Origin of the sequence: Pseudomonas nitroreducens (genome assembly GCF_024170165.1) — a bacterium.
Lineage (GTDB): Bacteria > Pseudomonadota > Gammaproteobacteria > Pseudomonadales > Pseudomonadaceae > Pseudomonas > Pseudomonas nitroreducens_C.
Genome location: NZ_JALJXP010000008.1, coordinates 112,615 through 313,898, shown reverse-complemented (window position 1 = coordinate 313,898; position 201,284 = coordinate 112,615). Strand labels below are relative to the sequence as shown.

Below are 201,284 nucleotides of genomic sequence, written 5' to 3'. Positions count from 1 at the left end.
GTGAGGTGACCCCTGCAGGTTAGAAACTGTTACCCATGTGCCTGAACAAAACTGTCACCTATGTGGGTGAGTCGTACCGGGGCGAGACCTTTGCCTACTTTGGGTCGTTTGCCAAAGTAGGTCGCCCGAGGGGGCGAAACACAGAGTCCGCGCGCACGCCGAAGCGGCGCAAAAGCCCCAACCCAATGCAGCACGTAGGGCGTGGCGTGATCCTGTAGGAGCGGACCTTGTACGCGAACGATTCGCCTCGCGCCGTAGACCATCGCGGACAGAGTCCGCTCCTACGAAAGCGTTCCTGGCCTTACGGGTAACTGAACCGCTTCACCAGCGTCAGCTCCCCCGGCTGCCGCATCGGGATCAGGAACGACTCCTGCTTCTCGTTCACCGTCCCCTCTTCCGTGACGATGGTCACCTGCGCCGTGGTCAGCGGCTTGGCCGCATTCACATCGCCCGAGCTCTCATCCGAACTCCAGCCACCGCCGTAGTAGTTCACGTAGACCAGGTACTGGCCCTTGAGCGGGGTCGGGCTGGCGATGATTTCCGGGCCGTAGCCGGTGGTCACGTCAACGTCCTGGGCCGCGCCGTTGGGCAGCGAGCGGTTGCCGTACCAGACGTGCCCGCCATCGGGCGTCACCAGGTGCAGGTCGAGGTCGGTGTTGTCCGAGTCCCACGACAGCAATACCCGCAACTTGGCCGCTACTTCACCGCCGCCGCCACCATGGTAGAACTGCACGCGCTTGTGCTGCTGGCCATCCGGGCTGATCACTTCGACGCTGTTGGAGCCCGCCGGGAAGGCGAAGGGACGGTCGAACCTGCCGTCGCCTTCGACCCGCATCGGCATGGCCACACCGTTGACCACCAGGCGCGCCGGCTCCTTGCTGTCCTTGGGCAAGCCGCGAATCTCGCCACGGATGCGCGCCGTATCGGACTGGTCCTCCCGCGAGTTCACCGATGACGCCGGGTAGTTCACCGTCTGCCGGAAGTCGGCCTTGTCGCCGTCGCCCGAGCGCCAGCCGCCCAGCGGGGTATCCAGGCTGATCGGCGATTCGGCGGCCTGTGCGCCCAGCGGGATCAGGCTGGCGAGCAGGGACAGGCGGAGCACGTGGGCGAGTTTCATGCTGATCATTCCAGTATCAGGCGACGGGCCAGGCTTTCCACATAGCCCTCGTCTTGTCCATTGGGGTGCGCCTGGAAGGCCAGGTGCAGGTATTCATGAGCCAGGTCGAGGCGGTCCTGCTGGGAGTACAGGCCACGCACGTAGATGCGCTGGCGTTCGCGGTCGACGTAGGGCCGGCCACTGCTCAGGCGGCACACGGCGAACGACTGCAGCTCCTCATAGCCCGCCTCGGTTTCCAGGCGCGGGCGCCAGTCGCGGCGCTGCGCCTTCAGCCAGCGCTCGGCCTCGGGCAGCGGCTGGCAGGCAGCAATCGGGTTGCTCCAGCGGCTGAGGCTGGTACGCGGGAAGGCGCGCGCAAGGATTGCGTCATAGCGCAGGCCCTTGGCGGCCTGCTCCCGGGCATCGCGCCAGGAAAGTTTCGACTGCCCCGCTTCGTCCGAGTGGTAGGTGATGGTACCGCCCGCCAGCACCAGATCGGCGGTCCAGGCGGCGATACCACGCGCCGCCTCGCTCGCCGGGCGCGGCGCCACGCGCTGGCGCTGGCTGCTGTCGTCGATGCTCAGGCAGTCGCCGCGCGGGGCGCCGTTCTGCAACAGATAAGTGCGGATGGTCACCGCCAGCGCCTTGGCCGCTTCCGGCGGCGTGGCGGAAGCCTCGCGATCGAGCACGCGGGCGACATATTCCTCGCGGGACAGACGCGCGGTGAGACGCGGCCCCTGCGCACCGCGCTCGAGGAAGAGGTCGCCGCTGCTGTTCACGTCCAGTCGAACGCCGTTGACGAACATCACGCTCTGTCGGCCTTGCAGCAGGCCTTCGGCAGCCGGTTGGTTACGTTCGTCATAGACCTCTTTCAGCGGATAGCGGCTGAACAGTCCGACCTCGACGCAACGCCCAGGATCGCTCGGCCACGGTGCCGGCAGCGCCGCGCCGATGGCATTACCGTACTTGGCCAGCAGCGTCTTGCTGGTGCCCGGTCCGCGCGCCCAGAGCGGCGTGCCGTCGACCAGCCAACCAGCGAAGCCTCCCTCGCGCTGACCGCCCTTCTCCCAGCTCCAGGTCTTCACCCGCAGGCGCCCACCCAGCGCAGCGGGTGCACGACCTTCGTCGGCAGCAAGGCTGACATCCAGCAGCACCTTGCGCGCCTGCTCCTGCGCCGGCAGGTGCTGCAGTTGATCGAGCAGTTCGGCGACCGGCACTTCGGTCTGCGGCGCCAGCTTGTCCAATTGGGCAATCCACGCCGGCGCATGGCGCGCCTGCCAGTATTGCTGCCAGACAGAACCTTCGATGCCCAGTCTCTGCGGCTGGAAGTACAGGCCACAGGACTTCACCAGCGCGGCGTCGCGCTCGATGCTCTGCCCGGCCAAACAGCAATAGACCTCTTCCCTGCTCTCGCCACGGCACTGATAGGCCGGCTCCTGCTGGCCGGTATCGTTGAGCCAGGCGTAGACGAACAGTTTCCACAGGCTGCCCAGCGGTGCGCGCAGGTCAGCCGGCAGCGGCTGGCGACCGAGCACCTGCTGCGACCCGAGCCGTAGCAGTTCGTCGCCCTGCGCCGTGCGCCAGGCCAGCTGCGCCTGCTCCTGCGCGCCGGGCGCCGCGAGGGCGCTCAGCGGCAACAGCAGGATCAGCCCGGCCAGACGCGCACGCATCGGTTACTGAACCTTGATCTTCGCCAGGGCCGGCTTCTGCTCCAGCGCCTGCTCCTGCGGCGCATAGAGGCGCTGGTAGCGCGCCGGCGGCAGGACGAACTCGCCCTTCTGCGAGAAGCGCACCAGGTGGCGGAAGCGCAGTTCTCCGCCCAGGGTGTCCACCGGCACGCCGTAGAACAGGTCGCCCGGCTCGTTGCGTGCCCGCTCCAGGCTGGTCGCTTCGACACCGCCCAGGCCGCTGATCTGCAGGCCCCAGGTGGTGCGCTCGACGTCCGCGCCCGGCGGCAGCGGCACCTCCAGCATGCCGTAGCGCAGGGCTTGGGCCTGCTCGGTGGTCAGGGTCACTTCGTCCAGGTACAGCTCGTCGCTGGACAGCGGCTTGCTGCCCAGTTCCTCGGCCTTGAAGGCGAAGGCTTCGTCGCCCGGTACCAGGCGCAGCAGACGCCGCTTGATGGTCACCGGCAGCTGGCTGGCCGGAGCCTGCGCGCTGCGGAAGGAGATCGAGGCGTTGAGCATGCGCGACGGCGCGGCGCTGAGGTCAAGCTGGGCCGGAGCCTCCTTGCCCTGCCACTTCCAGAACGCGTCGCCAGTGGTGCTGCGGCTTTCCTTCCAGTCGGCCACCGGCTGCGGCAGTTCGGCTGCAGGAGTGGCGGCCACGGCACGCTGCATCCAGGCCAGGGCCAGGGCGCGCTCGATGGTGGATTGCTGCGGTGCGAGGCTCTGCAGCAACGAGCGGGCGCGGCTGGCGTCCGCCGGGCCGCTGTACAGCTGAACCGCGCGGGCGAACGGCTGCTCGCTGGTGTTCAGTTTCAGGCGTGCGCCATCCAGTTGCTTGGCGAAGCCGGCCGGCAGCGCGACCTTGTTCTGCTCGGCCAGGCTGGCCGCCAGCACACGGGCAGCGGCCAGGCCCAGCTCGGAGTCCGGGTCGCCCATGACCAGGCTGTCCTCGCTGTCGAGGTCGTTGATCGACTTCGCCGCCTCGCCGTTGCCGGCATTCTCCAGGTCGGTGAGCAGGCCGCTGACCAGGGTCTGCACCGGCAGCTGCATGTCGCGGGCGAAGGCCAGGATCAGCGCACGCTGCAGCAGCGGCGTGGCACTGGCGCGCGCGGAGTACAGCTCCAGTACGCGCTGCCAGTGGTCCGGCGGCAGCTGGATTTCCAGCGCGCGGCTGGCGTACCAGTCGGCGTAATAGGCGTACGCGGTGAGGAAGGCATCGTTGTCTTCGCCGCCCCACCAGGTGAAGTAGGCGTCCGGGCCGGCCATCTGCACCAGGCGCAGGCGGCTGGTCTGCATGATCAGGCGCAGACGATCACGCACACGCGGCTCGCTGTTGGCCAGGGTCGGGTAGGCGATGCTCAGCGGCAGCAGCTGGCTGGCAGTCTGCTCGACGCCACCCCAGGGGTAATCCAGCAGCGAGTCGAGGTTGCCACGCAGCAGGGCCTGGGCGCTGTCATCCAGCCGTAGGGTGACGTCGCGGGCATCCGCCGGCAGCTCCAGCGGGGTGTTCTGCGCGTTGACCCGCAGCGGCTTGGACTGCAGCACCTGCCAGCTGTCGGCTGCCAGGCTGAAGTGCACGCCGAGACTGTCGCGCACCTGGCCGTCCTGGCGCAGTTCGACGCTCCAGTCGCCATCGCTGAGCGGCTGTTGCGGCAGGGCGATGTAGTTGACGCCGCGCTTGAGCTCCAGCGCCTGGGTCTTCTCTGCGCCGTTGGCGCGGATCAGCAACTCGGCCTTGGTGTCCTGCTCGCCCTGGTTGAAGACGAACAGGCCGAGGTCCGGCGCATCACCTGTGCGGAAGCGTTTCGGGCCACTCCACTTCAGGTACAGCGGCTTTTCGGAACGGATGAACTGCTTCTTCTGGCCGACCTGGCCCTGGTCATCCATGGCGCGGGCGGTAATACGCCAGCGGGTCAGGGAGTCGGGCATGCGGAACTTGAACTGGGCCTTGCCGTTGGCATCGGTGACCAGCTCCGGTTCCCAGGCAGCGGTGTCGACTTCCTCGCGGCGCGGGCGCTCCAGCACCTTCACGCCACGCTCGCTGCGGTTGGCGCGGCCGGGCGCACTCGGCGTACCGGGCAGCGCGACGTCGTAGCTGATGAACGCGAGGCTGGCGCTGGTGCGCACATTGTTGCGCCGCGGGTGATAGAAGAACTGGTCGATGCCCGGGGCGATCTCCGGCTGCAGCGCGTAGATCATCTCGTCCACCACGCTGACGGTGAGGTGGCTGGAGACCGGCTTGCCGGCGTAGGCGGTATCGAGATTGACGGTGACCGTCTCGCCCGGCTCGTAGCGTTCCTTGTCGGTGCTGACGGCGATTTCCACCTGCGGCACCGCAACCTTGATGCCGGCGTTCTGGAAGCTGTAGTCGCCGCTGCGGGTGTAGAGCACGGAGAAGGTCAGGTTCGGCGAGAACTCCGGCTTCACCGGGATACGCGCGCGGTACTGGGTCGGGTTGAGCTTCTCCAGCTTCAGCCAGTCGCCGCCCCTGGACAGCAGCGCGGTGGCCTCGACCTTGTCGCGCTCCAGGGACAGCAGCGCATCGTCCACCGGTTCGGGGAAGGTGATCAGTGCCAGCGCTTCTTCACCGGCCTGGTACTCGGCCTTGTCGAGGACGATTTCCACGGTGCCGGGCACGGCCTTCACGCCGTCGCCGCTGACCGAGTGGCCGGTGCCGCCGAGCAGCTGGCCGGCCTTGTCGCGCAGTTCGACGCTGTAGGTGCCGGGCTTGTCGAAGGTGATGGCGAACTTGCCGCCCTCCACCGCACCATCGCCGCTGCTGCGGTCTTCCAGGCGCAACCAGCGGTAGGCGGTCGGCTGGATCTGCGTCTGCTGTTCGGCGGCATAGCTGAACTCGACCTTGTCACCGGCAGCGCTGAAGCGCTGCGGCGCGCTCACGCGATAACGCGCGGCGCCACGCTCGATGAGGATTTCCTTGCTGGTCTTCACCCGGTACGCGGCGCCATCGCTGGCGAACACAGTGAGCAGGTAGCGGCTGGGTTTCTCCGCCGCCGGCAGGTCCAGCGCCGCGCGGCCCTGGTCGTCGGTGGTGATCTGCGCGCTGGTCAGCTCCACGGGGAACTGGCCGAGGTACTGCAGTTCGTTGTCCACCATGGACAGTTGCTGGGCGCGCAGGCTCAGCTCCAGGCGCGCGTTGGCCACCGGCTTGCCGTCCGGGTAGAGCAGGATCAGGTTGCCCTTCACCGGTTCGCCGGTCTTGAAGTCCGGCTTGGCCAGGTCGAGGGAAATCTCGAAGTGCGGCTTGATGTATTCGGCAACGCGGAAGGCGCTGCTGTAGGTCTGGTCGCGGTAGTCGAAGCGCAGCTCGTAGCCGCCGGCAACGGCGTTGGCCGGCAGCTGGAAGCGGCCGTTGGTGCCGCTCTTGGCGTCGTACTTGAGGTCGAGGGTCTGCAGCGTGGTGCCGGCCGCGTCGATCACCGACAGGCGCAGCGGCGCGCTTTGCGGCGACTGCGATTCGCGGGAGTTCTTGAACTCGCGGCCGACGATCTTCAGCGACACCCAGTCGCCCGGACGGTACAGCGGGCGGTCGGTGAAGGCGTAAAGCTTGGTGTCGTAGATTTCGCTGTCGTAATAGAAGTTCTCGGAGACGAAGACGCCGCCCTCCTCGTCCTCGCCGATCACGAAGGAGCGCTCGGGGCTGACGTGCTGCAGGCGCAGCAGGCCGTCGGCATCGCTGCTACCACTGCTCATCACGCCCAGGCCGTCGGTCCACAGCACCTTGGCGCCGCTGACCGGCGTGCCTTCATGCTTGCGCGCAGTCCACACCAGCAGTTCACTGCCGGCGATCTTGCTCACCGCGACGCTGTTGGAGACGAACACCACGGTGGTCGCGCGGTATTTGCCGACCAGCGCTTCGACCAGGTACAGGCCCGGCTTCAGCTTGCCCAGCGGTACGTAGACGTTGCCCGGGGCGACGTTGATGAACTCGCTGGAGGAGCCGGCCAGGGTGACTTCCTTAGGCGGCTGGATGGGCTTGGCATCCCACAGCGGGTAGCGGAACTGGCTGACCATCGGCAGGCCGGGAATCGGCGCGTACTGAGTCTGCGCGTCATAGGGTGTCGGCGCGCGCATGGCATTGCCCATTTTCAGCTCGGGCACCACTTCGGTGACCTGCTGGCGCGACTCGTAGGAGAAGGTCCGCTGCATCACCCGACGCGACTTGCGGTACCAGTTGTCCCACAGGTAGGCCAGGGTGTTGGACAGGCCCTCGCCCTTGAACTGCCCCTCGGACAGCACGCGGTGCAGGTTCTTCTGGCGCTTGAGGAAGTCCAGCGGCTGGTCGATGCGGTAGACGCGGATGTCCGCGCCGCCGTAGGGCTCCATGCGGTAGCGACGGTAGTCGCGGCCCGGCGCTTCCAGGCGCACCTTGGCCACCTCGTCGGACGCGAAGCTTGAGTCGGCGAGCAGGAAGAACGACTCGCCAGCCATGGGCGTGTAGTTGCTCGCCGGGACGTCGTCGTCCGCCTGCACGAGCGCGGGCGCGGCGGCGAACAGACCGGCGCAGGCCAGGGCGGCGGCCATGCCGCGCAGCGCGTTCATCGGGTCAGGAAGGACAAGCGATAGACGCCGATAAAGTTGGGATTGGATTCGTCGGGTATCCATCGGGTGTCCTTCCATGTCATGAGTTGTTGCAGGCTGACCGAGCGCATGCCGTTGTCGGTCGCCGTACGAGTGCCGGTGTGATAAGCGATGTCGCGGCCCATCCAGATCATCAGATGCTGGTCATCGCCCTGGTCGAAGAACATCAGGTCGCCGGGGCGCGCCTGGTTGAGGTCGCGGCCGACGAGCTGGCTGTTGTATTGAATGAGTTTGATCGCGTTGACGTAGGGGCCGGTCTTGCCGCCGCCCTGCTGCCAGGTCTGCGCGAGATTGCGCTGCGCATCGGACAGTTCCAGCTCCGGCGGCAGGTAGCGGTTGGACATGCCGTTGGCACGCAGCCACTTGGCGTCGTGCACCTTCAGCGCCTCGTTGGCGGCGAAGCGCACGAGGCCCGCGCAGTCCTGCTGGTACCAGCGCGGGTTCGGCCCACGGCGCAGCTGCTCCTCGGCGATACGCACGAACCAGGCGCGGAACACCTGGGTCTGTTGCGCATCCAGCGCCGGCTCCGCCGCGTGCGCCAGGGTGGCGACGAGCAGGCCTGCCAGCAGCGTTAAAGACTTTCGGATCACAGCGCCTTCCAGTCCAGCGGCAGCCACTTCCATTCACCGCTGGGCTCGCTGCCGGCCGGCAGGGTCAGGGCGTAGGAACCGTTGCCGGCGAGGGTCTTCAGGCGTGGCAGGAGCAGCGTGTCGGCAGCGTTGCGGAACACCGGTTCGACGTCCTGCGGCAGGCTGTCGAGGGTCTCGCGCTGGAGCAGTGCGGACAGCGTCTTGGGCGCGAGGTACGCGGGCACCAGGGCGTCCTTGGGCAGCACGTCGGCCAGCGGCGGGTAACGCTTGGCCAGGGTACTGCGGGCCTTGTCGAGCAGCTTGTCGTCGATGGAGAACAGCAGGGTGTTGCCATCACGCAGCAGGCTGACACGGAAGAAGCCGTTGCCGCTGACCTGGTCGGGATTCTCCGCCTCGCTGGCCGGGTACTGGCCGAAGCGCGAGCTGACCTGACGCTGCCACAGGCGACCTTCGCCCTCGGCACGGCTTTCAACCTCGAAGGCGCCAGCCTCCACATTGGCCTCGTAGGCGCCGATCATGCTGCCAAAGAGCTTGCCCAGCTGCTCATCCAGCTCCGGGCTGGCGGGGGCGTCCAGCTTTACCGCGAGCAGCGGCGAGTGCAGGCGCGAGTCCGGGTACCAGCACAGGCCGGCGGCACCGGAGAGGTGCTCGGAGAAGGCCACCGCCATCTTCTGCTCGGCGCCCAGCTTCACCAGCATGTTGTCGTACAGGCCCGGCGTGACGGGCAGCGCGACGCAGGCGCTGGCCCCCATGGGCATGGCCTGCCAGACGGGGGTGAAGTCCAGGTCTGGCTGGCGGGCGACTTCGTTGAGCGCCAGGTAGCTGTGCCAGCCGTCCTGGCCCTGCTCGAAGCGCACGCCGGCGAAGGTCGGGATGAAGCGCTGGTAGCCCATGGCGAGAACGCCGGCGCCCAGGGTGATGCGCTGCTTCAGCTCGCCGCGTGGCTCCAGGGCGAAGTCCTTGGCAAACAGCGGCTCGCCTTCCAGCGCGGTGCCCAGGTCCTTGCCGACAGCGGCATCGGGCTCACCCAGGTTGTCGTAATCCGGGTTGGGGAAGAGCATCTTCGGGTTCGACAGGATCAGCATCTGGTCGCCACGGGAGACGAACAGCAGGGTCTTCTCGGCCCCGTAGCGCAGGCTGTAGACCGGCGTGGCGCTGCCCTTCACCTGGATTTCCGCGACCTGCTTGAGCTGCGCGTCATCGGCGGCGACCTTGGCCAGCGGCTCCAGCACCTTGGCCAGGCCGCCGCGCTTGAGCACCACCATGAAGTCGCGCAGGCGGCCGTCAGCGCCACGCCACAGGGCAACCTGGGCCGGCTGGTCGAGCAGTTCCTCGATCACACTGTCCTTCAGGGTCAGGTCGTGCTCGTAGACGATGCGCCGCAGGGTGCCGGTCAGGCCCAGGCGGTCAGCGTTGTTCTCGTAATAGAAGACGAAGTCCTCGGTGAGCACGTCGCGCAGCAGCGGCACTTCCAGCACGGCCTTGGGCAGCTGGCTCAGGGAGGCGCTCTCGATCAGCGCGTCGGGGCGCTTGAGGTCGCGGACCACATCCGGGCTTTCCGGCGCCTCCAGGGTGCCCACCGGCGCCGAGTGGAAGGCGGGAATCAGGCCGAAGGCCAGCGCCAGGCCGCCGGCGACCAGCGCGGCGGCAAGCGCGCCGATGGCGATCAGCGGACCACGGCGCGGGGCCTGTTCCGGCGTCGGCGTGGGGGTGCTGTCTTGGCTGCTGGAGGGCGTATTGTCGCTCATGGATCGCTTGTCCCGTGTCATCCCTGCGAGGGGCGAATTCAGTAATTGAAGGTCTTCACCAGCACCAGATCACCGATGGTGCGCATGGGCACCACGAAGGTCTCGCGCTTCTCGTTGACGGTATTTTCGTTGAACACCAGGTTGATCTCGGCGGTGATCACGTCCTGCTCGTGATTGCCTTCCTGGAAGTTGTAACCCTGGCTGGCGTTGTAGTTGCCCCAATAGTTCACGTAGACCAGGTAAGTGCCATGCAGCGGCGCAGCCATGGTGAACATCTCCGGACCGGGGCCGTCGACGCCATCCGGGTCGAGGCCGCCGCCGTTGCTGAGCCGCGGATTGGCCCAGAACGCATGCTGACCGTCGGGCGTGACGATATGCAGGTCGAGTTCGGCCTTGGGGTCGTTCCAGCCCAGCACCAGGCGAATGCGCGGAGGAATGCGGCCGGCGTTGGCTTCGTAGAACTGGACGCGCTTGAGGGACTTTCCCTCGGCGCTGGCCACCTCGACGCTGTTGCTGCCGGCGCCGAAGTTGTAGGGACGGACGAACTTGCCTTCACCGTCGGTATAGAGAGGGAGGGGGCTGCCGTTGACCACCAGCCGCTGGGCCCGGTCAACGCCGGCCACTTCGCGCAGATGGCCTTCGATCAGGCTGCGACCCCGGACGCCACCACGATCGATGGGCGGCGTGGGATAGGCCACGCGGGGCACGCTGGGGTCATCGTTCAGGCCAGAATAGCGCCAGCCGCCAGTGGGGCTGGAAAGGTCCGCGCTCGGCTCGGCAGCGACCGTCGCAGCCAGGAGACTGGCTGACAGAAAACAGACGGCACGGACCATCCGACGCGTGGGCTGCATGAACATTCCTTGATCGTGCATAGCGGGGGGAGCCAAATGTAACTGGTCTTGTCGACGCGCGGAACGACGTTCGCGCGGCGTTGCGACATTGGGCGATCTTTCAGAAATTTCCTACAAACTGAATAGCTATTTTCGCAACACCAATTGGAAGGTTCTCGGCTTCCATCGAGTCACATCCAGCCGCCCCACTGCAGGACGAAGATGCCGACGTTAGTGGTCAGCGCCGCCACCAGGGTGGTGATGACGATGATCGACGCCGCCAGCTCATGGTTGCCATTGGCGGCGCGGGCCATGACGTAGCTGGCCGCCGCAGTCGGGCTGGCGAAATAGAGGAACAGCACGCCCAGCTCGGCACCACGGAAGCCCAGCGACCAGGCGGTAAAGGTGCAGACCAGCGGCAGCCAGACCATCTTCATCAGGCTCGCGCTGATCGCCAGCCCGCCGCTTTCGCGCAGCGAAGCCAGCGACAGGGTGCCGCCGATGCACACCAGCGCCAGCGGCAGGGTCATCTGGGCAAAATAGTCGGCGGAGGTCAGCAGCCACTTCGGCAGGCCGATGCCGAACCAGGAGAACGGCAGAGCCGCCAGCACGCTGATGATCAGCGGATTGCAGATGACGTTGCGGGCGATGCTCAGCGGGTCGGACTTCATGCTCGGGCTGTAGATCGCCAGCACCACCGAGGACAGCGTGTTGTAGCAGAGGATCACCAGGGCGGCGAGGACCGAGCCCAGCGCCAGGCCATGGTCACCATAGAGGCTGGTGGCCAGCGCCAGACCGATGATGCCGTTGTTGCCGCGGAACGAACCCTGCACGTAGACGCCGCGCTCCTCGCGCGGCACCCGCCAGGCCGCCCAGCCCCAGGCCAGCAGGAAGCCCACCAGGGTCGCTGCACAGAAATACAGCAGCACTTCCGGACGCGCCGCGCTATGCAGGTCGGAGTGGTAGATACCGAGGAACAGCATCGCCGGCATGGTGGCGTTGAACACCAGCGCCGACGCCGTCTGGATGAATTCCGGATTGATCGCCCCTACGCGGCGCAGCAACACTCCGAGGAACAGCATGGCGAAGACGGGGGCGGTGATGCTGAAGGTCTGGAGCAGAAGGGCAAGCATGGGACGGGAGGGTCTGGGCGGTGGGGGGTGACAATCATAGCAAGCTAAGTACCCACCGCGCCGGAGCAAATCAGACTTCGGCTGCCTCTTCGCGCACCGGCGCCGGCAGCTCGAGCGGCCGGGGCGCCTCGCCGTCAGCCAGGCGGGTCAGCTTGCCGTCCACCGTGGCACCGTTTTCCATGCTCAGTTGGCGGTACTGGATGTTGCCGACCACCCGCGCGTTGGAGTGCAGCTCCAGCAGGTGCTCGACATAGAGATCGCCAATGATGGTGCCGTCGATCAGCGCATCGTAGCTGCTGACGTTACCCTCGATCCGCCCTTCCGCGCTGAGCGCCAGCAGGCTGGCCGCGCCGGGCTTGTGGCTGACGTTGCCCTTCACCGTGCCGAGGATCTTCAGGCCGTCCTGGAACTGCATGTCGCCGACCAGATCGACGTTGCCCGAGAGCAGGCTGGAGAACTTGTCCACCGAGACCTGCGGGCCCTTTTTCTTGCTGTTGCTGAACATCGCAATTCCTCGCGCGTACTACTTGCCAGGTTTCTGCTGGCGGAAGAAGGCCAGCTCGGTCTTGAGTTTCTTGATTTCGGCGGACATCGCGTCGATCCGCAGCATCAGCTGCTCGCGGTTGGCACGCTCCTCCTCGGCTTGCAGGCGCTTTTCCTCCAGCTCCTGCGTCAACTCGGCATTCTGTGCCTCGAGCGCACCGATGCGCTCGTGCACCTGCCCATCCTCGCGAGCGCGCAGTTGCCAGCCCCCCAACGCGAGAACTGCCAGCAGGAGGAGCGCCAGCGCCGCCCAGCCCAGCCAGGCAAAGCCGCGGGGAACGTGGGGGCGGTGCTCGGCGCGCAGCAGCTGGCGGGTAGAGGGCCGTTTAGTCCGTGGCCAGGCCATCGCTGTCGATCTCCATGCCGCCCAGGGAAAGGAAGTTCTGCGGGTCGACGAATTCGCCGTGGTAGAGCACTTCGAAGTGCAGGTGCGGGCCGGTGGAGCGTCCGGTGGAACCGACCTTGGCGATCTCCTGCCCCGGCAGTACGACGTCGCCGACCTTCACCAGCAGCTTGGAGGCATGCGCGTAGCGGGTCACCAGACCATTGCCGTGGTCGATCTCCACGCGATTGCCGTAGGAGGCGTGCCGACCGGAAACGATCACCCGGCCGCCAGCAGCGGCGTGGATCGGGCTACCGATGGGTGCCGAGAAATCCTGGCCGGAATGGAAGGCCAGGTGGCGGTTGAAGGGGTCGACGCGGTTGCCGAACGGCGAACCCAGACGCGCCTGCTCCATCGGACGGCGTGCAGGGATTGCCATGAAGTCAGCGTTGCGGCGGGCCACCTGATCCATCAGCAGGTCGAAGACCCGGCGCAGGCACCTGGCCGATTGTTCGTTGCGCTCGAGGTCGGCGGCCGACGCAGGCAGCGGGTCGACGCAGGCCCGGGGCGGCAGCAGGATGCCACCTTCGTTGCGGGTGGAACCTGGCTTGCTCTTCGGAGCGGGCACCAGCTCGGGGTCGACCCTGGACAGCTTGCGGGCGATTTCCTCATGGCTGTCGACCGCCTTGAGCAGGTAGTCGGCGTCCTTTTCCAGCACCTGCAGGCGCCCGGTCAGCTCGCCGATGCGCTCGGCGGCAAAACGCTCACCTGACTCGTCCGGCGCTTCGCCGGCCTGCGCCACCGGGACCATCACCGGTTCGGCATGCCCCCGCCCGATCCACAGCCCGCCGGCGAAGGCGGCCGCAGCAAAGGCCAGCGACACACAGGCAGCACCCAGCAGGTACCGGCGCGTGTCGACCAGGCGCAGGTCCGAGCGGGTCAGGGCCTGGCGTGAGGGGGAAAGGGATTTCATGGCGGTACCGTTGGAATGCATTCGGCCCGGCGGATGGCCGCCGGGGGTGCACAGGGTACCTGTTCTTGAAAACTTCGCAGCGGCTAAACACTGAAAAATGTAAATAAATAAGAAGAAATCATCCCGTCTGAGAAGACTTTCAGATGTTTCCCACTAACACGATCACATTATCCCAGTGAATCAAACTGCCACTACGCCGGCAAAACGGACTCGATCTCCTGCAAACGATGCTCTTCCAGGCGCAGTTGGCGCGGGTGGAAGCGCTTCAGGCTGACCCGGTGACCGATGCTGACCAGGGTCACCTCCGGCAACTGGTCGAGCAGCACCTGATAGAGCGCGGCCTCGTCGGTTTCATCCAGCGCGGAGGTGGCTTCGTCAAGGAACAACCACTGCGGCGCGTAGAGCAGCGCGCGAGCGATGGCCAGGCGCTGCTGCTCGCCGGGGGAGAGCACGCGCTGCCAGTGATCGGCCTCATCCAGACGCGGCACCAGCGAATCCAGGCGGCACAGATGCAGCACCTGCTTCAGTTGCTCGGGGGTATGACGGTCGCCAGACTCCGGGTAGCAGAGCGCCTCGGCCAGGGTGCCGATGGGCAGATAGGGCTTCTGCGGGACGAACAGGCTGCGTGTATCGGGCATCTGTACCACACCGCTGCCGTAGCGCCACAGGCCGCTCATGGCGCGCAGCAGGGTGCTCTTGCCGCTACCGGAGGGACCGCCGATCAGCACGTGCTCGCCGGGGTTCAGCTCCAGGCTGGTGGGCTGCAGCAGTTCGCGGCCGTTGCCCAGGTTCAGGCTGAGGTTGTGCAGTTGCAGGTTGTCGCCGGTCTTGCGCACGTCGATGTTGGCCGACTCATGGGCCGTCTCGTCCATGGTCTCGCGGAAACTCAGCAGACGGTCGCAGGTGGCGCGCCAGCTGGCGAGACTGGCGTAGGCGTCGATGAACCAGCTCAGGCCGTCCTGCACATTGCCGAAGGCGGAGTTGATCTGCATGAGTTCGCCCAGCTGGATCTGCCCGGAAAAGTAGCGTGGCGCGGCGACGATGAAGGGGAACACGGTGGCAATCTGGGCGTAGCCGGAGCTGAAGAAGGTCAGGCGTTTCTGCACCTTCATCAGCTCCCAGAAGTTGCCCCAGACGTTGCGGAAACGCCCCATCAGCCGGTTGCTCTCGTTGGCCTCACCGTTGTACAGGGCGATGCTTTCGGCGTTCTCGCGGACCCGCACCAGGCCGAATCGCAGATCTGCCTCGTAGCGTTGCTGGCGGTTGTTCAGGCCGATCAGGCGGCGTGCGATCAGGTGGGTCAGCCAGCTGCCGATCGCGGCATAGAGCAGCGCCGCCCAGAACATGTAGCCGGGAATGCTGATGCCGAAGAGCTCGATGCTGCCGGACACACCCCAGAGAATGACCGAGAAGGACACCAGGCTGACGATGTTGCGGATCAGCCCCAGGCCGAGGGTCAGGGTGGTATCGGTGAAGCTGTTGAGGTCTTCGGAAAGGCGCTGGTCGGGGTTGTCGGTGTGCCCGCGCTGCTCCAGGCGGTAGTAGTTCTTGTCGCCCAGCCAGGCAGCGAAGTGCTTCTCCGTGAGCCAGCGGCGCCAGCGGATGGTGAGCATCTGCGTCAGGTACAGGCGGTACACCGCCGTGAGGATGAACACCGCGGCGATGCCGCAGAACATCAGCATCAGGTGGATGAAGCTGTTCAGGTCCTTGTTCTGCAGGGCGTTGTAGAAGTCGCGGTACCAGCTGTTGAGCCAGACGCTGAGGGCCACGCCCACCAGTGACAGGGCGATCACCACGATCAGCAGCAGCCAGGCCATGCCCTTCTCTTCGCTGCGCCAGTAAGGCGCGGTGAGTTGCCAGACTCGGTGGAAGAAGCGGCTGCGAACGGCGTCGTTCGCGGCCCGGTATTCGGCGCTGTCGGTCATGGGGTCGGCTCGCACGGCTGGAAATAAAAAGGAGCGCTCATTGGCGCTCCTTAGTCTTATCGATCGCTTAACGCCTCACCGGGCGTTTCTGCAGCTTACGTTGCAATGTGCGCCGGTGCATACCCAGCGCTCGGGCGGTCGCGGAGATGTTGCCGTCATGTTCGGCAAGCACGCGCTGGATATGTTCCCACTGCAGGCGGTCGACCGACATGGGGTTTTCCGGCACCAGGGACTCCAGGTCGGCATGTTGCGACAGCAGTGCGGTGAGCACGTCGTCGGCATCGGCCGGCTTGCACAGGTAGTTGGTGGCGCCGCGCTTGATGGCCTCCACCGCGGTGGCGATGCTGGAATAGCCGGTGAGGATCACCACGCGCATCTCGGCGTCGAGCTCGAGCAGCTTGGGCAGCAGCACCAGGCCGGAGTCGCCGTCCATCTTCAGGTCCAGCACGGCGTAGTCGGGCAGATCTTCCTTGGCCATGGCCAGGCCTTCCTCGGCGGAGCCGGCGACCGACACCCGCAACCCGCGGCGGGTCATGGCGCGGGCCATGACGCGGGTAAAGGTGGCATCGTCGTCCACCAGCAGCAGGTGGGGCTGCTCTTCGCCTTCGAACAGGATCTCTTCGCTCATGGTACTTCCTCGCGGGCGCGGCGATCAGGCCACGCCATAGCTTCTGGGCAGACGCAACTCGGTCAGAGTGCCGCCATCTTCATGGTTATACAACTTCACCGTTCCACCCGCGCGGGTCACGCTGGCCTGACTGAGGAACAACCCCAGACCGAACCCTTTGCCCTTGGTGGTGAAGAACGGTTTGCCGAGCTGTTCGGCAATCGCCAGCGGCACGCCCGGGCCCTGGTCGCGGATGCTCAGGCAGATTTCACCGGCATCCCAGTCCAGGCGGATGTCCAGATCGTCCGGACAGGCGTCCGTCGCGTTATTCAGAAGGTTGAGCAGCGCCTGGCTCAGGTCGGTCGGCGGAGTCATCCGCGGCGCCTTGCCCTTGCCCAGCGTCTGGTAGCGGTAGCTCGCCTCGGGGCGCATCAGGTGCCAGCGACGCAGCACCGCCTCGACCCATTCGTTGGCGCCCTGCTCTTCCACCGCCTGGCGACGATCCGCCTCGGCAGCGCGCACCAGGTGCTGCAGGGTGGTCTTGCAGAGCTTGACCTGCTCCTGCAGCAGGGCGAGATCTTCCTGCAGCATCGGCTGGTCCGCATTGGTCTGGCGCAATTCCTTGAGCAGTACGCTCATGGTCGCAAGCGGCGTGCCCAGCTCATGGGCGGCACCGGCGGCCTGGGTGGCGACGGCCAGCAGTTGCTGGTCGCGCATGCCTTCCTCGCGACGTTGCGCCTGCAGTTGTTCCTGGCGGCGCAGGGACTCGGACATGCGCGCGACGAAGAAGGTGATCAGCGCCGCGGCCAGCGCGAAGCTCAGCCACATGCCGTAGATCAGCAGGTTGTCCCGCTGCCCGGCGGCCATCTCCAGCGGGTGGAACCACACCAGCAGTACCGTGTAGCTGGCCAGCGCAAGGCCTGCCAGGGCGATGGTGTAGAGCCACGGCAGGGTCGCCGCGGCGATGGTCAGCGGCACCAGGTAATAGGAGACGAAGGGGTTGCTCGAGCCACCCGAGTAATAGAGCAGCACGCTGTGGATGACCAGGTCGCAGGCGAGCTGGACGGCGTACTCCAGTTCGGTCACTGGCCACGGGCCGCGCAGGCGCAGCGCAGTCCCCAGGCACAGGACGAGGGAGACACCGATGGTCACGCCGAGCGCCAGCCAGGGCAGCTGGATCAGTTGGGCCTTGTAGGCGAGACCGACGGAGCCTGCCTGGGCGGCAAGCACGAGAATACGGATAAGCGTCAGATGCAGCAGGTTCTGACGACTGGCGGACAGCTGGAAAACCGGTGGGCGCATGGTGAATTCCGGAATTTGCGCGAGTATAGCCAAGAGCCCCCTCCCCTTAATGCGGCATAGCGCCACAGCATACTCCACAGCACCCCGTGACGGCCGTCTCGCTCCGAAACAATTGGTGACATCCGCCGCTAACCCGCTTGCGAACAAATGGCCGTCAAAGGGTCTGACAGTCCTCGCCACCGCCTCTACTAAGCTGTGGCCCGGACATTTTCTGGAGCAAGGAGTCATCCATGTCTGTACTGAAGAAACCCTTCACCGCCATCGCCGCCGCCATCGCCCTGTGCGCCACCAGCCTGGGAGCCCTGGCAGACGAACCCCGCTACAACCAGGTTTCGCTGCGCGCCGAGGTCAGCCAGGAAGTCGCCCACGACCTGATGCACGTGACCCTGTTCAGCGAGGGCCAGGGCACCGACCCGGCCAAACTCGCGGCGGAAACCACCACCACGCTGAACGCGGCGGTACAACAGGCGCGCAAGGTGAAAGGCGTGACCGTCAGCCTGGGCAGCCGCAACAGCTACCCGGTGTATGACGACAAGGGGCAGAAGATCACCGCCTGGCGCGAGCGCGCGGAAATCCGCCTGGAAAGCACCGACTTCGCCGCCCTTTCCCAGCTCAGCGCCGACCTGCTGGGCAAGCTGAAGATGGGCAGCATGAACTTCAGCATCGCCGACGCCACCCGCGCGAAGAACGAGGACGCAATGCTGAAAGGCGCCGTGGATGCCTTCAAGGCGCGCGCCCAGGTGCTCACCGACGCCCTCGGCGGCAAGGGCTACAAGCTGGTCAACCTGAACCTCAATACCTCCGGCGCGCCGCGGCCGATGCCGGTGATGCGCATGGCAGCGATGAAGGCCGACAGCTACGGCGGCGCCCCGGCGCAGGAAATCGAAGCCGGCACCAGCCAGGTCACCGTCAGCGCCGACGGCACGATCGAGGTGCAGATGCCGTAACCGCTCGCCCCTCGCCAGCGCGGCGCTTCAGGGAACCGGAGCGCCGCCACTCGACCGCAGGGTTCCCATTGTCGAAATTGCGACATTCCCTTGCACTCGCGTCACAACTTCTACACTCACCCCGGTCGACCGCTTGCGCCCGGCATGTGCCGTGCATAGCTTCACGCAACGCAGCTCACGAGGCTGCCCCTCGATGACAACCAGAATAAACAGAGGTCCGTATGCGTAAGAACGCCGTCATCCGCTCCATGATTGCCGCTGGGTTGATCGCCAGCGCCCCGCTCGCCCACGCCGCCAACAACCTGGTCTACTGCTCCGAAGGCAGCCCCGCAGGCTTCGACCCCGGCCAGTACACCACCGGCACCGACTTCGACGCCTCGGCCGAGACGGTCTTCAACCGCCTCACCCAGTTCGAGCGCGGCGGCACCCAGGTCATTCCGGGCCTGGCGGAAAAGTGGGAAGTATCCGATGACGGCAAGACCTACACCTTCCACCTGCGCTCCGGCGTGAAGTTCCACACCACCGACTACTTCAAGCCGACCCGCGAGTTCAACGCCGACGACGTGCTGTTCACCTTCAACCGCATGCTCGACAAGAACCATCCGTTCCGTAAGGCGTACCAGACCGAATTCCCCTACTTCACCGACATGGGCATGGACGCGAACATCGCCAAGGTGGAGAAGGTCGACGACCACACCGTCAAATTCGACCTCAACGAGGTCGACGCCGCGTTCATCCAGAACCTGGCCATGAGCTTCGCCTCGATCCAGTCCGCCGAGTATGCCGACCAGTTGCTCAAGCAGGGCAAGGCCGCCGACATCAACCAGAAGCCCGTGGGTACCGGCCCGTTCGTGTTCAGTCGCTACCAGAAGGACGCGATGATCCGCTTCAAGGCCAACCCGGACTACTGGAACAAGGGTGAGGTGAAGATCGACAACCTGATCTTCGCCATCAACACCGACGCCTCGGTGCGCATGCAGAAGCTCAAGGCCAACGAGTGCCAGATCACCCTCTTCCCGCGCCCGGCCGACCTGGACGCGCTGAAGAAGGATGCGAACCTGAACATGCCGTCGCAGCCGGGCTTCAACCTCGGCTACATCGCCTACAACGTCCTGCACAAGCCGTTCGACAAGCTCGAAGTGCGCGAGGCGCTGGACATGGCGGTGAACAAGAAGGCGATCATCGACGCCGTCTACCAGGGCGCCGGCCAACTGGCCGTGAACGGCATGCCGCCAACCCAGTGGTCCTACGACGACACCATCAAGGACGCCGGCTACAACCCGGAGAAAGCCAAGGAGCTGCTGAAGAAAGCCGGAGTCGCCGAAGGCACCGAGATCACCCTGTGGGCCATGCCGGTGCAGCGTCCGTACAACCCCAACGCCAAGCTGATGGCCGAGATGCTGCAGTCCGACTGGGCCAAGGTCGGCATCAAGGCGAAGATCGTCACCTACGAGTGGGGCGAGTACATCAAGCGCGCCAAGGGCGGCGAACACGACGCCATGCTGATCGGCTGGAGCGGCGACAACGGTGACCCGGACAACTGGCTGGGTACTCTCTACGGCTGCGACGCGGTAGACGGCAACAACTTCTCCAAATGGTGCGACCCGGCCTACGACAAGCTGATCAAGGATGCCAAACGCACCCCGGACCAGGCCAAGCGTACCGAGCTGTACAAGCAGGCCCAGCACATCCTCAAGGAGCAGGTGCCGATCACCCCGATCGCCCACTCCACCGTGTACCAGCCGATGCGCAAGACGGTGCAGGACTTCAAGATCAGCCCGTTCGCGCTGAACTCGTTCTACGGCGTCAGCGTCGGCAAGTAAGGCCAGCGGCCGCCGGGTTTCCCGGCGGCCCTTTCCTACGGCAACTGCCGTGCGCAAAGCGCTCATCCGCCTGACCCTCGCCAGCCTGCTCGGCTGCGCGCCGGCATTCGGTCAATCCCTGGTGGTCTGCACCGAGGCCAGCCCGGAAGGGTTCGACATCACCCAGTACACCGCCGCCACCACTGCCGATGCTTCGGCGGAGACCGTCTTCGAGCGCCTGGTGCAGTTCGCCCCCGGCAGCACCCGCGTGGTGCCCGCGCTGGCCCAGAGCTGGGAGATCAGCGACGACGGTCTGCAATACACCTTCACCCTGCGCCAGGGCGTGAAATTCCACAGCACCGACTACTTCACCCCGACCCGCGAATTCGACGCCGACGACGTGCTCTGGAGCTTTCAGCGCCAGCTCGCCCCGAAGCATCCGTGGAACAAGCTGGCCCCGCGTGGCTTCCCCTACGCCGAGGCGATGGGCCTGCCCGGCCTGATCAGCGCGGTGGAAAAGCTCGACGAGCACCACGTGCGCTTCACCCTGAATCATCCCGAAGCCCCCTTCCTCGCCGACCTCGCCATGGGCTTCGCCTCCATCTATTCCGCCGAGTACGGCGACCTGTTGCTGGCCGCCGAGAAAGCCGACCAGCTGAACAACCTGCCCATCGGCACCGGCCCGTTCATCTTCCAGCGCTACCAGAAGGACGCCCAGGTGCGCTTCAACGCCAACCCCGACTACTGGGGTGGCAAACCGAAGATCGACCGCCTGCTGCTGGCGATCACTCCCGATCCGAACGTGCGCATCCAGAAGGTCAAGGCCGGCGATTGCCAGATCGCCGTCTACCCCAAGCCCACCGACGTGCCCGCGCTGCGCCAGGATCCGAAGCTGAAGGTCGAGGAACTGGACTCGCTGCTGGTCGCCTATGTCGGCATCAATACCCGGCACAAGCCGCTGGACGACGTGCGCGTGCGCCAGGCGATCAACCTCGCCTTCGATCGCGACGCCTACCTGCGTGCGCAGTTCGGTGAGGGTGCCGCGACGCTGGCCGTGGCGCCTTACCCGCCGACGCTGTGGGGCTCCGATCCGCAGCTCAAGGTCTGGCCGCACGACCCGGCGCGGGCAAGACAGTTGCTGGAGGAAGCGGGCATCAAGCCGGGTCTGAAACTGTCCATCTGGACCCGCCCCGGCGGCGGGCCGACCAACCCCAACCCCGGCATCGGCGCGCAGATGCTGCAGAACGACCTCACGCAGATCGGCATCCAGGCGGATATCCGCGTGTTCGAATGGGGCGAGCTGATCAAGCGCGCCAAGCAGGGCGAGCACGACCTGATCTTCATGGGCTGGGCCGGCGACAACGGCGATCCGGACAACTTCCTGACGCCGAATCTTTCCTGCGCCGCCGCAAAGAGTGGCGAGAACCAGGCCGGGTGGTGCAACGCGGAGTTCGACGAACTGCTGCGCCAGGCCCGCGCCATCACCGATCAGGACGCCCGCGCCGCGCTCTATCGCCAGGCGCTGGCGATCTACCAGCGCGAAGCGCCGTGGATCGCCCTGGCCTACCCGAAGCAGTTCGCCGTGGTGCGGCCGGGCGTCAACGGCTTCACTCTGAGCCCGCTGGGATCGAACAACTTCTCGCGGGTTGAACTCGCTCCCTGAGGACTTTTCGCAGGACCGAGGGGGACGCCCAGTTCTTGCTCGCGAACAGGCTCGCTGCCGGATCATTCGCGAGCAAGCTCGCTCCTACAGAGGCTCAGGCCTCCAGGCCGAAGGGATCGTCCACCGAGTGACTCGGCCGGGTGAACCAGCGCGGGCCTTCCGCCGTCATGTAGAAGTGGTCCTCCAGACGGATACCGAACTCGCCGGGCACGCAGATCATCGGCTCGTTGCTGAAGCACATGCCGACGTCCAGCGGCGTGCTGTCGCCGCGTACCAGGTACGGCCCCTCGTGGATATCCAGACCGATACCGTGGCCGGTGCGGTGCGGCAATCCGGGCAGCGCGTAATCCGGCCCTAAGCCGCCGGCCTCCAGGCAACGGCGGGCCGCGGCATCCACCTGCTCGCAGGGTGAGCCGAGCACGGCGGCATCGAACGCCGCCTGCTGCGCGGCCTTCTCCAGGTTCCACAGCTCGCGCTGACGCGCGCTGGGCGAGCCGAACACGTAGCTGCGGGTGATATCCGAGTTGTAGCCGAACAGCTGGCAACCGGTGTCGATCAGCACCATGTCACCTTCCCGCAACGGCCGCGGCTGGCGCACGCCGTGGGGGAAGGCACTGTCTTCGCCGAACAGCACGATGCAGAAAGTCGAACCCGGTGCGCCGACCTGCCGGTGCGCCGACTCGATGAAGCGCGCCACCTCGGTGGTGGTGATGCCCTCGCGCAGGATGCTCGCGGCGGCCTTGTGCACTTCCAGGGTCATGTCCTTCGCCCGCTGCATCAGCGCCAGTTCCGCCGGAGACTTGCAGCGGCGGCACTGTTCGATCAGCGCACCGGCATCCACCAGTTGCAGCGCGCCCGTCGCCTGACGCAGGCGCTCGAACATGCCGAACGGCAGACTGTGGGAAAGGCCAACCCGCGCACCGTCGCGTACTTCAATCTCCGCCAGCATGCCGGCCAGCAGGGTGAACGGGCTTTCGTGCTCGGCCCACACGCAAATGCTGCCGGGCAGCACCTGCAGATCGCGCACCGTGCCCTCTTCGAAGGCCGGAGCGATGTAGCGCACTTCGCCCCGCGCTGGCACCAGCGCGCCTACCAGCCGCTCGCTGGGGCTCCACTTCAGGCCGGTGAAATAAACCAGCGAACTGCCGGCGTCGACGAACACCGCCGAGATCTCCTGCGCCTGCATCAGGTGCTGCAATTGCCCGATGCGCAGCTGGTACTCCTCGGGCGCAATGGGGCGAGCGCCAGCCGTCATGACCTGCAACTTCGCCAGCGCCTGCTCGGGGCTCACGCCCCCAACTCCCAATGTCATGCGACTCTCCCGAGGAATGGAATGAAACGACCTGAAATTTAAGCAGCACTGAAATTTCCGGTCAAAGGCTTTTCGGTGTCCTGCCTGCTTGCGGCCGATTTTCCGCCCGCTGATGGCTCGATGCTTTCACCGGCCGACGACACTGGTATGCTGCCGGCGTCCCACAAGAGCCTTGCCAATGTCCGCAGATCGTATCGGAGAACGCCTGCGCCGTTATCGGCGCGCAGCGAAGAAGACCCTGAACCAGGTGGCCGCCGAATCCGGCCTGACCGCCAGTTTCCTGTCCCAGGCCGAGCGCAATCTCACCGGCGTTTCGTTGTCCTCCCTGGCCAGCATCGCCAAGGCGCTGGACGTGCCGCTCAATGCCCTCTTCGACTCTCCGCAGCAGATCCCGCCGGACTCGCACGAGGGCCAGCGCGTGCGCTATACCATCGAAGGCCAGCCGCTGAGCTACGAACGCCTGTCCAGCAGCTTCCCCGGCAACCAGCTGAACGCCGTGAAGGTGACGGTCCCGGTGGGTTACGAATCCGAGCTGATCACCCACGACGGCTCGGAATTCGCCTACGTCCTCACCGGGCGCATCGCCTACGACATCGACGGCCACACCTATCCGCTGGGCCCCGGCGACTCCGTGCACTTCGACTCCGGCAAGCATCACTGCCTGCGCAATGTCGGCGACAGCGTGGCGGAAATGCTCACCGTCACGACCCTTCCGCTGTTCGGCGAACATCTCGCTACCTGATTCACAGGCCGGCAAAAATTTCAGTACCACTGAATTTTAAGTTGAACTTAATTTCAGCCTGACTTAACTTCGGCGCGGCGTGGCCGGGCACAGCCCGACCGTGAATGGATAGGCCTTATCCGGACCAGTCCGACCAGGCCGGCTGCAAACCCCATCGGTTCGCCGGCCCCCTCAGAAAAACAAGAATGAGGTCAGGCAATGCGCAAGATGCGACGTAATCCCCTGCACGCACTCGCCTTCGGCGGGCTGCTGCTCGCCGGCTCCGCGGCCCAGGCCGCCTCCAGCCTGGTGTACTGCTCCGAAGGCAGCCCGGCAGGTTTCGACCCCGGCCAATACACCACCGGCACCGATTACGACGCCACCTCGGAAACCCTGTTCAACCGCCTCGTGCAGTTCCAGCGCGGCAGCACCGAAGCCCAGCCGGCCCTGGCGCAAAGCTGGGAGACTTCCGCCGACGGCAGGACCTGGACCTTCCACCTGCGCCCGGGGGTGAAGTTCCACACCACCGAGTACTTCAAGCCGACCCGCGAATTCAACGCCGACGACGTGCTGTTCACCTTCAACCGCATGCTCGACAAGGAGCAGCCGTTCCGCAAGGCGTACCCCACCGAGTTCCCCTACTTCACCGACATGGGCCTGGACCGCAACATCGCCAGGGTCGGCAAGCTCGACGAGCACACGGTGACCTTCACCCTGAACGAGGTCGACGCGGCCTTCCTGCAGAACCTGGCGATGAATTTCGCGGTGATCCAGTCCGCCGAGTACGCCGACCAGTTGCTCAAACAGGGCAAGCCCGGCGAGATCAACCAGAAGCCCATCGGCACCGGCCCCTTCGTGTTCAGCCGCTACCAGAAGGACGCGATGATCCGCTTCAAGGGCAACAAGGATTACTGGAAGCCCGAGGACGTGAAGGTCGACAACCTGGTCTTCGCCATCAACACCGACGCCTCGGTGCGCCTGCAGAAGCTCAGGGCCGGCGAATGCCAGATCACCCTGAACCCGCGCCCGGCGGACCTCGAGGCGCTGAAGCAGGACCCGAACCTGAACATGCCGTCGCAACCGGGCTTCAATCTCGGCTACCTGGCCTACAACGTCACCCACGCGCCGCTGGACAAGACCGTTGTACGCCGCGCGCTGGACATGGCGCTGAACAAGCAGGCGATCATCGACGCGATCTACCAGGGCGCCGGGCAGTTGGCGGTGAATGCCATGCCGCCGACCCAGTGGTCCTATGACGCATCGATCAAGGGGCAGGCCTACGATCCGGAGCAGGCCAGGACGCTGCTGAAGCAAGCCGGCGTCGCCGAAGGCACTGAGATCACCCTCTGGGCGATGCCCGTGCAACGCCCGTACAACCCCAACGCCAAGCTGATGGCCGAGATGATCCAGGCCGACTGGGCCAAGGTCGGCATCAAGGCGAAGATCGTCACCTACGAGTGGGGCGAGTACATCAAGCGCGCCCATGCCGGCGAACACGACGCCATGCTGTTTGGCTGGACCGGCGACAACGGTGATCCGGACAACTGGCTGGGCACCCTCTACGGCTGCGATTCGGTGAGCGGCAACAACGTCTCCAAATGGTGCGACGCCACCTACGACAAGCTGGTGCGCCAGGCCAAGGCCACCACCGACCACGACCAGCGCGTGGCCCTCTACCAGCAGGCCCAGCAGCTCCTCGCGCAGCAGTTGCCCATCAGCCCCATCGCCCACTCCACCGTCTACCAGCCCATGCACAAATCGGTGCAGGGCTTCCTGATCAGCCCCTTCGGGCGCAATTCCTTCTACGGCGTGGCCAACCAGCCCTGATCGCCGACAGTGCAGCGGCGGCCACGGCCGCCTGAACGCCAGCCCGGCACAGACCGGGCGGCACACCCCGCCTTCCCCTCCGCCTGCCGGCTCCCCCATCTCTCCGATGGGCGGAGGGGATGCATTCGTTGCTAGGAAAACTGACAACAACAAGGAGCAACTCATGCAGCATCACGTACTCACCCGTACTCTGCTGGCACTCGCCGTCGGTAGCGCCCCGCTGGGCCAGGCATTCGCCGACGAGGACGACCTGCCGCCGAACGAGGCCCACCGTGACGCCGAAGTCGTGGTCAAAGGCCAGGCCGGCGCGAAAGGCTTCGTCCAAGGCCAGAGCCTGACCTTCAGCACCCGCAACTTCGCCGCCCGCGAGCAGATGAAGGACAGCTTCCACTTCAACATCAAGAAGGACGGCTATACCGAGCCGACCCACAGCCGCTACACCTGGACCCAGGGCAGCCAACTCCGGTACAGCTCCGGCTACACCCAGGGCAGTGTGGGTGTCGGCCTGGACGTCTCCGCGTTCAACGAGGTCGCCCTGGAGCGCGGCCACGGCCGCATCGCTGGCGGCGGTACGCGCACCCTGACCGACAGCGACGGGGATGCCGTGCCGCAATGGTCGAAGATGGGCGTGGCCAACCTGAAGCTGCGCGCCTCCAGCACCGAACTGCGCGCGGGTCGTCAGCAGACCGAGACCCCGGTCTTCAACATCAACGACAACCGCGCCCTGCCCTCGTCTTTCGATGGCGTCAGCCTGCTCAGCGAAGAGTTGGAAGGCCTGCAGGTCCAGGCCGGCAGCTTCACCCGCGCCAGCCCGCGCACCGGCGCAGGCTCCGAAGGCCTGACGAGCGAATACGGTTCCATGGACTTCACCGGCAGCCACTTCAGCTACCTGGGCGGCAGTTACCAGCCGATGCAGGAGTTGAAGCTCAGCGCTTACGGCGCGCACTTCGAAGACATCTGGAACCAGTATTACTTCGGCGCCTCCCACGACCTGGGCGACCCATCCAGCCTGGCGCTGAATACCAGCCTGAACTACTACCACACCGGCGATACCGGCGCGCGCAAGGCCGGCTACATCGACAACGATGCCTACAGCCTGGCCTTCACCCTCACCCACGGCGCCCATGCCGTGCTGCTGGGCTGGCAGCAGATCCGTGGCGACGAGTACTTCGACTACGTGCACGAGACTGCGGCCATCTACCTGGCCAACTCGTTGCTCTCCGACTACAACGGCCCCAACGAAAAGTCCCTGCAGCTGCGCTACAGCACCGACTGGGCGGCCTTCGGCGTGCCCGGCCTGACCACCATGGCGTGGTACGCCAAGGGCTGGGGCATCGACGGCACCCACTACGACGGCGACCGCAACGGTGTGAGCGGCTATAACGTGCGCGCCATGGACGACGAGAAGCACCACGAGCTCGGCCTCTCGGCCGGCTACACGATGCAGGACGGGCCGCTCAAGAGCAGCAACTTCCGCCTGACCTACATGAAGCACCTGGCCAGCCAGAACCAGGCCGACGGCAGCGTCAACGAAGTCCGTCTGGTCAGCAACTTCCCGTTCAACCTGCTGTAAGGAGAACCGACATGCCCCTCCCGCGTCTGATCCCCCTTCTGCTCGCGCTCGGCAGCGGCACCGCCCTGGCGCAGAACCTGGTGGTCTGCACCGAAGCGAGCCCGGAAGGGTTCGACATCGTCCAGTACACCGGCGCGGTCACCGCCGATGCCAGCGGCCAGACCGTCTTCAATCGCCTGGCCGACTTCCGCCCCGGCACCACCGAAGTGGTGCCTTCGCTGGCGCAAAGCTGGGAGGTCAGTCCCGACGGGCTGACCTACACCTTCCACCTGCGCCCGGACGTGAAGTTCCATACCACCGACTACTTCAAGCCCACACGGCCCCTCAACGCCGACGACGTGCTCTGGACCTTCCAGCGCCCGCTGGACCCGAAGCACCCCTGGCACGAGTCGTCTGCGCGCGGCTATGCCTACTTCGACGCCATGGGCATGCGTGACCTGATCAAGTCGGTGGAGAAGCTCGACGACCTCACGGTGCGCTTCACCCTGAACCACCCGGAATCGCCATTCCTGGCCGACATGGCGATGGATTTCGCCTCCATCTACTCGGCCGAATACGGCGACCAGTTGCTGGCCGCCGGCAAGCAGGGGCAGCTCAACAACCTGCCCATCGGCACCGGGCCCTTCGTCTTCAACCGCTACGCCAAGGACGCCCAGGTGCGCTTCCGCGCCAACCCGGACTACTTCGGCGGCAAGCCGAAGATCGACAACCTGATCTTCGCCATCACGCCGGACTCCAACGTCCGGTTGCAGAAGATCCGTCGCAACGAATGCCAGATCGCGCTCTACCCCAAGCCCTCGGACGTCCCGGGCCTCACGCAGGACAAAAACCTCGCCGTGGACAGCATCGACGCGCTGCTCACCACCTATGTCGCCCTGAATACCCGGCACAAGCCGCTGGACGATGTGCGAGTCCGCCAGGCGATCAACCTGGCGTTCGACAAGAAAGCCATGCTGGATGCCGTCTACGGCCCCGGCGCTGCCACGCCGGCCATCAACCCGTACCCTGCCACCCTGCTGGGTTACAACAACGACATCCAGGACTGGCCCCACGATCCTGAGCGCGCCAGGGCGCTGCTCAAGGATGCGGGTGTGGGGAATCTCAAGCTGACCCTGTTCACCCGCAACGGCAGCTCCTCGACCATTCCCAATGCAGCGCAGATGGCACAGATGCTGCAGTCCGATCTGGCCAAGGTCGGCATCACCCTGGAGATCCGCACCCTGGAATTCGGCGAGCTGATCAAACGCATCAAGGCCGGCGAACACGACCTCTCGCTGTACGGCGGCTGGGCTGGCGACAACGGCGACCCGGACAATTTCCTTTCGCCCAACCTGAGCTGCGCGGCGGCGAAATCGGGCGAAAACCACGCGTTCTGGTGCGATCAGGGCTTCGAGGCGCTGATCCAGGAAGCCCGCCAGACCAGCGATAGCGCAAAACGGGCGGAACTTTACAGAAAGGCGACATCCCTATTCCACGAACAGGTCCCGTGGATTCCCCTGGCACATCCTAAGCTGTTCAATGTGCGCCGCAGCAATATCGAGGGCTACACCATCAGCCCTCTGACAAAAAACAACTTCGCCGACGTTCAGATCCAGTAACCGGCAAAGTCATAAGAAACCGGCGCCCGTCGCGATCCGACGGGTAGCCGCTCGGTGAGGAGCCCCAACCACCATGCTCAGTTTCATCGCACGCCGATTCGGTCTGCTGATCCCGACCTTCTTCGGCGTCACCCTGCTCACCTTCGCGCTGATCCGCCTGATTCCGGGCGATCCCGTGGAGGTGATGATGGGTGAACGCCGCGTCGATCCGCAGATGCATGCCGAGGCCATGCACCGCCTGGGGCTCGACAAGCCCCTCTACCAGCAGTACCTCGACTACATCGGCAACCTCGCCCAGGGCAACCTCGGCGAATCGCTGACCACCCGCGACAGCGTCTGGCATGAGTTCCTCACCCTGTTCCCCGCGACCCTCGAACTGTCCCTGGCCGCGCTGCTGTTCGCCGGCGTCTTCGGCCTGCTCGCCGGGGTGATCGCCGCCCTGAAACGAGGCTCGCTGTTCGACCACGGGGTGATGACCATCTCCCTGGCCGGCTACTCGATGCCGATCTTCTGGTGGGGCCTGATCCTCATCATGCTGTTCTCCGTTTCTCTTGGCTGGACGCCGGTTTCCGGGCGCCTGGACCTGCTCTACGACATCGAGCCGAAGACCGGCTTCATGCTCATCGACACGCTGCTCTCGGATGAGGAAGGCGCCTTCATGGACGCCGTGCGCCACCTGATCCTGCCGGCCATCGTGCTGGGCACCATCCCGCTGGCGGTGATCGCCCGGATGACCCGCTCCTCGATGCTCGAAGTACTGCGCGAGGACTACGTGCGCACCGCCCGCGCCAAGGGCCTGTCGCCGGCCCGCGTGGTGTTCGTGCACGCCCTGCGCAACGCCATGATCCCGGTGCTCACCGTGTTCGGCCTGCAGGTCGGCACGCTGCTGGCCGGTGCGGTACTGACCGAGACCATCTTCTCCTGGCCCGGCATCGGCAAATGGCTGATCGACGCCATCGGCCGCCGCGACTACCCGGTGGTGCAGAACGGCATCCTGCTGGTGGCGACCCTGGTGATCCTGGTGAACTTCATCGTGGATATCCTCTACGGCCTCGCCAACCCACGCATCCGTCATCAACGCTAACCGGAGCCGACGCCATGAATGCCAACGCCAAAGCTCCCGCCAGCGACCCGAGCCTGGTCTACCCGTCCCCGCTGAAAGAATTCTGGCAAGCCTTCTCGCGCAACAAGGGCGCGGTCGGCGGCCTGCTGTTCATGCTGGTCATTGTGTTCTGCGCGCTGTTCGCGCCCTGGGTCGCGCCCCATGACCCGAGCGAGCAGTTCCGCGACTTCCTGCTCACCCCGCCGCTGTGGCTCGAAGGCGGCAACTCGCAGTTCCTGCTGGGCACCGACGAACTGGGCCGCGACCTGCTCTCGCGCCTGATGCACGGCGCACGGCTGTCACTGATGATCGGCCTGACCTCGGTGCTGATCTCGATGATCCCCGGCATCTTCCTCGGCCTGCTCGCCGGCTTCTCGCCGACCCGCCTGGGCCCGGTGATCATGCGCCTGATGGACATCATGCTGGCCCTGCCCTCGCTGCTGCTGGCGGTGGCCATCGTCGCCATCCTCGGCCCGGGCCTGATCAACACCGTGATCGCCATCGCCATCGTCTCCCTGCCGGCCTACGTGCGCCTGACGCGCGCTGCCGTGATGGGCGAGCTGAACCGCGACTACGTCACCGCTTCGCGCCTGGCCGGCGCCGGCACCCTGCGCCTGATGTTCGTCACCGTGCTGCCCAACTGCATGGCGCCGCTGATCGTGCAGGCCACGCTGAGCTTCTCCTCGGCGATCCTCGACGCTGCCGCCCTGGGCTTCCTCGGTCTGGGCGTGCAACCGCCGACGCCCGAATGGGGCACCATGCTGGCCTCCGCGCGCGACTATATCGAGCGCGCCTGGTGGGTTGTCTCGCTACCCGGCCTGACCATCCTGCTCAGCGTGCTGGCAATCAACCTGATGGGCGACGGCCTGCGCGATGCGCTGGATCCGAAGCTGAAGAACGCGGCGTGAGGACAGTGACCATGCACAGCCTCAAGATCGCCAATCACAACAAGAAGAGCCTGATGGAGACCGCCGTATGAGCCTCCTCGACCTGCGCAATCTTTCCGTGCGCTTCGGCGACCGCAACGCCGTCCCGGTGGTGGACGGCCTCGACCTCTCGGTGGACAAGGGCGAAGTCCTGGCCATCGTCGGCGAATCCGGCTCCGGCAAGTCGGTGACCATGATGGCCCTGATGGGTCTGATCGACGCCCCCGGCATCATCACCGCCGACACCATGCAGTTCGACGGCACCGACATGCTGCGCCTGAAGGGCCGCGAGCGGCGGCGCATCGTCGGCAAGGACATCGCCATGGTCTTCCAGGACCCGATGACCGCCCTCAATCCCAGCTTCACTGTCGGCTACCAGATCGAGGAAGTGCTCAGGCTGCACCGCGGCCTGCGCGGCAAGGCCCTGCGCCAGCGCGCCCTGGAACTGCTCGAACGGGTGGAAATCCCCGGTGCCGCGCAGCGCCTGGACGCCTACCCGCACCAGCTGTCCGGCGGCATGAGCCAGCGCGTCGCCATCGCCATGGCGATTGCCGGCGAGCCCAAGCTGCTGATCGCCGACGAGCCCACCACCGCACTCGACGTGACCATCCAGGCGCAGATCATGGAGCTGCTGCTCAACCTGCAGCGCGACCAGGGCATGGCGCTGATCCTGATCACCCACGACCTCGCCGTGGTCGCCGAGACCGCCCAGCGCGTCTGCGTGATGTACGCGGGGCAAGCCGTGGAGATCGGCGAGGTGCCGGCGCTGTTCGACGTGCCGACCCACCCGTACACCGAGGCGCTGCTCAAGGCGATCCCCGAGCACAACGCTGGCGAGGAACGCCTGGCGACCCTGCCCGGCATCGTCCCCGGCAAGTACGACCGCCCGCAGGGCTGCCTGCTGTCGCCGCGCTGCCCCTACGTGCAGGACAACTGCCGCAGCGTGCGCCCGGCCCTGGAGGCCCATGAGCGCGGCGCCGTGCGCTGCTTCTATCCGCTCAACCTGAACACCGAGGTGGCCCGATGAGCGCCGTCCTGACCGCCCGCGACCTGACCCGTCACTACGAAATCTCCCAGGGCCTGTTCAAGCCGCACGCCCTGGTCCGCGCGCTGAACGGAGTGTCCTTCGACCTGCAGGCCGGCAAGACCCTCGCCGTGGTTGGCGAATCCGGCTGCGGCAAGTCCACCCTCGCCCGCGCACTGACCCTGATCGAGGAGCCCACTTCCGGCTCCCTGCAGATCGCCGGCCACGAAGTGAAAGGCGCCGACCACGACACCCGCAAGCAGCTGCGCCGCGACGTGCAGATGGTGTTCCAGAACCCCTATGCCTCGCTCAACCCGCGGCAGAAGATCGGCGACCAGCTGGCCGAGCCGCTGGTCATCAATACCAGCCTGTCCCGGGTCGAACGCCGCGAGCGCGTGCAGGCGATGATGAAGCAGGTCGGCCTGCGCCCCGAGCACTACCAGCGCTACCCGCACATGTTCTCCGGCGGCCAGCGCCAGCGCATCGCCCTGGCCCGCGCCATGATGCTGCGGCCCAAGGTGCTGGTGGCGGACGAACCGACCTCGGCGCTGGACGTGTCGATCCAGGCCCAGGTGCTCAACCTGTTCATGGACCTTCAGCAGGAATTCGGCACGGCCTACGTGTTCATTTCCCACAACCTCGCCGTGGTCCGCCACGTGGCCGACGACGTGCTGGTGATGTACCTCGGCCGCCCGGCGGAAATGGGCCCGGCGGACAAGCTCTACGAACGGCCGCTGCACCCGTACACCCAGGCGCTGCTGTCGGCGACCCCGGCCATCCACCCCGATCCGGACAAGCCCAAGATCAAGATCCAGGGTGAGCTGCCCAACCCCCTCAACCCGCCCAGCGGCTGCGCCTTCCACAAGCGCTGCCCGTACGCGACCGAGCGCTGCAAGGCCGAGGTCCCGGAGCTGCGCCTGCTCGATGAGCGCCAGGTGGCTTGTCACCATGCGGAGCAGTTCCTGAACTGATGCGAAACGGGCCGGTCATAGGCCGGCCCCTCTTTCGGAAACAGCTGCGTCCTACAACGCAGCCGGACCAGGCCTATCGCCTGATCCAGACAATCCCGCCAGGGTGGCACCCCGCCACTGCCTGCATGCCGTGGCCGTTATCCACAGGGCCACGATCTTCCATGCTGCTGTTCTACCTCCTGCTCATCCTCGTCACTGCGGTCATCGCCAACGTCCAGTTGCACAAGTGGAAGCGTCAGCGGCGCATGGACGTGCGCGCGGCCGTGAAATCGCGGAAAAAGCCGGCGCCGAAGAAGAGAGCACCAGCGGAGGACGTCGATCTCGACGAAATCGACTGGGACGGGCTCGACCAGGAGGAGCTGGATTTCAGCGTGCCGCCCCCGCCAGCCCCAAAGCCGCCGCCTGCGCCGGCTCGTGCCAGGACGACCACCCAACCGGCGGCCGAAGCCAAACCGAAAGCCGAGCCCAGGGACGAATTCTTCGCCCTCGAACGGGCACTGCCACCGGGGCAACTGACGGCCACCCAGCGTGACGAGGCCATGGCGCAACTGCTCAAGACCAGCCTGCACATTCCCACTCCGGAACCTGGCGAAAAGCATGTGGTGCTGGACATGGACGACGGCAGCTATGTGCCGGTCGCCACGCACCCGGCAGCAGCGACCATCGCCCTCGGGCATCTCGCCGAGAGCCTGCAACAACGCAAGGGCGCACAACTGCTGCGTGAGTTGCGCGGCAAGGACCTGGGCCTGCTGGTGGTCGCGCGCAACCCGCAGAAACCCTCGGTGGCGCGGCTGTGGAAAATCCAGCCGGAAGACCTCTGATCCGCGCCTCTACAAATCGCGGATCAGCGCCAGACGCACACCGAAGCCCAGCAGGATGCCGCCGAAACCCCACTGCTGAACGCGCTGCATCGTCCGGTGCCGCGCCAGCCAGCGGCCCATGCGCTCGCCGCTGGCCGCGTAGAAACTGTCGAAGCCCAGCCCGACCACCACCAGCACGCCACCCAGCAGCGCGAATTGCAGCACCAGCGGGCCGTTCTGCGGATGGATGAACTGCGGCAACAGCACCGAACAGAACAGCAGCGCCTTGGGATTGAGCAGATTGGTCAGCAGGCCCCGGCGAAATGCGCGCCGGTAGCTGATTGTGGATAACTCTGCCGCACCGGTCGCCACCGGCAACCCCACTGGCGCGCGCAGCAGTTGCAGGCCAATCCACGCCAGGTAGAGGCCGCCGCCGATGCGCACGACATCGAAGGTCCAGGGCGCGGTACGGAACAGCAGCGCCAGCCCGGTCGCCGCCAGCGCGACGTGACAGCCACGCGCTACGCCCAATCCAAGAGCGGTTGCCAGGGCCACGCGGCACCCGTCGCGGGCACCGGTGTGCAGCAGGAGAATCATGTCCGGCCCCGGCAGCAGGTAGACCATCGCCAGGGCCAGCAGGAAGACGCCGATATCCACAGGAAACACTCCGAAGAAGTCATTGCGGATAGGGATTCTATGCCCGAAGGCCGAGGCAGGTGCTTGCGTATTCAGCCAAGCTGGCGATAACAATTGGCATATCCTGCCAATCGAAAGCTCTTCTGGTAGCCACTCATGCCAAAAATCACACTGGACGCTTACGACCACCGCATCCTCGCCGCCCTGCAGCGCGATGGCCGGCTGAGCAACGTGCAGCTCGCCGAGGAGATCGGCCTGTCGCCCTCCCCCTGCCTGCGCCGGGTGCGCCTGCTGGAAGAGGCCGGGATGATCCGTGGCTACCACGCCGAACTGGGCCGCGACGAAGTCGGCCTGGGGCTGACCGTGTTCGTCGGCGTGAAGGTCGAACGCCACAGCGACACCAGCGCCGCCGCGTTTCGCCAGGCCGTGATCGATCTGCCGCAAGTCATCTCGGTGCACCTGGTCAGCGGCGAGTCGGACTTCCTCCTGCAAGTGGTGCTGCCGGACCTGCGCGCCTACGAGCAGTTCCTCACCGGCACCCTGCTCAAGCTCCCGGGCGTCAGCGACATCCGCAGCAACTTCGCCATCCAGACGGTGAAGGAGTCGGCGCCCCTGCCGCTGCGCCACCTGCCGAAATAGCGGGATTGCGCGCGGGCGGCTGCGCGCCTATCATTCGCAGCCTTCCCATCCACCGACAGCAAAGGAGAGACATCATGCAAGCACTGATCACCCTTTGCAGGTCGCGTCTGGCGTAATCGCTTCCCCGCCGCCCCTCTGGCGGCATCGCATTGCCCGGCTCCGGCCTGCCCCCATCCTCTTTTTTCGTTTCATTCCTCATGGGATTGGACAATGGGCAATTGCATCCAAAATCTGTCCGACGGCATCACCCTGATCGCCGCGGACGACACCTGGATCGAAGGTAAAGCGATCCAGCAACTTGAAACCACCGCCCGCCTGCCGGGCATGCAGCGTGTCGCCGGCATGCCGGACCTGCACCCCGGCCGGGGCTACCCGATCGGCGCGGCGTTCTTCTCCACCGGCCGCCTGTACCCGGCGCTGGTGGGCAACGACATCGGCTGCGGCATGGCGTTGTGGCGCACCGATATCGCCACCGCCAAGCTGAACCTGGACAAGCTGGAGAAGCGTCTGGGCAACCTCGACGGCCCGCTGGACGACGACTGGAGCGAGCGCATCGCCAGATTCGGCCTGCCGCCCTGCGGCCACGAGCATTCGCTGGGCACCATCGGCGGCGGCAACCACTTCGCCGAGCTGCAGCAACTCGACCAGCTCTACGACGAAGCGGCCGTGGCAGCCCTCGGTCTCGATCGTCGGCACCTGCTCCTGCTGGTGCACAGCGGCTCGCGCGGCCTGGGCGAAGCCATCCTGCGCGAGCAGGTGGACCGCTTCAGCCACCAGGGCCTGGAACAAGGCACCGACGACTGCACGCACTACCTGGCCCGCCACGACGGCGCGCTGCGTTTCGCCGAAGCCAACCGCCAGCTGATCGCCCTGCGCATGCTCGACCGCCTGCGGGCGGACGGTGCGCAGGTGCTGGACGTGAACCACAACCTCGTCAGCCGGGCGCAGGTCGAGGGCGTCGACGGCTGGCTGCACCGCAAGGGCGCGACGCCAGCGGATCGCGGGGTGATGGTCGTCCCCGGCTCGCGCGGCGACTACAGCTACCTGGTGGAGCCGGTCGCCGATCCGCGTAGCCTCTTCTCCCTCGCCCATGGCGCGGGGCGTAAGTGGATGCGCAGCGAGTGCAAGGACCGTCTCTCGGCGCGCTACCGCGTCGAACAACTGGCCCGTACGGCACTGGGCAGCCGGGTGATCTGTGGTGATCGCGGGTTGATCTACGAGGAGGCGCCGGAAGCCTACAAGGCCATCGACTCGGTGGTCGGCGCGCTGCGTGAAGCGGGGTTGCTGCGGGTACTGGCACGGCTGAAACCGGTGCTGACCTACAAGACCCGCGGGGAGTGCTGCTGATGATCCTGCTGCAACTTTCCGCGGCCCAGGGGCCGGACGAGTGTGCACTGGCCGTGGCCAAGGCCCTGCAGCGTCTGCTGCGCGAGGCCGAGGCCCACGGCACCGAGGTGCGCGTGATCGAAGAAGAAGCCGGGCCGCGCCGGGGCACCCTGCTCTCGGTGCTGCTGGCGCTGGACGGCGGCTCAGCGACAACGCTGGCCGAGGACTGGAGCGGCACCCTGCAATGGGTCTGCGCCAGCCCTTACCGGCCCAACCACAGGCGCAAGAACTGGTACTTCGGCGGCGCACGCTTCAGTGCGCCACCGGCCAGCCTCGAAGGTGAAGTGCACTTCGAAACCCTGCGCTCCTCCGGTCCCGGCGGGCAGCACGTCAACACCACCGACTCGGCGGTGCGCGCGACCCACGTCGCCAGCGGCCTGAGCGTGAAGGTGCAGAGCGAACGCAGCCAGCACGCCAACAAGCGCCTGGCGCTGCTGCTGATCGCCCGCAAGCTGGAGGAGCGCGCGGAGCAGGCGAGCAGCGAACTGCGCGCCGAACGCCGGCTGGTGCACCACCATCTGGAACGCGGCAATCCGCACCGGGTGTTTCGCGGCGAAGGCTTCGAAGGCTGATTTCAGCCGGAGAAGAAACGCAGGAACGCGCGCAGGTCCGCCTGCGCCTGTTCCACGCTGGTCGGGGCGAAGCGCACTGCGCTGTGCGCCGGGCATTGCGCCAGGCGGCCGATGTCCAGCGGGTGCAGCACGCCCAGCAACGGATAGCCGCCCATGCTCTGGCGGTCCGCCAGCAGGACGATCGGCTGGCCGTCCGGCGGCACCTGGATGGCCCCTTCCACTACCCCCAACGACCATTGCCGGCGAGGCGCGCTCAGCGCTTCGCCGCGCAGCCGCACGCCCATGCGGTCGGATTGCGGGCTGACCTGCCAGGCTTGCTCGAAGAAGACCTGGCGCTGTTCCGCGCTGAAGGCATCCGGGCCGGGCAGTACGCGCAGGGTCGGGGTCTCACGGTAATCCGGTCGATAGGGCCAGGGCACGCTGGCGCCGTGCATGAAACGCTCTCCCAGTGCAGCACAAGTGAGCAAATCGCCCACCACCAGCGACTCGCCATTGCCGGCAAGACCGCCGAGTCTTTCCCGCCTCTGGGTCGCCACACTGCCCAGTATCGGCTGCGCCACGAAACCTCCGGCAGCGGCGAGATACGCCCGTTGTCCGGCACGGGCGAAGCCCAGTTTCAGGCGCTGCCCTGCCCGTACGCGAAAGCGCGACCAGCCCGGCAGCGGCTCGCCTTCGAGGGTCGCCGACGGCTCGGCGCCCGTCAGCGCCAGCCAAGTGTCCGCCTGCGCTTCCAGCTCCGCACCGCCCAGCGCGATCTCCAGCAACGGCAGGCCCGGCGTGTTGCCCAGCAGGCGATTGGCCCAGGCCGCCGCGCGTATATCCACAGGGCCGCCGGGGGACACGCCCAGGTGCTGCCAGCCTTGCCGGCCACCGTCCTGCAACAGGAACTGCGGACCGCAGGCGATGACTTTCAGGCTCATGGCTTGCCTCCGGCCGCCCGATAAGCCGACTCATCGACGGGCACGAAGCGCACGCGGTCGCCCACGGCCAACGGGCAAGGCGGCTGCTGGCGTGGATCGAACAGGCGTTGCGCAGTGCGCCCGAGCAGGTGCCAACCACCGGGCGAGGCCTGTGGATAAACCGCTGTCTGCCGCTCGGCAATCGCCAGGCTGCCGGCCGGCACCTGCGTGCGCGGCGTGGCCCGGCGCGGCAGAGCGAGGCGTTGGTCCAGCTCGCCGAGGTAGGCAAAGCCGGGGGAGAAGCCGATGGCACCGACGCGATAATCGCGGCCGGCGTGCAGGTCGATCACCTGGGCAGGAGTGAGCTGGCAAAGACGGGCGACTTCCGCCAAGTCCTCGCCGGCGTACCACACGGCGATTTCATGCAGGCGCCCGGCGCTGCGATCGAGGGCTGCGCCAGGCCAATCCGCCAGCGCGGCCTGCACGCGCAGCTGCAGTTGCGGCAGGTCGATACGCAGCAGGTCGTAGTGCAGCAGCAGCGTGGTCCAGCCGGGCACGCAATCCGTCAGCGCCGGGCCCAGCTCGGTACGCAGGCGCTCGGCCAGGCGGGCGATGCGCAGGGGCAACGCATCGTCTGGCTGCTCGGCGAGGGTGATCAGCAGCGCCGTGGCGCCGAAGGCTTCGACGCGGATCATGCCTGGTCCAGCAGGCCACGCAGGCGCCGCAGCACCGCCAGGGATTCGGGGTTATCACCATGCACGCAGAGGCTGTCGGCGCGCAGGCGCAGCGGGTTGCCGTCGATATCCGGGAAGGCTTCGCCACGGGCGATGGCCAGGGCCTGGTCGAGGATGCGCTGCGGCTCGTGGTGCACGGCGCTGGGCAGCCGGCGCGGGGCAAGCTGACCATCGGGCAGGTAGGCGCGATCGGCGAAGGCTTCGAACATCAGCGGCACGTCTGCGGCGTCAGCCAGTTGCAGCTCGCGGTTGTTGTCGGCCAGGGCCAGCACCATCAGCGGCAGGCGCTTGCGGTAGGCGGCGCATGCGTCGAGCACCGCGGCGAGCAATGCGTCGTCGCGCACCAGGTCGTTGTACAGCGCCCCGTGGGGCTTCACGTAGGCCACCTGGGTGCCGGCGGCGCGGCAGAACGCATCCAGCGCGCCGATCTGGTAGAGCACCAGGGCGTGGACTTCCTCGGGCGAACAGCTCATGTGCCGGCGGCCGAAGCCGGCCAGGTCCGGGTAGGCCGGGTGCGCGCCGATGCTGACACCCTGCTCCACCGCCAGGCGCACGGTGCGCTGCATGGTCAGCGGGTCGCCCGCGTGGTAGCCACAGGCGAGGTTGGCCTGGTCGATCAACGGCATGGCGTGGACGTCGTCGCCCATGCGCCAGGCGCCGAAGCTTTCGCCCATGTCACAGTTGAGCAGGATTGGCGTGGTGCGCTGGTTCATCGGTAGGCCCCGGGATCAATCTGGTACACAGGTTACTGTACGAATCCACCTTTGGCCTTTGGAGAATATTCAGTCACGTTCAGGAGGAGTACCATTCCGCCTCTAGACCCGTGGAACCGTCCCCCGAATGATCAAAGCCGCCATTCTGGCCGCCTTCGGCCTGAGCATCGTTTATGTCCACCTGCGTGGGCGGGTGCGCCACAAGTTCACGCGCCAGCTGAGTGACCACTCCAGCTTCCTGGCGCCGATCAACTGCCTGATGTACCTGTTCTCCAGGGTACCGAGCCGCCCGTACCTGGCGACCGACGAATTCCCCGAGATGCGCCTGCTCGCCGACCACTGGGAAGCCATCCGCAGCGAGGCCCTGCACCTGCGCGACGCCGGCAGCATCAAGCGTTCCGACCAGCTCAACGACGTGGGTTTCAACTCCTTCTTCAAGACCGGCTGGAAGCGCTTCTACCTGAAGTGGTACGACGACAGCCACCCGTCCGCCGACGCCCTGTGCCCGAAGACCACCGAGCTGCTGCGGCAGATTCCGTCGGTGAAGGCGGCGATGTTCGCCGAACTGCCGCCGGGTTCGCGCCTGGTGCGCCACCGCGACCCCTACGCCGGTTCGCTGCGCTACCACCTGGGCCTGCTGACGCCCAACGACCCCGGCTGCTTCATCGAGGTGGATGGCGAGCGCTACCACTGGCGTGACGGCGAGGCGGTGGTGTTCGACGAGACCTATATCCACTACGCCGAGAACACCACGGACCACGACCGGGTGATCCTCTTCTGTGACATCGAGCGACCACTGAAGTACGGCTGGGTGACGGCGTTCAACCGCTGGTTCAGCCGCAATGTGATGGCCGCCGCGGCCTCGCCCAACGACGCGGGCGACAAGACCGGCGGCATCAACCGCGCCTTCGCTTCGCTGTACAAGATCCGCCTGCAGGGCAAGGCGCTGAAGAAGCGCAACCGCAAGCTGTACTACCTGCAGAAGTGGGGCTTCTTTGCGGCGGTGCTGGCCGTCTTTCTGTGGATATGAGCCGCCCCTGAAACAACAAAGGCCTCCGCAAACGCGGGGGCCTTTTGGTTTTGGCTCAGTGGAAGCGTTGCCGGCGATGTGGGAGCAACTGTCTTTTCCCTGGATCACTTCGTGTTAGCGCTTTCCCCCTCACCCCAGCCCTCTCCCTCAGGGAGAGGGGGCAGATTGTGCCGGCTGACGCTACAGCTTCATCCTGCACCGCGCGGTCCCCTCTCCCCTGGGAGAGGGTTAGGGTGAGGGCTGATCCGGGCGCAGGACTATCGGGTAGGAGCGAGCTTGCTCGCGAACCCGCCCCACACCGGAGCCGCCGGGGAATCCGTTCGCGAGCAAGCTCGCTCCTACAAAACCCACTCAAACCAGGCGTAGGAGCGGACTCCGTTCGCGATTGGCTAGGCCCAACTGCGGATCAATACACGTCGCGGCGATAGCGTCCGCTCTCCAGCAGCGCATCGACCTCGGCGTCGCCCAGCATTTCGCGCAGGGCGCGGTCGACGCCTTCGGCCATGCCCTGCAGGCTGCCGCAGACGTAGATCGCCGCGCCGTCGTCGAGCCACTGGGCGAGCACTTCGCCGCTGGCGCGCAGGCGGTCCTGCACGTAGACCTTCTCGGCCTGGTCGCGGGAGAAGGCGACGTCCAGGCGCTGCAGTTCACCGCGCGCCAGCAGGCCTTCCAGTTCCTCGCGGCAATAGAAGTCATGGGCGATATTGCGCTCGCCGAACAGCAGCCAGTTGCGCGAGCGGCCCTCGGCCACGCTCGCCTGCAGCAGTGCGCGCAAGCCGGCGATACCGGTGCCGTTGCCGATCAGGATCAGCGGGCGATCCTCCTCGGTCAGGTGGAAGCTGCGGTTGCGCCGCAGGCGCAGCAGCAGGCTGCCGCCCTCGGGCAGGTACTCGGTGAGCCAGCCGGAGCAGATACCCAGCGAGCCGTCAGCATGTTGTTCCTGGCGGACGATCAGCTCCAGGGTGCCTGCGCTGCGCAGCGAGGCGATGGAGTACTGGCGCACCGAGAGCTTGATCAGCGCGTCATACACCGCCTGGCCATGCTGGCCGACCAGGTGTTCGAGGTTGCCCGGTAGCAGGCAGCCGGCCAGGGCGTCCTGCAGCGGCATGGCCAGGCCATCCACCTGCACCTTGGCGGTGCCATCGAGGCCGAGGCGTTCGAGCCAGCGGGCAACGAGGAAGTCAGGCTGGCGCGGGACGATTTCCACCAGGTCGCCGGCAGCCCAGTCGATCTGCGAATCGTTCGGCGCGGTGAGGCGCAGCAGCCAGGTGGATTCGCCCTGGCTGCCGGGGTTGAGGTGTTCGCGACCGCTCAGCGTCCAGACCTCGAAAGCTGGTGCAGTGAACGCCACTTGCGGCGCGGCGCCGGAGAGTTCGGCCAGACGGACCTGCCAGTCGTGCAGCGCGGCGGCATCGCCGTTGTCGACTTCCACGCCATCGAACAGCGGGCGCGCGCCCTGCCCTTGCAGCCAGCCCTGCATGCGCCGGGCGAAGCCGCAGAAGTGTTCGTACTGGCGGTCGCCCAGGGCGAGAACGGCGAAACGCAGGTCATTGAGGCCGAGGGTCTGGCCAAGCACCTGGCGCTCGAAGCCACGGGCGCTGTCCGGCGCTTCACCTTCGCCGAAGGTGCTGACCACGAACAGCGCGTTGCGGGTCTGCTCCAGCTGCGCGCGATCCAGTTTGCCCAGCGGTTCGACGCGCACCGGCAGCCCGGCAGCCTGCAGCTGGCCGGCGCTCTGCCACGCCAGTTGTTCGGCGAAGCCGCTCTGGCTGGCGTAGCCCACCAGCCAGGAGTCGGCGCCACCGGCGTTGTTGTCCAGTTCGCCTCGGGCGGCCTGCGCGGCGCGCTTCTTGCGGCGGCGGTCGAGGTAGAGCAGCCAGCCGGTGATGAAGAACAACGGCATGCTCAGGCTGGCGAGCATCATCAGGATGCGCCCGGTGAGGCCGAAGTAGCTGCCCACGTGCAGGGCGTAGACGCTGGTCAGCAGTTGCTTGCCGGCGCTGCTGTCGTTGTAGCGGCGGTGCTTGAGCAGCTTGCCGCTGGCCGGGTCGATGGTCATCTCGTTGAAGGCGCGCTCATGGGCTGCGTCATCGAGGAGGTAGAACACGGTGGCCGGCTGGCCCTTTACCGGCGGCAGGCGCAGGTTGTAGGCGGTCATGTTGGGGCCGCCGGTCTGCGCGACGGTGTTCCAGATGGCAGTGGCATCCACCACTGGCGGCGGGCCCTCGGGCGCCGGACCGCGTTTACCACCGCCACGCTGGCCGCCCTTGGCCTGGCCGGCAGGGGCGTCGTCGAGCAGCTTGAACAGGCCGTTGCGGTACCACTCGTAGGACCAGTACAGGCCGGTCAGCGCGGCCAGCAGGTAGAACACCAGGCACCAGGTGCCGACCACGGCATGCAGGTCCCAGTTGAAGGCGCGGCCCTTCTTGCGCCAGTCGAAGGTCAGCCAGGTGCGCCAGTTCAATGCCTTGCGCGGCCAGCGCAGGTACAGGCCGGAAAGGCAGAAGAAGATCAGGATCAGGGTGCAGGCCGCGGTGATGCGCTGGCCGACTTCGCCGGCAGCGAGGAAGCGGTGCAGCTGCATGATGAACATGAAGGCGCCCTCGCCCACTGGTGCGGGCAGGGCTTCAGCGGTGTAAGGGTCGACATAGCGCGATTCGCCGCGACGCTGGCCCGGCGGCGGGCTGAAGAAGAGGCGTGCGGACTCTACACCCTCGGTCTTCAGCCAGAGGAAGGAAACCTTCTTGCCCGGCTCGGCGCTCTCCACCCGGCGGATCAGTTCGTCCATCGGCAGCACGGCTTCGGCGCGCTTTTCCACCACCAGGCTCTCGGGGTTGATGGCGCGCAGGATTTCATCCTGGAACGACAGCATCGCCCCGGTGATGCCCATCAGCGCCAGCACCAGACCTGCGCTGATACCGAACAGCCAATGCAACTGGAACAGGACTTTCTTCAACACCGCGGCTTCACCTTCGCAGACCCTTCACGCAGGGCGGGCATTTTAATGAGAATGGCTCGCAAGCGCAGCCGATTTAACAATCTTTACCCTGGCCTTACCTTCGCCGAACGGGCGCCAGCCCCGGACAAAGAAAAGCCCCGGCCGAGGAGCATCGGCCGGGGCAGGTCGCCAGAGACGCGCGGCCTTAGAAGTGGAAGTTGGTGGACAGCAGCACGGTGCGGCCGGCCGCCTGCGACGCATAGTGCGAGGCGTAGGCCTTGTCGAAGTACTGCTTGTCGAAGACGTTCTGCACGTTGAGCTGGAAGTCGACGTTCTTGCTCAGCTTGTAGGCGGCCATCGCGTCGTAGCGCCAGTAGTCCGGGACGTACATGGTGTTGGCCACGTCGCCGTAGACCTTGTCGACGTAGAAGGTGCCGCCGCCGATGGTGGCGTTGGGCAGGACGTCGTAGGTGGTCCACAGGCTGAAGCTGTTTTCCGGGGTGTTGGGCATCTGGTTGCCGTCGTTGGAGGCGGCGGTGGCGTTCACCGTGCCGCTACGACCGGACTTGCCCGCCTTGACCAGTTCGCTGTCGAGGTAGCTGTAGCCGGCGAAGACTTTCCACTTGTCGGTGAGCTTGCCGCTGGCGGACAGCTCGATGCCGTCGACGCGGGACTGACCGGCGTTGTCGTAGGTCTGGTTGGCGACCAGTACGCGGGTGTTGTCCTTGTCGGTGCGGAAGATCGCCGCAGTCAGTTCCAGGCGCTCGTCGAGGAAGTTCCACTTGGTGCCGATTTCATAGTTGGTGGTTTCTTCGGGCTCCAGGTTGTTCTTCACCGCGAAGGTATCCACGGCGTTGCCGGTGTCACCGTTGTCCAGCATCGAGCCGGGCGGCGTCGCCGAAGTCGCGTAGGAAGCGTAGATGCTGCCGTTGGGCGCCGGTTTGAAGACCACGCCGGCCTGCCAGTTCCAGAAGCTCGAGCTGTCCTCGAACTTGGTGGTCGGGGTAACGCCGTGGTTCTTCGCGGTGGTCTCGAAGCTGTCGAAACGCGCGCCGACGTTGACCTGCCATTGCTCGTTCAGGTCGATGGTGTCGAAGCCGTAGATCGCCTTGGTGGTGCCGACGGTGTTCAGCGGCTTGTAGTTGCGGGTGATGCTGCCGTTCCACGGGTCGTGCGGATTGGGGTTTTCCAGGCTGGTGCAGTTGTAGCCGCTGGGCGCGCCGACGATGGCCGGGCGGCACTTGTTGGCGCCAGCGCTGGAGCCGGTGTTGGTGTTCACCGTGTAGCCGTCGCGCTTGCTGTCTTCGCGGGTGAACTCCAGGCCGGTGGTGAAGCTGTTCTTGAAGCCGGCAACGTAGAACTCGCCGAACAGGTCGGTCTGGTTGGTCGCGGTGGTGGTGGTACTGATGCGGTTGTTGTTGCGGCGCCAGACGGTGCCGTTGTTGATGTTGCCCTGGCTGTCGTCAGGCTGGGTCCAGATGTAGTCCTGGTGCGCGGTGCCGTAGCGCAGGGTGTTGCGCAGGCTCAGGGCATCGTTGAAATCGTGCTCGAAGGTGATGGTGCTGGTATCGATGCGGCTCTTCTGGAAGTCGCGATCCTCGAGGCCGTAGTAGTTGTCGCGGTCGACGTTCACCGGCTTGTCGGGGTTGTGCTTGCTGCGGTCGGCGCTCTTGGCGTACGGGATGCCCGAGTCCGGGGTGTCGTCGCTTTCCAGGTGGTAGTGGCTGACGGTGACGCGGGTCGGGCCGTTGAGGCCGAAGGTCACGGACGGCGCGATGCCCCAGCGGCTGGCGTCCACGGCCTGGCGACCGGCGACGTTCTGGTCGTGGGTCATCAGGTTCAGGCGGAAGGCGGCGTTGCCGTCGAGGAACTCCTGGTTGGTGTCCAGGGTGTAGCGACGGGTCTGGTCGGAACCGTAGGTGAAGCTACCGTCGGTGAAGTTGCCGGCCTTGGCCTGCTTGCTGATCAGGTTCAGGCTGCCACCGGCCGAGCCGCGGCCGCCGAAGGCCGAGTTCGGGCCCTTGCTGACTTCGATCTGCTCGAGGTTGAACACTTCACGCGATTGCGCGCCGGTGTCGCGCACGCCGTCGACGTAGGTGTCGCTCTGCGCGTCGAAGCCACGGATGAACGGACGGTCGCCCGTCGGGTTGCCACCCTCGCCGGCGCCGAAGGTGATGCCCGGTACGGTGCGCAGGGCATCCTGCAGGGTCAGCGCGCCGGTGTCCTTGATCACCTGCTGCGGTACCACAGTGACCGAGCGCGGCGTATCCAGCAGCGGCGCGGTGTACTTCTTCGACGCGGACTTCTCCACGTTGTAGGTGGTCGGGTCCTGCTGCTGCGCACCGACGACAGTGTCGGCGTCCAGGGACAGCACGTCCTCGCCGGACTGCTTCGGCGCCGCCTCGGCAGCGTGGACCAGGTGGGTGCCGGACATGGCGGTGATCGCCACGCCGACAGCGCTGACTAGAAGGCGCGGCTTGCTGCCGGCGAACTCGGTGGATTGACGCGACATCGAAACTCCCTCCCCAGGGGCTCATGAAGGCCGCGCAATTTATTGCAACTGAGAATTTGTATCAATTCACATTCATTACCATACGCATATGATTTACAACTTTTACACTTTCTCCCTGTCGGAAGTAGGGGTATGGCGGTTGTACCTATCTGTTGCAAATCATTATCATTGGCAAATTATCGAATCTGATGGAACCGGCCCATGCTGCTGCACATTCCCGGCGTGTTCACCCGCGATGAGGTGACGCGCATCCGCGCCGCCCTGGAACAGGCCGAATGGGCCGACGGCAAGGTCACCGCCGGCTACCAGTCGTCCCGCGCCAAGCACAACCTGCAACTGCCGCAGGACCACCCGCTGGCCCGCGAGATCGGCGAAGCCATGCTGCAGCGCCTGTGGAGCAACCCGCTGTTCCAGTCCGCCGCGCTGCCGAGCAAGGTGTTCCCGCCGCTGTTCAACTGCTACACCGGCGGTGGCTCGTTCGACTTCCACATCGACAACGCCGTGCGCGACACCCAGGGCGGCCGCGAGCGGGTGCGCACCGACGTCTCCTCGACGCTGTTCTTCAGCGATCCGGAGGACTACGACGGCGGCGAACTGGTGATCCAGGACACCTACGGCACCCAGCAGGTCAAGCTGCCGGCTGGCGACCTGGTGCTCTACCCCGCCACCAGCCTGCACAAGGTCAACCCGGTGACCCGCGGTGCACGCATCGCCTCGTTCTTCTGGACCCAGAGCCTGGTGCGCGAAGACAGCCAGCGCGCCCTGCTGTTCCAGATGGACCAGTCGATCCAGGCGCTGACCCGCGACGTGCCGGACCACCCGGCGCTGATCGAGCTGACCGGTACCTACCACAACCTGCTGCGCCGCTGGGTGGACGTCTGATCTGCCATGAGTTTCGTCCTGCGTCGCACTGAAGAAATCAACGTCGAAGACCTCACCGGCCAGCTCGCCGATGATCCTCGGCAGACCGCCCGCCTCATCGTCACCGGTGCCCGCGAAGGTGACCTGGAGGCCCAGGCCCTGCTCGGACAGATCCTCCTCGACGGCCATGGCATCGAGCAGGACATCGGCCTTGCCCTGACCTGGTTCGGCATCGCCGCCGAGCGCGGCCACGCCATGGCGCGCAACATGCTCGGACGTTGCCTGGAGCACGGCTGGGGCTGCGCGAAGGACGAAGCCGGCGCCGCCCGTCATTACACGATGGCCGCGCAGCAGAAGCTCGACTGGGCGATGTACAACCTCGCCAACCTGCTTTCCACCGGCCGCGGCGTGGCACGCGACGACGCCCGCGCGCTGGCGCTGTACCAGAGCGCCGCGGCCCTGGGCCACGCCAAGTCGATGAACCTGGTCGGGCGCTTCCACGAGGAAGGCCTGGTGGTGCCGCGCGATCTGGACGCGGCGCACCAGTGGTACCGCCGCTCCGCCGAAGCCGGCGACTTCCGCGGCCAGTTCAGCCATGCCTCGGTACTCGCCGAACGCGGTGACCTGCCAGCGGCGCGCATCTGGCTGGAGCGCGCGCTGGAAGGTGGCAATCTCAACTTCCTGCGCGTGGCCCGTGAGCAGCTCGCCGCATCGATGCCGCCAAGCCTGCGCGAGCTGACCCTGGCGTACTACCAGCGCGCCGCCGAACTGGGCGACGAGTCGGATCTGCGCGCCCTTGCCCAGCAAATGGGCGTTCTCTGACGTCCCTTGACGTAATTTTCACGCCCGCCTTGCTAGCATCGCCGGCTACCCTGGCTGCCGGAGCACTCGGCAGCCGCCTGGCAACAACGAGGCGCAAGTGTCGAACACCACATCCCCCGCAGCGCGCAAACGCGTGGACTGGGCCGCCCTGGGCTGGCTCCTGCTGTTCTTCTGGTATTTCTCCGGCGTCACCCAGGCGCTGATCCTGTTCAGCGGCACCACCGGTTTTGCCGGGTTCCGTGATGCCTTCTTCCTCAGCAGCCTGTGGCTGGCGCCGCCACTGCTGTTGCCGCGCTTCACCAAGGGCATCGCCGCCGTCATCGGCCTGGTGCTCTGGGGCGCCTCGCTGGTGGGCCTGAGCTACTTCGGCATCTACAAGCAGGAGTTCTCGCAGAGCGTCATCTTCGTGATGTTCGAGTCGAACACCGCCGAGGCCGGCGAGTACTTCAGCCAGTACTTCAGCCTCTGGCTGTGCCTGGCATTGCTGGCCTACAGCGTGGTCGCCGTGCTGCTGTGGAAGCGCATCCGCCCGATCCGCATGCCGGCCTATGCCCGCGTGCCGCTGGCCGTGCTGCTGGTGGTACTGAACCTGTTCTACCCCTTCTACAAGCAGATGGTCACCCAGGAGCGCACCTTCGCCCAGGCCGTGGAAAAGGTGCAGTCGCGCATGGAGCCGGCAGTACCGTGGCAGTTGGTGGTCGGCTACGTCCAGTACCGCCAGCAGCTGGACAACATGCAGAAGCTGCTGCAGCAGAACGCCTCCCTGCCGCCCCTGCAGAACCTCAAGGACAGCAGCGGCAACGACCCGCGCACCCTGGTCCTGGTGCTGGGCGAATCCACCACCCGCCAGCACATGCACCTGTACGGCTACGGCCGCGAAACCACGCCGAACCTCGACGCCCTCGCCGCCAGCGGCCTTGGCCTCACCGTGTTCCAGAACGTAGTCGCGCCGCGCCCCTACACCATCGAGGTGATGCAGCAGATCCTCACCTTCGGCGATGAGCAGAACCCGGACAGGTTCCTCACCGATCCGTCGCTGATCAACCTGATGAAACAGGCGGGCTACAAGACCTTCTGGATCACCAACCAGCAGACGATGACCAAGCGCAACACCATGCTCACCACCTTCTCCCAGCAGACGGATGAGCAGGCGTACCTGAACAACCAGCGCAACCAGAACGCCAGCCAGTACGACGGCGTGGTCCTGGCGCCGTTCGAGAAGGCACTGCGCGACCCGGCGCAGAAGAAGTTCATCGTGATCCACCTGCTTGGCACGCACATGGACTACCGCTACCGCTACCCCGAGGAGTTCGCCTACTTCAAGGACCGTCAGGGCGTGCCGTCGGCGCTGTCGGATGACCAGGTGGAGACCTACAACTTCTACGACAACGCGGTGCGCTACAACGACTTCGTGGTGTCGAGCCTGATGAAGCGCTACAACGAGTCCAACGCCAACGGCTTCATGCTCTACCTCTCCGACCATGGCGAGGATGTCTACAGCTCGGGCAACCATGACCGCCTGGGCCGCAACGAGATGGACCCGACCCGGCCGATGTACACCATCCCGTTCATGATCTGGACCTCGCCGAGCTGGCAGACCAACCACCCGCGCGACCTGCAGGCGGTGGCCAACCGTCCGTACAGCAGCTCGCACCTGATCCACACCCTGTCGGACCTCGCCGGCCTCAGCTACGACCGCTACGAGCCGGCCAAGAGCCTGGTGAGCGGCCAGTTCGTCGCCACGCCGCGCTGGATCGGCGACCCGTACCGCAAGGACGGCCTGCACGACTTCGACAAACTGCCGCAGGACCAGGCCACGCCGCCGCAGGAAATCGCCAAGGACGCCAAAACGCCGGCCACGGCCCTGACCCCGTCGGAGACGCAGCCCAAGGAGGGTTGAGTCGGACCCGGTGCCCTGAAGAACGCCCCGCCTTTGCGGGGCGTTTTTCATTGCGCGCCAGTAAAGAATTCCGCCTGTAGGAGCGGGCCATGCCCGCGAACGCATCCCTGGAACGCCTCTGCAGATTGACGCCGCTTGCCTGAAACGCCGGCTTTGCCGGCGAATCGCGGGCATGGCCCGCTCCTACAGGGGAAGGCTGGCGTTGGGTTTCCGCTGCTGCGATGAGCCCAGAAAGAAAAAGCCCCGCTGATGCGGGGCTTTTTCATTGGAGCCGAGCCTTACAGGTAGAACGCCTTCAGCGGCGGGAAGCCGTTGAACTCCACCGCACTGTAGCTGGTGGTATAGGCGCCGGTGGACAGCCAGTACAGGCGGTCGCCAGCGGCCAGGTTCAGCGGCAGGCCGTACTTGTAGTGCTCGTACATGATGTCCGCGCTGTCGCAGGTCGGCCCGGCGATCACTACTTCTTCCAGCTCGCCCGCCTTCTCCACGTGGATCGGGAACTTGATGGACTCGTCCATGGTTTCGATCAGCCCGGAGAACTTGCCCACGTCGGTGAACACCCAGCGCTCGACCGCGGTGCGCGACTTGCGCGCTACCAGCACGACTTCGCTGACCAGGATACCGGCGTTGGCGATCAGCGAGCGGCCCGGCTCGAGGATGATTTCCGGCAGTTCGTCGCCGAAGTCTTCCTTGAGGAAGCGAATGATCTCTTCCGCGTAGGTTTCCAGGCTGTTGGTCTTGGCGATGTAGTTGGCCGGGAAGCCGCCGCCCATGTTGATCAGCTTCAGCTCGATGCCGTCTTCTTCCTTCAGGCGCTCGAAGATGACCTTCACCTTGGCGATGGCCGCGTCCCACACGCCGATGTCGCGCTGCTGCGAACCCACGTGGAAGGACACGCCGTAGGGCACCAGGCCCAGGTCGCGGGCCAGCACCAGCAGGTCCATGGCCATGTCCGACTGGCAGCCGAACTTGCGCGACAGCGGCCAGTCGGCCGAGGTGGAGCCTTCGGTGAGGATGCGCACGTAGACCTTGGAGCCCGGCGCGGCCTTGGCGATGTTGCGCAGGTCGGCTTCGGAGTCGGTGGCGAACAGGCGCACGCCCTTTTCAAAGAAGTAGCGAATGTCGCGGGCTTTCTTGATGGTGTTGCCGTAGCTGATCTGCTCGGCGCGCACGCCGGTCTTCATCACCTTGTCCAGCTCGTAGATGGAGGCGATGTCGAAGTTCGAACCCTTGTCGCGCAGCAGCTCGGTGATCTCGGTGGCCGGGTTGGCCTTCACTGCGTAGTAGATCTTGGCGAACGGGAAGCAGCCGGTCAGCTGGTCGTAAGCATCGGCGATGGTCTGCTTGTCGATGACGACGAAGGGGGTTTCCTGCTTGTCGGCAAACGCCTTCATGCGCTGGAAGGTTTCGGGGGCGAAGTAATCCTCGACCTTGATGGACATGGTTGGGACTCCAAATGGCAGAACAGGTTATTCGTAGGGGTGAAGCTGAACGTCGAATCCGTTTCCCCACTTTGGTTCGCCTACTTCCCAAGGCATGTCGCCGAGTATCACCGGTACCGGTCAGTGGCGCCGGTGCCTCTCGTCGTCAGTACTTGAGCCGGATGGATCGTTTCCAGCATGGACGTTCGGGCGCGAACTTTAGGACCTGAAGTCCCTGAGTTCAACCCTGATTTGCCGCTTTTTCGCATCCCTTTGTCGCACTGCCGGTTGACTGTTTCAGATACTCAACAAAATGCACGGAATACCGCACAGAACGGGGCTTTCGACGGGTTTCTGCATCATCGTCCTACTGAGTTAACGACCGGTGACAGAGGGGGGAGTTCAGCGTTTCGGGATGGGTGGTGCGGGGGGAAGTTTTCTTGAGAGGTGCAGTGGAGAAAATCGGAGCTGGGCGGCCCTCTCCCCCGCCCTCTCCCTGAAGGGAGAGGGAGCGTTCCGAGCTCACTGATAGCGCTGCGTCAGCCGGATAGCACGAACACCGCAGCCGGCACGGATATCCCCTCTCCCTTCAGGGAGAGGGTTAGGGAGAGGGCAGCCGTCCGCTGCGAAGTCAGCATTCGCACGGAAGAGTCAGGCGCCCCAACCTTCACATATAAAGTCAGGAAGCCTGCGCCACCTCCGCCGGCGACACGATGTTGGTCTTGCGCCCACGCGAGCGCCCCGAGCTCAGGTAATCGGCGATCGACTCCTGCGTCACCTCGCCAAGGAACTGCCCCTCGGCATCCAGCACCGGCAACCACGAGCTGTTGAACTCGTACATGCGCGACAACAGGATGCGCAGGTGCTCGTCGTGGCTGGCGGTCACGCGGAACTCGTTGAGGAAGTCGCTGCACACGCCGTCCTTGCGGCGCATGTCCTTGCGGCGCACGTAGCCCAGCCCCTTGCCGTTGGCGTCCACCACCACCAGGTAGCGGCGGTCGTCTTCTTCCATCTTCTCCACGGCTTCGGCGACGGTGGTGCCCGGGCTGGCGGTGACGATGCTGCTGTCGGCCGCATCTTCGGCGCGTACCAGCAGCAGGCGCTTGAGGGTGCTGTCCTGGCCGGTGAAGGCGCTGACGAACTCGTCCGCCGGGTGTGCCAGCAGGGTGTCCGGGTGGTCGTACTGGAGCAGGCGGCCGCTCTTGAACACCGCCACCTTGTCGCCCAGTTTGATCGCCTCGTCGATGTCGTGGCTGACCATGATCACGGTCATGCCCAGCTTGCGCTGCAGCTCGAAGAACTCGTTCTGGATCGACTCGCGGTTGATCGGGTCCACCGCGCCGAACGGCTCGTCCATCAATAGCAGCGGGGCGTCGGCTGCCAGCGCGCGGATCACGCCGATACGCTGTTGCTGCCCGCCGGACAATTCACGCGGGTAGCGCGACAGATACTGCTTGGGCTCGAGCTTGACCATGGCCATCAGCTCGCGCGCCTTGTCCTTGCACTTCTGCTTGTCCCAGCCGAGCAGGCGCGGCACGACCATGATGTTTTCCTCGATGGTCATGTTGGGGAACAGGCCGATCTGCTGGATCACGTAGCCGATCTGCCGGCGCAGGGTCACCTCGTCCAGTTCGGCGGTGTCCTGGCCGTCGATCAGCACGCGCCCAGAGGTGGGCTGGATGATGCGGTTGATCATCTTCAGCGTGGTGGTCTTGCCGCAACCAGAGGGGCCGAGGAACACGCAGATCTCGCCCTTCTCCACGGTCAGGCTGACCTTGTCCACGGCGCGGAATTCCTTGCCGTCCTTGAGGGTGAAGGTCTTGGTCAGCTGGTCGAGTTCGATCATGTTCAGTCTCCTGTCTGCGGGCGCAGGCCCTTCGGGGTGAGCGCACGCTGCAACCACTGCAGCAGCAGGTCGGCGGCGATGGCCAAGAGGCTCACCAGCACGGCGCCGACCACCAGCATGGGCATGTTGGATTGGCTGATGGAATTGAGGATGAGGACGCCCAGGCCACCGGCGCCGATCACCGCGGCGATGGTCATCACGCCGATGTTCATCACCACGGCGGTGCGCACGCCGGCGAGGATCACCGGGACGGCGATGGGGATGTCGACCATCCGCAGGCGCTGCCAGAACGTCATGCCGATGCCCTTGCCGGCTTCGCGGATGCCGGGTTCGACATTGGTCAGCGCGAGGTAAGTGTTGCGCAGGATCGGCAGCAGCGAATAGAGGAACACTGCGGTGATCGCCGGCAGTGGGCCGAGGCCCTGGCCGATCTTCGAGTAGAGCGGCAGCATCAGGCCGAACAGCGCGATGGAAGGGATGGTCAGCACCACGGTGGCGGCGCCCTGCAGCGGCCCGGCGAGCCAGCGGAAGCGCGTCATCAGCACGCCCAGCGGCACGCCGACGATGATCGCCAGGCCTACCGCAATGGACACCAGCATCAGGTGCTGCAACGTCAGTTGCCCGACCTGGGCCCAGTCCAGGCGGGAAATCACGGTCATGAAGTCCATATCAGTTGTCCTCCCCGGCGGGCTGGTCATTGGTGGACTGGCCCTTGTCGCCCAGCAGCTTGTGCTCGCGCAGGAACTTCTGCGCCACACGCTGCGGCGGCTCCTGGTCGATGTCGACCTGGGCGTTGAGCGCCTGCATGGTCTTGTCGTCGAGCAGGTCGGAGATGGGCTCGAACAGGGTCTTCAGCTCCGGGTGCTTCTGCAGCGCATCGGCGCGCAGCACCGGGGCGGCGTTGTAGAAGGGGAAGAAGTGCTTGTCGTCTTCCAGCACGCGCAGCTTGAAGTCCTGCAGGCGGCCGTCGGTGGTGTAGACGAGGCCGACGAACACCTGGCGATTCTTCAGCGCGGTGTACACCAGCCCGGCATCCATCTGCCGCACGTCGTCACGGGTGAAGTGGAAGCCGTACAGCTCGCTCATCGGCCCGAGGCCGTCGGGGCGCCCGGCAAACTCCGGGTCCATGGCGAACAGGTGGCTCGGCTTCGCACCCTGCTCCTTCATCACCCGGGCCAGGTCGCTGAGGGTCCGCACGCCGAGTTTCTCGGCCTGTTCCTCGGGCATCGCCAGGGCGTAGGTATTGTTGAACGGCGCCGGCTTGGGCCAGACCAGCCCCTTCTTGCCGTCCAGTTCGCGGACCCTGGCCAGTGACTGCTGGGCGTCCAGCTTGTCCTTGACCTTGTTGTAGACGATCAGCGATGAGCCGGTGTACTCCCAGACCAGATCGAGTTGGCCGCTCTGCTGCGCGCTGCGCGCCAGGGTGCTGCCCAGGCCGTTGGTGACCTTCACCTCATAGCCCTTGCTCTGCAGGTACTGCGCGGTGATGGCGGTGAGAATGCGCTGTTCGGTGAACGGCTTGCCGCCGATGCGGATCACATCGGCCGCGTGCGCAGCTCCCGTGGCGGCGGCAAGCAGCAGCCCCAGCGCGCCAAGCAGACGTTTCATGCCGGCTCCTTTGAAATCGAGTCCCTTCATTGCGTCAGCCCCCGCTCCAGCACGGTGCGGCTGAACAGCACCACCAGGCCATCGAGCACCAGCGCCAGCAGCGCGGTGCACACGGCGCCGAGCAGCAGCTTGGACTGGTCGTCCAGGGCGATGCCGGGGAAGATCAGGCTGCCCAGGCTGTTGGCGCCGATCAGGAAGGCCAGCGGCGCGGAGCCCACGTTCAGTGCCAGTGCAATGCGCACGCCGCCCATGATCAGCGGCACCGCGTTGGGCAACTCGACCCGCAGCAATACCTGGCGCGGTGTCATGCCGATACCGGTGGCCGCTTCCTTGAGCGAAGCCGGCACGGCGCGCAGGCCTTCGTAGGTATTGCGCACGATGGGCAGCAGCGAGGCGAGGAACAGGGCGAGGATCGCCGGACCGTTGCCGATCCCGACTATCGCCAGGGCGATGGCCAGCACGGCCAGCGGCGGGATGGTGTTGCCGACGTTGAACACCTGCATCAGGCGTTCGGCCTGCCCCTGCAGGGCGGGCCGGCTGAGCAGGATGCCGGCGGGGATACCGACCGCGACGGCGGCCAGCATGGACGCGAACACCAGGACCAGGTGCGCCTGCAGGTAGAACAGCAGGTCTTCGCGGTACTGCCACAAGGTGGCAGGGGTGATCCAGTGGATCAGCAAAGCCAGAACAACGACTGCAAAGCAGACGCCGAACAGGGCCTTGCCCGTGGTGGTTTTCACCATGGTTGGGGGACTCCCTTCGGGTGCGCGGCGACTGGCATCGCCCCGCTCACTTGACGCTCGATCCCGTCCAGAAACCCATCTGGGACCGCGATTAAACGCGACGGGAATCAAGCACTTGCGAATGCGTTTGCGGATTACCGTCGCGAAGGGGTGGACCCCCGTCCGTGTCCATCCGTTCAATAAAATTGCCATCCTTCTGCCATCGCGCGCAGGCGAAATCGGCGTCAGCCCCCATGGTCCGGGGGCTGTGGGCGACAAAACTTTTTTCAAAAAAATCCTCGACTCGGCTGAACCATCGCCCAAGTACGCTTGCCCAACGCCGGATGCGCCCGGCGAAGACGCACGCGGTTTCGCTCAGCGGTTATCATCGGGTTCCTTTCGCGTGCCCCCGACCCATGGATAGGTCACTCGGGGCCGGCGTCTTGCCTACCACGGAGACCCATCACCATGCTTGACCTGGCTGCGGCGTTCATCGCGCTGACCACCCTGCTCACCTACGTCAACTACCGCTTCATCCGCCTGCCGCCGACCATCGGCGTGATGGCCACCGCCCTGGTGTTCTCCTTCATCGCCCAGGGCATGTCGCTGCTGGGCTACCCGGTCCTGGAAGTCGAGATGCAGCAGATCATCAGCCGCATCGACTTCTCCGACGTGCTGATGACCTGGTTCCTGCCCGCCCTGCTGTTCGCCGGCGCACTGCACGTGAACCTGGCGGACCTGCGCAACTACAAGTGGCCCATCGGCCTGCTGGCCACCTTCGGTGTGCTGATCGCCACTACCGTGATCGGCTACCTGGCCTACTACACCTTCGCCCTCTTCGGCTGGCACGTGGACTTCATCTACTGCCTGCTGTTCGGCGCACTGATTTCGCCCACCGACCCCATCGCGGTGCTGGGCATCCTCAGGTCCGCCGGCGCACCCAAGCCGCTGGCCACCACCATAGTCGGCGAATCGCTGTTCAACGACGGCACCGCCGTGGTGGTCTTCACCATCCTGCTGGGCATCCTGCTGGCCGGCGAAACGCCCACCGCGTCGACCATCGCCTGGCTGTTCGTGCAGGAGGCCATCGGCGGCATCCTGTTCGGCGCGGCGCTGGGCTACGGGGTGTTCCTGATGATGCGCGGCATCGACCAGTACCAGGTGGAAGTCATGCTCACCCTGGCCCTGGTGATCGGCGGCGCGGCGCTGGCGGCGCGGCTGCACGTGTCGGCGCCGATCGCCATGGTGGTGGCCGGCCTGATCATCGGCAACCAGGCGCGGCAGTACGCCATGTCCGACGAGACGCGGCGCTACATCGACAAGTTCTGGGAGCTGATCGACGAGATCCTCAACGCCCTGCTGTTCGCCCTGATCGGCCTGGAGCTGCTCCTGCTGCCGTTCAACTGGCTGCACGTGGTGGCCGCCTTCGCCCTCGGCGGCGCGGTGCTGATCTCGCGCCTGCTCACCGTGGCCCCGGCCATCCTGGTGCTGCGCCAGCGGGAGAACGGCCGCCGCCAGGTGCCCGCCGGGACCATCCGCATCCTCGTCTGGGGCGGCCTGCGCGGCGGCGTCTCGGTAGCCCTGGCGCTGTCCCTGCCGCTGGGCGAGCAGCGCGACCTGATCCTCAGCCTGACCTACGTGGTGGTGCTGGTGTCGATCCTGCTCCAGGGCCTGTCCATCGGCCCGCTGGTGCGGCGCATCTACCACGGCGCCGGCCCCGTCGCCGACAGCCACCACTGAAGGCCCCCACCGGGGACTTGAGCCTTGCGTCGCCGGGTCTGCCGGCGACGCACCGGTTTACGCTATAATCCCGCGCTTTTCGGGCCGCTTGCCGCCCGTCTTCACCGAATCGACCAGGCACCCATCCATGAGCATCCAAGCCGCCGAAGTCGCGAAGCGCCGTACGTTCGCGATCATTTCCCACCCCGACGCCGGTAAGACCACCATTACCGAGAAGCTCCTGCTGATGGGCAAGGCGATTGCCGTCGCCGGTACCGTGAAGTCGCGCAAGTCCGACCGTCACGCCACCTCCGACTGGATGGAGATGGAGAAGCAGCGCGGCATCTCCATCACCACCTCGGTGATGCAGTTCCCCTACCGCGAGCACATGATCAACCTGCTCGACACCCCCGGCCACGAAGACTTCTCCGAAGACACCTACCGCACCCTGACCGCGGTGGACTCGGCGCTGATGGTCCTCGACGGCGGCAAGGGTGTAGAGCCGCGCACCATCGCCCTGATGGAAGTCTGCCGCCTGCGCGACACGCCCATCGTCAGCTTCATCAACAAACTCGACCGCGACATCCGCGACCCCATCGAGCTGCTCGACGAGATCGAAGCGGTCCTGAAGATCAAGGCCGCGCCGATCACCTGGCCGATCGGTTGCTACCGCGACTTCAAGGGCGTGTACCACCTCGCCCAGGACAAGATCATCGTCTACGTGCCGGGCCACGGCCACGAGCGCATCGAGACCAAGGTCATCGACAAGCTCGACTCGGACGAAGCGCGCGCGCACCTGGGCGACCTCTACGACAATTTCCTCGAAGAGCTGGAACTGGTGCAGGGCGCCTGCCATGAGTTCGACAAGGACGCCTTCCTCAAGGGCGAGATGACCCCGGTGTTCTTCGGTACCGCACTGGGCAACTTCGGTGTCGACCAGGTCCTCGACTGCATCGTCGACTGGGCTCCGCAACCGTTGGAGCGTGGTGCCCACGAGCGCACCGTGGCGCCGACCGAGGAGAAATTCTCCGGCTTCGTGTTCAAGATTCAGGCGAACATGGACCCCAAGCACCGCGACCGCATCGCCTTCATGCGCATCTGCTCGGGCAAGTACGAGAAGGGCATGAAGATGCGCCACGTGCGCCTGGGCAAGGACGTGAAGATCGCCGACGCGCTGACCTTCTTCTCCAGCGAGCGTGAGCAGCTGGAAGAGGCCTTCGCCGGCGACATCATCGGCCTGCACAACCACGGCACCATCCAGATCGGCGACACCTTCACCGAAGGCGAGGCGCTGGGCTTCACCGGCATCCCGCACTTCGCCCCAGAACTGTTCCGCCGCGTGCGCCTGAAGGACCCGCTGAAGTCCAAGCAGCTGCGCCAGGGCCTGCAGGAGCTGGCCGAGGAAGGCGCCACCCAGGTGTTCTTCCCCGAGCGCAACAACGACATCATCCTCGGCGCCGTCGGCGTGCTGCAGTTCGACGTCGTCGCCAGCCGCCTGAAGGAGGAATACAAGGTCGAGTGCGCCTACGAGCAGATCAACGTCTGGTCCGCGCGCTGGATCGAGTGCAAGGACGAGAAGAAGCTCAAGGAGTTCAAGGACAAGGCCTTCGAGAACCTCTCCGTGGACGGCGGCGGCCACCTCACCTACCTGGCCCCGACCCGCGTCAACCTGAGCCTGATGGAAGAGCGCTGGCCGGACGTGACCTTCCGCGCCACCCGCGAACACCACTGAGTTCGCCGCTCAAAAAAACGCCCGCCTTGTGCGGGCGTTTTTGTGGGTGCCAATCCACTCCTGCGTGATTTCGCTTTCGTCTGGCTCGATGCACCACCTCGCTCCGAACAGTCCCCTCCCCCTTCAGGGGGAGGGTTAGGGAGGGGGAACGGAGCCAAGCTCGACTTCACGGCCAGCCTGTCTGCCCTCTCCCCAGCCCTCTCCCTGAAGGGAGAGGGAGCCGATTGTGCGCGCGAAAAGTTCCGAGCACGCCGGCAATCTCATCAATCCTCAAGGATCGAGCGCGCCGGAGCTCCAGGTGCTGGACGTCGCGTTCCCCGTCAGTTTGGCGGCGATGGCTCCCTGCGGAATGAGCCGGTCCCGATAGCGCGTGGCGAGCAGCCCGCCCTGCGGTGCGCGCAGGATGTGCTCGCTGCTGGCATCGCCGGGACGGGCGATGATGCGCGCGAAGCGTTCGCCCGCCTCGATCCAGTCGCCCAGCTCGCGCTCGAAGACCAGCACGCCGGCCGCCGGAGCGAATACGGTTTCCATGAAGCCCATGGGCGTGGCAACGCCCTTCCACTCCGGCAACGGCGCGGCGTCGCTCACCACGCCACGGGCGCCGAGGAAGCGGTAGAGCCCCTCGGCATCCTGCTGCGCCAGTGCGTCGCTCACATCGCCCTGGCCGCGCAGCTCGACCGTCGCCACCAACCGCCCGGCGAAGCGCTGCTCAGCCAGCCACGGCGCGATCACCACCTCTTCGAACGCGCCGTCGCCGTCGCCTTCCCAGATGATCGCCAGCTCCGCTTGCAGCGCGGCGGCGAGGTCCTGCGCGGCAGGCCAGAAGCCTTCGTGGATGTAGACGTATTGCAGGGCCTCGTCGTCGGTGTGCAGGTCGAGCACGATGTCCGCCGGCGCGGCCAGTTCGGCCAGGCGCTTCTGCCACAGCGTGAGGTTGTCCAGCGTGCCGCTGGCGGCCGCCGAGGCGATGAAGCCACGGTTGAAATTGCGCGAGGTCGAGTCGTGGTTGCGCCCGAGAATCCGCCCCTGGCGGAACTGCCCGATGCCGATGGGATTGGCCTGCGGCACGACTGTCACGCTGCCATTGAGCGCACCGCGTTCGGCGGCATCGCGCAGGCGCGGCAGCAGCTCGTGAAGCACCAGCATCCCGGCGATTTCGTCAGCGTGTACACCCGCTTGCAGGTGCACCTTCGGCCCCGGCCTGCCGCTGTCGATACGCCAGGCGCACACACGCAGCTCAGTGCCGGAATCACCGGGTACGGCAAAGGAAACGTCCTCGATCATCTGTCCTCCCTCCTCTGTCTGGTCTGTGTCTGCTCTCTATCCAAAACGCCCGTGGAAATCTTCCGCGACGCCTCCTAGTATCGAAACCGTTCGCCACGTACGGCACCCCGCAACACAGGACGCCACCCTTGGATATCCCCCGCCAGAAAGCTCAGCGCAGCACACCCGAGGAACGCCGCGACCACCTCGTGCGCGCCTGCCTCAAGTGCCTGGTCGCCGATGGCCACGCGGGCATTTCGGTGCGCCGCATCGCCAAGGAAGCCGGCGTCGCCGTGGGCCTGGTCAACCACCACTTCGGCAGCATCGACGCCCTGGTCGCGCAGGCCTACGAAACCCTTGCCAGCGAGGTCACACAGGCGCTCTACCGGCAGGTCGACGCGGTCGGCAACGACCCGGCCGTGCGCATGGAAGCCTTCCTCACCGGGTCCTTCTCGCCCCAGGTACTGGACCCCGACCTGCTCAGCCCCTGGGTAGTGTTCTGGAGCCTGATCCGCCACTCGCCGCCAGTGAACGAGGCGCACGAACGCGGCTACCACAGCTACCTCGCCATCCTGGAAAAACTCATCAGCGAACTCGCCAGCGCCGAAGGCTTCAGCGTGGCGCGCCCGCGCCTGGCCGCCATCGGCCTCTCCGCCATGCTCGACGGACTGTGGCTGGAGTGGTGTCTGAACCCGACCACCTTCAGCGCCGCCGACGGCCTCGAACTCAGCCGCTGCTGGGTGGAGGGACTCCGCCGCGGCGCTTACGCCTGAAGTACGGCAACGATCTGCTGCGCGTCGGCTGGATGTCGTTGGGCGCCGCCCGCCTAATCCAGCTCTAGCTCGCAAGATCGTCATGCGAGCCACGAAATCTCAAACTGCCGTCCTTGCCCGACGCTTGCCCAGCCAAGAGCGCTGCGTCGGCTTCGGCGTCTCGCGGCGAACCGGCGTAGTGCGTTCCAGCACCGCGAACAACGCCTCGATGATGAAGGTCAGGCAGATGTAGATCGCCGCTACCAGCAGCAGCGGCTGGTAGACCTGGAAGGTCTGCGCGCGCACCACGTTGGCGGCGCCGAGCAAGTCGACCACGGCAATGGTGGAAGCCAGTGCGGTGGACTTGAGCAGCATCACGCTCTCCCCCGCCAGGGTCGGCAGCAGCAGGCGGATCGCCCGCGGCAGCCACACGCGGTAGAGCACCAGCGTGCGGTTCATGCCGAACGCCGAGGCGGCTTCCAGCTCGCCGCGCGGCACCGCTTTCAGACCACCGCGAACCACCTCGCCGACATAGGCGCCGACCGAGAGGATCAGCGCGATGACGATGTACCAGAAGCCATCGCGCAGGTACGGCCAGAGGAAGCTGCCGCGAATCAGCGGGAACTGCGCGAACAGGCTGCCCAGGCCGTAGTAGAAGATGTAGATCTGCACCAGCAGCGGCGTGCCGCGAATCACGCTGGTGTACGCCAGCGCCAGGCGCGAGACCAGGAAGTTGCGCGACATCCGCGCCAGCGCCACACCCAGCGCCAGCACGAAGCCCAGCGTGGCGGATATCAGCAGGATCACCAGGGTGGTGCCCAGGCCCTTGAGCAGCAGGGCTCCGTAGACGAATAACCAGTGTTCGTTCATCGCCGCGCCTCGTTCAGACCGCCGGAATCCAGCGGCGGAAGCGCCGCTCCAGGTAGCCCGCGAACAGGTTGGAAAGCACGGTGAGCACGTAATACAGCGCCGCCGCGGTGAGGTAGAAGGTCAGGTAGTGACGGGTCGATCCGGCGGCCTGCTTGGCGGTGTAGAGCAGCTCGTTGGTGCCCACCACGCTGATCAGCGCGCTGTCCTTGATCAGGTTGACCCACAGGTTGGCCATGCCGGCCAGCGCGTTGGGCGCCATCATCGGCAGGGTCACCCGACGGAACAGGCCGAAGCCGTGCATGCCGTAGGCGCGCGCCGCTTCGATCTGCCCATAGGGAATCGACTGGATGGCGCCACGGAAGATTTCCGAGGCGTAGGCGCCCTGCACCAGGCCGAGCACAACGATGGCCACCATCATGCCGTTGAGCTTCACCTGGCCGTAGCCGAGCCATTCGAAGAACTGGTTCAGGCCCATGGAGCCGACGTAGAACAGCAGCAGGATCAGCAGCAGTTCCGGCACCGCCCGGCACAACGTGGTGTAGCCGCGCGCGAGCATCGCCAGCGGGCGCGGGCCGTTGATCTTGGCGCTGGCCGCGGCCAGGCCGATGAGCAGGCCGACGAGGAAGGCGCCGACGGAAATCTGCAGGGTGACCAGCAGCCCCTTGAGCAGGGCCGGGCCCCAGCCGGTGGGACCGAAGCCGATCAGGTCGAAGATGCTTTGCATGGCCGTCTCCAGGATGGGAGGCTCAGGGTCATCCCGTGCCCTTGGCGGGCACGGGTCCGGCTCACGCCGGGATCACTGCTTGGGCGCGACGCTCATGCCGAAGTACTTGTCCGACAGCGCCTTGTAGTCATCGCTGGCGAGCAACTTGCCGATGGCCTCGTCCATCTTCGCCTTCAGCTCGGTATCGCCCTTGCGCAGGCCGGCACCGACGCCACGGCCGAACACCGGGTCGTACTTCACCTCGCCCTTGTTGACGATGCCGGCGGCCTGGGCGTCCGGCGACTTGACGAAGGACGCCACGGCGATGCCGTCTGCCATCATCAGGTCGATGCGCCCGGCCACCAGGTCGGCGTTCACCGAGTCCTGGGTGTCGTAGTAGCGCACGTCGGCGATCTTCTCGTAGTACTTCTTCAGGTAGTTGGAGCTGACGGTGGAGATCTGTACGCCGATGGTCTTGCCCTTCAGGCCCTCGGGACTGATCTGCACGTCCACGGCCTGAGGCGCGGCGACAGCCACCGGGGTGTCGTAGTAGGGGCGGCTGAAGGCGATCTGCTTCTCGCGCTCATCGGTGATCGACAGCGAGTTGAAGATCACGTCGATCTTCTTCGCCAGCAGCGCGGGGATGATGCCGTCCCAGGCCACCTCGTCGATTTCGCAAGTGGCTTTCATCTCGGCGCAGACCTTGTGGATCAGATCCGGCTCGAAGCCGACCCAACTGCCATCGGGCTGCTTCTGCGAGAACGGTGGATAGGGTTCGGCGGCCAGGGCGAAGCGGATCGTCTCGGCGTGGGCACTCGCCACGCCAGCCATCAGCATCGCCGCACCCACCATCAGATTGCACAGACCTTTCTTGTTCATCGTGATCCCCTGCATTGTTTTATTTAGTGTTGGGTCACGCTCATCGATGCGCCGACAGCGCGGCATCGGTCAGCGATTCTGGTGCGCGTTGACGAACTGCCGGCAGCGCTCGCTGCGCGGCCGCGAGAAGACTTCCTCGGCGGTGCCCTCTTCCTCGATCAGGCCCTTGTGGAGAAACGCCACGTGACTGGAAACGTCGCGGGCGAAGGCCATCTCGTGGGTGACCAGGATCATGGTCCGCCCTTCCTCCGCCAGCGAGCGGATCACCTTCAGCACTTCGCCCACCAGCTCCGGGTCGAGCGCCGAGGTCGGCTCGTCGAACAGCATCACTTTCGGTCGCACGGCCAGCGCACGGGCAATGGCCACGCGCTGCTGCTGGCCGCCGGAAAGGAAGGCCGGGTATTCATGGCGCTTCTCGGCCAGGCCGACACGTTCCAGCAGCGCCTCGGCGCGCTCGCGGGCCTCGGCCTTGCTCTCGTGAAGGACGAAGGTCGGCGCCTCGATCAGGTTCTCCAGCACCGTGCGGTGCGGCCACAGGTTGAAGCTCTGGAACACCATGCCCAGCTGCGAGCGGATGCGCGTGAGCTGCTTCTGGTCGGCCACCATCGGCTCGCCGTGGCGGTTCTGCGCCAGCGCTATGGTTTCGCCATTGACGGTGACCGAGCCCTGGTTGGGAATCTCCAGCATGTTGATGCAGCGCAGCAGGGTGCTCTTGCCCGAGCCGCTGGCGCCGATCAGCGAGATCACCTCGCCCTCGCGGGCCGACAGCGACACCCCCTTGAGCACTTCGAAGTCGCCGAAACGCTTGTGGATATCGCGCACTTCGATGACGGGCTTCGTCGCGGGCTGCGCCGGCTCTTGCAGGAGCGGACTACGCCCGCGATCAGCTTCGGCACGCGGGATATCGCGGACGGAGTCCGCTCCTACGGAGCGATTGGCACTCGCCGGCAGCGATTCGACGAAGCGGATGATCCGCGCACAGGCCTCCGCCATGCTCTCGTCGCTCAACCCGAACGACAGCCGCACGAAGCCATCCGCCTGCGGGCCAAAGGCCGCCGCGTCGAGCACGGAGACGCCGGTGGCATGGAACAGCTGCCAGGAGAAGTCCAGCGAACTGAGGCCGGTATCGCGCACGTCGACCAGGACGAACATGCCGGCTTCGGGCGACAGCACCTTCACCCGTGGACAATCGCTCAGCGCGGCGACCACCAGGTCACGGCGCCGGCGGTAGATCTCGCGCATCGCCGAGACCACCTCTTCGTGACGCCGCACGGCCACCAGCGCGGCCTCCTGCACGAAGCCGGGCAAGCCGTAGAACATGTTCAGCGCGAGGTTTTCCAGGTGCGCGACCAGGGTCGGGTTGGCCACGATCCAGCCCGCGCGCCAGCCAGTCATGGCATGGGATTTCGACAGGCTGCCCAGGCTCAGAGTGCGCCCGGCCATGCCCGGCAGCGCGGCGAAGCTCTGGTGCTCCCGCTCGAAGGTCAGCCCCTCGTAGACCTCGTCCACCACGACCCAGAGGTCGTGGGCCGCGGCCAGCTCGGCGATGGCCAGCAGCTCATCACGGGTCAGCACCACACCGGTGGGATTGCTCGGGTTGGCCAGGAAGATCGCCTGGGTGCGCGGAGTGATCGCTGCGGCAATGTCGGCGGCCAGGGGGCGGAAACCGTTTTCCGGGCGGGTAGGCACCCCGACCAGGACCGCTCCGGTGGCCTTCAGCGTGGCTTCGTAGGTGACGTAGACCGGGTCGAAGGTGATGACCTCGTCGCCCTTCTCCAGCAGGCACATCGCCGCGGCAAACAGGCCGTTCTGAGCGCCAGCGACGACGATGACGTTTTCGGCACCGGTCTTCTGGCCGAAACGCCCTTCATGCAAGGCGGCAATCGCCTGGCGCAGTGCCGGTTTGCCAGCTACATCACTGTAGTGGGTGTCGCCGTCGCGCAACGCGGAAACGGCAGCCTCGGTGATGAAGTCCGGAGTAGCGAAATCGGGGTCGCCGACGCTGAGCACTATCACGTCGCGGCCGGCTCGCTGGGCGGCGATGGCGGCGTAGTGAATGTCCCAGGCAGCGACGCCGGGTCCGACCATCCTGTCCACAAGCGACGAATAACGCATGCAAGGGCCTCATCCGAATGACGGAATGTCCTGCAGAGGGGTCCGCAGGAGCGTTGGGCCACCATAGCCAAGGATGAACGAGTGTTCAACAGCGTTTTCCGACATCGGACAGGTCGTTTTCAGACCGTTCACTCACCTCCCATCACTCCTTCGGGCGTCGCGTGTCGCAAGTTCGACCGACGAACGGAATCACGACATCCACTTAACGCCTTCTTAACGATCTTCCCCGTAGCGTTCTCTCACCCCCTGACAGAGCCGTGACGGCCTTTGGAACACCACATGGAAATGCCCTTCCTCCCCTTCTCCCGCCCCAGCATCGGCGAGGAGGAGATCCAGGCAGTCAATGAAGTCCTGCGCTCGGGCTGGATCACCACCGGGCCGAAGAACGCGGAACTGGAGCAGAAGTTCGCCGAGTCGATCGGCTGCCGCCACGCCGTGGCGCTGTCCTCTGCCACCGGCGGCATGCACCTGGCGCTGCTGGCCCTGGGCATCGGCCCGGGCGACGAGGTGATCACCCCGTCGCAGACCTGGGTCTCCACCGTCAACATGATCAGCCTGCTGGGCGCCACGCCGGTGTTCGTCGATGTCGACCGCGACACCCTGATGACCGACGCCGCGCGCATCGAGGCTGCAATCACGCCGCGCACCCGCGCCATCATTCCGGTGCACTATGCCGGCGCTGCCTGCGACATGGACCCGATCAACGAACTGGCGCTGCGTCACGCGATCCCGGTGATCGAGGACGCCGCCCACGCGGCCGGCACCGCCTATCGCGGCCGCCCCGTCGGTCAGACCGGCACCGCGATCTTCTCCTTCCACGCGATCAAGAACCTCACCTGCGCCGAGGGCGCCATGTTCGTCACCGACGACGAAGCCCTGGCCAACCGCGTGCGCACCCTGAAGTTCCACGGCCTGGGCGTCGACGCCTACGACCGCCTGACCCACGGCCGCAAACCTCAGGCGCAGGTGGTGGAGCCGGGCTTCAAGTACAACCTCACCGACATCAACGCCGCCATCGCCCTGGTTCAGTTGCCCAAGCTGGAAGCGATCAACGCCCGCCGCGCCGAACTGGCCGCCGGCTATGCCGAGCGCCTGGCGCACCTGCCCGTGCAACCGCTGGTGGTGCCGGACTACCCGCAGCATCACGCCTGGCACCTGTACGTCCTGCGCATCGACCAGGAGCGCTGCGGCATCGACCGCGACGCCTTCATGCAGGGCCTGCAGCAGCGCGGCATCGGCAGCGGCATCCACTTCATCGGCAGCCACCTGCACAGCTACTACCGCCAGCGCTACCCGCGCGTGCAACTGCCCAACACCGAGTGGAACTCCTCGCGGATCGTCTCCATCCCGCTGTTCCCTGACATGACCCAGGCCGACCAGGACCGTGTGGTCGACGCCATCGAAACCCTGCTTCGGTAACGCCACCGTGAAACCCTATCCGATCAACCTCGTGTCCATCGTCATCCCGGTGTACAACGAAGAGGCCAGCCTGCCCGAGTTGTTGCGCCGTACCACGGCCGCCTGCGAGCAGCTCAATCGTCCGTACGAGATCGTCCTGATCGACGACGGCAGCCGCGACAGTTCCGCCGACCTGCTGCAGGAAGCCGCCGAGGCGCCGGGCAGCCATGTGGTGGCGATCATCCTCAACCGCAACTATGGCCAGCACGCGGCGATCATGGCCGGCTTCGAGCAGTGCCAGGGCGACCTGGTGATCACCCTCGACGCCGACCTGCAGAACCCGCCGGAGGAAATCCCCCGCCTGGTGGCCGAAGCCGCCAAGGGCTACGACGTGGTCGGCAGCGTGCGCCAGCAACGCCAGGACTCCGCCCTGCGCCGCTGGCCGTCGAAGCTGATCAACCTCGCCGTGCAGCGCTCCACCGGCGTGGCGATGAACGACTACGGCTGCATGCTGCGCGCCTATCGCTCCAGCATCGTCAAGGCGATGCTCGCCTGTCGCGAGCGCAGCACCTTCATCCCGATCCTGGCCAACAGCTTCGCCCGCCACACCAGCGAGATCCTCGTCGCCCACGCCGAGCGCGAGCACGGCGAGTCGAAATACGACTTCCTGCGCCTGATCAACCTGATGTTCGACCTGGTCACCTGCATGACCACCTCGCCGCTGCGCCTGCTGTCCTTCGTCGGCGGTGGCATGGCAGTGGCCGGCTTCGCCTTCGCCCTGCTGCTGGTGGTGTTGCGCCTGTTGTTCGGCGCCGCCTGGGCCGGCCACGGCGTGTTCGTGCTGTTCGCCGTGCTGTTCATGTTCACCGGCGTGCAGCTGGTCGGCATGGGCCTGCTCGGCGAGTACCTGGGGCGCATGTACAACGACGTGCGCGCCCGCCCCCGCTTCTTCATCGAGCGCATCGTCCGCACCGAGACACCGCGCGCCCAGATCACCACTTCTTCCCCTTCTTTCGAGTCCATCCAGCCATGACCCAGCAGACCATCGTCTTCGCCTACCACGACTTCGGCTGCGCCGGCATCGAGGCCCTGCTCGCCGCCGGTTACCAGATCGACGCCGTCTTCACCCACGCCGACGATCCGAAGGAAAACCGCTTCTATGGCTCCGTCGCGCAGCTCTGCGCGCGCCTGGGCATCCCGGTGCACGCCCCGGAAGACGTCAACCACCCGCTGTGGGTCGCACGCATCCGCGAGCTGCAACCGCAGTACATCTTCTCTTTCTACTACCGCCACCTGCTCAGCGAAGAACTGCTGGCCTGCGCTGCCAAGGGCGCCTACAACCTGCATGGCTCGCTGCTGCCGCGCTACCGTGGCCGCGCCCCGGCCAACTGGGTGCTGGTCAACGGCGAGACCGAGACCGGCGTGACCCTGCACCGCATGGTCAAGCGCGCCGATGCCGGCGGCATCCTCGCCCAGCAGAGCGTCACCATCGGTGCCGACGACACCGCCCTGGTGCTGCACGGCAAGCTGCGCGAGGCCACCCGCGAGCTGCTGGCCACCGCCCTGCCGCGCCTGGCCCGTGGTGAACTGCAGGAAGTCGCCCAGGACGAATCCCGCGCCAGCTACTTCGGTCGCCGCACCCCGGCCGACGGCCAGCTCGACTGGAAACGCCCGGCCCGCGAACTGCACAACCTGGTGCGCGCAGTCACCCAGCCTTACCCTGGCGCCTTCGCCCCGGTGGGCGATCGCAAACTGATCGTCTGGAGCTCCCGCGTGGCCACCGGCAACAATGGCATGGCACCCGGTTCGGTCCTGTCGGTCGATCCCCTGCGTATCGCCTGTGGTGAAGACTCGCTGGAAATCCTCTCCGGCCAGCAGAACGACAGCGGCCTGTTCCTTGCCGGCCCGCAACTGGCCCGCGAGATGGGCCTGGTGGACGGCTCGCGCCTGCACGGCGCAGTCGGCAAGCCCAAGCGCAAGACCCGCGTACTGATCCTCGGCGTCAACGGTTTCATCGGCAACCACCTCTCCGAACGCCTGCTGCGTGACGGCAACTACGAGGTGTATGGCCTGGACATCGGCTCCGACGCCATCGAACGCCTGAAGGGCAACCCGGACTTCCACTTCGTCGAAGGCGACATCAGCATCCACACCGAGTGGATCGAGTACCACATCAAGAAGTGCGACGTGGTCCTGCCCCTGGTGGCCATCGCCACGCCGATCGAATACACCCGCAACCCGCTGCGCGTGTTCGAGCTGGACTTCGAGGAAAACCTCAAGCTGGTCCGCTACTGCGTGAAGTACAACAAGCGCGTGATCTTCCCGTCCACCTCCGAGGTGTACGGCATGTGCACCGACGCCAACTTCGACGAGGACAGCTCCAACCTCATCGTCGGCCCGATCAACAAGCAGCGCTGGATCTACTCGGTCTCCAAGCAACTGCTCGACCGCGTCATCTGGGCCTATGGCCAGAAGGGCCTGAAGTTCAGCCTGTTCCGTCCGTTCAACTGGATGGGCCCGCGCCTGGACCGCCTGGACTCCGCGCGCATCGGCAGCTCCCGCGCCATTACCCAGCTGATCCTGCACCTCGTGGAAGGCACCCCGATCCGCCTGGTGGACGGCGGCGAGCAGAAGCGCTGCTTCACCGACGTGGATGATGGCATCGAAGCGCTGGCGCGCATCATCGACAACGAAGGCGGCCGCTGCGACGGGCAGATCGTCAACATTGGCAACCCGGACAACGAAGCCAGTATCCGCCAGCTGGGCGAAGAGCTGCTGCGCCAGTTCGAGGCCCACCCGCTGCGCAACCAGTTCCCGCCCTTCGCCGGCTTCCGCGAAGTGGAAAGCCGCAGCTTCTATGGCGACGGCTACCAGGACGTGTCGCACCGCAAGCCGAGCATCGAGAACGCCCGTCGCCTGCTGGACTGGCAGCCGAACGTGGAGCTGGCCGAGACCATCGGCAAGACCCTGGACTTCTTCCTCCGCGAAGCCCTGGCCGAACGCGCCGGCGGTGCTCCCCACGCCTTTCCGCTGAAAAGCATTGCCTGATGCGGGCAGGACTGCGCATCGACGTCGACACCTACCGTGGTACCCGTGATGGCGTGCCACGGTTGCTGGACATGCTCGAGGAGGCCGGCGTCAAGGCGACCTTCTTCTTCAGCGTCGGCCCCGACAACATGGGCCGGCACCTGTGGCGCCTGATCCGTCCGCAGTTCCTGTGGAAGATGCTGCGCTCCAATGCCGCCGGGCTCTACGGCTGGGATATTCTCCTGGCCGGCACCGCCTGGCCGGGCAAGCCGATCGGCCGCGACCTGGGCCACCTGATGCGGCGCGCTCAGGACGCCGGCCACGAAGTCGGCCTGCACGCCTGGGACCACCATGGCTGGCAGGCCAACGCCGGTCGCTGGAGCGCGCAGCAACTGGAGCAGCAGATCCGCCGTGGCGTCGACACCCTTGCCGAGATCCTCGGCAACCCGGTGGAGTGTTCGGCGGTGGCCGGCTGGCGCGCCGACGAGCGCACCGTGGAAGCCAAGGAACGTTTCGGTTTCCGCTACAACAGCGACTGCCGCGGCAGCTCGCTGTTCCGCCCGCGCCTGGCCGACGGCCGCGCCGGCATCCCGCAAATCCCGGTAGACATGCCGACCTTCGACGAAGTCGTCGGCCCGCAGGTGGCGCCGTCCGCCTTCAATGACTACATCCTTTCCCGTTTCGACATGGACGCCCTGAACGTGTACACCATTCATGCCGAGGTCGAGGGCATTCTCATGGCCCACGACTTCCGCCGCTTGCTGGCCCAGGCACGGGCCACCGGCATCCGCTTCGTTCCGCTGGGCCGGCTGCTGCCGGACGACCCGACCACCCTGCCCGTCGCCAGCCTGGTGCGCGGCGAACTGGCCGGCCGCGAGGGCTGGCTGGGGGTGCAGCACCCATGAAGCGCCTGGCCTACCCGACCCTGCTGGCCGCCTTCGTGCTGTGCATCCTGCTACCGATGGCCTTCCACGGCCTGTGGATTCCCGACGAATCGCGCAATGCGCAGATCAGCCAGGCCATGCTGCAGAGCGGCGACTGGGTTTCCCCGCACCTGCTCGGCCTGCGCTACTTCGAGAAGCCCACCGGCGGCTACTGGCTGACCGCGGCCAGCCAGGCGGTGTTCGGCCAGAACCTGTTCGGCGTGCGCTTCGGTTCGGCGCTGGTCACGGCACTCAGCACCCTGCTGGTGATCCTGGTCGCCCGCCGACTGTGGAACGACCCGCGCCGCACCTGGGTCGCGGGCCTGCTGTACATGAGCTTCGGGCTGATCGCCGGGCAGGCTGGCTACGCCAACCTCGATCCGCAGTTCACCCTGTGCGTGAACCTCAGCCTCGGCGCCCTGTGGTTCGCCTTCGACGCCGCCACCCCCCGGGGACGCCTGCTCGCCTGGAGTGCACTGGGCGCGGCCTGTGCCTTCGGCTTCATGACCAAGGGCTTTCTCGCCTTCCTGCTGCCGGTGATCGTCGGCCTGCCCTACGCCCTGCTGCAGAAGCGCTTCGGCGAGCTGCTGCGCTTCGGGCCGCTGGCGGTGCTGGTCGCCGTCCTGGTCGCCGCGCCCTGGGTGCTGCTGATCCACGCCCGCGAACAGGACTTCTGGGACTTCTTCTTCTGGCACGAGCACATCCGCCGCTTCGCCGGTGAAGACGCCCAGCACGGCCGGCCGTTCTGGTTCTTCGTCCCGCTGCTGTTCGCCAGCGCACTGCCCTGGGCGGTGCTGATCTTCCCGGCGCTGCGCAACGGGCTGGCAGGCTGGCGCGAATCCCGGCTGCTGTTCCTGCTGCTGTGGTTCGTCATGCCCTTCCTGTTCTTCAGTCTGGCCAAGGGCAAGCTGCCGACCTACATCATGCCCTGCTTTGCCCCGCTGGCCCTGCTGATGGCCGACGCCATCGGCCGTGCGCTGCAGCAGCGCAAGCTGATCGCGCTGAAGCTCAATGGCGCACTCAACCTGCTGCTGGGCAGCAGCGCACTGGCTGGCCTGGTGTTCATGCAGGCGCGCCATCCGCAGTACCACGACGAACTGCCCAGCGTGCTGATGATTGCCCTGGTCTGCATCGTCTGGCTGCTCGCCGGCCTGCTGCAACTGCTGCGGCCCGGTCGCTACTGGGCAGCGCCGGCCTTCGCCGCCTGGCTGCTGGTGGCGCTGGTGCCCAACGCGATGCCGAACAAGATGGTCAACAGCAAGATGCCCGACCAGTTCATCGCCGAGCACCTGGAGCAACTCAAGGGCGCCCGCAGCCTGCTGAGCAACGACCTGGGCGCCGCCACCGCACTCGCCTGGCGCACCCAGCGCAGCGACATCACGCTGTTCAACACCGAAGGCGAGCTGAAGTTCGGCCTGGGCTATCCCGAAGGCCAGGGCCGCAGCATTGCCCTCGACGGCATCCACGCCTGGATCGAGCGCGCCCGCGCCGAAGGCTCCATTGGCGTGGTCATGCGGGTCAACAGCGCCAGCGACGAAGCCGAACTGGCCATGCTGCCCAGCGACGCCATCAGTTACCGGCAGAACCATCTGGTGGTCCTGCTGATTCCGCAGGCCGCGCCATGACGGCCCTGCTGCTGGTCGGAGTCTGCCTGCTCACCTGCATGGGCCAGCTGGCGCAGAAGTTCGCTGTGGAAAGCTGGCGCGATGCTCCGTCCGGCGTGGCGGCGAAGCTTTTCTCGCCCTGGCTGCTGCTGGCAATCGCCTGCCTGGGATTCGGCCTGCTGCTCTGGCTGCTGGTCCTGCAGCGCCTGGAGGTAGGCGTCGCCTACCCCATGCTGAGCCTGAACTTCGTGCTGGTGACTCTGTTGGCAAGCCGTCTGTTCGGCGAGCACATCGATGCGCGCCACTGGTTCGGCGTGGCGCTGATCGTTGGTGGCGTCGCCCTGCTGGGGATGCACTCGTGAAGCGCGGCATCGCTTTCGCCCTGGGCAGCGTCCTGCTGGTGAGCAGCGCACAGCTGGGCATGCGCTGGAGCATGACGCGCCTGCCCTCGCACTGGCCGTTCGACCTCGCGCAACTGGACCTTGCCGCCCTGGCGATGCTGGCTGGCGCGGTCCTGGCCTACGTGCTGTCGATGCTCTGCTGGCTGCTCGCCCTCAAACACCTGCCGCTGAGCCGCGCCTATTCGCTGCTGAGCCTGAGCTATGCCTTCGTCTACCTGGGCGCCGCCGTGCTGCCGGGCCTTGGCGAACCCCTGAGCCTGCCACGCACCCTGGGCGTCGCCCTGGTGATCGCCGGCGTGATCGCGATCAACGCGCCACGCCGTCCTGACAGAACAACCGTCATCAAGCCCAGCGACGCTCGCCCCGAGCGCGCGCAGTTCGACTGACCCAATCTCGTTTCAAGTCCCTCAGCGGGAGAGCGACAACATGAAAATCAGCGTATTCGGCATCGGTTATGTGGGTCTGGTACAGGCAGCCGTCATGACAGAGGTCGGCCACGACGTCCTCTGCATGGACATCGACGCCGACAAGATCGCCAAGCTCAAGCGCGGCCAGATCAGCATCTTCGAGCCGGGCCTGGCCGAGTTGGTGAAGGACAACCTGGAAGCCGGGCGCCTGCACTTCACCAGCGATGTCGCCGAAGCCGCCGCCCATGGCCGCGTACAGTTCATCGCAGTCGGCACGCCTCCGGCGGCCGACGGTTCCGCCGACCTGCGCGCCGTGCTGGCCGTTGCCGAAGGCATCGCCCGCCACCGCACCCAGCCGGTGGTCCTCGTCGAGAAATCCACGGTGCCCGTGGGAACTGGCGACCGTGTGCGCGCGCGGGTGCAACAGGTGCTCGCCGAAGAAGGCCGCGACCTGGACTTCGATATCGTCTCCAACCCCGAATTCCTCAAGGAAGGCTCGGCGCTGGCCGACTGCCGCAAGCCCGACCGGATCGTCATCGGCTGCGAGCGCGCCGACACCATGGCGCTGATGCGCGAGATCTACGAGCCGTTCAATCGCAACCACGACCGCATCATCGCGATGAACCTGCGCAGCGCCGAGCTGACCAAGTACGCCGCCAACTGCATGCTCGCCACCAAGATCAGCTTCATCAACCAGATCGCCGAACTGGCCGAGCACCTGGGCGCGGACATCGAGGCCGTGCGCCAGGGCATGGGCGCCGACCCGCGCATCGGCTACCACTTCATCTACCCGGGCTGCGGCTACGGCGGCTCGTGCTTCCCCAAGGATGTCCAGGCGCTGATCCAGAGTGCCGAGGAAGCCCATTGCTCGAACGACCTGCTGCGCGCCGTGGAAGCCGTCAACCAGCGGCAGAAGAACAAGCTGTTCGAGCGCATCCACAGCTACTACGGCGGCAACCTCCAGGGCCGTACCTTCGCGCTCTGGGGGCTGTCGTTCAAGCCCAATACCGACGACATGCGCGATGCCCCCAGCCGTACGCTGATGGAGGCCCTGTGGGAAGCCGGCGCGCAGGTGCGGGCTTTCGACCCCGAGGCCATGCCCGAAGCGCAGCGCCTGTATGGCCACGATGAGCGCCTGACCCTGATGGGCACGCCGGAAGCCACCCTGGGCGGCTCGGACGCGCTGGTCATCTGCACCGAGTGGCGTCAGTTCAAGGCGCCGGACTTCGAACTGCTGGCCAGCCGCCTGAAGGGCCCGGTGATCTTCGACGGGCGCAACCTGTTCGATCCGGAACGAGTCGCACGCTACGGCTTCGAGTACTTCCCCATGGGCCGTGGCGACTCGCACCGCCTGCCGGTACCGGCACCGCAGACCGCCGCGCAAGCACATCACCTACGTAGTGCCTGACGCCACCGCCAACCTGTAGCAGCGCGCCCTGCGCGCGGTCGCGGGCATGGCCCGCTCCTACAGGGAATCTCCGGCGCTGGGCGGTTCGCTGTACATAACTGTCGGGCGGATAACCCGGAACGGGTTATCCGCCGCATCGATGCTGCGCCAAGGCAAACCCTGTCACCCCCGCCCCGGTACCTGCTCGCCCATCACCATCATCGGCGCCGCCTCACCGCGCTTGAGCAACGCATACAGCACTCCGGTCACCACGCTGCCAATGGCAATCGCCAGCAGATACAGCAGCGCGTGGTTCATCGCGTTGGGGATCAGCAGCACGAACAGCCCTCCATGGGGCGCCAGCAGCTTGCAGCCGAACAGCATCGACAACGCGCCGGTCAGCGCGCCACCGGCGATGCTCGCCGGGATCACCCTCAAGGGGTCCTTCGCGGCAAAGGGAATCGCGCCCTCGGAGATGAAGCACAGCCCCAGCACCAGCGCCGCCTTGCCGGCCTCGCGCTCGCTCTGGGCGAACTTGCGCCGCGCCAGCAGGGTAGCGATCCCCATCCCGATGGGCGGGACCATGCCACCAGCCATCACCGCCGCCATCGGCGCATAGCTCTGCGAAGCGAGCAGGCCGACCGAGAATGCATAGGCCGCCTTGTTGATCGGCCCGCCCAGGTCCACGCACATCATCCCGCCCAGCAGCAGGCCGAGCAGGATGGCGTTGGTGGTGCCCATGCCGGCAAGAAAATCGGTGAGCGCACGCATCATCGCCGCCACCGGCGAACCCACCACGTAGATCATCACCAACCCGGTGAACAGGCTGGCCAGCAGCGGAATGATCAGGATCGGCTTGAGGGCCGCGACACTGGCCGGCAGTGGAATCCACCGGGCAATCGCCCGCGCCGAGTAGCCCGCCAGCAGGCCGGCGACGATGCCGCCGAGGAATCCCGCGCCCAGCGTGCTCGCCAGCAACCCGCCGATCATCCCCGGCGCCAGGCCCGGACGGTCGGCGATGGACCAGGCGATATAGCCGGCGAGCATCGGCACCATCAGCTTGAACGCGGCGTCGCCGCCGATCTGCATCAATGCCGCCGCCAGCGTGCCCTGCTGTTTGAAGGCTTCGATGCCGAAGACGAATGACAGCGCGATCAGGAGGCCGCCGGCCACCACCATCGGCAGCATGAAGGACACGCCGGTGAGCAGGTGCTTGTAGACGCCGCGCGCTTCATTCTTTGTCGGCGCCGCGTTGTTGCCGACAGACGAAGCGGACTCCGCCGTCGCTTCCTTCAACGCGCGTTCCAGGGTCGCCTGCGGCTGCTTCAGCGCCACGCCCGTGCCGCAACGGAAGATGCGCTTGCCGGCGAAACGCTCGGGATTGACCTCGATGTCAGCCGCCAGCAGGACCACATCGGCGGCCGCGACTTCTTCCGCCGTCAGCGGATTGCGCGCGCCCACCGAGCCCTGGGTTTCCACCCGCAGTTCGATGCCCATCTGCTGCGCCGTCTGCTGCAGCGCCTCGGCAGCCATGAAGGTATGCGCGACACCGGTCGGGCAGGCCGTCACCGCAACGACTTTCGCCGCGGGCTTCGCGGCGGCGGCCGCACTCGAAGGCTGATCGGGCTGCCAGACCTGCGCCGCTTCCTGCGCTCGTTGCAGGAAGCTGGCGGGCTCGGCCAGCGCTTCGGCCGGCCGGGCCTGGACCAGGCGTTTGCCGGCGAAGCGCGAAAGCTCCAGCGGCTGCGTACTGACCACCAGCACCCAATCGGCTGCGGCGATCTGGCCGTCGCTCAACCGGCGCTCCGGATGCTGCGGATCGCTTTGTTCGACACACACCGACCAGCCCAGGCGTTCGGCCGCCGCGCGCAGCAGGCGGGCGCTGAGCACACTGGAAATCTGGCCGTTGGGGCAGGCCGTGATCAGGGCTAGGTTCATCGTCATACCTCTTGTTGTTCTGTCGCTCAGGACTGGCTGGAAGCCAGCGCCTGAACCTGCACCGCGTCTTCGATGCGCTTGAGCCGCTGCACGTCGCCGATGCCGAACTGGAACTGGGTGACCGCCAGCGCGGCGACCGCCGTGGCCTGGCGCAGCACGCGCTCGGCCGGCCAGCCGGCGAGCAGTCCATGGACCATGCCCGCCAGCAGGGAATCACCGGCGCCCACCGTGCTGGCCACTTCCACCTTCGGCGGCAGCGCCTGCCAGACGCCCTGCGGGCCGAACCACCGCACGCCCTCCTCACCCTGGGAAAGCACCACCTGCTCGATGCCACGAGCGCGCAGCGATTCAACCTGCGCGGTCAGTTCCTCGGCACTGGCGGCGAGTTGCCCGCAGGCCTCGCCCAGTTCCTGGTCGTTGGGCTTGATCAGCCAGGGAGCGGCATCGATGCCCGCGCGCAGGGCGGCGCCGCTGCAATCGAAGGCGACCTTCAAGCCATGCCCCTGCAAGCGCAGCAACAGCTCGCGCAACCACTGGGGATCGACGCCGCGTGGCAGGCTGCCGGCGACCACGGCGATCTCGAAGTCGGCGGCGATCAGGTCGAGGCGATCCAGCAGCGCGTCCTGCTGCGCCCCTCCCACCACGGGGCCGGGCCCGTTGATATCGGTGATGCGCCCGGTGCCCTCGGCGAGCTTGATATTGCTGCGGGTTTCGCCCGGGACGCGGACGAAGGCATCGACGAAGCCGCGTCGGCGGAACAGCGCTTCGAAGGGCTGCGCATTGTCCGCGCCGAGGAAGCCGGCGACGGTCAGCGAATGGCCAAGGTCGGCCAGCACCTGGGCGACGTTCACGCCCTTGCCGGCAGCCTGGCCGAGCACCGACTCGCTGCGGTTCACCTCGCCGGGTGCCAGCTGCGGCAGGCGCACGGTGAGGTCCAGCGCAGGGTTCAGGGTCAGGGTCAGAATGCGGGCCATCAGTGCACCTCCGGCAGCGCGAGGGCGACACTCTGGCGCACGTCCGCCGCCGAGCAAAGGGTCAGAGCGGCTTGCGCCAGTTCGCGGGAAGTCGGCAGATCCAGTTCGCGGACCCGCGCCTTCACCGCGGGAATGCTGCGCGCCGAGACACTCAGTTCATCGACACCCAGCCCAATCAGCAGCGGCACCGCCAGCGGGTCAGCGGCCAGTTCGCCGCACACGCCCACCCATTTGCCTTGGGCATGGGCGGCGCGCACGGTCATGTCGATCAGTTGCAGCACCGCCGGATGCAGGCCGTCGGCCTGGGCGGACAGGCTCGGATGGCCACGGTCGATGGCCAGCGCGTACTGGGTCAGGTCGTTGGTGCCGACGCTGAAGAAGTCCACCTCGCGAGCCAGCACCGGCGCCAGCAGCGCGGCGGACGGCACCTCGACCATGATGCCGAGCTGCAGGTCGTGCTCGCCGCCCAGCTCCGCGCAGAGTTCGAGGGTGAGGTCGCGGGCCTGTCGCCACTCCTCCACCTGTCCGACCATGGGGAACATGATGCGCAGTGGGCGGCCGGCGGCGGCAGTCAGCAGGGCACGCAGCTGAGTGCGGAAAATCTGCGGGCGCTGCAGCGTGAGGCGTACGCCACGGATACCCAGATAGGGATTGGTTTCCTCGGGAATCGGCCAGTAGGGCAGCGGCTTGTCGCCGCCCACATCGAGGGTCCGCGCCACCAGCGGGCGGCCGTCGAGGGCGTCGAGGACGCGGCGGTATTCCAGCTCCTGGGTCGCCTGGTCCGGCGCCTGGGGGTTGTCCATGAAGACGAACTCGGTGCGCAGCAGGCCCACGCCCTCCGCGCCCAGTTCCACGGCCTTCGCCGCACCGGCGGTGTCGCCGAGATTGGCGCAGACTTCCACGGCATGGCCGTCGCGGGTCACCGCCGGCTCATGACGGCGTGCTTCGGCCTGTTCGGCGCGGCGCTGGCGCAGGTCGCGCTGGGTTTCGGCCGCATGCAGCGTCTGTGCGTCCGGCGCGATCGTCAGCTCGCCCTTCTCGCCATCCAGCAGCAAGGCGGTGCCGGACTCCAGCGCCAGCACGCTTGCCCCGGCGCCCACCAATGCGGGAATGCCCAGCGCGCGAGCGATGATCGCGCTGTGCGAAGTCGCACCGCCGCGCGCGGTGACGATGCCAGCCACGCGCTCCGGGTCCAGCCGCGCCACGTCCGACGGGCCAACTTCATCCATGACCAGGATGTAGGGTTCGCCAGGCTCCACGGCACTCTCGACACCACACAGGCGTGCCAGAACACGTCGGCCTATGTCGCGCAGGTCCGCCGCGCGCTCGGCCAGCAGCGCGTCGCGCAGGGCCTCCTGCTCGCCGGCCACGCGCTCGATCACCTGGCTCCAGGCCGCTTCGGCGCTGGCGCCTTCGACCAGGCGTGCCTGCACCTCGTCGAGCAACTCGGGGTCATCCAGCAGGGCCTGGTGGGTGACGAAGATGTCGCGGATCGCCTTGACCTGGCTGCGCTCCACCAGGGCTTCGATCTCCCGGCTGATGGCCGTGCGCGCCGCGTCCAGGCGCTGGCGTTCGACCTCCGCCGACTCGCCGCGCGCGGCGAACTCGAAGGCGCGGGCGACCTGCACGTAGGCCGGGCCATGGGCAATACCTGGCGACGCGGGGATGGCCTGGAGCTGCGCGCCCGCTTCGGGAGCCCGCACGGCCTGCAATTCCTGCTCGTCCACCTGGATGCTTTTGACGATCAGTTCGAGCGTTTCCGGCAGCGGTTCGACCTCTTCGCCCAGGCCCTGCTCCACCGCCACACGGACGGCGGCCAGTGCGGCTTCGGCGATTTCCGGCTCGGCGAAGAACTCCAGCATCTGCCCGCGCCGTGCGCCGAGGCTGAGCAGCTTGCTCAGGCTGCGGATCGACACCGGGGCACTATCGCCCTCGGCGATACGCACGCGGATTTCCCCGCTGAAGTCCCGCGCCAGCAACATCAGTACCTGCGCCGGGCGCGCGTGAAGACCATGGGGGTTGGCCAGCGGCACGCGGATGCTCGGCCAGTCCACCGGCAATTCGCCGCCCAGGGCCTCCAGCACCGCGCGAACGGAAGCGGCGCTCGCCAGCTCGCCAGCACGGCCATCCACCAGCAGGTCGCACAAGCGCGCGAACACCGCATCGTGGGCGTTGCCTTGGCGAGCCAGGCAGAACAGCCCGAGCACCGGCTGGCCGGCGTGGCTCAGCTCGCGCGTGGGGGTAACGAAGACCAGGCCGGGACGTGTGACGCACTGCTCGCTGTCCTGCCACCAGAGCCCGGCCCCCAGCGGCAGGGCCTCCTGGTCATGCAGCGCGGCGGCAAAGCCGGGAACGACGCAGCCGGCCTTCTTCAGGCGGCGGGCGCCGACCAGCGCCAGTTCGTCGAAATCCTCCGCCGCGACGCCGAACCCGACCAGGTGCTCGTCGAACAGCAGCGGCTGCGGCGCTCCACCTTGCAGCAACTGCAGCAGGTCTTCAGGCTTCTCCGCTGCACGCAATGCCGCGCCCACTTCGCCGTCTCCCAGCGCACGGGTGAGCAATTGCAGCAGACGCAAGTGTTCGTCGGACTTGGCGGCAATGGCGATGGCCAGGTGCACGGTCTGTCCGTCGCCCCAGTGCACGCCCTCGGGAAAGTGCATCAGGCGCACACCGGTGCGCTGCACCAGGTGCCGGGTTTCCGGAGTGCCGTGGGGAATGGCGATGCCCTGCCCGAGGTAGGTGGAGCCCTGTGCCTCGCGGGCCTGTATTCCGGCGAGATAGCCAGGAGCGACCAGGCCGTCGTCTTCGAGGGCGGAGCCGAGCATGGCCAGGGCGGCCTGCTTGTCGGCAGCGCGCTGGCCCATGCGGACCTGCTGCGCGTTGAATTCGAGCATCGCGTTCTCCTCACCGGCGTTCGCGCGCGCCGGCGCTGGGGCGGTTATCCGCTTGTACGGTGATCAGCTTAGAGGTTGCGGCGCAGGAACAGGGCTCAGGCAATACTGCGTGCGCTATGCTGAATCGTTTCACCTATTGAGACTGGCACGTTACTCGATAATGCGTGATCCTTGAAGCCCCCAATTGTCGGCAGCATCCCGCGTTGAAACTCAGTGATATCGCCCGCCTGGCCGGTGTTTCGGTCACCACCGCCAGCTATGTGATCAATGGCAAGGCCGTCCAGCGCCGCATCAGCGCCGCCACGGTGGAGCGCGTGCGCGCGGTGATCGAAGAGCACGGCTACCACCCGGACCAGCAGGCCGCCAGCCTGCGCCGCGGGCAGACCCGCACCCTGGGTTTCGTCCTGCCGGACCTGGAAAACCCCAGCTACGCCAAGCTCGCCAAGCTGCTCGAACAGGGCGCGCGCGCGCGCGGCTACCAGTTGCTGATCGCCTGCTCCGACGACGAGCCGGATACCGAGCGCCAGGTGCTCAACCTGTTCCGCGCGCGACGCTGCGACGCGCTGATCGTCGCCAGCTGCCTGCCCGTCGGTGACGAAAGTCACGCACGCCTGCAAGGCGACGGCGTGCCGATCATCGCCGTGGACCGCCAGCTCGACCCACAACGCTTCTGCTCAGTGGTCAGCGACGACCGCGACGCCAGCCAGCGTCTCACCGCCAGCCTGCTCAAGCCGGCGCCGCGCAGCATCGCCCTGCTCGGCGCGCGACCGGAACTGATCATCTCCCAGGAGCGCGCCGCGGGATTCCGCAGCGCCCTGCGCGACTACCAGGGGCAAGTGCTGATCGAACACGGCGAGACCTTCAGCCGCCCCTGCGGCCGCCGTCTGATGGAAGAACTGCTGGCCGGCCAGGGGCAGTTGCCCGATGCGCTGATCACCACTTCCTATGTGCTGCTCGAAGGCGTCTTCGATGTGCTCCAGGCACTGCCCAGCGGCTGGCCGGCAGACCTGCGCATCGCCACCTTCGGCGATACCCAGTTGCTGGACTTCGTACCGCTGAAGGTCAACGCCATCTCCCAGCAGCACGCCCTGATCGCCGAGCGTGCGCTGGACCTGGCGCTGCTTGCCATTGAACAGAACAGCTACACCCCCGGCGTGCACCCGATCCCGCGCAATCTCAAGCTGCGCACGGAGTGAACCGATGCGCCTGATCGACACCCACAACCACCTCGACTGCCCGGACTTCGCCGAAGACCGCGCGGCCGTGCTGCAGCGCAGCCGCGAGTTGGGCGTGGAGCGACAGGTGCTGCTGGGAGTATTCCGCGAGAACTGGGAGGACGTCTGGGCGCTGGCGGAAAGCGAGCCGGACCTGTATGCCGCCCTCGGCCTGCACCCGATCTACCTGGCGCGGCACCGGCCGGAACACCTGACGGCGCTGCGCGAGTGGCTGCAACGCCTCGCCGGACACCCGAAGCTCTGCGCGGTGGGCGAAATCGGCCTGGACTATTACCTGGAAGACCTCGACCGCGATGGCCAGCAGGCGATCTTCGAGGAGCAGCTGCGCATCGCCATCGATTTCGAGCTGCCGGTGCTGCTGCACGTACGCCGCGCCCATGCGGCGATGATCGCCACGCTCAAGCGTTACAAGCCCAAACGCCAGGGCATCATCCACGCCTTCGCCGGCAGCCGCGAGGAGGCCCGCGAATACCTCAAGCTGGGCTTCCGCCTGGGCCTGGGCGGCGCGCCGACCTGGCCGCAGGCCAATCGCCTGCGCAAGGTGGTGCCGGAGATTCCGCTGGAGTCCATCGTGCTGGAGACCGACTCACCGGACATGGCGCCGTCGATGTACCCCGGCGTGCGCAACAGCCCGGAGCACCTGCCGGACATCTGCGTGGCACTGGCCGAGCTGAAAGGCATCAGCCCCGAGGAACTGGCCAGCGCCAGCACGCGCAATGCGATGGAGTTGTTTGGCTGGAGCTGACGTTCCCTTTTCGTATGTCCGCATTGGCTCAGGCCTACGCCTGATCGCGGATGAATCCGCTCCTACAGGAACCTGTGCATCTCCCGCGCTCTCGCTTTTGAGGTCTTCCAGAGAAACATCCGCACGCTCCGGAATGCCCCTTTCAGGAGGCCTCGTTGAATTGGAGTTTCAAGGGTTGAGCGGCATGGATGCCGCGAGAGCCACGATGGGCCAGGGATGGCCCGTCGTGGCGTGCCCCTGAAACTTCGATTCAACGAGGGAATTTTTCGCCTAAGCGAAAAACCGGATGGAGGGGCAAGACCTTTGCCTACTTTGGGTGGGGCGGCCATCCGTCTTTCCAAAGTAGGTCGCCCGAGGGGGCGAAACCCAAGTCATCCGCGCACGCTGAAGCGGCGCAGAAACCCCCACGTCGACGCAGCAATTCAAGATCAACATTGGCGCGGAAGCAGGCGCCGGCCCTGCCGACGGATCGCGGGCATGGCCCGCTCCTACAGGAAGTCGGTGATTCACCGACAAACCGATGCCCGTGAGATGGGGTGCATCCGTGCGACCCACGGGCATCGGCCTGCTGGCGAAAACCTGGTAACGGGGCGGCTCACAGCAGCCGCCCCGGCGTCAGTGACGATCAGACGCGGAACGCGCCGATCAGCCGCTTGAGTTCCACCACCTGCCCAGCCAGTTCACGGCTGGCACGTTCGGTCTCGCTGGCGCCTTCGGAAGTACGCTCGCCGGCCTGGTTGATCTCGACGATGTTCTGGTCGATATCATGGGCCACGGCGGTCTGCTGCTCGGCAGCGGCAGCGATCTGCTGGTTCTGGTCGACGATGGCGCCCACCGCCTGCAGGATGTTCTCCAGCGCCTGCTGCACCTGGGCCGACTGGCTGACGGTGCCGTCGGCGGTCTGGTGGCTGCTGCCCATGGCCTTCACCGCCGCGCCCACGCCGTTCTGCAGGCGCGCGATCATCTGCTCGATCTCTTCGGTGGACTGCTGGGTGCGCTTGGCCAGGGTACGCACTTCGTCCGCGACCACGGCGAAGCCCCTGCCCTGCTCACCGGCACGAGCGGCCTCGATGGCGGCATTGAGCGCCAGCAGGTTGGTCTGCTCGGCAATGCCCTTGATCACGTCCAGCACGCGGCTGATGGAGGAGCTGTCGGCGGCCAGCTGGTTGATCACCGCCACCGATTCATCGATCTCGCCGGCCAGTCGCTGGATACTGCCCACCTGGGATTCCACCAGGGCGCGGCCGCTGGTGGTTTCCTGGTTCACGTTGTGCGCGCTGCCCACCGCCACGGCGGCGCTGCGCGCGACTTCCTGGGCGGTCGCGGCCATCTGGTTCATCGCCGTGGCGACCTGCTCGATCTGGTTGCGCTGGCCGGCCACCGCCTGGTTGCTCTCGGCGGACACCGACTCCACACGCACGGTCTGCCGCTCCACTTCGCTGACGGTCCGGCCGACCTGTTCGATCAGATCGTGGATCTTCGACACGGTCTGGTTGAAGGCATCGCCCAGCTCACCCAGCTCGTCGCGGCTCTGGGCCTGGAAGTTGACGGTCATGTCGCCGGAAGCGACCCGCTCCATCATCTTGCCCAGGCTCTTCAGCGTGGTGCGGGTGGAGACGTAGAAGCCGCCGTAGAGGTAGACGATGGAAACGAACACCACCAGTAGCGCGACGACCAGCAGCACCATCTGCCGCTGCTTGCTGGCCAGGCGCGCCTGCAGCGCGCCGTCGACGAACTGCAGGACATGGTCATCCAGGCGATAGGTCTGCTCCATCGCCTTGCTCACCTGCTCGTAGAACTCCGCCCAGGGCGTGTCGAGGGTGTCGGCCATCACCACCTTGTCCTCGAACAGCTTGCCCATGCTCTTGATGGTTTCGCGGCTGGCCTGGGCGTCGGCAGATAACGCGCTCTGCGCGGCCGGGCTGGCGCCCAGGGCATCCTGCAGCTTGAGGCCGTACTCGGCGTGGAGCTTTTCCAGCTCCTGCAGCAGGTCGTCCAGCTTGCTGCTGGTGGAGGAATTGAGGAACCCCTGCCCCAGCGCGCCAGCGCCCATGGTGCGGCCCTGGCTGAGGGTTTCGGTCACTTGCGGGGTGCCGGAGGTAATCAGCTCGGCAAGCTGACGCAGGTCGCGGGCGTCGTCCTGGCTGAGGCCGGCCTGGGACACCAGCAGCTTGTTGAACACCTGGACTTCGCTGAGCAGGCGCGCGGCCATAGCCGACTTGCTCTGCAGCGAACCCTCGGCGTCGACGGCCTTCAGGCTGGCCAGCAGCTCGTCGCGCTTGGCGTTGAACTCGGTGATCTGCTCGGCATCCTGGGTCACCGGTTGCAGGGCGCCGATCTGCGCCTGCAGGTCCTTGTGCAACTGGCTGATGCGCGAATCGAGGCCGGCGGCCTTGCTCGATTGGCCCAGCGTCCCGTTGATCTGCAACAGGTCGTTGTAGGACTCGAGGTGGCGGCGCACCTGCAGCCCGTTGCCGATCAGCTGGAGGCTCTCCAGTTCGGCGCGGGTACTGACGAACTGCCCGTAGGAGTCGCGCACCAGATAGAAGTTGGTAATCAGCATCGGCAGAAAGAACAGCACACTGATCAGGCTGAACTTCATGCCGAAGCTCAGACGGTTCATCAGCGCGATGGCCGGATAGAGCACGGTCCTCACGAAAGACGTCTCCTGTTCCCGTTATTGTTATGTCGCTTGTCGGGGATGGTACGGCGCGCCCCTGGACGGGCTGTCGCCACGAGCGCTCACCGGCCGGTCACTGTCATGCAGCGACCGTCACCTCACGCCTGGGTTTCGATGTGTACCTGATATCGGCGGGGAGTTCTGTAACTTAAGGTTAAAATGCCATCACCGGACCGGCGGACGCCGGCCCGATCCGCGGGCTCAGAGCAGCAGCGTCCAGATCGCGAAGATGGCGTACCAGAGCACGGCAGAGCGCACCAGCAGCTGCCACAGCGCATCCAGGCTGGCGACGCCCTTGGCGCCCAGGCCGCCTTCGTTGAAGTCTTCGGCGACGTAACCGGCGCGGGCCAGCAGACGAGCGGCAGGGACGTCCCAGGCCAGCAGGTCGTGCAGCAGGGTGCGGGTTACCGCGACGAAGTTGCCCACCAGGGCGAAACTCAGCACCAGCGCACGCGACGGCAGCCAGTCGAAGGCGTGTCGCAGTTGCGCGGCGCGTTCGCGCAGTTCCGGCTGGCGCGCCTGCTCGGCGGCAATGGCGAGCAGCCGGTAGGCCAGCGCGGCCACCGGGCCAAGCAGCGCGTACCAGAAGATCACGGCGAAGAAGGCCTGGTAGGCCTCCCACACCAGGGTGCCCTGCACCACCGCCAGCAGGTCATCGTCGCCATCGGCCTGCACCTGTACGCCCAGGTCGCGCTCGGCGACATGGTAGGCGGCCTGGGCATCCTCGCGGCGCCAGGCATCGCGGAACGGTCCGATGGCGCGCAGCACGTCACCACGCCCCAGGCTCCAGACCACCACCAGCAACTGCACCGGCAGCGCCAGCAGGCCATAGGCGACCGGTTCGAGAAGGGTCAGCAGCAGCGCCAGCAACAGCAGCGGCGGCAGGATTGCCACCAGCAGGCCGAACCAGGGTTGTGCCACCAGCGACTTCACGCCGCCCACGGTATCCAGCCAGCCGAGCCACCAGCCATCACGCTGTACCTTGGCGCGCCAACCGGAGAACTTCTCGACCAGCAGGACCAGCAACAGCACCAGGAAACTCATGTCGGCTCCTTCTTCAGGCCGGCGCCAATATCGGCAAAGTAGCGCGTCCAGTCGAACGCCTCGCCCGGGTCGGTCTTGCGCTCGGGGGCTATATCGCAGTGACCCTGGATGCGCTCTGCGCTGATGGCCGGGTACACCTTGCGCAACTGCCGGGTCAGCTGCGCCAGCACTTCATACTGGCGGTCGCTGTAGGGCTCGGTATCGGTGCCTTCCAGCTCGATGCCGATGGAAAAGTCGTTGCAGTTCTCCCGGCCGTCGAAGCGCGACACGCCGGCATGCCAGGCGCGCGCGTTGCAGGAGACGAACTGGAACAGCGAACCGTCGCGCTCGATGAGGAAATGCGCCGAGACGGTCAGGCTGCAGATGCTGGCGAAGTACGGGTGCTCATCGGCGTCCAGGCGGTTCTGGAAGAACTCCTGCACCTTGCAGGTACCGAACTGGCCGGGCGGCAGACTGATGTTGTGGATGACCAGCAGCGAGACTTGCTCGCCATCGGGACGGGCATTGAAGTTCGGCGAAGGGCAGCGCTGGGCGTCGAGGCACCAGCCGGATTCGGGGTCGATCTGCATGGAGACTCCTTGGCAGAGCCCCACTCTAAAGCAGGCGACGGGGGAAATGAACTCGCTGGCACGCGGCCAGCGGGCTCAGGCGTTCTTCAGGCGGCGCAGGTTGCCGATCACCGACTCCAGGGCACGGTCGAACAGCAGCGCGTCGTCGAGCAGGCGCACGGCGTTGCGGCGGAACTCGACGGCCAGGCTCATGCGGGTTTTCTCCAGCACCTTCATGCCGGTGCGGTTGACGAAAATGTAGCGACCGCTCGGGCGGATCACCGCGGCCAGCTTGCAGCGCAGCTTGTGCTCTTCGTCTTCCTGGATTTCCACCCAGCTGCCGACACGCAGCTCATCGACCTTGCGCAGCGACTCGTCGTCGTCGGCAAAGACCTCCTCGGGCTCGACCGCACGGGCCGGCTCCGGCGAGGCCAGGACGATCTCCTCGACCACCGCCACCATGGCCGCCTGTGCAGGGGCAGATGCAACGGTTGCCGGTGCGTCCAGCGGGTCGTCGAGCAGCGGCAGGTCGTCTTCCAGATCGAGCAGCGGCGCTTCCTCGACCTGCTTGTAGCGCTGGAAGGCCTGCACATGCAGCCCTTCCAGACGGCTGAAGAACTCACCGGTGGAGAACGGATCGAAGGCGGCCGAAGCCAGGCCTTCGCGCAGCGACTTGAGCAGCTGCGGGACCATTTCCAGCAGGCGCAGACGGGAATCCGGATCTTCGTGGGGCTCCACGCTCCAGATCAGATCGTCCATGGTCGCCAGCGCGGCTTCCCACTCGCTGGAGTGAGTGCCGTGCTTCAGGCAGGTGAGCAGCAGGACCTGGCTCCAGGCCTCCTGCAGCAGGCGCACCACCACTTCGGGGAGGGTGCGACCCAACAGACGCGCGTTGAGCACACCTTCCACGTCCTGACGGGCCAGCTCGGCGCGCGCGCGGCCTTCCTCGGCGTCGCGGGTGCGTTGCTCCAGCAGGTCGCTGCGACGGCGCTCGTCGCCGGTGAAGGAGATGAACTCGTCGAGCAGCTCGGAGAAGATCGCCGGGTCGTCGACGAAGTCATTCAGCAGGCGCATCACCACCTGCTCGATCTTCTGGTACAGGTGATCGCGCTGGCCATCGGACTGCTCGGCCCAGCCCAGGGCGGCCGAGGCGATCTCGTTGAGCAGGCGACGCGCCGGGTGGCTGCCACGGCTGAAGAAGTTCTTGTCGAGGACGGCAACCTTGAGCATCGGGATCTGCATGCGGCCGATCAGGGCCTTGAGCGAATCCGGCAGGGTGCGGTCGTCGAGGATGAATTCGAAGAGCATGGAGACGAGGTTGATGACGTCCTCGTCCACCTGGCCAACCACACGGGAACGGCCACTCTTGCTGCTGACGCGGGTCAGCAGGTGATCCAGGTGCTGGCGCACGTCGATCTCGTCGATGCTCTGCGCCGGCAGATGCGACTGCAGGTGGGACAGCAGGCGCATCAGATCGTTACTGGAAATCGGCACGGCATCAGCCGGCATGGGGCGTGCGGGGGCAGCACTGCCGCGGACTCCGGAGAGCAGATCGCGCAAGGCGGCGAAGGCGGCCTGGCTGTCGGCGTCCATGTACTGGCCGGCACCCTGCTCGCCCGCTTCGGCGGCGGCAGAGGCTGGCGCGGCACCCTGGCTGCTGGCCACGGTACGTTGCGGCGGGCGGCGCAGCGGGACGGACTTCAGCTCCGGCAGCACACCCAGGGCAATCAGCGTCTGGTTGGCTTCCGCATACAGGTGCTCGGCGTCGGCCAGCACGTACTTCTCGAAGAGCTTGAGGATGATCAGCTTGACCTTGATCTCCACGCCCAGGCCACGGCAGGCTTCAAGGAAGGCCTCGCAGAGCTGGCGCGGACCGAGGGGATTGGTCTTGTCCTCGACCTTCTTGCTGACCAGGGTGTTGAAGCGGGTGGTGAGGTGCGTGAGGGCGACACCGTCGCGGCTCACCACCTTGGCGACCATGGCGTCCAGGGCGACGGACTCTTCCAGCTCGTCGTTCTGCACCAGGGTGAGATTCTCGTAGGAAACCGTGTCCAGCACCGGCGCGCGGCCGATCTCGTACTGGTTCAGGTTGGCGAAGCTTTCGAAGACCTTCTGCAGGAAGCCGCGCTCGATGCCCTTGCGCTTGAGGCGCAGGTCGCGCATGGCTTCGAAGTAGGCACTCTGTTCAGCGTTATTGGCGGCGCGGTCGGCCATCTCGAACAGGGTGTCGTCGGCGTTGTCGAACAGGGCCTGCATGGCATGACGCAACTGGACGGCGACCTTGTCGCGGACAGCGACGAGCCCCGCCGGAACGCGTCCAGCGAACGAAGTCTGCGAGGTTTCCGTGGCCGACTTGTTCAGCGGCACTACGTTCGCGTCGTTCTGCATCGCAAGTCTCCTGCCGTCAGATCTGTCTGGCGGCACCAACAGTCATCGAAGCGTCATCCGTAACGTCAATTTAGTGGCGTCAAAAAGCGGAAAGGTTCAACGTCATTATAGGGAAGCTTCTTACACAACCAAGAGACATTTCACGCATTCTTGAAGAATTTCACACTGAAGCGCCCGCCGTCCGTCCGACAGATTGTACGACGATCCAAAAAACACCCTGCCCTGCACGCCGCGCGCTGTCGCCCGTATAATCGCGCCACTGCGAACAGGAGCTTTCCATGCCGAACCTCACCCTCGCCGAGCTTTCCGGGGAAATCCAGGCCAACGTCCGCGCCGCCCTGGCCGAAGACGTCGGCAGCGGCGACATCACCGCCCAGCTGATCCCCGCCGAGCGCGACGCCAGCGCCCGCATCATCACCCGCGAGAACGCCACCCTCGCCGGCACCGCCTGGGTCGACGAGGTATTCCGCCAGGTCGACCCGCGCGTGCAGGTGAAATGGCAGGTCCGCGACGGCGAGCAGGTCAGCGCCGACCAGACCCTGTTCACCCTGGAAGGCCCGGCCCGCGCCCTGCTGACCGGCGAACGCAGTGCGCTGAACTTCCTTCAGCTGCTCTCCGGCACCGCCACTCGCGCCCGCCACTATGCCGACCTGGTGGACGGCACCGGCGTGAAGCTGCTCGACACCCGCAAGACCCTGCCCGGCCTGCGCCTGGCGCAGAAGTACGCGATCACCTGCGGCGGCTGCCATAACCACCGTATCGGCCTGTACGACGCATTCCTGATCAAGGAAAACCACATCGCTGCCTGCGGTGGGATCGCCCAGGCCATCGCAGCGGCCCAGCAGATCGCCCCCGGCAAGCCGGTGGAGATCGAAGTGGAAGACCTGGACGAGCTGCGCCAGGCGCTGGCGGCCGGCGCCGATATCGTCATGCTCGACGAGCTGAGCCTGGAAGACATGCGCACCGCCGTCGCCCTCACCGCTGGCCGCGCCAAACTGGAGGCCTCGGGCGGCATCACCGAGAGCACCCTGCGCACCATCGCCGAGACCGGAGTGGACTACATCTCCATCGGCGCCCTGACCAAGGACGTCAAGGCGCTGGATCTGTCGATGCGGCTGAGCCTGTAATCCCCTGACAGGCGCGCCTGTCCTCCCTCGCCTACGCTTCTAGCAAAGCGCCTGAATTCTCTCAGGCTCTTTCCTACAGCTGGCGAAAGGAGGCACTGGCGCAATGGCGGGCAAGATTCTGCTGACCGGGGGCTGCGGCTATATCGGCTCCCACATCTGTCTGGAACTGATCGAGCAGGGGTATCAGCCCGTCGTGCTCGACAACCTGAGCAACAGCTCGCCCACCCCGCTGCAGCGCATCGAGCAGCTCACCGGCCAGGGCATTCCCTTCGTCAAGGGCGATATCCGCGACGAAGCCATCCTCGACCGGTTATTCAGCGAGTACAGCATCGACGCGGCGATCCACCTTGCCGGCGTCAAGTCCGTCGCCGAGTCGGTGACCGACCCGATCGCCTACTACCAGATCAATTTCACCGGCACCGTCACGCTTTGCCAGGTCATGCAGCGCCATGGCGTGAAGCGCTTCATCTATAGTTCCTCTGCCACGGTCTACGGCCTGGCCGCCGAAAGCCCAATCCGCGAGGACGCCCCCACCGGCCCGGCCAGCCCCTACGGCCAGTCCAAGCTGATGGCGGAAATCGCCCTGCGCGACATCGCCCACGCCGATCCGCAGTGGACCATGGCCATCCTGCGCTACTTCAACCCGGTGGGCGCCCACGCCAGCGGACGCATCGGCGAAGACCCCAACGGCATCCCCAACAACCTGATGCCTTACGTGTCCCAGGTCGCCACCGGCAAGCAGCCGTTCATTCGCGTGTTCGGCAACGACTACCCCACCCCGGACGGCACCGGGGTGCGCGACTACCTGCACGTCGTCGACCTGGCCAACGCCCACCTCAGCGCCCTGCGCTGGCTGGACGGCGCCAGCGGCGCGAAGGCCTTCAACATCGGCACCGGCCGTGGCTACAGCGTGCTGGAAATCATCCACGCCTACGAAAAGGCCTGCGGCCGCGAACTGCCCTTCCAGTTCCTGCCCCGCCGCGATGGCGACATCGCCAGCTACCACGCCGACCCGTCCCTGGCCGGCGCAGAACTGCGCTGGAGCGCCGCCCGCGACATCGAAGACATGTGCCGCGACGCCTGGAACTGGCAGAGCCAGAATCCCAGCGGCTACGCCTGACTTTTCGTCCAGCCGGAAAACAAAAAGCCCCGCTCGAAAGCGGGGCTTTTTGCTGAAGATGGTGCCGGTAAGAGGAATCGAACCCCCGACCTTCTCATTACGAATGAGCTGCTCTACCGACTGAGCTACACCGGCGGCGGGGCGAAAGACTGATGCATACCCGAGAAAAACGCAACCCTACTTCTACTGAATCAGCTGACGACTCCAAGCCTCAAAAAATGCCCGGCAGAAATCGCCAACGAGTTCGAGTCATATAATCTTGATAGAGGGGATCCAGCTTAAGCACCTTCTCCTCCTCGACGATTCGTACAAATTGGACTCCATACAGAAAAACCAGAACGATAAGATTATGCAGACTGAAGGCTCCCAACAGAAAACCCATGTGAGCAACGAAATAACCTAAGTAGATGGGGTGCCTTACCAGTTGATAGGCACCTCCCGTTACAACAGCCCTATTAGCCGGCACAAGGCCAAAGCTGCGCCCCAAACTGAGCTTGGCAAAAATCTGAAAGAGAACGCCGGCGACTTGGAGCGTTTCGGCCACCTGCAACGGAACTAGACTTTCCGAATGGACACTGAAGCTGAAAAATAAATAATAAAAGCTCCCCATAAAGGCAGCTGCCATAGAAACCACAGAAAGCCTAACCTCCCGCGCTCCTCGAGCAGAAATCACCAAAACAAGGGTAAGCATCTCTCCCACGAGGAGAACCAAGTAATTTGCCGTACCGTGCAGCATAAAAGCCTGCACAGCGGAAACCACAAAGCCAGCGATCAACACAAGAACTATCAATCTTGCGCCAATTCGGAAAACCCTATAACTCCAGAGATAATTTGCCAACCTCTCGATTAGTTCCAACTGGATGCCCTCAACTCATGACCACGTACTTCCTGACCTCGGCGTTCGCACCACGCCAGATCACGCTATCCAGGAAGTAATGATGAATATTTACAAACAAAAGAAACGCAACCATGAAGAGAGCCGGCGAAATCTCTCCTGGGCCGCGAGCACTATCCAGCCAGTTAGGGAGAAGATAGAAGTAAATTGCAGCCGCGCAGAAGGCAAAACCCCACCAATGGAGAAGCCCCTTCTTTTCCTTACCCGTATCCCGAGCGCGCCCTCGGGTATAGGCGCCACTAAAAAGCAGATACTGCAGTGAATGAAAGAGAGGCACCAGATAGAGGAAGCTCGCATCGTTGAACACTGGAGCCAGCCACAGGTAAATTGCCGCAAGCGGGGTCAACGCAACAACACCCGGAAGCGGAAGCCTTAAGATCCGGCGACGAAGCAGTATTACCAGCATCAGGGAAGCGCTACCCAAGGAAAGCACTTCACTAATCAACTGAAGATCGAAATCGATAGGCGACTGATATTTCAGCCCCCAATAATCACCATCGCCTACAGTAGCAAAGAAAAATGAATAAGAGGCCCACCAGAGCGGAAAAAGAGAGTACTTGATCGCCTTTAGCTCTAGACTGGAAAATCTAACCCCCTGCCCTCCCGAATAAACCACAAAGCATCCGTAAGCCTGCTTCACGTAGTGCCAGCCAACCAAAAAAATCATCGCATATAACAGGTAGACAAATACAGCCTTGCTGAACACCACAAAACCAAAAATCAACAACACTATCAAGAGCACAGGAACAATGACCCCCACGAAGAGCGCAGAGATATCACTGAACAACAGCTTGAATTTGCTGATATAGAATATCTGGTAACTTACGAGAAAGTGAGGTCCATTGATAAAAAAAGCCAGAACCAGTGCCCACCAGGCAACATCCGCGCTATTAAGCTGTCCGCGAAACAAAACAAACAGCGGATAGCAGAATATTGAAAGCCCTCCAATCATTAAGAAGTCAATTTTTGGTGAAAAAAGGCTCTTTTCTTTTGCCATTATTTTATTTCTTCCAAAAAAAATGCGCCGCAAGGCGGCGCATCTTCTCGAGCAATATTACGGGCTAGGAGCAGCAGCAGCGATATTGTTCTTGGTGATCGCACCAGAGGCAACGGTGTTGGACACAGAAGTAGAGTTGGCCCAGGTCAGTGCGCTTCCGCCAGCGGTGGAAGTCGGAGTCATGGTGATGGTCTGACCATCCACACCAGTACCAATGCCAGTACCCAGGGTCAGTACAATCACACCATCGGTAACGGTGGCGCTCGCAACTTCCTTGGTCGCGGTAAAGGTCGGAATACCAGCAGCACCGTCATCACAGGAGGTCAGTACACCACCCGCTTCCTGTGCACACAAGGCAACAGCAGTCTTCAGCGAGTCACCAGCAGTCAGTGCGTTCCCGACCTTGGCCTTGATGGTGTAGTCCTGGTATTGCGGAATGGCCACGGCGGCCAGAATGCCGATGATTGCGACAACAATCATCAATTCAATCAGAGTGAAACCTTTTTGAGCCTTCATAATTCTCTCCAGTGTTTAGGTTCCGGTCTTAGGACCTAACAACAACGCAAGCAGATTCCATGCCAAGATCACCACATCAGAACCAGTGGCGCTCGTAGGCTGTTTCGTTTTCTCGGGCGCGAAATTACGCAAGAACTGACAATTTTTGACACCACCTAGCGTCTGATTTGGCACCTTTCCGCATCTGCGTTATAAGGCTTGAAACTCTTATCTGGTTGTTTCCCATGAACGATCAAGTCGTACTGTCTGGGCTCGCTCGTCAGCTGGTGCAATTTCAGCTGCTCGATGAGAAAAGTGCCCGGCAGGCCCTGGAGCAGGCCCAGCGCAACAAATTGTCGCTAGTGACCTATCTGGTACAGAACAAGCTGGTCAAAAGCCGTCCATTGACCGAGCTGGCCGCCGAGCAATTTGGCGTGGCTTACTGTGATATTAGCGGCTTTGATCGTGAGAGTTTTCCGAAGGAACTGGTGTCCGAAAAGCTGGTTCGCCAGCACCGCGCCCTTCCCCTGTGGAAGCGCGGAAACAAGCTGTTCGTGGGGGTCTCAGACCCGACCAACCATCAAGCAATCACAGACATCCAATTCAGCACAGGGCTCACCACCGAAGCGATTCTGGTCGACGATGACAAGCTTGGTGACGCTATCGAGAAACTGTATGAGAGCGTAACGGGCGGCCTTGATGATCTGGGCGATATCGATCTGGAGAATATCGACGTTGAGGGCGGTAACGCGCCTTCCCGAGACGACGATGTGGGCGGGGATGCAGACGATGCGCCAGTCGTACGATTCGTCAACAAGATGCTGCTCGACGCCATCAAGGGCGGTTCATCCGACCTGCACTTCGAGCCTTACGAAAAGATCTATCGCGTCCGCTTTCGTACAGACGGCATGCTGCATGAAACCGCCAAGCCGCCGATCCAACTGGCCAGCCGTATTTCCGCGCGCCTGAAGGTCATGGCGGGCCTGGACATCTCCGAACGCCGCAAACCCCAGGACGGCCGGATCAAGATGCGAGTGTCCAAGTCCAAGTCCATCGACTTCCGTGTCAACACCCTGCCCACGCTGTGGGGCGAGAAAATCGTGATGCGGATACTCGACTCGTCCAGCGCGCAGATGGGTATCGATGCCCTGGGCTATGAAGAGGCGCAGAAGCAGCTCTACCTGGACGCCCTCAAGCAGCCGCAGGGCATGATCCTGGTGACCGGTCCGACCGGCTCGGGCAAGACGGTATCGTTGTATACCGGCCTGAACATCCTCAACACCCCGGATATCAACATCTCCACCGCCGAAGACCCGGTGGAGATCAACCTGGAAGGCATCAACCAGGTCAACGTCAACCCGCGCCAGGGCATGGACTTCGCCCAGGCGCTGCGTGCCTTCCTGCGCCAGGACCCGGACGTGATCATGGTCGGCGAGATCCGCGATCTGGAAACCGCTGAGATTGCCATCAAGGCCGCCCAGACCGGCCACATGGTAATGTCCACCCTGCATACCAACAGCGCCGCGGAAACCCTGACCCGCCTGCTGAACATGGGCGTCGCCTCCTTCAACTTGGCAACGTCGACCAACCTCATCATCGCCCAGCGCCTGGCTCGCAAGCTCTGCCCGCACTGCAAGAAGGAACACGACGTTCCGCGGGAAGCCCTGCTCCATGAAGGCTTCCCGGAAGAAAAGATCGGAACCTTCAAATTGTATTCACCGGTCGGGTGCGACAATTGCAAGGGTGGATACAAAGGACGCTTGGGTATTTATGAAGTGGTTAAAATCACGCCAGCCCTGCAGCGGATTATCATGGAGGAAGGCAACTCCATTCAGATCGCCGAACAGGCCCGCAAAGAAGGCTTCAACGATCTGCGCACTTCGGGACTGCTGAAGGCCATGCAAGGCATCACCAGTCTCGAAGAAGTCAACCGCGTGACCAAGGATTAATCCATGGCGGAAAAAGCATTGAAGACCAGCACCTTCGTTTGGGAAGGCACTGATCGAAAGGGCGGAAAAATCAAAGGGGAGCTTTCCGGGCCGAATACTGCGCTGGTCAAAGCACAGCTTCGTAAGCAGGGCATTAACCCGACAAAGGTACGTAAAAAGGGCATTTCGCTGCTGAGTAAGGGCAAAAAAATCAAGCCCATGGACATCGCCCTGTTCACCCGCCAGATGGCAACCATGATGGGCTCCGGCGTTCCGCTGCTCCAGTCCTTCGACATCATCGGCGAGGGCTTCGAAAATCCAAACATGCGCAAGTTGGTCGACGAGATCAAACAAGAAGTGGCATCGGGTAACAGCCTTGCCAACTCTCTTCGCAAGAAACCGCTCTACTTCGATGACTTATACTGCAATCTCGTGGATGCCGGCGAGCAGTCTGGCGCACTGGAAACCCTGCTTGACCGGGTCGCTACTTACAAGGAAAAGACCGAGTCGCTCAAGGCCAAGATCAAGAAGGCGATGACCTACCCCATCGCAGTCGTCGTGGTTGCCGTTATTGTGTCGGCCATCCTGCTGATTAAGGTAGTACCACAATTCCAATCAGTTTTCGCTAACTTCGGAGCAGAGCTCCCTGCCTTCACCCGCTTCGTTATCTCCATCTCCGAGGTTCTTCAGGCGTGGTGGTTCATCGTCCTGATCGCACTGTTCATCATTGCCTTCATGCTGAAGGAAGCATATCGGCGGTCGGAACCATTCAGAGACGCAGTTGACCGCGGCATATTGAAAGTGCCTGTCGTTGGCGACATCGTCTACAAGTCCGCAGTGGCGCGGTACGCTCGTACACTTTCCACTACGTTCGCGGCCGGGGTACCACTTGTCGAGGCTCTGGACTCGGTTTCCGGAGCTACCGGTAACGTGGTCTTTCGCAACGCGGTAAACAAGATCAAGCAGGATGTATCCTCCGGTACGCAGCTGAACTTCTCCATGCGTACCACCGGCGTATTCCCCAGCATGGCCATCCAGATGGCTGCTATCGGTGAGGAGTCCGGCTCACTGGACGCCATGCTCGACAAGGTCGCCAACTACTACGAGGAAGAAGTCGACAACGCCGTCGACAACCTGACAACCCTCATGGAGCCGATGATCATGGCGGTTCTGGGGGTTCTCGTAGGCGGTCTTATCATCGCCATGTACCTGCCGATCTTCCAACTGGGCAACGTCGTCTAACTCATGCCTGTTCTCGACTTCCTGGCCAGCACCCCGCTGGCCTTTGTTTTGTGCGTCACCCTCCTCGGCCTGCTGGTCGGCAGCTTCCTCAACGTGGTGATCCATCGCCTGCCGCGGATGATGGAGCGCGACTGGCAGCAGCAGGCCCGAGAGACCCTCGGCCTGCCGGAGGGCGAGAAGCTCCCGACCTACAACCTGGTCCTGCCCAACTCCCAGTGCCCGCAGTGCGCCCACGAGATCAAGCCCTGGGAGAACATCCCGGTGGCCAGCTGGCTGGCGCTGGGCGGCAAGTGCTCGTCCTGCAAGGCGCCGATCAGCAAGCGCTACCCGCTGGTCGAGCTGGCCTGTGGCGTGCTGTCGGCCTTCATTGCCTGGCATTACGGTTTTGGCTGGCAGGCCGGCGCGATGCTGCTGCTGACCTGGGGCCTGCTGGCGATGAGCATGATCGACGTCGATCATCAGCTGTTGCCGGACGCCCTGGTGCTGCCGCTGCTGTGGCTGGGGCTGATCGTCAACCATTTCGGGCTCTTCACCAGCCTGGGCGACGCGCTCTGGGGCGCAGTGTTCGGCTACCTGAGCCTATGGTCGGTGTACTGGCTGTTCAAGCTGATCACCGGCAAGGAAGGCATGGGCTACGGCGACTTCAAGCTGCTGGCCATGCTCGGCGCCTGGGGTGGCTGGCAGGTGTTGCCGCTGACCATCCTGTTCTCGTCGCTGGTGGGCGCGGTGCTGGGCGTGATCATGCTGCGTCTGCGCAACGCCGAAACCAGTACGCCCATCCCCTTCGGCCCCTATCTGGCCATTGCCGGCTGGATTGCGCTGCTCTGGGGTGATCAAATAACCGCGACCTATCTGCAGTTCGCCGGTTTCCGCTAGCCTTCTCCTGCGCCGAGTCTCCTCGGCGCATCTGGACGGCCTTCGGGCCGGCTGAAAGGAGAAGCATGAAACCCTGGATCCTGGGCCTCACCGGCGGCATCGGCAGCGGCAAGAGCGCCGCCGCCGAGCATTTCGCCTCGCTGGGCATTCACATGGTCGACGCCGACCACGCCGCACGCTGGGTGGTGGAACCCGGCCGCCCCGCCCTGGCGAAGATCGTCGAGCGCTTTGGCGACGCCCTGTTGCTGCCGGACGGCCAGCTCAACCGCGCCGCCCTGCGCGAGCGCATCTTCAAGGCCGAAGACGAACGCCGCTGGCTGGAACAGCTGCTGCACCCGCTGATCGGCCAGGAAATCGCCAGCAACCTGGCGCAGGCGCAATCGCCCTACGCCATCCTGGTCTCGCCGCTACTGGTGGAGTCCGGGCAACACCGCATGACCCAGCGTGTGCTGGTAGTGGATACCCCGGAACACCTGCAACTGGAGCGCACCATGCGCCGCGACCAGGTGTCCGAAGAACAGGTCCGCTCGATTCTCAAGGCCCAGGCCTTGCGCGACGACCGACTCAAGCACGCGGACGACGTGCTGCTCAACGATGGCGACCTCGGCCACCTGCACCAGCAGGTCGAGCGTCTGCATCAGTTCTATCTAGGCCTGCGTGGAGGACAACCATGAGCCAACCCCTGACCGTGGAATGCCCCACCTGCGGTGCCCCCGTGGAGTGGAGCGCCAAGAGCGAGTTTCGCCCCTTCTGTTCGCACCGCTGCAAGCTGATCGACCTCGGCGCCTGGGCGGCGGAAGATCACGCCATCCCCGGCGACAATCTCGAGGACGAGCTGTTCTCCGGCGATCTTGAGAATCCGCGCGGGCATTGAGCCCACTCATGAAGCCGCCCCGTTGGGCGGCTTTTTTGTGCGCGATGGTTAGGCTTTTCGTAGGAATGAAAGAGGCCCGCATCTGCGGGCCTTTTGGGTTCAGGGGCGCATGAAGGCGTAGTCCCGCTCTTCATCCAGGTTGTCGGCGAGGAAATGCAGTTCGTGCCCCAGGTCCTCCTGGGTGCGCACCTGCGCGTTGGCCTGCACTACCGCGCTGAGCAGCGCGCGCACGACCAGTTGCGGGTCCTGCCCGCCCGCTTCAGCTTCGATCAGCAGTTCGTGGAGGCGTTGTTCGGCCCAGCTGTGAATGCTCATCGGCAATCTCCTTGCGAATGGGGGCCAAGCTTCCCTGATCCTGGGAGGCTGCGGAACTGATCTGGATCAAACCGCCGGAGCCATGGACCTCGCCGATGGCTGAACATCAGCGCGGCTCATCGTCATCCTTCCACGGCGCCTGCAGGTAGCGCGTGCGGTTGAAGGTCTCCAGCCAGTCCGGGTAGAAGACCACCAGCCCGGTGACGATGGTGCCGTTGATGAAGGCTTCGGGGAACATGATCAGCCAGAGGTAGCCGATGAAGTCCTCGATCCACGGCGGCATCGGGAACAGTCCGTCCATCCACAGCAGGCCGAGCCCCAGCAGCAGGCTGCAGACCGCTGCCAGCGCCGCCGGGAAGAACCCCGAGCAGAAGATGTAGACGAACAGGTTGCGTGGCTGTCGGCGCTCGACAAAGATCGCCGCGAGCTCAGTGATGACCACCGGAATCAGCACCAGCAGGATGCCGTTGACGCCGAGGGCCGCCCAGTCCTGGCGGCCGATGGCGCACAGCCCCAGCTGCGCAACCAGCCCTACCAGGATCGCCAGCGGCCAGTCCAGCAGCAGGGTCACCGCAGTCATGCCGATGAAATGGAAGGACACCCCGGAAGCGAAGTCGCGCCGCACCAGCCAAAGCAGGAACAGCCCGAGCATGGTACCGAACACCAGGTGCTGGCGGCGGAAATCGCTGACCAGTTCGAGCCAGGGCGCGCGCCAGATGGCCCAGGCGACAATGGGCAGGTAGATCGCCCAGCCGATCTCCAGGGTTTCCGCCGACAGCAGCTGCGCGGCGATCACGGCGCGCCCCGCTCCAGCGCCTGACTCAAGGCTTCGGTCGAATCGAACTGATGCGTCGAGACGACTTTGCCCTGGTCCAGTTGCAGCCAGGTCACCGCGTCGGCCTGGGCCGGGAAGCGGTTGGCCAAACGCGGCTCGCGGTCGAGCAGCACGCGGTAGGAGTAGTCGCGCATGGCGGGGATGGCGAACAGCTTCGAGATGGGCGCGGGCATGCGGCTGATATCAGCCACGAAGGCTGCATGGCGCGCCTCGAGATAGCCCGCCGGGCGCTCGGCCAGCGCTGCTTTCATCAGCTTCGAGCCGGCCATGTCGTGGGCGACCAGCAACACCTTGAGGTCAGCGTTCGCCGTGTAGGGCTTGTCAAACTGATCCAGCAGCGTCCAGCCAACGGCCGGCGACTCCTGCGCCAACGCCAGGCTCGCCAGCACCATCAACAGCATCCCGCCCAGCACTCGTCTCACGCTTCCCCCTTGCCCGGAACCGCCAATGATTGGCAACAGTCTACACCGCCGTCGGCGCCCGCCCGCGCTTGCCAGCAACTATGCTTGAGGCATGAACGAGTCCGACTATCTGCGCCTGCTGACGCGCCAGGCGGAACAAGCCAACGACTTCCTTTCCAACGCCCGCAAGTGGGAACGGGAGTGCTGGGCCTGCCAGCGCCTGTTGCAGGCGTTGAAGGTGCCCTATCGCCAGGAAGACTTCGTCGCCCCCACGCAGCAGCCCCCGGACGTGCTGTTCCGCGACGCCACCTTCGAGGTGTTCTTCGTGCTCGACCAGGGCCGCCGGCTCAACGAGGAGTGGAAGGAAGAACTGCTGCGCCGACGCATGGCCCAGAGCCTCAACCAGCTGATTCGTCGCGAGCAGCGGCCACGGCGGATTCCCTGCGCGGAACTGCAGGCGCGCCTGGCGCCGACGCTGCGCAAGAAAGCGCACAACTACACCGAACGCGGCATCGACCCGCGCGAGCTGGACCTGCTCGCCTTCGTCAGCCTCAAGCGCGAGACGCCGGACTTCAACACCCCTTTTCCGCCGCCCACCGAGTACCTGCGCCAGGGCTGGCGCTCGCTGTCGGTGGTCGGGCCGACCTTCGCCCGCGTGCTTTTCGCCCACAGTGACGCGCCGGACTTCCTGCGCGGCAGCCTGGGACGCAGCATCCTTTTCGACATGGGCGTCGGCCTGTAAATAGGCGCCGGCGCAAAGCTGCATTGATCGGCGGCGCATTGAGAGGCCGCCCAAGCCCTACTAGAATGCTCGACATTATAAACGGAGGCCGCCCATGCCCAGTCGCTTGAGCCCCGAAGACCAGCAGAAGGTCGATCAGTACCTCAGCTCTCCCGTCCACCAGGTCCAACGCGCGCCGTTCAAACCCTGGCTGATGATGGGGGCCTTGCTCGCGGTAGTCATCGCCCTGGGTTTGCTGAGCCGCCTCCTGGCCTACCTTGCGTGAGCGCCGTGCCGCCACGGGCCGATACAGGATTCCTTAAGCTATGAGAATGCACCATGTCCCATCGTATCGTGATCGTCGGCGGCGGCGCCGGCGGGCTGGAGCTCGCGACCCGTCTCGGCCGCACCCTGGGTAAAAAGGCCAAGGCGCGCATTACGCTCGTCGACGCCAACCTCACGCACATCTGGAAACCCCTGCTGCACGAAGTCGCCGCTGGCTCGCTCAACTCTTCCGAGGATGAGCTGAACTACGTCGCCCAGGCGAAATGGAACCACTTCGAATTCCAGCTCGGCCGCCTCACCGGCCTGGACCGCGCGGGCAAGCGCATCCAGCTCGCCGCCACGCTCGATGAACAGGGCGAAGAGCTGGTGCCGGCGCGCGCGCTGGAGTACGACACCCTGGTCCTGGCCATCGGCAGCACCACCAATGACTTCGGCACCCAGGGCGCTGCGGACCACTGCATCTTCCTGGATACCCGCGAGCAGGCCGAGCGCTTCCACAAGCAGCTGCTGACCCACTACCTGCGCGCCCATGCCGGGCAGGACAAGGACGACCAGATCAGCGTTGCCATCGTCGGCGCGGGGGCTACCGGAGTCGAGCTGTCCGCCGAGTTGCACCACGCCGCGCAGGAACTGGCGGCCTACGGCCTGAGCGGCATCCAGCCGCAGAACATGCGCATCACCCTGATCGAGGCCGGCCCACGCGTACTGCCGGCGTTGCCCGAGCGTATCAGCCGCCCGGTGCACCAGACGCTGGAGAAGCTCGGCGTGCGTGTGCTCACCGGTTCGGCAGTGCAGGAAGTGACAGCAGAAGGCCTGCGCACGGCGGTGGGCGAGTTCATTCCGGCGAGCCTGAAGGTCTGGGCGGCGGGCATCCGCGCGCCGATCCTGCTCAAGGAGATCGACGGCCTGGAGACCAACCGCATCAACCAGCTGGTGGTCCGCCCTACCCTGCAGACCACCCGCGATGACAACGTCTTCGCCTTCGGTGACTGCGCCGCCTGCCCCATGGGCGATGGCAGCGATCGCAACGTGCCGCCGCGCGCCCAGGCCGCGCACCAGCAGGCTTCGCTGCTGGCCAAGGCCATCCTTGCACGCCTGGAAGGCAAGCCGTTGCCGGAGTACCGCTACACCGACTACGGCTCGCTGATCTCGCTGTCGCGCTTCAGCGCGGTGGGCAACCTGATGGGTAACCTGATGGGCAGCGTGAAGCTCGAAGGCTGGCTGGCGCGGATGTTCTACGTATCGCTGTACCGCATGCACCAGATGGCGCTGTATGGGCCGTTCCGCACGGCGCTGCTGATGATTGCGGACCGCATCGGGCGCAGCACCGAGCCGCGCTTGAAGCTGCATTGATCGGATAGCGATCGCGGACAAAGTCCGCTCCTACGGCCGGGGCAGCACCACGCCCCACCTGTAGGAGCGAGCTTGCTCGCGAACGCTCTTCCTGTCGGTTTCGGTGTTCGGGCGGTTCGCGAGCAAGCTCGCTCCTACAAAAGCCCATCCTGCGCACACAAAAAAGCCGCCCCGAGGGGCGGCTTTTTCGTTGCAGCAGAGCAGCCTTACAGCGCCGCCAGCATCGACTGCGCCGGGATGGCCTGGAAGTCGATGGACATCATCAGGCTCAGCACGCTGATCGCGATGATGGAGAAGGCGAACAGCTGGCGAGCCCAACGGCGGTCGTCTTCGGCACTGAAGCCTTTCACCGCGATGAACAACCACCAGGCACTGACGGCCAGCGCCACCACCAGGTAACCGTAGCCGGCGAAGCCGGTCAGGGTCAGCAGCAGGGTCGCCAGGCCGAAGGCCACGACGTAGTACAGGATCTGCTTCTTGGTCGCTTCGATGCCCCGCTCCACCGGCAGCACGGGAATCCCGGCGGCACGGTAGTCGTTGAGGCGGAAGATCGCGATGGCGTAGCTGTGCGGCATCTGCCAGAGGCAGAAGATCAGCAGCAGCACCGCCGCGCCCATGTCGAAGTGACCGCTGGCGGCGCAGTAGCCCACCACCGGCGGCATGGCTCCGGAGAGACTGCCGACCAGCGTGCCGTAGACCGAACTGCGCTTGAGCCAGAGGCTGTAGAGCACGACATAGACGAAGAAGCCGAACGCGGCGAGCAGGGTCGCCTGCACGTTGGTCTTCCACGCCAGCAGGCCGAAGCCCGCCGCGCCGAGGACCACGCCGTGGGCCAGGGCGGCCTTCAGCGAGATCTGCCCGGTCACGGTGACACGGCTGCGGGTACGCTCCATGAAGCGATCGATGTCGCGGTCGATGCAGTTGTTGAACACACAACCGCTGGCAACGACCAGGGACAGGCCGATCACGGTGGCCAGCAGCAGCATCGGGTCAACACTGCCGCGAGCGGCGAGGAAGTATCCCCCCGCCACCGCGATCAGGTTTCCGAAGATGATGCCCGGCTTGGCGACCAGGAGATAACGCTTGAGTTTCACGGCATCGGCCCTCAGGGCATCGGCATCATCAGGGTGTCTGCGGTGTAGATGATCCACAGCGACAGACCGACCACCAGCAGGATGATGATGGCGGTGAAGATGAATGCCATGACGTTCCAGCGGCCTTCGGAGCTGAAGTTCATGTGCAGGAAGCAGATCAGGTGCACGACGACCTGAACCAGACCCAGGATCACCATGGTCAGCAGGGTGGCGTGACGCGAGAAGCCACCGTCGATGACCATGTAGAACGGGATCGCGGTCAGGATCACCGAGAGCACGAAACCGATGGCGTACGAACCCAGGCTGCCGTGACCGGCGCCGTGGTCGCCGTGGCCGGCACCGTGGGAGTCGTGATGATGTGCAGCAGCGGTCATTACAGAGCCCCCATCAGGTAGACGACGGTGAATACGCAGATCCAGACGATGTCCAGGAAGTGCCAGAACAGGCTCAGGCACATCATGCGGGTGTTGTTCTGCGCGGTCAGGCCACGGGTACCGATCTGTGCCATCAGCACCAGCATCCACAGCAGGCCTGCGGATACGTGCAGGCCGTGCATGCCGACCAGGGTGAAGAAGGACGACAGGAAGGCGCTGCGGCTCGGGCCGAAGCCTTCGACGATCAGGTGATGGAACTCGTTGAGTTCCATGCCGATGAACGCGGCGCCGCAAAGGAAGGTCACGCCCAGCCAGGCGATGGCCTTGCCCTTGGCGCCCTTGTGCGCAGCCAGCATGGCCAGGCCGTAGGTGCAGGAGGAGATCAGCAGGATCGCGGTTTCGACGGCCACGTAGGGCAGTTCGAAGATGTCCTTGCCGCTCGGGCCGCCGGCGGTGTGGTTGACCAGCACGGCGTAGGTGGCGAAGACGCTCGCGAACAGGATGCAGTCGGTCATCAGGTACAGCCAGAAGCCGAAGACCGTCATGCCGCCACTGTCGTGAGCGTGGTCGTGGTCGTGCGCCGCTTCGTGCGTATCGACCAGGTGTTGATTCAGTACTGCCGTCGACATGGTTTTATACCTGCTGCGCGGTGGCGAGTTTCTGGAAGTTGGCGTTTTCGATGCGCTCGATCTCATCCGGCTGGACGTAGTAGTCCACGTCGGTGACGTAGCTGCGCACGATGACCGAAGCGATCATGCCGACGAAGCCAACGCCCACCAGCCACCAGATGTGCCAGATGGCAGCGAAGCCGAAGAGGAAGGCGAACACGGCGATGGAGAAGCCCGCAGCGGTGTTCTTCGGCATATGGATCGGTGCATAGGCCGGCAGCTTGCGGTACGCGGTACCGGTCTGCTTCATCTCGTGGAACGCGTCGATGTCGTTGACCTTCGGCAGTTCGGCGAAGTTGTAGTACGGCGGCGGCGAGGAAGTGGACCACTCCAGGGTACGGCCGCCCCACGGGTCGCCAGTCAGGTCGGCCAGCTTCTCGCGGTTCTTGATCGACACGAACAGCTGGATCAGCTGGCAGGCGATACCGAAGAAGATCAGCACGGCGCCGCAGAAAGCCACCACCATGTACGGCTGCCACATCGGGTTTTCGTAGTGGTTCAGGCGACGGGTCATGCCCATGAAGCCGAGGACGTACAGCGGCATGAAGGCCATGTAGAAGCCGACCAGCCAGCACCAGAAGGAACGCTTGCCCCACTTCTCGTCCAGCTTGAAGCCGAAGGCTTTCGGGAACCAGAAGACGAAGCCGGCCAGGTAGCCGAACACCGCACCACCGATGATGGTGTTGTGGAAGTGAGCGATCAGGAACAGGCTGTTGTGCAGCAGGTAGTCAGCACCCGGAATGGCCAGCAGAACGCCGGTCATGCCACCGATGGTGAAGGTGATGATGAAGCCCAGGGTCCACAGGATCGGGGTGTCGAAGCGCAGGCGGCCACGGTAGATGGTGAACAGCCAGTTGAACAGCTTCACCCCGGTCGGGATAGAGATCAGCATGGTCGCAACGCCGAAGAAGCCGTTGACGTCGCCGCCCGAACCCATGGTGAAGAAGTGGTGCAGCCACACGGTGAAGCCGAGGAAGGTGATCGCGGCGCTCGCCCACACCATCGAGGTGTAGCCGAACATGCGCTTGCCGGCGAAGGTCGCGGTGACTTCGGAGAAGATACCGAAAGCCGGCAGGATCAGGATGTACACCTCAGGATGGCCCCAGGCCCAGAAGAGGTTGATGTACATCATGGCGTTGCCGCCCAGCTCGTTGGTGAAGAAGTGCATGTCGAAGTAACGGTCCAGCGACAGCAGGCCCAGGGCCGCGGTCAGGATCGGGAACGACGCAACGATCAGGATGTTGGCGAAGGTGCAGGTCCAGGTGAAGATCGGCATCTGCATCAGCTTCATGCCGGGGGTACGCATCTTGAACACGGTGACCAGGAAGTTGATACCCGTGAGCAAGGTACCCATACCCGATATCTGTAGCGCCCAGATGTAGTAGTCCACACCCACGCCCGGGCTGTAGGCCAGCTCGGACAGCGGCGGGTAAGCGACCCAGCCGGTACGGGCGAACTCACCCAGACCCAGCGAGACGTTCACCAGCATGGCGCTGACGACCAGCAGCCAGAAGCTCAGGGAGTTCAGGAAGGGGAACGCCACGTCGCGTGCGCCGATCTGCAGCGGCACGGCCAGGTTCATCAGACCGGTCATGAAGGGCATGGCCATGAAGATGATCATGATCACGCCGTGAGCGGTGAAGATCTGGTCGTAGTGTTCCGGCGGCAGGTAGCCGTGGTTGGCGCCTTCAGCCAGCGCGAGCTGGCCGCGCATCATGATGGCGTCGGCGAAGCCGCGCAGGAGCATGACCAGGGCGACGATGATGTACATCACGCCGATTTTCTTGTGGTCGATGGACGTCAGCCATTCGGTCCACAGGTAGGTCCACTTGCGGTAGTAGGTGATCGCGCCGAACACACCGAGGCCCAACAGGGCGACGATGGCCAGCGTGATGACGATGATCGGCTCGTGATACGGCACGGCCGACAGTGTCAGTTTCCCGAACATCTGCGGTTACTCCTGGCTCGGATTCGTTTGCATGCCAGGCATGCCTTGCATGTTGCTCATGTCGTGGCCCGCCATGGCGGTCTCGTCATGCGCGGCTTCGCCGTGCTTGCCCTTCTCGGCCTGTTCTTTGGCTTCGTGGGCCTTGGCCATCGCGTGGCCGGCGTGTTCCCACTTGTTCAGCACGTGGGAGAACAGCTCGGGGCTGACGGTGGCGAAGTAGGTCGCCGGGACGTTCTCGGTCGGCTTCACCAGCTCCGGGTACTGATCCAGGTTCAGGGTCTGCTGCGAGGCCTTGACCTTCGCGACCCAATCCTGGAAGCCCTGCTCGGAGGTGGAGATCGCCTTGAACTTCATGCCCGAGAAACCGCCGCCGCTGTAGTTCGCGGAGATGCCGTCGAACACGCCTTCTTCGTTGGCGATCAGGTGCAGCTTGGTCATCATTCCGGCCATGGAGTAGATCTGGCTACCCAGCTGCGGAATGAAGAACGAGTTCATCACCGAATCCGAGGTGATCTGGAAGTTCACCGGGGTGTCTTTCGGGAAGGCGATTTCGTTGACGGTGGCGATACCCTGTTCCGGGTAGATGAACAGCCACTTCCAGTCCAGCGAGATGGCCTGGATGGTCACCGGCTTGACCTCGGAGTCCAGCGGACGATACGGGTCCAGCTTGTGGGTGCTCTCCCAGGTGATCCAGCCGAGCACGGCGATGATCAGGCAGGGAACCAGCCATACCACCAGCTCGATCTTGGTCGAGTGAGACCAGTCCGGCATGTAGGTGGCCTTGGTGTTCGAAGCCCGGTATTTCCAGGCGAACCCGAGGGTCATCAGGATGACCGGCACCACCACGATCAGCATCAGCAGGGTTGCCGTGATGATCAGGGACTTCTCGTCAGCGCCGACCTGCCCTTTCGGGTCGAACAGCGCCATGTTGCAACCACCGAGCATCAGCATCGGCAGCAGCGCAAGTCTCTTCAAAATTCCTGTGTACTGCTCTTTTTTCATCTTGCGGCCTTAGTGGATGAAAATCGCTTCACCGCCCACGAGTCTTCGCCACGCATTGCTCGACGACTCGTTACCCGCGACTTTTCCAAGCCGCCTGCCAGGGCTGTCATGGATTCACGAACGCGGCCGCACGGATTCCAGGCAAAGGGAACTCGCCCGGTCTTCGCGATGCGAAACCGATTTCGTCAGCTGATTCGTTCCGTGTTATTCAGCGTGTGGTGTCTGGACTGGCGGCTCGTGAGAACGCGCGCGTCGCACACCGGATGCACGAGTGGATTGCCCGACTCGTCTTATGACAGGAGCCCACCGATGGCAGCCCCCTGTTGTTATGCCGCTGCACCGAAGGGTGAGCACTGGCTTTGATTTACGTCAGTGCGACTCAGCGATTTGGGGGTAGGAAATGGACGGCGGGTATTACAAAGCATTTCAGAAACCCCTTTCAAGGCCCTGACCTTTCATTTTTAACAAGATATTTTCTCATCCTGCGAAACAGTCCGGACCAGGATCGTTCAGAAAACGATCAAATCACGTAACCTGTGAAAGGAATTTCCCACCCAGCCAAGCCCTCCCACGAACGCCATGAAAATGTTTCAAATCCATGAACCACGGGGGTTACAGCGCGCCACGAGCAGGTCATTTCAAGTCACCGAAGCATCTGGCAAAGACCTTGCCATGACGGCGATCAAGAATGCTTTCGAAAGCCCGGCAATGACCGGGAACACCCTGCGACACATCGACGCAGCAGCGTTTTTGCAAGAGGAAATGTGCGACGAAGTATGACGATCGTTCCATTTCTGGAGCACGAAAAGTCGTCGACCCGGCGCATCGTTGACGTCCGAGGAATGGGATCAGCAAGGGGAATTATTGCGAAAAATGAAAAAGCCCGCGATCTCAAAGAGACCGCGGGCTTTTCATAGCTCTTGCGAGCTTAATATGGTGGGTCGTGTAGGATTCGAACCTACGACCAATTGGTTAAAAGCCAACTGCTCTACCGACTGAGCTAACGACCCAAATGTTGGTCGGGGTAGGGGGATTCGAACTCCCGACATCTTGCTCCCAAAGCAAGCGCGCTACCGGACTGCGCTATACCCCGTTTGAAAGTTGGCTCCGCGACCTGGACTCGAACCAGGGACCCAATGATTAACAGTCATTTGCTCTACCGACTGAGCTATCGCGGAACGACGAACCTTTCAATCTCCTCTACTTTCTTCCGGCTTCACCGGTTTCCCGTATCAGAGGCGCGCCATTTTACGTATATCGAAACGCCTGTCAACACTCTGATCCAAAAAGTTTTTCTCTGCTTTGCAGGGGGCCGGGCTGATTGCTATATCTGCATGGAAAAACTCGAGTGATCCACCGCGGGTGCAAACGGAACGATCACGCACAGGATGGCCATGAGCAACAAGGACACCCCACCACCCTCCCCCATCGCCAGCCGGATGATCCAGCCGCGCTTCGGCGAACTGGTGCAGGGCTGCCGTCAGTTGGCGATGAATCACCTCGCCGAGCTTCTGGGTAATGTCTTCGCCCAGGTGGACGACACGCTCTTCGAATGCGCCGAGAAAGCCGAGAACAACCAGGTCCAGGCCCTGTTCTTCGACGCCATGCGCGAAGTCCGCCGCGAGCGGCCGAACCTTGAGCGTTTCTACCATCAGCGCATCGCGCAGGGCCTGAATGACTTCCTCGAAGGCAAACTGCCCCTTCCGGAGGCGCTGGAAGAGCTGGACATGGACCAGCTGACCCTGGTCGGCAACGACGAATATGAAGAAACCTTGCTGGTGACCAACATGGTCAACCAGGTGCGCGCCCACTGCGCCCAGCAGCTGTTCGCACTGGATCAGCGCCTGGCGCTGCTCAACAACGGCAGCAAGCTGGGTGAGGACCGCAACCCCTTCGGCCCCCAGGCCATTGCCCAGGCGTTCCGCGACACACTGGCGCGCAGTGTCTTCCCGCTGCGGATCAAGACCATCCTTTATGTGCTGTTCGATCAACAGGTCATGCAGCATCTGCAACCTTTATATGAACAGCTGAACAAGCGCCTGGCCGACGGCGGTGTCCTGCCCAACCTGAAGTACCGCCCGCAAGCGCAGCGCCAGGCCTCCGCGCCGGCACCGCAGCCGCCCGTGACCGGGAATAGCACTGCGGAGATGGACCGGGGAGCGCCAACACCGCCGCCCTACACCGCCAGCGACATGCCGGATATGCCACCGGGCGACCGCAACGCCCTGTTCGGCGGCCTCGCGGTGCTGCTCGCCGAACGCCGTCGGCGCGGTGACAAGGCCACGCTGTTCGGCAACACCCAGAGCATCGTCAGCTTCGGCCCGAGCTCGGCCACCACCACCTACAGTGCCAACGAGCTGCTGGAGGCGCTGAACCGCCTGCAGCGCGAGTCCGCCCAGGAACTGTCCCACCGTCTGCGCCATCCGCAGCCGGTCGATGCGCTGAAAGCCGACCTGCAGCGCCAGCTGGAAGCCGGCAGCGCACAACCGAAGAACACCCGGCTGACCGACCGGGAAGCCGATGTCATCGATCTGGTGGGGATGGTCTTCGACTTCATCCTCGATGACGAGAACCTGCCCGACAGCTGCAAGACCACCCTTTCCCACCTGCACACGCCCTTCCTCAAGGTGGCGCTGCTGGACAAGCAGTTGTTCACCCAGCATCACCACCCCGCGCGCAAGCTGCTCAACGCCATGGCCCAGGCCGGCGTGCTGTATGGCGGCGAGGGCGAGGAGCGCGCCCTGCTGGCGAAGATGCACTGGGTGGTCGAGCGAGTGATCCAGGACTTTGTCGGCGACCTGTCGCTGTTCGACAACCTGCTGGTCGAGTTCAACGAGTACGTCACCAACCTCCGGCAGAAAGTCGAACTGCGCGAACGCCGGGCCATGGAGGCCGCCCGCGGCCGCGACCGCTTGCTGGCCGCCCGCGAGCAGGCGCTGGACGCCATCGCCAGGGTGACGCAGGACCGCGACCTGCCAGAGCTGGTCCGCAACTTCCTGGAAATGAGCTGGTGCGATGCGCTGACCTTCATCGTGCTGCGCAGCGGCGAGCACAGCGACGAATGGAAACGTGCCTGCGAAGTGGGAGAACAGCTGGCCTGGAGCGTGACACCGCTGGATGCCGCCGGCCGCGATCATCTGCAAGCGATCCGCCTGGCCCTGCTGGAGGAACTGCGCAAGGGCCTGGAAGTGCTCGGCGGTTACCACGAGGACGGCATCCGCCGGCTGCTGCAGGATCTGGTGGCCTGCCAGCACGCGATCCAGGCGCAACAGCCGCAGCTCGCGGCGCAGCTCAAGCAGGAACTGCCGGAGAGCCCGCTGGGCGCCATGCTCGGGGCCGAGGGCCATACCCTGGTCAAACCTGACGGCGAGGCGCTGTCCGAGCGCGCGCGGGTACTGATCAAGGAACTGAGCCATCTGGAATTCGGCACCTGGTTCGAATTCAGCGATACCACGCCGGCGCGCCGGCTCAAGCTGTCGTGGTTCAGCCCGACCACACGCAATTACATGTTCGTCGACCACACCGGGCAGCGGGTGGCGGTCAAACCGATAGTGCAGTTGGCCCAGGAGATGGAGGCGGGCAAGGTCCGCCTGGTACCGACGGAACAGTCCGCCCCGCTGATGGATCGTGCCCTGAATGCGATCTACCGGGTCTTGCAACGCTTTACGTCCGGGCGCAGCCCGGCGCAGTCCTGAAGGAGCAGTCGATGAGTGAACGTCGCCAGCACAGCCGGCATCAGACCGGGCTGACCGTGGAAGTCTTCGACCGCCACTCCGGGCGCAGCCTGGGCCGGCTAGCCGACCTCTCCGCCGAAGGGTTCATGCTCTGCGGCGTCGAGGTGCCGGAGGCCGATTCGGTCTGGGAATGCCTGCTCGTGCCGGCACCGCCACTGGATGAAATCGGCGACATACAACTGGGCGCGGATTGCCTGTGGAGTCGCGCCGGCACCGACGGCCAACTGGGCTGGGCGGGTTTCCACATCATCGATATCGCCGAGGATCAGGCGGAGCTGATCGAGCAACTGCTGGTCCTGCTCGGTGGCGCCCGCGAGACCGGCTGACCGCCGAAACCCCTGCAGGAGCGCGCCAGGCGCGCGATCGCGGGCATAGCCCGCTCCTACAGGGAGATTCGGAGTACGTGGGAGTCTGTAGGAGCGAGCTTGCTCGCGAACCCGACCCCCGCTGCGAAAGCTGTTCGCGAGCAAGGGCTGGGCGCTCCCTCGGCCCTACGAAAAGCCAAAGCAAAAGCCCGCCGATTGGCGGGCTTTTTCGTGGAGCATGGATCAGGAGAAGACGATCTCGTCGTTCTCGACCCTGGCGTGGATCTGCGTACCCGGGTTGAACTTGCCGGCCAGGATCAGTTGCGCCAGCGGGTTCTCGATCCAGCGCTGGATCGCACGCTTGAGCGGCCGCGCACCGTACACCGGGTCGAAACCGACGGCGATCAGCTTGTCCATGGCTTCGTCGCTCAGCTCCAGGCTCAGCTCGCGCTCGGCCAGGCGCTTGCGCAGGCGGCCCATCTGGATCTTGGCGATGCCGGCGATCTGCTCGCGAGCCAGCGGCTCGAAGACCACCACTTCGTCGATCCGGTTGATGAACTCCGGACGGAAGTGCGCATTCACCGCATCCATCACCGCCGCATGCTGGGCTTCGCGATCGCCCACCAGCTCCTGGATCTGCGCCGAACCGAGGTTCGAGGTCATCACCACCACGGTGTTGCGGAAGTCCACGGTACGCCCATGGCTGTCGGTCAGGCGGCCATCTTCGAGCACCTGCAGGAGCACGTTGAAGACGTCCGGGTGGGCCTTCTCGACTTCGTCGAGCAGCACCACGGAGTACGGCTTGCGGCGTACGGCCTCGGTCAGGTAACCGCCCTCTTCATAGCCGACGTAGCCCGGAGGCGCGCCGATCAGGCGAGCCACGGAATGCTTTTCCATGAACTCGGACATGTCGATGCGCACCAGCGCTTCCTCGGTATCGAAGAGGAATTCGGCCAGGGCCTTGCACAGCTCGGTCTTGCCCACCCCGGTCGGGCCGAGGAAGAGGAACGAGCCGCTGGGGCGATTCGGGTCCGCCAGCCCTGCGCGGGAACGGCGCACGGCGTTGGAGACGGCCACCACGGCCTCGTGCTGGCCGATGACGCGCTTGTGCAGCTCGTCCTCCATGCGCAGCAGCTTCTCGCGCTCGCCTTCGAGCATCTTGGACACCGGGATGCCGGTCCACTTGGCGACGACCTCGGCGATTTCCTCGTCGGTCACCTTGTTGCGCAGCAGCTGCTTCTCGGTCTGGCCGTGCTGGTCGACCATCTGCAGGCTGCGTTCCAGGTCCGGAATGGTCTGGTACTGGATGCGCGCCATGGTTTCCAGGTCGCCCTTGCGCCGCGCGGTTTCCATTTCCTGCTTGGCCTGCTCGATCTTCTGCTGGATCTGCGCGGAGCCCTGGACCTCGGCCTTCTCCGATTTCCAGATTTCCTCGAGATCGGCGTACTCGCGCTCAAGCTTGGCGATGTCTTCTTCCAGCTTGGCGAGGCGCTTCCTGGTGGCCTCGTCGTCTTCCTTCTTCAGCGCCTCGCGCTCGATCTTCAGCTGGATCAGGCGGCGATCCAGGCGATCGAGTTCCTCCGGCTTGGAGTCGATCTCCATGCGGATGCGGCTGGCAGCTTCGTCGATCAGGTCGATGGCCTTGTCCGGCAGCTGGCGGTCGGTGATGTAGCGGTGGCTGAGCTTGGCCGCGGCGATGATCGCGCCGTCGGTGATGGTCACACCGTGGTGCACCTCGTAGCGCTCTTTCAGGCCACGCAGGATGGCGATGGTGTCTTCCTCGCTCGGCTCATCGACCAGGACTTTCTGGAAGCGGCGCTCCAGGGCGGCGTCCTTCTCGATGTACTGGCGGTATTCGTCCAGAGTGGTGGCGCCCACGCAGTGCAGTTCGCCACGGGCCAGGGCCGGCTTGAGCATGTTGCCGGCGTCCATGGCGCCCTCGGCCTTGCCGGCGCCGACCATGGTGTGCAGTTCGTCGATGAACAGGATGATCCGGCCTTCCTGCTTGGACAGTTCGTTGAGCACGGCTTTCAGGCGCTCCTCGAACTCGCCGCGGAATTTGGCGCCGGCGATCAGCGAGCCCATGTCCAGCGCCAGCAGGCGCTTGTCCTTCAGGCCGTCGGGCACCTCGCCGTTGACGATGCGCTGGGCCAGGCCTTCGACGATGGCGGTCTTGCCGACGCCGGGTTCGCCGATCAGCACGGGGTTGTTCTTGGTGCGGCGCTGCAGGACCTGGATGGTCCGGCGGATTTCGTCGTCACGGCCGATCACCGGGTCGAGCTTGCCGTCCTCGGCACGCTTGGTCATGTCGACGGTGTACTTGTCCAGTGCCTGGCGCGAGTCCTCGGCGTTCGGGTCGTTGACCGCTTCGCCGCCACGCAGGTTGGCCACGGCGTTTTCCAGGGCCTTCTTGGAGACGCCCTGGCTGGTCAGCAGCTTGCCGAGCTTGGTGCTGTCGTCCATGGCGGCGAGCAGCACCAGTTCGCTGGAGATGAACTGGTCGCCCTTCTGCTGGGCCAGGCGGTCGGCCTGGTTGAGCAGGCGCGCCAGATCCTGCGACAGGTTCACGTCGCCAGTGGGGTTCTGGATCTTCGGCAGCGTGTCCATCTCTTTATTGAGGGAGGTACGCAGCGCCGGGATGTCGAAGCCGACCTGCATCAGCAGGGGCTTGATGGAGCCGCCCTGCTGGTCGATCAGGGCGGACAGCAGGTGCAACGGTTCGATGGCCGGGTGGTCATGTCCGACGGCCAGGGACTGGGCATCGGAGAGTGCAAGCTGGAGCTTGCTGGTCAAACGGTCTATTCGCATGAGGGTCGTCCTTCCTTTCTAGAGCGGGCCGGAGCGATGAGTGCCCCTGGTCACGACTAACCCGCCGGGATGCCAGATAGATAAGGACGATTTTGGTCGGTTCAAGCCATTTGGCCATGACACCCGTCAGTTAGTGCCTTCGAAAGGACCTCCGGAACGGAGTTGAACCTGTAGGAGCGAGCTTGCTCGCGAACCTCGCCTGACACAAAGGTATCCAGCTGTTCGCGAGCAAGCTCGCTCCTACGAAAAGCAGGTCAGGCCAGCCAGATCAGGCTGGCCAGGCGGCCGGTACGGGAGCTGCGGCGGTAGGAGTAGAAATGCTCGGTGTCGGTGAAGGTGCAGAAATCCCCACCGTAGACGGCGGTAACGCCCTTCGCCGCGAGGCGGATGCGCGCCAGCTCATAGATGTCGGCCATGAACTTGCCGGCATTGGCGCTCGGCGCAAAGGCTCGCTCGGCTTCGGCATGCTGCGCCAGAAAGGCTTCACGCACTTCCGGGCCGACTTCGAAGGCCTGCGGACCGATGGACGGGCCGAGCCAGACCAGCAATTCCGCCGGCGCGACGCCCATGGCGTCCACGGTCGCCTCCAGCACGCCACCCGCCAGCCCGCGCCAGCCGGCGTGGGCCGCGCCGACACGAGTACCCGCGCGGTCGCAGAACAGCGCCGGCAGGCAATCGGCCGTCATGATGGTGCAGGCGATGCCGCGCGCGGCGCTCCAGCTGGCATCCGCGGTAGCGACGGCAGACGGGTCGGCCTCGACCACATCGATGCCATGCACCTGGCTCAGCCACGCCGGCTGGCAGCCCAGTCCGGCGGTCAGGCGACGACGGTTCTCGGCCACGGCAGCCGGCTCGTCGCCGACGTGATCTCCGAGGTTGAAGCTGTCGAAAGGCTCGACGCTGACGCCGCCGGCACGGGTCGTCACGCAGGCGCGGACGTTCGCCGGAGCCGGCCAGTCGGGCGTCAGCCAGGGGCTCATACGAAGGACTCGTTGTCCTGCCGCAGCAGGCTCAGCAGCCAGGTGAAGTCATCCGGCAGCGGCGATTCCCACTTCATGCGCACGTTGGTGGCCGGGTGATCCAGCTCCAGGAAGCGCGCGTGCAGGGCCTGGCGCGGGAAGTCGCGCAGCGACTCGACGAGGGTCGGGCTGGCACCCGGCGGAATGCGGAAACGCCCGCCGTAGGTGGGGTCGCCCACCAGCGGGTGGCCGATATGCGTCATATGGACGCGGATCTGGTGGGTACGCCCGGTTTCCAGCTTCACCCGCGTGTGGGTATGCGCACGGAAGCGCTCCAGCACGCGGTAATGGCTGATGGCGACCTTGCCGGTCTCGATCACTGCCATCTTCTGCCGTTGTACGCCATGCCGGCCGATCGGCGCGTCGACGGTACCGCCTGCGACGATCACCCCGGTGACGATGGCTTCATAGATGCGGCTGACGCTGCGCGCCTGCAACTGGGCGACCAGGTTGGTGTGAGCTTCGAGGGTCTTGGCCACCACCATCAGGCCGGTGGTGTCCTTGTCGAGGCGGTGCACGATGCCGGCGCGCGGCACGTTGGCCAGATGCGGCACGTGGTGCAGCAGCGCGTTGAGCAGGGTACCGTCCTGGTGGCCGGCGGCGGGGTGAACCACCAGGCCGGTCGGCTTGTCGATGACCAGGATGTGGTCGTCTTCGTAGACGATGTCCAGCTCGATGTCCTGAGCGACCCATTCGCCCTGGGCCTCCAGCTCGACATCCAGTTCAAGGCGCGAACCGGTGTGGACGATGTCGCGCGGACGCAGCACGGCACCGTCGACCTTGAGACGGCCGTCCTTGATCCAGCCAGCCAGGCGGGAACGGGAGTGGTCGGAGAAGAGCTGGGCGGCGACCTGGTCGAGACGCTGACCACCGAGGTCGAACGGCACTTCTGCCGCGAGTTGGATGATATTGGACATGACGGGACACGAAGGGCGCGCGGCCTTTTGGTTCGGCAGCACGCTGTGGTTAAATACGGGGCCTTTGTCCCAGGGGTATCCCTGGGGCGCCAATCATAACAGACGGTTGCGGCCGCGACAGCCGACCGTCCAGGGACGCAACTCGCCATGCAAGTGAAACACCTGCTGCTGATCGCCATCCTCGCCTTCGTCACCGCCTGCTCCTCCAAGGGCGAGAAGGTGGATGAGAACCTGAGCGAAAGCCAGCTGTACCAGCAGGCACAGGACGACCTCAACAACAAGAGCTACACCAACGCCGTCGCCAAACTGAAGGCGCTGGAGTCCCGCTATCCGTTCGGCCGCTATGCCGAGCAGGCGCAGTTGGAGCTGATCTACGCCAACTACAAGAACATGGAGCCCGAGGCCGCCCGCGCCTCCGCCGAGCGCTTCATCCGCCTGCACCCGCAGCACCCGAACGTCGACTACGCCTACTACCTCAAGGGCCTGGCTTCCTTCGACCAGGACCGTGGCCTGCTGGCGCGCTTCCTGCCGCTGGACATGACCAAGCGCGACCCGGGTGCCGCCCGCGACTCCTTCAACGAGTTCGCTCAGCTGGTCAGCCGCTACCCGAACAGCCGTTACGCCCCGGACGCCAAGGCGCGCATGATCTACCTGCGCAACCTGCTGGCGGCCTACGAAGTGCACGTCGGCCACTACTACCTCAAGCGCCAGGCCTATGTCGCCGCCGCCAACCGTGGCCGCTACGTGGTCGAGAACTTCCAGGAAACCCCGGCCGTCGGCGATGGCCTGGCGATCATGGTCGAGGCCTACCAGCGCCTGGGCCTGAATGACCTGGCCGATTCCAGCCTGGAAACCCTGAAGGCGAACTACCCGGACAACGCCAGCCTCAAGGATGGCCAGTTCGTTCCGCGTGAAGACGAGGCCGACAACCGCTCCTGGCTGGCCAAGGCCACCCTGGGCCTGATCGAGACCAACGATGCCCCGCCGCACATGGAAACCCAGGCCTCCAAGGACGTGATCAAGCAGTACGAAGACGCCGAACAGCAGATTCCGGCCGAACTCAAGCCCGAGAACCAGAGCGACGTGCAGGAAGAACAGCACGAGTCCGAGGGCAACGCGGGCAGCAGCGACCGCTCCTGGTTCAGCTACATGACCTTCGGCATCTTCGACTGATACCGGCAGGTTCGAGAAAAAGGGAGGCTTCGGCCTCCCTTTTTCATTCGGGCAAAGCATCGGCGCTTTTGTCCATGGTCTGGCGGGTGCGCGCACGGGCTCACTGTGCGGCGCCGCGTGGCTTGGATAAACTGCCGCTCTTTATGCACAAGGGATTGCCATGACCCGTCTGCTGTTCTGGATCGCCCTCTTCGCCTTCGGCTGGTGGTTGTGGCGCAAAGCTACCCGGCCGGCCCGCCCTGTCGAAAAGCCCAGGGGCGATGACCCCGCCGCACCGATGGTCCGCTGTGCACAGTGCGGCGTGCATGTACCGCAGAGCCACGCCCTGCAGGACGAGAGCAAGTGGTACTGCAGCCGTGCGCACCTCGAACAGGACCGCACCGACCGTGGTCGCTGAAGGCATCTCGCTCACAGGCCAGGGCCTGCGGGTCCTGCGCCTGTACCACCTGTACCGCCTGACCATCGGGCTGGTGCTGGTGCTGCTGATCTCCAGCAGCCTGGACGATGAGCTGCTGAAACTGGCCCATCCCGAGCTGTTTCACGTCGGCTGCTGGATCTACCTGGTCCTCAATATCCTGATCGCGGTGCTGATGCCGACACCGCGCCAGCTGCTGCCGATCTTCCTCCTGGCAGCGCTGGACATACTCCTGCTCAGCGCCCTGTTCTATACCGCAGGCGGCATTCCCAGCGGCCTCGGCAACCTGATGGTGGTCGCCGTGGCCATCGCCAACGTCCTGCTGCGCGGGCGTGTCGGCCTGCTCATCGCCGCCATCGCCGCCATCGGCCTGATCTACCTGACCTTCTACCTGAGCCTCAGCCAGCCCACGGTCATCAACCATTACGTACAGGCAGGCGGCCTGGGCGCTCTGAGCTTCGCCTCGGCCCTGCTGATCCAGGCCCTGGCGCGGCGCCAGCAGATCGTCGAAAGCATCGCCGAGCAGCGCGCCACCACGGTGGCCAACCTGGAAGAGCTCAACGCGCTGATTCTGCAGCGCATGCGCACCGGCATCCTGGTGCTGGGCGATCGCCACCGGGTACTGCTGGCCAACCAGAGCGCCACCACCCTGCTGGGCGGCCACGACCTGCCCGGTCACTCGCTGGCCGAGTACAGCCCGCAGCTGGTCTCCAGCCTGCAGCAGTGGCAGCAGAATCCCGCTCTGCGTCCGCCGAGCCTGCAGCCCATGGAGTCCGGCCCGACCGTACAACCGAGCTTCATTCCCCTGCGCCGGGGCAACGAACAGCACATCCTGATGTTCCTCGAGGACATCTCGCAGATCACCCAGCAGGCCCAGCAACTCAAGCTCGCCGCCCTGGGCCGGCTCACCGCGGGCATCGCCCACGAGATCCGCAACCCGCTGGGCGCCATCAGCCATGCGGCGCAGTTGCTGCTGGAGTCCGAAGAACTGGACAAGCCCGACCGGCGTCTGACGCAGATCATTCAGGACCAGTCGCGGCGCATGAACCTGGTCATCGAGAACGTCCTCCAGCTCTCGCGCCGGCGCCAGTCCGAGCCGCAACTGCTGGACCTGAAGTACTGGCTGCACCGCTACGCCGGCGAGATGCGCGAGAGCCTGCGCGAAGGCCAGCAGCTCCATGTGGAAACCGGCCAGGGCACCGTGCAGACGCGCATGGACCCGCACCAGTTGACGCAGGTACTGACCAACCTCGTGCAGAATGGGTTACGGTACAGCACTCAGAAGAACGGCACCGGCCAGGTGTGGCTGCGTCTGTTCCGCGACAGCGAGACCGACCTGCCCGTACTGGAAGTGCTCGATGACGGTCCCGGCGTCGCTGGCGATCAGCGGGGGAAGCTGTTCGAACCGTTCTTCACCACCGAAAGCAAGGGCACCGGCCTTGGCCTGTACATCTCCCGCGAGCTGTGCGAAAGCAACCAGGCCCGGCTGGACTACAAGACGCGTGACGAAGGCGGCAGCTGCTTCCGCCTCACCTTCGCCCACCCGCGCAAACAAAGCTAAGAAGACGCAAAGAGCATGAGCCGTCAAAAAGCCCTGATCGTCGACGACGAACCCGACATCCGCGAGCTGCTGGAGATCACCCTCGGCCGCATGAAGCTGGACACCCGCAGCGCCCGCAACGTCAAGGAAGCCCGCGACTTCCTGGCCCGCGAGCCCTTCGACTTCTGCCTCACCGACATGCGCCTGCCCGATGGCACCGGCCTGGACCTGGTGCAATACATCCAGCAGCGCCATCCGCAGATGCCGGTGGCGATGATCACCGCCTTCGGCAGCCTCGACACCGCGGTGCAGGCTCTCAAGGCCGGCGCTTTCGACTTCCTGACCAAGCCGGTGGACCTTGCCCGCCTGCGCGAGCTGGTGAATTCGGCCCTGCGCCTGCGCTCGCCGGAGGCCGAGGAAGCGCCGGTGGACAGCCGTCTGCTCGGGGATTCGCCGCCCATGCGCACCCTGCGCAATCAGGTCGCCAAGCTCGCCCGCAGCCAGGCGCCGGTGTACATCAGCGGCGAATCCGGCAGCGGCAAGGAACTGGTGGCCCGGCTGATCCACGAGCAGGGCCCGCGCGAAACCCAGACCTTCGTGCCGGTCAACTGCGGCGCCATTCCGTCCGAGCTGATGGAAAGCGAGTTCTTCGGCCACAAGAAAGGCAGTTTCACCGGCGCCGTGGAAGACAAGCTTGGCCTGTTCCAGGCGGCCAACGGCGGCACGCTGTTCCTCGACGAGGTCGCCGACCTGCCGCTGCCGATGCAGGTCAAGCTGCTGCGCGTCATCCAGGAGAAGGCCGTACGCGCGGTGGGCGGCCAGCAGGAGGTCGCGGTGGACGTGCGCGTCCTCTGTGCGACCCACAAGGACCTGGCCGCGGAAGTGGCCGCAGGCCGATTCCGTCAGGACCTCTACTACCGCCTGAACGTCATCGAGCTGCGCGTTCCGCCGCTGCGCGAGCGCCGTGAAGACATCCCGCTACTGACCGACCGCGTGCTCAAACGCCTGGCCGGAGACAGCGGACTGGCTACCGCGGCAGTCAGCGCCGATGCACTGGAGAAGCTCAAGAGCTACCGCTTCCCCGGCAACGTGCGGGAACTGGAGAACATGCTGGAGCGCGCCTACACGCTCTGCGAGGACGACGTCATCCAGCCTCATGACCTGCGCCTGGCCGAAACCAGCACGGCGGACGGCGGCGGTGACGCGAGCCTGGCACAGATCGACAACCTCGAGGATTACCTCGAGGACATCGAACGCAAGCTGATCATGCAGGCGCTGGAAGAGACGCGCTGGAACCGTACCGCAGCGGCGCAGCGTCTGGGGCTGACCTTCCGCTCCATGCGTTACCGCCTGAAGAAGCTGGGGATCGACTGATCCCCGGCCGCTCTCAGACGATGGGCGTCGCCACCAGACGCCCTGCCGGCGCATAGGGCGCCGCCTCGATGATCGGCTGGCGCTTCTGCATCAGGTCCGCCAGCAACTGGCAGGACGCCGGCGCCAGCACCAGGCCGTTGCGGTAGTGCCCGGTGTTCAGCCACAGCCCCTGGTGACCCGGCACCTCCCCGATGAAGGGAATGCCCTGCGGTGAGCCGGGCCGCAGCCCTGCCCAGTGATTCACCGGTTCCATGCCCGCCAGCGCGGGAATCAGCTCCTCTGCCGAAGCGCGCAGGCTGCTCAGGGCCTCGCCCGACGGGGTCTTGTCGAAGCCGGCGTGCTCCAGCGTGCTACCCACCAGAATGTGCCCATCGCGACGCGGAATCGCATAACGACCTTTGGCCAGCACCATGCTGGAGAGGAAGTCCGCGGCGCAGCGGTACAGGATCATCTGCCCCTTCACCGGCTCCACCGGCAACTCGAGGCCCAGCTTCGCCAGCAGCTCGCCGCTCCAGGCGCCGGCCGCCAGCACCACCGCGTCGGCCGTGAAATCCCCCTGAGCCGTGCGGACGCCCGTCACGCTATCGCCTTGTTTCAGGAAGCCGGTCACCTCGACCTGCTCCTGCACGCTCACAGTCGGCAGCTGTACCAGCGCCTGGCGCAGCGACTTGGCCAGGCGCGGGTTGCGCACGTTGGCCACGCCGGACATGTACACGGCGCGCTCGAAGCCCTGTCCCAACACGGGGACAGCCTCATGCACGGCGCCGATATCCACCTCCGAAAGCGGGCGACCATGGGTCCTGGCCCACGCCAGGGCTTCGGCCTGGTCGTCCAGGTCCAGCCAGTAGAGGCCGGTGACGTGCACTTCGGGATCGAGCCCGGTATCCGCCAGCAGGCGGTCGCCCAACTGCGGGTAGAAATCCTGCGACCAGTGGGCCAGGTTGGCGACCGCCGCGCTGTAGCGCCACGGATAGAGCGGCGAGACGATGCCACCACCGGCCCAGGACGCCTCGCGCCCGGTCTCGCCCTTCTCCAGCAGCACCACCTCGGCACCCGCCTGCCCCAGAGTCCAGGCAGTCAGCATCCCGACTACCCCACCGCCCACCACGATCATGTCCGGCATACAACGCCCCACATCACAGGAAAACCAACGGCCCATCGCCGGCCGCACACTATACCGGGCATGGGCCGTCGACGGAGCAGGACGGAAGTCGATGCGGCATCGGACCGCTCCTACAGCAGCCATCCAACTCACCGGCAGGCACCGCGTAACCGGCGGCCAATACTTCCCGCACCTCAACTGCCCGGAAGCGAACCATGGCCAGAGAGCAATCCACCATCAGCGGGCTGGGCTTCACCCTCGTCGAGCTGCTGTTCACCCTCGCGATACTGGCGATAGCGCTCGCCATCGCTGCCCCCAACCTCAGCGAACTGCTGCACAACCAGCGGGCAAGCACCGCCACCCGGGAACTGCGCAACGCACTGGACTTCGCCCGCGAGTCGGCCGCGCACAGCGGGCAACCGGTCAGCATCGCGGCGACCGGCGGCGACTGGGCCGCCGGCTGGGAGGTTTTTGCCGACTCCGGCAATAGCGGCGTCCATGCCCCCCAGCAAGCTCCGCTCGCGGCCCACGCCCCCCTGAGCGGTATCAGCATCCGCACCGACAGCACCTCGCGTCGCTACCTCCACTTCACCCCGCGCGGCAATGCGATCCAGCCCAACGGCGCCTTCCACGCCGGCACCCTGACGCTCTGCGGCGCAGGCCGAACGAGTTACCGCATCGTGCTCAACAAGGCCGGACGTATCCGCACCGAGGCCGGAAACACCGAGGACTACTGTCCCCGCTGACCGACTTCTCACGCCTTGCGCGACGGGGTTCACAGAACCTCGGAAGACATGACCGAACGTCCCCCTAATACGAACGGTCATCTATAGAAAAAGGACATTTCCCACACGACTAGGCAACATCGCTGCTATCGAAAATGTGAGGAATGCGTCCATGTCGCGCCCCAGGGAATCAGCAGGGTTTACGCTGATCGAGTTGATGGTCGTGGTGGCGGTTGCCGCCATTCTGGCGACCATCGCCATACCCAGTTTCCGCACCTTGATGCTGAACAACCAGATCTCCAGCCAGACCAACATGGTGATCGGGTTGCTGCAATCGGCGCGCAGCGAAGCCATTACCCAGCGCAGCATCGTCCGCGTCTGCGGCAGCAGCGACGCAGGTCTCAACCAGGCCAACTACAGCTGCAACAGCAACAGCTGGGAGGCCGGCGCCATCGTTTTCCGCAGCCCCGACGCCACGACGACGTCGGTGGCCCAGACCGCCGTGATCCGCGTGCTGCCCCCCAACACCAGCGGCCTGACCCTGCGCAGCAGCGGCACCCTGACCTTCAATCCGAACGGCACCCTGACCACGGCAGGGACGCTGCGGGTCTGCGACTCGCGAGGCAGTGCAAGTTCGCGCGCAGTTACCCTGAATATCGCCGGCGTCGCCACCAGCGGAGCGAATGGAACATGCCCATGATCCAGCGCCGCGAGGGCGGCTTCACCCTCATCGAAGTGCTCATCGCCCTGCTGGTCCTGGCCATCGGGCTGCTGGGCATGGCCTCGCTGACCATGACCAGCCTGCAAGGCAACCAGGGCGCCTACCTGCGCGGCCAGGCCAGCATGCTTGCGTATGACTACGTGGAGCGGATGCGTGGCAACTCGGCTCAAGCGCTGCTGGCCACCTCACCCTATGTGATCAGCCTGACCTCCGGCGCAACCCGGACCAACCCGGACTGCCGCACCAAGACCGTTGGCTGCTCGGCTTCGGAACTGGCCAACCAGGACATCTTTGACTGGTGGGGCAACCTGCAGGCCGCGATCCCCGGCTCCGGCGTCACCGTCACCAAAGCGAACACCAATGAGTACCAGGTCGTCATCAGCTGGACCGAGTCGGACGCACAGCAACACAGCACTGGCTCTCAGGCTCAGAACTTCACGCTGCGGGTGAATCTATGACTACCAGGCAATACTCCTACCGGCAGCGTGGCCTGTCGATGATCGAGCTGATGGTGGCTCTGCTCCTCAGCACCCTGTTGCTGCTGGGCGTACTGCAGATGTTCAGCAACAGTTCCGCATCGGACAAGACCAGCAGCGCGTTGACCCGTGTCCAGGACAGCGGCCGGGTCGTCCTCGACCTGGTGTCCATGGATGCTCGCCGAGCAGGCTATCAGGGCTGCCAGTTGCCAAGCAGTGCCGTGACCGTCAGCAATGGAGTCCAGTTCCCTCGTGACGCGGTCACTACCACCAACGGCGTGAGCACCAGCGTGAGCTTCAACTACGCCACGACCACCACCACCTCGGTGGCCATGCCAGGCGTCAACAAGACCTGCACCAACCAGACGCTGTACCTCTACTCGGTCACCTACAGCAACTGCGCCAACGGCACCTCGATCTGCATGAACTCCAGCACCAGTGGCGGCAACCAGACGGTGGTCGATAACGCCACCATCACTGGCATCACCCTGGGCTTCGAATCGGCAGGCAAGATCGTCTGGAAAACCGCAGGCAGCATCAGCGCCGCGGAAGCCCAGAGCGCCGATCGCGTGCAGCTGAGCATCACCGCCATCGATGCTGCGCAGAACATTTCCCGCAACTTCACCGGCACCGTCGAGCTGAGGAACCGGCTATGACTTCATCCAAGACCCAACGCGGCATGGCGCTGCTCGTCAGCCTCGTGCTGCTGCTGATCCTTACAGTGCTGGCCATTGCCATGGCCAGTAATTCGACGATGCAGCAGCGCATCTCGGCCAACGCCCAGCAACAGAACATCGCCTTCCAGGCAGCGGAAAGCGGCCTGCAGGTCTGGGTTAACCGATTCGCCCAGAGTGGTGTGGCCCCCACCAACGGCATCACCATCCCGGTGGAGCCAACGTCGGGCAACTCTGGTTCGGCGCAGGTGAGCCTGAATGCGAGCTTCATCGAATGCGCCAAGTTCATTCCGGCGCAGAGCATGAGCGTCGCTGCCGGCACGCTGACCTACACCTGCTATCAGGTGAGCAGCCAGGCCAAGGCCTGCAAGAACCTGAACAACTGCAACGTCACCAGTTCGGACGGCCAGGCGCGTGCCCTGCATCGCCGCAGCTACATCCAGGCTACCCACCTCTAAACGCATCAGGTGCACAGAATGAATCGTCCACAGTCCTTCCTCCGCAGCCTGATGAGCGGTGCCCTGCTGACCTCGGGCATCGCCTGCGCGACCCTCAGTTACGCCGACGACACCGAAATCTTCTTCGGCGGCCAGTCCATCGACCAGAACGTACGTCCCAACGTGCTGTTCGTGCTGGACAACTCCGGCTCCATGGCCTGGCGTACCGACAGCAACAACAACCCCTCGCGGGGCCAGCAATCGCGCATGACCCTGCTCAAGCAGGCGTTCGCCGACATCATCCAGAACACCAACGGCATCAACGCAGGCCTGATGGTGCTCAACGGCGATAATCGACTGCTCTATCCGGTGACCAATATCGACTCGGTGCTGCCCAGCTCCGCCACCCAGTACGCTGGCAACCCGGAGATCGGCCAGGGCAGTGACGACGCGACCCAGAATATCGCCAACAGCACCGGCGACCTGGGCGAGTCCAGCCTGCCCATGGGCTACACCAGCACCACCACGACCGTGGTCGGCACACCGAACTCGACGCTGGCCCAGAACGATGCCTTCTTCATCGTCACCCAGAGCGGGACGGACTACGCCTGCCGCATGCGATCCAGCGGCACCAACCGTCCGAGCAAGCCGGTCTGCACCAACGGCAACCTGACCGAGCTGAACCTCAACTCGACCAATAACAGCAGCTACCAGACGGCGCTCTTCGATTTCCGCTCGCTGGGTGTCCCGGCCAGCGCAACCATCCAGAGCGCCTACCTGGTACTGGTACCGACCAATGGCAACAGCAGGACGACGCCGCCGACGCTGAACGTGAGGATGGAGCTGTCGAAAACGCCCGCCGCGCTCAACGACAACAATCCGGTAGGCACCAGGACCTTCAATACTGCCTCGGCCACCGCATCGAGCTGGATCAACGGCAATGCTGCCCAGATCGATATCACCAACCAGCTCAGGGCTTTGCAGAGAACGGCCCCCGCCACCAGCGACATTGGTGACGTGGTGATGAGCTTCCGCGCGACCCAGGCCGCCGACTACACCTTCTGCGCACGCAGCTGCAGCACTAACGCGACGCCCGCCCTGGTGGTGAACTACTCCAGCACCTCCACCGTGTCACAGACCCGCATCGGCGCCCTGCGCTTCCAGAACCTGGGCATCCCGCAAGGAGCGACCGTCACCAAGGCGGTGCTGTCCTTCGTTCCGGCAACCTCCAACAGCGACCCTGTGACCTTCCGGATCAAGGGCCAGCTGGTCAGTGACGCGCCCACCTTCTCAGCCACCGAGAACCTCCCGGCCCGTGCCACCACTTCGGCCTACCTCGACTGGGCTGCGCCCGAATGGACAGCCCAGAGCCCGCCCGTGCCGGTGGCAGGTCCGGACATCAAGAACGTGGTGCAGCAGATCGTCAACCAGGGCGGCTGGTGCGGTAACAACTCCGCCGCCATTCTCCTCACTCCGCAAAGCGGTACTGGCTCGCGGACTGCGACCAGCATCGAGGGCGGGATCGGCCTGCAGCCGACACTGACCGTGACCTATACCGGCGGTAGCAGTGGCTGTCTGAACCCGATCATCGAAACTCGCGTCACTGATGCCAAGAACGACGGCTTCGAAACCGCTCCGGGCCGCAACTACTACACGCCGACCCTGGGCGACAACACACTACCGCTGAACTCGGGCTCCATCGCGGCGCGCTACGAGAACCTGCCGGTCATCCAGGGCGCCACCGTGCTGGATGCCAAGCTGTTCGTCACGCCGAACAATACGGTCGCAGCCCCGAACGTCACTACCTCGATCAGCTTCGAGAACACCGACAACTCGGCGGCGCTGCAAGCGACCAGCGGCAACATCGGTTCGCGCAGCAGCACGTCGGGGGTCAGTTGCACCATCAACAATGCCAACGGTGGCTGGACCGCCGGCACCAGCTTCGCCTGCGCAGGCCTCACCTCTTCCCTGCAGACCGTGTTCAACCGTAGCGGTTGGGCTCCGGGCAACGCCCTGACGATGTTCATGACCCAGAGCGCAAACTCCAGCCTCAACGCCCAGGCCTACGAGACAAACCCGGCCCAGTCGTTGCGCCTGCGCATCAAGCTGGCCAGCGGTGGCATGACCACCAGCCCCTTCACCGTGCGCAACCAGCTCAACAACCTGGCGCAAAGCATGACGCCGGACGGCAGCACGCCCATCGTGCCGACCCTGTATGACGCAGTGCAGTACCTGCGCAACGGTGCGAGCGGCTATCCCAGCCCGATCAACAGCGCCTGCCAGACCACCCACATGGTGTTGCTGACCGACGGCCAGGCCAACCAGAACACCACAGCCGCCAAGAACGGAATCGCCGCACTGACCGGCGCCTGTTCGAGCGACGCCAGCGACGACGGCGAGAAGTGCGCGCGCACTTTGGCCGGCTGGATCGCCGCCAACGACCAGGCCTCCAGCATCGACGGCGACAACGAGGTAACCACCCACACCGTGGGCTTTGCCCTGGACGCCAGCGGCGCGACGGATAGCGCCAACATCAAGAGGTTCCTCGCCGATCTGGCCTCCCGTGGTGGTGGCTCCACCTATACCGCCACCACCGCCGGCGACCTGTCCAAGGCGTTCAACGACATCATTCAGCAGGTCCTGGCGACCGACAGCACCTTCGTCAGCGCCAGCGCCCCGGTGAACACCTTCAACCGCCAGGACAACAAGGACGAGCTGTACTTCTCGGTATTCAAGCCGCAGGAAACCGATACCTGGCCCGGCAACCTGAAGCGCTATCGCCTGGACACCGCCACCGCACAGATCGTCGATGCGGATAACACTGCCGCCGTGGACCCGCTCACCGGCTTCTTCAAGAGCTCCGCCCGCAGCTTCTGGAGCTCCAGCGCCGACGGCAACAACACCGCCAATGGCGGCGCTGCCTCCAATCTGCCGGACGCGGCGGCGCGCTCGCTCTATACCTTCATCGGCTCCTCGCCCAGCGCCGCGGTGAACCTCAACCAGAACAACTACCTGCTCAACACGGCGAACACCACCATCACCAACGCCAAGCTGGGCATCACGGACGCCAGTGACACCGCTGCACGTACCGCGGCAATCAATTATATCCGCGGCCTCACCGCCGCCGGAGCGCAACGCAAGGCACTGGGCGACCCGCTGCACTCCTCGCCGCGCCTGGTCACCTACGCGTGCAACACCTACTCCGACAGCACCTACAAGACCTGCAGCAGCGAAGACCAGAGCGTGGTCATGTCGACCAACGAGGGCTATCTGCACCTGTTCAATACCAGCAACGGCCAGGAGCAGATGGCTTTCATGCCCGAGCCCCTGCTGACGCACGTTCCGCAGCTGGCCGCCAACCAGAAGTCGACCAGCGCCAAGCCGCGCTCCTACGGCATGGATAACACCGTGACCCTGTGGGTGAACGACGCCAACAAGAACGGCGTGCTCTACGGCGGCCTCGACCCGAATGCCGCCACGCCAACCCTGCTCTCCGGGCTCAACACCGGCGAGTTCGTCTACGCCTACGGCACCATGGGCCGTGGCGGCCGTGATATCTACGCGCTGGATCTCACCGACCGCGCCAACCCGAAACTGCTGTGGCTGATCAAGGGTGGCACCACCACTGGCTTCGAGCAGTTGGGACAAACCTGGTCGCCGCCGGTCAAGACCCGTATCGACGTCGGCGGCACCATCACCGACGTGCTGATCTTCGCCGGCGGCTATGACCCGAACCAGGACGGCGTCAGCATTCAGACCGACGACACCATGGGCAACGCCATCTACATCGTCAACGCCAAGACCGGTGCGCGCATCTGGTCCGCCAGCAAGACCAGCGGCACCCTTCAGCTGAGCAAGATGAAGTACAGCATCCCTTCTGCCGTGCGCGTCATCGACCTGCAGCAGAATACCGACGGCACCCTGGCCAATGACGCAAACCAGTTGGCCGACCAGTTCTTCGTCGGTGACATGGGCGGCCAGGTCTGGCGCTTCTACATCAACAACGGCAGCAGCGGCTCCGGCCTGGTGACCGCTGCCGGCAGCAGCAACAATGGCGTGTTCGCAAGCGTAGTTCCTGCCGATGTCGCGGCCACCACCGACGACCAGCGCAAGGCCAAGGCGCGGCGCTTCTACAATGAACCGGACGTGGCCATCGTCAACGTAAACGGGACGCTGGTACTAACAGTCAACATCGGTTCCGGCTACCGCGGTCACCCGCTCAACAAGCTCACGGAGGACCGTTTCTACTCCTTCCGCACCCCGGTGCTGACCAAACCCTCGACCAGCGAGAGCACCCTGACCGAGAGCAGCCTCTACGACGCAACCAACAACCTGCTGCAGGCTGGCTCCGCCACCGAGAAAGCCGACGCCACCACCGCCTTCAGCGCTACCACCGGCGGCTGGATGATCAAGATGAACAGCTCTGGCGGGGAAAAGGTCCTCACCCGCTCTCTGACGGTGAACGGCTACCTCTACTTCAACACTTACGAGCCCACAGCGGCGGCGAATTCCTGCCAGGCCAGCGTCGGCGTGAACCGCTCCTACGTGGTGCACCTGGCGGATGCAACCCCGATCACTACCGACACCGGATCCACATCGCCGTCGGCTCGCTATAACGTGGTCAAGACCACCGGCCTACTGCCCGATCCGACCCTGGTCACCATCGGTGGCACCAGCTTCGTGATCAACGGCACCCAGGTGAGCAAGCCGCCGCAGCTGAACCTCAACGAGTACTACTGGATTGACGAGGACAACCTTTGAGCATCAAGGCCAGAAAATGCCAGCAGGGGTTCACCCTGCTGGAACTGATGATCGCCGTCGTGGTAGTGGGGATACTCGCCGCCATTGCCCTTCCTTCTTACACGGCCTACGTGCGCCGAACGGCATGTGAAGACGCCAAGGGCACTCTGACCGGTGCCGCCGGACTGCTGGAACGGTTCCGCGCGCAACAGAACACTTACAGCAACGCAACGCTGGGAGCTTATGCACAGAGCCCCGTTGACGGCGGCGCGGTCTTCACCATCGCTGTCGCCATCGACAACACCGGCACCAGCTACGGCCTGACCGCAACGCCCGTGAATGGAGGCATATTGGCAGGTCGTGGGACTATTACCCTCACCTCCAACGGAGTGCGTGGAGGCTCCGGGGACCTTGCCGGCGCCTGGGGCAGTTGCCGAGGCATCTAGGTCGATTCCCGAGCAATAAAAAAACCCGCCTAGGCGGGTTTTTTATTTGGCTGATCACCGGTGCGAAGTCAGAGCGCCTTCACCCGCAACTCCTTGGGCATCGAGAAGGTGATGTTCTCCTCCCGCCCATCCAGCTCCACCTCGGGCTCCGCGCCCCAGTCACGCAGCTGCTGGATCACACCGCGCACCAGGACTTCCGGAGCCGAAGCGCCAGCAGTGATGCCGATGCGCTGCACGCCGTCGAACCATTCCTTCTGCATGTCCTCGGCACCGTCGATCAGGTAGCCGGGAGTGCCCATGCGCTCGGCCAGCTCGCGCAGACGGTTGGAGTTGGAGCTGTTCGGGCTGCCGACCACCAGCACCAGGTCGCACTGGTCGGCCAGTTCCTTCACTGCATCCTGACGATTCTGGGTGGCGTAGCAGATGTCGTTCTTGCGCGGGCCCTGAATGTGCGGGAATTTTGCGCGCAGGGCGTCGATTACCTTGGAGGTGTCGTCCATCGACAGGGTGGTCTGGGTGACGAAGTGCAGCGCCTCGGGGTTGCGCACTTCCAGCGCGGCAACGTCTGCCTCGTCTTCCACCAGGTAGATGGCGCCGCCATTGGAGGCGTCGTACTGGCCCATCGTGCCTTCGACTTCCGGGTGGCCTTCGTGGCCGATCAGGATGCATTCGTGGCCGTCGCGGCTGTAGCGCACGACTTCCAGGTGCACCTTGGTCACCAGCGGGCAGGTGGCATCGAAGACTTTCAGGCCGCGGTTCTCGGCTTCCTTGCGCACCGCCTGGGAAACACCATGGGCGCTGAAGATGACGATGGTGTCGTCCGGCACCTGGTCGAGCTCTTCGACGAACACCGCGCCACGGTTGCGCAGGTTCTCCACCACGAACTTGTTATGCACCACTTCATGGCGCACGTAGATCGGCGGGCCGAAGACATCGAGGGCGCGGTTGACGATCTCGATCGCCCGGTCGACGCCGGCACAGAAGCCGCGGGGATTGGCGAGTTTGATTTGCATGGTGGCCTCGGGTGCTACGCAAGCCGGCCCACAAGGGGCCGGTAGGAATACTTCGCCTGAAGCGCAACGGCCCGCCAGCGGCAGGCCGCGCAGTCGGTCAGGCTGGTTGTACGTCGATGATATCCACTTCAAACGCCAGCGTTTTACCGGCCAGCGGATGGTTGAAGTCGATGGTGACGTGCTGCTCGTCGAACTCTTTCACGACGCCCGGCAGTTCGGTCTTGGCGGCGTCGTTGAAGATCACCAGCAGGCCTTCGGCCAGCTCCATGCCTTCGAACTGGTCGCGCGGCATCACCTGCACATTGGCCGGGTTCGGCTGGCCGAAGCCCTGCTCCGGCTCGATGCTCAGGGTGCGCTTGTCGCCAGCCTTGAGACCGAACAGCGCCTGCTCGAAGCCCGGCAGCAGGTTGCCGTCGCCGACCTTGAAGGTGGCTGGCTGCTTGTCGAAGGTGCTGTCGACGACGTTGCCGTCATCGAGCTTCAGGGCGAAGTGCAGGGTGACCTTCGAGTCGCCGCCGATGCGCTGAATGGTGTCAGAGGAATCAACCATTGGCGGTCTCTCCGGAGTTCTTCGATTTGAACATGTCCAGCGCCAGCATGATGGCGCCGACGGTGATGGCGCTGTCGGCCAGGTTGAAGGCCGGGAAGCGCCAGCGGTCCTGCCAGTGCACGAGGATGAAGTCCACCACGTGCCCCAGGACCATGCGGTCGTACAGGTTGCCCAGCGCGCCGCCCAGCACCAGCGCCAGGGCGATGGCCAGCCAGGTTTCGCCGCGCTTCAGGCGCTTGAGCCAGACCACCAGCACGACGCTGACCACGATGGCGATCAGGGCAAACAGCCAGCGCTGCCAGCCCGAGCTGTCGGCCAGGAAGCTGAACGCGGCACCGGTGTTGTAGGCCAGGGTCCAGCTGAACAGGTCGGGAATGACCACGATCTGCTGGTACATGGTCAGTTCGGACTGGAAGAAGGCCTTGGTGACCTGATCCAGGATGAACACTACCACGGTGATCCACAGCCAGGGCAGGCGGCCGAAACGATCAGCATTAGGCATAGTGACGCACCTCGCCCGCGCCATCGATGTTCTCGACGCAGCGACCACAGAGTTCCGGATGCGCGGCGTGACTGCCTACGTCGGCGCGGAAGTGCCAGCAGCGGCCGCACTTGGCATGGGCGGACTTGACCACCTTCAGCTTCAGGCCCGGCAGTTCGCTCTCGACCGCATCGGCGGGCGCATCGGCCAGCGGCGCGACGGTGGCGGCGGAGGTGATCAGCACGAAGCGCAGCTCGTTGCCCAGTTTCTCCAGGCGCTTGGCCAGGGAGTCTTCGGCATAGAGGGTGATCTCGGCCTGCAGGTTACCGCCGATGGTCTTGGCGCTACGCAGGTTTTCCAGTTCCTTGTTCACCGCAGCCTTGGCGGCGATGACCTCATCCCAGTAGGTGCGATCCATCTGCGCATCTGCCGGCAGTTCAGCAAGGCCCTCGTACCAGGTGCTGAGCATCACCGACTCGGCGCGCTCGCCCGGCAGGAAGCTCCAGATCTCCTCGGCGGTGAACGCCATGATCGGGGCGATCCAGCGCACCAGGGCCTCGGCAATATGGAACTGCGCAGTCTGGCAGGAGCGACGTGCAGCACTGTTGGTCTGAGTGGTGTACTGGCGGTCCTTGATGATGTCCAGGTAGAAGCCGCCCAGCTCCTGCACGCAGAAGTTGTGCACCTTGGAGTAGACGTTCCAGAAGCGGTAGTCGCGGTAGGCCTCTTCCAGCTCGCGCTGCAGTTGCAGGGCACGGTCGATGGCCCAGCGGTCCAGGGCCAGCAACTGGTCGTTGGGCAGCAGGTCCTTGGCCGGGTCGAAATCTTTCAGGTTGGCCAGCAGGAAGCGCGTGGTATTGCGGATACGCCGGTAGGCGTCGGCGCTACGCTGGAGGATCTGCTGGGAAACGGCGATCTCACCGGAGTAGTCGGTGGACGCGACCCACAGGCGCAGGATGTCGGCGCCCATGCTGTCGATCACGGTCTGCGGCACCACAGTGTTGCCCAGGGACTTGGACATCTTGCGGCCGGACTCGTCCACGGTGAAGCCGTGGGTCAGCAGTTGGCGGTACGGCGCGTGGCCGTCGATGGCGCAGCCGGTCAGCAAGGACGAGTGGAACCAGCCGCGGTGCTGGTCGGAGCCTTCCAGGTAAAGGTCGGCAGCCGGACCACTGGGATGACCCAGTTCGGCGTGGGAGCCACGCAGCACGTGCCAGTGGGTGGTGCCGGAGTCGAACCAGACGTCCAGGGTGTCGTTGATCTTGTCGTACTGCGCGGCTTCATCGCCCAGCAGTTCGGCGGCGTCGAGCTTGAACCAGGCCTCGATGCCTTCCTTCTCGACGCGCTGGGCGACGGCTTCCATCAGCTCGACGGTGCGCGGGTGCAGCTCACCGGTGGCCTTGTGCAGGAAGAACGGGATCGGCACGCCCCAGTTGCGCTGACGCGAGATGCACCAGTCCGGACGGCCGGCGATCATGCCGTGCAGGCGCGCCTGGCCCCAGTTGGGCACGAATTCGGTCTGGGTGATGGCTTCCAGCGCACGCTCGCGCAGGGTGGCGCCGGTCTGCGGCTGCTTGTCCATGCCGACGAACCACTGCGCGGTGGCGCGGTAGATCAGCGGGGTCTTGTGGCGCCAGCAGTGCATGTAGCTGTGGCTGATGCTGGCGTGCTTGAGCAGCGCGCCGACTTCATCGAGCTTGGCGACGATATTCGGGTTGGCCTTCCAGATGAACTGGCCGCCGAAGAACGGCAGGTCGGCCACGTAGACACCATTGCTCTGCACGGGGCTGAGGATGTCGTCGTTGACCATGCCGTACTGCTTGCAGGTACGGAAGTCGTCCTCGCCATAGGCCGGGGCGGAGTGGACCACGCCGGTGCCGGCGCCCAGTTCGACGTACTCGGCCAGGTAGACCGGCGAGAAGCGCTCGTAGAACGGGTGGCGGAAGCGGATCAGGTCCAGCGCCTCGCCCTGGGCGGTGGCGATGACCTGGCCTTCCAGGCCGTAGCGCGCCAGGCTCGACTCGACCAGCTCCTCGGCCAGCACCAGCAGGCGGTCACCGACATCGACCAGCGCGTAGGTGAATTCGGGGTGGACGTTCAGCGCCTGGTTGGCCGGGATGGTCCAGGGGGTGGTGGTCCAGATGACGATGGCAGTCGGCTTCGGCAGGTTATCCAGGCCGAAGGCGGCGGCCAGTTTGTCAGCATCTTCCACCGGGAAGGCGACGTCGATGGCGTCGGACTTCTTGTCGGCGTATTCGACTTCTGCCTCGGCCAGGGCCGAGCCGCAGTCGAAGCACCAGTTCACCGGCTTCAGGCCCTTGAACACGAAGCCCTGCTTGACCATCTCGGCGAGTGCACGGATTTCACCGGCCTCGTTGGAGAAGTTCATGGTCTTGTAGGGGTTGTCCCACTCGCCCAGGACGCCCAGGCGGATGAAGTCGGCCTTCTGCCCTTCGATCTGCTCGGCAGCGTATTCACGGCACAGTTCGCGGGTCTTGTCCGCCGGCAGGTTCTTGCCGTGGGTGGTCTCGACCTTGTGCTCGATCGGCAGGCCGTGGCAGTCCCAGCCCGGCACATAAGGGGCGTCGTAGCCGGCCAGGGTCTTGGAACGGACGATGATGTCCTTGAGGATCTTGTTGACCGCGTGACCGATGTGGATGCTGCCGTTGGCGTAGGGCGGGCCATCGTGCAGGATGAATTTCGGGCGACCTTCGCCAATCTTCCGCAGCTTCTGGTACAGGCCAATGTCGTTCCAGAGCTTGAGAGTTTGCGGCTCGCGCTGCGGCAGGCCGGCTTTCATCGGGAAGTCGGTTTCGGGAAGGTTCAGAGTGGCTTTGTAATCGGTCATCTCAGGGCCTGTTCAGGATCTTCAATCAAGCGGTTGGCCCAGCCAGAAGGCTCGGGCGGCGGCGATGTCGGCGAGGATGGCCGCCTTGAGTGCCTCGAGCGAGGCGAAACGCTGCTCATCACGCAGCTTCTGGTGGAAAGTGATGTTCAGGTGCTGGCCGTAGAGATCGCCAGCGAAATCCAGCAGATGCACTTCCAGGTGGGGCCGGCCGTCACCGTTCACGGACGGTCGGGTGCCGATGTTGGCAACCCCGTTGCGGCGCTGGCCAGCCACCATCGTGCTGACCAGATAAACCCCATTGAGCGGCGCCTTGCGGCGCTTGAGCTGGATGTTCGCGGTGGGCGAACCCAGCGTACGGCCCAGCTTCTGCCCGTGCAGCACGCGGCCGCTCAGGCGATACGGACGCCCCAGCAGGCGCTCGACCCGGTGCAGGTCACCGTCGGCCAGGTCCTTGCGGATACGCGAGCTGCTCACGCGCATGCCGTCGACTTCCACGGTGGTCGCGGCTTCGACGGTGAAGCCCTGCTCCGCGCTGGCGTTGACCAGGAAGGCGAAGTCGCCGGAACGGTCACAGCCGAAGCGGAAATCGTCGCCCACTTCCAGATGGCGGACGCAAAGGCCCTCCACCAGTACCTGGCGGACGAACTCGGCGGCCGACAGCTCGCGCAAGCGGCGGTTGAAGGCCAGGCAGAGAACGAAGTCGACGCCGTACTGGCGCAGCAGTTCGAGCTTCTCGCGCAGGCGCGTCAGGCGCACCGGGGCGGCATCGGGAGCGAAATATTCGCGTGGCTGCGGCTCGAAGATCACCACGCAACTGGGCACGCCCAGCTCCAGCGAACGCTCGCGCAGACGCCCCAGGATCGCCTGGTGGCCGAGATGGACGCCGTCGAAGTTACCGATGGTGGCGACACAGCCCCCGGACAGGGGCCGCAGATTGTGAAGGCCTCGAAGCAGCTGCATAGCGCGCGTATTGCTCAGAAAGTGGTCGATTATACCTGCACCCGCTGCCATGCGACAGGCAAAATGCCGTCGCCGCAAACCGATGCAATGCTTTGCCCGGCGAAGGTTACAGCACCGCGCGGCGGGAGAAGTCCCGCAGGCGGAAGCCAAGGAGCGCCAGCATACCGAAATAGGCGAGCACACCGGCCACCACCAGCGCGCCCAGGCGCACCAGGCGGATCGGCATGCCACCCTGATCCCAGGCCGGCATGAAGTGCATCATGCCGATCAGCACCGCGCACATCACCAGTACAGAGACGACTAATTTGGCGATGAACCTGCCCCAGCCCGCCTGCGGCTCGAACAACTGCTGTTTGCGCAGTTGCCAGAACAGCAGGCCGGCGTTCAGACAGGCCGCCAGACTGATCGCCAGCGCCAGACCTGCATGCTTGAGCGGGCCGATGAACACCAGGTTCATCAGCTGGGTGGACACCAGAGTGAACAGCGCAATCTTCACCGGCGTCTTGATGTTCTGCCGCGCATAGAAGCCTGGCGCCAGCACCTTCACCAGGATGATACCGAGCAGACCGACCGCGTAGGCGATCAGCGCGTGCTGGGTCATCTGGGCATCATGGGCGCTGAACTTGCCGTACTGGAACAGCGCGACGGTCAGCGGCTCGGCGATCACCGCCAGCGCCAGGGAGCACGGCAGCACCAGCAGGAAACACAGGCGCAGGCCCCAGTCCAGCAGCCGCGAATACTCGTGGCGGTCGTCGCTGGCGTAGGTCTTGGCCAGCGATGGCAGCAGGATGGTGCCCAGCGCCACGCCGAGCACGCCGGACGGCAGCTCCATCAGGCGATCCGCGTAATACATCCAGGACACCGAGCCGGCGACCAGGAAGGAAGCGAAGATGGTGTTGATGATCAGCGAAATCTGGCTGACCGAGACGCCGAGGATCGCCGGCCCCATCTGCTTGAGCACGCGCCAGACGCCGGAATCGCGCAGGTTGACGCGCGGCAGCACCAGCATGCCGATCTTCTTCAGGTGCGGCAGCTGGTAGAGCAGTTGCGCCAGGCCGCCGGCCAGCACCGCCCAGCCCAGCGCCATGATCGGCGGGTCGAAGTACGGCGTGAGGAACAGCGCGAAGAGAATCATGCTGACATTCAGCAGGGTCGGCACAAAGGCCGGCACCGAGAAGCGATTCCAGGTATTGAGGATCGCCCCCGCCAGCGAGGCCAGCGAGATCAGCAGGATATAAGGGAAGGTCACCCGCAGCAGGGAGCTGGTGAGCTCGAACTTCTCCGGCGAATCGACGAAGCCGGGCGCCGTCACCCAGATCACCCAGGGCGCGGCGAGCATGCCCAGCGCGGTGACCAGCGCCAGGATCAGGGTCAACAGGCCGGACACATAGGCGATGAAGGTACGGGTCGCCTCCTCGCCCTGCTGGGTCTTGTACTCCGCCAGGATCGGCACAAAAGCCTGGGAGAACGCGCCCTCGGCGAAGATCCGGCGCAGCAGGTTGGGCAGCTTGAAGGCGACGAAGAAGGCGTCGGTGGCCATGCCGGCGCCGAACATGCGCGCGACTATCGTGTCGCGCACGAAGCCGAGCACCCGCGAGATCATGGTCATCGAGCTGACCGCGGCCAGCGACTTGAGTAGGTTCATAACGTCCAGAACTGGTAGAATGGCCGACCCTGCAGGGTGCAGCCCTGACCTGGAGCGATTGCTCGACCGTCAGGCGAAGCGCAGCAGTGTAGGGCCGCGGGGCGAATAAATCACCCCATCCGCCGGACAGCGTGCGCCCGTCGCACCACTCGTCGGAGGCCGCGCATACCCTTGACAAGGCCCTGATGCAACGGCATTATTCGCGGCCTTAATTTATTCGCAACATCCCAAGTTTTTTTTCGAGGAGCTCGACGGTGGCCAACACACCTTCCGCCAAAAAACGCGCCAAACAGGCTGAGAAGCGTCGCAGCCACAACGCCAGCCTGCGTTCCATGGTTCGTACCTACATCAAGAACGTAGTCAAAGCAGTCGACGCCAAGGACCTGCCGAAGGCCCAGGCCGCTCTGGTTGCTGCTGTACCGGTCATCGACCGTATGGCTGACAAAGGCATCATCCACAAGAACAAGGCCGCTCGTCACAAGAGCCGCCTGAACGCCCACGTGAAGGCCCTGGCCACCGCGTAAGCGTTCCGTTCTTGAAAAGCCGGCCTCAGGGCCGGTTTTTTATTGGCTGCGATTTACCATTCGCAAGAATTATCCACAGGCGCAACTTCCCTGCCGGTGAAACCTGCAGGCAAAAAGAAAGGGCGGTCACCCGCCCTTTCCTTGTTACTTCTCAGGCCACGGCATGATCGGAATCGCCGTCACCGCATTCTGCGGACTGCCCTCGATCACCCGGTCGCTGTAGACCAGATAGACCAGCGCATTGCGCTTCTTGTCGAAGAAACGCACCACCTGCATGGTCTTGAACACCAGCGAAGTGCGCTGCTGGAACACCACCTCGCCATCCTTCAGCTCACCGGCGAAACGGATCGGCCCGACCTGGCGGCAGGAAATCGACGCCTCGGCGCGATCTTCCGCCAGCCCCAGCCCGCCCTTCACACCACCAGTCTTGGCGCGGGACAGGTAACAGCTGACGCCCTGCACCTTCGGATCATCGAAGGCCTCGACGACGATCTTGTCGTTCGGCCCGACCCACTTGAAGACCGTGGACACCTCGCCGACCACGTCGGCCCTGGCCAGTGCCGGCAGCAGCATCAGCGCCGCCATCAATCCCTTGCGCATGACGAATCTCCTCAGACCAGCACCAGGTTGTCGCGATGCACCAGCTCCGGACCATCGACATAGCCAAGCATGCCTTCGATGGCGTCGGTCGGCTGACCGATGATCTTCTGCGCCTCGAGAGCACTGTAGTTCGCCAGACCGCGAGCGACTTCACGCCCCTTCTGATCCACGCAAACCACCATCTCGCCGCGACGGAAGCTGCCCTGCACGGCTTTCACGCCAACCGGCAGCAGGCTCTTGTGATCCTGGGACAGCGCCTTCACCGCACCATCGTCCAGCACCAGCGTGCCGCGCATCTGCAGATGCCCCGCCAGCCACTGCTTGCGCGCCGCCTTGCGGCTCTGCTCGGGAGTCAGCAGCGTGCCGAGACGCTCGCCGACACGCAGGCGATCCAGCACACGCTCGATACGACCACCAACGATGACCGTGTGAGCACCGGAACGCGCCGCCAGACGGGCCGCGCGCAACTTGGTCTGCATGCCGCCACGGCCGAGCGCACCACCGGTACCACCCGCCACCGCATCCAGGGCAGGATCGTCGGCACGAGCCTCGAAGATCAGCTCGGCATCGGGATTGTTGCGCGGGTCGGCGTCGAACATGCCGTCGCGATCGGTGAGGATCACCAGCAGGTCGGCCTCGACCAGGTTGGCCACCAGCGCCGCCAGGGTGTCGTTGTCACCGAAGCGGATCTCGTCGGTGACCACCGTGTCGTTCTCGTTGATCACCGGGATCACACCGAGATCGACCAGCGTGCGCAGAGTGTTGCGCCCGTTCAGGTAGCGCTTGCGGTCGGACAGGTCGTCATGGGTCAGCAGCACCTGCGCGGTCTGCAGGCCGTGCACGCCGAAGCTGGACTCCCAGGCCTGCACCAGCCCCATCTGCCCCACTGCGGCGGCCGCCTGCAGCTCGTGCATGTCACTAGGTCGGGATACCCAGCCCAGGCGACTCATGCCCGCCGCGACAGCGCCCGAGGACACCAGCACCAGCTCGACGCCCGCGCGATGCAGCGCGACCATCTGCTCGACCCATACCGCCATGGCGTCGCGATCCAGACCGCGACCATCGGCGGTCAGCAACGCACTGCCAATCTTGACTACCCAGCGCTTGGCGCCAGTGACCTTCTCACGCATACCCTCAACCTTAGCAATCAGGCGGTTCATCCCCGCCTCAACGGGGAACACTAGAGGACCCGGCAACCTGGGTCGCCGGGCTACACGCTACAACCAGAGAACTGACAACGCGCCGATCAGGGCACGTAGAAGATTTCCGGCCCATCGCCGTCGTCTTCGTCATCCTCGAAATCATCATCGTCATCCAGATCGTCGACATTCTTCAGACCGGAGCGACGCAGTGCACGGGCATCGTCCAGAGCCTGCAGACGAGCGCGAGCCTCGTCTTCGATGCGCTGATCCAGGGCCGCCAGGGCTTCGCCATAGGCCGGCTCCTCCTCGATGCGCAGGCTGCGCTCGTCGAGGTATTTCATGATGTCCTGGCTCAGGGCCTCGGTGCCGTTACGCTCCAGGGCGGAGATCACATAGACCGGACCTTCCCAGCCCAGACGATCGACCACAGCCTGCTTGCGGCGCTCCTGCTCCTCGGGCTCGAGGATCTGGTCCATCTTGTTCAGCACCAGCCAGCGGTCACGCTCGGTCAGCGCCGGGCTGAATTTTTCCAGCTCGTGGACGATGGTTTCCGCGGCATCGGCCGGGTCGCTTTCGTCCAGCGGCGCCATGTCGACGATATGCAGCAGCAGGCGGGTACGTGCCAGGTGCTTGAGGAAGCGGATACCCAGGCCAGCGCCTTCAGCGGCACCTTCGATCAGGCCGGGGATGTCGGCAACCACGAAGCTCTTGAAGCGACCGACGCTGACCACACCGAGGTTCGGCACCAGGGTGGTGAAGGGATAGTCGGCAACCTTCGGCTTGGCGGCGGACACCGAGCGGATGAAGGTGCTCTTGCCGGCGTTCGGCAGACCGAGCAGACCGACGTCCGCCAGGACCTTCAGCTCCAGCTTGAGGTCACGCGCATCGCCGGGCTTGCCCGGGGTGGTCTGGCGCGGCGCACGGTTGGTGCTGGACTTGAAGCGGGTGTTACCCAGACCGTGCCAGCCGCCCTGGGCCACCATGATGCGCTGACCGGCAGCGGTCAGGTCACCGATGATCTCCTGGGTATTGGCATCGATGATGGTGGTGCCGACCGGCACGGGCAGGACGAGATCGTCACCCTTGGCACCGGTGCAGTCCTTGCTGCCGCCGTTTTCGCCGCGCTGGGCGTCGAAACGACGGGTGTAGCGGTAGTCCACCAGGGTATTCAGGTTCTCGTCGGCCTCGAGGTACACCGAGCCGCCGTCGCCACCGTCACCGCCGTTGGGACCGCCTTTCTCGATGAACTTCTCGCGGCGGAAGCTCATGAGGCCGTTGCCGCCGTCACCGGCTTTCACGTGGATGGATACTTCGTCGACGAATTTCATTGCGAACGCCTCCCGCAGCACCTGCGGGTTGAAAATAAGAAAAGGAGCATAGGATACAGCCAAGTCCGCGCAAACGCCCGAACCGACAGCACCTCGCCTGGAAACGCCAGAAACAAAAAAGCCCCGTCGCGAGACAGGGCTTTTTCAGTGAGAGCTCGCTTAGGCAGCGACGACGCTTACATAGCGACGGCCAAAGGCGCCTTTCACTTCGAACTTGATCACGCCGTCGACTTTAGCGAACAGGGTGTGATCCTTGCCCATGCCAACGCCGTAGCCAGCGTGGAACTGGGTGCCGCGCTGACGCACGATGATGTTGCCTGCTTTCACAGCCTGGCTACCGAACAGCTTCACGCCAAGGCGTTTGCTTTCTGAGTCGCGGCCGTTGCGGGTACTACCGCCAGCTTTTTTGTGTGCCATGAGTCAATTCTCCTGAAGAGGAATTAGGCCTGGATGCCGGTGATCTTGATTTCAGTGAACCACTGGCGGTGGCCCTGACGCTTCATGTGGTGCTTGCGGCGGCGGAACTTGATGATGCGCACTTTGTCGTGACGACCGTGGGAAACCACTTCTGCGGTCACTTTCGCGCCTTCTACCACCGGCAGGCCGATCTTGACGTCATCGCCGTTGGCGACCAGCAGAATGCGATCCAGGTTGATCGCTTCGCCGGTGGCAACGTCGAGCTTCTCGACCTTGAGGAATTCGCCTTCGGTGACTTTGTATTGCTTGCCACCAGTAACAATTACTGCGTACATCTGGATGTCTCCGTTAGACCTGCTCACCCGACGCTTTATAGAAAGAGGAATCGGTCGGCATGGCTGCATGGGGCCGGAAAGGACGCCCGTGCAATTGCGTAAGGCAGGATATGCCAGGGAAGTTCGGGGCCGCGATTGTACGCAAAGCCCCAGTGAGGATCAAGCCCCATGGGGCCTTGCCTTGACAGCCCAAACAGCGCCACCTAGCATGCCGCGCAATCTACGAGGAGCGCTGTCTTTAATGCAACCCCAGGCTTTCTATCGCGTGGTGGCGGACGACTTCACCGCCGTCGACGGCATTATCCGTCGCCAACTCACTTCCCGCGTTCCCCTGGTGGAAAAGATCGGCGACTACATCATCTCTGCCGGCGGCAAGCGTCTTCGCCCGCTGCTGGTGCTCCTCTCCGGCAAGGCGCTGGGCTATTCGGGCGATGACCTGAAGCTGCTGGCCGCCACCATCGAATTCCTGCACACCTCCACCCTGCTGCACGACGATGTGGTCGACGCCTCCGGCCTGCGCCGTGGCCGCGCCACCGCCAATGCCCAGTGGGGCAACGCGCCGAGCGTGCTGGTGGGCGACTTCCTTTATGCGCGCTCCTTCGAAATGATGGTCGAGCTGGGCTCCATGCCGGTCATGCGCATCATTTCCCAGGCCACCCGCGTGATCGCCGAAGGCGAAGTGCTGCAACTGTCCAAGGTCCGCGACGCCAGCACCACCGAAGAAACCTACATGGAAGTCATCCGCGGCAAGACCGCGATGCTCTTCGAAGCCTCGACCCACAGTGCCGCCGCGCTGGCCAACGCCCAGCCGGAGCAATCCGAGGCGCTGCGCCTGTTCGGTGACGCCCTGGGCATCGCCTTCCAGCTGGTCGACGACCTGCTGGATTACCGCGGCGACGCCGCCAGCCTGGGCAAGAACGTCGGCGATGACCTCGCCGAGGGCAAGCCCACCCTGCCGCTGATCGCCACCATGCGCGACGGCACGCCGGAACAGGCCGCGCTGGTGCGCAAGGCCATCCAGCAGGGCGGCAGCCAGGACCTCGAAGGCATCCGCGCCGCCGTGGAAGCCGCAGGCGCGCTGGACTACACCGCCAACCTGGCCCGTGACTACGCTGCCCGCGCCATCGACTGCCTGAAGGCGCTGCCGGACAACGAGTACAAGGCCGCACTGATCGAACTGGCCGAGTTCGCCGTCGCGCGCACGCACTGAGCCGCCGTTTCGCCAAAGCCCGCCCCGGTTCGCCGCGGCGGGCTTTTTGTTGCCCGGCAGTTGACCGGGGACAACAGATCGTCGCCGGCGCAAAAATTTTTCCAATTCAGGCTTGCTATTGAGATAATAAGAATTATTCTCATTAAACGGTCTGCACGGAGGAACATGCCATGACCTACATGATCGACGCCTGGCTGGATCGCCCGCACCCCTACCTGCGCATCCTGCATCGGGACACCGGGGAAGTCTGCGCGGTGCTGGAAGAAGAAGCCCTGGACGAGCTGCGCGAACAGGGCGGCCTGGAGCTGTCCGAACTCAATACCAGCGAGCCGCTGGTGCTCAAGGAGCTGGTGCGCAACCTGTTCCTGTTCTGTTACGCCCGCGCACTGCGCTAGACGCTCTTTACGATGGCGCAGGAAGCGCCGTCGGTGCGGTCGCCGCCCGGGAGGCGGCTGCACAAAGGGGCGCCGGAGCGCCCCTTTTCCTGCGCAGTCGCCAGGGATGGCACTGCGCAGCGAACCATTCGGAAATCAGAGGATTTCCAGCAGCTCGACGTCGAACACCAGCACGCTATGCGGCGGGATGCTGCCGACAGCCTGGCCACCGTAGGCCAGCTCGCTCGGTACGTGCAGGCGCCACTTGCTGCCGGCGTTCATCAGTTGCAGGGCCTCGACCCAGCCGGCGATCACACCGCCCACCGGGAATTCGGCCGGCTGGCCGCGCTCGTAGGAGCTGTCGAAGACAGTGCCGTCGACCAGGGTGCCGTGGTAGTGGGTACGCACGGTGTCTTCGCGGGACGGCTTGGCGCCTTCGCCGGTGGTCAGCACTTCGTACTGCAGGCCGGACGGCAGGACGGTCACGCCTTCGCGCTTGGCGTTTTCCACCAGGTACTCGCGACCAACGGCGGCGGCAGCTTCGGCTTTCGCCTGGGCGTCGGCCTGCATGCGCTCGCGGATCACCTGGAAGCTGGCGGACAGGGCTTCGCCCGGAACGCGGCTTTCGGCGCCAGCGTAGGCGTCGGACAGGCCGGCCAGGATGGCGTCGAGGGTCATGCCCGGAACCGGGTTCTCGCGCAGCTGGTCACCCAGCTGACGGCCAATGCCGTAGCTGACGCGGGCTTCGTCGGTGGAAAGGTTGAGTTCGCTCATGGCGGCGCTCCGCTGGGGGTTCAAAAAAGGGCCGCCAGCCTAGCACAGATGCACCGCCTCCCCCACCGCGCAAGCCTCGCGCAGCGCGCCACGCAGCGAACTCAGTGCAACGGCATGGTCACGCCGGCGCCGATGTCGCGCTCGTCGTCCATACCGCACATCTCGTCATGCACCACCGCATGCACCAGATGAAACGGGACGCTGGGCAGCGCCTTCAGCACCTCACGCGCATGCGCGACCGAGCGCACGCTGATGACGTGCCCGGCCTCGTCCTGGACCGGATAGAAGCGCGCGCCCATGCGCGCCTCCAGCACGTAGATATCGCCTTCCAGCGACACCAGGTTGATCTCGTCGATGTCGCCGGCGACGGAGCGGCTGGTCAGTTCCTGCAGATTCATGTGCTGCACCTCCTGCGGATTGATCCACGCAAAAAGTCTTGTACAGCAGGCGCTCACCGCAAGCCGAAAACGCAACCGCCCGTCCGTTTTGCAACGGCCGGGCGGTGTGGATAACCCAGCAAAGCGTCAGTGGTCGTGGCGCGTGGCCTTGTCCAGGTAGCCCATGGCAAAGGCCGAGAGGACGAAGGTGAGATGGATGATCACGTACCACATCAGCTTGTTGTCTTCGATGTTCTTGGCGTCCATGAAGATGCGCAGCAGGTGGATCGAAGAGATCGCGACGATGGAGGCAGCCACCTTGTTCTTCAGCGAACTGGCGTCCATCTTGCCCAGCCAGCTGAGCTTTTCCTTGTCGTCGTCGATGTCCAGCTGCGACACGAAGTTCTCGTAGCCGGAGAACATCACCATCACCAGCAGGCCGCCAACCAGCGCCATGTCGATCAGCGACAGGATCACCAGCACCAGGTCCGCCTCGGCGATGGAGAAGATGCCCGGCAGGATGTGGAAGATTTCCTGGAAGAATTTGATGGTCAGCGCCAGCAGGGCCAGTGACAGGCCGATGTAGATCGGCGCCAGCAGCCAGCGCGCCGCGTACAGGGAGTTCTCGATGAAACGTTCCATGGTGCTCGCAGGAAAAGTCTTGGGGAAAGGGCGCCGCAGTATAGCGGATGACTTTTACGAGTTACCCCGGCTTTCTATGGATAAATATGTCTGCGGGGCAATAGGTTCGCAGCCGCGGCATGAAACCGCAGCAGCCAGACGCCCCGCGGCCTACAGCGGCTTGCGCAGGGGCTGCGCAAGCCTGCCTCAACCCTCGGGGCGGAACTGGAAATTGCCCACATGGCGCGAACGCTCGCCGTTCAGCCGGCGCAGTTCGCCCTGAAGGTGCAACTGCCAGATAGGGGGATCCTCCGCCACGATATAGCCCTGCTGGGCCAGGCAGTCGGAGATCGCTTCGAGTACGCCCTCGGCGACGAAAGGCCCGCAGAACGGGCCCTGCGCCTTGATGGCGGTGGGCTGCGCACCGGACATGCCGGCAGCGCACAACAAGGTCCAGAGTCCATTCTCTCCGGCCAGCGGCCTGATCTCGCACTCGATGCGCGTGGTCAGCCCCAGACAGGGGCGGATAAGGCAGAGGTTACGCGGCATGGCGGCACCCTCGCGGTTGTCCTGGGTTTGAGACTACACCCAGGTTCCGACACGCGAAAGCGCGGATTTATCCACTCATCTTGCGGGCAACGGAGTGTAAAACGCGCGGACAGGGCGCCGTGGCGGCGACCCTGTCCTGGCGTCAATCAGTCGGCGTCCTTCTTCTTGCGGGCACGCTCCTTTTTCACCGGAGCCTTCTCGGCGGGAGCCTTCTCCACCGGGGCCACAGGAGCCTTCTCCGCCTTCGGCTTGCTGGCGGGCTTGGCGACGGCAGGTTCCTTGGCCGGTTTTTCCTTCTCCTCCTCGTCCATGCCCAGTTCGGAGATCTCCTTCAGGCGCTCGACGACACGGGCGTTGACGCTGCCCTTGGGGAAGTAGCCCTTGGCATCCGGCGCACCCGCCGGTTCGCCGACCAGCAGGCTCAGCGCTTCGTCGGCCTGGCGCACGGCGTAGATATGGAACTGGCCGTTGCGCACCGCCTGCAGCACGCGCTCGTCGAGCATCAGGGTGGCGACGTTGGCGCGCGGGATGATCACGCCCTGCTCGCCGGTCAGGCCGCGCGCCTCGCAGAGGCGGAAGAAGCCCTCGATCTTCTCGTTGACCCCGCCGACCGCCTGCACCTCACCGAACTGGTTGATCGAACCGGTGATGGCGAAGCACTGCCGCAGCGGCGTGCGCGACAGGGCGGAGATCAGCGTGCAGACCTCGCCCAGCGACGCGCTGTCGCCGTCCACGTAGCCGTAGGACTGCTCCAGGGCGATGCTCGCGGAAATCTCCAGGGGGAATTCCTGGGCGTAGCGGCTGCCAAGGTAGCCGGTGAGGATCATCACGCCCTTGGAGTGAATCGGCTGGCCGAGGTTGACCTCGCGCTCGATGTCGACGATGCCGCTACCGCCCGGGTAGACGGTGGCGGAGATGCGCGCCGGCATGCCGAAGGCCGAGTCACCGACTTCCAGCACGGTCAGGCCGTTGCACTTGCCCACCGCGGCGCCTTCGCTGTCGATCAGGATGATGCCGGCGAGGATGTCGTCGAGAATCCGCGCCGACACGCGGCCGGTGCGGGTTTCCTTGGCCTTGAGGGCACGTTCGATATGGCCCAGGTCGGTCACTTCCTGGCCGGCCAGCTGACGGATGAAGTCTGCCTCGCTGACCAGCTGGAACAGGTCGCCGATGCGCGCCGAGAGACGGCCCTGGTGCTCGGCCAGGCGTGCACTGTAGGTCGCCAGGCGCGCCACGGCTTCACGGGTGAGCGGTGCCAGCCCTTCTTCCGAGGTGCGGGTCTTGAGCAACTGGGCGAACTGTTCGAGGCTGTCCTCGGCGAGCGGGATGTCCTCGTCGAAGTCCACCAGCACGCGGAACATCTCCTGGAAGTCCGGATCGAGATCCTGCAGCGTGTAGTAGATCTGCCGCGAGCCGATGATGATCACCTTGAGGTTCAGCGGGATCACCTGGGGCGTCAGACTCATGGCGGTCAGGCGGCCGAGTTCGGCCAGGGGCGATTCCATCTTCAGCTGGCGCGATTGCAGCGCACGCTTGAGGGCGTCCCAGACGAACGGCTCGCTCAGCAGCTTCTCCGCCTCCAGCACCAGGAAGCCGCCGTTGGCACGGTGCAGAGCACCGGGGCGCAGCTGACGGTAGCTGGTGTAGAGCGCGCCCTGGTCTGAGGCATACTCGATGCGGCCGAACAGGTTGTCGTAGGTCGGGTGTGACTCGAACACCACCGGCGCGCCACTGGTGGCGTGATGACCGATCGCCTGGTTCGGCGCGTACTGCTCCTCCAGACTCTGCTTGCGCTGCGGATCGGTGCGCTCGGCGTCCACCAGCTGGTCGACCACGGTCTTCAGCAGGTTGAGCTGCATGGCCTGCAGGTAGGTGCTCACCCCGGTGTTGTTGTTGTACTTCTCCACCAGCGGCGCCAGCAGCGGCTGCAACGCCAGGGTGATGGTTTCCTCGTTGAGCTGGCGCAGCTGATTGCTCGACTCGCGCTTCCACTGCGGCAGGCTGGAAAGCTCTTCGTTGAGGTGCTCCTCCAGGTCGGCGATGTCGGCGTGGAAGCGCTCGCGCTCCTCTTCCGGCAGCTGGGCGAAATCGGCTTCATCCAGCGCCTTGCCATCCTTCATCGGGGTGAAGGCGATGTTGGAGCTGTCGCGATAGAGGGCGACCTCCTTCTCCAGCGCCAGGCGCTCGACATTATCCAGGGCCTTGTCGTAACGCTGGTTGAAGGCGCGGTCGATGGCGCTCTTCTTCTGCTGGTAGGCCGGGTTCTCGAACACCGAGGGGAAGGTGGACAGCAGGTTGTCGATCAGGTGATCGATATCGGCGCCGAACTCGGCGGCGCTGCCCGGCGGCAGTTCGATCACGCGCGGCTCGCGCGAATCGTCGAAATTGTTGACGTAGACCCAGTCGGCTGGCGTCGGCAGGCGCTTGCCCTCGGCCTTCAGATAGCGCTGCACGAAGGAGAAGCGACCGGTACCCGGCTCGCCCATGACGAATACGTTGTAACCCGGACGCGGCATCGCCACGCCGAACTGCAGCGCCTCGACCGCGCGCTCCTGTCCGAGCACGCCCAGGAAAGGCTCCAGTTCTTCGGTGGTCTTGAAGGGAAACTGTTCGGGGGTGAAGGGGCGGGTCAGTTCATCGGGCGCCAGGCGCAGGCCGGCAGCAACGGAATCGGGCATTGGAGGTCCTTGCTTCGGGCGGCGCGAGGCCGCGGAGATTCGTCCGCATTCTCGCGCCGCCCGCGCGCCACTGGCAAGGCAGTATTGGTGACAGTTTCAGTCCACCGCATCGGCGCAGCGCAGGCAGTGCTCGGCGGCCGGCAACGCGCGCAGGCGGCGCTCCTCGATGGCCTCGCCGCAACGCGCGCACTCGCCGTAGGTGCCGTCAGCCAGACGCAGGCGCGCCAGGCCCACCAGGCGCATGCCGGCGTCCGCTTCGGCGAGCAGGGCGCGCAGCACGTCGTCGTTCTGCCGCTGCTGGGCCTGTTCGGCGAAGTCCGGCGAATGGCTGCGTCCGAGGTCGCGGCGGATGGCCTCGGCACGCTTGGAATACTCGGCCGCCAGCTGGTCCAGCGCTGGCCGTGGATCGAAATCGACCATGACGACTTCCTCGCAAGGGGAACTGATTCAAGTGTGGTCGGTTCCAAGACTTCCGCCGCTGATGCCGATCAATTGCCGGTCATCCCGGCCAGCTCGCCGGGCCCGGTCTTACTGGCGGCAGCAGCGCTTGCCTTGACACCCGCAAGGCATTGGAGAAAAGCTCTGACCAGGCGCTGTTTTGCTGTCAGCGACTGTTCACCGGTCCCCGACCTCAAAAAGAGAGAAAAACGATGAAAAGGATTCTGCTCGGTACCCTCCTCGCCACCGCCTCCCTGAGCGCCCTCGCCGATGCACCCGGCAGCGACGGCTGCGGCTGGGGCAACATGCTGTTCAAGGGCCAGCGCGGCACCGCCACCCACGTCCTGGCAGCCACCACCAACGGCACCAGCGGCAACAACACCTTCGGCATGACCACCGGCACCAACGGCTGCCACACCAATGGCGCGCTGACCTACGGCGGCAAGCCGATGATCGTGCTCAGCAGCATGATGGACGAGCTGTCCGAAGACATGGCCAAGGGTGACGGCGAAGCGCTGACCACCTACGCCGTCGTGCTGGGCGTGAAGCCCGAGGACCGCGCGCACTTCGCCCAGGTCACCCACGAGCACTTCGCGCAGATCTTCAACAAGTCCGACGTCACCGCCGAAGACGTCTACGCCAACACCCAGGCCGTCCTGAAGCAGGACAGCACCCTGGCCAAGTACGCCGAACAGGCCTGATGGCCGACGCGAGCCCGCCGCCTGAGGGCGGGCTCACCCTTCCCTCCCAGTAGCCCACTCGATGCCCAAACGCCTGTTGCCCTGGATGGCGCTGTGCGCCTGCACCCCACTGCTGGCTTCGCCGGCAATCGACCCACAACGCCTGCAGAGCCTGGCCGACGAGCCCTACTGGCTGGCCCTGGGTCACTACGAACACGCCAAGCTCGGTGGCTGGCGCAGCTTCGTCGACGACCCGAAGTTCTTCCTCGCCAAGGACGGAGAGCGCCACCCGCCATCCGAACTGGCCGCCACGCTGAAGGCGCTCTACGCCCCGCCCAGCCTCGGCGACAAGCATGCCCAGTGCGTGTACCCGGCGCGCACCCGCTGGCTTCGCCAGCAGTTGCAGCTCGCTGACCTGCCGACGGTGGAGTGCAAGGAATTCACCACCTGGTACCAGGACATCAACCCGCACAGCGCCGTGCTGGTATTCCCGGCCGCCTACCTGAACAGCCCGTCCTCGATGTTCGGCCATACCCTGCTGCGCATCGACCAGGCCGACGTCGACTCCGACAACACCGCGCTGCTCAGCTATGCGCTCAACTTCGGCGCCTACATCGAGGGCATGGACAACAGCATCCTCTACGCCTGGAAGGGCCTGATGGGTGGCTACCCCGGCCTGTTCGCCCTGGTGCCCTACCGCGAGAAGCTCTCCGAATACAGCCGCCTGGAGAACCGCGACCTCTGGGAATACCGCCTGAACCTGACGCCGGAAGAAACCGCGCGCATGGTCGAGCACGTCTGGGAGCTGAAGCAGATCCGCTTCAAGTACTACTTCTTCGACGAGAACTGCTCCTTCCGCCTGCTGGAACTGCTGGAGATCGCCCGCCCCGGCACCGAGCTCACCGACCACTTCCCGCTCACCGCCATCCCCACCGACACGGTGCGCGCGGTGAAGGACGCCGGACTGATCGACCGGGTGGACTATCGCCCCTCCCGCGAGCGCGAGCTGCTGGCCCGCGGCGAACCGCTGAGCCACGACGAGAAGGTACTGGCCCGCCACATCGCCGACGACGACAGCCAGCTGCAAAGCCCCGAATTCGCCGCCCTGCCCGCCGACCGCCAGGCGCTGGTGCAGGACACAGCCTTCCGCCTCGTGCGCTACCGCGCCACCGGCCAGGAACGCGACCAGTCCACCGCCTCGCGCAGCTACAACCTGCTCAAGGCGATCAACAGGAACCCGCCGCCAGCACTGGACGTGGAGCGCCCCGGCCAGCCGGAAAACGGCCACGAATCACGCACCTGGCAACTGGGCGCCGGCAGCCGCGACGGCAAGGCCTTCGCCCAGTACGGCCTGCGCATGGCCTACCACGACCTCGACGACAACGCCTACGGCTTCCCCCTCGGCGCGCAGATCGAGATCGGCCAGCTCAAGCTGCGCCAGTACGAAGGCAACCGCTGGCAGCTGCAGCAACTGGACCTGGTCACCATCCGCTCCATGACGCCGCGCAACGAGCTGCTCAAGCCGCTGTCCTGGCAGGTCGCCGGCGGCTGGGAACGGGTGATCGGCAAGCACAGCGACAACGACCACGACACCCTGGTCGGCCACCTCAATGGCGGCGCCGGCGGCAGCTGGAAGCTCTCTGACGACCTGCAGGCCTACGCCCTGGGCACCGCGCGCATCGAGAACAACCCGGACTTCGCCGCCACCATCGCCCCGGCCATGGGCTTCGATACTGGAGTGCTGTGGAGCAACCCGCTGGGCAACCTCAGCCTCGAAGGCAAGGGCGACTACTTCCACAACGGCGAAGTACGCCGCACCCTGAGCTTCGGCCAGCAGGTGGAACTGGCCCGCAACCTCGGCCTGCGCCTGTCCGCCCAGCGCGAGTTCAGCCACGAGGCCAGCCCGCGCAGTGAAGTGATGCTGGAGCTGCGCTGGTACCACTACTGAGGCGCGCCGCGCCTCAGTAGTGCAGCGACGCCCAGTCCAGGCCGAAGCGCGCCAGGTACTTGCGCAGGCGGTCGGCGTCGTTGGGGTTCTGCTTCTCCTGGCGCGAGACGGCGAACAGCTGGCGGCCGGCGTCGGACAGGCTGCGCGCCTGCCGGCAGACGTCGATTACCGCTTCCAGCTGCAGGCGGTCGAACAGGTCCAGCGCTTCGGTGCCCTCTCCCAGCAGGCGATCCAGCAGGCTTTCTGCCTGGGTCGCACCCCAGGAGCGGCGCAGCCGGCCGATTTCTTCTTCCACCAGCACCTCGTCGATCCGCCCGCTGTCGGCCAGGGTCGCCATGCGCGTGATGGATGCCGACAGCTCGCGGAAGTTGCCGCTCCACAAGGCCTGCGCCGAGTTGGCGAAGGCCAGGTAGCGCGTGCGCGCCTCGCGGTTGAAGCGCACTAGGCGCCCCTGCTCGCGGGCGTGGCGCTCCAGCTCGAAATCAATGTTCGGCTCGATGTCCTCGCGGCGCCCGGCCAGCCCCGGCAGGTCGAAGGTCCAGAGGTTGATGCGGGCAAACAGGTCCTCGCGGAACAGCCCTTCGGCGACGCGCTCGCGCAGGTCACGGTGGGTGCCGGCGATCAGTTGGAAGTCGCTGCCCACCTCGCGGTCCGAGCCCAGCGGGAAGAAGCGCTTCTCCTCGATGGCCTTGAGCAGCATGGCCTGTTCGTCCAGGCCCAGCTCGCCGATCTCGTCGAGGAACAGCATGCCGCCGTCCGCCGCGCGCAGCAGGCCTTCGCGGGCATTCTGCGCGCCGGTGAAGGCGCCCTTGATGTGACCGAACAGCGCGGACATGGCGCCGTCGCCACGCAAGGTCGCGCAGTTCACTTCGACGAAACGGCCCTGGAACTGGTGCCGCGCGCGCTTGAGTTCATAAACCCGACGAGCGAGGAATGACTTGCCGGCGCCGGTCGGACCGATCAGCAGCATCGGCGCGCGGGAACGCCCGGCGACCCGCTCGATCTGCTCGATGGAGCGGTTGAAGTCGGCGTTGCGCGTGGCGATGCCTGACTTGAGGAAGGCCAGGCTCTCTTCCTGCTCACGGCGGAAGCGCGTGGCGATGCGGTCGTAGCGCGACAGGTCGAGGTCGATGACCGCGACCGTCCCTTCCGGCTGCCGCGCCTCGTCCTTGCGCCGCGCCGGCGAAGCCTGCACCAGCCGCGCCGGCAGGTAGCGCGCCTCGGTGAGGAGGAACCAGCAAATCTGCGCGACGTGGGTCCCGGTGGTGATATGCACCAGGTAGTCCTCGTGCTCGGTATCGAAGGCGTAGCCACCGACGAAATCGTGCAGCGCGCCGTAGACCTCCTCGAAGTCCCACGGGTTGCGCAGCGCCATGGGCTGCAGGCGCACTTCGGTCTCCGGGGAGACTAGCCGAACGTCAGCAGCGATGCGCTCGGCCAGCCCGACATCCCGCGCGTCCAGCCCGTGAATCAGCTCCAGGCGGTCGACCAGCAGGTCCTGCTGCTGGCACAGGCCGACCGTGGGCCGCCACTTTTGCCAGCGTGCCGCGCCCTTGCCGACGCGATCCAGGGTGGAGCCGAGGAAGCCGATGGCGACGGTTTTCTTGGCTTTCATCTTTTATCCATAAAGATAAATAACGATCCTAGCATATCCATTAACTGCCCAATCGACCAATCAAGAATCACGGCCACTCGTTCAGAAAATAAAATTAAATCGTTATTTATCAACTAGTTAAAAATTCAGCACAAACCGAAAGCAAACCTGGCACGTCCCTCGCTATATCTCCCTCGACCGCATCGCTGATGCAGCCTACGGGCAGGGACTTCAATTCCCGCCGGTGCCCGAGCCCACCCCTGGTGTCGGCTTCGTGCATGCCGCTGCAGTAGTCACGGTCGATGGCGCGGTAGCTCAGCCCGGTAGAGCACTCCACTTCGCTGGAGCCGTCGCAGGTTCGAATCCTGCCCGCGCCGTTCGATAGCTCAGTCCGGTAGAGCAGCCGTTTTCGGATGGCCTGTCGCGGGTTCGACTCCCGCTCGAACACTGCCCTTTCACGGCAGCTACTCATGAAGGCAACACCCCGCCGGTGGGCGACGGGACAGGCGCAAACAGGCCAGGAAGGCCGGATACGCCAGGGACCCGAAGCCACCGCCGGCCCGCCCGGTACGAGGACCGGGCCCGCGACAAGGCAAGTGCTGGCCGATGGATTCGACGCAACGGACAGGCAGTCCGCAGCACCTGGCTCTCGCAGGCCCCGCCACGCCACCCGACGGGCCGGCGGACACCGGCACCCAGGACAAAATGAAGAAGGAAGAGAGAGATGAAACTGCTGAAGCGCTTTACCGTGAAGAAGAACGAACGCGCCCTGCTGTACTCCGAGGGCGATTTCCTGGCGATCCTCGAGCCGGGCATCCACCGCCACCTGGACCTGTACAACCGCCTGAGCGTGGAAACCTTCAGCCTCAACACCCCGCTGTTCGAACACCGCCTGGCCGGTTACCTGCGCCAGTCCGAACCTGCGCTGGTCGATCGCTACTTCACCCGCATGGACCTGGCCGAGAACGAGGCCGGCCTGCGCTTCGAGGACGGCGTGCTGGCGGAAATCCTCGCGCCAGGCAGCCGCCGGCTGTACTGGAAAGGCCAGACCGAACAGCGCCTGGAGCGCATCGACCTGAGCCAGGAGTACCGCGTCGCTCCGTCGCTGTTGCAGCAGATGCAGGGCAACCTGCGCGGCCGCAGCGTGATCGGCGTCGAGGCGCTGCTGGTGACCCTGGTCCCGGCCTACCAGGTCGGCGTGCTGAAGGTCGATGGCGCAGTGGTCGAGTTGCTGCCGGCAGGCCAGTACGGTTTCTGGCGCTACAACCGCCAGGTGAGCGTGGAGCTGATCGATACGCGGATCCAGGCGCTGGAAGTCAGCGGGCAGGAAATCCTCACCCGCGACAAGGTGAGCCTGCGCCTGAACCTGGCCGCCAACTGGCGTTACAGCGACGTGTTGACGGCGTTTTCCAGCCTGTCCAAACCGCTGGAGCACCTCTACCGCGAGCTGCAGTTCGGCCTGCGCGCGGCGGTGGGCACCCGCTCGCTGGATGAGTTGCTGGAGAACAAGCAGCTCATCGACGACTCGGTCAGCGCCTACCTGAAGGAACGGCTGCCGGGCACCGGCATCGAGGTCAGCGGCCTGGGCGTGCGCGACATCATCCTGCCGGGCGAGATGAAGACCCTGCTGGCCCAGGTGGTGGAGGCGGAGAAGGCCGCACAGGCGAACGTGATCCGTCGCCGCGAGGAAACCTCGGCGACCCGCTCGCTGCTGAACACCGCCAAGGTGATGGAAGACAACCCCACCGCCCTGCGCCTGAAGGAACTGGAAACCCTGGAGCGGGTGGCCGAACGGATCGACCGCATCTCGGTATTCGGTGGCCTGGATCAGGTATTGAATGGACTGGTAACGCTGAAGCAGGCCTGACAAAGGCCTGCCCGGCGCAGGAGATCGCACGGTGAAGAGCAACAGGCAGCGCCGCCAGGAAATCCGCCAGAAGCGCGAGCGACGCAAGGCCAGGAAGACCGAGCGGGCCAGGCAGCCGGAAAGCCGTCTGGCACCGCCCGGCAGCGTCCCGGTCAACCGCTCGAACCTGGCGCCCTACAACAGCTATGGCGACCCGCTGTTCGTGCGCCGCGGCTGGTACGAGGACCAGGACTTCACCTGCCACGACTGCGGCGCCGAGCAGACCTGGACCGCCGCCCAGCAGAAGTGGTGGTACGAAGACTGTAAGGGACAGGTGTTTTCCACGGCGATACGCTGCCGCACCTGTCGATTGAACAAACGAATTCGCGATGGCCGGGCGCAACCCGCTGCCGGCCAGCTCGCCACGCAACAGAAGAGAGACGAAACATGAGCACCAAGACCTTCCAGCTGCTGGAAGTCGCCCACGGCAAACCGATCAAGCTCTGGACCCAGGGCGTGCCGGTGGAAGACGACGCCAGGCAGCAACTGATGAACACCGCGAAGATGCCCTTCATCTTCAGGCACCTGGCCGTGATGCCGGACGTGCACCTGGGCAAGGGATCGACCATCGGCAGCGTGATTCCCACCAAGGGCGCCATCATCCCGGCCGCCGTGGGTGTGGATATCGGCTGCGGGATGATCGCCGCGCGCACCTCACTGGTGGCCGCCGACCTGCCGGACAACCTGCACGGCCTGCGTACCGCCATCGAAAGAGCCGTGCCCCACGGCAAGACCTTCGGCCGCCGCGACCAGGGCGCCTGGGAAGAGGTGCCCGATCATGCCGACAACGCCTGGCGCGCACTGGCTAGCCGCTTCAAGGTGATTACCGACAAGCAACCGAAGCTGGAGAAAACCAACAACCGCAAGCACCTGGGAACCCTCGGTACCGGCAACCACTTCATCGAGGTCTGCCTCGACGAAGCGGACCGCGTCTGGTTCATGCTGCACAGTGGCTCGCGCGGCGTGGGTAACGCCATCGGCAACCTGTTCATCGAACTGGCCCAGGCCGATATGCGCCAGCACATCGCCAACCTGCCGGACCGTGACCTGGCCTACTTCGAGGAAGGCAGCCAGCACTTCGACGACTACGTGGAAGCCGTGGGCTGGGCCCAGGACTTCGCCCGGCAGAACCGTGAACTGATGATGCACTCGGTGATCGCGGCCGCGCGGCAAATCATCCGCAAACCATTCGAGGCAAGCCTGGAAGCGGTGAACTGCCACCACAACTATGTGCAGAAGGAACGCCACTTCGGCGAAGAGGTACTGGTGACGCGTAAAGGCGCAGTGTCTGCGCAGAAGGGCCAGCTCGGCATCATTCCGGGGTCGATGGGCGCACGCAGCTTCATCGTCCGCGGCCTGGGCAACGAGGAAGCCTTCTGCTCGTGCAGTCACGGTGCCGGGCGGACCATGAGCCGCACCAAGGCGAAGAAGCTGTTCAGCGTCGAGGACCAGATTCGCGCCACCGCCCACGTCGAATGCCGAAAGGATGCCGACGTGATCGACGAGATCCCGATGGCCTACAAGGACATCGACGCCGTGATGGACGCCCAGCGCGAGCTGGTGGAAGTGCTGCATACCCTGCGCCAGGTGGTCTGCGTGAAAGGATGAGGTGAGGACATGCTGCAACCCATGGAAAACCAGCGCATGCAGGAGCTGCGCAGCCGCCTGGAACAGGAGCGCTGCGTCTTCGACTTCCGCGTGTTGACGCTCGACCCGACCGCCACGCCCGGCGAGGCGGAACATCGCCTGGCGTTGCAGCTGCTGTTCGAATCCATCCAGGAACGCGCACGCAAGTGGCAAGCGGAAGTCATCGCCCGCCACCCGCAGTACGCCACCCACGAATGGGCGGACCTGACGCCGGACCTGGCCCAGGCCCGCCCGCAGGCACTTTCCGCCGAGGCGGTGCGCGAGCTGGCTCGGGACGACGGCCCGCTGTGCCGCGCCTTCCGCGACCCGCCCTACGGCACCCAGCTGCAGGTCGCGGACTTCCGCGAATGGCTGCAGGCGCTGCGGCTGTATCCGGACGAAGGCCTGCAGGTGCTCGACTGGGTCGGCGACGGCGATGCCGAGCCGCACCGCAGCAACTGGAGCGGCTACTTCGATGACGGCAAGGAATGGTGGGGCATCTGGTGCCTCACCCTGTACAACCCGCGACGCCGGACATTGTCCGCGCTGGCCGCCAGCGCGACGGACTGAAGCTGCAAGGATCGAAGCAATGAACAAGGACCTCATCGAACTCGACGGCGCCGAAGGCGGCGGGCAGATTCTGCGCAGCGCGCTGAGTCTGTCGATGATCACCGGCAAGGCGCTTCGCATCGTCAATATCCGCGGCCGCCGTTCGCGGCCGGGACTGCTGCGCCAGCACCTGACCGCCGTGCGCGCGGCGGCGGAAATCTGTGGTGCGACAGTGGAAGGCGACGAGCTGGGCTCGCGCAGCCTGACCTTCCGCCCCGGCGCGATTCGCGGCGGTGACTACCGCTTCGCCATCGGCAGCGCGGGCAGCGCCGTGCTGGTGCTGCAGACGCTGTTGCCGGCCCTGCTGTTCGCCGACGGGCCGAGCAGCCTGGCAATCAGCGGCGGCACGCACAACCCGCTGGCGCCGCCGGCAGACTTCATCGAGCGCAGCTGGCTGCCATTGCTGCGACGCATGGGTGCGAAGGTCGACTTCGAGCTGTTGCGCCATGGCTTCATGCCGGCGGGCGGCGGTGAGTTGCTGGTGCGCACCACGCCCGGCGAGCTGCAGCCGCTGCACCTGCCGGAAGCCGGCTCCGTACTTTCGCGTTCGGCGCGCGCCCTGCTGGCGGCGATTCCCGGCCACGTGGGGGATCGCGAGCTGGAAAAGCTGAGGCGGCATCAGGACTGGCACGCAGCCTCCGCTCAGGTCGTCCGCCTGCCGGAAGACCAGGGGCCGGGCAACGCCTTGCTGCTGGACGTCGCGTGCGAGCAGTTGACCCTGGTGTTCTGCGCCTTCGGCCAGTCCGGGGTCAGCGCTGAGCGCGTGGCCAGCCAGGCGCTGCGTCAGGCCGAGGACTGGCGGCGCAGCGGCACCAGCGTCGAGGAACACCTCGCCGACCAGTTGCTACTGCCCATGGCCCTGGCCGGCGGCGGCAGCTTCACCACGCCGCTGCTGAGCGATCATCTGCGCAGCAATCGCGCGGTGATCGAAGCCTTTCTGCCAGTACAGGTCGACTGCACCGCAAGGCCGGCAGCTGGCCAGCACATCCGCATCACGCCGGCTTGACGCTTTCCTCACTACCCGCTGGCTAGATTGGCGCCCTGTCACCTCGAGTGGCGCCAACTCTTCCGGCGTGTGTGCCCGCCCATCGGCACACAGGAGTCCCCATGGCGCGTCGCGCCGCCCTCGTCCTGCTTAGCGCCGCACTGCTCGCCGGCTGTGAAACCACCCACGAAACCCTCGTCGCCCAGGGCTATCCGCCCGCCTATGCCGACGGCTACGACGACGGCTGCGGCAGCGGTCGCCAGGCGGCCGGCGCGATCACCGGCGAGTTCCGCAAGAACGTGCCGCGCTATCTGGACGAACCGAAATACGCCCTGGGCTGGAACGACGGTTTCCAGCAATGCCAGGCCATGCGCGTCAGCCAGGAGCGCCAGCAGTACGAGGAACAGCGCAACAGCGACCGGGACCGCGACTGGGAACAGCAGAAGGACCGCGCGCTGTCCCACGCCCTGCGCGGTAATTGAGACCGTGACAACGCTTCACCTCTGAACGACCCGTACGCTTGACCCTGGTCAAGCAGGCCCCTGGCCCCATCGCCTCTCCTTGAACTCAGAAGAAACCAAAGCCTGAGACAAGGAGACTCCACATGCAGCCCATCAGAATGGCCCTGGGCAGCCTGCTGCTGGCCGTGAGCACGGCGGCGGCGCAAGCCAACGCCGACACCCTGCGCGACAACGCCAACAGCATCTTCAAGCCCATTCCCGAGCAGGCCAGCGACAAGCTCGACCCCAATCAGATCGAACTCGGCCGGCAGCTGTTCTTCGAACCGCGCCTGTCCGCCAGCCACGTGATCAGCTGCAACACCTGCCACAACATCGGCACCGGCGGCGCCGACAACGTGCCCACGTCCAGCGGCCATGCCTGGCAGAAAGGCGCGCGCAACTCGCCCACGGTGTTCAACGCGGTGTTCAACGTCGCGCAGTTCTGGGATGGGCGTGCCAAGGACCTGGAAGAACAGGCCAAGGGGCCGGTGCAGAATCCGGTGGAGATGCACAACACGCCGAAGAACGTCGAGGCCACCCTGCAGAGCATGCCCGAGTATGTGGCGGCCTTCGAAAAGGCCTTCCCCGGCGACCAGCCGGCGGTCAGCTTCGACAACATGGCCCGCGCGCTGCAGGCCTTCGAGTCGACCCTGATCACCCCCGACTCGCGCTTCGACCTCTACCTCAAGGGCGACGGCAACGCCCTCGACGCCAGGGAGAAGAAGGGCCTGCAGACCTTCATGAGCTCGGGCTGCATCAGCTGCCACAACGGCGTGAACCTCGGCGGGCAGGCCTACTTCCCGTTCGGCCTGGTGAAGAAGCCCGACGGCAAGATCCTGCCCACCGGAGACAAGGGCCGCTTCGAGGTGACCAAGACACAGAACGACCAGTACGTATTCCGCGCCGCGCCCTTGCGCAACGTCGCCCTGACCGCACCGTACTTCCACAGTGGCCAGGTCTGGAGCCTGGAGGAAGCGGTGGCGATCATGGGCACCGCGCAGTTGGGCAAGCAGCTCAACGCCGACGAGATCAACGACATCGTCGCCTTCCTCAAGACCGCCACCGGCAAGCAACCCAAGGTGGAGTACCCGCTGCTGCCGCCAAGCACGGCGACCACGCCAAAGCCGGTGGATTGAGCTAAACGAAAAACGGGCCCGATGGGCCCGTTTTTCATACTGAGAGGGCGATCAGACCACGCCCTGGGCCAGCATGGCGTCGGCGACCTTGACGAAGCCGGCGATGTTGGCGCCCTTCACATAGTTGATCCGGCCATTTTCCTCGCCGTAGGCGACGCAGGCATGGTGGATGTTCTGCATGATGCCGTGCAGGCGCTGGTCCACTTCACCGGCGGTCCACAGCAGGCGCATGGCGTTCTGGCTCATCTCCAGGCCGCTGGTGGCGACGCCACCGGCGTTGGAAGCCTTGCCCGGCGCATAGAGGATGCCGGCCTCGATGAAGATATCCACAGCCTCCAGGGTCGAAGGCATGTTTGCGCCTTCGGCCACGCAGACGCAGCCGTTGGTCAGCAGGGTGCGCGCGTCATTGGCATCCAGTTCGTTCTGGGTCGCGCAGGGCAGCGCGATATCGCAGGCCAGCGACCACGGACGCTCGCCGGCAATGAAGCGCAGGCCAGGGCCGGTCATTTCGCTGAGACGGCCGCGACGGACATTCTTCAGCTCCATGACAGCTTCCCACTGCTCCAGGGTCAGGCCGGCCTCGAAGAACAGGGTGCCTTCGGAGTCGGACAGCGAGATCACCTTGCCGCCCAGTTCCATAACCTTCTGCGCGGCGTACTGGGCCACGTTGCCGGAGCCGGAGATGGCCACGCGCTGGCCGTCGAAGCCACTCTCGCGAGCCTTGAGCATCTCCTGGGCGAAATACACGCAGCCATAGCCGGTGGCTTCCGGGCGGATCAGGCTGCCGCCGTAGGACATGCCCTTGCCGGTCAGCACCGAGGTGAACTCGTTGGACAGGCGCTTGTACTGGCCGAACAGATAGCCGATCTCGCGGGCGCCCACGCCAATGTCGCCGGCCGGCACGTCGAGATCAGCGCCGACATGGCGGAACAGCTCGCTCATGAAGGACTGGCAGAAGCGCATGACTTCGGCGTCGCTCTTGCCCTTGGGATCGAAGTCCGAGCCACCCTTGCCGCCGCCCATGGGCAACGAGGTCAGGGAATTCTTGAACACCTGCTCGAAGGCCAGGAACTTCAGTACGCCCAGGTTCACCGAGGGGTGGAAGCGCAGCCCGCCCTTGTAGGGGCCGATGGCGCTGCTCATCTGGATGCGGAAACCGCGGTTGACCCGCACTCGTCCGGCATCATCCACCCACGGCACGCGGAACAGGATCGCGCGTTCGGGCTCGACGATGCGTTCGACGATGCCGGCCTGCAGGTAGTGCGGGTTGGCTTCGAGGAAGGGCCAGAGGGAGCGCAGCACCTCTTCCACCGCCTGGTGGAATTCGGGCTGATCGGGGTCGCGCCGCTTGAGGCGCTCGAGGAACGAGTCAACGGATTGCGTCATGTCTACACCGGTACTTTTCTGATTATGTGATGCTTTTTTGCCGGCAGACTCTAACAACCCACGCCGCCCCGAGATAGTGCAGCGTGACGCTTTTATGAATCTTTATGGTGCAAAAATATAAATCCCATTTCTGCCGGACCGGCAGAAAAACAGATTTTTGTATACAAAATCAATAGAAAAAGCACTCAACCGGTGCGAAAACCTGAGGACGATCCATGCCCGCACGCACGCCAGCTCTCCTCGCCGCGCTCACCTGCGCACTCGCCCTGCCCGCCCACGGAGCCATGAAACTGGGCAACTTCACCGATTCCGGCGCAATTCTCGTGGCGGACACCTTCGACAGCGAAGTGATCCACAAGTCGCAGTTCAGCACCGACGATCTGCAGCGCATGTCGCGCCAGCTGGAAGACCAGCAACGCACCCTGCAGGACCAGGCGCGGCAAATCGACACACTGCAGCGCCAGTTGGAAGAGCAGCGCCGCGCCCTGGACGATCTCAAGCGCAGCCGCTGACAGGCGCAAAAAAAACGGGGCCCGAAGGCCCCGTTTTCCTGCAGAAGCGGCTTACGCCAGCTTCTTGTAACGCACGCGGTGCGGCTGCGAGGCAGCGTCGCCCAGGCGCTTTTTACGATCGGCTTCGAACTCGGTGTAGTTGCCTTCGAAGAAGACCACCTTGCCGTCATCCTCGTAGGAGAGGATGTGGGTCGCGATGCGGTCCAGGAACCAGCGATCGTGGGAAATCACGATGGCGGCGCCGGGGAAGTCCAGCAGCGCTTCTTCCAGCGCACGCAGGGTTTCCACGTCGAGGTCGTTGGACGGTTCGTCGAGCAGCAGCACGTTGCCGCCCTGCTTCAGGGTCAGGGCCAGGTGCAGACGGCCACGCTCACCTCCGGAGAGATCCTTGACGAACTTCTGCTGGTCGCCGCCCTTGAAGTTGAAGCGGCCGACGTAGCTGCGCGACGGGACTTCGTAGTTGCCGATCCTGATCTGCTCGAAGCCGTCGGACACCTGCTCCCACACGGTCTTGTTGCCATCGAGGATTTCGCGGCTCTGGTCGACGCTGGCGATCTGCACGGTTTCGCCGATCTCGATGGTGCCCGAGTCCGGTTGCTCCTTGCCGGTCAGCATGCGGAACAGGGTCGATTTACCCGCACCGTTGCCGCCGATCACGCCGACGATGGCGCCCTTGGGAATGCTCAGCGACAGATCGTCGATCAGCTGGCGATCGCCATAGCCCTTGCTGACGTTGTGCAGCTCGATGACCTTGTCGCCCAGGCGCGGACCGGCCGGGATGTAGATCTCGTTGGTCTCGCTGCGCTTCTGGAATTCCTGCGATTGCATTTCCTCGAAGCGTTGCAGACGGGCCTTGGACTTCGACTGGCGAGCCTTGGCGCCCTGGCGCACCCACTCCAGTTCCGCCTTCATGGCCTTGGCGTGGGAGGCTTCCTGCTTGGCTTCCTGGGCCAGGCGGTTGGCCTTGGATTCCAGCCAGCCGGAGTAGTTGCCTTCGAACGGGATGCCCTGGCCACGGTCCAGCTCGAGGATCCAGCCGGCGACGTTGTCGAGGAAGTAACGGTCGTGGGTGATCGCTACCACGGTGCCCGGGAAGTCGTGGAGGAAGTGCTCCAGCCAGGCGACGGAGTCGGCGTCCAGGTGGTTGGTCGGTTCGTCCAGCAGCAGCATGTCCGGGGCGGACAGCAGCAGGCGGCAGAGGGCGACACGGCGCTTCTCACCACCGGAAAGGTGTTCGATCTTCGCATCCCACGGCGGCAGGCGCAGGGCGTCGGCGGCGACTTCCAGCTGACGCTCCAGGTTGTGGCCGTCGGAAGCCTGGATGATGGCCTCCAGCTTGGCCTGCTCGGCGGCCAGGGCGTCGAAGTCGGCGTCCGGCTCGGCGTAGGCGGCGTAGACCTCGTCCAGGCGGGCCTGGGCGGCCTTGATCTGGCCGACGGCCTCTTCGACGATCTCGCGCACGGTGGCCTGCGGATCGAGCTTGGGCTCCTGCGGCAGGTAACCGACGTTGATGCCGGGCATCGGGCGGGCTTCACCTTCGATCTCGGTGTCGACGCCAGCCATGATGCGCAGCAGGGTGGATTTACCCGCGCCGTTCAGGCCGAGCACGCCGATCTTGGCGCCCGGGAAGAACGACAGGGAAATGTTCTTGAGGATTTCACGCTTGGGCGGCACGACCTTGCCGACCCGGTGCATGGTGTAGACGTATTGAGCCATGGATACCTGACTTCTGGGATGAATTGTGATCGGGATGGCCGGAACGGACGACGGCAGGTTCCGGGACGCCGGCTCACTGGCCGGAGCGGCAGCGCTCGAACGCTTGCGAGCAGGCTGCCGGGGGGCGCGAACGGCCGATGGACGGCCCTTCGCGCGGGACTCTGCGCGGATGTACTTTATGCAACCCACACCACGCGCGCGTGCGGCAAAGCTACCGGAATGAGTCAGGAAGGGCAAACGACGCTCGTCGGCCATACTGGCACTTAGCCGCCTTTCCGGGCATCCTAGCCCGCGCCGAATTCAGTCGTATCGCCCCAGGTCCTCAAGTCCTTGTCTATTTTCCCCCGCACCCCTCCGGACGCCCTGGCCAGGCCAGCCCGCGTGGCGACCCGGACCGCGCTGGTACTGCTGGTGCTGTTCATGCTCGCCCTACTGGGCTGGCAGCTGCACCAGGAGTTCCGCAGCCAGGAGCGCTTCGAGCGCGAGCGGGTGGTGCTGCACGGCGAACAGATGGCCCAGCGGATTTCCCTGACCCTGGAGCTCAAGGCCGTGGCGGCCCAGGCCCTGCTGCAGCAGGAACAGGACCGCGCCGCGGGCGATGCCCACGCGCCGCTGATCGCCGGCCTGAAGCACATCTACCCATCCTTCCACAGCCTGGTGCGGCTCGACGCCAGCGGGTTGCCCGTGCGCGACTCCGCCAGCGGCATCAAGGACGCGGCGTTCATCGAGGCCCTGCGCCAGCGCAGCGCGCAGCAGAGCTATCACTATGCCTTCAGCGAAGAGAACGGCGGCCATTTCTATGTCTGGCTGAAGGCCACCGAGGCGGGCGAAGGCGACAGCATCCTGCGCCTCGACGAGAAGATCGCCCGGCGGGGCTGGGCCGCGCAGATCCGCCCGGAGTCGCCGGACTGGATCCTGGTCGACGACGTCCAGCAGAAGGTCCTCGGCCGCTCCAGCGGCTATCGCCCCGGCCCGCTGTCCGCCGCCTCGCCGCTGGAACAAGCGCAGAGCCTGGACGGCCTGGACATCCAGAACACCGACTGGCAGCTGCACCCGCAGTTCGACGACCGGCAGATCCGCGCCACCCTGCTGCCGCGCCTGGGCGGCGAACTGGCACTGCTGCTGGTGCTGGCCGGTGTCGCCTGCGCCGCCCTGCTGCGCCTGCAGCGCGAGCAGCAGAACCTGCGCGCGCTGACCGTGGAATCGCAGCAGAGCCTGCGCCAGGCTGCGCAGGCCCTGGGCGCGATCGACGAACGGGTGCTGGTGACCCGCGCCGACGGTCGCCTCGCCTACCTCAACCCGCAGGCCGAACAACTGTTCGGCATCACCGCCGACAAGGCCGGCGAGCATCACCTGCTGGAGCTGCTGCCCGGCCTGGGCGGCCTGCTCAATGGCAGCGATCCCTCGGCCGACAATGGCTCCGAGCTGGTGCGCGTCAACCATATAGGCCAGGCCCGGCTGTTCGCCGTCAGCCACCACTCCCTGGACGACAGTCCGCTGTCGCCGGAGCAGACCTGGGTGCTGCGCGGCAACCTGCCTCAGGGCGGGCAGGTCTGGGTGCTGCGCGACGTCACCGAGGAACAGCAGGCGCTGCACATCCTCGAAGAAACCCGTCGGCGCTACCAGGACATCTTCGATGGGGTCGGCGTCGCCCTCTGCGTGCTCGACCTCTCCGCCCTGCGCCAGAGCCTGGTGGACCTCAACCTGCGCCGCCAGAGCGACCTGCGCGAATGGCTCGCCTCGCAGCCCGAGCGCCTGCCCTGGCTGCTGCGCCAGGTGCGCATCACCGAGATCAACAACGTCGCCAAGCGCCTGATGGGCGTGGGCACCACCGAGCAGGCCTGGCAGATTCTCATCGGCAGCGCCGGCATGCGTCCGGACGGCGTACGCAGCAAGGTGCTCGAAGCCGTGTTGCACGGTCATGGCATGGTCGAGCTGGAGGCCTGCATCCATACCCGCCAGGGCGAGCAGCGCCACCTGTGGCTGCAGTTGCGCGTACCGGAGATGATCCAGGACTTCCACGCCGTCACCCTGAGCCTCTCGGACATCACCAGCCGCAAGCAGGTCGAGCTGTCGCTGATCGAGCGCGAGAAGTTCTGGTCCGATGCGGTGCGTGCGGTGCCGGACACCCTGTACATTCACGATATCGCTGCACGCCGGGTGATCTTCAGCAACCACAACCTCGGTCACCAGCTCGGCTACGACAATGACGAGCTGCGCGAGATGGGCGAGCGCTTCTGGGAGAAGGTGCTGCACCCGGACGACGTCGAATACTACTGGCGCGTGCGCAACCTGCAGCAGGTGGTCGGCGACGGCCTGCTGCTGGACAGCCAGTTGCGCTGGCGCCACCGCGACGGCAGCTGGCACTGGTTCGACATCCGCGAGCAGGCCTTCACCCGCGACGCCTCCGGCCGCGTGGCGCGGCTGATCGGCGTGGCCAAGGACATCACCGACACCGTCGAGGCGCACAACTCCCTGCGCGAGAGCGGTCGCCGCTACCGCATGCTCGCCGAGAGCATCAGCGACGTGATCCTCTCCACCGACGCCCAGGTCAAGCTCAACTACCTCAGCCCGTCGATCCACCAGGTGCTCGGCTACAGCCCCGAGTGGGTGCTGGCCAACGGCTTCCAGCAGGTGGCCGCCAACCCGGCGCAACTGGAGCGCCTGGATGAACTGCTGAACCGGGTGCAGGGCGCCATTGGCGAGCCCAAGCGCCTGGCCGAACTGCGCGAGGGCGCCGAGCCGCAGCTGTTCAGCCTCGACTGCCTGCACGCCGACGGCCACAAGATTCCCGTGGAGCTGCGCATCGCCCTGATGTGGGACGACCACGGCCGCTTCGAAGGCCTGCTCGGCGTCGCCCGCGACGTCAGCCAGCAGCGCCGTGCCGAGCGCGAGATGCGCATGGCGGCGACAGTCTTCGAGCACTCCACGGCGGCGATCATGGTCACCGACCCGGCCGGCTACATCGTGCAGATCAACGACTCCTTCAGTCGTCTCACCGGCTACTCCGACCGGGAAGTGCTGGACCAGCTGCCACGCCTGCTCACCGCCGACCGCCAGGAAGCCAACCAGCTCAAGCACGTGATGGAAAGCCTGCTCAAGAGCGGCAGCTGGGAAGGCGAGATCCTGCAGAAGCGCAAGAGCGGCGAGCTGTACCCGAGCTGGGTCGGCATCACCGCGGTACACGACGAGGAAGGCGACCTGGTCAGCTTCGTCTGCTTCTTCAGCGACATCAGCGAGCGCAAGGCCAGCGAGCGGCGCATCCACCGCCTGGCCTACTACGACGCCCTGACCCACCTGCCCAACCGCACGCTGTTCCAGGACCGCCTGCACACTGCGCTGCTGCAGGCCGAAAGGCACCAGCAGTGGGTGGTGCTGATGTTCCTCGACCTCGACCGTTTCAAGCCGATCAACGACTCCCTCGGCCATGCCGCGGGCGACCGCATGCTCAAGGAAGTAGCCGAGCGCCTGAGCCATTGCGTCAGCGATAACGACACCGTGGCGCGCATGGGCGGCGATGAGTTCACCCTGCTGCTGCCCGGCCAGAAGGACCGCGAGAAGGCGCTGCGGCAGGCGATCCAGGTCGCCGAGCAGATTCTCTCCAGCCTCGCCCGCCCCTTCACCCTGGAAGGCCGCGAATTCTTCGTCACCGCCAGCATCGGTGTGGCGCTCTCGCCGCAGGACGGCGCCGAGCTCAGCCAACTGATGAAGAACGCCGACACGGCGATGTACCACGCCAAGGAAATGGGCAAGAACAACTTCCAGTTCTACCAGGCCGAGATGAACGCCCGCGCCCTGGAACGCCTGGAACTGGAAAGCGACCTGCGCCGCGCCATCGAGCTGCACGAGTTCGTCCTGCACTACCAGCCGCAGTTCACAGGCGACGGCCGCCGCCTGACCGGTGCCGAGGCGCTGCTGCGCTGGCAGCATCCCAAGCGCGGGCTGATCCCGCCGGCGGAGTTCATCCCCGTGCTGGAAGAGCTCGGCCTGGTTGCCCAGGTCGGCGACTGGCTGCTCGAGCAGGCCTGCCTGCAACTGCGCGCCTGGCACCGCGACAAGGTGCGGGTGCCGAAGATTTCGGTGAACCTCTCGGCCCGGCAGTTCGCCGACGGCCAGCTGGGCGAGCGCATCGCCGGCATCCTCGAGGACACCGGCATCGCCCCCGCGTGCCTGGAGCTGGAACTGACCGAAAGCATCCTGATGAGCGACGTTTCCCAGGCGATGCAGATACTTCAGGGCCTGAAACGCCTGGGCCTGGCGATTGCGGTGGACGACTTCGGCACCGGCTACTCCTCGCTCAACTACCTCAAGCAGTTCCCCATCGACGTGCTGAAGATCGACCGCAGCTTCGTCGACGGCCTGCCCCACGGCGAGCAGGACGCGCAGATCGCCCGCGCCATCATCGCCATGGCCCACAGCCTGAACCTGATGGTGATTGCCGAGGGCGTGGAGAGCCACGAGCAGCTGGAGTTCCTGCGCGAACACGGCTGCGACGAAGTGCAGGGCTTCCTCTTCGGCCGCCCGGTGCCGCCTGACCAGTTCGCCGCGCTGTTCGCCAGCAACGCGCTGTTCCTTCTGGGCTGATCGCGCATCCGCGCGATGCCTGGCCATGCGTAGGAGCGGTCTGCCGTCGGTGCCAAACCGCTCTCAATTCCACGCACCTCCTGGCCTTGAGCCCCGCTTGTCAGCCACATGACCGCCTTTCATGTGCCAGCACCGGCGCCTTGGGTTAGAATGCGCGCCTTTCCCCCAGCACCCGATCCTTAAGAGGACCGCCATGTTCAGCCGTGATTTGACCCTCGCCCGCTACGATGCCGAACTCTTCGCCGCGATGGAGCAGGAAGCCCAGCGCCAGGAAGAGCACATCGAGCTCATCGCCTCCGAGAACTACACCAGCCCGGCGGTGATGGAAGCCCAGGGTTCGGTGCTGACCAACAAGTACGCCGAAGGCTACCCGGGCAAGCGCTACTACGGTGGTTGCGAGTACGTCGACGTCGTCGAGCAGCTGGCCATCGACCGCGCCAAAGAGCTGTTCGGCGCCGACTACGCCAACGTCCAGCCGCACGCCGGCTCCCAGGCCAACGCGGCCGTCTACCTGGCCCTGCTGTCGGCCGGTGACACCATCCTGGGCATGAGCCTGGCCCACGGCGGTCACCTGACCCACGGCGCCAGCGTTTCCTCCTCCGGCAAGCTGTACAACGCCGTGCAGTACGGCATCACCGACGCCGGCCTGATCGACTACGACGAAGTCGAACGCCTGGCCGTCGAGCACAAGCCGAAGATGATCGTCGCCGGCTTCTCCGCCTACTCCCAGGTCCTGGACTTCGCCCGCTTCCGCGCCATCGCCGACAAGGTCGGTGCCTACCTGTTCGTCGACATGGCCCACGTGGCCGGTCTGGTCGCCGCTGGCGTCTACCCGAACCCGGTACCGTTCGCCGACGTGGTCACCACCACCACCCACAAGACCCTGCGCGGCCCGCGCGGCGGCCTGATCCTCGCTCGCAAGAACGAAGAGATCGAGAAGAAGCTGAACTCCGCTGTCTTCCCGGGTGCCCAGGGTGGCCCGCTGGAGCACGTGATCGCCGCCAAGGCCGTGTGCTTCAAGGAAGCCCTGCAGCCCGAGTTCAAGGCCTACCAGCAGCAGGTCCTGAAGAACGCCCAGACCATGGCCAGCGTGTTCATCGAGCGCGGCTTCGACGTGGTGTCCGGCGGTACCCAGAACCACCTGTTCCTGCTGTCCCTGATCAAGCAGGACATCACCGGTAAGGACGCCGACGCCGCCCTGGGTCGTGCCTTCATCACCGTGAACAAGAACAGCGTGCCGAACGACCCGCGTTCCCCGTTCGTCACCTCCGGCCTGCGCATCGGCACCCCTGCCGTGACCACCCGCGGCTTCAAGGAAGCCGAGTGCCGCGAGCTGGCCGGCTGGATCTGCGACATCCTGACCAACATGGGCGACGAGTCCGTGGTGGACGGCGTGCGCGAGAAGGTCAAGGCCATCTGCGCCAAGTTCCCGGTCTACGGCGCCTAAGCCGAACCGGCGAACCGCGAAACGAAAGAGCCCGGCAGATGCCGGGCTTTTTCATGGGCGTCCCACCAGGAAGGCGGGCCAAACCTGTAGGAGCGAGGGGGACGCCATCGTTATTGCTCGCGAACGGATTCCAACCCAGCGCCTGTGATGTTCGGTTCGCGAGCAAGCTCGCTCCTACGAAAAGCATTCCGTGCCGATATTGGATCGTAGGGCGCATAACGCGCCAGCGTTATCCGCCGCCGGGTAAGCGGCGGATAACCTGTTCCAGGTTATTCGCCCTACGAAGAGCCACCTTTCTCAAGCCCCTATAAAGAAGCTACGGCTGCCCGCCGGACTCCTGCTCCGGCTGCACCGGCACATCCCGCAGCTCGTTGAGCCGGTGCACCAGCGTCTGGGCTTCCGCCTGGCTGGCGAAGCCCTTGAGCATCACCTGGCCATCGCTCACCACCCGCGTCACCTTGGGCAGCAGCCGCAGCTGCCCGTCAATGACTACCGCCAGGGCCTTGCCCTGCTCTTCCTGGGTCAGTTTCGCCAGACGCTGGCTGGCGTCGGGGGTGAACAGCACGCGGACTGCCGGCTTGCCATCGGCCACACTGGCCAGCTCGGCCCGCTGCACATCCTGCTGGGTCAGCGCCGGGCGGGTCGTCACCAGCACAGCCTTGCCCTGCGGATCGGCCAGGGTGCGGGTGCTGGCCGTGGGCTTTTCGGCCACGGCGTGGACGTCGAAGGTGTGCTGCGGCGCCGAAGGCGGCGCACCGGCACAGGCCCCCAGCAAAGAGGCGCCCAACAATGAGGCAAGGAGGATCGGAATAGAGCGTTTCATCGACTGCGAATCAGACAGGAAGGCCCGGTCGGGCCAGGGTTAGAGCCAAGGTCATGAAGTGTCAGACCACCCCCAGCGCACAAGTTGCACTCCCTTGGTCGGCGCCCGCGTCTAAGCTTGCAGACGAACGGATGCTGGCGGTCCGGTCAGAAATTCTCCGGTCAAGGGCAAGCTGGTATCATGCGCGCCTTTTTGCCGGTCACAAGAAAAGGCGCACGGCCCACCTGGGCATGCACCTTGCTTTTCCCGGCCAGAACGATAACGGCGCAAGAGCGTCACGGGGAGCCAAACATGCTGGAAAAGCTGTTCCAACTCAAGGCACACAACACCAATGTGCGCACCGAGATCCTGGCGGGTATCACTACCTTCCTGACCATGGCCTACATCCTTTTCGTCAACCCGAGCATCCTCGGCGAGACGGGCATGGATAAGGGCGCGATCTTCGTCGCCACCTGCCTGGCCGCCGCCATCGGCTCGGCAGTGATGGGCCTGATCGCCAACTACCCGATCGCCCTGGCTCCCGGCATGGGCCTGAACGCCTTCTTCACCTACACCGTGGTCCTGCACATGGGCCATACCTGGCAGGTGGCCCTCGGCGCGGTGTTCCTCTCCGCGTGCATGTTCTTCATCATTTCGATCTTCCGCATCCGCGAATGGATCATCAACAGCATCCCGCTGGCGCTGCGCTCGGCGATAGCCGCCGGCATCGGCCTGTTCCTCGCGCTGATCGCGCTGAAGGAGTCGGGCATCGTCGTCGCCAACCAGGCCACCCTGGTGGGCATGGGCGACCTGGCCAAGCCCGCTCCGCTGCTGGCGATCCTCGGCTTCATCCTGATCGTCGCCCTGGAAGCCCGCCGCGTGACCGGCGCGGTGATGATCGGCATCCTGGTGGTGACCTTCATCTCCATCGCCATCGGCGTCTCCCAGTTCGGTGGCGTGGTGTCGATGCCGCCGTCCCTGGCTCCGACCTTCCTGCAGCTGGATATCAAGGGCGCGCTGGACATCGGCCTGTTCAGCGTGATCTTCGCCTTCCTCTTCGTCGACCTGTTCGACAACTCCGGCACCCTGATCGGCGTCGCCAAGCGCGCCGGTCTGATGGGCAAGGACGGGCACATGCCGAAGATGGGCCGTGCGCTGATCGCCGACAGCTCCGCCGCCATGGTCGGTTCGCTGCTGGGCACCTCCACCACCACCAGCTACATCGAGTCGGCAGCGGGCGTTTCCGCCGGCGGCCGCACCGGCCTGACCGCCATCGTGGTCGCCGTGCTGTTCCTGCTGGCGCTGTTCTTCGCCCCGCTGGCGGGCAACGTACCGGCCTTCGCCACCGCGCCGGCACTGTTCTTCGTCGCCGTTCTGATGGCTTCGGGCCTGGCCGAGATCGACTGGGACGACCTGACCGTCGCCGCTCCGGTGGTGGTGACCGCGCTGGCCATGCCGCTGACCTTCTCCATCGCCAACGGCATCGCCTTCGGCTTCATCACCTGGACCGCCTGCAAGCTGCTCTCCGGCCGCTTCCGCGAGCTGAACCCGGCGCTGATCATTCTGTCGATTCTCTTCGTGATCAAGCTGGGCTGGTTCAACGCCTGACCTTTCCTTTCGCGGCACGGACATCGCTGCGCTCCGCTCCTGCCAGTGACACTGGCGTAGGATGGCGTGGAGCGCAGCGATACCCATCACCGGCCGCCGACCCAAACGAGTTACCCGCCCCATGAGCAGTCCGCGTTTCGATCCCGCCCAATACGACAGCCAGCTGGCCCACAAGGCCGCGCGCCTGCGCGAGCTGCTGGCGCCCTTCGCCGCGCCGGAGCCGGAGGTGTTCGATTCGCCTCGCGAGCATTACCGCCTGCGTGCCGAGTTCCGCCTGTGGCGCGAGGGCGAGGCACGCCACTACGCGATGTTCGAGCAGGGCGACAAGCACACGCCGATCCTCATTGAAGAATTCCCCATCGCCAGCCAGCGCATCAACGAGCTGATGCCGCGCCTGAAGGCCGCCTGGGCCGAGCCGACGCTGGGCCACAAGCTGTTCCAGGTGGAGTTCCTCACCACCCTGGCGGGCGACGCCATGATCACCCTCTGCTACCACCGCCCAGTGGACGCGGCCTGGCAGGCCGCCGCCGAGAAGCTGGCTGCCGAACTTGGCGTGAGCATCGTCGGCCGCTCGCGCGGCAAGCGCCTCGTCGTCGGCCGTGACTATGTCAGCGAAGAACTGAGCGTCGCCGGCCGTACCTTCCGCTACCGCCAGCCGGAGGGCGCCTTCACCCAGCCCAACGGCGAGGTCTGCCAGAAGATGCTCAACTGGGCGTACGAAGCCCTGGGCCAGCGCGACGACGACCTGCTGGAGCTGTACTGCGGCAACGGCAACTTCACCCTGCCGCTGGCCACCCGCGTGCGCAAGGTACTGGCCACGGAGATCAGCAAGACCTCGGTGAACGCTGCCCTGGCCAACCTCGCCGACAACGCCTTGGACAACGTCACCCTGGTGCGCCTCTCCGCCGAGGAGCTGACCCAGGCGCTGAATGACGTGCGCCCGTTCCGCCGCCTGGCCGATGTCGACCTGAAGTCCTACGCGTTCGGCAGCGTATTCGTCGACCCGCCGCGCGCCGGCATGGACCCGGATACCTGCGAGCTGACCCGGCGCTTCGACAACATCCTGTACATCTCCTGCAACCCGGAGACCCTGGCGCAGAACATCGCCCAGCTGCACGACACCCACCAGGTGAGCCGCTGCGCCCTGTTCGACCAGTTCCCCTACACGCACCACATGGAAGCCGGCGTGCTGCTGACCCGCCGCTGAACCCATGCCTTGCCGCCGCCCAACCAAGGGTTGGGCGGCGCGCCGGCACCCGGCGGCTACGCTTGCGGGACAACGACAAGAGGCACGTCCATGTCCCGCCTGATCCTTCCCCTGCTCTGCCTGCTGCTGGCCGCCTGCGCCGGCAGTGATCCCGCCAGCATCAGCGTCTCGCCCGCCGCCAACGGCCGGCAAACCACCTTCTTCGTCCAGGCCGTGCGCGCCCAGGGCCACCGCGAGGACCTGGAAGACCGTTTCGATCTCGCCGTGCGCCGCGCGCTGGAAGCCAAGGGCTATCGCTATCAGGAAAATTCGGGGGAACTGCGGGTGATCTATGCCGTCGGCCTGGAAAGCCAGACCGGCGTCATCCAGCGCCCAGTGGCGACCAGCTCCGGGGTGATGACCCAGACGCAGATCACTGACCAGGAACAGGCGCGCCTGGCGCTGCAGATTCTCGATGAGGCGAGCGGCACGCTGCTCTATCAGGCGCAGGTGGCGCGCCAGCTGCACGATCCGAAGATCACCCAGCAGGCCGTGGACGAAGGCATCGCCCGCCTGCTCAAGGACTTCCCCGCGCAGGCGGGGAACTGAGGATCAGCTGTAGTTCGACGGCGACTTGCGCACGAACTTGATGCTGTACTTGAAGTCGGCCTTGCGCGTGACACTGATCGCACGGCGGGTGACGGTGTCGATGGTGATGTTCCAGTTGCCGGTGCTGGGCACCTTGATCTTGGCCGGGAACCGGTCGAACGCACCGCCGTGGTAGACGTGGCGCCCGCCATTCTTGAAGCTGCGGAAGGCGGCATCGGTCATCAGGCGGATGTTGCAGGTCATGGAGCACTCGATGACGACCAGGTCGCCTTCATTCAGGTGCTCACGTTGATGTACGAACTTCATGCTGGCTCCGCCTTGCTTCTACCGCGAAATCAATACGATAGCACGACAGCGGGGGCGCCTTCGCCTGGCCGTGGCATTCCATGGCGCCCGCTCATCGGCGGCGCTACAGCGGCTTGAGCCGGTCGCCGCTGACGCTCACCTGCTGGCCAACCTCGAATCTGGCATTCGGCGAGCGCACGGTGTGCTCGTGACCCTGGGCGTCGCGCACGACATAGGCATGCCCGCTGCTGCCCGTCGCCTCCTGCGCCTCGGCGCCACCCAGGGCACCGATCCCGGCACCGACCAGCGCACCAATCGGCCCGCCCAGCGCGCCGCCCAGCAGCACGCCGGAGCCGGCACCAAAACCACCGCCGACAGTATTGTCGGGCACTTCGGAAACGATTTCGTCCGCCAGGGCCGACGCACAGAGCAGCAGGCTGCACAACGCAATGACTTCACGCATGGGTTTCTCCACTCACTGAATCTGGAAAGGGCAACTTGACCATTCCAGGATTCATGCCAGGTAGAAACTCGTTTTATTTCAATGCGTTAAAAATAAAAGAGGTATAAATGACCGCCATAGAATGCGGTCTGAATGACTGCAATAAAGGTACAAACGACCCGACATCACAGACCTTCGAAGTCCGCCTTGCGCTCCTCCGGCTCTTCCGGTTCGCGCACCACCACCGCACGATGGCGCGACTGCCGCTCGAGCCAGTAGAGGGCGACGATCGCCAGCGCCGAGATCACCCCGCGGTAGACCACACCGGCCAGTTGCGCATCCCACTCCATGCCGCCCTCTGTCCAGGCAATCAGCAGGCGCGACAGGGTCAGTGTCAGTTGCACCAGGATCACCAGGATCAGCGCCGGCCGTACCAGCAGCCGACGACGCAGGGCAAAGACGAGGAACAGGGCAAGGGCGAACTGGTGGCCGCCATAGAAGACGCGGGCGTCGCTCACCGACGACGGCTCCATCAGCAGCATGCCGCTGAGGTTGGCCATCTCATAGGGGCGAATCCAGTAGAGCAGTCCCAGACCACCCCAGACCAGAGCCTGAACCAGCAGGACGAGACGGGCGAAGAGCATCCGATTTCTCCTTGGCCATGCAGCCATTGCCGAGCGTCCTGACCTGCGACCGGGAGTCGCGGACGCACCACCGATCAGCTAGAGACCCCGCACGGCACGGCAAGTTCGGGCGAGCGCGTCATATGGGGAAACAAACGCCGGGTGGGGGCTGAAGACGCTCGGGAGTATGCTCGGTCGCGTTCGTATCCCGAGGTTCCAACCATGCGCACCCTGCTTCTGCTCACCGCCCTTGTCGCCGGCGCCGCCCAGGCCGCCGAGCCGCTGACCATCGACGTGCACCGCGATGCCAACTGCAGTTGCTGCAAGGACTGGATCAAGCACCTGGAAGGCAACGGCTTCACCGTCAACGACCACGTCGAGGCGGACATGAGTGCAGTGAAGACCAAACTCGGCGTCCCTTACAGCTTAGGCTCGTGCCATACCGGCGTGATCGACGGCAAGTTCGTCGAGGGCCACGTGCCGGCGGCGGACGTCCTCAAGCTGCGCGAGCGTGCGGACCTGATCGGCGCCGCCGTGCCGGGCATGCCGGTGGGCTCGCCGGGCATGGAGATGGGCGACCGGCATGACGCCTACCAGGTGGTCGGGCTGAACAAGACCGGCCAGCGCGAAGTGCTGGCGGACTACCCCGCTCACTGACCTGACATCGAGGCACTCCCTCACCCCTGAAAGCTGGTGGAGGTGGGATGGGGCTTCCGGCGCGCGGGGCACTCTCCAGGTTCCCGCGCGACATGGCTCCGCGAGCACGACGGGGTGAGGGACTCCAAAAGAAAAGGGCGACCATCGGGTCGCCCTTTTTCATTCATGCGGCGGTCACTCGGCCTTGGCCGGCAGCAGGCCATCGGCGCGGAACATCGCCTTGATCCCGCGTACGGCCTGGCGCAGGCGGTCACGGTTCTCGATCAGTGCGAAACGCACATGATCGTCGCCGTAGTCACCGAAGCCGATGCCCGGCGACACCGAGACCTTGGCGTCCTTGAGCAGCTTCTTGGCGAACTCCAGCGAGCCCAGGTGCGCGTAGGCCGGCGGGATCTTCGCCCAGATGTACATCGAGGCCTTGGGGTTCTCCACCATCCAGCCGGCCTCGTGCAGACCTTTCACCAGCACGTCGCGGCGCTTCTGATACTGCTCGGCGATATCGCGCACGCACTGCTGATCGCCCTCCAGCGCGGCGATGGCCGCCACCTGCAGGGGGGTGAAGGTGCCGTAGTCGTGGTAGCTCTTGATCCGCGCCAGCGCCGAGACCAGCTCCGGGTTGCCGACCATGAAGCCGATGCGCCAGCCGGCCATGTTGTAGCTCTTGGACAGGGTGAAGAATTCCACCGCGATGTCCTTGGCGCCGGGCACCTGCATGATCGACGGCGCCTTCCAGCCATCGAAGGTGATGTCCGCGTAGGCCAGGTCGTGCACCACCAGCACGTCGTAACGCTTGGCGAGGTCGACCACGCGCTCGAAGAAGTCCAGCTCCACGCACTGCGCGGTGGGGTTGGAGGGGAAACCGAGGATCATCATCTTCGGCTTGGGGATCGATTCGCGGATCGCCCGCTCCAGCTCGTTGAAGAAGTCGATCCCCGGCACCAGCGGCACCGAGCGCACCTGGGCACCGGCAATCACCGCGCCATAGATGTGGATCGGGTAGCTGGGGTTGGGCACCAGGATGGTGTCGCCGTGATCCAGGGTGGCGAGCATCAGGTGTGCCAGGCCTTCCTTGGAGCCGATGGTGACGATGGCCTCGGATTCCGGGTCGATCTCGACCTCGTAGCGGTCGCGGTACCAGTGCGAGATAGCCCGGCGCAGGCGCGGGATGCCACGGGACGTGGAGTAGCCGTGGGTGTCTTCGCGCTGGGCGACCTGGCAGAGTTTCTCGACGATATGCGGCGGCGTGGCCCCGTCCGGGTTGCCCATGGACAGGTCGATGATGTCCTCGCCACGGCGGCGGGCGGCCATCTTCAGTTCGGCGGTGATATTGAAAACGTAAGGCGGCAGGCGATCGATGCGCGCAAAGCGACGAGCTGAACGGGGTTCAGTCATGGTGTCCTCTGATGAACGTAGGCGCCCGGAACCGTCCGAGCGACGCCGGCCACTGCGGTGGCCTGGAAAGCGCGGCGCTGTGACCTGCGCTTTCTTGTCGGCGAACATATAGCTCGCTAGGCTGGCTGTCGAGTTTTTCTTTGCACCGCTCAAGGGCGGCATCTGGAGGCCCATGTCCGCGCAACAGTACTGGCAGCTCGACGTCTTCGCCGAGCAACCGCTCACCGGCAACGGCCTGGCGGTCTTCCCCGACGCCCGTGGCATCCCCGCCCCGACCCTGCTGGCGCTGACCCAGGAGCTGCGCCAGTTCGAGTCGATCTTCCTGTTCCCGTCCGCCTCGCTGGACACCTACTCGGCGCGCATCTTCACCGTCGACGAGGAACTGCCGTTCGCCGGCCACCCGGTGCTGGGCGCCGCCGCGCTGCTGCACCACCTGCACCAGCGCGGCGAGGAGGAACACTGGACGCTGGACCTGCCGGCCAAATCAGTGAAGGTCGCCACCCGCCGTCGCGGCGCCGGCTTCCACGCCGAGATGAACCAGGGCGCCGCCGACTTCGGCACGGTGCTCGACGATGACGCGCGGCGCTGGTTCGCCGAGGCCTTCTCGCTGAGCGTCGGCGACCTCGCCGACTACCCCGCCGCCGTGGTCAGCACCGGTCTGCCCTACCTGCTCCTGCCGGTGCGCGGCGAAGCCCTGGAGCGCGTGCGCCAGCGCACGGACCTGACAACCGAGCTGGCCAAACTCAACGCCGCCTTCGTTTTCGTGCTGGATGTGGATAATCGCGAGGGCCGCACCTGGGACGGCGCCGGGATCATCGAGGACGTTGCCACCGGCAGTGCCGCCGGCCCCGTTGCCGCCTACCTGGTGGAGCTGGGCAAGGCACGCCGTGGCGAGCTGTTCCAGCTGGCCCAGGGCCGCTTCGTCGGTCGCCCCAGCCGGCTCGACGTGCAGGTCGGTCAGGACGATGAGGTCCGCGTCGGCGGCGACGTGCAACTCCTCGCCCGCGCCGAACTGCTGCACCGTTTCGCCTGACGACCGGGCTGGCGGCCAGCCCCACTCAAGACAACACTGAAACCACCTGTTCGATGGAGATGCCGCCATGCAATGGCGCAAAGGACGACGCAGCGACAACGTAGTGGATGCCCGCGATGAAACCGGCAGCAGCATGGGCGGTGGCGGCGGCATGCGCATCGGCGGCCGCGGCCTGAGCCTGGGCGGCGTGGCCATCGTGGTGGTGATCGGCCTGCTCTCCGGGCAGGACCCGATGACCATCCTCGGCTCGCTGCTCGGCCAGATGGACGTCTCCCAGCAGCAGGCGCCGGCGCGGCCGACACAAGGCAAGCCGGCCACCGGCAACGATCCGCAGGTGGACTTCGTCCGCTCGATCCTCGGCGACACCGAGGACACCTGGGGCGAAATCTTCGCCCGTAGCAACCAGCAGTACGAGCAGCCCAAGCTGATCCTGTTCAACGGCGGAGTGAACTCAGCCTGCGGCTTCGCCTCCTCGGCGGTCGGCCCGTTCTACTGCCCCGGCGACCACCGGGTGTACCTCGACCTCGGCTTCTTCCGCGAGATGGAACAGAAGTTCTCCGCCGCCGGCGACTTCGCCCAGGCTTATGTGATCGCCCACGAAGTCGGCCACCACGTGCAGAACCTGCTGGGCATCTCCGCGAAGATCAACGCCGCCCGCCAGCGCGGCGCACGCATGGAAGGCGCCAACGGCCTTTCGGTGCGTCAGGAACTTCAGGCCGACTGCTTCGCCGGCGTCTGGGCCAATCACGCCCAGCAGCGCCTGAACTGGCTGGAGCCGGGCGACGTGGAAGAGGCGTTGAACGCCGCCAACGCCATCGGCGACGACCACCTGCAGCGCCAGGCGCGCGGCACGGTGATGCCCGATTCCTTCACCCACGGGTCCTCCGCGCAGCGCGTGCGCTGGTTCAAGATCGGCTTCGAGAGCGGCGCGCCGGGCAAGTGCGACACTTTCAAGGCGCAGACGCTGTAATTGCCCAGCCGGGGGCGCGAGCAATAACGATGGCGCCCCCTCGCTCCCACAGTGCCCCTGCGCCGGAGCGCTCTTCGCAGGTGCAAGATGGCTCGCGAACGTCCGTAGCGCGGCCCTACAGGTAACGGCCCAGCAGATCCAGGAAGTAAGCCGGGTCCACCGGTGTGGCCAGAAAATCCAGCACGTTCAGCGACGCTGTCGCGAACCCATCGCGCAGATCCCCCTGCCCGGAGAGCACGATGATCGGCAGGAAAGTGCCGACGCTGCCAAGCTCGCGCAGCAGGTCCAGCCCGCCGCCTTCGCGCCCGACACGCAGTCCGATGACCAGCAGGTCTATACCGGCCTCATCGCGTCGAATGCGCCGCAGCGCCTCCTGCGCCGTACTCGCCGTCACGCAACGCAGCCTGGCCCTCTCGATCAGGCCGCGGACTCGCACGAGCGCCGCGCGGTCGTCATCGACCAGCAACACCACCGGCTGGCGCAGCACCCGCGCGTTGACTTCGCGCAAGGCTTCGAGCTCCTCGGCGTCGAGCAGGAGGCTAGGGTTCATCAATGCAAGGCACCGATAGAGGCCAGATGCCATTATCTTAGCCAACAGCCTGTCTTTGCTCCTGCCCGTCCAAGGTTGGGCGATGTACGGCATAGGGCCGGCTGAGCGCGCGCATAAAAAAGGGCCGCAACGAGTGCGGCCCTGGAAATACGCCGGCAACGCCGGCGTCGTGGGATATCAGCCGGCCTTGGCCAGCCCGGCCTGGCCCAGGCGCTCGGCAATCTCGCCGAGGATCGCCGGGTCATCGATGGTGGACGGCGGCGCGTAGCTCTCGCCGTCGGCGATCTTGCGCAGCACGGCGCGGAGGATCTTGCCCGAGCGGGTCTTGGGCAGGCGTTTCACCACCACCGCGCGCTGGAAACAGGCCAGGGCGCCGATGCGCTCGCGCACCAAAGCCACCAGCTCGCGCTGCAGGTTGGCCTCGGTCACCTGCGCGCCGTCCTTGAGCACCACCATCCCCAGCGGCACGTGCCCCTTGAGATCGTCCTGCACGGCGATCACCGCGCACTCGGCGACGGCCTCGTGCAGCGCCAGCAGCTCCTCCATTTCGCCGGTGGAAAGCCGGTGGCCGGAGACGTTGATCACGTCGTCGGTGCGCCCCATGATGTAGACGAAACCCTCCTCGTCCACATAGCCGCCGTCGCCGGTGTGGTAGTAACCGGGATAGGTCTTCAGGTACGCCTGCAGGTAGCGCGGATGGTCGTTCCACAGCGTCTGCGCACAGCCAGGCGGCAGCGGCAGGGCAATCACGATGGAGCCCTGCTCGTTCGGCCCGAGCAGCCGGCCCTCATCGTCCACCACCTGCACGTGGTACCCGGGCACCGCGCGATTGGTGGAGCCCGCGCGCAGGTCGTGGTCGCCCAGGCCGGTGCAGGGCGCGGTCACCGGCCAACCGGTCTCGGTCTGCCACCAATGGTCGTGCACCGGCTTGCCGGTGAGTTCCTCCAGCCAGTGCTGGGTGCTGCTGTCGAGCTTTTCGCCGGCCAGGAACAGGTGGCGCAGCGAGCTCAGGTCGTAGCGTTCGAGCAGCTCGCCCCGGGGGTCTTCCTTGCGGATCGCGCGGATCGCCGTGGGCGCGCAGAACAGGCTGTTGACCTTGTGCTCCTGGATCACCCGCCAGTAGCTGCCGGCATCGGGCGTGCGCACCGGCTTGCCCTCGTAGAACACCGTGGTGCAGCCATTCATCAGCGGCCCATAGACGATCAGCGAGTGGCCGACCACCCAGCCGACGTCGGAAACGCCCCACCAGACATCCCCCGGTTGCAGGCCGAAGATGGCCGGCAGTGCATAGCTCAGCGCTACCGCGTGGCCGCCGTTGTCGCGCACGATGCCCTTGGGTTTCCCGGTGGTGCCGGAGGTGTACATGATGTACAGCGGGTCGCCGCTGGCGACTTCCACCGGCTCGGCCGGTTGCGCGTGGACCAGGGTTTCGCGCCAGTCCAGGTCGCGGCCGGGCTCAAGCTCCGCCATCGCCTGCGGGCGCTGCAGCACCAGTACGTGAGCCGGCTTGTGAGTGGCCAGTTCCAGGGCCTTGTCCACCAGCGGCTTGTATTCGATCACCCGCTCGAACTCCAGGCCGCAGGAGGCGGTGAGCACCAGCTTGGGCCTGGCATCGTCGATGCGCAGCGCCAGCTCGTGGGGCGCGAAGCCGCCGAACACCACCGAGTGCACGGCGCCTAATCGGGCACAGGCGAGCATGGCCATGGCCGCCTGGGGCACCATCGGCATGTAGATGATCACCCCGTCGCCCTTCTCCACCCCCAGCGCGCGCAGGGCGCCAGCCAGGCGCGCGACTTCATCGCGCAGCTCCAGGTAGCTGAAGCGCTGCTGGGTATGGGTCACGGGGGAGTCGTAGATCAGCGCGGCCTGGTTGCCGCGGCCGAGTTCGATCTGCCGGTCGAGGGCAAGGTAGCAGGTGTTCAGGCGGCCATCGGCAAACCAGCGGTGGCTGCCGTCGGGCAGCTCCTGCAGGGTATCCTGCGGCGCGCGGTACCAGGCCACGCGGCCGGCCTGCTCGGCCCAGAAGGCGGAAGGGGCCGCGATGGAGCGGTCATGGGACTGCCGGTAGCTCATCGTCACTGCCTCTTATTGTTGTTATCGAGGTCGAACAACGAGTATGGACGGGGATCGCCACACCACCATCAACCTTTGGTCGTAGGCGATTCGCCCAGGCGGGCACGATTGCTTTTCAGGATTTTTCAGCGAAGCGGCAGCGCTCTGGGCGAAGCGCTCTGCAACGGGGACTGAAGGCCGCTTCGGGGGCAGGAGCACCGCATGTCGGCGACCACAGGTCGCACCCGCTACCACCATGTGACAGGACTACACTGAGAGTCCCTTTTCACCTGACAGCACAGGGGTGAGCACCGTGAACATCCTCGTCCGTCCGTCCAGCCTGCGCAAAGACCAGCCGTGGGAAGTCTGCCTCGACCAGCAGGCCGTGGGCTTCCGCAGCGAGCTCGAAGCACGCAGTTTCGTCGCGACCCTCGAAGCCCGCCTGAAGGCCCCGCACCGACTCCCCGAACTGATACAGCGCGTCGCCAGCTGATCAGGCCGCGCGTTCGCTGATCTGCCCGCTCAGCCAGCCGAGCACCGCGGCCACCAGGCCGCAGACGGTGATGACCACTGCCATCGGTAGCGCCGTGCCGTCGTGCAATGCACCGACCAGCGCCGAAGCGCCAGCCGCGACGGTGAACTGCAGGCTGCCCATCAACGCCGAGGCGCTGCCCGCATGGCGGCCCTGGCTGGCCATCGCGCAGGCCGAGGAGTTGGGCAGCAGGAAGCCCAGACTGGCGATGGCACCAAACAGCGGCACCAGCAGCGGCCACAGGTGCTCGGGTCTGGCCAGGGTGATGCCCAGCAGCAGGACGCCGCAAGCGAAGTACACCCACACCGCCCGGCGCAGCCAGAATCCCGGCCCGCGATAGCGCAGCAGCCGCGCGTTGACCTGCGCCATCAGGATGAAGCCCGCCGCGTTGCTGCCGAAGATCCAGCCGTAGTGCTCGGTCGGCACGCCGTAGAGTTCGATGAACACGAAGGGCGAACCGGCGATGTAGGAGAACATCCCGGCGATGGCCACCCCGCCGGTGAGCGCATAGGTAATGAAGGAGCGGTCGCGGAACAGCGCGCGGTACTGCTTCAACGCGCCGCGCAGCGGCGGGCGCGGCCCGCTCGGGATGGTCTCGGGCAGCCACAGCGCGATGGCGCCGCCGGCCAGGGCACTGAACAGCGTCAGGCAATAGAAGATCGACTGCCAGCCGGACAGGCTCAGTAGCAGCCCGCCGCCCAGCGGCGCGAGGATCGGCGCCAGCCCCATCACCAGCATCAGCTGCGAGAAGGCCTTGGCGGCGGCAACCGGGTCGCACAGGTCACGTACCACCGCTCGCGAGATCACCATCCCCGCGCAGCCACCCAGGGCCTGGACGAAGCGCGCGCCAATCAGCCACTCCAGGTTCGGCGCCAGGGCGCACGCGACCGAAGCCAGGGTGAAAATGCTCACGCCCAGCAGCAGCGGAATGCGCCGACCAATACGGTCAGCCAGCGGCCCGTAGAGCAACTGGCCAATGGCAAGGCCGGCAAAGTAGGCCGACAGGCTGAGTTGCACGTGCTCGACGTCGGTACCGAAGGCCTGCGCCAGCGCCGGGAAGCTGGGCAGGTAGAAGTCGATGGCCATGGGCCCGAAGGCGCTGAGGGCGCCGAGGATCAGCAGGATGCGGAGGTTCATGGATCACCTGGTCACACCCGTCCGCCGAAAGGCGGTGGAGACCGCAGGCAGGCAAGCGTGGATATCGGATTGGCGCGCAAGGAAGGTGCGACGAAGCCTTGCATTGTGGCGAGCGCCGGGAAATTAGCAAGCTCCCTAAGCAACTCGCGAAACAAGTCCCGAAACAATGGGAGAAGCGGGTCCGGCCGCGCCGGCCGGACCCGTTGCCACATCAAGCCTCGTGCACGCCCTCTGGCTCGGGCTTGCCCTTCGCCTTACGGCCGCTGAGCTTGTCGGCAGCCGACTCCACCAGCATGTAGAACATCGGGATGAGGAAGGTCGCCAGCAGGGTCGCGGCGAGCATCCCGCCGATCACCCCGGTGCCGATCGAGTGACGGCTCGCGGAGCCGGCGCCGGTGCTGATGGCCAGCGGCACGCAACCCAGGATGAAGGCCAGCGAGGTCATCACGATGGGGCGGAAGCGCAGCTTGGCCGCCTCCAGTGCCGCCTCGACCGGGCCCATGCCCTGCTCCTCGCGGCACATCACGGCGAACTCGATGATCAGGATGGCGTTCTTCGCCGCCAGGCCGATCAGGGTCACCAGGCCGACCTGGAAGTACACGTCGTTGTCCAGCCCGCGCAACCAGATCGCCAGGATCGCCCCGAACACCGCGAACGGCACCGCGGTGACCACGGCCAGCGGCAGGGTCCAGCGCTCGTACTGGGCCGCGAGGATGAGGAACACCAGGATCAGGCCGAAGATGAACGCGGTACTGCCCGAGCCCTGGGTCGCCAGTTCCTGATAGGCCGAGCCGATCCAGGCCAGCGAGTACTCTTCGCCGAGCACCTGGTCGGCCACCTGTTGCATCGCCGCCAGCGCCTGGCCGGAGCTGTAGCCCGGCGCGGGGCCGCCCAGCAGCTTGGCCGCCGGGAACACGTTGAAGCGCGCGTAGGAGTCCGGACCGAGGATGCGCTTGACCGACACCAGGGTGGTCAGCGGTACCAGATCGCCGGTGGAGGAGCGCACGAAGACCTGGCTCAGGTCGTCCGGCTTGCGGCGGAACTCCGGCTCCGACTCCAGGGATACCTGCCAGGTGCGCCCATAGAGGGTGAAGTCGTTGACGTAGTAGCTGCCGAAAGTGGACTGCATGGCAGTGAACACGTCGTTGATCGCCACGCCCAGGGAGCGCGCCTTGGTGCGGTCGAGGTCGACGTAGTACTGCGGCACGTTGGCGTTGAAGGTGGTGTTGACCCCCGCCAGCTCCGGGCGCTTGGCCGCGGCGGCGAGGAACTTCATGGTCACCTCTTCCAGCTGCTCGGAGGTGCCGCCGCTACGGTCCTGGATATACGCCTCGAAACCGCCGGTGGTACTCATGCCGGTGATAGGCGGCGGGTTGAAGGACATCACCACGCCGTCCTCGTGACCGGCGCCCATCTTCATGAACTCACGGGTCAGGTTGCGCGCGTCCAGCTCGGGCGTGGTGCGCTCCTTCCAGTCCTTGAGCGGTACGAAGGACACCCCGGCGTTGCTGCGGGTGCCGTTGGTGAGGATGTCGAAGCCGGCGAAGGTCACCACGTCCTGCACCGCCGGGTGTTTCATCAGCTGGTGGGTCACGTCGTTGGTGAGCTTCTCGGTACGCGTCAGCGAAGCGGCCGGCGGCAGGAAGTAGGCGTTGAGCACGTAACCCTGGTCCTCGTCCGGGACCAGCGAGCCGGGCACCCGGCCGAACAGGATGACCAGCAGGGCGATCATCCCGCCGAACAGGATCAGGCCGAGGGCGGCGCGCTTGAGGAAGAACTGCACCCCGGCGCCATAGCCGTTGGTGATGCGTTCGAAGGTGCGGTTGAACCAGCGGAACGGCGCGGCGGGCTCCTTGTGCTCCTCCTTGAGGATCAGTGCGCAGAGCGCCGGCGACAGGGTCAGAGCGACGATGCCGGAGATCACCACCGACACCGCGATGGTGATCGCGAACTGCTTGTACATCTGGCCGGCCAGTCCGCCGAGGAAGCCGACCGGGATGAACACGGCGCAGAGCACCAGGACGATGGCGACGATCGGCCCCGTCACCTCCTCCATGGCCTTGATCGCCGCTGCCTTCGGGCTGAGCTTCTCGGTGCGCATCACCCGCTCGACGTTTTCCAGCACCACGATGGCGTCGTCCACCACGATGCCGATGGCCAGCACCATGCCGAACAGCGACAACAGGTTGATGGAGAAGCCCATGAGGTACATGCCGGCGAAGGTGCCGACCAGCGACACCGGAATCGCCAGCACCGGGATCAGCGTGGCGCGGATGTTCTGCAGGAAAATGAAGACCACCACCATCACCAGGATCAGCGCCTCGATGAAGGTGTGGATCACCTCCTCGATGGAGACCTTCACGAAGGTGGTGGTGTCGTACGGAATCTTGAAGGCGATGCCCTGCGGGAAACGCTTGGCCATGGTCGCCATGTGGTCGCGCACGGCCTGGGCGGTATCCAGGGCGTTGGCGCCCGGCTGAAGGTAGATGCCGAAGGCGGCGTTCTGCTGGCCGTTGAGCGAGGTCACCAGCGAGTAGTCCTGAGCCCCCAGTTCGACCCGCGCCACATCCTTGAGCAGCAGGCTGGCGCCGGTGGAGTCACTGCGCAGGATGACGTTCTCGAATTCCTTGGGATCGGTGAAGCGCCCCTGGGCCGTGGCCATGTAGGTGAAGTCCTGCGGCTCCTTCATCGGCTGCTGGCCGAAGCTGCCGGCGGCGAACTGCGAGTTCTGCTCGCGGATCGCGTTGACCACGTCGGTGGGCGTCAGGTTGTACTGCGCCAGCTTGTCCGGCCGCAGCCAGACGCGCATGGCGTAGTCCTTGGAGCCGAACTGGCTGACGTCGCCGACGCCGGGAATCCGCTTGAGGTCGTCGATCACGTTGATCAGCGCGTAGTTGCTGATGAAGATCGGGTCGCGGGAGTTGTCCGGCGAGAACAGGGTCACCACCTGCAGGATGTCGGAGGATTTCTTCTCCACCTTCACACCCTGCCGGCGCACCTCCTCGGGCAGCTTGGCGAGCGCCGCCTGCACCTTGTTGTTGACGTCGATGGTGGCCTGGTCGGGGTCGGTGCCCACCTCGAAGTACACGGTCAGGCTCATGGCGCCGCTGGCGTCGGAGTTGGACAGCTGGTAGATCATGCCCTCCACGCCGTTGATTTCCTGCTCCAGCGGAGCGGCCACGGTTTCGGCGATGACCTGGGAACTGGCCCCCGGATAGGACGCGGTCACCGAGACTTCCGGCGGCACGATTTCCGGGTACTGGGCGACGGGCAGGGCACGCATGGCCACCAGGCCGGCGAGCAGGATCACGATGGAGATCACCATCGCGAACACCGGACGTTCGATGAAGAAGCGCGAAATCACGATAGGCGCTCCTTAGGACTGGGTGGAGGCGGTGCCGGCTGCAGCTTCCTGCGCGCCACCTTCCACGGCCTTGACCGGCTGGTCGGGGCGCACCTTGAGGATGCCATCGACTATCACCCGGTCCCCATCGTCCACGCCGGCGTCGATGATCCAGCGGCCATCCACGGTCTTGCTGGTGGTGACCTGGCGCACGCGGGCATAGCTGTCCTTGTCCACCACGTAGACGAAGGTGCCACGCGGGCCCTGGGCCAGTGCGCGTTCGGGCAGGGTCACGGCCTTGCTCTGGGTGATACCGGTGATCAGGATGCGCACGAACTGTCCGGGGATCAGCAGGTTGTGCGGGTTGGGCACCACGGCGCGAGCGTTCACGGTGCCGGTGCCGGTGTTGACGAAGCTGTCGGTGAAGTCGACGACGCCTTCGATGGGGTATTTGCTGCCATCGCCGAAACGCAGCTCGGCGGTCAGCTTGCCGTCCTTGGGCAGGATGTAGCGGCCGCTCTTCACACCGTCGTTCATCTGGGTCGCCTGGGTATCGGGGTAGGCGAAGTTGACGTACACCGGGTCGAGCTGGGTGAGCTTGGTCAGCAGGCTGGAGTTCGGGTCGCTGGCCACCACCAGACTGCCCTCGGAGCGCACTTCCTTGCTTGCCATGCCGGAGATCGGCGCGGTCACCGTGGTGTAGTTGAGGTCGATCTGCTTGGCCTGGACGTTGGCCTGGGCGGCCTCGACATCGGCCTTGGCCTGTTCGAAATCGGAGGTGTAGCGGTCCAGCTCGCTTTCGCTGGCGAAGCCCTTGCGTTGCAGCTCACGAATCCGCTTGAGGTCACGCTCGGTCTGCCGGTAGCGCGCCTGGGTCTGCGCCAGCGAACCCTTGGCCTGGCCCAGCGCGGCCTGGTAGGGGCGCGGATCGATGCGGAACAGCACCTGGCCTTCCTTCACCGGCCGGCCTTCCTCGTAGGTGCGACGCTGCAGGATGCCGCTGACCTGGGCGCGCACTTCCACTTCGCGGTAGCCGGCGGTGCGCGCGGCGTATTCGAAGGTCAGCGGCACCGGGGCGCTCTTGGCCACTTCGACCGTCACTGCCGGGGGCGGAGGCGCTGCCGTGGCCGGTTTGTCCTCGGCCTGGGCCCAGGCAGCGAACAGGACTGGCAACCCAACGACAGCAAGCGCGACGGGCAAACGACGGGCAAACGGCATGTAACCTCTCCATGGAAATGACTGACGGCGGAACCCCAAAAGGACGACGACTGCGTGACTTTTACCTACGCCAGTGTCTGTAAAGCACTGTTAGCGCAATAAAATCAGTAAACTGCCTGTCACCCAGTGATCCTAGCCTGTATACCACCAAGCGCCATGCGAAGAACTAAAGAAGATTCGGAACGAACTCGACAGACGATTCTCGACTCGGCTGAAGGCCTTTTCTTTGCGAAAGGCGTCTCGAATACCAGCCTGGAAGAGATCGCGCGCGCCGCTGGGGTCACCCGCGGAGCGGTGTACTGGCATTTCCAGAATAAGGCGCATCTGTTCAACGACATGCTCAACCAGGTCCGCCTGCCGCCCGAACAACTGGCACAGCGGCTGTCCGGTTGCGACGGTCACGACCCGATCGAGTCGCTGTTCCAGCTCAGCGTGGAAGTGGTCGAGAACCTCGCCCGCGACGAGCAGCGTCGGCGCATCCTCACCATCCTCCTGCAACGCTGCGAGTTCACCGATGAGCTGCGCGACGCCGAGGAGCGCCACAACCAGTTCGTCCGGCAGTTCATCGAGCTTTGCGAGCAGCTGTTCAACCGCGAGGATTGCCGCACGCGGCTGATGCCCGGCGTGACGCCCAAGATTGCCTCGCGCGCGGTACACGCGATGATCTTCGGCCTGCTCAGCGACTGGCTGCGCGACCCAGCCCTGTTCGACCCGCTGCAGGAAACCCGCGAACTGTTCGACGCCGTGTTCCGTGGCCTGGTGCGCGACTGGCACCCGGCGCAGGCTTGAGGGCCGGCAGGACGCCGGCCCGGGAGGAATGAAGCTTCAGGCCGCCTCGGCCTCGTAGCCTTCCTCGCGGATCGCCGCGAGGATTGCGGGCTCGTCCAGTCGGCTGGCGACGCGGACTTCACCGGCGCCCAGGTCGACCTGCACGTCCGCCGCGGCGTCCAGCGCCTGCACCGCCTGGGTGATGGCCCGCACGCAGTGGCCGCAGCTCATGCCTTTGACATTGAAGGTATGCATGGAATCTCTCCTCTGATGGATTGAAGCGTTGGATGCAGTCTCGACCTTGCCACCGTGGCAAGGTCAAGCCTCTCGCGATGCAATCGCCTTGCACTTGTCCTACGTCAGGCTCTCAGCCAAGCTGCGGAAATAGCTGACTCATCGGAGAACGCCATGCGCCGTTCCCTTTTAATTGCCGCCGGCTTCACTGCCGCCCTGCCCTTCGCCGGCCTGCCTTCGAGCACCTGGGCCGATGGCATGCCCGAGGCCCCCCCGGCGCCGCCCGTCCCCACCTCCCCGGCCACGCCGCCGCCAAGCACGCCCGGTTCATGGCCGGTGCCCGACGCGCAGCCGGTGGCCTATGCGGTGCTGATCGTCAGTCGCGAACGACTGGATACCGGCACCGCCTGCGACATCGACCTGTACGTGCAGGACGAGAAGGTCTCGCGCCTGCAGCCCGAAGGCGAGATCGCCCTCAACCTGCCACCGGGTGAAGTCTCCCTGCGCCTGCAAACCGCCAACTCCGGCCTCTGCCGCAGCGGTATCCAGCCACTGCGTGCCCAGTCCGTGCAGCTGCATGCGGGTGAAGTGCGCAAGTTCCGCATCGCCAACAGCGAAAGCGGGCTGTACCTGATGCCTGTCTCCAGCGGCAGCTGATCCCGCCCGCGGATTTGACCTGCGACAAGCTGGCAGCGAACGAGGGTTGACCTTGCCCTCGTGTCAAGGTTGATGCTATCGGGGAACTTCAGGGAGAAAGCCCCATGAGCAGCGCCAACCCCATCGAACTCGACCTGCCCGTCTCCGGGATGACCTGCGCCAGCTGCGCCGGCCGGGTCGAACGCGCCCTGCGCAAAGTGCCCGGCGTGCAGGACGCCAGCGTCAACCTCGCCAGCGAGCAGGCCCGCGTGCAGCTCGCCGCGCCGTCCAGCGGCGACACCCTGCCGGCGCTGGTCGCCGCCGTCGAACAGGCCGGCTACCAGGTGCCAGCCCATAGCCTGGAACTGAGCATCGAAGGCATGACCTGCGCCAGCTGCGTCGGCCGCGTCGAACGCGCCTTGAACAAGGTTCCCGGCGTGCGCTCGGCCAGAGTCAACCTGGCCAGCGAGCGCGCCCACCTCGAGCTGCTCGGCGCAGTGGACACCGCCACGCTGATCGCGGCCGTCGACAAGGCCGGCTACCAGGCCCGCCCCATCGAACCCGACCAGCCCACCGTGGACCCGGCTGTGGCCCGTCTGGCGCGCGAGCGCTGGTGGCTGGCCGCTGCCATCCTGCTGTCCCTGCCGCTGGTGCTGCCGATGGTCGGCGACTGGTTCGGCCAGCACTGGATGCTCCCAGCCTGGGCGCAATTCCTCCTCGCCACGCCGGTGCAGTTCCTCATCGGCGCGCGCTTCTATGTTTCCGCCTACAAGGCCGTGCGCGCCCGCAGCGGCAACATGGACCTGCTGGTCGGCCTCGGCACCAGCGCCGGCTACGGCCTGAGCCTGTACCTCTGGTACGCCGCCGCGCCAGGGCAGATGCCGCACCTGTACTTCGAAGCCAGCGCGGTGGTCATCACCCTGATCCTGCTCGGCAAGTACCTGGAAAGCCGCGCCAAGCGCCAGACTGCAACGGCCATCCGCGCCCTAGAAGCCCTGCGCCCGGAGCGCGCCACTCGCGTGCGTGACGGCGTCGAGGAAGACGTCGCCATCGCCGAACTGCGCCTGGGCGACGAAGTGCTGGTGCGCCCCGGCGAGCGCTTTCCGGTAGACGGCGAAGTCCTCGCCGGCCAGAGCCACGCCGACGAAGCCCTGATCACCGGCGAAAGCCTGCCGGTGCCCAAGGACGTGGGCGACCCGGTCACCGGCGGCGCCATCAACGGCGAAGGCGTGCTGCGCGTGAAGACCACCGCGCTGGGCGGCGAGACAGTGCTGGCGCGCATCATCCGCCTGGTGGAAGACGCCCAGGCCGCCAAGGCGCCGATCCAGAAGCTGGTGGACAAGGTCAGCAACGTGTTCGTCCCGGTGGTGATCGGCATCGCCCTGCTCACCCTTGTCGGCTGGCTGATCGCCGGCGCCGGCTGGGAACAGGCGCTGATCAACGCCGTCGCCGTACTGGTCATTGCCTGCCCGTGCGCCCTTGGCCTCGCCACTCCGACCGCGATCATGGCCGGCACCGGCGTTGCCGCGAAACACGGCATCCTGATCAAGGACGCCGAAGCCCTCGAGGTTGCCCACGCGGTCACGGCCGTGGCCTTCGACAAGACCGGCACCCTCACCTCCGGCCAGCCGCGCATCACCAACCTCGCGGCGGACGGCGACGAAGCCGAAGCCCTCGCCCTGGCCGGCGCCCTGCAACGCGGCAGTGAACACCCGCTGGCTCGCGCCGTGCTCGACGCCTGCGCCGAACGCGACCTGAACCCTGCTGCCGCCGAGGCGACTCAAGCCCTGACCGGCCGCGGCATCCAGGGCCGCATCGGTGGTCGCCTGCTGGCACTGGGCAACCGCCGCATGCTCGACGAAGCCCAGCTGCAGCCGGGTGCTCTCACTGAATCGGCGCAGCGTTGGGAAGCCGATGGCCGCACCCTGTCCTGGCTGATCGAACGCGAACCGCAGGCCCGGGTGATCGCCCTGTTCGCCTTCGGCGACAGCCTCAAGGAAGGCGCGAAAACCGCCATCGACGCCCTGCGGGACCGCGGCATCGCCAGCCATCTGATCACCGGCGACAACCGTGGCAGCGCCAAGGTCGTGGCCGACGCCCTCGGTCTGGACGATGTGCACGCCGAGGTACTGCCCGGCGACAAGGCCGCCGTGGTCGGCGCGCTACGCCAGCAAGGCAAGGTGGTGGCGATGGTCGGTGACGGCATCAACGACGCCCCGGCGCTGGCCGCAGCAGATGTGGGCATCGCCATGGGCGGCGGCACCGACGTGGCCATGCACGCCGCCGGCATCACTCTGATGCGTGGCGACCCACGGCTGGTTCCGGCAGCGCTGGACATCTCCCGGCGCACCTACGCGAAGATCCGCCAGAACCTGTTCTGGGCCTTCATCTACAACCTGGTGGGCATCCCACTGGCCGCCTTCGGCCTGCTCAACCCCATGGTCGCCGGCGCGGCGATGGCCGCCTCCAGCGTCAGCGTGGTGAGCAACGCCCTGCTGCTCAAGCGCTGGAAACCCCAGGACCACCAATAAGCCCCGCGCCCGCGCTGACGTAGCGCGGGCGTTCGCTCAGGAGAGATCGGCATGAACATCGGCGAAGCGGCGAAGAAGAGCGGCCTGACCGCGAAGATGATCCGCTACTACGAATCCACCGGCCTGCTCGCCCCCGCCGGCCGCAGCGCCAGCGGTTACCGCCACTACAGCGAGCAGGACCTGCACACCCTGGCGTTCATCCGCCGCTCGCGGGATTTCGGCTTCTCCCTGGAGGAAGTCGGCCAGCTGCTCACCCTCTGGCAGGACCGCGGCCGCGCCAGCGCCGACGTGAAGGCCCTGGCCGCCCGGCACATCGACGAACTCAACCGCAAGATCGCCGAACTCAGCAGCCTGCGCGACACCCTGCAGGAACTGAGCGACCACTGCCAGGGCGACCACCGGCCGGACTGTCCGATCCTCAGGGACCTGGAGTCGGGGAAGGGCTGTCACTGAGGACTCTTCACGCGGCCCTTGGCGAGATGTCCGACAGCTGGCTCACGGCATCTATTGGTAGCATAATCTGATACCAATCACCGGAGCACAGGATGAATGCTCGGCATCGACGGACGCTGGAGCTGATCTTCACCCTCCCCGTCCCGGCTTCACTGGAATGGCTTCGCATCGAATCGCTGCTGATCGCACTCGGTGCGCAGGTGATAGAGGGCAACGGCTCACGGGTGCGCTTCGAGCTGAACGGCATAGTCGCCACCTTCCATCGCCCGCACCCGGCCAAGGAGGCCAAGCCCTACCAGGTGCGTGACACGCGAGCGTTGCTCGAACAGGCAGGAATCCACCCATGACCCCTATGAAATACCTAGGCTACGCCGCACGGATCGAGTACAGCGACGATGACCGGCTGTTCATTGGTCATATCGCCGGTATCCGCGATGTCATCGGTTTCCATGGCGAATCGGTCAGCGAGTTACGCGGGGCGTTCGAAGAAGCAGTGGATGACTACCTGGCGACCTGCGCAAGACTCGGTCGCGAGCCGCAGCGGCCCTTCTCCGGCAAGCTCAGCCTGCGTCTCGACCCGCAATTGCATGCGCAGGTGGCGATCAAGGCGGAGCTGAGCAACCAGAGCATCAACCAGTGGGTAGTGGAACGCCTCGGCGAGGCAGTCTGACTACCTGATCGTAGGGCGGATAACGGCGGATAAAGCGTCCCGCTTTATGCGCCCTACGCGCTGGCCACCGCGCGGCGGCGCCACAGCGAAGCCGGCAGCACGGTTACCGCCAGGCCAACGAACACCAGCACGCAGGCCATCCAGTCCTGGGTGGTGAGGTCTTCACCGAGGAACAGCCAGCCCGACAGCAGACCCGACACCGGCACGGCCAGAGCGAAGGGCGTGACCTGGCTGGCCGGGTAGCGGCGCAGCAGGAAGCTCCACAGGCCGAAGCCGACGGTGGTGGCGAGGAAGGCGATGTAGAGCAGCGCGCCTGCGCCGGTCCAGTTGATGTTCAGCACGGCGTGCTCGATGGCTTCCTGGCCTTCGAAGATCCACGACAGAACCAGCAGCGGCAGCGGCGGGATCAGGCTGACCCAGCTGATCAGACGCAGCATGTCGCTGGCGCCGGAGCGTTTGGTGGCGATGTTGGAGAAGGACCAGGCCAGGGCCGCGGCAATCACCAGCAGGAAGGCCACCAGGCTGTCGCCCATGGGCCGTTCCAGGCCGATCAGCAGCAGGCCACCGGCGGCCAGCGCCAGGCCGATCAGTGCGCGCGGGCTGGGGCGCTCGCCGAGGAAGGCGGCGGCGATCAGCACGGTGAAGAACACCTGGCTCTGCAGCACCAGCGAGGACAGGCCGGCAGGCATGCCGATGTGCATGCCGACGAAGAGCAAGCCGAATTTGACCACGCCCAGCAGTACGCCGATCTGCACGATGCGCCAGAACGGCGCCGGCAGCGGGCCGCGCAGGAAGATCAGCGGCAGCGCCGCCAGGGCGAAGCGCAGGGCGCAGAACAGCAGCGGCGGAAAGTCGTGCAGGCCAACCTTGATCACGACGAAGTTGACGCCCCAGATCAGGGTGACCAACAGGGCAAGGAGAACGTGGCGGAGGGGCATGGCAGAGCGCTCGCGGTGGGATGCAGCAAAACTAACAGCCCACGCCTGAAATGTATGGATACAGTTGTGGGCTTACAGTTTTTTCGCAGGACCGTGCGGGAATCCAGACAAGCAGCGCCCAGGCCAAAGAAGGAACCGTACGTAGGATGGCGTGGAGCGCAGCGATACCCATCCTACGCAGAGCAGGCCGGGGATATCCGCGAGCAGGTTTTTACAGGGATTCGATGCGCAGCTTCGGCCAGCGCGCCGGCCAGTTCTTGGCGGCGATGCGCTCGCGGTAGAGGTGCGGCTTGCTGCGGAAGTGCTCGGTGGGGCGGACGCGCAACCCCCAGATGTCCTCGATGCCCAGCGGCGCCAGCAGCTCCAGGGAATCCCCCCGCAGGCGCAGCGCTACCGCCGTGCAGACCTCCGGCCAGCGGCACATCGCATCGGCGCAATCCCTGTAGGGCGCATCGCCATTGCGCAGGTGCATCCGCGCCTGATTGCGCACCGACCAGGGAACCTCCGGACAGACGTCCAGCAGCCGGCTCTCCCAGGCGTAGTCCGCCTCGGGCTCCAGGTTGTCGGTCGCGAAATACAACACGTCGATATCGCTGAGCGGCGTGGGTTCGCCATAGCCATGCAAGGCGTCCCACACCGCGTTGCGCACGAAACCGGCGGCGATCCAGGCGCCTTCCGGGCCATGGTCGCGCACTACGCGCAGCAGGTGCAGGCGTTCGGCTTGCCCGGCGATCAGGGCGAGCAGCTCAGGCTCGCCGGGCAATGGGCTCAGGCCTGCTCCCACGGTGGGGGCGGCGGCTCGTCGCGTTGCTGCGGGGCATCCTGGGCGGCGCGGCCGGCTTCGCGGCGCTCCTGCTCGCGCATGGCCTCGGCAATTTCACGCAGCACCGAATCCACGTCCGCCTCGTCTTCCGGATCATCGAAGTGCCCGGTCAGTGGGGTGTCCGGCTGCAACTTGCCGTCCTCGTAGAGGGCCCACATTTCCTTGGCGTAGTGGGTGTAGCGCAGCTCCGGGGCGAAGCGGCCGAAGTAGGCGGCCATGTTACCCACGTCGCGCTCGAGCATACGGAAGGCGTGGTTGTTGCCGGCGGCGTCCACAGCCTGCGGCAGGTCGATGATCACCGGGCCGTCCGGGCCGACCAGCACGTTGAATTCCGACAGGTCGCCATGCACGAGGCCCGCACAGAGCATCATGACGATCTGGCGGATGAGGAATTCGTGGAAGTCGCGGGCCAGCTCGGGTTCCATCACCACATCGTTCAGGCGCGGTGCGGCGTCGCCCTCTTCGTCGGCGACCATCTCCATCAGCAGCACGCCATCGAGGAAATCGTACGGCTTGGGGACGCGTACACCGGCGTTGGCCAGGCGGAACAGCGCGGCCACCTCGGCGTTCTGCCAGGCATCTTCCTGTTCCTTACGGCCGTACTTGGTGCCCTTGGCCATGGCGCGGGCCTGGCGGCTGTTACGCACCTTGCGGCCTTCCTGGTATTCGGCGGCCTGGCGGAAGCTGCGTTTGTTGGCTTCCTTGTAGACCTTGGCGCAGCGCAGTTCGGCGCCGCAGCGCACCACGTAGACCGCTGCTTCCTTGCCGCTCATCAGCGGGCGCAATACTTCATCGATCAGGCCGTCTTCGATCAACGGCTCCAGGCGTTTCGGGGTTTTCATCAGGCTTCCTGGCGTACCTCTCTGGGGCGCTGCGCTCCTTATACGGCAATCCTCGACAACCGCCCAGCGCGATCAGGGTTCCGGCGGCGTCAGCTCGATGCTTTCCACCACCGCGTCTTCCAGCCGCTGCAGCTCCAGCCCCAGCGCCTCGTCACTGTCGGCGTAGCGCTGGGCGATATTGGCGAAGCCTTCGGCGACCTCGCCGAAAGCCTCGGCCACGCGCGGGTCGAACAGGCTGCCGGCGCCGGCCTTGATGCGTTCGGCGGCTTCGTCCGGAGTCAGCGAAGTGCGGTAGGCATGGCGGCAGGTGAGTTCGTCATAGCAGTCGATCAGCGAAAGCATCCGCGCGCCCAGGGGAATCTGCTCGCCGGCCAGCCCCTCGGGGAAGCCGCTGCCGTCCCAGTGCTCGTGGTGGCTGTAGGCGATTTCCTTGGCAAAACGCAGAAATTCTGCCGGGGAGCCCAGCTTGCGCTCGGCTGCCGCCAGGGCGTCGCGACCGACAGTGGTATGGCTTTCGAGGATCAGCCGGTCGGCCTCTTCCAACTGACCAGGGCTGTGCAGGATGCGGTCAGGCACGGCGACCTTGCCGATGTCGTGCAGCTGCGCCGAGCGCACCAGCAGCTCGATGTTCTCCACCGACAGCTCGGCGGCGAACTCATTGTGCAGGGACAGCGAACTGCCCAGCAGGCGCATGTAGTGCTCGATGCGCACCAGGTGGTTGCTGTGGGGGTTGTCGCGCAGGTCGCAGAGGGTCGCCATGGCTTCCAGGGTGGCGTCCTGGATGGCCTGCAGCTCGCGGGCGCGGCGGCGCACCTCCAGCTCCAGGTACTCGCTCTTGTCACGGAGGAAGTCGGAGTTGGCCTTGAGGTTCAGGTGCGCGCGGATACGCGCCAGGGTCACCGGCGGGCTGATCGGCTTGGTCAGGTAGTCCACCGCGCCCAGGTCCAGGCCTTTCTGCTCGTCGGCGGCACTGACCATGCCGGTGAGGAAGATCACCGGAATATCGCGGGTCATCGGGTCGGCCTTGAGTTGCCGGCAGACTTCGTAGCCGTCCATCTCCGGCATCATGATGTCGAGCAGCACCAGGTCCGGGCGCGGCTCGCCCTGCATCAGGCGCAGCGCCTTCGGGCCGCTGGAGGCGACGCGCACCTGATAGCGGTCCATGAGCAGCTCGCTCATGAGCATCAGGTTGTCGGGCTGATCGTCCACCACCAGGATCATCTCCTGCTCCGGCCGGTCCAGCATGCTATCCATCGCAACTCCTCGCATCGGTCAGATTCGTGACATGCCATGGGGGATCGGACCACGGCCCTGTCCGCGTGTTCCTGTCACACCCTTCTTGTCGATCGCCCGTCAGATCCGGATGTCGCGCTCCCTCGCGAGATTCACCAGGCTTTCCAGGGCCCGCTCGAACTCGAAACGCCGCACACTCGTGGCAATGCCTTCGTAGCCCTCATTGAAGACGCTGCGCAGCAGGCTTGCACGTTCGCCGAGCAACCGTCCGGCGCGCGGATCGTCCGCCGCCAGCAGGTGCGCCAGGCGCCGGCAGACCTGCTCGACCTCGGCGACGTTGCCATTCTCCAGCAGCGCCGGAGCGGCCGAGGCCGCCGGCAGCAGGGGCACCGGCAGCGGTTCGTGGCTGATGTTCTGCAGGCTCAGGCTGACCGAGTCGTCCACCCGGCCCATGGGCAGCCGGCACCAGAACAGGCTGCCGCGGTTCGGCTCGCTCTCCACCCCGACGCTGCCGCCCATCGCCTCCGCCAGCTTCTTGCAGATCGCCAGGCCCAGGCCGGACCCGCCATACCGGCGGGTGATGGAGCTGTCCGCCTGCTGGAAGGACTCGAACAGACGCTCCTGCTGCGGCTCGGTGATGCCGATACCGGTGTCGCGGAAGGCGAAGTAGAGCTGCAGGCTGTCTTCGTCCTCGTCTTCCAGGCGGACGATCAGCACCACTTCGCCCTGTTCGGTGAATTTCAGCGCGTTGTTGCCGTAGTTCATCAGGATCTGCCGCAGGCGCAGCGAATCGCCCACGACCTGGGCGGGCACCCGTGGGTCGATCTCGCAGCGCACCGCCAGGCCCTTGCTCGCGGCACGGATGTTGAACAGGTCGAACAGCTCGCCGAGCAGGCGCTCCAGGTCGAAGCCGATGTGCTCGAACTCCAGCTTGCCGGCCTCCACCCGGGACAGGTCGAGGATGTCGCTGATCAGCTCCAGCAGGTACTGGCCCGACCCCTGGATCTTGCCCAGGTAGTCCACCTGTTGCGGGTCCAGGGTGGTTTCCTGGAGCAGGTGGGCCAGGCCGATGATGATGTTCAGCGGCGTGCGGATCTCGTGGCTCATGTTGGCCAGGAAGTCGCTCTTGAGTTGCGCGGCCTCTTCGGCCAGGTCGCGGGCCTCGGCCAGCGCCAGCTCGGTGGACTTGCGCGCGGTGACGTCGCGGCTGACGCCCACCAGACCGAGCAACCGCCCCTGGTCGTCGTGGAAGGCGCTGCGCAGGGTATCGAAGAGCACCCGCCGGCCATCGGGATAGACCACCCAGCCCTCGCTGGCGTAAGGCTCGCGCTCAGTCAGCGCCTGGCGGTCGCGCTCCTGGCGTCCGGCGCCGGCGGCGCGGCTGAACAGCTGCTGGTCACTGCAGCCGACTATGTCCTCCGGCGCGCGCCCCAGGCAGTCGGCGAACGCCTGGTTGACCCCCAGGTAGCAGCCCTGGGTGTCCTTGAACCAGATCGGGTCGGGGATCGAGTTGATCAGCGCCAGCAGGGTACTGCGCTGGCGCCGCTCCTCCGCCTCGGCGCGGGCGCGCTCGGCCACCTGGATCGACAACCGGCGGTTCCACACCAGTACGAAGGTCAGCAATGCGAGGAAACCCACCACCCACGGCCAGGCGATCTGCAGCAGGTTCATCCAGTCGAAGACATCCAGCGACGGCAGCCAGCGAGCCTGGATCGCCTCCTGCTCGTTGCGGGTGATGTTGCCCAGCGCACGGTCCAGCAGCGGTACCAGCGGCTCCAGCGCCTTGCGCGTGGCGAAACGCACCTGGCTGTTGCCCAGCCCGCTGTCGCCGCGCACCTCCATGTTGGACAGGCTGAGCTGCTCGATCAGGAAGGTGGTGGCGATAAGGTTGCCGACATAGGCATCGGCGCGCCCGGTGGAGACCGCCTTGAGCGCGCTGGGGGAATCCTCCACCAGCACGAAGTCGATCCCCGGTACCGCCTTGCTCAGCAACTCATGGACGGCATAGCCCTGCTCCACCGCCACGCGTCGTCCGGACAGATCGTCCAGCGTGCGGATGGTGCTGTCGCGCCGGGCGAAGATCAGGCTGCTGGTGGTGACGTAGGGCTGGGTGAAGCTCAGGAAGCGCTGGCGCTCGTCGGTGGCGGCCATGGACGGCAGCAGGTCCACCTCGCCGGCCTTCACCGCCGCCAGCACTTCCTCCCAGGTGTTATAGAGCACTGGCTGGACCTTCATGCCCAGACGCTCGGACAGCAGTTGCAGGTAGTCAGCGCTGATGCCGTGGAACTGGTCGAACTCGTCGATCACCTCGAACGGCGGCCAGCCGGCACGGAACAGGCCGACGCGGATCGGCTCGTGGGCCGCGATGAAAGCTCGCTCCTTCTCGCTCAGCTCCAGGCTCGCGGCACGGGATTGGGCGCACAGCGCGAGCAGCAGCAGAAAGCAGCACAGGCAGAATCGGCGCAAGGGCATGGGGTCTTCTTCAGGGAATACCCAGCAAGCGTAGTCCCTGCCGCCGCGCTTCGAGTTTGAAAACGCGATGCGGATTGCTGCCCTGCCTGCCGGGACGGACAATCGCCCCAACAGCCATTGCCCGGAGAGCGGCCATGACGACCACCCGACTTGACCCCGAGCGCTGCTGGCAGGCGGTCTGCGAGCGCGATGAGCGCTACGAGGGGCGATTCGTTTTCAGCGTGCGTTCCACGGGCGTCTACTGCCGGCCGAACTGCCCGGCACGCCGGCCATCCAGGGAAAACGTGGCCTTCCACGCCGCCCCCGAAGCGGCCGAAGCCGCCGGCTTCCGTCCGTGCAAGCGCTGCTCGCCACGCGGCCCGAGCCCCCGTGAGCAGCTCGATGCTCTGGTCGCTGCGGCCTGCGGGCTGCTCGACAGGGCCGAAAAGCCGCTGACTCTGGACGAGCTGTCCAGCCGCATCGGCCTGTCTGCCTCGCATCTGGCCCGCGCTTTCAAGGCTCGCACCGGCCTCACCCCGAGAGCCTGGGCAGAATCCCGCCGCGAGCAGCGCCTGGCCGCGGTCCTGCCACAAGCGCGCTCGGTGCTCGATGCTGCACTTGAGGCCGGCTACTCCGGCACCCGCGCCCTTTATGAAAGCGCCACGCCGCTGAGCCCCGCGCAACGCCGGCAGAAAGGCGCCGGCGAGCGTCTGCGCTATGCCATCGCACCCTGTCCGCTCGGGCTGGTGCTGCTGGCGGCTACCGACAAGGGCGTGTGCGCCCTGCTCTTCGCCGATGAGGCCGGCGAACTGGAGCGCCAGCTCGCCGAGCGCTTCACTGCCGCCGAACGCCACCGCGACGACGCCGGACTGGGCGACTGGTTGCGCGAGGTGATTACCCAGCTGGAGGAACCCGAGCAGGCCGCACACCTGCCGCTGGACCTCCACGGCAGCGCCTTCCAGCTGCGCGTCTGGCGCGCCCTCACGCGCATTCCCAGCGGCGAGACGCGACGCTACGGCGAGCTGGCCGAGGAGCTGGGCACCCACCCGCGCGCCATCGCCCGCGCCTGCGCCAGCAACAACGTCGGCCTGCTGGTGCCCTGTCACCGGGTGGTTGGCGGCAGCGGCGAGGGCGGCTACCGCTGGGGCCTGCCGCGCAAGCGCGAGCTGCTGCGCAGCGAGGAACAGGCCGTCGGTCAGCGTGCCGAGGTGGATTGAACCCGGTCACGCACGGCACGCGGAGGCGCCGTGCTATGTTGGCGGACCGTCTCCCCGCCCCTGTCGAAGCAGCATGAACTTCTGGCCCCTGATCACCCGCCTCGGCGACAGCTCCCTGCTCGCGCCCGCTGCCGTGTTCATCCTTGTATGGCTGCTGTATCGCCGCGAAACCGCCAAGGCCGGGCTATGGGTGCTGCTGTTCGGTTTCTCGACCGCGCTGGTGGTAGCTTCGAAGCTGGCCTTCATGGGCTGGGGAATCGGGATTCCGAACCTGAACTTCACCGGCATCTCAGGCCACAGCATGATGGCCGGCGCGGTGCTGCCGACCCTCGCTGCGCAGCTGTTCAGTTCCCGGCGCGCCGGCCTCGTCGCCGCAGCCGTGGCCGCACTGGTGGCGGTGCTGGTCGGCCTGTCGCGGCTGGCGATCCACGTGCACTCACCGGCCGAGGTCTACGCCGGCCTGGCGCTGGGCCTGGGCACCAGCGCGGCCTTCCTCGGCGGCACGCGCATCCGCCTGCCGCCCCTCAACCCGGCGCTGCTGGTGTTGGTTCTGGCTTTGGGCATGGCGCAGACAGTCACCGGCGTACGCGCGCCAACCCACCAGTTGCTGGAGCGCATCGCCGCCCACCTGGCCGACCGCGACCAGCCGTTCCAGCGTGGCCAGTGGGCCGGCCAGCCGGACGCCTGAGCCCAGTCTTCGTTCGGATATCCGAACGCCAATAACGTGAAAATCCGAAAAGCCGAACATCGCGCGGCCGCCTGGCGCGTAGAACCATTCAAATAATCGTTTAAATTCAACAAGTTAATAAAAACTGAACGCTTTGGCACGGAGCCTGCTCTACACCTCTGGAACATGCGACCGGCCTGGAGTGAGCCTCGCCGGCGCAGGACTGAATAACAAACACAACCAGTCGAGGTAGTCTCCATGCGTTTC

Annotated in this window: 173 protein-coding genes, 5 tRNA genes and 3 pseudogenes (1 of these 181 running past the window's edge); 88 read left to right on the top strand and 93 right to left on the bottom strand. The window is 65.4% G+C overall.

Annotated features, from left to right (window positions below; all coding sequences use genetic code 11):
• Window positions 1-301: 301 nt before the first annotated feature.
• The 13 genes from J2T47_RS18305 to J2T47_RS18245 form a co-directional block, all read right to left on the bottom strand.
• Complete coding sequence (locus J2T47_RS18305) at window positions 302-1,117, bottom strand: YfaP family protein (RefSeq protein WP_253449659.1); 816 nt, start codon at window positions 1,115-1,117, stop codon at window positions 302-304.
• A 5-nt stretch (window positions 1,118-1,122) separates the two neighbouring features.
• The gene (locus tag J2T47_RS18300) at window positions 1,123-2,766 is read right to left on the bottom strand and encodes a DUF2300 domain-containing protein (protein WP_253449656.1); all 1,644 of its coding nucleotides are present in this window, start codon (window positions 2,764-2,766) and stop codon (window positions 1,123-1,125) included.
• A gap of 3 nt (window positions 2,767-2,769) precedes the next feature.
• Window positions 2,770-7,305 carry an alpha-2-macroglobulin family protein gene (locus J2T47_RS18295; RefSeq protein ID WP_437180993.1) on the bottom strand — a complete coding sequence of 1,512 codons (4,536 nt, stop codon included), beginning with the start codon at window positions 7,303-7,305 and terminating at the stop codon, window positions 2,770-2,772.
• A gap of 14 nt (window positions 7,306-7,319) precedes the next feature.
• On the bottom strand, window positions 7,320-7,985 hold the full coding sequence (locus J2T47_RS18290; protein ID WP_253449649.1) for a DUF1175 domain-containing protein: 666 nt from the start codon (window positions 7,983-7,985) through the stop codon (window positions 7,320-7,322).
• Entirely contained in the window at window positions 7,949-9,700 is a 1,752-nt protein-coding gene (locus tag J2T47_RS18285) for a DUF2138 domain-containing protein (protein WP_253449646.1), read from the bottom strand. Before J2T47_RS18285 ends, J2T47_RS18290 begins: the two co-directional genes overlap by 37 nt.
• A gap of 38 nt (window positions 9,701-9,738) precedes the next feature.
• Window positions 9,739-10,533: a YfaP family protein gene (locus tag J2T47_RS18280; protein WP_253449715.1), complete on the bottom strand. Its 795-nt coding sequence runs from the start codon at window positions 10,531-10,533 to the stop codon at window positions 9,739-9,741.
• Window positions 10,534-10,721: 188 nt separating this feature from the next.
• Window positions 10,722-11,663, bottom strand: a complete 942-nt coding sequence (locus J2T47_RS18275; protein ID WP_253449643.1) for an AEC family transporter — start codon at window positions 11,661-11,663, stop codon at window positions 10,722-10,724.
• A gap of 70 nt (window positions 11,664-11,733) precedes the next feature.
• Window positions 11,734-12,168, bottom strand: coding sequence for a bactofilin family protein (locus J2T47_RS18270; RefSeq protein ID WP_253449640.1), 435 nt, complete (start codon window positions 12,166-12,168; stop codon window positions 11,734-11,736).
• A gap of 18 nt (window positions 12,169-12,186) precedes the next feature.
• Window positions 12,187-12,552, bottom strand: coding sequence for a hypothetical protein (locus J2T47_RS18265; protein WP_253449637.1), 366 nt, complete (start codon window positions 12,550-12,552; stop codon window positions 12,187-12,189).
• Window positions 12,533-13,501, bottom strand: coding sequence for a M23 family metallopeptidase (locus tag J2T47_RS18260; protein ID WP_253449634.1), 969 nt, complete (start codon window positions 13,499-13,501; stop codon window positions 12,533-12,535). The genes J2T47_RS18265 and J2T47_RS18260 overlap by 20 nt, the downstream gene beginning before the upstream one ends.
• 191 nt (window positions 13,502-13,692) lie before the next feature.
• Window positions 13,693-15,426: an ABC transporter ATP-binding protein/permease gene (locus J2T47_RS18255; protein ID WP_253449631.1), complete on the bottom strand. Its 1,734-nt coding sequence runs from the start codon at window positions 15,424-15,426 to the stop codon at window positions 13,693-13,695.
• A 67-nt stretch (window positions 15,427-15,493) separates the two neighbouring features.
• Window positions 15,494-16,054: a response regulator transcription factor gene (locus tag J2T47_RS18250; protein ID WP_081517431.1), complete on the bottom strand. Its 561-nt coding sequence runs from the start codon at window positions 16,052-16,054 to the stop codon at window positions 15,494-15,496.
• A 24-nt stretch (window positions 16,055-16,078) separates the two neighbouring features.
• Window positions 16,079-17,335, bottom strand: coding sequence for an ATP-binding protein (locus J2T47_RS18245; RefSeq protein ID WP_253449628.1), 1,257 nt, complete (start codon window positions 17,333-17,335; stop codon window positions 16,079-16,081).
• A gap of 230 nt (window positions 17,336-17,565) precedes the next feature.
• On the opposite strand from J2T47_RS18245, the gene J2T47_RS18240 reads away from it, so the two are divergent.
• The 3 genes from J2T47_RS18240 (at window position 17,566) to J2T47_RS18230 (ending at window position 21,747) form a co-directional block, all read left to right on the top strand.
• Window positions 17,566-18,282: an SIMPL domain-containing protein gene (locus J2T47_RS18240; RefSeq protein WP_253449625.1), complete on the top strand. Its 717-nt coding sequence runs from the start codon at window positions 17,566-17,568 to the stop codon at window positions 18,280-18,282.
• A 221-nt stretch (window positions 18,283-18,503) separates the two neighbouring features.
• Window positions 18,504-20,105, top strand: coding sequence for an ABC transporter substrate-binding protein (locus J2T47_RS18235; RefSeq protein ID WP_253449622.1), 1,602 nt, complete (start codon window positions 18,504-18,506; stop codon window positions 20,103-20,105).
• A gap of 49 nt (window positions 20,106-20,154) precedes the next feature.
• Window positions 20,155-21,747, top strand: coding sequence for an ABC transporter substrate-binding protein (locus J2T47_RS18230; RefSeq protein ID WP_437180992.1), 1,593 nt, complete (start codon window positions 20,155-20,157; stop codon window positions 21,745-21,747).
• 94 nt (window positions 21,748-21,841) lie between these two features.
• Here J2T47_RS18230 and J2T47_RS18225 read toward each other — a convergent pair whose 3' ends face one another.
• The gene (locus J2T47_RS18225; RefSeq protein WP_253449619.1) at window positions 21,842-23,059 is read right to left on the bottom strand and encodes a M24 family metallopeptidase; all 1,218 of its coding nucleotides are present in this window, start codon (window positions 23,057-23,059) and stop codon (window positions 21,842-21,844) included.
• Between the two features lie 178 nt (window positions 23,060-23,237).
• Between J2T47_RS18225 and J2T47_RS18220 the strand changes: the two genes are divergently transcribed.
• The 9 genes from J2T47_RS18220 to J2T47_RS18180 all read left to right on the top strand — a co-directional run bounded on the left by J2T47_RS18220 (window position 23,238) and on the right by J2T47_RS18180 (window position 33,622).
• Window positions 23,238-23,801 carry a helix-turn-helix domain-containing protein gene (locus J2T47_RS18220; RefSeq protein ID WP_253449615.1) on the top strand — a complete coding sequence of 188 codons (564 nt, stop codon included), beginning with the start codon at window positions 23,238-23,240 and terminating at the stop codon, window positions 23,799-23,801.
• Window positions 23,802-23,999: 198 nt separating this feature from the next.
• Window positions 24,000-25,607 carry an ABC transporter substrate-binding protein gene (locus tag J2T47_RS18215; protein WP_253449612.1) on the top strand — a complete coding sequence of 536 codons (1,608 nt, stop codon included), beginning with the start codon at window positions 24,000-24,002 and terminating at the stop codon, window positions 25,605-25,607.
• A gap of 163 nt (window positions 25,608-25,770) precedes the next feature.
• Window positions 25,771-27,180, top strand: coding sequence for an OprD family outer membrane porin (locus J2T47_RS18210; RefSeq protein WP_253449609.1), 1,410 nt, complete (start codon window positions 25,771-25,773; stop codon window positions 27,178-27,180).
• An 11-nt stretch (window positions 27,181-27,191) separates the two neighbouring features.
• Window positions 27,192-28,778 (top strand): ABC transporter substrate-binding protein, encoded by a 1,587-nt coding sequence (locus tag J2T47_RS18205; protein WP_253449606.1) that lies wholly within the window; start codon window positions 27,192-27,194, stop codon window positions 28,776-28,778.
• Between the two features lie 73 nt (window positions 28,779-28,851).
• Window positions 28,852-29,862 carry an ABC transporter permease subunit gene (locus tag J2T47_RS18200; protein WP_054906646.1) on the top strand — a complete coding sequence of 337 codons (1,011 nt, stop codon included), beginning with the start codon at window positions 28,852-28,854 and terminating at the stop codon, window positions 29,860-29,862.
• Window positions 29,863-29,876: 14 nt separating this feature from the next.
• The gene (locus J2T47_RS18195; RefSeq protein ID WP_253449603.1) at window positions 29,877-30,788 is read left to right on the top strand and encodes an ABC transporter permease subunit; all 912 of its coding nucleotides are present in this window, start codon (window positions 29,877-29,879) and stop codon (window positions 30,786-30,788) included.
• Between the two features lie 67 nt (window positions 30,789-30,855).
• Window positions 30,856-31,833 (top strand): ABC transporter ATP-binding protein, encoded by a 978-nt coding sequence (locus tag J2T47_RS18190; RefSeq protein WP_253449600.1) that lies wholly within the window; start codon window positions 30,856-30,858, stop codon window positions 31,831-31,833.
• Window positions 31,830-32,801, top strand: coding sequence for a peptide ABC transporter ATP-binding protein (locus tag J2T47_RS18185; protein WP_253449597.1), 972 nt, complete (start codon window positions 31,830-31,832; stop codon window positions 32,799-32,801). Before J2T47_RS18190 ends, J2T47_RS18185 begins: the two co-directional genes overlap by 4 nt.
• A 161-nt stretch (window positions 32,802-32,962) precedes the next feature.
• Complete coding sequence (locus tag J2T47_RS18180) at window positions 32,963-33,622, top strand: hypothetical protein (RefSeq protein ID WP_253449594.1); 660 nt, start codon at window positions 32,963-32,965, stop codon at window positions 33,620-33,622.
• Between the two features lie 9 nt (window positions 33,623-33,631).
• Here J2T47_RS18180 and J2T47_RS18175 read toward each other — a convergent pair whose 3' ends face one another.
• Complete coding sequence (locus J2T47_RS18175; RefSeq protein WP_253449591.1) at window positions 33,632-34,258, bottom strand: LysE family translocator; 627 nt, start codon at window positions 34,256-34,258, stop codon at window positions 33,632-33,634.
• Between the two features lie 144 nt (window positions 34,259-34,402).
• Between J2T47_RS18175 and J2T47_RS18170 the strand changes: the two genes are divergently transcribed.
• From J2T47_RS18170 to prfH, 3 genes are all read left to right on the top strand, one after another.
• On the top strand, window positions 34,403-34,876 hold the full coding sequence (locus J2T47_RS18170) for an Lrp/AsnC family transcriptional regulator (protein ID WP_253449710.1): 474 nt from the start codon (window positions 34,403-34,405) through the stop codon (window positions 34,874-34,876).
• A gap of 210 nt (window positions 34,877-35,086) precedes the next feature.
• Window positions 35,087-36,223, top strand: a complete 1,137-nt coding sequence (locus J2T47_RS18165; protein ID WP_253449588.1) for an RNA ligase RtcB family protein — start codon at window positions 35,087-35,089, stop codon at window positions 36,221-36,223.
• Window positions 36,223-36,834 carry a peptide chain release factor H gene (gene prfH / locus J2T47_RS18160; protein ID WP_253449585.1) on the top strand — a complete coding sequence of 204 codons (612 nt, stop codon included), beginning with the start codon at window positions 36,223-36,225 and terminating at the stop codon, window positions 36,832-36,834. Before J2T47_RS18165 ends, prfH begins: the two co-directional genes overlap by 1 nt.
• 2 nt (window positions 36,835-36,836) lie before the next feature.
• Here the strand turns inward: prfH and J2T47_RS18155 are convergent, their stop codons facing one another.
• Genes J2T47_RS18155 through J2T47_RS18145 form a run of 3 tightly spaced genes read right to left on the bottom strand, consistent with a single transcriptional unit; the run spans window position 36,837 to window position 39,180 of the window.
• Window positions 36,837-37,754 (bottom strand): biotin-dependent carboxyltransferase family protein, encoded by a 918-nt coding sequence (locus tag J2T47_RS18155; RefSeq protein WP_253449582.1) that lies wholly within the window; start codon window positions 37,752-37,754, stop codon window positions 36,837-36,839.
• The gene (gene pxpB / locus J2T47_RS18150; protein ID WP_253449579.1) at window positions 37,751-38,428 is read right to left on the bottom strand and encodes a 5-oxoprolinase subunit PxpB; all 678 of its coding nucleotides are present in this window, start codon (window positions 38,426-38,428) and stop codon (window positions 37,751-37,753) included. The genes J2T47_RS18155 and pxpB overlap by 4 nt, the downstream gene beginning before the upstream one ends.
• Window positions 38,425-39,180 (bottom strand): 5-oxoprolinase subunit PxpA, encoded by a 756-nt coding sequence (locus tag J2T47_RS18145; protein WP_253449576.1) that lies wholly within the window; start codon window positions 39,178-39,180, stop codon window positions 38,425-38,427. Before J2T47_RS18145 ends, pxpB begins: the two co-directional genes overlap by 4 nt.
• Before the next feature lie 130 nt (window positions 39,181-39,310).
• Between J2T47_RS18145 and lpxO the strand changes: the two genes are divergently transcribed.
• On the top strand, window positions 39,311-40,210 hold the full coding sequence (gene lpxO / locus J2T47_RS18140) for a lipid A hydroxylase LpxO (RefSeq protein ID WP_253449706.1): 900 nt from the start codon (window positions 39,311-39,313) through the stop codon (window positions 40,208-40,210).
• A gap of 406 nt (window positions 40,211-40,616) precedes the next feature.
• Here the strand turns inward: lpxO and J2T47_RS18135 are convergent, their stop codons facing one another.
• Both J2T47_RS18135 and J2T47_RS18130 read right to left on the bottom strand, forming a co-directional pair.
• On the bottom strand, window positions 40,617-43,166 hold the full coding sequence (locus tag J2T47_RS18135) for a sulfite reductase flavoprotein subunit alpha (RefSeq protein ID WP_253449703.1): 2,550 nt from the start codon (window positions 43,164-43,166) through the stop codon (window positions 40,617-40,619).
• Between the two features lie 187 nt (window positions 43,167-43,353).
• Window positions 43,354-45,660 carry a TonB-dependent receptor gene (locus J2T47_RS18130; RefSeq protein WP_253449573.1) on the bottom strand — a complete coding sequence of 769 codons (2,307 nt, stop codon included), beginning with the start codon at window positions 45,658-45,660 and terminating at the stop codon, window positions 43,354-43,356.
• Between the two features lie 201 nt (window positions 45,661-45,861).
• On the opposite strand from J2T47_RS18130, the gene J2T47_RS18125 reads away from it, so the two are divergent.
• The 3 genes from J2T47_RS18125 to J2T47_RS18115 all read left to right on the top strand — a co-directional run bounded on the left by J2T47_RS18125 (window position 45,862) and on the right by J2T47_RS18115 (window position 49,243).
• Window positions 45,862-46,542 (top strand): Fe2+-dependent dioxygenase, encoded by a 681-nt coding sequence (locus tag J2T47_RS18125; RefSeq protein ID WP_192224694.1) that lies wholly within the window; start codon window positions 45,862-45,864, stop codon window positions 46,540-46,542.
• Window positions 46,543-46,548: 6 nt separating this feature from the next.
• Window positions 46,549-47,343, top strand: coding sequence for a tetratricopeptide repeat protein (locus J2T47_RS18120; protein WP_253449570.1), 795 nt, complete (start codon window positions 46,549-46,551; stop codon window positions 47,341-47,343).
• A 97-nt stretch (window positions 47,344-47,440) separates the two neighbouring features.
• Window positions 47,441-49,243, top strand: coding sequence for a phosphoethanolamine transferase CptA (locus tag J2T47_RS18115; protein WP_253449567.1), 1,803 nt, complete (start codon window positions 47,441-47,443; stop codon window positions 49,241-49,243).
• A 278-nt stretch (window positions 49,244-49,521) separates the two neighbouring features.
• On the opposite strand, the gene J2T47_RS18110 is transcribed toward J2T47_RS18115, so the two are convergent.
• The 5 genes from J2T47_RS18110 to J2T47_RS18090 form a co-directional block, all read right to left on the bottom strand.
• On the bottom strand, window positions 49,522-50,685 hold the full coding sequence (locus tag J2T47_RS18110) for a type III PLP-dependent enzyme (RefSeq protein ID WP_253449564.1): 1,164 nt from the start codon (window positions 50,683-50,685) through the stop codon (window positions 49,522-49,524).
• Between the two features lie 658 nt (window positions 50,686-51,343).
• A complete protein-coding gene (locus J2T47_RS18105; protein ID WP_253449561.1) occupies window positions 51,344-52,510 on the bottom strand; it encodes an osmoprotectant ABC transporter ATP-binding protein OsmV in 1,167 nt (388 codons plus the stop codon).
• 2 nt (window positions 52,511-52,512) lie between these two features.
• The gene (locus J2T47_RS18100; protein WP_253449558.1) at window positions 52,513-53,178 is read right to left on the bottom strand and encodes an ABC transporter permease; all 666 of its coding nucleotides are present in this window, start codon (window positions 53,176-53,178) and stop codon (window positions 52,513-52,515) included.
• Between the two features lies 1 nt (window position 53,179).
• Window positions 53,180-54,118, bottom strand: coding sequence for a glycine betaine ABC transporter substrate-binding protein (locus J2T47_RS18095; RefSeq protein ID WP_253449554.1), 939 nt, complete (start codon window positions 54,116-54,118; stop codon window positions 53,180-53,182).
• Window positions 54,119-54,144: 26 nt separating this feature from the next.
• Window positions 54,145-54,861: an ABC transporter permease gene (locus tag J2T47_RS18090; protein WP_192290102.1), complete on the bottom strand. Its 717-nt coding sequence runs from the start codon at window positions 54,859-54,861 to the stop codon at window positions 54,145-54,147.
• A gap of 447 nt (window positions 54,862-55,308) precedes the next feature.
• Between J2T47_RS18090 and J2T47_RS18085 the strand changes: the two genes are divergently transcribed.
• Together J2T47_RS18085 and J2T47_RS18080 are read left to right on the top strand one after the other, a co-directional pair.
• Window positions 55,309-56,580: a cation:proton antiporter gene (locus J2T47_RS18085; RefSeq protein WP_253449551.1), complete on the top strand. Its 1,272-nt coding sequence runs from the start codon at window positions 55,309-55,311 to the stop codon at window positions 56,578-56,580.
• Between the two features lie 127 nt (window positions 56,581-56,707).
• Window positions 56,708-58,291, top strand: coding sequence for a peptide chain release factor 3 (locus J2T47_RS18080; RefSeq protein WP_253449548.1), 1,584 nt, complete (start codon window positions 56,708-56,710; stop codon window positions 58,289-58,291).
• 270 nt (window positions 58,292-58,561) lie between these two features.
• Here the strand turns inward: J2T47_RS18080 and J2T47_RS18075 are convergent, their stop codons facing one another.
• Complete coding sequence (locus J2T47_RS18075; RefSeq protein ID WP_253449545.1) at window positions 58,562-59,575, bottom strand: succinylglutamate desuccinylase/aspartoacylase domain-containing protein; 1,014 nt, start codon at window positions 59,573-59,575, stop codon at window positions 58,562-58,564.
• A 128-nt stretch (window positions 59,576-59,703) separates the two neighbouring features.
• Here J2T47_RS18075 and J2T47_RS18070 point away from each other — a divergent pair, with 128 nt between their 5' ends.
• Entirely contained in the window at window positions 59,704-60,327 is a 624-nt protein-coding gene (locus tag J2T47_RS18070; RefSeq protein WP_253449542.1) for a TetR/AcrR family transcriptional regulator, read from the top strand.
• Between the two features lie 99 nt (window positions 60,328-60,426).
• Here the strand turns inward: J2T47_RS18070 and J2T47_RS18065 are convergent, their stop codons facing one another.
• From J2T47_RS18065 to J2T47_RS29245, 4 genes are all read right to left on the bottom strand, one after another.
• Window positions 60,427-61,176 carry an ABC transporter permease gene (locus J2T47_RS18065; protein ID WP_253449539.1) on the bottom strand — a complete coding sequence of 250 codons (750 nt, stop codon included), beginning with the start codon at window positions 61,174-61,176 and terminating at the stop codon, window positions 60,427-60,429.
• Window positions 61,177-61,189: 13 nt separating this feature from the next.
• A complete protein-coding gene (locus tag J2T47_RS18060) occupies window positions 61,190-61,900 on the bottom strand; it encodes an ABC transporter permease (RefSeq protein WP_239746615.1) in 711 nt (236 codons plus the stop codon).
• Between the two features lie 72 nt (window positions 61,901-61,972).
• Window positions 61,973-62,758, bottom strand: coding sequence for a transporter substrate-binding domain-containing protein (locus J2T47_RS18055; protein WP_253449536.1), 786 nt, complete (start codon window positions 62,756-62,758; stop codon window positions 61,973-61,975).
• A gap of 69 nt (window positions 62,759-62,827) precedes the next feature.
• A complete protein-coding gene (locus J2T47_RS29245) occupies window positions 62,828-64,873 on the bottom strand; it encodes an aminotransferase class I/II-fold pyridoxal phosphate-dependent enzyme (protein ID WP_301295593.1) in 2,046 nt (681 codons plus the stop codon).
• 279 nt (window positions 64,874-65,152) lie between these two features.
• Between J2T47_RS29245 and arnB the strand changes: the two genes are divergently transcribed.
• The 8 genes from arnB to J2T47_RS18005 are packed head-to-tail and all read left to right on the top strand — an operon-like array spanning window position 65,153 to window position 74,041.
• The gene (gene arnB, locus J2T47_RS18040) at window positions 65,153-66,292 is read left to right on the top strand and encodes a UDP-4-amino-4-deoxy-L-arabinose aminotransferase (RefSeq protein WP_253449533.1); all 1,140 of its coding nucleotides are present in this window, start codon (window positions 65,153-65,155) and stop codon (window positions 66,290-66,292) included.
• Window positions 66,293-66,299: 7 nt separating this feature from the next.
• Window positions 66,300-67,304 (top strand): undecaprenyl-phosphate 4-deoxy-4-formamido-L-arabinose transferase, encoded by a 1,005-nt coding sequence (arnC, locus tag J2T47_RS18035; protein WP_253449530.1) that lies wholly within the window; start codon window positions 66,300-66,302, stop codon window positions 67,302-67,304.
• Window positions 67,301-69,319: a bifunctional UDP-4-amino-4-deoxy-L-arabinose formyltransferase/UDP-glucuronic acid oxidase ArnA gene (arnA, locus tag J2T47_RS18030; protein ID WP_253449527.1), complete on the top strand. Its 2,019-nt coding sequence runs from the start codon at window positions 67,301-67,303 to the stop codon at window positions 69,317-69,319. Before arnC ends, arnA begins: the two co-directional genes overlap by 4 nt.
• Complete coding sequence (arnD, locus tag J2T47_RS18025) at window positions 69,316-70,203, top strand: 4-deoxy-4-formamido-L-arabinose-phosphoundecaprenol deformylase (protein WP_437180994.1); 888 nt, start codon at window positions 69,316-69,318, stop codon at window positions 70,201-70,203. Before arnA ends, arnD begins: the two co-directional genes overlap by 4 nt.
• A complete protein-coding gene (gene arnT, locus J2T47_RS18020) occupies window positions 70,200-71,846 on the top strand; it encodes a lipid IV(A) 4-amino-4-deoxy-L-arabinosyltransferase (protein ID WP_253449521.1) in 1,647 nt (548 codons plus the stop codon). Before arnD ends, arnT begins: the two co-directional genes overlap by 4 nt.
• Complete coding sequence (arnE, locus tag J2T47_RS18015; RefSeq protein ID WP_253449518.1) at window positions 71,843-72,187, top strand: 4-amino-4-deoxy-L-arabinose-phosphoundecaprenol flippase subunit ArnE; 345 nt, start codon at window positions 71,843-71,845, stop codon at window positions 72,185-72,187. The genes arnT and arnE overlap by 4 nt, the downstream gene beginning before the upstream one ends.
• Window positions 72,184-72,612, top strand: a complete 429-nt coding sequence (arnF, locus tag J2T47_RS18010; protein ID WP_253449515.1) for a 4-amino-4-deoxy-L-arabinose-phosphoundecaprenol flippase subunit ArnF — start codon at window positions 72,184-72,186, stop codon at window positions 72,610-72,612. Before arnE ends, arnF begins: the two co-directional genes overlap by 4 nt.
• Before the next feature lie 40 nt (window positions 72,613-72,652).
• Window positions 72,653-74,041 carry a UDP-glucose dehydrogenase family protein gene (locus J2T47_RS18005; protein WP_253449512.1) on the top strand — a complete coding sequence of 463 codons (1,389 nt, stop codon included), beginning with the start codon at window positions 72,653-72,655 and terminating at the stop codon, window positions 74,039-74,041.
• A gap of 162 nt (window positions 74,042-74,203) precedes the next feature.
• Here the strand turns inward: J2T47_RS18005 and J2T47_RS18000 are convergent, their stop codons facing one another.
• Genes J2T47_RS18000 through ptsP form a run of 3 tightly spaced genes read right to left on the bottom strand, consistent with a single transcriptional unit; the run spans window position 74,204 to window position 79,826 of the window.
• Window positions 74,204-75,958 (bottom strand): PTS fructose-like transporter subunit IIB, encoded by a 1,755-nt coding sequence (locus tag J2T47_RS18000; RefSeq protein WP_253449509.1) that lies wholly within the window; start codon window positions 75,956-75,958, stop codon window positions 74,204-74,206.
• Between the two features lie 26 nt (window positions 75,959-75,984).
• A complete protein-coding gene (gene pfkB / locus J2T47_RS17995) occupies window positions 75,985-76,932 on the bottom strand; it encodes a 1-phosphofructokinase (RefSeq protein WP_253449506.1) in 948 nt (315 codons plus the stop codon).
• Window positions 76,932-79,826, bottom strand: a complete 2,895-nt coding sequence (gene ptsP / locus J2T47_RS17990) for a phosphoenolpyruvate--protein phosphotransferase (protein ID WP_253449503.1) — start codon at window positions 79,824-79,826, stop codon at window positions 76,932-76,934. The genes pfkB and ptsP overlap by 1 nt, the downstream gene beginning before the upstream one ends.
• Before the next feature lie 203 nt (window positions 79,827-80,029).
• On the opposite strand from ptsP, the gene cra reads away from it, so the two are divergent.
• Window positions 80,030-81,022, top strand: a complete 993-nt coding sequence (gene cra / locus J2T47_RS17985) for a catabolite repressor/activator (protein WP_253449500.1) — start codon at window positions 80,030-80,032, stop codon at window positions 81,020-81,022.
• Between the two features lie 4 nt (window positions 81,023-81,026).
• Complete coding sequence (locus J2T47_RS17980) at window positions 81,027-81,806, top strand: TatD family hydrolase (protein ID WP_253449497.1); 780 nt, start codon at window positions 81,027-81,029, stop codon at window positions 81,804-81,806.
• A gap of 625 nt (window positions 81,807-82,431) precedes the next feature.
• Here the strand turns inward: J2T47_RS17980 and J2T47_RS29470 are convergent.
• The 5 genes and pseudogenes from J2T47_RS29470 to J2T47_RS17960 all read right to left on the bottom strand — a co-directional run bounded on the left by J2T47_RS29470 (window position 82,432) and on the right by J2T47_RS17960 (window position 88,466).
• Window positions 82,432-83,136, bottom strand: a complete 705-nt coding sequence (locus tag J2T47_RS29470; protein ID WP_412547969.1) for a methyl-accepting chemotaxis protein — start codon at window positions 83,134-83,136, stop codon at window positions 82,432-82,434.
• Between the two features lie 153 nt (window positions 83,137-83,289).
• Window positions 83,290-83,493: pseudogene (locus tag J2T47_RS29465) on the bottom strand (HAMP domain-containing protein); the annotation flags it as partial.
• Window positions 83,494-84,687: 1,194 nt separating this feature from the next.
• Window positions 84,688-85,530, bottom strand: a complete 843-nt coding sequence (gene ampE / locus J2T47_RS17970; RefSeq protein ID WP_253449491.1) for a regulatory signaling modulator protein AmpE — start codon at window positions 85,528-85,530, stop codon at window positions 84,688-84,690.
• The gene (ampD, locus tag J2T47_RS17965) at window positions 85,527-86,099 is read right to left on the bottom strand and encodes a 1,6-anhydro-N-acetylmuramyl-L-alanine amidase AmpD (RefSeq protein ID WP_253449488.1); all 573 of its coding nucleotides are present in this window, start codon (window positions 86,097-86,099) and stop codon (window positions 85,527-85,529) included. The genes ampE and ampD overlap by 4 nt, the downstream gene beginning before the upstream one ends.
• A gap of 75 nt (window positions 86,100-86,174) precedes the next feature.
• Window positions 86,175-88,466: a DUF1631 domain-containing protein gene (locus J2T47_RS17960; RefSeq protein ID WP_253449485.1), complete on the bottom strand. Its 2,292-nt coding sequence runs from the start codon at window positions 88,464-88,466 to the stop codon at window positions 86,175-86,177.
• A 278-nt stretch (window positions 88,467-88,744) separates the two neighbouring features.
• On the opposite strand from J2T47_RS17960, the gene nadC reads away from it, so the two are divergent.
• Together nadC and galE are read left to right on the top strand one after the other, a co-directional pair.
• Window positions 88,745-89,593: a carboxylating nicotinate-nucleotide diphosphorylase gene (gene nadC, locus J2T47_RS17955; protein ID WP_253449482.1), complete on the top strand. Its 849-nt coding sequence runs from the start codon at window positions 88,745-88,747 to the stop codon at window positions 89,591-89,593.
• A 103-nt stretch (window positions 89,594-89,696) separates the two neighbouring features.
• Entirely contained in the window at window positions 89,697-90,713 is a 1,017-nt protein-coding gene (galE, locus tag J2T47_RS17950) for a UDP-glucose 4-epimerase GalE (protein ID WP_253449479.1), read from the top strand.
• Between the two features lie 59 nt (window positions 90,714-90,772).
• On the opposite strand, the gene J2T47_RS17945 is transcribed toward galE, so the two are convergent.
• The 4 genes from J2T47_RS17945 to J2T47_RS29240 form a co-directional block, all read right to left on the bottom strand.
• Window positions 90,773-90,848, bottom strand: a tRNA-Thr gene (locus J2T47_RS17945).
• Between the two features lie 76 nt (window positions 90,849-90,924).
• Window positions 90,925-91,491, bottom strand: coding sequence for a methyltransferase family protein (locus tag J2T47_RS17940; protein WP_253449476.1), 567 nt, complete (start codon window positions 91,489-91,491; stop codon window positions 90,925-90,927).
• Between the two features lie 88 nt (window positions 91,492-91,579).
• Complete coding sequence (locus tag J2T47_RS17935) at window positions 91,580-92,605, bottom strand: hypothetical protein (protein WP_253449473.1); 1,026 nt, start codon at window positions 92,603-92,605, stop codon at window positions 91,580-91,582.
• Window positions 92,606-92,662: 57 nt separating this feature from the next.
• The gene (locus J2T47_RS29240) at window positions 92,663-93,121 is read right to left on the bottom strand and encodes a pilin (protein WP_301295592.1); all 459 of its coding nucleotides are present in this window, start codon (window positions 93,119-93,121) and stop codon (window positions 92,663-92,665) included.
• Between the two features lie 224 nt (window positions 93,122-93,345).
• Here J2T47_RS29240 and pilB point away from each other — a divergent pair, with 224 nt between their 5' ends.
• From pilB to yacG, 5 genes are all read left to right on the top strand, one after another.
• Window positions 93,346-95,049: a type IV-A pilus assembly ATPase PilB gene (pilB, locus tag J2T47_RS17920; protein ID WP_253449470.1), complete on the top strand. Its 1,704-nt coding sequence runs from the start codon at window positions 93,346-93,348 to the stop codon at window positions 95,047-95,049.
• 3 nt (window positions 95,050-95,052) lie between these two features.
• Entirely contained in the window at window positions 95,053-96,270 is a 1,218-nt protein-coding gene (locus J2T47_RS17915) for a type II secretion system F family protein (protein WP_253449467.1), read from the top strand.
• A gap of 3 nt (window positions 96,271-96,273) precedes the next feature.
• Window positions 96,274-97,146, top strand: a complete 873-nt coding sequence (locus J2T47_RS17910) for a prepilin peptidase (protein WP_253449464.1) — start codon at window positions 96,274-96,276, stop codon at window positions 97,144-97,146.
• Between the two features lie 65 nt (window positions 97,147-97,211).
• Window positions 97,212-97,820, top strand: a complete 609-nt coding sequence (gene coaE, locus J2T47_RS17905; RefSeq protein WP_253449460.1) for a dephospho-CoA kinase — start codon at window positions 97,212-97,214, stop codon at window positions 97,818-97,820.
• Entirely contained in the window at window positions 97,817-98,020 is a 204-nt protein-coding gene (gene yacG / locus J2T47_RS17900) for a DNA gyrase inhibitor YacG (protein ID WP_138212199.1), read from the top strand. The genes coaE and yacG overlap by 4 nt, the downstream gene beginning before the upstream one ends.
• A gap of 99 nt (window positions 98,021-98,119) precedes the next feature.
• Here yacG and J2T47_RS17895 read toward each other — a convergent pair whose 3' ends face one another.
• From J2T47_RS17895 to J2T47_RS17885, 3 genes are all read right to left on the bottom strand, one after another.
• Entirely contained in the window at window positions 98,120-98,335 is a 216-nt protein-coding gene (locus J2T47_RS17895; protein WP_192431662.1) for a hypothetical protein, read from the bottom strand.
• A 106-nt stretch (window positions 98,336-98,441) separates the two neighbouring features.
• Complete coding sequence (locus J2T47_RS17890; RefSeq protein WP_226046021.1) at window positions 98,442-99,131, bottom strand: energy-coupling factor ABC transporter permease; 690 nt, start codon at window positions 99,129-99,131, stop codon at window positions 98,442-98,444.
• The gene (locus J2T47_RS17885; protein WP_253449692.1) at window positions 99,128-99,562 is read right to left on the bottom strand and encodes an FAD/FMN-containing dehydrogenase; all 435 of its coding nucleotides are present in this window, start codon (window positions 99,560-99,562) and stop codon (window positions 99,128-99,130) included. The genes J2T47_RS17890 and J2T47_RS17885 overlap by 4 nt, the downstream gene beginning before the upstream one ends.
• Before the next feature lie 121 nt (window positions 99,563-99,683).
• Here J2T47_RS17885 and J2T47_RS17880 point away from each other — a divergent pair, with 121 nt between their 5' ends.
• The 3 genes from J2T47_RS17880 (at window position 99,684) to J2T47_RS17870 (ending at window position 101,930) form a co-directional block, all read left to right on the top strand.
• Entirely contained in the window at window positions 99,684-100,313 is a 630-nt protein-coding gene (locus tag J2T47_RS17880) for a DUF1780 domain-containing protein (RefSeq protein ID WP_045209488.1), read from the top strand.
• Window positions 100,314-100,407: 94 nt separating this feature from the next.
• Window positions 100,408-100,578 (top strand): DUF3094 domain-containing protein, encoded by a 171-nt coding sequence (locus tag J2T47_RS17875; protein WP_017516731.1) that lies wholly within the window; start codon window positions 100,408-100,410, stop codon window positions 100,576-100,578.
• A 53-nt stretch (window positions 100,579-100,631) separates the two neighbouring features.
• Entirely contained in the window at window positions 100,632-101,930 is a 1,299-nt protein-coding gene (locus J2T47_RS17870; RefSeq protein WP_253449457.1) for an NAD(P)/FAD-dependent oxidoreductase, read from the top strand.
• A gap of 206 nt (window positions 101,931-102,136) precedes the next feature.
• Here the strand turns inward: J2T47_RS17870 and cyoE are convergent, their stop codons facing one another.
• From cyoE to cyoA, 5 genes are read right to left on the bottom strand one after another with little or no spacing between them, the layout of a single operon-like run.
• On the bottom strand, window positions 102,137-103,024 hold the full coding sequence (gene cyoE, locus J2T47_RS17865; protein ID WP_253449454.1) for a heme o synthase: 888 nt from the start codon (window positions 103,022-103,024) through the stop codon (window positions 102,137-102,139).
• 11 nt (window positions 103,025-103,035) lie between these two features.
• Window positions 103,036-103,398, bottom strand: coding sequence for a cytochrome o ubiquinol oxidase subunit IV (gene cyoD / locus J2T47_RS17860; RefSeq protein WP_081517365.1), 363 nt, complete (start codon window positions 103,396-103,398; stop codon window positions 103,036-103,038).
• Complete coding sequence (cyoC, locus tag J2T47_RS17855; RefSeq protein WP_015475724.1) at window positions 103,398-104,027, bottom strand: cytochrome o ubiquinol oxidase subunit III; 630 nt, start codon at window positions 104,025-104,027, stop codon at window positions 103,398-103,400. Before cyoC ends, cyoD begins: the two co-directional genes overlap by 1 nt.
• Window positions 104,028-104,031: 4 nt before the next feature.
• On the bottom strand, window positions 104,032-106,014 hold the full coding sequence (gene cyoB, locus J2T47_RS17850; RefSeq protein WP_253449451.1) for a cytochrome o ubiquinol oxidase subunit I: 1,983 nt from the start codon (window positions 106,012-106,014) through the stop codon (window positions 104,032-104,034).
• 6 nt (window positions 106,015-106,020) lie between these two features.
• Window positions 106,021-107,016, bottom strand: a complete 996-nt coding sequence (gene cyoA / locus J2T47_RS17845) for a ubiquinol oxidase subunit II (RefSeq protein WP_253449447.1) — start codon at window positions 107,014-107,016, stop codon at window positions 106,021-106,023.
• Between the two features lie 579 nt (window positions 107,017-107,595).
• Here cyoA and J2T47_RS17840 point away from each other — a divergent pair.
• The gene (locus J2T47_RS17840; RefSeq protein WP_253449444.1) at window positions 107,596-107,796 is read left to right on the top strand and encodes a hypothetical protein; all 201 of its coding nucleotides are present in this window, start codon (window positions 107,596-107,598) and stop codon (window positions 107,794-107,796) included.
• Window positions 107,797-107,950: 154 nt separating this feature from the next.
• Here J2T47_RS17840 and J2T47_RS17835 read toward each other — a convergent pair.
• The 3 genes from J2T47_RS17835 to J2T47_RS17825 form a co-directional block, all read right to left on the bottom strand.
• A tRNA-Lys gene (locus tag J2T47_RS17835) sits at window positions 107,951-108,026 on the bottom strand.
• Between the two features lie 6 nt (window positions 108,027-108,032).
• Window positions 108,033-108,109 (bottom strand) — tRNA-Pro (locus J2T47_RS17830).
• A gap of 9 nt (window positions 108,110-108,118) precedes the next feature.
• Window positions 108,119-108,194 (bottom strand) — tRNA-Asn (locus J2T47_RS17825).
• A 216-nt stretch (window positions 108,195-108,410) separates the two neighbouring features.
• Here J2T47_RS17825 and J2T47_RS17820 point away from each other — a divergent pair.
• Both J2T47_RS17820 and J2T47_RS17815 read left to right on the top strand, forming a co-directional pair.
• Window positions 108,411-110,711: a DUF1631 domain-containing protein gene (locus J2T47_RS17820; protein WP_253449441.1), complete on the top strand. Its 2,301-nt coding sequence runs from the start codon at window positions 108,411-108,413 to the stop codon at window positions 110,709-110,711.
• Between the two features lie 11 nt (window positions 110,712-110,722).
• Entirely contained in the window at window positions 110,723-111,076 is a 354-nt protein-coding gene (locus J2T47_RS17815; protein ID WP_253449438.1) for a PilZ domain-containing protein, read from the top strand.
• A 222-nt stretch (window positions 111,077-111,298) separates the two neighbouring features.
• Here the strand turns inward: J2T47_RS17815 and clpB are convergent, their stop codons facing one another.
• The 3 genes from clpB to rluD form a co-directional block, all read right to left on the bottom strand.
• Entirely contained in the window at window positions 111,299-113,863 is a 2,565-nt protein-coding gene (gene clpB / locus J2T47_RS17810) for an ATP-dependent chaperone ClpB (protein ID WP_253449435.1), read from the bottom strand.
• A 254-nt stretch (window positions 113,864-114,117) separates the two neighbouring features.
• The gene (pgeF, locus tag J2T47_RS17805; RefSeq protein WP_253449432.1) at window positions 114,118-114,843 is read right to left on the bottom strand and encodes a peptidoglycan editing factor PgeF; all 726 of its coding nucleotides are present in this window, start codon (window positions 114,841-114,843) and stop codon (window positions 114,118-114,120) included.
• Window positions 114,840-115,799, bottom strand: coding sequence for a 23S rRNA pseudouridine(1911/1915/1917) synthase RluD (rluD, locus tag J2T47_RS17800; protein ID WP_253449429.1), 960 nt, complete (start codon window positions 115,797-115,799; stop codon window positions 114,840-114,842). The genes pgeF and rluD overlap by 4 nt, the downstream gene beginning before the upstream one ends.
• A gap of 147 nt (window positions 115,800-115,946) precedes the next feature.
• Between rluD and J2T47_RS17795 the strand changes: the two genes are divergently transcribed.
• The 4 genes from J2T47_RS17795 to J2T47_RS17780 all read left to right on the top strand — a co-directional run bounded on the left by J2T47_RS17795 (window position 115,947) and on the right by J2T47_RS17780 (window position 120,301).
• Complete coding sequence (locus tag J2T47_RS17795; RefSeq protein ID WP_138212188.1) at window positions 115,947-116,972, top strand: outer membrane protein assembly factor BamD; 1,026 nt, start codon at window positions 115,947-115,949, stop codon at window positions 116,970-116,972.
• 154 nt (window positions 116,973-117,126) lie between these two features.
• Window positions 117,127-117,369, top strand: coding sequence for a PP0621 family protein (locus tag J2T47_RS17790; protein WP_253449689.1), 243 nt, complete (start codon window positions 117,127-117,129; stop codon window positions 117,367-117,369).
• Window positions 117,359-118,948, top strand: a complete 1,590-nt coding sequence (locus tag J2T47_RS17785) for a sensor histidine kinase (RefSeq protein WP_253449686.1) — start codon at window positions 117,359-117,361, stop codon at window positions 118,946-118,948. The genes J2T47_RS17790 and J2T47_RS17785 overlap by 11 nt, the downstream gene beginning before the upstream one ends.
• A 15-nt stretch (window positions 118,949-118,963) precedes the next feature.
• Complete coding sequence (locus tag J2T47_RS17780) at window positions 118,964-120,301, top strand: sigma-54-dependent transcriptional regulator (protein WP_253449426.1); 1,338 nt, start codon at window positions 118,964-118,966, stop codon at window positions 120,299-120,301.
• A gap of 13 nt (window positions 120,302-120,314) precedes the next feature.
• Here the strand turns inward: J2T47_RS17780 and thiO are convergent, their stop codons facing one another.
• A complete protein-coding gene (gene thiO, locus J2T47_RS17775; protein ID WP_253449423.1) occupies window positions 120,315-121,424 on the bottom strand; it encodes a glycine oxidase ThiO in 1,110 nt (369 codons plus the stop codon).
• Window positions 121,425-121,618: 194 nt separating this feature from the next.
• On the opposite strand from thiO, the gene J2T47_RS17770 reads away from it, so the two are divergent.
• The 7 genes from J2T47_RS17770 (at window position 121,619) to J2T47_RS17730 (ending at window position 129,622) form a co-directional block, all read left to right on the top strand.
• Window positions 121,619-122,149 (top strand): GspH/FimT family pseudopilin, encoded by a 531-nt coding sequence (locus J2T47_RS17770; RefSeq protein ID WP_253449420.1) that lies wholly within the window; start codon window positions 121,619-121,621, stop codon window positions 122,147-122,149.
• Between the two features lie 151 nt (window positions 122,150-122,300).
• Window positions 122,301-122,828: a GspH/FimT family pseudopilin gene (locus tag J2T47_RS17760; RefSeq protein WP_301295590.1), complete on the top strand. Its 528-nt coding sequence runs from the start codon at window positions 122,301-122,303 to the stop codon at window positions 122,826-122,828.
• Window positions 122,819-123,307: a type IV pilus modification protein PilV gene (pilV, locus tag J2T47_RS17755; protein WP_253449417.1), complete on the top strand. Its 489-nt coding sequence runs from the start codon at window positions 122,819-122,821 to the stop codon at window positions 123,305-123,307. The genes J2T47_RS17760 and pilV overlap by 10 nt, the downstream gene beginning before the upstream one ends.
• On the top strand, window positions 123,304-123,981 hold the full coding sequence (locus J2T47_RS17750; protein ID WP_253449414.1) for a PilW family protein: 678 nt from the start codon (window positions 123,304-123,306) through the stop codon (window positions 123,979-123,981). The genes pilV and J2T47_RS17750 overlap by 4 nt, the downstream gene beginning before the upstream one ends.
• Window positions 123,978-124,457: a pilus assembly PilX family protein gene (locus tag J2T47_RS17745; RefSeq protein ID WP_253449411.1), complete on the top strand. Its 480-nt coding sequence runs from the start codon at window positions 123,978-123,980 to the stop codon at window positions 124,455-124,457. The genes J2T47_RS17750 and J2T47_RS17745 overlap by 4 nt, the downstream gene beginning before the upstream one ends.
• Before the next feature lie 18 nt (window positions 124,458-124,475).
• Complete coding sequence (locus tag J2T47_RS17740) at window positions 124,476-129,197, top strand: PilC/PilY family type IV pilus protein (RefSeq protein ID WP_253449408.1); 4,722 nt, start codon at window positions 124,476-124,478, stop codon at window positions 129,195-129,197.
• A complete protein-coding gene (locus J2T47_RS17730) occupies window positions 129,194-129,622 on the top strand; it encodes a type IV pilin protein (RefSeq protein ID WP_301295589.1) in 429 nt (142 codons plus the stop codon). The genes J2T47_RS17740 and J2T47_RS17730 overlap by 4 nt, the downstream gene beginning before the upstream one ends.
• A 68-nt stretch (window positions 129,623-129,690) precedes the next feature.
• Here J2T47_RS17730 and ispH read toward each other — a convergent pair whose 3' ends face one another.
• The 6 genes from ispH to murJ all read right to left on the bottom strand — a co-directional run bounded on the left by ispH (window position 129,691) and on the right by murJ (window position 137,119).
• The gene (gene ispH / locus J2T47_RS17725; protein ID WP_253449405.1) at window positions 129,691-130,635 is read right to left on the bottom strand and encodes a 4-hydroxy-3-methylbut-2-enyl diphosphate reductase; all 945 of its coding nucleotides are present in this window, start codon (window positions 130,633-130,635) and stop codon (window positions 129,691-129,693) included.
• Window positions 130,636-130,732: 97 nt separating this feature from the next.
• On the bottom strand, window positions 130,733-131,185 hold the full coding sequence (gene fkpB / locus J2T47_RS17720; protein ID WP_138212176.1) for an FKBP-type peptidyl-prolyl cis-trans isomerase: 453 nt from the start codon (window positions 131,183-131,185) through the stop codon (window positions 130,733-130,735).
• On the bottom strand, window positions 131,178-131,687 hold the full coding sequence (gene lspA, locus J2T47_RS17715) for a signal peptidase II (protein ID WP_253449402.1): 510 nt from the start codon (window positions 131,685-131,687) through the stop codon (window positions 131,178-131,180). Before lspA ends, fkpB begins: the two co-directional genes overlap by 8 nt.
• Complete coding sequence (gene ileS, locus J2T47_RS17710; protein ID WP_253449400.1) at window positions 131,680-134,514, bottom strand: isoleucine--tRNA ligase; 2,835 nt, start codon at window positions 134,512-134,514, stop codon at window positions 131,680-131,682. Before ileS ends, lspA begins: the two co-directional genes overlap by 8 nt.
• 21 nt (window positions 134,515-134,535) lie before the next feature.
• Window positions 134,536-135,474, bottom strand: coding sequence for a bifunctional riboflavin kinase/FAD synthetase (gene ribF, locus J2T47_RS17705; protein ID WP_253449397.1), 939 nt, complete (start codon window positions 135,472-135,474; stop codon window positions 134,536-134,538).
• Between the two features lie 106 nt (window positions 135,475-135,580).
• Window positions 135,581-137,119 carry a murein biosynthesis integral membrane protein MurJ gene (gene murJ, locus J2T47_RS17700; protein WP_253449394.1) on the bottom strand — a complete coding sequence of 513 codons (1,539 nt, stop codon included), beginning with the start codon at window positions 137,117-137,119 and terminating at the stop codon, window positions 135,581-135,583.
• Between the two features lie 254 nt (window positions 137,120-137,373).
• Between murJ and rpsT the strand changes: the two genes are divergently transcribed.
• Window positions 137,374-137,643, top strand: a complete 270-nt coding sequence (rpsT, locus tag J2T47_RS17695) for a 30S ribosomal protein S20 (RefSeq protein ID WP_009617555.1) — start codon at window positions 137,374-137,376, stop codon at window positions 137,641-137,643.
• A 144-nt stretch (window positions 137,644-137,787) separates the two neighbouring features.
• Here the strand turns inward: rpsT and J2T47_RS17690 are convergent, their stop codons facing one another.
• From J2T47_RS17690 to rplU, 5 genes are all read right to left on the bottom strand, one after another.
• A complete protein-coding gene (locus J2T47_RS17690) occupies window positions 137,788-138,243 on the bottom strand; it encodes a CreA family protein (protein WP_081517335.1) in 456 nt (151 codons plus the stop codon).
• An 11-nt stretch (window positions 138,244-138,254) separates the two neighbouring features.
• A complete protein-coding gene (gene proB / locus J2T47_RS17685; protein WP_253449391.1) occupies window positions 138,255-139,373 on the bottom strand; it encodes a glutamate 5-kinase in 1,119 nt (372 codons plus the stop codon).
• A gap of 116 nt (window positions 139,374-139,489) precedes the next feature.
• Window positions 139,490-140,713, bottom strand: coding sequence for an Obg family GTPase CgtA (cgtA, locus tag J2T47_RS17680; RefSeq protein ID WP_253449389.1), 1,224 nt, complete (start codon window positions 140,711-140,713; stop codon window positions 139,490-139,492).
• Window positions 140,714-140,872: 159 nt separating this feature from the next.
• On the bottom strand, window positions 140,873-141,130 hold the full coding sequence (rpmA, locus tag J2T47_RS17675; protein WP_017521622.1) for a 50S ribosomal protein L27: 258 nt from the start codon (window positions 141,128-141,130) through the stop codon (window positions 140,873-140,875).
• A 23-nt stretch (window positions 141,131-141,153) separates the two neighbouring features.
• Window positions 141,154-141,465, bottom strand: coding sequence for a 50S ribosomal protein L21 (gene rplU / locus J2T47_RS17670; RefSeq protein ID WP_015475683.1), 312 nt, complete (start codon window positions 141,463-141,465; stop codon window positions 141,154-141,156).
• A gap of 241 nt (window positions 141,466-141,706) precedes the next feature.
• On the opposite strand from rplU, the gene J2T47_RS17665 reads away from it, so the two are divergent.
• Entirely contained in the window at window positions 141,707-142,675 is a 969-nt protein-coding gene (locus tag J2T47_RS17665) for a polyprenyl synthetase family protein (RefSeq protein ID WP_253449387.1), read from the top strand.
• A 170-nt stretch (window positions 142,676-142,845) separates the two neighbouring features.
• Entirely contained in the window at window positions 142,846-143,070 is a 225-nt protein-coding gene (locus J2T47_RS17660; protein WP_045217230.1) for a PA4570 family protein, read from the top strand.
• Window positions 143,071-143,205: 135 nt separating this feature from the next.
• On the opposite strand, the gene J2T47_RS17655 is transcribed toward J2T47_RS17660, so the two are convergent.
• The 6 genes from J2T47_RS17655 to J2T47_RS17630 form a co-directional block, all read right to left on the bottom strand.
• Window positions 143,206-143,823, bottom strand: coding sequence for an FKBP-type peptidyl-prolyl cis-trans isomerase (locus J2T47_RS17655; RefSeq protein WP_253449385.1), 618 nt, complete (start codon window positions 143,821-143,823; stop codon window positions 143,206-143,208).
• 101 nt (window positions 143,824-143,924) lie between these two features.
• Window positions 143,925-144,221 (bottom strand): DUF6482 family protein, encoded by a 297-nt coding sequence (locus tag J2T47_RS17650; protein WP_253449383.1) that lies wholly within the window; start codon window positions 144,219-144,221, stop codon window positions 143,925-143,927.
• Between the two features lie 126 nt (window positions 144,222-144,347).
• Window positions 144,348-144,842 carry a TIGR00645 family protein gene (locus J2T47_RS17645; protein ID WP_253449381.1) on the bottom strand — a complete coding sequence of 165 codons (495 nt, stop codon included), beginning with the start codon at window positions 144,840-144,842 and terminating at the stop codon, window positions 144,348-144,350.
• Between the two features lie 186 nt (window positions 144,843-145,028).
• A complete protein-coding gene (locus J2T47_RS17640; protein ID WP_081517330.1) occupies window positions 145,029-145,370 on the bottom strand; it encodes a hypothetical protein in 342 nt (113 codons plus the stop codon).
• Between the two features lie 146 nt (window positions 145,371-145,516).
• On the bottom strand, window positions 145,517-148,048 hold the full coding sequence (locus J2T47_RS17635) for a Lon protease family protein (RefSeq protein WP_253449379.1): 2,532 nt from the start codon (window positions 148,046-148,048) through the stop codon (window positions 145,517-145,519).
• A 96-nt stretch (window positions 148,049-148,144) separates the two neighbouring features.
• Window positions 148,145-148,468 carry a TraR/DksA family transcriptional regulator gene (locus tag J2T47_RS17630; protein WP_045217219.1) on the bottom strand — a complete coding sequence of 108 codons (324 nt, stop codon included), beginning with the start codon at window positions 148,466-148,468 and terminating at the stop codon, window positions 148,145-148,147.
• Window positions 148,469-148,698: 230 nt separating this feature from the next.
• Here J2T47_RS17630 and J2T47_RS17625 point away from each other — a divergent pair, with 230 nt between their 5' ends.
• Together J2T47_RS17625 and J2T47_RS17620 are read left to right on the top strand one after the other, a co-directional pair.
• Window positions 148,699-149,187: a DUF3015 domain-containing protein gene (locus J2T47_RS17625; protein ID WP_038803701.1), complete on the top strand. Its 489-nt coding sequence runs from the start codon at window positions 148,699-148,701 to the stop codon at window positions 149,185-149,187.
• A 61-nt stretch (window positions 149,188-149,248) separates the two neighbouring features.
• A complete protein-coding gene (locus tag J2T47_RS17620) occupies window positions 149,249-151,114 on the top strand; it encodes an Lnb N-terminal periplasmic domain-containing protein (protein ID WP_253449376.1) in 1,866 nt (621 codons plus the stop codon).
• 13 nt (window positions 151,115-151,127) lie between these two features.
• On the opposite strand, the gene rtcR is transcribed toward J2T47_RS17620, so the two are convergent.
• Window positions 151,128-152,729 carry an RNA repair transcriptional activator RtcR gene (gene rtcR / locus J2T47_RS17615; protein WP_253449373.1) on the bottom strand — a complete coding sequence of 534 codons (1,602 nt, stop codon included), beginning with the start codon at window positions 152,727-152,729 and terminating at the stop codon, window positions 151,128-151,130.
• 283 nt (window positions 152,730-153,012) lie between these two features.
• Between rtcR and J2T47_RS17610 the strand changes: the two genes are divergently transcribed.
• The 8 genes from J2T47_RS17610 (at window position 153,013) to J2T47_RS17575 (ending at window position 159,470) form a co-directional block, all read left to right on the top strand.
• Window positions 153,013-153,085: transfer RNA gene (locus J2T47_RS17610), tRNA-OTHER, on the top strand.
• A gap of 347 nt (window positions 153,086-153,432) precedes the next feature.
• The gene (locus J2T47_RS17605) at window positions 153,433-154,575 is read left to right on the top strand and encodes a slipin family protein (RefSeq protein ID WP_253449371.1); all 1,143 of its coding nucleotides are present in this window, start codon (window positions 153,433-153,435) and stop codon (window positions 154,573-154,575) included.
• 31 nt (window positions 154,576-154,606) lie between these two features.
• Entirely contained in the window at window positions 154,607-155,005 is a 399-nt protein-coding gene (locus tag J2T47_RS29350) for a zinc-ribbon domain containing protein (RefSeq protein WP_253449369.1), read from the top strand.
• On the top strand, window positions 155,002-156,222 hold the full coding sequence (locus J2T47_RS17595) for an RtcB family protein (protein WP_253449367.1): 1,221 nt from the start codon (window positions 155,002-155,004) through the stop codon (window positions 156,220-156,222). The genes J2T47_RS29350 and J2T47_RS17595 overlap by 4 nt, the downstream gene beginning before the upstream one ends.
• A 9-nt stretch (window positions 156,223-156,231) precedes the next feature.
• A complete protein-coding gene (locus J2T47_RS17590) occupies window positions 156,232-156,810 on the top strand; it encodes a hypothetical protein (protein WP_253449365.1) in 579 nt (192 codons plus the stop codon).
• A gap of 19 nt (window positions 156,811-156,829) precedes the next feature.
• Window positions 156,830-157,855 carry an RNA 3'-terminal phosphate cyclase gene (gene rtcA, locus J2T47_RS17585; protein ID WP_253449363.1) on the top strand — a complete coding sequence of 342 codons (1,026 nt, stop codon included), beginning with the start codon at window positions 156,830-156,832 and terminating at the stop codon, window positions 157,853-157,855.
• A 101-nt stretch (window positions 157,856-157,956) separates the two neighbouring features.
• On the top strand, window positions 157,957-158,316 hold the full coding sequence (locus J2T47_RS17580; RefSeq protein WP_253449361.1) for a hypothetical protein: 360 nt from the start codon (window positions 157,957-157,959) through the stop codon (window positions 158,314-158,316).
• 122 nt (window positions 158,317-158,438) lie between these two features.
• Window positions 158,439-159,470 carry a cytochrome-c peroxidase gene (locus tag J2T47_RS17575; RefSeq protein WP_253449359.1) on the top strand — a complete coding sequence of 344 codons (1,032 nt, stop codon included), beginning with the start codon at window positions 158,439-158,441 and terminating at the stop codon, window positions 159,468-159,470.
• Between the two features lie 51 nt (window positions 159,471-159,521).
• Here J2T47_RS17575 and gdhA read toward each other — a convergent pair whose 3' ends face one another.
• Entirely contained in the window at window positions 159,522-160,856 is a 1,335-nt protein-coding gene (gdhA, locus tag J2T47_RS17570; RefSeq protein WP_253449357.1) for an NADP-specific glutamate dehydrogenase, read from the bottom strand.
• A 215-nt stretch (window positions 160,857-161,071) separates the two neighbouring features.
• On the opposite strand from gdhA, the gene J2T47_RS17565 reads away from it, so the two are divergent.
• A complete protein-coding gene (locus J2T47_RS17565) occupies window positions 161,072-161,368 on the top strand; it encodes a hypothetical protein (RefSeq protein ID WP_253449355.1) in 297 nt (98 codons plus the stop codon).
• Between the two features lie 51 nt (window positions 161,369-161,419).
• On the opposite strand, the gene ettA is transcribed toward J2T47_RS17565, so the two are convergent.
• The gene (gene ettA / locus J2T47_RS17560) at window positions 161,420-163,084 is read right to left on the bottom strand and encodes an energy-dependent translational throttle protein EttA (RefSeq protein WP_253449353.1); all 1,665 of its coding nucleotides are present in this window, start codon (window positions 163,082-163,084) and stop codon (window positions 161,420-161,422) included.
• Window positions 163,085-163,465: 381 nt separating this feature from the next.
• Between ettA and J2T47_RS17555 the strand changes: the two genes are divergently transcribed.
• Together J2T47_RS17555 and glyA are read left to right on the top strand one after the other, a co-directional pair.
• Window positions 163,466-167,668, top strand: a complete 4,203-nt coding sequence (locus tag J2T47_RS17555; protein WP_437180991.1) for an EAL domain-containing protein — start codon at window positions 163,466-163,468, stop codon at window positions 167,666-167,668.
• A gap of 193 nt (window positions 167,669-167,861) precedes the next feature.
• Entirely contained in the window at window positions 167,862-169,115 is a 1,254-nt protein-coding gene (glyA, locus tag J2T47_RS17550; RefSeq protein ID WP_024763060.1) for a serine hydroxymethyltransferase, read from the top strand.
• Between the two features lie 316 nt (window positions 169,116-169,431).
• Here the strand turns inward: glyA and J2T47_RS17545 are convergent, their stop codons facing one another.
• Complete coding sequence (locus J2T47_RS17545) at window positions 169,432-169,938, bottom strand: SecDF P1 head subdomain-containing protein (RefSeq protein WP_253449351.1); 507 nt, start codon at window positions 169,936-169,938, stop codon at window positions 169,432-169,434.
• Between the two features lie 291 nt (window positions 169,939-170,229).
• On the opposite strand from J2T47_RS17545, the gene J2T47_RS17540 reads away from it, so the two are divergent.
• The 3 genes from J2T47_RS17540 (at window position 170,230) to J2T47_RS17530 (ending at window position 173,320) form a co-directional block, all read left to right on the top strand.
• Window positions 170,230-171,525 (top strand): NCS2 family permease, encoded by a 1,296-nt coding sequence (locus J2T47_RS17540; protein WP_253449349.1) that lies wholly within the window; start codon window positions 170,230-170,232, stop codon window positions 171,523-171,525.
• Between the two features lie 121 nt (window positions 171,526-171,646).
• On the top strand, window positions 171,647-172,732 hold the full coding sequence (gene trmA / locus J2T47_RS17535) for a tRNA (uridine(54)-C5)-methyltransferase TrmA (protein ID WP_253449347.1): 1,086 nt from the start codon (window positions 171,647-171,649) through the stop codon (window positions 172,730-172,732).
• Between the two features lie 90 nt (window positions 172,733-172,822).
• Entirely contained in the window at window positions 172,823-173,320 is a 498-nt protein-coding gene (locus J2T47_RS17530; protein WP_253449345.1) for a DUF4136 domain-containing protein, read from the top strand.
• A 3-nt stretch (window positions 173,321-173,323) separates the two neighbouring features.
• Here J2T47_RS17530 and J2T47_RS17525 read toward each other — a convergent pair whose 3' ends face one another.
• The 3 genes from J2T47_RS17525 to J2T47_RS17515 form a co-directional block, all read right to left on the bottom strand.
• Window positions 173,324-173,626, bottom strand: a complete 303-nt coding sequence (locus tag J2T47_RS17525) for a DUF1883 domain-containing protein (protein ID WP_017521653.1) — start codon at window positions 173,624-173,626, stop codon at window positions 173,324-173,326.
• Between the two features lie 103 nt (window positions 173,627-173,729).
• Window positions 173,730-174,068, bottom strand: coding sequence for a hypothetical protein (locus tag J2T47_RS17520; protein ID WP_253449343.1), 339 nt, complete (start codon window positions 174,066-174,068; stop codon window positions 173,730-173,732).
• Between the two features lie 164 nt (window positions 174,069-174,232).
• A complete protein-coding gene (locus J2T47_RS17515) occupies window positions 174,233-174,691 on the bottom strand; it encodes a DUF4345 family protein (RefSeq protein ID WP_253449341.1) in 459 nt (152 codons plus the stop codon).
• A gap of 184 nt (window positions 174,692-174,875) precedes the next feature.
• On the opposite strand from J2T47_RS17515, the pseudogene J2T47_RS17510 reads away from it, so the two are divergent.
• A pseudogene (locus J2T47_RS17510) lies at window positions 174,876-175,327 on the top strand (DUF411 domain-containing protein).
• Between the two features lie 174 nt (window positions 175,328-175,501).
• On the opposite strand, the gene alaC reads toward J2T47_RS17510, so the two are convergent.
• Window positions 175,502-176,719, bottom strand: coding sequence for an alanine transaminase (gene alaC, locus J2T47_RS17505; RefSeq protein ID WP_253449337.1), 1,218 nt, complete (start codon window positions 176,717-176,719; stop codon window positions 175,502-175,504).
• Between the two features lie 172 nt (window positions 176,720-176,891).
• Here alaC and J2T47_RS17500 point away from each other — a divergent pair, with 172 nt between their 5' ends.
• Both J2T47_RS17500 and ypfJ read left to right on the top strand, forming a co-directional pair.
• On the top strand, window positions 176,892-177,752 hold the full coding sequence (locus J2T47_RS17500; protein WP_253449336.1) for a PhzF family phenazine biosynthesis protein: 861 nt from the start codon (window positions 176,892-176,894) through the stop codon (window positions 177,750-177,752).
• A gap of 67 nt (window positions 177,753-177,819) precedes the next feature.
• Window positions 177,820-178,722 (top strand): KPN_02809 family neutral zinc metallopeptidase, encoded by a 903-nt coding sequence (gene ypfJ / locus J2T47_RS17495; RefSeq protein WP_253449333.1) that lies wholly within the window; start codon window positions 177,820-177,822, stop codon window positions 178,720-178,722.
• A gap of 115 nt (window positions 178,723-178,837) precedes the next feature.
• Here the strand turns inward: ypfJ and J2T47_RS17490 are convergent, their stop codons facing one another.
• Window positions 178,838-179,272, bottom strand: a complete 435-nt coding sequence (locus J2T47_RS17490; RefSeq protein WP_253449331.1) for a response regulator — start codon at window positions 179,270-179,272, stop codon at window positions 178,838-178,840.
• A gap of 177 nt (window positions 179,273-179,449) precedes the next feature.
• Window positions 179,450-181,345 carry a propionyl-CoA synthetase gene (locus tag J2T47_RS17485; protein WP_253449328.1) on the bottom strand — a complete coding sequence of 632 codons (1,896 nt, stop codon included), beginning with the start codon at window positions 181,343-181,345 and terminating at the stop codon, window positions 179,450-179,452.
• A gap of 292 nt (window positions 181,346-181,637) precedes the next feature.
• On the opposite strand from J2T47_RS17485, the gene J2T47_RS17480 reads away from it, so the two are divergent.
• Complete coding sequence (locus J2T47_RS17480; RefSeq protein ID WP_253449326.1) at window positions 181,638-181,817, top strand: hypothetical protein; 180 nt, start codon at window positions 181,638-181,640, stop codon at window positions 181,815-181,817.
• On the opposite strand, the gene J2T47_RS17475 is transcribed toward J2T47_RS17480, so the two are convergent.
• From J2T47_RS17475 to J2T47_RS17465, 3 genes are all read right to left on the bottom strand, one after another.
• The gene (locus tag J2T47_RS17475) at window positions 181,818-182,993 is read right to left on the bottom strand and encodes a multidrug effflux MFS transporter (RefSeq protein ID WP_253449324.1); all 1,176 of its coding nucleotides are present in this window, start codon (window positions 182,991-182,993) and stop codon (window positions 181,818-181,820) included. It abuts the gene before it with no gap.
• Between the two features lie 211 nt (window positions 182,994-183,204).
• Window positions 183,205-186,357: an efflux RND transporter permease subunit gene (locus J2T47_RS17470; RefSeq protein WP_367399508.1), complete on the bottom strand. Its 3,153-nt coding sequence runs from the start codon at window positions 186,355-186,357 to the stop codon at window positions 183,205-183,207.
• A gap of 12 nt (window positions 186,358-186,369) precedes the next feature.
• Window positions 186,370-187,554 (bottom strand): efflux RND transporter periplasmic adaptor subunit, encoded by a 1,185-nt coding sequence (locus tag J2T47_RS17465; protein WP_253449322.1) that lies wholly within the window; start codon window positions 187,552-187,554, stop codon window positions 186,370-186,372.
• A 156-nt stretch (window positions 187,555-187,710) separates the two neighbouring features.
• Here J2T47_RS17465 and J2T47_RS17460 point away from each other — a divergent pair, with 156 nt between their 5' ends.
• Complete coding sequence (locus tag J2T47_RS17460) at window positions 187,711-188,343, top strand: TetR family transcriptional regulator (RefSeq protein WP_045217146.1); 633 nt, start codon at window positions 187,711-187,713, stop codon at window positions 188,341-188,343.
• Window positions 188,344-188,379: 36 nt separating this feature from the next.
• Here the strand turns inward: J2T47_RS17460 and J2T47_RS17455 are convergent, their stop codons facing one another.
• A complete protein-coding gene (locus J2T47_RS17455) occupies window positions 188,380-188,577 on the bottom strand; it encodes a heavy-metal-associated domain-containing protein (protein WP_081517296.1) in 198 nt (65 codons plus the stop codon).
• Window positions 188,578-188,730: 153 nt separating this feature from the next.
• Between J2T47_RS17455 and J2T47_RS17450 the strand changes: the two genes are divergently transcribed.
• From J2T47_RS17450 to J2T47_RS17430, 5 genes are all read left to right on the top strand, one after another.
• On the top strand, window positions 188,731-189,213 hold the full coding sequence (locus J2T47_RS17450) for a hypothetical protein (protein ID WP_253449318.1): 483 nt from the start codon (window positions 188,731-188,733) through the stop codon (window positions 189,211-189,213).
• 104 nt (window positions 189,214-189,317) lie between these two features.
• Window positions 189,318-191,723, top strand: coding sequence for a heavy metal translocating P-type ATPase (locus J2T47_RS17445; RefSeq protein ID WP_253449315.1), 2,406 nt, complete (start codon window positions 189,318-189,320; stop codon window positions 191,721-191,723).
• Between the two features lie 51 nt (window positions 191,724-191,774).
• Window positions 191,775-192,176 carry a Cu(I)-responsive transcriptional regulator gene (gene cueR / locus J2T47_RS17440; protein WP_253449312.1) on the top strand — a complete coding sequence of 134 codons (402 nt, stop codon included), beginning with the start codon at window positions 191,775-191,777 and terminating at the stop codon, window positions 192,174-192,176.
• Between the two features lie 92 nt (window positions 192,177-192,268).
• Complete coding sequence (locus J2T47_RS17435; protein ID WP_253449309.1) at window positions 192,269-192,523, top strand: type II toxin-antitoxin system HicA family toxin; 255 nt, start codon at window positions 192,269-192,271, stop codon at window positions 192,521-192,523.
• Window positions 192,520-192,846 (top strand): type II toxin-antitoxin system HicB family antitoxin, encoded by a 327-nt coding sequence (locus J2T47_RS17430; protein WP_253449306.1) that lies wholly within the window; start codon window positions 192,520-192,522, stop codon window positions 192,844-192,846. Before J2T47_RS17435 ends, J2T47_RS17430 begins: the two co-directional genes overlap by 4 nt.
• A 52-nt stretch (window positions 192,847-192,898) precedes the next feature.
• Here J2T47_RS17430 and J2T47_RS17425 read toward each other — a convergent pair.
• The 5 genes and pseudogenes from J2T47_RS17425 to J2T47_RS17405 form a co-directional block, all read right to left on the bottom strand.
• A pseudogene (locus J2T47_RS17425) lies at window positions 192,899-193,784 on the bottom strand (EamA family transporter); the annotation flags it as partial.
• Between the two features lie 211 nt (window positions 193,785-193,995).
• Complete coding sequence (locus J2T47_RS17420) at window positions 193,996-194,547, bottom strand: nucleotidyltransferase family protein (RefSeq protein ID WP_253449303.1); 552 nt, start codon at window positions 194,545-194,547, stop codon at window positions 193,996-193,998.
• A 5-nt stretch (window positions 194,548-194,552) separates the two neighbouring features.
• Window positions 194,553-195,449, bottom strand: coding sequence for a PA4780 family RIO1-like protein kinase (locus tag J2T47_RS17415; RefSeq protein WP_253449300.1), 897 nt, complete (start codon window positions 195,447-195,449; stop codon window positions 194,553-194,555).
• Between the two features lie 72 nt (window positions 195,450-195,521).
• Complete coding sequence (locus J2T47_RS17410) at window positions 195,522-196,703, bottom strand: two-component system response regulator (protein ID WP_253449297.1); 1,182 nt, start codon at window positions 196,701-196,703, stop codon at window positions 195,522-195,524.
• A 99-nt stretch (window positions 196,704-196,802) separates the two neighbouring features.
• On the bottom strand, window positions 196,803-199,154 hold the full coding sequence (locus J2T47_RS17405) for an ATP-binding protein (RefSeq protein WP_253449294.1): 2,352 nt from the start codon (window positions 199,152-199,154) through the stop codon (window positions 196,803-196,805).
• Between the two features lie 134 nt (window positions 199,155-199,288).
• Here J2T47_RS17405 and ada point away from each other — a divergent pair, with 134 nt between their 5' ends.
• The 3 genes from ada to J2T47_RS17390 all read left to right on the top strand — a co-directional run.
• Window positions 199,289-200,350, top strand: coding sequence for a bifunctional DNA-binding transcriptional regulator/O6-methylguanine-DNA methyltransferase Ada (ada, locus tag J2T47_RS17400; RefSeq protein WP_253449290.1), 1,062 nt, complete (start codon window positions 199,289-199,291; stop codon window positions 200,348-200,350).
• 73 nt (window positions 200,351-200,423) lie between these two features.
• On the top strand, window positions 200,424-201,038 hold the full coding sequence (locus tag J2T47_RS17395) for a phosphatase PAP2 family protein (protein WP_253449287.1): 615 nt from the start codon (window positions 200,424-200,426) through the stop codon (window positions 201,036-201,038).
• A 237-nt stretch (window positions 201,039-201,275) separates the two neighbouring features.
• Window positions 201,276-201,284: the 5' end (the start) of a glutamate/aspartate ABC transporter substrate-binding protein gene (locus J2T47_RS17390; protein ID WP_065084484.1), read on the top strand. The gene runs 900 nt beyond the window's last position; 9 of the gene's 909 nt are visible here — the first part of the coding sequence; the start codon lies at window positions 201,276-201,278; its stop codon lies off the right edge, out of view.

Coding starts and splice junctions, on each gene's coding strand:
- J2T47_RS17840 (WP_253449444.1), top strand. CDS start 107,596: ATGAAAATGTTTCAAATCCATGAACCACGGGGGTTACAGCGCGCCACG.
- J2T47_RS18210 (WP_253449609.1), top strand. CDS start 25,771: ATGCAGCATCACGTACTCACCCGTACTCTGCTGGCACTCGCCGTCGGT.
- ampD (WP_253449488.1), bottom strand. CDS start 86,099: ATGCAGATCGACCCCGAATCCGGCTGGTGCCTCGACGCCCAGCGCTGC.
- yacG (WP_138212199.1), top strand. CDS start 97,817: ATGAGCCAACCCCTGACCGTGGAATGCCCCACCTGCGGTGCCCCCGTG.
- cyoB (WP_253449451.1), bottom strand. CDS start 106,014: ATGTTCGGGAAACTGACACTGTCGGCCGTGCCGTATCACGAGCCGATC.
- J2T47_RS18255 (WP_253449631.1), bottom strand. CDS start 15,426: ATGACCGACAGCGCCGAATACCGGGCCGCGAACGACGCCGTTCGCAGC.
- nadC (WP_253449482.1), top strand. CDS start 88,745: ATGCCGAACCTCACCCTCGCCGAGCTTTCCGGGGAAATCCAGGCCAAC.
- ada (WP_253449290.1), top strand. CDS start 199,289: ATGACGACCACCCGACTTGACCCCGAGCGCTGCTGGCAGGCGGTCTGC.
- arnE (WP_253449518.1), top strand. CDS start 71,843: ATGACGGCCCTGCTGCTGGTCGGAGTCTGCCTGCTCACCTGCATGGGC.
- J2T47_RS17745 (WP_253449411.1), top strand. CDS start 123,978: ATGACTTCATCCAAGACCCAACGCGGCATGGCGCTGCTCGTCAGCCTC.
- clpB (WP_253449435.1), bottom strand. CDS start 113,863: ATGCGAATAGACCGTTTGACCAGCAAGCTCCAGCTTGCACTCTCCGAT.
- J2T47_RS17640 (WP_081517330.1), bottom strand. CDS start 145,370: ATGCCGCGTAACCTCTGCCTTATCCGCCCCTGTCTGGGGCTGACCACG.
- arnB (WP_253449533.1), top strand. CDS start 65,153: ATGGAAATGCCCTTCCTCCCCTTCTCCCGCCCCAGCATCGGCGAGGAG.
- J2T47_RS18105 (WP_253449561.1), bottom strand. CDS start 52,510: ATGATCGAACTCGACCAGCTGACCAAGACCTTCACCCTCAAGGACGGC.
- J2T47_RS18080 (WP_253449548.1), top strand. CDS start 56,708: ATGAGCATCCAAGCCGCCGAAGTCGCGAAGCGCCGTACGTTCGCGATC.
- J2T47_RS18270 (WP_253449640.1), bottom strand. CDS start 12,168: ATGTTCAGCAACAGCAAGAAAAAGGGCCCGCAGGTCTCGGTGGACAAG.
- J2T47_RS18095 (WP_253449554.1), bottom strand. CDS start 54,118: ATGAAACGTCTGCTTGGCGCGCTGGGGCTGCTGCTTGCCGCCGCCACG.
- J2T47_RS18305 (WP_253449659.1), bottom strand. CDS start 1,117: ATGAAACTCGCCCACGTGCTCCGCCTGTCCCTGCTCGCCAGCCTGATC.
- proB (WP_253449391.1), bottom strand. CDS start 139,373: ATGCGTGAGAAGGTCACTGGCGCCAAGCGCTGGGTAGTCAAGATTGGC.
- J2T47_RS18085 (WP_253449551.1), top strand. CDS start 55,309: ATGCTTGACCTGGCTGCGGCGTTCATCGCGCTGACCACCCTGCTCACC.
- glyA (WP_024763060.1), top strand. CDS start 167,862: ATGTTCAGCCGTGATTTGACCCTCGCCCGCTACGATGCCGAACTCTTC.
- J2T47_RS18125 (WP_192224694.1), top strand. CDS start 45,862: ATGCTGCTGCACATTCCCGGCGTGTTCACCCGCGATGAGGTGACGCGC.
- J2T47_RS17580 (WP_253449361.1), top strand. CDS start 157,957: ATGGCGCGTCGCGCCGCCCTCGTCCTGCTTAGCGCCGCACTGCTCGCC.
- trmA (WP_253449347.1), top strand. CDS start 171,647: ATGAGCAGTCCGCGTTTCGATCCCGCCCAATACGACAGCCAGCTGGCC.
- J2T47_RS18090 (WP_192290102.1), bottom strand. CDS start 54,861: ATGGTGAAAACCACCACGGGCAAGGCCCTGTTCGGCGTCTGCTTTGCA.
- J2T47_RS18185 (WP_253449597.1), top strand. CDS start 31,830: ATGAGCGCCGTCCTGACCGCCCGCGACCTGACCCGTCACTACGAAATC.
- J2T47_RS17605 (WP_253449371.1), top strand. CDS start 153,433: ATGAAACTGCTGAAGCGCTTTACCGTGAAGAAGAACGAACGCGCCCTG.
- J2T47_RS17910 (WP_253449464.1), top strand. CDS start 96,274: ATGCCTGTTCTCGACTTCCTGGCCAGCACCCCGCTGGCCTTTGTTTTG.
- J2T47_RS18200 (WP_054906646.1), top strand. CDS start 28,852: ATGCTCAGTTTCATCGCACGCCGATTCGGTCTGCTGATCCCGACCTTC.
- J2T47_RS29245 (WP_301295593.1), bottom strand. CDS start 64,873: ATGCGTTATTCGTCGCTTGTGGACAGGATGGTCGGACCCGGCGTCGCT.
- J2T47_RS17635 (WP_253449379.1), bottom strand. CDS start 148,048: ATGCCCGATTCCGTTGCTGCCGGCCTGCGCCTGGCGCCCGATGAACTG.
- J2T47_RS17395 (WP_253449287.1), top strand. CDS start 200,424: ATGAACTTCTGGCCCCTGATCACCCGCCTCGGCGACAGCTCCCTGCTC.
- J2T47_RS18055 (WP_253449536.1), bottom strand. CDS start 62,758: ATGAACAAGAAAGGTCTGTGCAATCTGATGGTGGGTGCGGCGATGCTG.
- J2T47_RS17880 (WP_045209488.1), top strand. CDS start 99,684: ATGAACGAGTCCGACTATCTGCGCCTGCTGACGCGCCAGGCGGAACAA.
- J2T47_RS18000 (WP_253449509.1), bottom strand. CDS start 75,958: ATGAACCTAGCCCTGATCACGGCCTGCCCCAACGGCCAGATTTCCAGT.
- J2T47_RS18100 (WP_253449558.1), bottom strand. CDS start 53,178: ATGGACTTCATGACCGTGATTTCCCGCCTGGACTGGGCCCAGGTCGGG.
- J2T47_RS18260 (WP_253449634.1), bottom strand. CDS start 13,501: ATGAAATCCCTTTCCCCCTCACGCCAGGCCCTGACCCGCTCGGACCTG.
- J2T47_RS18120 (WP_253449570.1), top strand. CDS start 46,549: ATGAGTTTCGTCCTGCGTCGCACTGAAGAAATCAACGTCGAAGACCTC.
- J2T47_RS17415 (WP_253449300.1), bottom strand. CDS start 195,449: ATGAAAACCCCGAAACGCCTGGAGCCGTTGATCGAAGACGGCCTGATC.
- J2T47_RS17490 (WP_253449331.1), bottom strand. CDS start 179,272: ATGAACCCTAGCCTCCTGCTCGACGCCGAGGAGCTCGAAGCCTTGCGC.
- J2T47_RS17630 (WP_045217219.1), bottom strand. CDS start 148,468: ATGGTCGATTTCGATCCACGGCCAGCGCTGGACCAGCTGGCGGCCGAG.
- cyoC (WP_015475724.1), bottom strand. CDS start 104,027: ATGTCGACGGCAGTACTGAATCAACACCTGGTCGATACGCACGAAGCG.
- prfH (WP_253449585.1), top strand. CDS start 36,223: ATGATCCTGCTGCAACTTTCCGCGGCCCAGGGGCCGGACGAGTGTGCA.
- J2T47_RS17405 (WP_253449294.1), bottom strand. CDS start 199,154: ATGCCCTTGCGCCGATTCTGCCTGTGCTGCTTTCTGCTGCTGCTCGCG.
- thiO (WP_253449423.1), bottom strand. CDS start 121,424: ATGCCGGACATGATCGTGGTGGGCGGTGGGGTAGTCGGGATGCTGACT.
- J2T47_RS17530 (WP_253449345.1), top strand. CDS start 172,823: ATGTCCCGCCTGATCCTTCCCCTGCTCTGCCTGCTGCTGGCCGCCTGC.
- J2T47_RS17525 (WP_017521653.1), bottom strand. CDS start 173,626: ATGAAGTTCGTACATCAACGTGAGCACCTGAATGAAGGCGACCTGGTC.
- J2T47_RS17435 (WP_253449309.1), top strand. CDS start 192,269: ATGAATGCTCGGCATCGACGGACGCTGGAGCTGATCTTCACCCTCCCC.
- J2T47_RS18130 (WP_253449573.1), bottom strand. CDS start 45,660: ATGTCGCGTCAATCCACCGAGTTCGCCGGCAGCAAGCCGCGCCTTCTA.
- J2T47_RS17460 (WP_045217146.1), top strand. CDS start 187,711: ATGCGAAGAACTAAAGAAGATTCGGAACGAACTCGACAGACGATTCTC.
- J2T47_RS17455 (WP_081517296.1), bottom strand. CDS start 188,577: ATGCATACCTTCAATGTCAAAGGCATGAGCTGCGGCCACTGCGTGCGG.
- J2T47_RS18190 (WP_253449600.1), top strand. CDS start 30,856: ATGAGCCTCCTCGACCTGCGCAATCTTTCCGTGCGCTTCGGCGACCGC.
- pfkB (WP_253449506.1), bottom strand. CDS start 76,932: ATGGCCCGCATTCTGACCCTGACCCTGAACCCTGCGCTGGACCTCACC.
- J2T47_RS17690 (WP_081517335.1), bottom strand. CDS start 138,243: ATGCGCAAGGGATTGATGGCGGCGCTGATGCTGCTGCCGGCACTGGCC.
- ispH (WP_253449405.1), bottom strand. CDS start 130,635: ATGCAAATCAAACTCGCCAATCCCCGCGGCTTCTGTGCCGGCGTCGAC.
- murJ (WP_253449394.1), bottom strand. CDS start 137,119: ATGAACCTACTCAAGTCGCTGGCCGCGGTCAGCTCGATGACCATGATC.
- rplU (WP_015475683.1), bottom strand. CDS start 141,465: ATGTACGCAGTAATTGTTACTGGTGGCAAGCAATACAAAGTCACCGAA.
- J2T47_RS18250 (WP_081517431.1), bottom strand. CDS start 16,054: ATGAGCGAAGAGATCCTGTTCGAAGGCGAAGAGCAGCCCCACCTGCTG.
- ettA (WP_253449353.1), bottom strand. CDS start 163,084: ATGGCTCAATACGTCTACACCATGCACCGGGTCGGCAAGGTCGTGCCG.
- J2T47_RS17410 (WP_253449297.1), bottom strand. CDS start 196,703: ATGGATAGCATGCTGGACCGGCCGGAGCAGGAGATGATCCTGGTGGTG.
- J2T47_RS18155 (WP_253449582.1), bottom strand. CDS start 37,754: ATGAGCCTGAAAGTCATCGCCTGCGGTCCGCAGTTCCTGTTGCAGGAC.
- J2T47_RS17750 (WP_253449414.1), top strand. CDS start 123,304: ATGACTACCAGGCAATACTCCTACCGGCAGCGTGGCCTGTCGATGATC.
- arnA (WP_253449527.1), top strand. CDS start 67,301: ATGACCCAGCAGACCATCGTCTTCGCCTACCACGACTTCGGCTGCGCC.
- J2T47_RS17590 (WP_253449365.1), top strand. CDS start 156,232: ATGCTGCAACCCATGGAAAACCAGCGCATGCAGGAGCTGCGCAGCCGC.
- J2T47_RS18275 (WP_253449643.1), bottom strand. CDS start 11,663: ATGCTTGCCCTTCTGCTCCAGACCTTCAGCATCACCGCCCCCGTCTTC.
- J2T47_RS18065 (WP_253449539.1), bottom strand. CDS start 61,176: ATGAACGAACACTGGTTATTCGTCTACGGAGCCCTGCTGCTCAAGGGC.
- J2T47_RS17820 (WP_253449441.1), top strand. CDS start 108,411: ATGAGCAACAAGGACACCCCACCACCCTCCCCCATCGCCAGCCGGATG.
- J2T47_RS18290 (WP_253449649.1), bottom strand. CDS start 7,985: ATGGAAGTGGCTGCCGCTGGACTGGAAGGCGCTGTGATCCGAAAGTCT.
- J2T47_RS18265 (WP_253449637.1), bottom strand. CDS start 12,552: ATGGCCTGGCCACGGACTAAACGGCCCTCTACCCGCCAGCTGCTGCGC.
- J2T47_RS18235 (WP_253449622.1), top strand. CDS start 18,504: ATGCGTAAGAACGCCGTCATCCGCTCCATGATTGCCGCTGGGTTGATC.
- J2T47_RS18005 (WP_253449512.1), top strand. CDS start 72,653: ATGAAAATCAGCGTATTCGGCATCGGTTATGTGGGTCTGGTACAGGCA.
- J2T47_RS17540 (WP_253449349.1), top strand. CDS start 170,230: ATGCTGGAAAAGCTGTTCCAACTCAAGGCACACAACACCAATGTGCGC.
- J2T47_RS18280 (WP_253449715.1), bottom strand. CDS start 10,533: ATGGTCCGTGCCGTCTGTTTTCTGTCAGCCAGTCTCCTGGCTGCGACG.
- J2T47_RS17515 (WP_253449341.1), bottom strand. CDS start 174,691: ATGCTCTTCGCCCGTCTCGTCCTGCTGGTTCAGGCTCTGGTCTGGGGT.
- J2T47_RS18110 (WP_253449564.1), bottom strand. CDS start 50,685: ATGTCCATCAAGGTCGAGGATTACTTCGCCCCCGAAACCTTCCAGCGC.
- J2T47_RS17545 (WP_253449351.1), bottom strand. CDS start 169,938: ATGAAACGCTCTATTCCGATCCTCCTTGCCTCATTGTTGGGCGCCTCT.
- J2T47_RS18215 (WP_253449612.1), top strand. CDS start 24,000: ATGCGCAAGATGCGACGTAATCCCCTGCACGCACTCGCCTTCGGCGGG.
- J2T47_RS17565 (WP_253449355.1), top strand. CDS start 161,072: ATGCCCGCACGCACGCCAGCTCTCCTCGCCGCGCTCACCTGCGCACTC.
- J2T47_RS29240 (WP_301295592.1), bottom strand. CDS start 93,121: ATGAAGGCTCAAAAAGGTTTCACTCTGATTGAATTGATGATTGTTGTC.
- rpmA (WP_017521622.1), bottom strand. CDS start 141,130: ATGGCACACAAAAAAGCTGGCGGTAGTACCCGCAACGGCCGCGACTCA.
- ampE (WP_253449491.1), bottom strand. CDS start 85,530: ATGAGTTTCCTGGTGCTGTTGCTGGTCCTGCTGGTCGAGAAGTTCTCC.
- cueR (WP_253449312.1), top strand. CDS start 191,775: ATGAACATCGGCGAAGCGGCGAAGAAGAGCGGCCTGACCGCGAAGATG.
- cyoA (WP_253449447.1), bottom strand. CDS start 107,016: ATGAAAAAAGAGCAGTACACAGGAATTTTGAAGAGACTTGCGCTGCTG.
- J2T47_RS17780 (WP_253449426.1), top strand. CDS start 118,964: ATGAGCCGTCAAAAAGCCCTGATCGTCGACGACGAACCCGACATCCGC.
- J2T47_RS17885 (WP_253449692.1), bottom strand. CDS start 99,562: ATGGTGCTGGCGAGCCTGGCGTTGGCGCAGGAGTCGCCGGCCGTTGGC.
- rtcR (WP_253449373.1), bottom strand. CDS start 152,729: ATGAAAGCCAAGAAAACCGTCGCCATCGGCTTCCTCGGCTCCACCCTG.
- J2T47_RS17595 (WP_253449367.1), top strand. CDS start 155,002: ATGAGCACCAAGACCTTCCAGCTGCTGGAAGTCGCCCACGGCAAACCG.
- ypfJ (WP_253449333.1), top strand. CDS start 177,820: ATGCAATGGCGCAAAGGACGACGCAGCGACAACGTAGTGGATGCCCGC.
- J2T47_RS17485 (WP_253449328.1), bottom strand. CDS start 181,345: ATGAGCTACCGGCAGTCCCATGACCGCTCCATCGCGGCCCCTTCCGCC.
- alaC (WP_253449337.1), bottom strand. CDS start 176,719: ATGACTGAACCCCGTTCAGCTCGTCGCTTTGCGCGCATCGATCGCCTG.
- J2T47_RS18245 (WP_253449628.1), bottom strand. CDS start 17,335: ATGCGCCCACCGGTTTTCCAGCTGTCCGCCAGTCGTCAGAACCTGCTG.
- J2T47_RS17760 (WP_301295590.1), top strand. CDS start 122,301: ATGTCGCGCCCCAGGGAATCAGCAGGGTTTACGCTGATCGAGTTGATG.
- gdhA (WP_253449357.1), bottom strand. CDS start 160,856: ATGACGCAATCCGTTGACTCGTTCCTCGAGCGCCTCAAGCGGCGCGAC.
- J2T47_RS17520 (WP_253449343.1), bottom strand. CDS start 174,068: ATGCGTGAAGTCATTGCGTTGTGCAGCCTGCTGCTCTGTGCGTCGGCC.
- J2T47_RS17815 (WP_253449438.1), top strand. CDS start 110,723: ATGAGTGAACGTCGCCAGCACAGCCGGCATCAGACCGGGCTGACCGTG.
- J2T47_RS17795 (WP_138212188.1), top strand. CDS start 115,947: ATGCAAGTGAAACACCTGCTGCTGATCGCCATCCTCGCCTTCGTCACC.
- rluD (WP_253449429.1), bottom strand. CDS start 115,799: ATGTCCAATATCATCCAACTCGCGGCAGAAGTGCCGTTCGACCTCGGT.
- J2T47_RS18285 (WP_253449646.1), bottom strand. CDS start 9,700: ATGAGCGACAATACGCCCTCCAGCAGCCAAGACAGCACCCCCACGCCG.
- coaE (WP_253449460.1), top strand. CDS start 97,212: ATGAAACCCTGGATCCTGGGCCTCACCGGCGGCATCGGCAGCGGCAAG.
- J2T47_RS17740 (WP_253449408.1), top strand. CDS start 124,476: ATGAATCGTCCACAGTCCTTCCTCCGCAGCCTGATGAGCGGTGCCCTG.
- J2T47_RS17445 (WP_253449315.1), top strand. CDS start 189,318: ATGAGCAGCGCCAACCCCATCGAACTCGACCTGCCCGTCTCCGGGATG.
- J2T47_RS18060 (WP_239746615.1), bottom strand. CDS start 61,900: ATGCAAAGCATCTTCGACCTGATCGGCTTCGGTCCCACCGGCTGGGGC.
- J2T47_RS17875 (WP_017516731.1), top strand. CDS start 100,408: ATGCCCAGTCGCTTGAGCCCCGAAGACCAGCAGAAGGTCGATCAGTAC.
- J2T47_RS18225 (WP_253449619.1), bottom strand. CDS start 23,059: ATGACATTGGGAGTTGGGGGCGTGAGCCCCGAGCAGGCGCTGGCGAAG.
- cgtA (WP_253449389.1), bottom strand. CDS start 140,713: ATGAAATTCGTCGACGAAGTATCCATCCACGTGAAAGCCGGTGACGGC.
- J2T47_RS18240 (WP_253449625.1), top strand. CDS start 17,566: ATGTCTGTACTGAAGAAACCCTTCACCGCCATCGCCGCCGCCATCGCC.
- J2T47_RS18145 (WP_253449576.1), bottom strand. CDS start 39,180: ATGAACCAGCGCACCACGCCAATCCTGCTCAACTGTGACATGGGCGAA.
- ileS (WP_253449400.1), bottom strand. CDS start 134,514: ATGACCGATTACAAAGCCACTCTGAACCTTCCCGAAACCGACTTCCCG.
- J2T47_RS17465 (WP_253449322.1), bottom strand. CDS start 187,554: ATGCCGTTTGCCCGTCGTTTGCCCGTCGCGCTTGCTGTCGTTGGGTTG.
- J2T47_RS18300 (WP_253449656.1), bottom strand. CDS start 2,766: ATGCGTGCGCGTCTGGCCGGGCTGATCCTGCTGTTGCCGCTGAGCGCC.
- ptsP (WP_253449503.1), bottom strand. CDS start 79,826: ATGCTCGAATTCAACGCGCAGCAGGTCCGCATGGGCCAGCGCGCTGCC.
- J2T47_RS17870 (WP_253449457.1), top strand. CDS start 100,632: ATGTCCCATCGTATCGTGATCGTCGGCGGCGGCGCCGGCGGGCTGGAG.
- arnT (WP_253449521.1), top strand. CDS start 70,200: ATGAAGCGCCTGGCCTACCCGACCCTGCTGGCCGCCTTCGTGCTGTGC.
- J2T47_RS17935 (WP_253449473.1), bottom strand. CDS start 92,605: ATGGCAAAAGAAAAGAGCCTTTTTTCACCAAAAATTGACTTCTTAATG.
- J2T47_RS29470 (WP_412547969.1), bottom strand. CDS start 83,136: ATGGCCGCGACCGCCCAGGAAGTCGCGCGCAGCGCCGCCGTGGCGGTG.
- J2T47_RS17500 (WP_253449336.1), top strand. CDS start 176,892: ATGTCCGCGCAACAGTACTGGCAGCTCGACGTCTTCGCCGAGCAACCG.
- J2T47_RS17475 (WP_253449324.1), bottom strand. CDS start 182,993: ATGAACCTCCGCATCCTGCTGATCCTCGGCGCCCTCAGCGCCTTCGGG.
- J2T47_RS17660 (WP_045217230.1), top strand. CDS start 142,846: ATGACCTACATGATCGACGCCTGGCTGGATCGCCCGCACCCCTACCTG.
- J2T47_RS17960 (WP_253449485.1), bottom strand. CDS start 88,466: ATGCAGAACGACGCGAACGTAGTGCCGCTGAACAAGTCGGCCACGGAA.
- pxpB (WP_253449579.1), bottom strand. CDS start 38,428: ATGATCCGCGTCGAAGCCTTCGGCGCCACGGCGCTGCTGATCACCCTC.
- pilV (WP_253449417.1), top strand. CDS start 122,819: ATGCCCATGATCCAGCGCCGCGAGGGCGGCTTCACCCTCATCGAAGTG.
- J2T47_RS17915 (WP_253449467.1), top strand. CDS start 95,053: ATGGCGGAAAAAGCATTGAAGACCAGCACCTTCGTTTGGGAAGGCACT.
- J2T47_RS17770 (WP_253449420.1), top strand. CDS start 121,619: ATGGCCAGAGAGCAATCCACCATCAGCGGGCTGGGCTTCACCCTCGTC.
- J2T47_RS18165 (WP_253449588.1), top strand. CDS start 35,087: ATGGGCAATTGCATCCAAAATCTGTCCGACGGCATCACCCTGATCGCC.
- J2T47_RS17645 (WP_253449381.1), bottom strand. CDS start 144,842: ATGGAACGTTTCATCGAGAACTCCCTGTACGCGGCGCGCTGGCTGCTG.
- J2T47_RS18195 (WP_253449603.1), top strand. CDS start 29,877: ATGAATGCCAACGCCAAAGCTCCCGCCAGCGACCCGAGCCTGGTCTAC.
- J2T47_RS17650 (WP_253449383.1), bottom strand. CDS start 144,221: ATGAATCTGCAGGAACTGACCAGCCGCTCCGTCGCCGGCGACATCGAC.
- J2T47_RS18295 (WP_437180993.1), bottom strand. CDS start 7,305: ATGGCCGCCGCCCTGGCCTGCGCCGGTCTGTTCGCCGCCGCGCCCGCG.
- J2T47_RS17665 (WP_253449387.1), top strand. CDS start 141,707: ATGCAACCCCAGGCTTTCTATCGCGTGGTGGCGGACGACTTCACCGCC.
- galE (WP_253449479.1), top strand. CDS start 89,697: ATGGCGGGCAAGATTCTGCTGACCGGGGGCTGCGGCTATATCGGCTCC.
- J2T47_RS18075 (WP_253449545.1), bottom strand. CDS start 59,575: ATGATCGAGGACGTTTCCTTTGCCGTACCCGGTGATTCCGGCACTGAG.
- J2T47_RS18205 (WP_253449606.1), top strand. CDS start 27,192: ATGCCCCTCCCGCGTCTGATCCCCCTTCTGCTCGCGCTCGGCAGCGGC.
- cyoD (WP_081517365.1), bottom strand. CDS start 103,398: ATGACCGCTGCTGCACATCATCACGACTCCCACGGTGCCGGCCACGGC.
- J2T47_RS17620 (WP_253449376.1), top strand. CDS start 149,249: ATGCCCAAACGCCTGTTGCCCTGGATGGCGCTGTGCGCCTGCACCCCA.
- J2T47_RS17450 (WP_253449318.1), top strand. CDS start 188,731: ATGCGCCGTTCCCTTTTAATTGCCGCCGGCTTCACTGCCGCCCTGCCC.
- J2T47_RS18220 (WP_253449615.1), top strand. CDS start 23,238: ATGTCCGCAGATCGTATCGGAGAACGCCTGCGCCGTTATCGGCGCGCA.
- fkpB (WP_138212176.1), bottom strand. CDS start 131,185: ATGGTTGATTCCTCTGACACCATTCAGCGCATCGGCGGCGACTCGAAG.
- J2T47_RS17430 (WP_253449306.1), top strand. CDS start 192,520: ATGACCCCTATGAAATACCTAGGCTACGCCGCACGGATCGAGTACAGC.
- J2T47_RS17575 (WP_253449359.1), top strand. CDS start 158,439: ATGCAGCCCATCAGAATGGCCCTGGGCAGCCTGCTGCTGGCCGTGAGC.
- J2T47_RS17655 (WP_253449385.1), bottom strand. CDS start 143,823: ATGAGCGAACTCAACCTTTCCACCGACGAAGCCCGCGTCAGCTACGGC.
- pgeF (WP_253449432.1), bottom strand. CDS start 114,843: ATGAGCCCCTGGCTGACGCCCGACTGGCCGGCTCCGGCGAACGTCCGC.
- J2T47_RS17625 (WP_038803701.1), top strand. CDS start 148,699: ATGAAAAGGATTCTGCTCGGTACCCTCCTCGCCACCGCCTCCCTGAGC.
- J2T47_RS18180 (WP_253449594.1), top strand. CDS start 32,963: ATGCTGCTGTTCTACCTCCTGCTCATCCTCGTCACTGCGGTCATCGCC.
- lspA (WP_253449402.1), bottom strand. CDS start 131,687: ATGCCTAATGCTGATCGTTTCGGCCGCCTGCCCTGGCTGTGGATCACC.
- ribF (WP_253449397.1), bottom strand. CDS start 135,474: ATGCAGCTGCTTCGAGGCCTTCACAATCTGCGGCCCCTGTCCGGGGGC.
- J2T47_RS17895 (WP_192431662.1), bottom strand. CDS start 98,335: ATGAGCATTCACAGCTGGGCCGAACAACGCCTCCACGAACTGCTGATC.
- pilB (WP_253449470.1), top strand. CDS start 93,346: ATGAACGATCAAGTCGTACTGTCTGGGCTCGCTCGTCAGCTGGTGCAA.
- rtcA (WP_253449363.1), top strand. CDS start 156,830: ATGAACAAGGACCTCATCGAACTCGACGGCGCCGAAGGCGGCGGGCAG.
- J2T47_RS17980 (WP_253449497.1), top strand. CDS start 81,027: ATGCGCCTGATCGACACCCACAACCACCTCGACTGCCCGGACTTCGCC.